The organism is Streptomyces sp. NBC_00846, from assembly GCF_045207325.1.
In the GTDB taxonomy this organism is placed as follows: Bacteria; Actinomycetota; Actinomycetes; order Streptomycetales; family Streptomycetaceae; genus Streptomyces.
Genome location: NZ_CP108846.1, coordinates 1,667,614 through 1,898,299 on the forward strand (window position 1 = coordinate 1,667,614; position 230,686 = coordinate 1,898,299).

Consider the following 230,686-nt stretch of genomic DNA (forward strand, 5'->3'; position numbering starts at 1 on the left):
AGCATCCACACGGCGGGCGAGGTGACCAGCAGCGCACCCGCCAGGCCCAGGACGACCAGGCAGCGGGCGGCGTCGCTGCCGATGACGACGCGGCGCGGTCCGATCCGGTCGGCGAGTACTCCCCCGCCGAGCATCAATAAGGCCCTGGGTATGGAGCCGACGGCGAGGACGAGTCCGGTCTGGGTGGCGCTGCCGGTGCGGGCGGCGGCCCAGGCGAGTGCCATGAAGTAGACGCTGTCGCCGATCATCGAAGCGGCGTAGGCACCGAGCCAGCGCAGGACGTTGCCGTCGCGGTGGGCGGGGCGTTCGGGAGTTTTCGTGGCCGTGGCGGTGACAGTCATGAGGGGGCCTCTCGGGGCGTCGGTTCAGCTGCGGAACGGGAATGCGTACAGGTGCAGGGCGACGTTCTCGCGGCCTTCCGTGTCTCCCGCCTCGTCGCGGGCACGGCCGCGCTCCTCGTACCGGTCGATCAGCTCGTGCATCTCTTGGCCGAGCGCGGCGAGCTCCTCGGCGGTGAGCCGGGCCAGGTACTCGGAGCCGGAGGAGGCACTGCGCCACTCCGGTGACCAGCTCTGGGCCGAGTCGAGGTGGCGGCGGTACAGCTCGACGTGCTGGTCGAACACGAGCCGGCCGACAGCGGCATGCGTCGCGACCTTCTCGGGCGCGTCACTGAAGTCCTCGTTGTGCAGGTTCAGCCGCTTCGAGGCGGGCTGCCACCAGCGCTCCCGGCCGTCCGTGCCCTGCTGTTCGGCCTCCTCGATCAGACCGTGGTCGGCGAGCTTGCGCAGGTGGTAGCTGACCAGCGAGACCGCCTCGTCGACCTGCTCGGCGAGCTGGGAGGCGGTGGCCTTGCGAGAGATGTAGAGCAATCGGTAGAGCTTCATCCGCAGCGGGTGCCCGAACGCCTTCAGGGTGTCCAGGTCCGAGATCCGGCGCGATTCATTGCTTGTCATGCCCCCCACCGTAGATAGAAAAGGAAACTTGCGCAATCTTTATTGCGCAATAAAAGCTGCGGGATTCCCGGTGGCGGTGGCCACGATCGGAGAGAGGCGACAGCCCTCAGAACGGCGATCGCCGGACGGGGCCGAAAAATCGGCTCCGTCCGGCGGTCGATGCGTACGCGCGGGTCAGCGGACCGGGTGTCCGGCCTCCCTGAGAGCGCCCTTGACCTCGGAGATCCGCAGATCGCCGAAGTGGAAGACGGACGCGGCGAGCACCGCGTCGGCACCCGCCGCGATGGCCGGCGCGAAGTCCGCGAGCCGGCCCGCGCCGCCGGAGGCGATGACGGGGACGGTCACGTGCTGCCGGACCGCCGCGATCATCTCGGTGTCGTAGCCGTCCCTGGTGCCGTCGGCGTCCATGGAGTTGAGCAGGATCTCGCCCGCGCCCAGTTCGGCGGCCCGGTGCGCCCATTCGACGGCGTCGATGCCGGTGCCCTTGCGGCCGCCGTGCGTGGTGACCTCGAAGGTGCCCGCGGGGGTGCGCCGGGCGTCCACGGAGAGCACCAGGACCTGGCGGCCGAAGCGCTCGGCGATCTCCCGGATGAGGTCGGGGCGGGCGATGGCCGCGGTGTTGACGCCGACCTTGTCCGCGCCGGCCCGCAGCAGCTTGTCGACGTCGTCGGCGGTGCGGACGCCGCCGCCGACGGTGAGCGGGATGAAGACCTGCTCGGCGGTGCGGCGCACCACGTCGTAGGTGGTCTCCCGGTCGCCGCTGGACGCGGTGATGTCCAGGAACGTCAGCTCGTCGGCGCCCTCGGCGTCGTACAGCTTCGCCATCTCGACAGGGTCGCCCGCGTCACGCAGGTTCTGGAAGTTGACGCCCTTGACGACCCGGCCCTTGTCGACGTCCAGGCACGGGATGACGCGTACCGCGAGAGTCATTGCGCACCTGCCCGGTAGGCCTCGACCTCGACCTCGACGACCAGGCTCGGGTCCACGAAACCGGACACGATGATCATCGACGCGGCGGGGCGGACGTCGCCGAAGAGTTCCTTGTGGGCGCGGCCGACCTCGTCCACGTCCCGGGCGTGCGTGACGTACATCCGGGTGCGGACGACGTCCTCACGGCCCAGACCGAGCTGCTTCAGCGCGTCGAAGGCGACCTTGAAGGAGGTGACGGTCTGCTCGTACGGGCCGCCCGCGGAGATCTGCCCGTTCTCCACCGACGTGCAACCCGCTACCAGGACAAGGCCGTTCGGCAGCTCGACCGCGCGGGAGTAGCCGAACTTCTCTTCCCAGGGGGCGCCCGAGGAGATGCGGTTGACGGAATCGGTCATCCGGAGACCACCTGCAGCGCTTCTTCGAGGGTGAACGCCTTCGCGTACAGCGCCTTGCCGACGATCGCGCCCTCGACGCCCGCCGGGACGAGCGAGGCGATGGCCCGCAGGTCGTCCAGCGAGGAGACGCCGCCCGAGGCGACGACGGGCTTGTCGGTGGCCGCGCAGACGTTCTTCAGGAGCTCCAGGTTGGGGCCCTGGAGCGTGCCGTCCTTGGCGATGTCGGTGACGACGTAACGGGCGCAGCCCTCGGAGTCGAGGCGCGCGAGCGTCTCGTAGAGGTCGCCGCCGTCGCGGGTCCAGCCGCGGCCGCGCAGCGTCGTGCCGCGGACGTCGAGGCCGACGGCGATCTTGTCACCGTGCTCGGCGATGATCTTGGCGACCCACTCCGGGGTCTCCAGGGCGGCGGTGCCGAGGTTGACCCGGGTGCAGCCGGTGGCGAGGGCGGCGGCCAGCGAGGCGTCGTCGCGGATGCCGCCGGACAGCTCGACCTTGATGTCCATGGAGCGGGCGACCTCGGCGATCTGCGCCCGGTTGTCACCGGTGCCGAACGCGGCGTCCAGGTCGACGAGATGCAGCCATTCGGCGCCCGCCTGCTGCCAGGTGAGAGCGGCCTGCAGCGGGTCGCCGTAGGAGGTCTCGGAGCCGGACTCGCCGTGAACGAGGCGGACGGCCTGGCCGTCGCGGACGTCGACGGCGGGGAGGAGTTCAAGCTTCGGCATTACAGCGTCTCAATCCAGTTGGTCAGCAGCTGGGCGCCGGCATCGCCGGACTTCTCGGGGTGGAACTGGGTGGCCCACAGGGCGCCGTTCTCCACGGCCGCGACGAACGGCTCGCCGTGGGTGGCCCAGGTGACCCGGGGCGCGCGGATCTTGGCGTTGGTGACCTCCAGGCTCCAGTCGTGCACGGCGTAGGAGTGCACGAAGTAGAACCGGGCCTCGGGGTCGAGACCTGCGAAGAGCTGGGAGTCCTCGGGGGACCGCACGGTGTTCCAGCCCATGTGCGGGACGATCGGGGCCTTCAGCGGGGCGACGGTACCGGGCCATTCGTCCAGCCCCTCCGTCTCCACGCCGTGCTCGATGCCGCGCTCGAAGAGGATCTGCATGCCGACGCAGATGCCCATGACGGGGCGGCCGCCGGAGAGCCTGCGCCCGATGATCCATTCGCCGCGGGCCTTCTTCAGCCCGTCCATGCAGGCGGAGAACGCGCCGACGCCGGGCACCAGCAGCCCGTCGGCGTTCATCGCCTTCTCGTAGTCGCGGGTGATCTCGACGTCCGCGCCGACGCGGGCGAGGGCCCGCTCGGCGGAGCGGACGTTGCCGAAGCCGTAGTCGAAGACGACGACCTTCTTCTTGCCGATCGTCCGACCGTTCTTCGTCCGGTCGTTGTTCTGATCGCTCTTCTGGTCGCTCACAAGTCCTACCTCAGTCCCAGAGTCCCTGGATCCGCATGACGCCCGCGACCAGGCACATCGCGGAAGCGAGCCCGAGCAGGACGATGACTCCCTTGGGCATCTTCTGCTTCGAGAAGGAGAAGACACCGCCGGCCAGGAACAGGCCGACCACGATCAGGATGGTGTTGAGGCCGGTCACAGCGCGCCCTTCGTGGAGGGAAGTATTCCGGCAGCGCGCGCGTCGTGCTCGCTGGCGTAGCGCAGGGCACGGGCGAGCGCCTTGAACTGGCACTCCACGATGTGGTGGGCGTTGCGCCCGTACGGCACGTGGACGTGCAGGGCGATCTGCGCCTGGGCGACGAAGGACTCCAGGATGTGCCGGGTCATCGTCGTGTCGTACGCGCCGATCATGGGCGCCATGTTGTCGGGCTCGGTGTGCACCAGGTACGGGCGGCCGGACAGGTCGACGGTGACCTGGGCCAGCGACTCGTCCAGCGGGACGGTGCAGTTGCCGAAGCGGTAGATGCCGACCTTGTCGCCGAGTGCCTGCTTGAACGCGGCGCCGAGCGCGAGGGCGGTGTCCTCGATGGTGTGGTGCGAGTCGATGTGCAGGTCGCCGTCGGTCTTGACCGTGAGGTCGAAGAGCCCATGCCGGCCGAGCTGGTCGAGCATGTGGTCGTAGAACCCGACCCCGGTCGACACATCGACCTTGCCGCTGCCGTCGAGGTTTATCTCGACGAGGACCGAGGTTTCCTTGGTGGTTCGTTCGACTCTTCCTACGCGGGCCGCGCGAGTCATGCGTCGTGCTCCTTCTTCAGTTCGCGTACCGCATCGAGGAACGCGTTGTTCTCTGCCGGGGTGCCTGCGGAGACCCGCAGCCATCCCGGTACGCCGTTGTCCCGGACCAGGACGCCCCGGTCGAGGATCCGCTGCCAGGCGGTGTGGCTGTCGGCGAAGCGGCCGAACTGGACGAAGTTGGCGTCCGAGTCGGTGACGTCGTAGCCGAGCGCGCGCAGCTCCGTGACGATCCGGTCGCGCTCGCTCTTGAGCTGGGCGACGTATCCGAGCAGCGTATCGGTGTGCTCCAGGGCGGCGAGCGCGGTGGCCTGGGTGATGGAGGACAGGTGGTACGGCAGCCGCACCAGCTGGACCGCGTCGACGACGGCGGGGTCGGCGGCGAGGTAGCCCAGGCGCAGCCCGGCGGCGCCGAACGCCTTCGACATGGTGCGCGAGAGCACCAGGTTCGGCCGGCTCTCGATCAGCGGGAGCAGCGACGCGTGGTGGCTGAATTCGCCGTACGCCTCGTCGACGACGACCATCGACGGCTTGGCCGCCTGGGCCGCCTCGTACAGCGCGAGGACGGTGTCGGCGTCGACGGCGGTGCCGGTGGGATTGTTGGGCGAGGTGATGAAGACGACGTCGGGGCGGTGCTCGGCGATGACCTTCCGGGCCGCATCGACATCGATGGTGAAGTCCTCGTTGCGCGGTCCGGAGATCCAGCCGGTGCCGGTGGAGCGGGCGATGAGGGCGTGCATGGAGTACGAGGGCTCGAAGCCGATCGCGGTACGTCCCGGGCCGCCGAAGGTCTGGAGCAGCTGCTGGAGCACCTCGTTGGACCCGTTGGCGGCCCAGACGTTGGCGAGGGCGACCTCGTAGCCGGCGGTGCGGGTGAGGTAGCGGGCCAGTTCCGTACGGAGTTCGACGGCGTCCCGGTCGGGGTAGCGGTTGAGGTCGCGGGCGGCCTCGCGGACGCGCTCGGCGATCCGGTCGACGAGCGCCTCAGGCAGCGGGTACGGGTTCTCGTTGGTGTTCAGCCGCACGGGTACGTCGAGCTGCGGGGCCCCGTACGGGGACTTTCCGCGCAGCTCGTCCCGGACCGGAAGGTCGTCGATGCGGGTGGTCGTGCGAGGGGTGTTGCTGTGCGTCACTGCTGTGGAACCTCTCCGCCGAACCTGGCCTTGAGCGCGGCGCCGTGGGCGGGGAGGTCCTCCGCCTCGGCGAGGGTCACGACGTGGTGGGTGACCTCGGCGAGCGCGTCGCGGGTGTAGTCGACGATGTGGATGCCGCGTAGGAAGGACTGCACCGAGAGCCCCGAGGAGTGGCAGGCACAGCCGCCGGTGGGCAGGACGTGGTTGGAGCCGGCGCAGTAGTCGCCGAGTGAGACCGGGGCCCACGGGCCGACGAAAATCGCTCCGGCGTTGCGGACCCGGTCGGCGACGGCGGCGGCGTCGGCGGTCTGGATCTCCAGGTGCTCGGCGGCGTACGCGTCGACGACCTTGAGGCCGTCCGCCAGGTCGTTGACCAGGACGATCGCGGACTGGCGGCCGGCCAGCGCGGGCTCGATCCGGTCGGTGACGTGCTTGGTCGCGGCGACCTGCGGCTTCAGCTCGGCCTCGGTGGCGGCGGCCAGCTCCTCGGAGTCGGTGACGAGGACGGCGGCGGCCATCGGGTCGTGCTCGGCCTGGCTGATCAGGTCTGCGGCGACGTGCACCGGGTCGGCGGTGGAGTCGGCGAGGATCGCGATCTCGGTGGGGCCCGCCTCGGCGTCGATGCCGATCCGGCCCTTGAGGAGGCGCTTGGCGGCGGCGACGTAGATGTTGCCGGGGCCGGTGACGAGGTTCACCGGAAGACAGTCGGCCGTTCCGTACGCGAACATCGCGACGGCCTGGGCGCCGCCCGCCGCGTACACCTCGTCGACGCCGAGCAGGGCGCAGGCGGCGAGGATGGTGGGGTGCGGCAGGCCGCCGAAGGCCTTCTGCGGCGGGGACGCGACGGCGATGCCCTCGACGCCCGCCTCCTGGGCCGGTACGACGTTCATGACGACGGACGACGGGTAGACGGAGCGCCCGCCCGGTACGTACAACCCGACGCGCTCGACCGGCACCCACTTCTCGGTGACGGTGCCGCCGGGGACGACCTGGGTGGTGTGCGTGGTGCGGCGCTGCTCGCGGTGGACGAGGCGGGCGCGGCGGATCGACTCCTCCAGCGCGGCCCGTACGTCGGGGTCGAGCCCCTCCAGCGCCGCGGCGATCGCGGCAGCCGGAACGCGGATCGAGTCGATCCGTACGCCGTCGAACTTCTCCCCCCACTCGATCACTGCCGCCGAGCCACGATGGCGTACGTCCTCGCAGATGGGCCGCACCGTCTCCAGGGCGGCTTCCACGTCGAACTCGGCACGGGGCAGCAGGTCGCGCAGGGCTCCACCCTCGGGGAGGACATCGCCGCGCAGATCGATTCGAGAGATCACACCGCAATTCTCGCAGACCGCCCGCGGCGTCCGTTCGCCCGTATCACTGGCTGATACATCTCCCGGGTGTCACTGCTGACCAATAGCGTTCACGTCGTCACCCAGCGGGAAGAACAGCTCCGAGCGGAAGGGGCACCCCGTGACCGAACCGCACGACGGCGATTTTCCGGACGGTCTCAGCGCGGCCGAGCTGGGCATGTGGCAGGCCTTCCGGAACGGCAGCACCTACGATCTGCGCGCCCGCGACCCCGCGCGCGACGATCCGTTCGCGCCGCGCCCCTGGGGCCCGGAGCGCAGTGTGGACGGGCGCGTCGTCGCCCGGCTGCTGCTGTCCGGGCCGGCGCCGCGGCCCGGCCGGGTCGCGGCGCTGAAGCTCCGGGGCGTACGGATCACCGGGACACTCGATCTCGCGGGCGGGCGCGTCGCGCCGTACGTCGAGCTGACCGGCTGCCGCTTCGAGAACGAGGTGGTGCTGCCCGAATGCCATTTCACGACGTTGCGGATCGTCGGCTGTGCGATGCCGCGGCTGGAGGCGGCCCGGCTGCGCACCGAGGGCGATCTGCATCTGCCACGCTGCCGTGTCCGGCGCGGGATCCGGCTCACCGACGCCCAGATCGGCACCGATCTGCTCATCAACCAGATCGAGATCGGGCCGGACCGGGGCGGGCGCGCCCTGGCGGCCGACGGGCTGGCGGTCGCCCAGGACCTCCAGGCGGAGCTGATCGAGGTACGCGGCGAGCTGAGCCTGCGCGGGGCGAAGGTGGGCGGTTCGCTGAGCCTGCGCGGCAGCCGGCTGCGGGGCAGGGAGGGCCGGCGCGCGCTGAACGCCCCGCAACTGACGGTGGAGCGGACGCTGTACATGAGCGAGGCGTGGGTCAGTATCGACACGGGGAACCAGGGCACCACTCCCCCGTACGGCATCGCCATGGCCCCGACCCCGGCGCGCGGGTCTCGTTCGCAGATCTTCGAGTGCCGCGGCGGGGTGCGCCTGGACGACGGGCGCTTCGGCGACGCGGTCGATCTGCACAAGGCACGGTTCGTACTGGCCCGGCACGAGGAGCTGTCGCTGCGCCGGATCATCGCCCCGGAACTGCGGTTCAACGCGGAGCGGCCGGAGGAGGGCCGGGTCGTGCTGAACGGCGCGAGGGTCGTCACGCTCATCGATGTGTCGACCAGCTGGCCGGGGCCCGGCGGTCTGGCGATGGGCGGTTTCGTGTACGAGAACCTCGTGCCGTACGGGCACTTCCCGCTCTCCCGGCGCCTGGAGTGGGTGGCGGCGGCGACCCCGGAGTACGTACCGGAGCCGTACGAACGCCTCGCCACGGTGCTGCGCAACTGCGGGGAGGACGCGGACGCCCGCGAGGTGCTGCTGGCCAAGCAGCGGCGGCGCCGCGAGACGCTGCCGCCCGCCGCGAAGCTCTGGGGCTTCCTCCAGGACTGGACGGTGGCGTACGGCTACCGGCCGGGGCGGGCCGCGGTCTGGATGGCGGTGCTGTGGGCGGCGGGCGCGCTGGCCTTCTCCCGGCACGTCCCGGCGGCGATCAAGCAGGACGAGCACCCGGCATGGAACGCGCCGCTGTACGCCCTGGACCTGCTGGTGCCGGTGATCAATCTCGGCCAGGACGGCTACTGGCGGATGGAGGGCTGCTGGCAGTGGGGGTCGGCCGCGCTCATCCTGCTCGGCTGGATACTGGCCACGACGGTCGCGGCCGGCGCGTCACGGCTGCTGCGCCGGGGCTGACCGGATCCGGCCACGCCTCGATCGCCGTACCCCTCCGAGGCCCGTCGCGGGGCGGCCGTCGCGGTTGCCCGGGCTGCGGCCTTCGCGGCGGCCTCCGCCGTGGCCTTCACGGCGGGGGGCACGGCGGAGGCCGCGGTCGAACGATCGGCCGAGCCACGGTCGCAGTGCCGGAAACGTCTCGTCGGATCAACAGGAACAAGCCAGATTCCCGGCTTTCCTTTACCTCTTATTGACCAAGCCCGATACAACCCATTCACTCGGCACCAAAGCTTCACAGCACCCCTCTGGCGCCGCCCCCACCAGCGCTTTTCAATGGTCTGCACCATGCCATTCCTTCGCGCTCTGCTCCGTACCGCGCGCACGATCCGGCGCTCCCCGCAGGGGTCCGCCGGACTGTCCGCGGACGACGTGGTGCTGCTCGACGCCCCCGACGAGCGGCTCTCCCCGGCGCTCGTCGCCGCCGCCGCCGGGGAGTACGAACCGGCCGCGAAACTCCTCGCCATCACCCGGGACGGCGCCGAGTGGGAGAACCGGGACCGCTACCTCGGCCGGCTCGTCACGTTCGCCCGCAACCGCGACGGCTGGCTGACCGATTGGCTCGCCGCCGCGCCGCACGACCCGGACGCGCTGCTCGTCAAGGCGGAGCTGGCGGTCCGCCGGGCCTGGGAGTCGCCCGTCCGGGCCGAGCAACTGCGCGAGGTGGGGCCGCTGATCACCGCGGCGGCCGAGAGCGATCCGCGCGACCCGGTGCCCTGGCGGCTCGCGCTCGACCACGCGCGCGGCACCCAGGCCACGCACACCACCTTCGAGGCGCTGTGGGAGCAGGCCATCCGGCGCTCCTCGCACCACTACGGCTGCCATGTCGCGGCGCTGCGCTACCTCTCCGCCGCCTGGTACGGCTCGCACCGCGAATGCTTCGACTTCGCCGAGCGGGCCGCCGAGGACTCGCTGCCCGGCTCGCTGGTGCAGGCGCTGCCGCTGCGGGCCGCCTTCGCCCTGCTGATCGAGGGGCCGCACGCCCGTACCACGTCGGTGCAGGAGGAACGGATCGACGCGGCGGCGGATCTGGCGATCGCGCTGTCCGGCTCGTTCGCGCCCGGCGACCCCTGGCCCGCCGAGGTCCGCAACCTGCTGGCGTTCGTGCTGGTCGCCCGGGGCCGCTGGGGAGAGGCGCTGGAACAGTTCCGGCGGATCGGGCCCCACGCGACGTCGTTCCCTTGGTCGTCGGTCTCCGACGATCCGCTCGGCCGGTTCCTCGACGCGAGGAACGACGCGGGGCTCCGGGTGGCCTGTGTGACAAATTTGCCGGGCCGGGCCGACCGGGGCCGGCCCCGCGGCCATTACGCTTGACCGTTGTGACCACCGCTCGCCTGCCTCTGTTCCCGCTGAACGCGGTGCTGTTCCCCGGCCTCGTGCTGCCGCTCAACGTCTTCGAAGAGCGTTATCGCGCCATGATGCGCGAGCTGCTGAAGACCGACGCCGACGAGCCCCGCCGCTTCGCCGTGGTCGCGATCCGCGACGGCCACGAGATCGCCCCGACGGCCGCCGGAATGCCGGATCCGACGAGCACCTCCGTCGACCGCGGCCCCGCGGACGGCTTCGGCCCCGACCCGATCCAGACCTTCCACCGGGTCGGCTGCATTGCCGACGCGGCGAAGATCCGGGAACGGCCGGACGGCAGCTTCGAGGTCCTCGCGACCGGCACCACCCGCGCCAAGCTGCTCTCCGTGGACGCGAGCGGCCCGTACCTGACAGCCGAACTCGACGAGCTGGACGAGGAACCCGGTGAGGAGTCGAGCGCACTCGCCGAGGGCGTCCTGCGGGCCTTCCGCAGCTACCAGAAGCGGCTGGCCGGGGCGAGCGAACGGTCCCTGACGACGGGTGCGAACCTGCCCGACGACCCCTCCGTCGTCTCGTACCTGGTCGCGGCGGCCGCCGTACTCGACATCCCGTCGAAGCAGCGGCTGCTCCAGGCACCCGACACCGCGACCCGGCTGCGCGAGGAACTGGCGCTGCTGCGTTCCGAGACCGCCGTCATCCGGCATTTGCCGTCCCTGCCCGCGGCCGACCTGACGCGTCCCCCCATCCACCTCAACTGACCGACCGACAGCCGACCGACCCGAGGACCCTCTCCGTGGCGAAGAAGCCGAAGAAGCAGCAACAGCCCGGCGGCACCCCGGCGACGGTCGCGCTGACCGCGGCCGGCACGGCGTTCACCGTCCACTCCTACGACCACGACCCGGCGTCGGCCTCCTACGGCGAGGAGGCGGCCGAGGCCCTGGGCGTCTCCCCCGACCGGGTCTTCAAGACCCTGGTCGCGGAGGTGGACGGCACCCTCACCGTGGCCGTCGTCCCGGTGGCCGGCACCCTCGACCTCAAGGCGCTGGCCTCCGCGATCGGCGGCAAACGGGCCACGATGGCCGATCCCGCAGCGGCGGAACGCACCACCGGCTACGTACGGGGCGGCATCTCCCCCCTGGGCCAGCGGAAGCGGCTGCGTACGGTGCTGGACGCGTCGGCACGGTCCCACGAGACCATCTGCGTCTCAGCGGGCCGCCGCGGCCTGGAGGTCGAACTGTCCCCTGCGGACCTGGCGTCGCTGACGGGGGCGGTGTTCGCGGAGATCGGCCGGGGTTGGACGGCATCACAGCCGGCCCGGCACACCCCGGCCCGCCCGGCACACCCCAGCCCGTCCGGCGTTTGAGGGCCGGGGATCCGGGGCAGAGCCCCCGGTTTCGGGAAGGGGCGGGTAGGGGACAGCCCCGCGCAGCAGCCAAACCCGGCACCCATGGCACCCGCACCCCAGGCTGCCCGACTAAGCCCCAGCGGGCGGCACACCCCCACCCGCACCCGACCCACCGGGCACCACTCCCGGCCCCGGCCCCGGCCCCGCCCCCGGCACGGGCCCACCCGCGGACCACCCCGGATACGCCCCCCACTCCGGCTCCGGGTCCCGCGGCCCGAAAAATGCGGTCAGCCCGAGATGAACCGCCATCGCCCCGATCGACCACACCAGCAACGCGGCCGCCTTCGCCCCCAGGCGAAGAGGCGCGTCGAAGACCACGCCCTTGCCGACCGCCCGCGCGTGCGCGACCACGTCCTGGCTCGGTCCGAGCCACACCCCCAGCCGCCAGGCCACCAGCGAACCGAACAGCCCGCCCAGCGCCAGCCCCACCACGAGGGCGATGCCGCCACGTCGCTGGAACCAGAAGACCAGCGCCGCGGAGAGCGCGCCGAAGGCCAGCGCGAGCAGCACGAACGTACCGTCGGCGGCGATCGCCTCCTCGCCCTCGCTGTCGCTGAGGAAGACGGCCGTGCCGTCGGAGATCAGCGGAACCCGCGGGGCCAGCCACACCCACAGAAGTCCGAGCCCGATGCCGCCGAGGGTCACGAGCACGGTGACGACCGCGGCCCGCCGCAGATCCGACCGGTGGTCGTACTCGCCCTGGGACTCCACCGGGCCCCCGGAGCCGGGGCCACCGGGACCACCGGGCCCACCCCATTTCGACGGGGTCTGCCAGGGGCCGTTGGACGAGGGCTGGTGCGGCGGCGTCAGAGGTGCTGTCACCGTGCCATGGTGCCAGGCATCCCTGTGCCGCGCCTCACCGGACCGCTGCCCTGCGGTACGCCCAGGTCGCCACGGCCAGCGAGAGGACGCCGACAACGGCGCAGACCGCGAGATCCAGCACGACGGCCACCCAGTCGGGGTGGGCGTCGAAGGACCGCGAGAGCGCCTCGACCCCGTACGTCGAGGGCAGCAGATCGCGGGCCCAGCCGATCGGCGCGGGCAGCCGGTCGGCCGGCAGGACGCCGAGCAGCAGCGCCGCCGACATGCCCAGCTGCCCGAGCAGCGTGGCCAGCTCCTGCCGGGGCGCGAGCAGCCCCAGCGCGGCGCCGAGCCCGGAGAGCGCCGCCCCGGAAAGCGGAATGACGGCGACGAGCACCCACAGATGTGTCAGCGGCAGCCCGAACAGCACACTCCCCGCCACGGCCGTGACGATCGTGCCGGGCACGGTGAACGAGGCGTACGCTCCCGCCGCGCCGAGCACCACGGCGGCGGGCGGCACCGGCAGGGTCGCGTAGTGGTCGAGCCCGCCGCCGGCCCGCAGCTGCCCGAAGTACTGGGCGAGCAGGTTGAGCGCGACGAAGGCCACCACGAGGACGCTGGATCCGGCGACGACGGCCCGCGCCTCGGAGCCGCCGTCCACGACTCCGCGCATCAGCACCATGATCCCGACGGACTGGAAGGTCGCGACGAAGAGCAGCGGGATACGGGCGACCCTGGCCCGGGACAGCTGGGCGCGGTAGACGGCCGCGAGCGAGGGGAACAGCCGGGCCCGCGGCGCGAGCGGCGCGGGGGCCGCCCCGTGGTGACCGTCGTCCTCGCGGCCTGCCCGGCCGTCCTCGGCCGCCCGGGCAGGTCCGGTCACCGCCTGCGCGGGAACGATGCTCGTCACCTGGCGCTGCTCCTGTTCGCTCCCTGCCGGACCACGCACACGCGCCCGGCCGCCCCCACTCGTCCCGGCCGCCCCGCCCACTCCGGTCATGCCTTCACCAGCCCTTTGGCCGCGTCCCCGCCGAGCGCGAGGTAGACGTCCTCCAGGCTGGGCGTCGCCAGCGTGAAGTCGTCGAGTGCCGCGAAGGCCGCGCCGCCGGTCACGGCGGCGACCGCCGCCCGTGCCTCGTCGGGGCCCAGCCGCAGCACCCAGCGCCGCCCGGACTCCTGGGCCGAGGCGCGCAGCGCGGCCACCTCGGGTACGTCCAGGGGCGCCCGCTCCCGCCACACGAGCTCGACCCGGACCTCGCCCGCGACCCGCTCCTTGAGGCCGGTCGGCGTGTCGCAGGCGATGACCCGGCCGCGTTCGATCACGGCGACCCGGTCGAGGACCGTCTCGGCCTCGATGACGTTGTGGGTGACGAGCAGCACCGTCGCGCCGCGTTCGGCCCGGCGCCGGTCCACGGCGGTCCAGACGGCGCGCCGCGCGACGGGATCCATCCCGGTCGTCGGCTCGTCCAGCACCAGCACCGGCCGCTCGCCGACCAGCGCGGCGGCGAAGCAGGCGAGCCGCCGCTGTCCGCCGGAGAGCTTCTTCAGGGGGCGTGCCGCGATCTCGGTGAGGCCGAGTTCATCGAGTACGGCGTCGCGCTCGGCGCGGGCGTCCCGTACCGGCAGGCCGCGCAGCCGTCCGGTGGTCTCGGCGGCGAGCGACACGGTCAGTTCGTCGAGGGCGGTGGACTCCTGGCCGAGGTACCCGATCAGCCGGGCGGCCCGCTCGGGATGGCGTACGAGATCGTGGCCCAGCACGGTGACGCTGCCGGAGTCGGGCCGCATCAGCCCGGTGAGCTGCCGTACCAGGGTGGACTTTCCGGCGCCGTTGGGGCCGAGGAGTCCGAAGATCTCGCCGCGCCGCACCTCCAGGCTGATCCCGTCGGTGGCGCGCACCTCGGGGGTTCCGGGCGCGCCGCGGCGGCCGCGGGCGGCGGGATAGGACTTGACCAGATCACGCACCGCGCACACGGTCCCGGTCGCCGTCTGCGCCTGTGCTGTGCCCGTACTCACGAGGTATGAGAGTACGGGGTCGGATGCCCCGTATCGCGCCCGGGGCCGGGCCGGCCGGGCACCGGCGGGGCGGTCGCCGACCGGGTTCCCCGCCCGCGGGCCCGCCATGGCGTCAGTCGGCGGACGGGCCCGTCCGCTCCGTCACGGGGGCGTGCTCGGCCGCGGCCCGTACGTCGATCTCCCGCCAGAATCCCGCCCGGATCGCGTAACGGTCGTGCTCGTCGATCTGGTCGTCCTTGTGGGCGAGGAGGCCGAACCGTGCCGCGTACCGCAGAAGCTCGCCGTCGATGCGGTGCGGGATGCGCGGGTACATGGTCGACAGCTTCTGCAGGTGGGTGGTCTCCGGCAGCCGTTCCATCCAGCGGCGGGCGAAGACCTGGCCCACCTCGAAGGGGTCGCCGCCGACGGTGGTGATGTCTTCCTCGCGGTCCGCCCAGCGCTGCTCGGCGCTGGTGAGCTGGGCCAGTGTCGGGAGGGAGGCCGTTTCGGCGGGCTCGCCCAGTCCGCCGCGGTCCACCCAGCCCTTGTCGGAGGACCAGCGCAGGGTCGCGTTGGCGAGCGGGGGCTGGACGGCCTGGGCGCCGGGGCCGCGCAGGCTGCTCGCCAGGTCCTTGGGGGTGGGGACGCCCCTTCCGCCGGGGCCGGGCCGGTCGGCGGGGGTGGTGGTGTTCTCCGCCGGCGCGGGGGCGGTGCCGTTGGAGTCGGCCGCCGCCTGGGCCTGCGAGGCCCGCTCGGCGGAGGCGGCGAGGGCCGCCTCGGGCAGCGGTGCGGAGAGGATCGCGGCGATCTCCGGGCGGGGCGCGGGCGGCGGGGCGCAGCCCGCGCCGGTCTCCTTGGCCCGTACGGCCTGGGTGATCCAGGCCCGGTCGAGCACCCTTCGTTCGTCGGCCTCGGCGACCAGGTCCTCGGACTGGTTGTAGTCGCCGTCGGCGGCCTGGACGGCCCACAGGTGGACGGCGACGCCGTGTTCCTTGGCGGACATCAGCCCGGGCAGCAGATCGCCGTCGCCGGTCACCAATACCACGTCGGAGCAGGCGCGGTTCCTGGCCAGTTCGGTGAGCTCGGCATGCATCGCGGCGTCGACGCCCTTCTGCGCCCAGCGCCCGTCGCTGCGGGTCAGAGCACCGAGCCGGACGGTCACCCGGGGCATCACCCGCAGTCTGCGGTGCTCCGGCTGCGGTACGCGGTCGGGGGCGCCGTCGAACCAGTAGATCCGCAGCAGCGGCTGCTGTGTATCGGCCTCGGCCAGCTCGCGCAGGCCCCGGATGAGGGCCGCGTGGTCGACGGTGATGCGGGAACGGGCGGGCTCTCCGGCCAGCAGACTCGCGGCCGCCCCCAGGAGGTAGCCGGCGTCCACCAGGACGACGCAACGGTCCACGCGTTCCACCCTCTTCCAGAAGTTCGGGTGTGGTCTTTGCCAAGGGTTTCCTTCGAGTCTGCCCGACCGCGCAGGGGTTGACGGCCGGAACTCGATCATCGGCGTGGCGGATCGGGAAAACGGCGCATGATACCCCCTCACTACGCACGGTATTGATCCAACATGCACGCTCTATCCCGTTATGTGAATCTGAACGCGGTCCTGGCCCCGAGAGTCCCCACAGGAGGAACACCATGGCCAAGAACAAGAACCGCAAGCAGAGCAGCCGCCAGACCCGCACGTCCGGTCCGGAGCACGGTCCGGAAGAGACCAAGTCGAACGCGCACGAGTCGCAGATACAGCCTCAGTCGCAGGCCCAGGGCAGCCCTGCTGATGCCGCCCGTAAGCACCAGCGCCGCTTCGGCCACAACTGACCCGGGCCGGTCTCCGGTCCGGCCGCAGGCCGGGTGACCGAGAGGGGCGCTCCCTCTTTCGCGGGAGCGCCCCTCTCGTGCGCAGTTGTCGTGGTCCGGCTCAGCCGGCCAGGCAGGACGGCCCGAGCAGCACCTTCAGGTCACCGAAGAGCGCCGGGTCGGGCTTCACCCGGTGCCGGTCGAGCCTGAGCACCGTCGTCTTGCGGGGGCCCTGGAGTTTGATCCGTACCTCGGTGTCGCCGCGGTGGTTGCTGAGGACCTCGCCGAGGCGGCTGACCATCGGTGGGGTGATCTTGACGGTGGGGATGGTCAGGACCACGGGGGCGTTGGTGCCGGCCGACGAGATGTCGGGGACCTGCATCTCCATGGCGACGAGCCGGGGCACGTCCTCGCGCTTGTCGAGGCGTCCCTTGACGAAGACGACGGTGTCCTCGACGAGCTGGGTGGAGACCAGCTGATAGGTGGCGGGGAAGAACATGCACTCGATGGAACCGGCCAGGTCCTCGACGGTGGCGATGGCCCAGGCGTTGCCCTGCTTGGTCATCTTGCGCTGGAGGCCGGAGATGATGCCGCCGACGGTGACGATGGCGCCGTCGGCGTGCTCCCCGCCGGTCAGCTGGGAGATCGAGGAGTCGGCCTTGTCGGACAGGACGTGTTCCAGGCCGAAGAGCGGGTGGTCGGAGACGTACAGGCCGAGCATCTCGCGCTCCTGGGCCAGCAGGTAGGACTTCTCCCACTCGATGTCGGAGAACTCCACGTCGAGCCCGAAGCCCGGCTCGTCGGTCTCCTCCTCGCCCATGCCGCCGAAGAGGTCGAACTGCCCCTCGGCCTCCTTGCGCTTGACCTGCACCACGTTGTCGATCATCGGTTCGTGGTGGGCGACCAGGCCCTTGCGGGTGTGACCCATCTCGTCGAACGCGCCGGCCTTGATCAGCGATTCGACGGTGCGCTTGTTGCAGACGACCGCCTCGACCTTGTCGAGGAAGTCGGGGAAGCTGCCGTACTTCCCCTTCGCCTTGCGGCACCGGATGATCGAGTCGACAACGTTCTGACCCACGTTGCGGACGGCCGTCAGGCCGAAGAGGATCACGTCGTCGCCCTGCGCCGCGAAGTTCGACAGCGACTCGTTCACATTGGGCGGCAGCACCTTGATGCCCATGCGGCGGCACTCGTTGAGATAGACCGCCGACTTGTCCTTGTCGTCCTTGACGGAGGTCAGCAGCGCCGCCATGTACTCGGCGGGGTAGTTCGCCTTCAGGTACGCGGTCCAGTAGGTGACCAGACCGTACGCGGAGGAGTGCGCCTTGTTGAACGCGTATCCGGCGAACGGGACCAGGACGTCCCACAGGGCCTTGATCGCGGCGTCGGAAAATCCCTTCTCCTTGGCCCCCGACTCGAAGAGGACGAAGTTCTTCGCCAGTTCCTCGGGCTTCTTCTTGCCCATCACACGGCGCAGGATGTCGGCTTCGCCGAGCGAGTACCCGGCGACGATCTGGGCGGCCTTCTGCACCTGCTCCTGGTACACGATCAGGCCGTAGGTGAGCCCGAGGACCTCCTTGAGGGGCTCCTCCAGCTCCGGGTGGATCGGGGTGATCTCCTGCCGGCCGTTCTTGCGCTCGGCGTAGTTCGTGTGCGAGTTCATGCCCATCGGGCCCGGCCGGTACAGGGCCGAGACGGCGGAAATGTCCTCGAAGTTGTCGGGCTGCATCTGGCGCAGCAGGGAACGCATCGGCCCGCCGTCGAACTGGAACACGCCGAGCGTGTCACCGCGGCAGAGCATGTCGTACGTCTTCGGGTCGTCCAGCGGGAGGCCGAGCAGGTCCAGCTTGACGCCCTTGTTGGACTCCACCATCTTGACGGCGTCGTCCATGATGGTCAGGTTGCGCAGGCCCAGGAAGTCCATCTTCAGCAGGCCGAGCGACTCGCACTGCGGGTAGTCCCACTGCGTGATGGTGACGCCGTCGGTGTGCCGCACCCAGATCGGGGCGTGGTCGACGATCGGCTCGCTGGACATGATGACGCCCGCGGCGTGCACGCCCATCTGCCGGACCAGGCCCTCGACGCCCTTCGCGGTGTCGATGACCTTCTTCACGTCCGGCTCGTTCTCGTACATCCCCCGGATCTCGCCCGCCTCGTTGTAGCGCGGGTGCTTGGGGTCGGTGATGCCGTTGAGGTCGATGCCCTTGCCGAGGACGTCGGCGGGCATGGCCTTGGTGAGCCGGTCGCCCATCGCGTACGGGTAGCCGAGGACGCGGGCGGAGTCCTTGATGGCGTTCTTCGCCTTGATCTTGCCGTACGTGCCGATCATGGCGACCTTGTCGGCGCCGTACTTCTCCGTCACGTACCTGATCACTTCGACGCGCCGGCGCTCGTCGAAGTCGATGTCGACATCGGGCATGGAGACGCGCTCGGGGTTGAGGAACCGCTCGAAGATCAGTCCGTGCTCGATCGGGTCGAGGTCGGTGATACCCATCGCGTACGCGACGATCGAACCGGCAGCGGAGCCTCGGCCGGGGCCGACCGCGATGCCGTTGTTCTTCGCCCACATGATGAAGTCGGCGACGACGAGGAAGTAGCCCGGGAACCCCATCTGGATGATGATGTCCATCTCGTACTCGACCTGCTTCTGCCGGTCGTCGGGGACACCGCCCGGGAAGCGGCGCTCCATCCCGCGCCGCACCTCCTCCTGGAACCAGGTGATCTCCGTGAAACCGTCCGGGATGTCGAACTTCGGCATCAGGTCGCGCTTCTCGAACATGCCGCTGGTGTCGATCTGCTGCGCGACCAGCAGCGTGTTGGCGCACCCCTCCTGCCAGGCGTCGGAGGAGTCGACGGCGTACATCTCGTCGGCGGTCTTGAGGTAGTAGCCGGTGCCGTCGAAGCGGAAGCGGTCCGGGTCGGAGAGGTTCTTGCCGGTCTGGATGCACAGCAGCGCGTCGTGGGCCGTGGCCTCGTGCGCGTAGGTGTAGTGCGAGTCGTTGGTCACCAGCGGCGGGATGTTCAGCTTCTTGCCGATTTCGAGGAGCCCGTCACGGACCCGGCGCTCGATCTCGATGCCGTGGTCCATCAGCTCCAGGAAGTACTTGCCCTCACCGAAGATGTCCTTGTAGTCGGAGGCCGCCTGGACCGCCTCGTCGAACTGGCCGAGCCGCAGCCGGGTCTGCACCTCGCCCGAGGGACAGCCGGTGGAGGCGATCAGGCCCTCGGACCACTGGGCGATGGTCTCCTTGTCCATCCGCGGCCACTTCTGCAGCCAGCCCTCGGCGTACGCGTCCGAGGAGAGCCGGAAGAGGTTGTGCAGCCCCGTCGCGTTCGACGCCCAGATCGTCTTGTGGGTGTAACCACCCGAACCCGAGACGTCGTCGCGCTTCTGGTGCGGCTGGCCCCACTGGATCTTCCGCTTGTGCTTGCGCGACTCCGGGGCGACGTACGCCTCGATCCCGATGATCGGCGTCACGCCCGCCTTCTGCGCCGAATGGAAGAAGTCGTAGGCACCGTGCAGGTTGCCGTGGTCGGTCATCGCGATGTGGGACATGCCCATCTCATTGCACGCGTTGAACATGTCCTTGAGCCGCGCAGCACCGTCCAGCAGGGAGTACTGGGTGTGGACGTGAAGGTGCGTGAAGGGCGGCTTGGTCACGGCGCTGTGCCTCCGGGAAAACGGGCGATGACGGACTGGGGGGACAGCGTGGAAGTCTACGTCGCGACACCGACACTCCGCGGCCTGTCACTCAGCCGCGCACCGTCGAAAACTATGAGCTTGCCGAGATCACAGACGCAGCGGTCAGCAGCCTCCGCCCTCGCACGTGGGCGTGGCGGCGAGCCGACCACGGCACGGACCTGGCAGCCGACCAGGTGACTTCCACGCTCCTCGGGAGACCGCACATTCCAGGCGTCCCGCATCGACTGTGCGGCCCCGCGCGATCGACGCGGCGGGCGGCGGACGAGGAGGGCTTCGCCGGGGTGCTGGTGGACTTCGCGCACAGCTACGGCGCCCGGGCTCGTGCCGACCACCAGACCTTTGTGGATCTTTTCCGCAACGGCCGCATCCCGGGACTGCAGGGCTGCGCACGCGACCGGGGCCCCTTTAGGGGGCGCTTACAGGTTCGCATGCGACACTCCTCAACGATGGACATATCCGGGACGCAGCTCAGAGTCGTTCGCGCGGCGCTTTTCACAGCGCTCGTCGTGACGCTCTCGGCCGGGTCCCATGTACTGCTCTCCCAGGTCTCGCTGCCGCTGACCGTCGTCGCCCTGCTGGCCGGCCTGGTCTTCGCCGTGGCGTACGCGCTGGCCGGCCGGGAGCGCGGCTTCGGGGCGATCGCCGGGCTGCTGGTCCCACTGGAACTGGCCGCCGACACCGTGTTCACCACCGGCCAGCACCTCTGTTACGGCGCGGCGGGCGGCCCGATAGCGGGGCCGCTGCGCTCGGTCGGTGTCGATGTGCTGTGCGGCGGCGGTGACCTCGGCGCCGGTGCGGCACGGGCCGCCGATGTCGGCACCCCGCTCGCCTCGGTGACCGGCACCGGACATACGGCGGCCGCGCTGCTGGCCTCCCCCGGCCCCGCGGTGCCGTGGCTGCTGCTGGCCGCCCATGTGACGGTCGGGCTGGTCGCCGCGGCCTGGCTCCGGCGCGGCGAGTCCGCGCTCGTCGGCCTGCTGGGCGCCGTCGCCGTCCTGGCGTTCCGGCCGCTGCTGACCGCGGTCGCCGTGGTGGGTACGGCCCGCCGCTCCGTACACCGCAGGGTGCGTCCCGCCGGACACGGTCCGCACCTGCTCGTCCACATCCGCCTGCTCGTGCACTCCGTGGGACGGAGGGGACCGCCGCGCTCGGCCTGCGCCATCGCCTGAGCACGCCCATCCCCGACGACGTACCACCCACATCCAGGAGAGACGAACATGAGCAATCGCAACAGCCAGGCCAACAAGTCGGCGGCCCGCGAGCGTCTGCGCGCCGAGCGCGAGCGCCAGGCCAAGAAGGACAAGACCCGCAGGCAGATCCTCGTCGGCGTCTCGATCGTCGGCGTGCTGGCGATCGCGGGCGCCGTCGGCTGGGGTGTCATGCAGATGAACAAGCCGTCCCAGTGGGAGGCGGCCAAGGACGCGAAGAACGTCACGGCGCCCAGGAACACCTCGGGCAAGGACGGCACGACCGTCGTCATCGGCAAGCCGACCGCCAAGAAGACCCTGGAGCTGTACGAGGACTCGCGCTGCCCGATCTGCGGCACGTTCGAGCAGGCCATCGGCGAGACGGTGCACAAGGACGTCGACGCCGGAAAGTACAAGATCAAGTACATCGGTGCCACGTTCATCGACGACATGAGCAACGGCGAGGGCTCGAAGAACGCGCTGAGCGCCCTCGGCGCGGCGCTCAATGTCAGCCCGGAGGCCTTCCTCGACTACAAGTACGCGCTCTACTCCACGAAGTACCACCCGGAGGAGACCGACGACAAGTTCAAGGACGACGCGTATCTGATCAAGATCGCCGACTCGGTGGATTCACTGAAGGGCAACAAGGCGTTCCAGAAGGACGTCGAGGACGGTACGTACGACAGCTGGGCGATGAAGATGTCCGCGGCGTTCGAAAAGAGCGGCGTGAGGGGCACTCCGACGCTGAAGATGGACGGCAAGGCGCTCACCGACGGAAAGAGCGAGAACGCTCCGATGACGGTGGACGACTTCACCACCGCGATCGACGCCGCGCTGAAGGGCTGACCGCCTTCCCGGTCCAGGCCGGGCGGCGAACCCCCGGCAGCGGGTCTCCGACGGGCAGGCGAACTTCCTTGGTTCGCCTGCCCGTCGGGCTTAACGCTCAGCAGGGTCCTGCCCCATGACCGGTCGACACCTCTCCTCGCCGCTGTCCGCCCCCCAGCCGCCGCACGGTCGTCAAGGCCGCCAACCGCCATGTGAAGCGGGCCGACATGGACTCGCACGGCTACGGCGTCCTCGATGTGACCACCGAGCGCTCGCAGATGGACTACTACGCCGTCTCCGACAAAACGAAGCGGGACCCGACCTCCGCGTGGACGCGCTCGCACCGGACGCTCAGCGGGACGCAGAAGGTCGAGCGGGTGGACCGTCCGGTGCACTGAGGGGCTGTTCTCGGCCACTCCGGCCCGTGTTGACGGCACATTACATCGCTACGGCGGGTGGTGTGTCCCCCGACTCCAATGGGGACACACCACCCGCCGGGGTAACGCGGCACGTTACGTGGGCGTCTCAAACTCTGGAACGTGCAGAATTATTTATTCCCGTTTCCCCGTTTTGCCCCACGACCGATTGGGCTTGATCGACCCTCCTCAGCATCTGACATGTGCACGTAATCTCCCGGCGGCGGGCGAGGAAATCCCTCCCCCCACACGTCCGCGAGGAGTCCCTGTGCGCACTCTTGCCCGTATATCACCGCGTATACGTAACCGTGCGATCGGCACCGCTGTTCTGGCCGGAACCCTGGCCCTGGCACCGCTCTCCGCGTCCTCCGGCTCCGCCGTCGCGAAGTCGTCCACCTCCTCGGCATCCACTGCCTCAGCCGTCTCCGCCGCAACCGCCGCATCCGCCGAGAAGTGCGCGAGCGAGGCGAGCACCTCCGCCACCGCGCGCGAGGCCCGCCCCTCGGGCACCAAGCACGCCGCGGACCCCAACGAACTCACCGCGGCCCAGGCCAAGGCCATGGACACCCAGCTGAAGGAGAGACTCGCGGACCGCCGGCTCAGCGGCTCCACGCTCGCCGCGGGCGCCACCATCCCGGTGTACTTCCACGTGGTGCACTCCGGAACGACCGGCAAGCTCAGCGCGTCCGCCATCAACAGCCAGATCAGCGTCCTGAACGCCGCCTACAGCGGCCAGGGCAGCGGCAACACCAACTCCGGCTTCCGGTTCTCGCTGGCCGGCACGGACTACACGGACAACGGCTCCTGGTACAACGGCGTCTCGCCGGGCTCCGCCGCCGAGAAGGCCATGAAGTCGGCGCTGCGCAAGGGCGGCGCGAACGCGCTCAACCTCTACACCGCCAACCTCGGCGGCGGTCTGCTGGGCTGGGCCACCTTCCCCAGCTCCTACAAGTCCAACCCGTCGGACGACGGCGTCGTCATGCTCGATGCCTCGCTGCCCGGCGGCTCGGCCACCAACTACAACGAGGGCGACACCGCCACCCATGAGGTCGGCCACTGGATGGGGCTCTACCACACCTTCCAGGGCGGCTGCAACGGCAACGGCGACTACGTAGCCGACACTCCGGCCGAGGCGAGCCCCGCGTACGCCTGCCCGACCGGGCGCGACACCTGCACCAGCAAGGCCGGGGTCGACCCGATCCACAACTTCATGGACTACACGTACGACTCCTGCATGACCCAGTTCACTCCGGGTCAGGTGCAGCGGATGAGCGACAGCTGGACCGCCTACCGCGGCTGATCCACCCCGTACCGCTCCAAGGGCCCCGCTCGGTGCGGGGTCCTTGGCGCGTTCGCGGTCACAGCGTGGCGAGGAAACCCAGCGCGACCTTCCACGCCAGCGCGGCCGATGCCGAGTCGTGGTCCGGCAGTTCGGGATCGGTGAACAGATGGCCGGCGCCGGGGTAGCGGTAGATCTCGACATCGGCGCCGGTCCGCTGCATCTGCAGATACCAGGAGTTCAGCCAGTCGTGCGTCTCGAACGGGTCCGGGTCCGCGACATGCAGCTGTACGGGCAGCTCGTCCACCGAGGCGTTCTCGGCGATGTCCGAGGTGCCGTGGAACATCAGCAGACCGCGCGCCTTCTCGTCGCCGAGCGCCAGGGTCTGCGCGGTGGAGGCGCCGAAGGAGAATCCGGCGTACACCAGACCCCGGTCCGAGTAGGGCGCGGCGGCCAGCACGGCCCGCCTGAGCAGTTCGTCCTTGCCCACCTCCTCCTTGAAGGCCAGGCCCTCCTCGACGGATTCGAAGGTGTGCCCCTCGAAGAGATCGGGCACCTGCACCTCGTGCCCGGCGGCACGCAGCCGTGCGGCGGCCGCGTGCACCGCCGGGCGCAGACCGTACGTCGAGTGGAAAAGCATGATGTTCATGAGGCCCATGGTGCCAGTTACGGTCGGAAGCATGGAGAACGACGGAATGGAGAGCGTGCTGCGTCCGCTGATCGTCGTCGGCGGCTCGGTCGTGATCACGCTGCTGGCCGGCTGGCTGGTCGACCTGCTGCTCAGACGGACCGACGGCCGGCACCACGAGACGCCGTTGTGGGGTCTGCTGCGGCACTGCCGGATACCGCTTCAGCTGACGCTGTGCGCGGCGCTGCTGCGGGGCACGTACACCCAGAGCCGGCTCGATATGGTCAGGGACCACCGGGCGGGGATCGGCCAGTTCCTGACGCTGGTGCTGATCGGAGCGTCTGCCTGGCTGGTGGTGCGGATCGCGACGGCCGTCGTCGACTCCGTCTACGCCCGGTACGCGGCGAGCACCCGCGATCCGGCGCGGGTGCGGCGGGTCCGTACGCAGGTGATGCTGATCCAGCGGGTGGTCACCGCGATCGTGGCGACGGTCGCCGTCGGCGCGATGCTGCTGACGTTCCCCGCGATGCGGACGTTCGGCGCCTCGATGCTGGCCTCGGCCGGTGTGCTGGGCATCGTCGCGGGCATCGCGGCCCAGTCGACGCTCGGCAATCTCTTCGCGGGGCTGCAGATCGCGTTCGGCGACATGGTACGGATCGGCGACACGGTGGTGGTGGACGGCGAGTGGGGCACGATCGAGGAGATCACCCTGACCTTCCTCGCGGTACGGACCTGGGACGAGCGGCGGATCACGATGCCCGTCTCGTACTTCACCAGCAAACCGTTCGAGAACTGGTCGCGGGGCGGCGCGCAGATGACCGGCTCGGTCTTCTTCCACCTCGACCACTCGGCCCCGGTCGCCGCGATGCGCGAGCAGCTGCGGGACATCCTGGGCGAGTGCGCCGCCTGGGACGGCCGTAACTGGTCCCTGGCGGTCACGGACACCACACCGTCGACGATCCAGGTCCGCGCGGTGGTCACGGCCAAGGACGCGGACGACATCTGGACGGTGCGCTGTGCCGTGCGGGAGCAGCTCATCGGCTGGCTGCGCGATCACCACCCGTACGCGCTGCCGCGGATCGCGACGGCTCCCGCGGTACTTCCGCCGGGCGGTGAGTGGCCCAACTCGCCCCACCCCACGGACGAGAAGCCGACGGGCTGGGACAAGTCGCCCCGCACGGGACGCGGCTGACCGCCCGGCGGGGCGCCGCCCGATGGGGCGCCGCCCGATGGGGCGCCGCCTCACCGCAGGCTGCGTACGTCCAGCTGCCGCAGCACCCGGTCGACGACCTCCGGGTCCGTACCCGCCTCGTTGCGGGCGGAGAGCACCTCGTGGCGGGCGGCCGACATCATTTCGCGCTGGACACGGCTGATCGCCTTGAAGCGCTCGGCGCGTTTCGCGTACGCCTCGCGGCGCTCGTCGTCGACCATGTCGGGGCTGATCCGCGCCCCCACGTCGTACGCGAGCCGATGCAGCCGCTCCGCGACCTCCTCCGGGAACTCTTCGACCTCCTGGATCTCCTTGAGCCGCTGCTTCGCGGCCTTCGCGGCGCGGATCGCGAGGTCCTTCTCCAGCGTCTCCTCGGCGTCCGTGTCCGCCCGGACACGGAGCTTGCGGACCAGCCACGGCAGAGTGAGTCCTTGGAGGACCAGCGTGACCATGATCACCGCGAAGGCGATGAAGACGATCTCGTCACGGCCCGGGAACGGCTTCCCGTCGTCCGTCTTCAGCGGAATCGCGAGTGCCAGCGCGACCGAGGCCACTCCGCGCATCCCGGCCCACCACATGACGACGGTCTCCCGCCAGCTGGTCGGGATCTCCTCGCTGACGTCGCGCCGGGTGTGCAGCCGCTTGGCGAGCCAGGTCGCGGGCAGCAGATACAGCAGCCGTACGCCGACGACGACCGCTACGACGGCCAGTCCCCGGCCGAGCATCTGGAGCTCGCGACCGCCGGCTGCGCCGAAGACGTTGTGCAGTTCGAGACCGATCAGCCCGAACGCGACCCCGGTGACGAGGGTGTCGACGATCTCCCAGAAGGAACGGCCGGTGAGCCGGCCGAGGACGTCGTCGGCGTCGGCGGTGTGCTCGGCGAGGAAGAGCGCGGTGGTGAGGACGGCGAGGACGCCCGACCCCATCAGCTCCTCCGCGAGCACGTAACTCACGAACGGCACCAGCAGGGTGAGGCCGACCTGGAGCGTTGCATCGCCGAGCAGGCCCATGAGCTTGATGGTGAGTCAGCCGAGCACGAGACCCACCACCACGGCGACGACCGCGGAGAGGATCAGCAGCCCGAGCGCCACGTAGTACAGCACGATCACGGTCACGTCGTTGAACAGCCCCTCGCCTTCCAGGATGGAGACGAGCCTGCGCGGCAGCCCGACCGAGCCCGCGACGGCCGTCGCGGCGACCGGGTCGGGCGGGGCGACGAGCGCGCCGAGCGCCACGGCGGCGGCGATCGGGAGCCCGGGAACGATCGCGTTGGCCACCGCGGCGACGGCGGCCGTCGTGATGAAGACCAGCGCGACGGCCAGCAGAAAGATCGGTCGTTTATTGGCGGCGAACTGCCGCCAGGAGGTGCGCTGCACCGAGGCGTAGAGCAGCGGCGGCAGCAGCGCGGGAAGAGTGATCTCGGGCGGGATGTTCACATTCGGCACGAAGCTGAGGAACGCCATGCCGACTCCGGCGAGCGTCATCAGCACTGGCGCGGGCAGTCCGAGACGCTCCCCCAGTGGCACCGTGACCAAGGCTCCGAGCAACAGCAGGAGGAGCAGGGCCATTTGCTCCACGAGGTGCCTTCCGGAACACGGTGAGCCGGCCTCTTTGGCCGGCCGACCTGGGCTTCAAGCCTGCCACGCAAGGCCCGCAATCCAGACAACACCCGCTCTATATCGCCTCCCTGAGCAACCATTCCTCCGATGTCTATGCCGTCACCCTTCCGTAACCTCCCCGCGGCAGGCAGTATGCGGCGTGCGTCATTCAGGGAGGACTACACGCCCACCCCGGACCCGCGCGTCGGCGACGGCTCGTCGAGCAGCCGCTGCTCGCGGGCGGCGGCTGGACCACCGCCTGGCGCGAGCGGCGCGAAGGCGCCGGCCGGCTGCTCGCCGCACACCTCGTGTACCGCTTCCCCGGCCAGGTTTCCCGGGCGACGACCGACGTGCTACGAGCCGTGGACCGCACCCTCACCACCGACCCCGACCGGCTGGTGGACGCGTCGATCGCGTCGCGGTGCGTCCAGGGCGCCTTCCTCGTGGACGCGGACCGCTCCGGCGGTGCCACGCGCTGGGTACGGGTGCACAGCGAGGCGGGCGTCCCGCTGACCCCGGACCACTCCATCACGAGCGGGATCGACGTACAGGACGCGCACGGACGCCCGCTGCGCCGACGGCATACCGGTCCCGGCCGGATCACGGTCGCTCTGCCGCGCGGTGGCACGGCGGTGGTCACCCCGCACGGCACGCGCCACCAAGGGACGGTCCCGCGCGACGTGCCGTCGAACGGGACGTGGACGCGCTGGGGCCTGCCGGACTGAACCGGTCCGCCCGGCTCCACGGGTACGGCCGTCGGCTACAGGGCGCGCCGCATCGCCCGGTGCGCGATCCCCGCGTCCGGGAACTCGGGGCCGTACGCCGCGTACCCGAGCCGCTCGTAGAAGCCGAGCGCATGGGTCTGGGCGTGCAGGTCGACGGCCGCCAGGCCGAGGTCCCGGGCCGCGTCCTCGATGGCCCGGACCAGCGCCACGCCGACGCCGAGACCGCGCGCCCGCTTGATCACCGCCAGCCGGCCGAGCGAGCCGACGGTGGGATCGCCACCGGTCCTGTCGGCTGCGGCGGGGCCGTGCAGCAGCCGCCCGGTGCCGAGCGGCGAACCGTCCGCCGCGACGGCGATCACATGCACCGCGTCCGCGTCGTGGGTGTCGTACTCGATCTCCTCGGGCACGTTCTGCTCACCGACGAAGACGTCCTTGCGGACCTGGAAACAGGCGGCGCGGTCCTGCTCGTCGACGACGGTACGGGTGGTGTACGGAGCGGGCGTGCCGGTCATTCGCTCTCCGCCGCGATCGTGTCCAGGGCGTGCTGGAGGTCGTCCGGGTACACGCTGGCGAACTCCACCCAGCCGCCGTCGGACGGGTGCTCGAAGCCGAGCCGGACGGCGTGCAGCCACTGCCGCGTCAGGCCGAGCCGCTTGGCGATCGTCGGGTCGGCGCCGTAGGTGAGGTCACCGACGCAGGGGTGCCGGTGCGCGGACATGTGCACCCGGATCTGGTGCGTGCGGCCCGTCTCCAGCTTGATGTCCAGGAGGCTGGCGGAGCGGTAGGCCTCGATGAGGTCGTAGTGCGTCACGGAGGGCTTGCCCTCGGCCGTGACGGCCCACTTGTAGTCGTGTTGGGGGTGGCGCCCGATGGGGGCGTCGATGGTGCCGCTCATCGGGTCCGGGTGGCCCTGCACCAGCGCGTGGTACTTCTTCTCGACGACCCGGTCGCGGAACTGCGCCTTCAGCAGGGTGTAGGCCCGCTCGGACTTGGCGACGACCATCAGGCCGGAGGTGCCGACGTCGAGGCGGTGGACGATGCCCTGGCGCTCGGCGGCGCCGGACGTCGAGATCCGGTACCCGGCCGCGGCGAGACCGCCGATGACGGTCGTGCCGGTCCAGCCGGGGCTCGGGTGGGCGGCGACCCCGACCGGCTTCACGATCACGACGATGTCGTCGTCGTCGTGCACGATCTCCATGCCCTCGACGGGCTCGGCGACGATCTGCACCGGAGCGGCCGCCTGCGGCATCTCGACTTCCAGCCAGGCACCGCCCCGTACCCGCTCGGACTTCCCGACCACCGCACCGTCCACCTGTACCTTCCCGGCAGCGGCCAGGTCGGCGGCCTTGGTGCGGGAGAAACCGAACATCCGGGAAATGGCGGCGTCGACACGCTCGCCTTCCAGACCGTCGGGTACGGGCAGGGTGCGGACCTCGGGATACGTACTCACCTGTCGAGTATGCCTTGCGCCCGCTAGTCCTTGTGCACGGTGCCGTCGGGGTCCAGGCCCTTGAAGGAAAGGATCACGATCAGGATGCCGCCGCAGACGATCGCGGAGTCGGCGAGGTTGAAGACGGCGAAGTGCGCGGGCGCGATGAAGTCCACCACCGCGCCCTGGAAGGTGCCGGGAGCGCGGAAGATGCGGTCGGTGAGGTTGCCGAGCGCACCGCCGAGCAGCAGGCCGAGCGCGATGGCCCACGGCAGGCTGTAGAGCTTGCGGGCGAGACGTGCGATCACCACGATGACCGTCGCCGCGATGAAGGTGAAGATGATCGTGTAGGCCTCGCCGATTCCGAACGCGGCGCCCGCGTTACGGATCGCGTCGAGCCTCAGCCAGTCGCCGATGATCTCGACCGGCGGGTGGTGCTCCAGCTTCGCGACCACGATCATCTTGCTGATCAGGTCGAGCAGATAGGCGAAGACGGCCACGCCGAAGAGCACCATGATCTTCCGCTTGCCCCTGCTGAGGGCCGTCTCCTCGCCCCGGCCCTCGACCTCGTCCCCTTCGGTCCCCTCAGCATCGGGGATGTCCGGCGTACCGATGATGCGCTCCGCCTCTGCCACGTGAATCCCTCAACCTAGGTTCCTGACTGAGGACGAGGGTACGACACACGGCCCCGGATCAACCGCGACGCTCCTGCTTCTGTTTGTCCTCGACGCAGAGCGTCGCCCGGGGGAACGCCTGCATCCGTGCCTTGCCGATCGGATTGCCGCAGATCTCGCACAGTCCGTACGTCCCGGCGTCGAGGCGGGCCAGCGCCCGCTCGGTCTGGTCGAGCATCTCCTGGGCGTTGGCGGCGAGCGACATCTCGTGCTCGCGGGTGATGTTCTTGGTGCCGGTGTCCGCCTCGTCGTCACCCGCCCCGTCGCCGGAGTCACGCATCAGCCCGGCGAGCGCGGCACCCGCTGCCTCCAGCTCACTGCGCAGCCGCATGATCTCGCTGCTCAGCAGAGCCCGGGCCTCCTCGACCTCCTGCGGCGTCCAGGGATCCTCGCCCGGCCGGACCGCCAGCTCGCCGGGGGCTGTCGTGACGACTCCACGGGTCGGGGGCACGGGCGCCGCGCCCTTGCCGGCCGTGCGGGTCCGGGCCGCGCTCTTCTTGGCTACCACCGTGTGGGCTCCCGTCTGCTCGGCGGCCTCGGCCGCCACCATGGCCGCCGCGGCCTTCTTGGCCGCGGTCTTCTTCGCAGCTGTCTTCTTGGCCGGCTCCGTGTGCCCGGCGCCCACGTGTGCGGCGGGCACCGCCTTCTTCCTGGCTGCGGTCTTCTTCTCCGCGTCCTTGCCGGTCGGGGCCTTCCTTGCCGGCACCTTCTTCTCAGCCACTTTCTTCACAGCAGCCCTCTTCACAGCAGCCTTCTTCGCCGCCTTCTTCACGGCCGTTTCCGTCACGGCCGTCTTCTTTCCGGCCGCCGCACCCGTGGATTCCGCCGACGCCGACTTCTTCTCGGCAGTCTTCTTCACCACCATGGCCGCGGCCCCTTCACATATTGTGATCTTGCACGCGAATCGTGCTGGGACGATAAATCGACCCCAGCGCCGCGGCAACGGGGCACGCCGCCGGATCGCCCCTCCCCGTGTCCGATGCCGACGCGCCTGAATCCGTTGTGCCCAGCTCCGCGCCGGGTAATCCGCCTCCGGCCGCCCGCCCGGAGTCCGTACGTACGCGTCTGCCCAATCGGGTCACGCCCCGCCCCACGGGTTAAACCGGTCGGCCGTCGCCCGTACGGGCCCGTACACTGGCCTGAGCGAGAGGCGTGGATGGGACGAGTAGCGTCGTACGCAGCCAGGAGCGACCCGGGGACGGTGGAAGCCCGGGGGCGAGCGCGTCGTGAAGATCACCCGGAGCCGTCGGAAGAACGCCGCAGGGCAAGTAGAACCGGCATCGCGACCCCAATGAGGGGGTCACGGGCACATGCCCGGGGCCAAGGAGGGTGGTACCGCGGGAGTCGATGAGGCTCTCGTCCCTCCGACGGAAGTGGAAAACGTCCGCCGGAGGAAGTCCGCCCATGACATCGCCGCAGTACCGCCAGGTACCCGCCCAGGTCGACCTGCCCGCGCTGGAGCACGCCGTGCTCGATTTCTGGCGCGAGAGCAAGGTCTTCGCCAAGAGCCTCGAACAGTCCGAGGGCCGCCCCGAGTGGGTCTTCTACGAGGGCCCGCCCACCGCCAACGGCATGCCCGGCGCCCACCACATCGAGGCCCGCGTCTTCAAGGACGTCTTCCCCCGCTTCCGCACCATGCAGGGCTACCACGTCGGCCGCAAGGCCGGCTGGGACTGCCACGGACTGCCGGTCGAGCTCGCGGTCGAGAAGGAGCTGGGCTTCAACGGCAAGAAGGACATCGAGGCGTACGGCATCGCCGAGTTCAACGCCAAGTGCCGCGAGTCCGTGACCCGGCACACCGACGCGTTCACCGAGCTCACGACCCGGATGGGCTACTGGGTCGACCTCGACGACGCGTACCGCACGATGGACCCCGAGTACGTCGAGTCGGTGTGGTGGTCGCTGAAGGAGATCTTCAACAAGGGCCTGCTGGTCCAGGACCACCGCGTCGCCCCTTGGTGCCCCCGCTGCGGCACCGGCCTCTCCGACCACGAGCTGGCGCAGGGGTACGAGACGGTCGTCGACCCGTCGGTCTTCGTCCGCTTCCCCCTCACCTCGGGCCCGCTGGCCGGTGACGCCTCGCTCCTCGTCTGGACGACCACACCCTGGACCCTGGTCTCCAACACCGCCGTCGCCGCGCACCCCGACGTCACCTATGTCGTCGCGACGAACGGCGAGGAGAAGCTCGTCGTCGCGCAGCCGCTCGTCGAGAAGGCGCTGGGCGAGGGCTGGGAGCCCACCGGCCAGACCTTCACCGGCCGCGAGATGGAGCGCTGGACGTACGAGCGCCCGTTCACCCTCGTGGACTTCCCGGCCGAGGCGCACTACGTCGTCAACGCCGAGTACGTGACGACCGAGGACGGTACGGGTCTGGTCCACCAGTCCCCCGCCTTCGGCGCCGACGACCTCGTCGTCTGCAAGGCGTACGGCCTGCCGGTCGTGAACCCGGTCCGCCCCGACGGCACCTTCGAGGAGGACCTGCCGCTGGTCGGCGGCGTCTTCTTCAAGAAGGCCGACGAAGCGCTCACCGAGGACCTGGCCGCCCGCGGCAAGCTCTTCCGGCACGTCCCGTACGAGCACAGCTACCCGCACTGCTGGCGCTGCCACACCGCGCTCCTCTACTACGCGCAGCCGTCCTGGTACATCCGTACGACCGCCATCAAGGGCCGGCTCCTCGAAGAGAACGAGAAGACGAACTGGTTCCCGGACTCGGTCAAGCACGGCCGCTTCGGTGACTGGCTGAACAACAACGTCGACTGGGCACTGTCCCGCAACCGCTACTGGGGCACCCCGCTGCCGATCTGGCGCTGCGAGGACAGCCACCTCACCTGCGTCGGCTCGCGCGCCGAGCTCAGCGGGCTCACCGGCACCGACCTCTCCGGTCTCGACCCGCACCGCCCGTTCATCGACGAGATCACGTTCACGTGCTCGCACGAGAACTGCCAGCTGGAGGCGTACCGCGTCCCCGAGGTCATCGACGCCTGGTACGACTCGGGCTCGATGCCGTTCGCGCAGTGGGGCTACCCGTACAAGAACAAGGAGATCTTCGAGAGCCGCTACCCGGCGCAGTTCATCTCGGAGGCCATCGACCAGACCCGCGGCTGGTTCTACACGCTGATGGCGGTCGGCACGCTGGTCTTCGACAAGTCGTCGTACGAGAACGTGGTCTGCCTGGGCCACATCCTCGCCGAGGACGGCCGCAAGATGTCCAAGCACCTCGGGAACATCCTGCAGCCGATCCCCCTCATGGATCAGCACGGCGCGGACGCGGTGCGCTGGTTCATGGCGGCGGGCGGCTCCCCGTGGGCGGCGCGCCGCGTCGGCCACACCACGATCCAGGAGGTCGTCCGCAAGACCCTCCTGACGTACTGGAACACGGTCGCCTTCCAGGCCCTGTACGCCCGTACCTCCGGCTGGGCGCCGTCCGCGGCCGATCCGGCCCCGGCGGACCGCACGGTCCTGGACCGCTGGCTGCTGAGCGAACTGAACGCCCTGGTGGACCAGGTCACGCAGGCTCTGGAGGGGTACGACACCCAGCGCGCCGGCAAGCTGCTGTCGTCGTTCGTCGACGACCTGTCCAACTGGTACGTACGCCGCTCGCGCCGCCGCTTCTGGCAGGGCGACAAGGCGGCGCTGCGCACGCTGCACGAGGTCGTCGAGACGGTGACCCGGCTGATGGCCCCGCTCACCCCGTTCATCACCGAGCGGGTCTGGCAGGACCTGGTCGTTCCGGTCGCTCCGGACGCCCCCGAGTCGGTCCACCTCTCCGGCTGGCCCAAGGCCGACCTCGCGGCGATCGACCCGGCGCTCTCCACCCGGATGGCGCTGGTGCGCCGCCTGGTCGAGCTGGGCCGGGCTACCCGTGCCGAGTCGGGCGTCAAGACCCGTCAGCCGCTGTCCCGCGCCCTGGTCGCGGCGGCGGGCTTCGAGTCCCTCTCCCCCGAGCTGCACGCCCAGATCACGGAGGAGCTGAACGTCTCCTCGCTGGCCTCGCTCTCCGAAGTCGGCGGCTCGCTGGTCGACACGACCGCGAAGGCGAACTTCCGGGCGCTCGGCAAGCGGTTCGGCAAGGGTGTCCAGGCGGTGGCCAAGGCGGTCGCGAACGCCGACGCAGCGGCCCTGTCGCTGGCCCTGCGCGAGGGCACGGCGTCGGTCGAGGTGGACGGCGAGACGGTCACCCTCTCCCCCGACGAGGTGATCATCACCGAGACGCCGCGCGAGGGCTGGTCGGTGGCGTCCGACTCGGGCGCGACGGTCGCCCTGGACCTGGAGATCACCCCGGAGCTGCGCCGTGCGGGCCTCGCCCGTGACGCGATCCGCCTCATCCAGGAGGCCCGCAAGAACAGCGGCCTGGACGTCGCGGACCGCATCGCCGTCCGCTGGACGTCGGCCTCCCCCGCCACGGTGGAGGCCCTGACCGAGCACGCGACCCTGATCGCGGACGAGGTCCTGGCCCTGGACTACGCACAAGGAGAGGCGGACGCGGCGTACGGCGCCCCGTTCGAGGACGAGGGCCTGGCCCTGACGTTCCGCCTGCGCAAGACGGAGCAGTAGCCCAAGCCCCTCGGAGGCCCGCCCGGAACCCACGTTCCGGGCGGGCCTCCGGCACATCCGAACCCCTCCGCGATGGAAACAGTCCCGCCTCAGGCGCGCGCCACGCCCACACCCACCCACGGCAAAAGGGCCGGGCCCCGGGGAAACCCCGGGGCCCGGCCCTCAGCCTGCCGACGGCTACGCGCTCACCGCGCGCACGCGTCTCAGTTGTCGTCCTCGTCGATCAGGAACCCACGCATCGGCGAAGGAGCCTGCTGCATCGGCTGCGGCGCCTGCGGCCGCACCGGTGCCATCGGCTGGGTCATCGCCGGCGACATCTGCTGCTGGCCACCGTACGAGGGGCCACCGCCCATCGACGGGTTGCCGCCCATCGGCTGGCTGCCGTGACCTCCGTGGTTGCCGCCGCCCATGGTGTGACCCATGGCACCCGCACCGGCCGGAGCCAGCGAGGGCGACGGCGGCAGGGAAGCGGTCGCCGGGGTCCGCGGCGGGGCCAGCGAGTCGTCGGCCTGGGTCTCCAGCTGACGCAGCTGGCTCTCCAGGTAGGACTTCAGCCTGGTCCGGTACTCGCGCTCGAAGCCGCGCAGGTCCTCGACCTTGCGCTCCAGCGTCGCGCGGGCCGACTCCAGCGAGCCCATCGCCACGCGGTGCTTCTCCTGCGCGTCCCGCTCCAGCGCGTCCGCCTTGGCACGTGCGTCGCGCTCCAGGCCCTCGGCACGGCTGCGCGCCTCGCCGACGATCTTGTTGGCCTCGGAACGGGCCTCCGCGATCGCCTGGTCGGCGGTCTGCTGCGCGAGCGAGAGGACACGGGCGGCGCTGTCGCCGCCGGGGCCCTGACCGGGCTGCTGCATCTGCGGCGGCTGCTGCATCTGCGGCGGCTGCTGCATCTGCGGCGGCTGCTGCATCTGCTGCATCTGCTGCTGCGGGGCGTGACCGCCCATGGGGCCGCCCATCGGGCCACCCATGGGACCGCCCTGCATCGGACCGGGGCCGTGCGGGCCCTGCGGACCGGGGCCGTGCTGGCCCTGGGGACCGGGACCATGACCGCTGGGACCGGCGGGCAGCTGCGGAGCACCACCAGGCAGCTGGGGCGGACCCATCTGCGGGGGCTGCTGCTGGACCGGCGGACCCGATATGGCGGCGGGCACAGGCGCCCCGGGCCGGTCCTGCGGCTCCGGCTTGCGCATCCCCTGCTGCTGGTTCTGCGCGGCTGCACGCGTGGCGGCGGCCAGCTTGGCGCGCAGGTCCTCGTTCTCACGGAGCAGGCGGGTCAGCTCGGACTCGACCTCGTCGAGGAAGGCATCGACCTCGTCCTCGTCATAGCCTTCTCGGAGGCGGACGGTCGTGAACTGCTTGTTCCGCACGTCCTCGGGGGTCAGCGGCATCTCTTCTTCACCTCTACGTAGTCGTCGGCAGTCGGCAAGACCGTATCGCTCACAGCCTGGTCACAATGCTGATCAGGATGTAGACGATGATCATCAGAACGAAGAAGGACAGGTCGAGTGCCACGCCCCCGAGACGCAGCGGCGGGATGAACCGCCGCAGAAGCTTGAGCGGTGGATCCGTGACAGTGTAGGTGGCCTCAAGTATGACCACCATCGGCTTGCCGGGCTGCCATGAACGTGCGAACTGGAAGACGTAGTCCATGACCAGCCGGAAGATCAGCACGATGAGGAAACACATCAACGCGATATAGACAACTTGCAGTACGACGCCCATTTCGCGCTTCCCTCTCCCCTGACTCTCGTAGCTCCGGCCTTACGGCCGGGTTGTTCCCGGTGTCGCGTTCTCAGCTCTGGTTGAAGAATCCGCCCTCAGCGATGCGGGCCTTGTCCTCCGCCGTGACATCGACGTTAGCAGGCGACAACAGGAACACCTTCTGCGTCACGCGCTCAATGCTGCCATGGAGACCGAAGACGAGTCCTGCGGCAAAGTCGACAAGTCGCTTCGCGTCCGTATCGTCCATCTCCGTGAGATTCATGATCACCGGAGTGCCCTCACGGAAGTGTTCCCCGATGGTACGGGCCTCGTTGTAGGTCCTGGGGTGCAGCGTGGTGATGCGGTAGGGCTCCCGCTCGGACACAACCTTGGGCATGATCACCGGCGCGTTCTTCTCCATGTTCGGGCGTTCAGGTGTGATGGATGCCACGGGGGCGATTCGGGCGGGTCGCTCCCTTTCCGCCGGGATCTGAACCGGTTCCCGCTGCGCGGGAGGCTGCACCACTCGCACCGGCTCGTCCCGTTCCCGGTCCCGCTCCACCTGATGCGCGGGCTGATGCCGCCGCCGGTCGCGCTCGGGCTCCGGCTCGGGTTCGAATTCGTCGTCGGGGTCGAACCCCGGACCGTCGTACCCATCGTCCTCCACGAGGCCGAGGTAGACCGCCATCTTGCGCATCGCGCCGGCCATGCTCTGAGTCCTCCGCTCTGTGGTGGATCGGCATCTGTCACCAAGTGCCCCGCGATCCACTGAGGCCTGCCCGCCATAGGCGGGAATGACCATATTTTCTGCTGTGGTCCGACCTGCTTGGCGACGTTACCCGAGCCTCGGTCGGACTCCGAGTACCGCCGTACCGACGCGCACATGTGTCGCTCCGGCCGCAACGGCATCCTCGAGGTCCGCGCTCATCCCCGCGGAGACCATGTTCGCAGCCGGATGGTTCCCGCGCAGGCGGGATGAGAATTCCATCAGCCGGTCGAAGGCGGCGCGTTGCCGTCCCGCATACGGTCCGGCGAGCGGCGCGACGGTCATCAGACCGCCGAGCCGCAGTCCGGGCGCGGCTTCGACCGCCGCGGCCAACTCCTCGATCCCGTCCGGCGCGACGCCGCCCCGGTCACCCCGCTCACCGCTCTCCGCGTCGAGCGCGACCTGGATGAGACAGCCGAGTTCGCGCCCTTCGCGCACGGCCGCCGCCGAGAGAGCCGTGACCAATTTGGTCCGATCCACCGACTGTACGACGTTTGCGTAACTCGCCACAGAGCGAACCTTATTGGTCTGCAATTGACCGACAAAGTGCCAGGTGAGCGACAGATCCGCACATTCGGCTGCTTTGGGCGCCGCGTCCTGGTCACGATTCTCTGCGACATGACGCACACCGAGTTCATGCAGAATCCGCACATCGCTCGCGGGATAGGTCTTGGTGACCACGATGAGGGTCACTTCTTCCCGATTACGGCCGGCGGCGATACAGGCGGAAGCAATGCGTTCTTCCACCTGTGCCAGATTTTCGGCGAGTTGAGTCTTACGGTCCGTCATGCCCTATCAGTCCAACCAGACATATCCGGCGAGCCGCCCGGTGATGCGGTCGCGGCGGTACGAGAAGTGGTCGCCCGATTCGAGAGTGCAGACCGGCGATGCGAGCCGGTCCTCGACCCCGAGGGCTTCGAGTTGCGCGTGGACCCCCGCGGTGACGTCCACGGCCGGGGTGCCCCAACTGGTCTCGGACCAGGAGGCCGGAACGCTCTCGGCGACCTCGGCACGCATCCGGGACGGGACTTCGTAGCACCGTCCGCAGACCGCCGGTCCGGTACGGGCGACGATCCGGGAGGGTTCGGCGCCCAGTCCGGTCATGGCCTCGACCGTGGCCGGAACGATTCCGGCGACGAGGCCGGGACGGCCCGCGTGCGCGGCCGCCGCGACCCCGGCGACCGGGTCGGCGAGGAGTACGGGGGTGCAGTCGGCGGTGAGCACGGCGAGCGGGAGTCCGCGCCGTGCGGTCACCACCGCGTCCACCGCGGGGATCTCCGAAGCGTCTCCCCACGGGCCGTCGACGACCGCGACGTCCCGCCCGTGCACCTGGTTCATCCAGACGACCTGCGCCGGGTCGAGGCCGAGGGCCCGGGCGGCCCGCTCCCGATTGGCCAGAACGGCGGCGGGGTCGTCTCCGACCGCGCCGCCGAGGTTGAGCTCCTCGTGCGGAGCGGCGCTCACCCCACCCCACCTGTCGGTGAAGGCGAAGTGCGCGCCGCGGCCCCCCGAGGTTACTGAGGACACTGCGGGAACTGCGTGATGCCGACCTATCACTTCAAGAAGTCCGGAACATCCAGCTCCTCGGCCTGGGAGTCCTGGTAGGGACGGGCCGGCGGGATGTGCGGCGGAGTGACCGGCGGCAGGTGGCTCTCGCCGACCGCCGGTACGGGCTCGGCCTGGACCGGGGGCTCCTCGCGCGGGATCACGGAGCCCAGTCCGCCGCTCTGGCGCACGGGCTCGGCGGTCCGGACCGGCGGAGCCGGCTCCTCGCGCTTGGTGGAGTTCGCGCCCAGGACGTTCTCGCGCCGGGCCGGCGGCTGTCCGCCGTCGAAACCCGCCGCGATCACGGTGACGCGGACCTCGTCGCCCAGTGCGTCGTCGATGACCGCACCGAAGATGATGTTCGCCTCGGGGTGAGCCGCCTCACTCACCAGCTGGGCGGCCTCGTTGATCTCGAAGAGACCGAGGTCGCTGCCGCCGGAGATGGAGAGCAGGACACCGCGGGCGCCGTCGATGGACGCCTCCAGGAGCGGCGAGGAGATCGCCATCTCCGCGGCGGCCACGGCACGGTCGTCGCCGCGGGCCGAGCCGATGCCCATGAGTGCCGATCCGGCCTCGGACATGACCGACTTGACGTCGGCGAAGTCGAGGTTGATCAGGCCCGGGGTCGTGATGAGGTCGGTGATGCCCTGGACGCCCGAGAGCAGCACCTGGTCGGCCGACTTGAACGCGTCGAGCACGCTGACCTGGCGGTCCGAGATGGACAGCAGTCGGTCGTTGGGAATGACGATGAGGGTGTCGACCTCTTCGCGGAGCTCGGCGATGCCGTCCTCCGCCTGGTTCGCGCGCCGCCGGCCCTCGAAGGTGAACGGGCGGGTGACCACGCCGATCGTGAGGGCGCCGAGCGAGCGCGCGATGTTGGCGACGACGGGTGCGCCGCCGGTGCCGGTGCCGCCGCCCTCTCCGGCGGTGACGAAGACCATGTCGGCCCCCTTGAGGACCTCCTCGATCTCCTCACGGTGGTCCTCTGCCGCCTTGCGACCGACGGCCGGGTTGGCCCCGGCGCCGAGGCCACGGGTGAGTTCGCGGCCGACGTCGAGCTTGACGTCGGCGTCGCTCATCAACAGGGCTTGCGCATCCGTGTTGATCGCGATGAACTCGACGCCCTTGAGACCGACCTCGATCATTCGGTTGATGGCATTGACACCACCGCCGCCGACACCGATGACCTTGATGACTGCGAGGTAGTTCTGCGGTGCTGCCACGTCGAAGGCCTCTCGCCTCGAGTTACGTGTCGTCGCTGTGCGGGGGTCCCGCCGCGACGACGGATGCCGATTGGGACGGTCCGAAACGCCGACCCAAACCCTAACGTTGAAGTTTAGGGTTACCAGTGTGTCTGCTTCATGGACTCTTCCGAACAGGACACTAAGTCGACAAGTGGCGCACGTTCAACGAACACGCCGAACCTCCCGTTTTTCTTTTCACCCTATGTGATCACCCGTAGCGCTGACCAACCAGGGTGCTGGCCAGGCCAAATGTGCGTCAACTACCGGACACGGCAGGGGCGGTGGGTGCACTCACGTCGAAGTGTCCCGCTTTGGGAGCGGCTTTCATGAGAGCGGTGAGGACTTTCGCCTTCGCCGGCCCGTCTTTGCCACTGCCCCAGATCACCGTGCGACCACGGGTGAGTTCCAGGGAGATCGAGTCGTACGAGGTGACCCGTACGACCCGGGTGTCCTTGGCGATGCCCGCCGGAAGTCCGCCCGCGACCCGGACCGCTTCCCGCACCAGCCGGGCGCTGCCGAAGCGGCGCAGACTTGCCGACCGACCGGGCGCCAATTCAAGCAGAGGCACCTGCCCGGGCGATTTGTCCACCGTCGCGAACCGCACTCCTTTCGCGTCCACTTCGGTAAACTTTGTACCCTTTTTCATCAACAGGACCGGCTGCCGTTCGGTCACCTCGAGTCCGATTCCATGCGGCCATGACCGTACGACATCCACCGAGTCGATACGTGGCAGCTTCCGGCGCAACCGGTCGGCGATGGCATCGGTGTCCACGGAGATCAGGGGAGCGCCGATCGGTACGGCCGCGGCGGCCTTCACCTCGGCCGGTGTCAGCACGTCGAGGCCGGTGATCCTGACCTGTTCGGCCCGGAGCCATGAGGAGCCGTAGAGCGCCCACACGGCGCCGGAGCCGAGCAGGAGGACCAGCGCGCCGATGACGATCAGCTGTCCGCGGCTGGGCCGCCTGCGGCCTTCGGGGTGCGGGCGCGGCGGGCGGGCCGGGGAGTCCTCCTGCTGCGCTGCACCGCGCTGGGCGGTCGTCGGTCCGGCCACGCTCGCTCCTTACGCCGGGTCTGGGGGCACCGCCCCCGGACCCGTCCGCCTCACGCGCCTCGGCGTGCGGCAATCGCCTCGTACACCATGCCGACGAGCAGATCGTCGGCGTCCCTGCGGCCGAACTCGGCGGCGGCGCGGGACATCTCGTACAACCGGTGCGGATCCGCGAGCACCGGCAGGACGTTGCCCTGTACCCACTCGGGGGTGAGCGCCGCGTCATCCACCAGCAGACCGCCGCCGGCATTGACCACCGGCTGGGCGTTGAGCCGCTGTTCGCCGTTGCCGATGGGCAGCGGTACGTAGGCGGCGGGGAGCCCGACGGCGGAGAGTTCGGCGACGGTCATCGCGCCCGCACGGCAGAGCATCATGTCGGCCGCAGCGTACGCGAGGTCCATCCGGTCCACGTACGGTACCGGGATATAGGGCGGCATACCGGGCATGTTGTCGATGCGCGGCAATTCGTTCTTCGGGCCGACCACGTGCAGGATCTGGATCCCGGAGCGCTGCAGCAGCGGGGCGACCCGCTGGACCACCTCGTTGAGATGGCGGGCGCCCTGCGAGCCGCCGGAGACCAGCAGCGTCGGCAGGTTGGGGTCGAGGCCGAAGGCCGCACGCGCCTCGGGACGGACCCGGGCCCGGTCCAGGGTGGCGATGGTCCGGCGCAGCGGGATGCCGATGTAGCGGGCACCGCGCAGCTTGCTGTCGGGGGTGGAGACGGCGACCCCGTGGGCGTACCGGGAACCGATCTTGTTGGCCAGGCCCGGCCGGGCGTTGGCCTCATGGACGACGATCGGCACACCGGCCCGCTTGGCGGCGAGGTAGCCGGGCAGGGCGACGTAGCCGCCGAAGCCGACGACGCAGTCCGCCTTGGTGCGCTCCAGGATCTGCTCAGCGGCCTTGATGGTGCCGCGCAGCCGTCCCGGGACGGTGATCAGTTCCGGGGTGGGCTTGCGTGGCAGCGGCACGGCCGGGATCAGGGCGAGTTCGTACCCCCGCTCGGGTACGAGCCTGGTCTCGAGTCCGCGCTCCGTGCCGAGGGCAGTGATCCCCACGCTCGGGTCCTGCCTGCGCAGGGCGTCCGCGAGGGCAAGCGCGGGCTCGATGTGGCCGGCGGTCCCCCCACCGGCGAGTACGACATGCACCGAAATTCACCGCTCTCCGGACGGACGCTTCTTGACGCGCCGTCTCATCGTCTTCCATCTCACCCCGGGCCTACGCATGGCCAGGGCCGCCTTCGCGGCGGGATCCTCTCGCGCGAACGCGATCAGCAGCCCGACAGCGAACATGGTCGGCAGCAGGGCCGATCCTCCGTAGGAGAACAGCGGGAGCGGGACACCGGCGATCGGCAGCAGGCCGAGCACCGCACCGATGTTGATCACGGTCTGCACCATGATCCAGGTGGTCACACCTCCCGCGGCGTACCTCACGAAGGGGTCCTCCGTGCGTCCGGCCACGCGGATACCCGCATAGCCTAGAGCCGCGAAGAGGGCGAGTACCGACAGCGTCCCCGCCAACCCCAGTTCCTCCCCGGTGATGGCGAAGATGAAGTCCGTGTGCGGTTCGGGTAGTTGACCCCATTTTTCCACACTCGCGCCGATCCCGGAACCGAACCATCCGCCGGATGCCAGGGCGTAGATTCCGTGCACGGCCTGCCAGCAGGAGTCCCCGGGCCCGGGATCGCTGGCGCCGACGCAGGCGAGCCTGGACATCCGGTTCGGGCTGGTCTTGATCAGCACGAAGGCGATCACCCCGGCGAAACCGAGCACCCCGGCGAAGAGCCGGGTGGGGGCCCCTGCCAGCCAGAGCAGTCCGAACAGGATCGCCGTGAGAATGATCGCAGTGCCCATGTCGCCGCCGAGCATGATCAGCCCGAGGAGCAGGAAGGCGACCGGGACGAGCGGCACGAGCATGTGTTTCCACTGCGTCAGCAGCTGTTTGTCCTGTTTGCGGGCGAGCAGGTCCGCGCTCCACAGGACCAGGGCCAGCTTCGCGAACTCACTGGGCTGGAGCAGGAAGGGACCGCCCAGGGAGAGCCAGTTCTGGTTGCCGTTGATCGACATTCCGATCCCCGGCACCTGGACCAGCACCATCAGGAAGACGGTCCCCGCGAGCAGCGGGTAGGCGAACGCCCGGTGCAGTTTGGTGGGCATACGGGCGGCGATCGCCATCAGTCCGCCGCCGATCACGGCGGCGAAGAGCTGTTTACGGAAGAAGTAGGTGCCGGGTTTGTCCAGCTCCAGGGCCTTGATCATCGAGGCGGAGTAGACCATCACCAGGCCGAGCACGGTGATCAGCAGGCCGGCGCCCAGGATCAGGTAGTACGCGGTCAGAGGGCGGTCCCAGGTCCGGCGTGCCTGCTCGTACATCCGGCGCGCGCCGCCGCCGCGCGGGGCACGGGGGGTGCCGGTGGAACGCCCCGAGGAACGGGGCACGGAGGGGCGCCGGGAGCCGGTGACCGGCCGGACACGCAGGGCGGGGCCCAGCGGCGCCGGGACGGCCGCGCCGGCGAGGAGGGGCGGGGCGAACGCCCGGCTGATCGCCACGGTGGCCCGTGAGCGGTCCTCACGGGGTGCGGCGGAGCTCTCTTCGGCCGGCATTGTCGCTGTCCCCTCCACTGCTCGTGCCCGGGGCCGCAGCCGAGGGCCGCGGCCCGTGGCGCGGCCGCCCGCACCCGGTCGTCCGGGACGGTACGCTGCGGAGGCCGGGCCCGTCAGGCGCTCTCGGCGGCGAGTGCGCGGACCGCGTCCGCGAACGCCTCGCCCCGCTTGTTGTAATTGGCGAACATGTCCATCGAGGCGCAGGCCGGGGCCATCAGTACGGTGTCTCCCGGCCGGGCGAGCCGTGCCGCCTCACGGACCGCCTCGGACATCGCCCCAGTGTCGGTCCGGTCGAGGTCGACCACCGGGACTTCGGGGGCGTGTCGCGCGAGGGCTTCGCGGATCAGGGCCCGGTCCCGGCCGATCAGCACGACGCCCCGCAGCCGCCCGGCGGCCCCGGTCACCAGCTCGTCGAACGTGGCGCCCTTGGCGAGGCCGCCGGCGATCCAGACGATCGGATCGTAGGCCGCGAGTGATGCCTCGGCGGCATGGGTGTTGGTGGCCTTGGAGTCGTCGATGTACGCGACCTGGTCGATGTCCTCGACGCGCTCGATGCGGTGCGGGTCGGGGCGGAAGGCCCGCAGTCCGTCCCGTACGGCCGCGGGCTCGACACCGAAGGCGCGGGCCAGGGCCGCGGCCGCCAGGGCGTTGGCGATGTTGTGCGGGGCCGGCGGGTTGACGTCGGTGACCTCGGCGAGCTCCTGGGCCTGCTTCTGCCGGTTCGTCACGAAGGCGCGGTCGACGAGGATGCCGTCGACGACGCCCAGTTGGGACGGACCCGGTGTGCCCAGGGTGAAGCCGATGGCGCGGCAGCCCTCCTCGACATCGGCCGCGCGGACCAGGTCCTCGGTCGCCTTCTCGGCCGCGTTGTAGACGCAGGCGACGCGGTTGCCCTCGTAGATCCGGCCCTTGTCCGCGACGTACGCCTCCATGGAGCCGTGCCAGTCGAGGTGGTCGGGGGCCAGGTTGAGGACGGCCGCGGAGTGGGCGCGCAGCGAGGGCGCCCAGTGCAGCTGGTAGCTGGACAGTTCGACGGCGAGTACGTCGTACTCCTCGTCACCGAGGACGGCGTCGAGGAGGGAGACGCCGATGTTGCCGACCGCGGCGGTGCGCAGCCCGGCCGCCTCCAGGATGGCGGCGAGCATCCGTACGGTCGTGGTCTTGCCGTTGGTGCCGGTGACCGCGAGCCAGGGCGCCGGTTCCCTGCCGCCGTGGCCGCGCAGCCGCCAGGCGAGTTCGACGTCGCCCCAGACCGGGACGCCCGCCTCGGCGGCTGCGGTGAAGAGCGGTTTGTCGGGCTTCCAGCCCGGGGTGGTGACGATGAGCTCGGTGGACTCGGGCAGGGTCGCCCCGTCGCCGAGGCGCACGGTGATGCCCTGCGCCTCCAGCTCCGCGGCCTGCGTACGGGAACGCTCGTCGTCCCCGTCGTTGACCACCGTGACGACGGCGCCCAGGCCGTGCAGCACCGTGGCCGCCGGGATTCCGGAGACTCCGAGTCCCGCGACGGTGACGTGCTTGCCCTGCCAGTCCTGGTTGCTCACTTCTCGGCTGCCCATCCCGCGTAGAAGAGACCGAGTCCGACGATCACGCACATGCCCTGGATGATCCAGAAGCGGACCACGACAAGGACCTCGGACCACCCCTTGAGTTCGAAGTGGTGCTGGAGCGGCGCCATCCGGAAGACCCGCTTACCGGTCATCTTGAAGGAGCCGACCTGGATGACCACGGACATGGTGATCATCACGAAGAGTCCGCCGAGGACGGCCACCAGGAACTCCGTGCGGGAGCAGATGGCCAGACCCGCGAGGGCGCCGCCGAGGGCGAGCGAGCCGGTGTCGCCCATGAAGATCTTGGCGGGCGAGGTGTTCCACCACAGGAAGCCGAAGCAGGCGCCCATCAGCGCGGAGGCGACGACCGCCAGGTCGAGTGGATCTCGTACCTCGAAACAGGCGTTGGGGTTGGTCAGGGTCGTCGCGTTGGCGCAGGACTCCTGGAACTGCCACAGCCCGATAAAGGTGTACGCGCCGAAGACCATCACCGACGCGCCGGTGGCCAGGCCGTCCAGACCGTCCGTCAGGTTCACGCCGTTGGACATGGCGAGGATCATGAACAGCGCCCAGACGACGAACAGCACCGGGCCGATCGACCAGCCGAAGTCCGCGACGAACGACAGCTTGGTGGAGGCAGGGGTGTTGCCACGGGCGTCGGCGAACTGGAGCGAGAGCACCGCGAAGGCGATACCCACGATCAGCTGGCCCGCCATCTTCGCTTTGGCCCGCAGACCCAGCGAGCGCTGCTTGACGATCTTGATGTAGTCGTCGAGGAAGCCGACGAGACCCATGCCGGTCATCAGGAAGAGCACCAGCACACCGGAGAAGCGCATCTCCTCACCGGTGATCACCTTCGCCAGGACGTACGCGATGATCGTCGCCAGAATGAAGGCAATACCGCCCATGGTGGGCGTGCCCTTCTTGGACCCGTGGGTACGCGGGCCGTCGTCCCGGATGAACTGCCCGTATCCCTTGCGGGCCAGCAGTTTGATCAGCAGCGGAGTTCCGACCAGGGTCAGGAAGAGCCCGATGGCCCCCGCGAAGAGGATCTGCCTCATCGGCCGGCGACCTCGCCCTCGGACGTGTTCTCCAGCAGTGCCATGGCGACCTGCTCCAGGCCGACCGACCGGGACGCCTTCACCAGCACGACGTCTCCCGGGCGCAGTTCACTGCGCAACAGGTCGACGGCAGCCTGCGCGTCGGACACGTGCACCGACTCCTCACCCCACGAACCCTCGTTGTATGCGCCCAGTTGCAGCCAGGAGGCCTCTCTGCCCCCGACCGCGACGAGCTTGCTGACGTTGAGCCGGACAGCGAGCCGTCCGACCGCGTCGTGCTCGGCGAGCGAGGCGTCGCCGAGCTCGGCCATGGAGCCGAGCACCGCCCACGTACGCCGGCCCTTCCCCATGGCGGCCAGCGCGCGCAGCGCTGCCTTCATGGATTCGGGGTTCGCGTTGTAGGCGTCATTGACGAACGTCACGCCGTCCGGACGCTCGGTGACCTCCATGCGCCAGCGGGAGAGGGTGCCCGCCTCGGAGAGCCCTTCGGCGATCTCGTCTGCGGACAGGCCCAACTCATGGGCGACGGCGGCCGCGGCGAGCGCGTTCGACACGTGGTGCTCACCGTACAGGCGCATGGTCACGTCGCTGCACCCGGTGGGTGTGTGGAGCTTGAAAGCGGGACGGCCGTCGTCGGTGAGACGGACGTTCTCTCCCCGTACGTCCGCTTCCGCGGCTTCACCGAAGAGCAGCACCCGGGCTTTCGTACGGGAGGTCATGGCGCGCACGAGCGGATCGTCGGCGTTGAGCACGGCGAGGCCGTCCTGTGGCAGCGACTCGACCATCTCGCCCTTGGCCTTGGCGATTTGCTCGCGGCCGCCGAACTCGCCGATGTGGGCGGTACCGACGTTGAGGACGAGACCGATCCGGGGCGGGACGAGGCCGGTGAGGTAACAGATGTCGCCGACGTAGCGTGCGCCCATTTCGAGGACGAGGTGCTGGGTGTCCTCGGTGGCGCGCAGGGCGGTGAGCGGCAGCCCGATCTCGTTGTTGAGGTTGCCCGCCGGGTAGACCGTGGGCCCCTTGCGTTCGAGGAGCTGGGCGATGAGGTCCTTGGTGGAGGTCTTGCCCGCGGAGCCGGTGAGGGCGACGACGGTGGTGCCGAGGCGGCCCACGACGGCGCGGGCGAGCGCGCCGAGGGCGGCCACGACGTCATCGACGACGATCGCCGGAACACCGACGGGGCGGGCGGCCAGCACGGCTGCCGCGCCCGCCTCGACGGCGCGCTGCGCGTAGTCGTGGCCGTCGACCCGCTCCCCGGCGAAGGCGACGAACAGGCTGCCTTGCTTCACCTCTCGGGAGTCGATGACGACGGGACCGTTGACGGTTGCTGCCGGATCGGGTATGTCGTACGACTGCCCGCCGACGATTTCGGCGATCTCGGCGAGGGAAAGGGCGATCACTTGGTCATCCCTGACTGTTCTCGTGGGTGTGGGCGTGGGCGGTGTTGTCGGTACCGCTGTGCCCCAGGGAGCGTTCGATGGCCGCGCGCAGAACCACGCGGTCGTCGAAGGGGCGTACCACGCCGTGGATGTCCTGGCCCTGCTCGTGGCCCTTGCCGGCGATGAGCACGGTGTCACCGGGCTCGGCGCGGGCGACCACGGCGGCGATGGCGGCGGCCCGGTCGGCGTCGACCAGGACGTCGCCCCGCTCGTGGACGGGCACCTCGGCGGCGCCCGCGAGCATGGCGGCGAGGATTCCGAGGGGGTCCTCGGAACGGGGGTTGTCGGAGGTCAGTACGGCAGTGTCGGCGAGGCGGGCCGCCGCGGCGCCCATCGGGCCGCGTTTGGTGGTGTCGCGGTCGCCGCCGCAGCCGAGGACGATGTGCAGCCGGCCCTGGGTGACCTTCCGCAGGGAGCGCAGCACGGATTCGACGGCGTCGGTCTTGTGCGCGTAGTCGACGACCGCGAGGTACGGCTGTCCGGCGTCGACGCGTTCCAGCCGGCCGGGGACGCCCGGAACGGCGGCGACGCCGTCGGCGGCGGTCTGCGGGTCGAGGCCCGCGACGGCGAGGGTGACGATCGCGGCGAGGGTGTTGGCGACGTTGAACGGGCCGGGCAGCGGGGCCCTGGCGGCGATCCGCTCGTCCTTGGGGCCGACGACGGTGAAGGTGGAGCCCTGCGGCCCGACTTCGACGTCCTCGGCGCGCCAGTCGGCGTCCGGGTGGCCCTCGGCGGAGAAGGTGACGACGGGGACACTCGCCTGGGCGATCAGCCTGCGGCCGTACTCGTCGTCGAAGTTGACGACGCCCTGCCGGCTGCGCCGGGGGGTGAAGAGCTGTGCCTTGGCCTGGAAGTAGTCCTCCATCCCGGTGTGGAACTCCATGTGCTCCGGGCTGAGGTTGTTGAAGACCGCGACGTCGAAGACGCAGCCGTCGACCCGGCCGAGCACCAGGGCGTGGCTGGAGACCTCCATGGTCACCGAGTCGACCCCGCGTTCGCGCATGACGGCGAACAGGGCCTGCAGATCGGTGGCTTCGGGGGTGGTGCGCTCGGACTTGATGCGCTCGTCGCCGATCCGTGTCTCCACGGTGCCGATCAGCCCGGTGGCGCGCCCGGCGCCGCGGAAGCCGCCCTCGATGAGGTACGCGGTGGTGGTCTTCCCGGAGGTTCCGGTGATGCCGATCTGGAGAAGGTCACCGCCGGGCCGTCCGTAGATCTCGGCGGCGAGTTCGCCCATCCGGCCGCGCGGGTCCTCGGTGACCAGCACCGGCAGTCCGGTGGCGGCGGCGCGCTCGGCGCCCGCCGGGTCGGTGAGGACGGCGGCCGCGCCGAGGCCGGCCGCCTGGGCTGCGAAGTCGGCGCCGTGGAAGCGGGCACCCGGCAGGGCCGCGTACAGGTCGCCGGGGCGGATCGCCCGCGAGTCGTGGGTGATGCCGGTGACCTCGCCGGTTCCCGGCGGCTCGACTCCCAGCCGGGCTGCCAGATCGCCGAGGGGCGTCGGTCCGATCCGGTCCGGGCGGGGCGCTCCCGGGTAGTTCACAGGCGCGTCCTTCTGGGTGGTTTGGAACTGATCAGCGTGGGGCACGGCGGTGAGCGTACCGGGCGCACCCGGCCTCTCGCGAAGTGAGGGGGCGGCGTTCTGGCGGTTCCCGTTCCGGTTCCCGGGATCGGGAGTGATGGTTGTCACTGGTCGGTCTCCCCGTGTTCACTCGCCGGGCTGGAAGGACACCGGCAGCCGGGCTGGCTCGCTGCCGGACGGTGGGGTCTGGAGGGTCTTCAGCGCGAACTCCATGACCCGTTTGTAGATCGGTCCGCAGATCTGACCGCCGAAGTAGCTGCCCTTGGTGGGGTTCTGGATCGCGCAGTAGACGGTGATCTGCGGGTCGTCGGCGGGTGCGAAGCCCGCGAAGGACGCGGTGTAGCCGTGGTAGCCGCCGCGTACGGGGTCGACCCGGTTGGCGGTACCGGTCTTGCCCGCCACCCGGTAGCCCGGGATCTTGGCCTTCGTTCCGGTGCCCTCATCGTCTCCGACCACCGATTCCAGCATCGTGGCGAGCGTCTTGGCGGTCTTCTCGCTGACCACCCGGCTCCGTTCGGGAGCGGGGGCGGCCTTGAAGTGGCCGTCGGGGCCCTTGGTGCCGCGTACCAGCGTGGGTGCGATGCGCACCCCGCCGTTGGCGATCGTCGAGTAGATGGAGGCGGCCTGCATGGCGTTGAGCGAGAGGCCCTGGCCGAACGGGATCGTGTACTGCTGCGAAGTCGACCAGCCCTCGGGCTTGGCCAGGATGCCGGGGGTCTCGCCCGGGTAGCCGAGGCCGGTCGGCGAGCCGATCCCGAACTTGCGCAGGTAGGAGTAGAGGACCTTGTTGGCCTGGGGTTGGGTCCTGCCCAGTTCCCCGGTGGCCAGGATGGTGCCGATGTTGCTGGACTTGGCGAGTACGCCGTTGAGCGTCAGGTACCAGGTGGGGTGGTCGATGTCGTCCTTGAAGAGCCGGTCGCCGCGGTGCAGCAGGTTGGGGACGGTCACATGGGTGCCGGGGGTGGCGACGCCCTCCTCCAGCACTGCGGCCATGGACATGACCTTGCTGGTGGAGCCGGGCTCGTACGCGTCCTGGAGCGCCGCGTTGCCCAGCGACGCCGCGTCGGCCTGCGAGAGGTCGTTGGGGTCGAAGCCGGGCGCGTTGGCCATGGCGAGGACCTCGCCGGTCCTGGTGTTCTGCACGACCACGTAACCGCGGTCCGCCTTGGACTTCTTCACCTGGTCGGTGATGGCCTGCTGGGCGGCCCACTGGATGTCGCGGTCGATGGTCAGCTCGATGTCGGACCCGGCGACGGCCGGGACCTCCTTGGTGCCCGCGGTGGGCACCCGCCGGCCGCCGGACTGGGCGTACTTGATCTTGCCGTCCTCGCCCGCGAGCTCCTTGTCCAGCTGCGATTCGAGGCCGCCCGCGCCCTTGCCTTCGGCGTTGACATAACCGAGTATCCCGGCGGCGAGCCCTCCGTTGGGGTAGACCCGTTTGGTGGTCGCCACCTGGAAGACCCCGGCCAGCACGTTGGCTCCGGGACCGCCGGCCGCCTTGTCCTTCGCCGCCTTCCCGGCGAAGACGGACTTGAGGTCCCTGATCTGATTCCAGACCTGCGGGGTCTGCCGGCGGGCCAGGACCGTGTAACGGCCCTCCTTGGAAAGTTTCGCGGTGAGCTCGGCGGCGTCGGCGCCGAGGATCGGGGCGAGGAGCGCCGCCGCCTGCCGGGGCGCGTCGGGGGCCTTGCTGAATTCGGGCGTGAACATCGACGGGTCGGCGGTGATGTCGTACGCGTCGACGCTGGTGGCCAGCGCGATACCGCTGCGGTCGGTGATCTCGCCGCGCTCGGCGGAGATCGTGTAGCTGAGGTAGCGGTTCTCCTTGGCCTTGGCCGCGTACGCGTTGGCATCGACGGCCTGGACCTGGAGCAGCCGGACGACGAACACCAGCATGACGAGCGTCAGGGCGACGCCGACCAGGCGGAGCCGGGGGCGCGGGCTGCCGAGACGGAGTGGGCGCGCGGGCCGGTTGCGGGGCGCGCGGGCGCGTGGCGCCGGGGACGGCCGGCGGCGGGCGGCGGGCCGGGGGTGCCCCTGGCCGCCTACGGCGTTGCGGGGGCGCGCGGGGCCGGGGACCCGGCGGCGCGGTGGTTCCTTGGGAGACACTGCGTCACCTGCCGGGGCTCGTCGGAGGCTGGACTGCCGGGGTACGCGGCCCGGCATGCGGGACCGCGGAGGTGCTGGGCTTCACGGCGGCGCCCGAAGGGGTGGCCGAGGGAGAGGGCAAGTTCGAGGGCGAGCCGGTTGCCGGCGCCGGGGCGCCGGTGGACGGGACGGTCGCGGGGGGCTTCTCGGGGGTGCCGGGCTTCCGCGGCGGCGGCGCGGGGGCCGGCTCGGCGATGGACTGTGCGGGGACGCCGCGGACCTTGCCGTCCAGGTCCAGGAAGGCGGGGCTGCCCCCGGGCACCATGCCCAGTTCGCGGGCGCGCCGCTCCAGGGCGTCCGGCTCGGAGTAGCTGTCGACGTCACGCTGGAGGGCCTGCTGCTCGTCGGTGAGCTCGGTGGTCCGCTTCTTCAGCTCGCTCAGCCTGAACGATCCTTCGTTGAGGGCCGAGTTGAGCATGAGGAGCGTGATCAGGCCGCCACCGAGGAGCAGCACGACCAGCAGGACGAAGGGGGTACGGGCCGCATTGCTGGGCCCGGCGGGCATCAGCCGGGCAAGCCGCGCCGCCCGCCCCTTCAACTGCCCGGCCGCTTTGCTCACCGCGCCGCCCCGGGCGTCGCCGGTGTCCGCGTTCCCGGAGACCCGACGCTCATCGTTCCTCCTCGCGGATCCGCTGGGCGGCGCGCAGCCGGGCGGGAGCGGCACGCCGGTTCTCGGCGACCTCTTCCTCCGTGGGCAGCTCCGCGCCGCGGGTCAGCAGCTTCAGCCGGGGCTGATAGCGCTCGGGAACGACCGGCAGTCCGGGCGGCGCCGTGGTCGCTGCGCCTGCTGCGAAGACCTGCTTGACCAGCCGGTCCTCCAGCGAGTGGTACGAGAGGACGGCGATACGGCCGCCGACCGCGAGGCTCTGCACGGCGGCCGGAATCGCCCGTTCCAGGACGGCGAGCTCACCGTTGACCTCGATGCGCAGCGCCTGGAACGTGCGCTTGGCGGGGTTGCCGCCGGTGCGCTTGGCGGCCTGCGGCAGCGAGTCGCGGATCAGCTCGACAAGCCGGGCGCTGTTGCTGAACGGCTCCTTCTCGCGCTCGCGCACGATCGCGGAGACGATCCGCTTGGCCTGCTTCTCCTCGCCGTACGCCCGCAGGATCCGTACCAGTTCGCCCGGCGGATAGGTGTTGAGCACCTCGGCCGCGCTGATACCGGCCGTCTGGTCCATGCGCATGTCGAGGGGGGCGTCCTGGGCGTACGCGAATCCGCGCTCGGCCTCGTCCAGTTGCATGGAGGAGACGCCGAGGTCGAAGAGGATGCCCTGCACCTTCGGGATGCCGAGCCGGGCGAGCACCTCGGGCAGTTCGTCGTAGACCGCGTGCACCAGGGTGGCCCGGTCGCCGTACGGGGCGAGCCGCTCGCCGGAGAGCCGCAGCGCCTCCTTGTCGCGGTCCAGCGCGATGAGCCGCACGGAGGGGAAGGCGGAGAGCAGCGCCTCGCTGTGTCCACCGAGGCCCAGGGTGCAGTCGACGACCACGGGCTGCTGTGGGCCCGGCGCCTCCAGAGCCGGGGCCAACAGGTCCAGGCACCGCTGGAGCATCACCGGGACGTGTCGGGTCTGGCTCATGCGCCCTCTCAGGCTCAGGTCCCATGCTGTGGCACGTACGGCCTGGTCCCCGCCCGCTCAGAAGGGGAGGGCGGCCGGCGCCGGAGAAGAGGCGTCGGCCGACCGGCGAGCGGGAGAGGGCCGGACCGTACGTACGCCGCACACGGGGGAAATCTACGGAATGTGCAGGGTGTCGGTAACTTCCCGTCACTTTAGTCCACCCTGCCATTCGATGGATTCCCGATCAATCAACGGGGCAGCGCGTCGCCCCGCCCCCCTGTGCGCCCGGCCGAATGAACAAGGCGTGAGGCTTGTGGGTTACCTCACAACAAGCATCGATGACGTTCTTTGTCCCTTCTCACAGCGCGACGCGACCACCGCCGAGAGCTAACGTCATAACCATGTCGACTTCCGCACACTCCCCCGCCGGGCCTTCCGCGCCCTCTGCCGACCGGGCCCGCACCGGGGGCACGGTCACCGACCGCCTCGTCGAGGCGAATACCCGGTACGCCGCCGGATTCGAGGACCCGGGCATGGACGCCAAGCCGGTGCTCCGCGTCGCCGTGGTCGCCTGCATGGACGCCCGGCTCGACCTGCACGACGCTCTCGGCCTGTCGCTCGGCGACTGCCACACCATCCGTAACGCGGGCGGTGTGGTCACCGATGACGTGATCCGTTCGCTGACCATCAGCCAGCGGGCCCTGGGCACCCGCAGCGTCATACTCATTCATCACACGAACTGCGGCCTGGAATCGATCACGGAGGAATTCCGCCAGGAGCTGGAGGTCGAGGTCGGCCAGCGTCCGGTCTGGGCCGTCGAGGCGTACAAGGACGCGGACCAGGACGTACGGCAGTCGATGCAGCGCGTGCGCACCTCGCCGTTCCTGCTGCACACCGATGACGTCCGCGGCTTCGTCTTCGATGTGACCAGCGGCTTGCTGCGCGAGATCTTTCCCGCCTCCGCGTCCTGACCGCCGACCCGGACGGCGCCCATCGGGAGCCGATATACCCACCGAACTCGACATATCACCGCGACTTATCCACAGGCGAGTGACACGAAGCGGTAACGGCAACAAGAATGCGCATGTGGCATCTCGCCGGACGTTTCGCTTCCGGCGGAGTGTCCGTGTTTCGGGGTGGGCCGGGCCGCTGCGCGCGCGTCGGTCCGTGACTGGGGAATCCCCTGCTCCTGGTGAGCGTGGGGCAGGGCCGAGGAGGGCCGGGTGACGACCTATGACGATCGAGCGAGCCTCACAGATCTGACCACGACTGCGGAGCGGGTGCGCAGGTCGGTGGAGAGCGTGATCGAGGGCAAGCCCGAGGTCGTACGGCTTTCGCTGACCGTGCTGCTGGCGGAGGGGCATCTCCTCATCGAGGATGTCCCCGGCGTCGGCAAGACAATGCTGGCCAAAACGCTGGCGCGGTCGATCGACTGCTCGGTGCGGCGTATTCAGTTCACGCCGGACCTACTGCCCTCGGACATCACCGGTGTGTCCATCTTCGACCAGCAGCGGCGCGACTTCGAGTTCAAGCCGGGCGCGATCTTCGCCCAGATCGTGATCGGCGACGAGATCAACCGGGCCTCGCCGAAGACCCAGTCGGCGCTGCTGGAGTCGATGGAGGAGCGCCAGGTCACCATCGACGGGCACACGTACGAGCTGCCCGACCCGTTCATGGTGGTGGCCACCCAGAACCCGGTGGAGATGGAGGGCACCTATCCGCTGCCCGAGGCCCAGCGGGACCGGTTCATGGCGCGGGTGTCGATCGGCTATCCGAACGCGGAGGCCGAGCTGCGGATGCTCGATGTGCACGGCGGGATCTCGCCGCTCGACGATCTCCAGCCGGTGGCGCACGCCCACGACATCGTGAAGCTGATCGACGCGGTACGGACGGTCCATGTGGCCGATGCCGTGCGGCGGTACGCGGTGGAGCTCGTCGGGGCCACCCGTGGCCATCCCGATCTCAGACTCGGCGCCTCGCCGCGGGCCACCCTGCACCTGCTGCGCGCGGCGAAGGCCTCCGCGGCACTGAGCGGCCGGGACTACTGCCTGCCGGACGACGTGCAGGCGCTGGCGGTGCCGGTGCTCGCGCACCGGCTGCTGCCGACGGCCCAGGCCCAGCTGAACCGCCGTACGGCCGAGCAGGTCGTGCTGGAGATCCTCCAGCAGACACCGGTGCCGACGGCCGGTGACGGCGGCGGCGTCCCGCGGGTACAGCCCCAGCATCAGCCGGGCCGTCCGGTGTACGGCCGGCAGCAGCCCGGCGTACGGCAGGTGTGATGAGCCCCGGGGGGCCGGCCTCGTTGGACGACGGCGACGGCAAGGGCGCGCTGCGGGCCGCTCTGAGCGGACTGACCACGCGTGGGCGGTCCTTCCTCGCGGCCGGTGTCGCCGCGGCGGTCTGCGCCTATGTGCTGGGACAGGCGGATCTGCTGCGGGTCGGGCTGCTGCTCGCCGCGCTGCCACTGGTCTGTGTGGTGGTGCTCGTCCGCACCCGTTACCGGGTCACGGGCACCCGGCGGCTCTCGCCCTCCCGGGTGTCCTCGGGCACGGAGGCACGGGTTCATCTGCGGATGGAGAACGTGTCCCGGCTGCCGACCGGGCTGCTGATGCTGCAGGACCGGGTGCCTTACGTGCTCGGGCCGCGGCCCCGGTTCGTGCTGGACCGGGTGGAGGCGGGGGGGCGTCGCGAGGTGTCCTACCGGGTGCGGTCGGATTTGCGCGGGCGTTATCCGCTGGGGCCGCTGCAGTTGCGGCTGAGCGATCCGTTCGGGATGTGTGAGCTGACGCGTTCGTTCAGCGCGTACGACACCCTCGTCGTCATTCCGCGGACCGAGCCGCTGCCGCCCGTACGGCTGGCGGGCGAGGCCTCGGGGTACGGCGAGGGGCGGCAGCGTTCGCTGGCGCTGGCCGGTGACGACGACGTGATTCCGCGCGGTTACCGGCACGGCGACGATCTGCGCCGGGTCCACTGGCGCTCCACCGCGCGGTACGGCGAGTTGATGGTGCGCCGCGAGGAGCAGCCGCAGCGGGCCAGATGCACGGTGCTGCTGGACACCCGGCGGATCGCCTATCAGGGGTCGGGGCCCGACTCCGCCTTCGAGTGGGCGGTGTCGGGGGCCGCGTCCACGCTGGTGCACATGCTGGAGCGCGGCTTCACGGTCCGGCTGCTGACCGACGACGGGAACGCGGTGCCGGGCGAGGGTGAGGGCGGCTTCGCCGGATCGACGCAGGAGTCCGCCGACTCCGCAGGGCTGATGATGGACACCCTGGCGGTGGTCGACCACTCCGAGGGGGGCGGTCTGTCGCGCGCGTACGACGTACTGCGTGGCGGCAACGAGGGGCTGCTGATCGCGTTCTTCGGCGATCTGGACGAGGAGCAGGCGGCGGTGGCGGCCCGGATGCGGCAGCGCAGTGGCGGCGCCGTCGCGTTCGTACTGGACAGCACTGCCTGGGGACTTGACGACGTCCCGTCCGCAGGGGCGGACGCGGCGTTCGAGCGGCGGCTTCGGCTGCTGCGCGAATCGGGCTGGACGGCGGTGGCCGTGGCGCCCGGGACCGGTCTCGCCCGTTATTGGCAGCAGGCGGCGGGACACCCGGGTGGAACAACGCGGTCGGCTGCCGTCGGCGGCACCACAGGTGGCACGACAGGTTTCTCCGGGGGATGGTCATGAGTGGTCGCGGTCGGCTGACGCTGTGCGCCTTCGCGGCGACGCTCATGGCGGCGGGCTCGATGCTGCCGCTGGTCGAGCCGGCCGGGTGGATCCTGCAGGCCGCGTTCCTGCTGGCGGTCCAGAGCGGGATGGGCATGCTCGCCCGCCGGGCGCCGATGCCCCGGCTACTGGTCGTCGTGGCGCAGGCGCTGGTCACTCTCGTCCTGCTGACGGTCGTCTTCGCCAGGGGGCAGGCTCTGGTCGGGGTCCTGCCGGGCCCGGAGGCCATCCAGCGGCTCGCTGATCTGCTGATGTCGGGTGCCGACGATGTTGTAAGGTACGCCGCTCCGGCGCCCGCGACGGACGGCATTCGGCTGATGCTGATCGGCGGTGTCCTGCTGGTCGGCCTGATCGTGGACGCCCTCGCTGTGACGTTCCGCAGCGCGGCCCCGGCCGGTCTGCCGCTCCTCGCGCTGTACTCGGTCGCCGCGGGGCTGTCCGAGGGCGGAGCGGCCTGGCTCTGGTTCCTGCTCGCGGCCGGCGGCTATCTGCTGCTTCTGCTGGCCGAGGGCCGGGACCGGCTCTCCCAGTGGGGGCGGGTCTTCAGCGGCGCGGCCGGATCCCGGGGCGGTGCGAAGGCCGGTGCGGCGTTCTCCGCCGACCGTCCGACGGCACCGGTCCGCACCGGCCGCCGCATCGGCGCGCTGGCGCTGGGAATTTCGCTGTTCGTACCGGCGGCACTGCCCGCGCTCGACAGCGGCCTGCTGGCCGGTACGGGGGGCGGGGACGGCAAGGGCAGCAGCGCCGGGGGCACCATCTCGGCGGTGAACCCGCTGGTCTCGCTGCAGAACAACCTGAACCAGCCGGAGAACCGGGAGGTGATGTCCTACCGCACCAATTCCACCGACCTGCAGGGCTTCTACCTGCGGATCCTGGCCCTGGACCAGTTCACCGGGAACGAGTGGCGGCCCTCCACGCGCCGCCTGGAGGGTGTGCCGAAGCGGCTCCCGGCCCCGGAAGGTCTCGGGCCGGACGTCATGTCCACGGAGATCATCACTAACATCTCCGCGTCGAGCTCCTACCAGCAGACCTATCTGCCGCTCCCCTACCCCGCGACCGAGGTCAGGATCGGCGGACGCTGGCGGTACGAGCCGATGGGACGGACCCTCGTCGGTGACGGCGGGGAGACGACCGGCGGTGCGCAATACCAGGTCTCCAGTCTGGTGGTCCAGCCGACCGCCGATCAGCTGGCCGTGGCGGGTCCCGCGCCGGTCGCTCTGCAGCGCGAGTACACCCGTCTGCCCGACTCCCTGCCGAAGGTGGTCGGGCAGACCGCGGACCGGGTGACGAAGGGCGCCAGCAACGATTACGAGCGGGCGGTGAAGCTGCAGGACTTCTTCGCCTCGGACGGTGGCTTCAGTTACGACACCTCGGTGAACTCGGGCACCGGGAACGCGGCGATCGGCCGGTTCCTGAAGGAGAAGCGGGGCTTCTGCGTCCACTTCTCGTTCACGATGGCCGCGATGGCGCGCACGCTGGGCATTCCCGCCCGGGTCGCGGTGGGCTTCACTCCCGGCACCACTCAGTCGAACGGTTCGATGTCGGTGGGACTGCGCGATGCGCATGCCTGGCCGGAGCTGTACTTCGAGGGTGTCGGGTGGACCCGTTTCGAGCCGACCCCGACGCGGGGCACCGCCCCGTCCTACACCCAGCCGGACGCCCCGTCGGGCGGCACGTCCGACCCGGCCCGGCCGGAGAAGGGCGCCTCGGCCGCTCCGACGGTCGCACCGTCCGTCGTGGAAAGCTGCCCGGTCCAGCTGCGCAAACAGGGCGAGTGCGGCAGCTCGGCGGCGCCGGGAGTGGTGGCCCCGACAGATTCCGGGACGCCCACGGGCACCGTCCTCGGCGTGGTGCTGGGCGCGTTGGTGATCCTGGTGCTGCCGTTGCTGCCGATGCTCTGGCGATTTCGGGCCCGCAAGCACAGGCTGAGATTCTCCGCGGGGCGTACACCGGCGGACGCGACGGCGAGAACGCTGGCGGCCTGGCGGGAGATCATCGACACGGCGTGGGATCACGGCATCGAGCCGGACGATTCCCGGACCCCCCGCACGACGGCGGCCAGGGTGGTGCGGCTGGGGCAACTCGAACCCGACGGGGCCGCCGCTGTCCACCGGGTGGCGGGGGCGGTGGAGCAGGTGCTCTACGCCCCGGAACCCCGGTCTGGTACCGGGCTCGCCGAGGACGTGGAGGCGGTACGGGTGGGTCTGCGGGCGTCGTCCGGCCGGTTCGCCAGGGCCCGCGCGATCGTGGCACCGCGCTCGGCCGTTCGGGTGATCTGGGCGGCGTCGGACCGCTGGGCCGCGTTCACCGGCACGTGGGCGGCGCGGTGGGGCCGGGACCGGTGGACGGGGTGGCTGCGGCGACCGTCCCGCCAGCAGGGGTGAGCGGGCGGGACGTGAGCGGGCCAGACCTGAGCGGGATGCCCGCAAGCATGGTGCGCTCCGGCTACGGCGCGGTCGTCCGGGCGGTCCGGCCCGGGCACGCGTGAGGGGCGGCCGTGTAAACGCGGCCGCCCCTCACCCGAAGACTGTCCGGGGGCCTATTGGCCCTGCTCGTCACGGCGGCGCTGCCACCGCTGCTCGATCCGGTTCATCACGGTCCGGCGCTGCCTGGGCCGACGGCTGTCACCGCCGCCTCCGGCTGCCGGCCGTTCGCCCGGTTTGGGCGCCTTGCGCCAACCAGTGACCGCAAGGACCGCACAGCCGAGCATGACGAGGAACCCCACCACGCTGATCCAGATCTGCTGGGCGACCATTCCGGCCATGAGGAGCGCGATACCCACCAGGAAGCCTGCGACCGCCTGGTAGACCCGTCGCCGGGTGTACGTACGCAGCCCGCTTCCCTCGAGCGCTGTCGCGAACTTGGGATCTTCGGCGTACAGCGCTCGCTCCATTTGCTCGAGCATTCGCTGCTCGTGCTCCGAGAGCGGCACGGAGTCCTCCTCGTCGTCGGCCGCGGGGGGCGGCCGGTATGCGGCCCTTCCAGGATAGGCAGGGATTCGCCCCCGTGAAACCCGCCCTCTTTGCCAATCAGCCAGTCCGGGCCGCCACGACGGCTCAGCTGCTGAGGCGTTGATTCCCCAACCTCCGATCCGTCATGCCGGATGGTGTCCCCCGATCATACGGGGCGAAGCCCCCGATCGGGGGTCCCGGGGCGTACTCCATCTGCGGCTGCGTCCCTGATCAGCCGCGCTACACCCGCGCTACCACCGGCACCCGGCCACGCACGGCCGCGCTTCGCACCCAGAACGCCTCAGGCGCGCTTCGTGCCCAGTATGTGCAGCTGCGTCGCGACCGAGTGGAAGGCGGGCAGTTCTGCCGCGGCCGCCTCCAGCTTGAGCAGGGCCTCCATGGCGCCGGGCTCGGTGTCCACCAGGACGCCCGGTACGAGGTCGGCGAAGACCCGTACGCCGTGGACCGCGCCGACCTCGACGTCCGCCGCGGAGACCAGCTCGGTGAGTTGCTCCGCGGTGTAGCGCCGGGGTACCGGGTCCCCCTCGCCCCAGCGGCCCGCCGGGTCGCCGAGCGCCTGCCGGGCCTCGGTGAAATGACCGGCGAGCGCCCGGGCCAGGACGGCACCGCCGAGCCCGGCGGCGAGCAGGCTGAGCGCACCGGCCGGACGGAGCGCCTCGACCGCGTTGCGCACACCCTCGGCGGGGTCGTCCACGTACTCCAGGACTCCGTGGCACAGCACCGCGTCGTAACCACCGCGCTCGACCACCTCGAACAGGCCGTGGATGTCGCCCTGGACGCCGCTGACCCGGTCGGCGACCCCGGCCTCGGCGGCGCGGCGCTCCAGGGCGAAGAGCGCGTTGGGGCTGGGGTCGACGACGGTGACCCGGTGACCGAGACGGGCCACGGGCACCGCGAAGTTGCCGGTGCCGCCGCCGGTGTCCAGGACATCCAGGGCGTCCCGGCCGGTCGCCTTGACCCGGTGGTCGAGGGCGTCCTTCAGGACCTCCCAGACCACAGCGGTACGGAGGGAGGCGCGGGGGCGCAGCTGGTCCGACACGGCAGATGACTCCTCGACACGGTGCCGCCACTGACGGCGGAGCGTGAACAGTGCAGGTGGTACACGTGCTGTCCACCCTATTGCCTCGCGCCACCGTCTCCGTCATCCCGCGTCGGGCCGCTCCTTCCGGGCCTGTGGGAGCACCGGCTGAAGCACCAGCAACCGCTCGACCAGGCGCAGGAACATCTCCGCGTCACGCAGCAGGTCGTCGGCGTCCCGCCGGCTGGCCGCACCCGGTATACCGGCTTCCGCGCGGGCCCTGCGGCGGGCGCCGGAGGCGAACAGCGCACTCCATTCGGTCAGCTCGGGGGCTATTTCCGGGAGGACCTCCCAGGCGCTGCGGATCCGCTCCCGGCGCCGCCTGGAGATCTCGGGGCGGGCCCGGGCGGCGAGCACGGCGGCGGCGGTGCGCAGTGCGGCCAGGTGGGCGGTGGCATACCGCTCGTTCGGCACATCGAGAACGGCGGCCTCGTCGAGGCCGGTGCGGGCCTGGGCGAGCAGATCGAGGGCGGCGGGCGGCGCCGTGGTGCGGCGCAGAACGGGATGGACATCGCTTGCCGGGCCGGTCAGTGAGGGGGCAGGGCCGTCTGCGCGGCGCCGGGGTGCGGCTGCTGCGGACGAGTGGGCCATGACGAAACCTCCTGTCTCGTGTAACGGCTCCGTGGCCGTATGTATCCATCGTGGCGGGCGCCACTGACAATCGACCCCACCTCCACCCTGACCTGCGCCTTTGCTTCGATCGCGAGTTCGGACTAGATTTTTGCACTGACCAGTCAGTTCAAAACGAGGGAGAGTCTGTGGACAGCCCGCACGGGGCAGCCGTCACCGCCGAGGATCTCGGGCTCAGGGGACCGCGCGGCTGGGCCTTCCGGGGCGTGGGCATCGAGGCCGGGCCCGGCTCACTGGTGGCGATCGAGGGCCCCTCCGGCTCCGGCCGGACCTGCCTGCTGCTCGCGCTCACCGGCCGGATGCGCCCCACCGAGGGCCTGGCGGAGATCGGCGGACTGCGTCTGCCGCGCAAGATGGCCGCCGTACGCCGCATCAGCGCACTGGGCCCGGTGCCCGGGGTCAGCGAGCTCGACCCGGCCTTCACCGTCGCGGAGCACCTGCGCGAGCGGGCTCTGCTGCAGCGCCGCTTCGGCGGGTCGCTGCGCGCTCTGCCGCGTCCGCGCGCCGAGCGCGTCGCCGCCGCGCGGGGACGGATCGACGCCGCGCTGGATGCCGCCGGACTCGACCTCGCCACCCTGCCCAAGGCCGAGCGGACCTCCGTGCGGGATCTGGAACGGCTGGATGCGCTGCGGCTGGCCATCGCCCTCGCGCTGCTCGGCCGGCCGCGGCTGCTCGCGGTGGACGACGCCGATCTCAAGCTCTCCGACGCCGAACGCGCCGAGGCCTGGGAGCTGCTGCGCTCCGTCGCCGACAGCGGCACGACCGTGCTCGCCGTGTGCAGCCAGGCGCCCGAGGGCGCCATCACCGTACGTACCGACACCACGGCCGCACCGGCGGACACGCGGGATGCCGCGGCCGAGGAGACCACGACCGAGGAGGGACCGGCCGATGCGTTCGCCGAGACTGGCCGCGCTTGAGCTGAAGCGTTTCGGCAGGGGAAAGCTGCCGGTCGCCGCGCTGATCGCGCTCCTGTTGCTGCCGCTGCTCTACGGCGCCCTGTACCTGTGCTCCTTCTGGGACCCGTACGGCCGCCTCGACAAGATCCCGGTGGCCCTGGTCAACAACGACAAGGGCGCCACCGCCGCCGGGAAGCGGATCACGGCAGGCGACGAGATCACCGGCGAGCTGCTCGACTCCAAGACCTTCGAGTGGCACGAGGTGAGTTCCGCCGAGGCGCACAAGGGCGTCGAGGACGGTACGTACTACCTCTCGCTCACCATGCCCTCGGACTTCAGCCAGCGGATCGCGTCCAGTTCGGGCGACTCCCCCGAGACCGGCGCGCTCCAGGTGCGGACCAACGACGCGAACAACTACATCGTCGGGCAGATCTCCCGTTCGGTGTTCTCCGAGGTGCGCACCGCCGCGTCGACCAACGCCTCACGCGGCTACCTCGACCGGATCTTCATCAACTTCTCCGACCTCCATGACGCCACCGCGGAGGCGGCCAAGGGTGCCGACGACCTCAAGGGCGGTATCGGCAAGGCGAAGAAGGGGTCGCAGGATCTCGCGGACGGGCTGAAGGACGCCAAGGACGGCAGCAGCAGTCTGGCCGGTGGGATCGTCAAGCTGAACAAGGGCGCGGGTGACCTCGAATCCGGCTCCCGGCAGGTCGCCGACGGCACCCAGCTGCTCGCCGACAAGGTCAACGGGGTGGCGGCCGACGTCCGCCCGTTCCTGAAGGACAACGGCACGTCCATCGGCGACACCGCACGGCTGGTCGCCGACTCCTCGCAGACCGTGCGGGACAACCTCGACCTGATGGTGAAGACGACGCCCACCGCGGCCACCACCGCCCACACGGCCTCCGACGAGCTGACCGAGGTCTACCGCACCCGTTGCACGGAGCAGCCGCCCGCCGACCCCACCGTCTGCCCGCCGCTGAAGCGCGCGGAGACCGCTGCGGCCGATGTCGCGAAGGTCGCCGACGATGTGAACATGCTGGTCACCAGCCAGAACGGGGATCTGAAAAAGCTGCGCGACCGGCTGACCACGCTGCAACGGCAGGCCGATGACCTGGCCAAGAACGCGCCGCACCTGGACGAGGACCTGAAGTCCGCCGTGGAGAAGGTCAACGCGCTGAACACCGGCGCCCACAAGGTCGCCAAGGGAGCGAACGAACTGCACACCGGCCTGGCCACGGCCAGGACGGGCTCCGCGAACCTGGACACGGGCGTGAGCAATCTCAAGAAGGGCGCGACCGACCTGGACGGCGGGCTGATCCGGCTCGGCGACGGCTCGGCGGCCCTCGCCGAGGGACTCAACGACGGTGTCGGCCAGATCCCCGACTACGACGAGAAGGACCGCGACGCGCGTACGGAGGTCATGGCCGACCCGGTGCGGCTGGCCTCCGAGTCGCTGCACGCGGCCCCCAACTACGGCACCGGCTTCGCCCCATACTTCATCCCGCTCTCCCTCTGGGTCGGCGCGATGGTGGCGTACATGCTGATCCAGCCGCTCAACCGGCGCGCACTCGCCGCCGGGGCCTCCGCCTGGCGGATCGCCTTCGCGGGCTGGCTGCCGGTCGCCGCGATCGGACTGCTCCAGGTGGCCGCCCTGATGTCCGTACTGCACTGGGGGCTCGGGCTGCAGATGGCCCGCGCCGCCGGGACGATCGGCTTCCTCGCGCTGACGACCTGCTGCTTCGCAGCGATCGTGCAGTGGCTCAACGCCCGGTTCGGGGCCTCGGGCCGCATCCTCGTGCTGGCGGTGCTGATGCTCCAGCTGACCTCGGCCGGGGGCACGTATCCCGTACAGACCAGCCCCGGGTTCTTCAACGCGATCCACCCCTACCTGCCGATGAGTTACATCGTCGAGGGTCTGCGCCGGCTGATCACGGGCGGCGGCCTCGGCCCGGTCTGGCAGGGGAGTGCGGTGCTGCTGGCGTTCACGGCGGGGGCGCTCGCCCTGACCGCGGTCGCCGCGCGCCGCAAGCAGGTGTGGACCCTGGAGCGGCTGCATCCGGAGCTGAGCCTGTGAGCGCGCCCGGACCTGTGAGAATCAGGTGCATGGAAAGCAGTAGCACCACGCGCCGCCAGGCTACCCGGCAGAAGCTCTACGAGTCGGCCGTGACACTCATCGCCGAGAAGGGCTTCTCGGCGACCACGGTGGACGAGATCGCCGAGCGCGCCGGAGTCGCCAAGGGCACGGTCTACTACAACTTCAAGAGCAAGACCGAACTCTTCGAGGAGTTGCTGCGCCACGGCGTCGGGCTGCTCACGGCATCGCTGCGCTCCGCGGCCGAGGACACCGAGGAACACGGCGGCACCCGGGTCGAGGCCCTGGACGCGATGATCAGGGCCGGTCTGGTCTTCATCGACCGCTACCCGGCCTTCACCCAGCTGTACGTGGCGGAGCTGTGGCGCACCAACCGGGCGTGGCAGTCGACCCTCCTGGTGGTTCGTCAGGAGGCCGTCGCCGTGGTCGAGGGGGTGTTGCGCGAGGGGGTGAAGAACGGCGAGCTCAGCGAGGAGATCGACGTCCAGCTGACGGCCGCGGCCCTGGTCGGCATGGTGCTCGTGGCCGCGCTGGACTGGCAGGCGTTCCAGCCGGAGCGATCGATCGACGATGTGCACTCGGCGCTCTCGCTCCTGCTGCACGGCCGGGTCAGCGGGCGCTGACCGGGCGGCGTGGGCCGACCCGGCGGACGGCGTCGGCCGACCCGGTGGCAGGGGCTGACCTCGGCAGGCGGCGTCGGCTGAGCCCGGCGGCGTCGGCCGAGCCACGCTGCCGGACTGCCCCTGAGCCGGAACGGCCCGACGTACGGACACGCGAAGACGCCGGTCCGGTGAGGCTCGATCCCCCCGAGCCTGCGCCGGACCGGCGTCTCCTGTGCTGTCGGAGAGCCTTCCCCCGTGACCCCCGTTTCCCCCGTGGTCCCCGGGCTCTCCGCCGTACTCCCCCATTCCGGAAAGAGTTGCCGCACCCGCTCCGCCGCCCCGTGTCGGCGGTGCCGGTGCCGCGCCTCTCCCCGTGGGCTCCACTCTCCCGTCCGCGCAGGTCGGAACCCATCCGCGCATCTACTCATCTCATCGCCTAGGTACGGATACTCAGGGCTGCGCACCGATCCCCACCCCGGGACCTGCTCCATCTGGTTACGATCGCGTCCGTGTCCGTACTCCCCCTGGTGTTCACAAGCGGCTGGGCGAGCGGGATCAACGCCTATGCGGTGGTCCTGTTGCTCGGTGTCTTCGGCGCGACCGGTCTCAGCGACGAGGTGCCCGCGTCGCTGCAGCGCACCGATGTCCTCGTCGTGGCCGGCGTGCTCTTCCTCTGCGAGGTGGTGGCGGACAAGATCCCGTACGTGGACTCGGTCTGGGACTCGGCGCACACCGTCATCAGGCCGGTCGCCGGGGCCGTCGTGGCGGCGCTGCTGGCCGGCGGGAGCGGTTCGCTGCCGGAGCTCGCGGCCGGGGCCGTCGGCGGTTCCACCGCTCTGATGAGTCATCTGGTGAAGGCGGGCACCCGGATGGCGGTCAACACCTCCCCCGAGCCGTTCAGCAATATCGCGATGAGCACGGCCGAGGACCTGGGCGTCGCGGGAATCGTCACCTTCGCGATATTCCATCCGCTGGTGGCCGCGTCCATCGCCGGGACCCTGCTGCTGCTCGGCATGGTGGTGCTGGTCTTCCTGGCCTCCCGGATCCGCCGGTTCCTGCGCCGCAGGGCGCAGCGCCGCGCGGAGAAACGCCTGGTGGGAGCCGGTTCGCACTGGCCGCCGGGCTGAGTGTCGGAGGTGGCCGTTAAGGTCACTGACATGGCACGTATTGCGGTGATCGGCGCCGGGATGGGCGCGATGGCGGCGGCCGCCCGGCTCGCCGTGGCAGGCCACCGGGTGACGGTGTACGAGCGGTCGGACACCTTCGGCGGCTCGGTCGGCCGGTACGCCCATGACGGCTTCGCCTTCGACACCGGTCCCACGCTGCTGCATCTGCCCGCGGTCTACCGTGACTTGTTCGTGAAGACGGGCAAGGAGCCGCTGGAGCGGTGCGTCACGATGACCCAGGTCGATCCGGCGAGCCGCCACGTCTTCGCGGACGGCACGGCGGTCTCGCTGCCGAATGCGTCACGGGCCGGGGTCGTCGCCGCCCTGGACACCGCGCTCGGGGGCGGCGCGGGCGCGGCCTGGGGCGAGTTCCTCGACCGGGCGCGCGACGCCTGGGACCGGTCCCGGCGTCCGCTCCTGGAGGAGCCGTTGCGCTCCGACTGGCAGGTGCTCGGCCGGGATCCGTATCCGGCGCTCCGGCGGCGCCGCCTGCTGCGCCCGGCCAGTCGGGCGGACACGGTGGCGGAGATCGGCGCGTGGGAGCTGCCGGACCCCCGGCTGGCCGCGCTTCTCGACGGGTACGCCCTGTCGTACGGGCTCGACCCGCTGCGCGCCCCGGCAGCCGCCGCCCTGCTGCCGTACATGGAGGAGACCTTCGGCAGTTGGTACGTCTCCGGCGGGATCCGGGCCCTGGCGCGGGCGGTGTACGAGCGGTGCCTGGCCCGGAAGGTGGAGTTCGTCTTCGGCGGCGAGGTGGCCCGGGTCGTGGAGAAGGACGGCCGGGCGGCAGGCGTCGAGCTCGTGGACGGGACGGTCGCCGAGGCCGCCCATGTGGTGCTGGGCGCCCGTCCGCATCCGGGCCTGGTGCCCGGTCAGGAGCTGTGGCGGGACGGCGATGTGGCGGTTCAGCCGCGGCCGGGGCACGGGGTGGTGCCGGGCCGGTTCCTGGTCCTGCTGTCGCTGCGCGGCGCCCGGCCGGGGGACGCCGTGCACCGGACCCTGATCCACCCGGCGGACGGCGCGGCGGAGCGCACGGCGGTGTTCGGCGGCCGGCTCGCCGACCGTCCCACGGTGACGGTGCTGCGCCCGGACGACCCGTCGACCCGCCCCGACGACGCCCACGAGGCGGTGACACTGATGGCGACGGTCGCCCCGCACGGTGCGGTCGACTGGACGGACCAGGTGTTGCGCGAGTGGTGTGCCGATGCGCTGATCGAGGCGGCCGGCGCGGCCGTGCCCGGCCTGCGGGAGCGGCTGCTCCACGCCGAGGTGCGGACCCCGGCCGAGACGGCGGACGACACCGGCGCAGAGGGCGGTTCGGTGCCCGCGCCCGCGCTGGCCGGAGCGCAGGGCGCGTATCTGCATCCGGGCAATCGCACCCGGCTGCCGGGGCTCTACGCCGCGGGCGGTTGGTCGCACCCGGGCGGCGGGCTCGCCCATGCGGGGATGTCGGGGGCGCTGGTCGCCGGGCTGATCGTGGAGGGGGACGGGTTCCGGGGCTCGCAGTGATCCCGGAAGCCGCCGGCCGGGCCCGTCGTCAGTAGAAGCTGTCTGCCCCGGCTCCCGGGCCCGTCATCAGTAGCGGTACTGCTGTTCGTCGTAGCCGTTGCCGTTGCCGTAGCCGTTCGGGTACGGGGCCGGCTGCGCGGGCTGCTCCGGAGGCGTGGGCGGGTACTGCTCGCCCTCGCGCTGCTGCGGCACCCAGACACCGCCGGGCGGGGTCTCGGGGGCGTACTGCTGGGCGTACGGGTCCGCGGTGTACTGCTGCTGGCCGCCGTAGCTGTCATAGCCGTCGCCATAGCTGTCGTACGCGGCGTACTGCGTGGAACCGCCGGTGGTGCCGGTCCCGATGTACGGGTCGGAGTACGCGGCGTACTGCTGCTGACCGGTGCCGTAGTCGTACTGCCCGTGCCCGGCGAAGGAGTCCTGGCCGGGGAAGGAATCCTGGCCCGCATACGGGTCCTGGCCCGGCGCGGCGTGCGTGGAGTGGCCGGCGTAGGGGTCGTACGCGGCGTACTGCGGCTGCTGTTCCGCCTGCCTGCCCTGGCCCTGCTGCGGCCGCTGGTGATCGCCGTAGATGCCGTACTGCCCGGTGTCGTCGGGCAGCGGCTCCGGCTCGTAGACCGCGGTCCGCTGCTCCGGAGTCCCCGGTGCCGCGGACGATGCCGCCGCGGCGTCCGCCTGCGCCGGGACCCGCTCGCCGTGCTCCAGCTCCAGGTCCGACACTTCGAGCGTGGGCTCGCGGCCGTCCCGGTCGCCGCCACCCCGGCGGCGACGGCTCTCACCGGGGCTGCCCCCTATCGCCCAGCCGGTGGAGAAGCCGCGCCGGAAGGACAGCGTGACGTACGTCTGACCGGTCGCGAACGCGATGGCGCCGACGACGATGACGAACACGGACGGCATCAGCACGCCGACGACCACGCAGCCGAAGCCCGCGAAGGCGAGCAGTCGCCAGCGAAGGCGTGCCTTGTACTGCAGGAGCACCTCACCGAGCAGCCACAGCGCGACGATTCCGAACGCGATATAGAGGACCGTCCAGCCCATGCCCGCCCCCTCCTACGGCCACCGCCCCGGGTCGTGGCGGGTACGGCCGGTCACGACTGCTTGTGCAGTCCGAGATTCTCGTAGATTTCGAGCGTCGCCGTCGAGTTGTTGAGCGTGATGAAGTGCAGTCCGGGCACACCCTCGGACCGCAGCCTCGCGCAGAACTGCGTTGCGAAGTCGATACCAATGGAGCGTACAGCGGCGGGATCGTCCTTGGCGGCGAGGATGCGTTCTTTCAGGGAGGAAGGAAAAGACGCGTTGCTGAGCTGCGCAAACCGTTCCAACTGCTTGACGCTGGTCAGCGGCATGACCTCGGGGATGATCGGGGTTTCGCAACCCGCAGCGACCACCCGGTCACGCATCCGCAAATAGTCCTCCGGATTGAAGAACATCTGCGTGATCGCATAGTCGGCACCGGCGCGGCACTTGTCCACGAAATTCCGGATGTCGGTGTCCCAGTCGGTCGAGCGCGGGTGCATCTCGGGAAATGCCGCGACGCCGACACAGAAATCTCCGGATTCCTTGATGAGCCGGACGAGATCGGCGGCGTACCGCACGCCCTGCGGGTGCTTGACCCACTCGCCCATCGGGTCACCGGGCGGGTCTCCGCGCACGGCGAGGATGTTGCGGATTCCGGCGTCGGCGTACTGCCCGATCATGTTGCGCAGCTCGGCGACGGAGTGGTTGACCGCCGTGAGGTGCGCGACCGGAGTGAGGGTGGAATCGGCGGCGATCTGCTCGGCGACCCTGACCGTACCCGCCCGGGTGGAACCACCCGCTCCGTACGTCACGGAGACGAAGCTCGGCCTCACCGCCTCGACGCGGCGCAGCGCATTCCAGACGTTCCGCTCGCCCTTCTCGGTCTTGGGCGCCCAGAACTCGAACGAATACGAAGTCTTGCCGGTCGCGAGGAGCTCACGCACCGTGTGTGCGTGATCCGTCCTGGTAGATGGTGTGCCAAGGGCCATACCGGCAGGTTAACCAGAGCACGACGACCCCCGGACCAGACCAGCAGCAATTGTCCGAATTGACCCAATGTTTGTCCATCCTTCGGACAACCGGCTTCGGACAGCAGGCATCGGGCGCCCGGCTTCGGGCGCCCGGCTTCGGGCGCCCGGCTTCGGGCGCCCGGCTTCGGGCGCCCGGTCGGATCACGTCCCTGCGCGCGCCCGGATTCGCTCGGCCAGCCCGGCGGTGGCGGCGGCCGGGTCGGTGGCCTCGGTGATCGCCCGTACGACGACCACCCGGCGCGCTCCGGCATCCAGCACCTCGTCGAGATTGCCCGCGTCGATCCCGCCGATGGCGAACCACGGGCGTCGGGTGCCGAGCGAGGCGGCGTACCGCACGAGGTCGAGGCCCGGAGCGTGCCGACCGGGCTTGGTCGGGGTGGGCCAGCACGGTCCGGTGCAGAAGTAGTCCACCCCGGGCTCGGCCACGGCCGCGTCGACCTCGGACTCGGCGTGGGTGGAGCGGCCGATCACCACGTCCTCAGCGATGACGGCGCGGGCGGCGGGGACCGGCAGGTCGCCCTGGCCGAGGTGCAGCACGTCGGAGCCGATGGCGTGGGCGACATCGGCCCGGTCGTTCACCGCGAGGAGCCTGCCGTGGCGCCTGCAGGCTTCGGCGAAGACCGCCAGGTGTTCGAGCTCCTCGGCGGCTTCCATCCCCTTGTCGCGCAGCTGGACGATGTCCACCCCACTGGAGAGGACGGCGTCGAGGAAGGCGGGGAGGTCACCTTGGCGCCTGCGGGCGTCCGTGCACAGATACAGCCGGGCATCGGACAGCAGCGCGCGAGGCGTGGACATGGCGCGGTTCCCCCTGGAGAGCGTTGCGGAACGGTTGTCGGTACGGCGCGGGGGTGCGGGCCGCGCACTGCTGCGCGGCCCGCCCCTCACATACGGCCTGCGGTCAGACGGCCAGCGCCTGGGCGCGACGCTTCACCTCCGTGCCGCGATTCTCGCTCAGTGCCTGGGCAGGGGTGCCCGGCAGGGTCGGGTCGGGGGTGAAGAGCCATTCCAGCATCTCTTCGTCGGTGTAGCCGTCGTCCCTCAGGAGCGTCAGGGTGCCGGAGAGGCCCTTGACCACCTTGTCGCCGTCGATGAAGGCGGCAGGCACCTGGAGCGCCCGGTTCTCACCACGTCGTACGGCAATGAGCTGGCCCTCCTTGACCAGCTGCCGTACGCGCGTCACCTCGACACCGAGCATTTCGGCGATGTCGGGGAGGTGGAGCCAGGCGGGGACGAGAGCATCGATCTTTGCGTCAATCTCGGTCACGGGGACAAGCCTGCCATCCCGGACTGACAGCCGATACCCGGACTCAGCCCTTCAGGGCGTCGCGGACCACGTCCGCGACGCGGCAGTGGCTCTGCTGGTCGCGGGTGACCCAGCCGTGCGCGGTCGTCAGGGAGCGCGAGTAGCAGGCTCCGGTGTCCGTGGTGCCCCGGTAGGTCTCGGTCGAGGCTCCGTCGGCGGACTGGACGACACCGTTCGTGCGGGCGATGCTGCCGGTCGAGTCCACGGTGTCGTCCGTGACCGCGTCCGTGTGCCACGCGTGTGCGGAGCCCTTGCGGGACGTGTCGACGAGCACCCGGCGCTGGGTGACGGCGGCCCGCATGTCGTAGTTGTTGTAATCGCCGTACAGCGGGATGTCCATGTCCACGTCGATGGGGTAGGACCAGGTGTTCCGCTGCGCGTCCGTGCGCCCGTGGAGCTGGGTCGTCACCGTGGTGGAACCGTGGTCACGCTGGTGCATCACCTGGTGGCTGCCCGTGCGGGAGACGTTGTCCGTGTTGGTGTACGCGAACTCCTGCTCGACGGTGGTGGTGACCCGGCCCTTCGAGGTCTCGACATAGCCCGAGATCTTCCAGGAGCGGCCGGTCGACACGGAGACGTCCGTGGAGCCGTCCTTGCGCGGGGTCTGGACGGTCTTCACGACCGGGGCGTGGCTGAGCGTGTTGGCGGTCACCTTGCCGCTCGTGCGGGACGCGTGCGCATCCGTGTCGAGGAAGAGCGAACCGTCGACGTTCCAGCCGTCGGCCGCGCCGTACGGGGTGATGCTGATGGCGTGCGGCTTGCCGTCGGCCAGCAGACCCGCGAAGGGGGTGAGGTCGATGTCGTACGCCTCGGTCTTGAACTGGTCGACGGCCGGGATCGGGCGCCACAGGGTCGGCACGATGCCGCCGGAGTACACCACGGGGTACGGCTGGGCGAGGCCGGCGGGCTGTCCGTCGACCGCGACCTGCACCTCACGGTAGGGGCCGCCGCCGCAGAGGTAGTCGGGGGCGGTTTCCGCCAGGTCGCTGGGGACCGCGTCGAACCACTGCTCGTCGCAGCCGCTCCCGCGTGCGTAGACCTCCAGGCGCGCCTTGGTCAGGTTACGCGGGAAGGTGACCTCGGTGCGGGTGGAGCCGCCCTTGCCGACGTTCATCCAGGGGGCGCTGTCGGAGTCGGTGTCACCGAGCGGGACGATGCGGTCGGCCGTGCCGGCGGCCGGGTGACGCTTGTCGGCCTGGTAGTACGTGATCTTCAGGTTGATCCTGTACACGCCGGTGTACGTGTCGTTGACGACATTGCCCAGTTCGAGCTGGAGCTTCTGCGGGTCCTTGAGGAGCGGCGCGAAGTCGGTGATGTCCTTGGCGACGTGCCAGCTGATGCCGTCGTCGTCGGGCTCGGCGGTGCTGGTGCGGAAGACCTCCGCGCCACCGATGAAGACCGCGGCGAGGCGGTCGTACTGACGCCCCTTCACGCTGCCCGACCAGTCGAGGACGACCTTGTTCCACGGACCCTTGCACTTCTCGGGCGGGGTGAGCGTGGTGGTGTACGGCGGCCCGCCGAGGGTGTAGCCGAAGTCGTGGTCGACGGCCGTCACCGAGCAGCTCTTGGTGTCCGGGCGGGAGACCGGCGGCAGCGCGTCGATCGGATCCTGGTAGTCGACAGCCGGGTTGGAACCGGGCTTGGGAGTGGCGCCCGCGTACGCCGGGGCGGCGAGTGCGCCTCCGACGAGGGCAATCGACGCCGAGGCCATGGAGATTCCGCGCAGCGCGCGGGCCCATCTGTGTCGAAACATGCGCATCCTTCGAAGAGTATGAAATGAGCACTCGAAAAGATGCACAGTGCACTAACTTCTGACCTCCCCCAAGAGGTTGTCCACATAGCGGACATCAACGTCCTTAGCCCGTACGCCTACTGACGAGTCGCCGACTTCAGCGGTACGGAGGGGTCGGCGGCCCGTGCCGGATCGAGCCGCACCCCCGCCTCGATGAGCTTGCGCCCCTGCGCCAGATCGCGTGGCCGGCCGACGGCGAGGACCGCGACCAGGACGCCGTCGCGCAGCCAGCACACCGACCAGGCGGGGCCGGCGGGATCGCCGCGCCACAGCAGGGTGTCGGCGCTCCCGTGGTGGCCCGCGTACTGCACGAACCGGTCGAACTGCTCGGACCAGAAGTACGGCACGGGGTCGTACGTCAGAGGCGCGGGTTCACCGTCGGCAGCGGCGGCGATGATGTTGGCGGCGGCGGTCCGCGGGCCCTGGAGGGCGTTGTCCCAGTGGTGGACGAGAAGGCGTTCGCCGTACCGGGCGGAGGGGAACGAGGCGCAGTCACCAACCGCGTACACATCGGGCTGCGAGGTGCGCAGCGCCCCGTCGGCGGTCACCGATCCGTCGGGGCCGAGCGCGATGCCGGAGCCGGCCAGCCAGTCGGTGGCGGGCCGTGCGCCGATTCCGACGACGACCGCTCCGGCCGGGATCGTGCGGCCGTCCGCGAGGATCACCCGGCCCGGTTCGATGCGGGCGACCCGGGCTCCGGTGAGGAGTTCGGCGCCGCTCTCGGCGTACCAGGCGGCCATCGGGGCGGCGACCTCGGCGGGCATCGCGCCCGCGAGGGGCCGGTCGGCGGCCTCGACGACGGTGACCTCGCAGCCCGCGGCGCGGGCCGCGGTGGCGAACTCGGCGCCGATCCAGCCCGCGCCGACGACCACGACGCCGTGCCGCTCGTCGAGGACGGGACGCAGCCGCGCCGCGTCGTCGAGGGTGCGCAGCAGATGGACGCCGGGCACCCCCTCGGCGCCGGGCAGGACGACCGGTTCGGCGCCGGTTGCGATCACCAGCACGTCGTAGGGCACGGGTCCCGACGGGGTGTCCAGCTCATGCGCGCCGGGGCGCACGCCGGTGACTTCGCGTCCCAGTTGCAGATCGATGTCCAGCGCATCGAAATCGACGTCGAAGGCGGAGTCCTCGGCCTTGCCGAGCAGCACCGCCTTGGACAGCGGGGGCCGGTCGTAGGGCTGGTGCGGTTCGGCGCCGATCAGGGCGACGGAGCCGGTGAAGCCCTGTTCCCGCAGGGCCACCGCCGTCTGCACACCGGCCATGCCCGCGCCGACGATGACGACGCGGCGCCCTGCCTGCCGGTCCGGCTGCTCTGACTGCTGCTGCTCGCTCACCCGTACACCTTAAGCATCTGACACCTCGTCAGGAAAGTGGGATCTCTTCCACCGTGCTCGTCCCGCCACCCTCCTGCGACTGGGCGCACAACTGCTCTGCCAGTAACCCGATTTGGCGAACATAGGCACGATTGAGTGAACGGCGTGACGTTCTGTGGGTATGCCTGGCGAGGTGTGCGTAACGCATGTAAAGCGATCCGGGACGTCGCGTGTGGTGTCAGCAGTCGGGGCCCCCGTTCCACCGGAGCGATGGTTCGGGGCCTCCCCGTCGCCTCTGACCACACCCACATGGCCAGGTCGCGGGGATTCCACCCACGTGGAACGGGCCCATACGTGATATTCGTCGCCGCCCAGGAGACGAAAGCGGAGGACCAGTGCGCCCAAGACCGTTCGGGGCGTACCGGTGAGACAGGACCCGTTCCTGCTCACTGCCCAGGAACGGTTTAGGGTGGCCTAAAACACTCGCGGGAGTCCGGACGCACCGGGCTGAGAGGGAGGCTGGGGCGGCCTCCGACCGTACGAACCTGATCCGGGTCATGCCGGCGAAGGGAGGGGTTGGCACCCATGCGTTCTTCTCGGAACGGAAACGGATCCGACGTCCTCGTCATCGGGGGCGGGATCATCGGTCTGGTGACCGCCTGGCGGGCCGCGCAGCGCGGACTGCGCATCGCGGTCGCCGACCCCGAACCGGGCGGCGGGGCCGCCCAGGTGGCGGCCGGCATGCTGGCCGCCGTCACCGAACTCCACTACGGCGAACAGATGCTGCTGGCCCTCAATGTCGCCTCGGCCGCCCGCTATCCGGCCTTCGCGGCCGAACTGGAAGCGGCGAGCGGGCGGGAGACCGGCTTCCGCGCCTGCGGCACCCTGGCCGTCGCGCTGGACTCCGACGACCGCGCCCATCTGCGGGAACTGCACGCCCTGCAGCAGCGTTCGGGCCTGGAGTCGGAGTGGCTCACGGGCCGCGAATGCCGCCGTCTGGAGCCGATGCTCGCGCCCGGCGTCCGCGGTGGTCTGCGGGTCGACGGCGACCACCAGATCGATCCGCGCCGGCTGGCCGCCGCGCTGCTGACCGCCTGCGAGCGGGCCGGGGTGGTCTTCCACCGCGACCGGGTGGAGCGCCTGACGGTCGTACGCGACCGGGCCACCGGAGCCGTGCTCGCCGGAGGCACGGAGCTCGGCGCCGACCAGGTCGTGCTCGCCGCGGGCAGCCTCAGTGGCCGGCTGCCGGGGCTGCCGGCCGAGGTCGTGCCGCCGATCCGGCCGGTGAAGGGGCAGGTGCTGCGGCTGACCGTGCCCGCCGCGTACGCCCCCTTCCTCACCCGGACGGTCCGGGCCATGGTCCGGGGCAGCCACGTCTATCTCGTACCGCGCGAGAACGGCGAACTGGTCGTCGGCGCCACCAGCGAGGAGATGGGCTGGGACACCACTGTCACCGCGGGCGGCGTCTACGAGCTGCTGCGGGACGCCCACGAGCTGGTGCCCGGCATCACCGAGCTGCCGCTCACCGAGACCCGCGCCGGTCTACGCCCCGCCACCCCCGACAACGCCCCGCTGCTCGGCCCCACGGCCCTGCCCGGTCTCCACCTCGCCGCCGGCCACCACCGCAACGGAGTGCTGCTCACCCCCGTCACCGGCGACGTCATGGCGGCGCTGCTGGCCGACGGCGAGCTGCCCGAGCCGGCCCGCCCCTTCACCCCGCACCGCTTCCCGCCCGCCGCCGCCCCCGTACGTCAGGAGCAGCCCGCATGACCGAGCCCGCGCCCCTCTCCGAGCCCGCGCCCCGCCCCCGGCCCGCATCGCCCTCCGATCCCGCGCACCTCTCCGCACACGTCCCCGTACCCGTCTCCGTCTCCGTGAACGGCGAGGTCCGTCTCCTCGCCGCGGGCATCACCCTGGACGCCCTTGCCGCCACCCTGACCACGGCGCACTCCGGCGTCGCCGCCGCCGTCAACGAGACCGTCGTCCCGCGCGGCCGGTGGTCCGCCACCGTGCTCGGCGACGGTGACCGCGTCGAGGTCCTGACCGCGGTCCAGGGAGGCTGACGATGGCCGACGACCTCTTCGCCCTCGGCGACACCTCCTTCGGCTCCCGGCTGATCATGGGAACGGGCGGGGCACCCAGCCTCGATGTGCTGGAGCGTGCCCTGACCGCCTCCGGCACCGAGCTGACCACCGTCGCGATGCGCCGCCTCGACCCGACCGTGCAGGGCTCGGTCCTCTCCGTCCTCCAGCGGCTCTCCATCCGCGTCCTGCCGAACACGGCGGGCTGTTTCACCGCGGGCGAGGCCGTGCTGACCGCCCGGCTGGCCCGCGAGGCGCTCGGCACCGACTGGATCAAGCTGGAGGTGGTGGCCGACGAGCGGACCCTGCTGCCCGATCCGATCGAGTTGCTGGACGCCGCGGAGACCCTGGTGGACGACGGCTTCACCGTGCTGCCGTACACCAATGACGACCCGGTGCTGGCCCGCAGGCTCCAGGACGTGGGGTGCGCGGCGGTCATGCCGCTCGGCTCCCCCATCGGCTCCGGCCTCGGCATCCGCAATCCGCACAACTTCCAGCTGATCGTCGAGCAGGCCCGGGTGCCGGTGATTCTCGACGCGGGCGCCGGGACGGCCTCGGACGCGGCGCTCGCGATGGAGCTGGGGTGCGCGGCGGTGATGCTGGCGTCCGCGGTGACCCGGGCCCAGGAGCCGGAGCTGATGGCCGCGGCGATGCGGCACGCGGTGGAGGGCGGGCGGCTGGCGTACCGCGCGGGCCGGATCCCGCGCCGCCACTTCGCCGAGGCCTCGTCGCCGGTGGAGGGGCGCGCGGCGCTGGACCCGGAGCGCCCGGCCTTCTGACCCGCCGGGACGCCGTGAACCGCATGTTCCTGTCACGGCTCGGCTGCAGTACGGCCCCGGGACCGCTCCGGCCCGTAGGAGTCCGTGGCGGCTCGTAGACTCGCATGCGTGGATACGACCCTCCAGGACCCTCTCGTCGGGCAGCTGCTCGACGGCCGCTACCGCGTCGATGCCCGCATCGCCGTGGGCGGCATGGCCACGGTCTACCGGGCCATGGACACCCGGCTCGACCGGGTGCTCGCCCTCAAGGTGATGCACCCGGCGCTCGCCACCGACGCCTCGTTCGTCGAGCGCTTCATCCGCGAGGCGAAGTCCGTGGCCCGGCTCGCGCACCCCAATGTGGTCGCGGTATTCGACCAGGGCGCCCAGGGTCAGTACGTGTACCTCGCGATGGAGTACGTCGCGGGCTGCACCCTGCGTGACGTGCTGCGCGACCGCGGCGCCCTGCAGCCGAGAGCCGCGCTGGACATTCTGGAGCCGGTCCTGGCCGCCCTCGGTGCCGCGCACCGGGCGGGCTTCGTGCACCGCGACATGAAGCCGGAGAACGTCCTCATAGGGGACGACGGCCGGGTCAAGGTCGCCGACTTCGGTCTCGTACGGGCGGTGGGCGCCGTCACCAGCACCACCGGCTCGGTCCTGGGCACCGTCTCCTATCTCGCCCCTGAGCAGATAGAGCACGGCACGGCGGACACCCGTACCGATGTCTACGCCTGCGGTGTCGTCCTGTACGAAATGCTGACCGGCGCCAAGCCACGCGCCGGAGACACCCCCGCCCAGGTCATCTACCAGCACCTCAACGAGGACGTCCCGGCCCCCTCGGCCGTCGTCCCGGGACTTCCCGTCGCGCTCGACGACCTGGTGGCGAGCGCCACCGCCCGCAATCCCGAGGTCCGCCCGTTCGACGCGGTGGCGCTGCTCGCCGAGGCCCGTGAGGCCCGCTCCGGCCTGACCGACGCCCAGCTGGACGCCGTACCGCCGCAGGCCCTCGCCGAGGCGCACGACGCCGCCGAGGACCTTACGAGCGTGATCCCCCGGCTGATCCCGGCCGATCAGGGCGTCGCCCATCACACCAGCCGACTGGAGATGCCCGCGCCGATGCCGCCGCCCGCGCCGCGCGGACCGTGGCGCTTCGGTCCGCGGCGCTCCGTCTTGGCCGCGGTCCTCGCCGTGCTGCTGGTACTGGGCGTCGGCACCGGTGTCTGGTACATCAACTCCGGGCAGTTCACCCAGGTGCCCTCACTGCTCGGCCAGACCGAGAAGACCGCCCAGCAGCGGCTCTCGGACGCAGGTCTGGAGCTCAAGAGCGTCAAGCGGTCCTACAGCGACACCGTGGAACGCGGCAAGGTCATCAGCAGCGACCCCGAGTCCCGTGCCCGCATCCGGAGGAACGACGCGGTGACACTCGTCGTCTCGCGCGGCCCCGAGATCGTGAAGGTGCCCGATGTCCAAGGCCTCGCGCTCGCCGACGCCAAACGTGATCTGAAGGAGGTCGGCCTGGTGCCCGGCATGGTCACCAAGGAGTTCAGCGAGGAGACGGCACGGGGCGAGGTGATCCGTACGGACCCCGCGGCGGGCGCCGAGCGCCGCTCCGGCTCCGCGGTCGCCCTGGTCGTCAACAAGGGCGCTCCGGTCGATGTGCCCGATGTCACCGGGCTGTCCGTCGAGGACGCCACCGCCGCGCTGGACGAGGAGGGGCTGAAGGCCGAGGTGCTGCCCGACCGGGTCCACTCCCCCGAGGTCGCCGGCGACATCGCCCATCAGTCGCTGGGCGAGGGCAGCCGGGCTGCCGAGGGCGACACCATCACGCTCACGGTCTCCAAAGGGCCGCGGATGATCGACGTCCCGGACGTCACCGGGAAGGACGTCGACGACGCCAGGAGCGAGCTGGAGGCCGCGGGCTTCGAAGTCAAGGTCGACCGCCCGTTCCTCTCCTTCAGCGGCACCGTCGCGAGCCAGTCCGTCGACGGCGGCGAGCAGGCCCCCGAGGGCAGCGCCATCACCATCAAGACCAAGGGGCTCTAGATCCACATGCGCAACGCAGTCGGTGGCCATGTTCCCGTGGCCGGCGGCCTCGCCAAGGTCGGCCTCACCTACGCCCGCGAGATGGCGGCGGAGGCCGTCCAGGTCTTCGTCGCCAACCCGCGCGGCTGGGCGACGCCCGTCGGCAACCCGGCCCAGGACGAACAGTTCCGCGCCGAGTGCGCCGCCGAGTCCATACCGGCGTACGTCCACGCCCCGTACCTGATCAACTTCGGCTCGCACACCGGGGCCACCGTCGAGAAGTCCGTGGACTCACTGCGCCACTCACTGCGCCGGGCCCGCGAGATCGGCGCCCTGGGCGTCGTGGTGCACACCGGATCGGCGACCGGCGGCCGCCCGCGCGAGCAGGCCCTCGCGCAGGTCCGCACGCACATGCGGCCGCTCCTGGACGAGCTGACGCACGACGACGACCCGTATCTGCTGCTGGAGTCGACCGCCGGACAGGGCTCCTCGCTCTGCTCACGGACCTGGGACTTCGGCCCGTACTTCGAGGCTCTCGACGCCCACCCCAAGCTCGGCATCTGCCTCGACACCTGCCACATCTACGCGGCGGGCCACGATCTGACCGGCCCGGCGGGCATGCGCCGAACCCTGGACCTCCTGGTGGACACGGTCGGCGAGGGACGGCTGAAACTGATCCATGCCAACGACTCCAAGGACGTGGTGGGCGCCCACAAGGACCGTCACGAGAACATCGGCGCCGGGCACATCGGTGAGGAACCGTTCCGGGAACTGTTCGCCCACCCGGCCACCGCCGGCGTGCCGCTGATCATCGAGACGCCGGGCGGCAAGGACGGCCACGCGGCGGACGTGGCGCGGCTGAAAGGGTTGCGCGGGCCCCAGGGTCAGAGTTCGGGGCCGTCCCCCGGCTCCTCCTGATACGAGTAGCGCTGCTCGCGCCACGGATCGCCGATGTTGTGATAGCCGCGCTCCTCCCAGAAGCCGCGGCGGTCGGCCGTCATGTACTCGACGCCGCGGACCCACTTGGGCCCCTTCCAGGCGTAGAGGTGCGGCACGATGAGCCGCAGCGGGAAGCCGTGCTCGGCGGTGAGCAGCTCGCCACCTTTGTGCGTGGCGAAAAGCGTTCGGTCCGAGGCGAAGTCGGAGAGCCGCAGGTTCGAGCTGAACCCGTACTCGGCCCAGACCATCACATGGGTGACGTTCGGCGCGGGCGGTGCGAGTTCCAGGATCGTACGGGCGAGCACGCCGCCCCATTCGGCGCCGAGCATGCTGAATTTGGTGACGCAGTGCAGGTCGGCGACCACCGAGGTGAACGGCAGCACCGAGAATTCCTCGTGGTTCCAGCAGTGCTTCTCGCCGTCCGCCGTGGCACCGAAGACCCGGAACTCCCAGCGGTCGGGCTTGAACTTGGGCACGGGCCCGTAGTGGGTAACCGGCCAACCACGCTGGAGTCGCTGTCCCGGCGGAAGCTCGGACTGCTCTGACGCGCGGTTTTCCCGGCTTTCCGGCTGACCCATGACTCCATGGTGACAGACAGGCAGGGGTGGTACCGACCAGGGCATGGGCAATTCAGGCAACTCGTACTAAGCATGTACTTACTGGACGATCACCGGGTGCGGTGCGAGGATGCGGCCAACTTGACCAGTTCACCGGTTGGAAGGAGCCTCTGCGATGCAGGGCGACCCCGAGGTCCTTGAGTTCCTGAACGAGCAGCTGACCGCCGAATTGACTGCCATCAACCAGTACTTCCTGCATGCAAAGATGCAGGACAACTTCGGCTGGACGAAGCTCGCGAAGTACACCCGCTCCGAGTCGTTCGACGAGATGAAGCACGCGGAAATCCTCACGGACCGCATCCTCTTCCTCGATGGACTGCCCAACTACCAGCGGCTGTTCCATGTACGGGTGGGCCAGACCGTCACCGAGATGTTCCAGGCGGACCGTCAGGTCGAGGTGGAGGCGATCGACCGCCTCAAGCGCGGGATCGAGCTGATGCGCGGCAAGGGTGACATCACGTCCGCAAACATCTTTGAATCGATCCTGGAGGACGAGGAGCACCACATCGACTACCTCGACACCCAGCTGGAACTCATCGAGAAACTCGGCGAGGCACTCTACATCGCCCAGCAGATCGAGCAGCCGGACAGCTAGGAGGGTGCCGAAGATCTTGGCCGGACCAGACGGATCAGGCCGCTTCGGAGAGCCGGATGCCCGGGACAGCGCCGGGAGCGATACCCGGAGCGGCCTCGGGAGCGCTGCCCGTCCCGGCATCGCCCGCGGTGCGGGGTGTCCGCTTCCGGTCGAGCAGTTCGCGGCGCGGACAGGCACCCCGGCCGAGCACGGCCTGGATGGCGCGGACGCAGCCGCCGCAGTCCGTCCCCGCCTTGCAGGCGGAGGCTATCTGCCGGGGTGTACACGCCCCGGCGTCCGCATGTTCCTTGACCTGCTTCTCCGTGATGCCGAAGCACGAGCAGACGTACACGCGGTTCACCTCCCGGCGGGATCGGTCTTGCTGCCACCCCGTTGATCGGTGAGGCTAACCTAACCTTACCCGGCGCCGTGGGCTCTTGAAAGCCTCCGAACGCCCTGTGGGGCACGGATCACATCGATCCGTGCCCCACAGTCATACGCGTACCACCTGCGGTGATGCCTACTGGTCCCGGTACATCTCGGCGACCAGGAACGCCAGGTCGAGGGACTGGCTGCGGTTGAGCCGCGGGTCGCAGGCCGTCTCGTAGCGCTGGTGCAGATCGTCGACGAAGATCTCGTGTCCGCCACCGACGCACTCGGTGACATCGTCACCGGTGAGCTCGACGTGGATGCCGCCCGGGTGCGTACCGAGGCCCTTGTGGACCTCGAAGAAGCCCTTGACCTCGTCCAGGACGTCGTCGAAGCGACGGGTCTTGTGACCGGAGGCGGCCTCGAAGGTGTTGCCGTGCATCGGGTCGGTCACCCACGCCACGGTGGCGCCGGAGGCGGTGACCTTCTCGACCAGGTCGGGCAGCTTCTCGCGGACCTTGTCGGCGCCCATGCGGACGATGAAGGTCAGCCGGCCGGGCTCGCGCTCGGGGTCGAGGCGTTCGATGTAGCCGAGTGCCTCGTCGACGGTGGTCGTCGGGCCGAGCTTGATGCCGATCGGGTTGCGGATCTTCGAGGCGAACTCGATGTGAGCGCCGTCCATCTGGCGGGTGCGCTCACCGATCCAGACCATGTGGCCGGAGGTGTCGTACAACTGGCCGGTGCGCGAGTCGGTACGGGTCAGCGCCGACTCGTAGTCCAGCAGCAGGCCCTCATGCGAGGAGTAGAACTCGACCGCCTTGAACTCGGCCGGGTCCGTACCGCACGCCTTCATGAAGTTCAGCGCGTTGTCGATCTCGCGGGCGAGCGCCTCGTAGCGCTGGCCGGACGGCGACGACTTCACGAAGTCCTGGTTCCAGGCGTGCACCTGGCGCAGGTCGGCGTAACCGCCGGTGGTGAAGGCGCGGACCAGGTTCAGCGTGGAAGCGGATGCGTGGTACATCTGCTTCAGCCGCTCCGGGTCCGGGACGCGGGACTCCTCGGTGAAGGCGAAGCCGTTGACGGAGTCGCCGCGGTAGGTCGGCAGGGTGACGCCGTCGCGGGTCTCGGTCGGCTTGGAGCGCGGCTTGGAGTACTGGCCGGCGATCCGGCCCACCTTGACGACGGGCACGGAGGCCGCGTAGGTCAGGACGGCGCTCATCTGGAGCAGCGTCTTCAGCTTGGCCCGGATGTGCTCGGCGGACACGGCATCGAATGCCTCGGCGCAGTCGCCGCCCTGCAGCAGGAACGCCTCGCCCTTGGCGACGGCTCCCATGCGGGCACGCAGCTGGTCGCACTCGCCCGCGAAGACGAGCGGCGGATACGACGCGAGGTCCGCGAGCACATCGCGCAGAGCCTCGGCATCGGGGTACTCGGGCTGCTGCGCCGCGGGAAGGTCTCGCCAGGTCGCCTTGTCGGCGACACTCTGGGATTCAGCGTTCACGATCACGTCAGCAAGAATACGGGGTCGGCGCTCCCCTACCGGTACTCGACCGCCTGGTGAGACGGACCCATCGGCCTTGTCGCACCGGACGACCCCTCGACGGCGGGGAACAAGGTGGCCGCGTCCGCGAGAAGGCCCCGGCACCGCAGCAGCGGGGAACACACCCTGTCGACGGACTCGCGCCCCGCCGGTCACGCTGCCATGCGCTACGATCCACGGCATGTTCGCGCAGACAAACCAGAACTGGTGGTGGACCGCTCATCCGGCGGCCCACTGATCGATCGCGCGCAACAGACCACGCGAAGGCCGCCCGAGGGGCGGCCTTCTCTGCGTTTCGGGAGCCGTTCCTCCATTCCGGAAGGAATCCCCCCATGTCTCAGCCGCACCGCACCGACCTCGTCATCGAGCGGCTGCTCCGTGCCGACAGCCCGCCGTTCGCGCTGCTGCGCAGGCGCACTCCCGGCCGCGATCAGGACACCGTCGAGGTACTGATCGGCCGGGTACGGGAAGTGGACCGGCTCGCCGGTCTCCCGGTCGGCGAGCTGCCGTCGCTCGCCCTGGTGCCGTTCCGGCAGATCGCCGAGCGCGGCTTCGACGTGCGCGACGACGGGACGCCGCTGTCCGTGCTGGTCGCCGAGGAGACGTACGAGCTGCCGCTCGCCGAGGTGCTGGACCGCTTGCCGGTCCATGACGTGCGGGTCGAGGACGGCGGGTTCGACGTTCCGGACGAGGAGTACGCCGGGATCGTGCGGCGGGTCGTCGAGGACGAGATCGGGCGGGGCGAGGGCGCGAACTTCGTCGTCCGGCGGACCTTCCGGGGCGAGATCCCGGGCTTCGGGCGGGCGGACGCGCTGGCCCTCTTCCGGCGGCTGCTGGCGGGTGAGCGGGGCGCGTACTGGACGTTCGTGGTCCACACGGCGGACGGCGGGCCCGAAGGGTCCTCCTTCTCGGGGCGGCGGCGGGCGACGGGTGGGCGGACCCTCGTCGGGGCGAGTCCCGAGGTGCATGTGCGGATGTCCGGCGGCACGGTCGTGATGAACCCGATCAGTGGCACGTACCGCTACCCCGCCGAGGGCCCGGGCGTCGAGGGGCTGCTGGCCTTCCTCGCCGACCACAAGGAGCGGGACGAGCTCTCCATGGTGGTCGACGAGGAACTCAAGATGATGTGCACCGTCGGTGACATGGGCGGGGTGGTGGTCGGTCCGCGGCTCAAGGAGATGGCCCATCTCGCGCACACGGAGTACGAGCTGCGCGGGCGCTCCTCGCTGGATGTGCGCGAGGTGCTGAGGGAGACCATGTTCGCGGCGACGGTCACCGGTTCCCCCGTGCAGAACGCCTGCCGGGTCATCAAGCGGTACGAGCCCGGCGGGCGCGGCTACTACGCGGGCGCGCTGGCGCTGCTGCGGCAGGAGCCGGGCGGGGCGCAGTCCCTGGACTCGCCGATCCTGATCCGTACCGCCGACATCGCGGCCGACGGACGGTTGCGGGTGCCGGTCGGGGCGACGCTGGTACGCCACTCCGACCCGGACAGCGAGGTCGCCGAGACCCATGCGAAGGCGGCCGGAGTGCTGGCCGCGCTGGGGGTGCGGCCGGACCGGGCGCGCGACCGGGCGGTGCGTCCGCAGCTGGCCGGCGATCCGCGCGTGCAGGCGGCGCTGGACGCCCGGCGGGACGGTCTGGCGCCGTTCTGGCTGCGGATGCAGGAGCGTACGCACGAGCTCTCCGGCCATGCGCTGGTGGTCGACGGGGAGGACACCTTCACCGCGATGCTGGCGCATCTGCTGCGCTCATCGGGTCTGGACGTGTCGGTGCACCGCTACGACGAGCCGGGGCTGCGCGAGCGCGTACGGGCGCACGCGGGCCCGGTCGTGCTGGGTCCCGGGCCCGGGGATCCGGGTGACACGGCCGATCCGAAGATGCGGCTGCTGCGCGAGTTCGCCGCCGAGCTGGTCCGTGACCACCGGCACGGGCTGCTGGGGGTCTGTCTCGGTCATGAGCTGATCGCGGCGGAGCTGGGTCTGGAGATCGTCCGCAAGACCGTGCCGCATCAGGGCGCGCAGACCCGGATCGAGCTGTTCGGGCGCCCCGAGACTGTCGGCTTCTACAACAGCTTCACCGCGCGCTGCGACGACGGTGCGGTCACCGAACTGGCGGCGCACGGTGTGGAGACGAGCCTGGACGCGGCGACCGGGGAACTGCACGCGCTGCGCGGGCCGGGCTTCGCCTCGGTGCAGTTCCACCCGGAGTCGGTGCTGACCCTGCGCGGCGCGACCATCGTGGCCGAGCTGCTGGCGGGGCTGCCGGTCGCCGGCTGAAGGGGCGGCGGGCCCCCGGAGGAGTTCCGGGGTCTCAGCCCTCCGGGAGCGCCGGGACGAGGACGTTGTCGCTGCGGCGGCCGGCCAGGTAGTCGGCGACGTTGCGGACGGTGGCTTCGATGATCTGGGCCACGGCGTCCTGGGTGTAGTACGCCTGGTGCGAGGTCACGATGACGTTCGGGAAGGTGACGAGCCGGGCGAGGGTGTCGTCGTCGATGCCCTCCAGGGACTTGTCGAGGAAGAACAGCCCGGCCTCCGCCTCGTACACATCGAGCCCGACGCCCAGGAGACGGCCCGCGCGGAGTTCGGCGACCAGTGCCGTCGCGTCGATGAGTCCGCCGCGGCTGGAGTTGATCAGGATCGCGTCGTCCTTCATCCTCGCCAGGGCATCCGCGCCGATGATGTGGTGGGTCGCGGGCAGCAGCGGGACGTGCAGGCTGACCAGGTCGGACTCGGCGAGGAGCCGCTCCTTGTCGACGTACTCCATGCCGAGGCCGGCACAGGCGGGATTCTCGGCGACGTCCCAGCCGAGCAGCTTCATGCCGAAGCCGTGGGCGATACGGGTGAAGGCCTCGCCGATCTTGCCCGTGCCGATCACGCCGGCCGTGCGGCCGTGCATGTCCCGGCCGAGGAGGCCGTCGAGCCGGAAGTCGAAGTCACGGGTGCGGCTCGCGGCCCGGATGATGCGGCGGTTGACCGCCATCGCGAGGGTCCAGGCGAATTCCGCGACCGAGTACGGCGAGTAGGCGGCGACCCGGGCGACGCGCAGGGCGAGCCGTTCCGCGACGTCGAGGTCGATGTTGTTGAAGCCGGTGGAACGCTGGGCGATCATCTGCGTGCCGCCCGCCGCGAGGGTCTGCAGGACGCCGCTGCCCAGGTCGGCGTTGACGCTGGTGGAGATGACCTCGTATCCCGCGGCAATGGGTGCGGTGTCCTTGGTGAGGAAGACATCCAGGCAACGGACCTCGTGCTCCGGGGCGAAGGCCTTCTCGATGAGCGGCTTCTCGTCGGACTGCACACCGAATGCCAGGATTTCCACGACGTCTCCAGCCTTCCTGATGCGCGTTTCTTGAGGCGCGTTTTCTGATGTGCGCGAAAAGCGGCGTTATGTACCGGATGTTCGCGAATATACGGCCCGCGCCCCTGGCCCGCCGCTCGGCCGAAGAAGGCTGCGCCGCTCAGCCGAAGAAGACACCGGCCTCCGCGTAGAGGGCCGGATCGACCGTCTTGAGGCGAGCGGTCGCCTCCGCGATCGGCACCCGCACGATGTGCGTGCCCTGCAGGGCCACCATCATGCCGAAGTCGCCGTCCCGCACGGCGTCGATGGCGTGCAGGCCGAAGCGGGTGGCCAGCCAGCGGTCGAAGGCGCTGGGGGTACCGCCGCGCTGGACATGGCCGAGGACGGTCGTTCTGGCTTCCTTGCCGGTGCGGCTCTCGATCTGCTTGGCCAGCCATTCGCCGACGCCGGAGAGCCGGACATGACCGAAGGAGTCGTGCGAGCCGTCCTTGAGGATCAGCTTGCCCTGTGTGGGCATGGCCCCTTCGGCGACCACCACGATCGGTGCGTAGCTGGCGCTGAAACGGGAGGTCACCCAGGAGCAGACCTGCTCGATGTCGAAGCGCTGTTCCGGGATGAGGATGACGTTCGCACCGCCGGCCAGTCCCGAGTGGAGCGCGATCCAGCCTGCGTGACGGCCCATCACCTCGACGACGAGAACCCGCATATGGGATTCGGCCGTGGTGTGCAGGCGGTCGATCGCCTCGGTCGCGATGGAGACGGCCGTGTCGAAACCGAAGGTGTAGTCCGTGGCGGAGAGGTCGTTGTCGATGGTCTTGGGTACGCCGACGCACTTGATGCCGTGCTCGTCGGACAAGGTCGCCGCCACGCCGAGGGTGTCCTCGCCGCCGATCGCGACGAGCGCATCGACCTCGTGCGCGGCAAGACTGTCCCTGATCCGGCGGACGCCGTGCTCCGCGCCGAGCGGATTGGTGCGCGAGGAACCGAGAATGGTGCCGCCGCGCGGCAGGATGCCATGCACCGCGGGGATGGAGAGCGGCACCGCCTCGCCCTCCAGCGGGCCGCGCCAGCCGTCCCGGAATCCGATGAAGTCGTAGCCGTACTCCTGCACGCCCTTGCGGACTATGGCACGGATGACCGCGTTGAGCCCGGGGCAGTCCCCGCCCCCGGTCAGTACTCCGACCCGCATGGCAGCATCCCTTCGCCGAAGTGAGCCCCCTGACCATCACGCTATTCGTGATCCAGGTCACTCAGGGACGGGGCGGAAGGTCAAATCCGTTGCGTTACGGGGCGGTTGGTCTCACAGATGCGGGGCTGCACGCTCCGGCGCGTTCAGGCGTCGTCCAGACCGCGCTCGATCGCGTACCGAACGAGCTCCACCCTGTTGTGCAACTGGAGCTTGCCCAGGGTGTTCTGGACGTGGTTCTGGACGGTGCGGTGCGAGATGACCAGACGCTCGGCGATCTGCTTGTACGAGAGCCCCTTGGCGACCAGCCGCAGCACCTCGGTCTCCCGCTCGGTGAGCTGCGGGGCCCTGGGTTCGTCGGACGCGACGGGGGTGGGGTCCGAGGCGAGCCTGCGGTACTCGCCGAGGACCAGTCCGGCCAGGCCCGGGGTGAAGACGGGGTCGCCGACGGCGGTGGACCGCACAGCCTCGGTCAGCTCCTGCGTACTGGCCGACTTGAGCAGATATCCGGTGGCGCCGGACTTGACCGCCTCCAGTACGTCGGCATGCTCGCCGCTCGCGGAGAGGACCAGCACCCGCAGCCCCGGGTGGGAGCCGACGAGCTCCTTGCAGACCTGCACGCCGGGCATGCCGGGCAGGTTGAGATCGAGTACGAGGACGTCGGGGGTGGCGGCCCTGGCCCGGCGCACGGCCTGCGGTCCGTCACCCGCCGTCGCCACGACCTCGAAACCGGACTCGGAAAGATCGCGGGCCACCGCGTCGCGCCACATCGGGTGGTCGTCGACCACCATCACCCTGATGGCCCGTTCCTCGGCGCCCTGGGTGTTCTCCGTGCTCATCTGCCTGATCCTGCCTTCCCCCGCGAACCTACAAATCCTATGAAGCGTTGAAGCGTTGAAGCGTTGAAGCGCTTGAAACCTACGGGACTTACGGGACTACGCGACCTTCGGGACCTTCAACTCGACCTCGGTGCCCTGGCCGGGCACCGAAATCAACTCCGCCGTGCCGCCCAGGTCACGCAGCCGCCCCCGGATCGACAGGGCGACCCCCATGCGTCCCTCCCCCTCCGCCTGGGCGAGCCGCCCTTCCGGGATGCCCGGGCCGTCGTCCCGGACCGTCACGATCACCTCGTCCGGCCAGTCCTCGACGAGGATCCAGGCCTGGGCGGTCTCCCCCGCGTGCACCCTCACATTGTCCAGGGCAGCACTGACAGCGGCCGCCAGCTCCTTCGCGGCCGCGGGAGCGAGTAGCACCGGAGCGCCGGGCTCCGCGAAGCTGATCCGGGAGCCGGCGTGCGGGGCGAGCAGGGAGCGCAGATCGCAGGCGGCCCGCCCCGACGATCCGTCCTCCTCGTCGTCCACCTCGACGCTGCGGACCACGGCGCCCTCGGCCGCGTCCTCGGAGACCCGGGTGGTGGGCACGAGCCCGCTGGAGACCAGGGTGCGCAGGGCGACTTCCTGCTCCCCGGCCATCCGGCCCAGTTCGGCGGCCTCACCGCCCAGCGCGGTGCCGCGGCGCTGCACCATCGCCAGGACCTGGAGCACGCTGTCGTGGATGTCGCGGGCCAGCCGTTCCCGCTCGCGGGTGGCGGCCTCGATCTCCAGGGCGCGGGCGAGGGTGCGCTCACTGGCCCTGGCCACCTCGACGACGTAACCGATGGCGATGGAGGCCACCCAGACCAGCAGGACGTTGTGGAAGGTGTCCCGGCTGGGCTCGCCGCGCTCGATGATGTTGGCGACGGCGACGAAGGTGGAGGCGAAGGCCGCCCAGCGCCAGCCGCCCTTGATCGCGAAGGCCAGCACGGAACCCGCGGTCCAGATCGACGGCAGCGTCGGACCGTCGATCTGCTGGGCCTCGAAGTCGGCGAGCGGAGTGAGGAGGATACCGACGAGGGCGACCGCCAGGTCGGCGCCGAGGAAGCGCTTGGTGCAGGCGACGGCGCCCGCGACCTTCGGGAGAGTGGCGAGCGTCCAGGCCGACATCACCACCAGGAAGGCCACGGCCACCCACGGCCGGTCGTATCTGTCCCGGCCGAAGACGGCGAGCAGCACCGCGTAGAGCATCGTCAGAATGCGGTACGCCGTCAGCGCACGCCATAGCGGCTGCTCGACCGACATCCGTACGACCCGCTCGCGCTTGGCCATGTCCCCACCCCCCGGACGGAAACGACGCGGTTACGCGCCGAACCGTTCCGTCACCCCTGCGTTCCGGACCCTCTGGCCGCGCGCTTCTCCTCCTCGGCGCGGCGCTTCTCCTCCTCGGCGCGGCGCTTCGCCTCGTCCGCGATCTGCCGCTTGGCGGCGGTCGCGTAGATGTCGACGTACTCCTGGCCGGAGAGCTTCATGATCTCGTACATCACCTCGTCGGTGACCGAGCGCAGGATGAAGCGGTCCCCCTCCATGCCGTGGTAGCGGCTGAAGTCGAGCGGTTTGCCGATCCTGATCCCGGGACGCATCAGTTTGGGCATCACCTGACCGGGCGGCTGGATCTTCTCCGTGTCGATCATCGCGACGGGGATGACGGGCGCTCCGGTGGCCAGCGCCACCCGGGCGAGCCCGCCGGGCTTGCCGCGGTAGAGACGGCCGTCGGGCGAGCGGGTGCCCTCCGGATAGATGCCGAAGAGTCCGCCGCTCTCGATGACCTCGATGCCCGCCTTGATGGCCGCCTCACCGGCGCCGCGGGCACCCGAGCGGTCCACCGGGAGCTGGCCCACGCCCTTGAAGAAGGCGGCGGTCAGCCTGCCCTTCACCCCGGGTGCGGTGAAGTACTCGGACTTGGCGATGAAGGTGACCTTGCGGTCCAGGACGGCCGGGAGGAAGAAGGAGTCGGAGAACGACAGATGGTTGCTCGCGAGGATCGCCGGTCCCTGCGCGGGGATGTTCTCCAGGCCTTCCACCCACGGCCGGAAGGCGAGCTTCAGACCCCCGCCGATGGAGAACTTCATTGCGCCGTAGATCAACTCGGGTGCCTCCTGTGTCCTGTCGGAACGACCTTAACCCGTGTGGCCGTCCGCGCCCCCGCCCGGCGTGGACCGGAAGCGGCGGACGCGGCCACCCCCATGGCGGCTGCCGGTGTCGACCACCCGCCCGGTCTCGCTGACCGCCCCGGCCGGTCTCGGTGACCGCCCCGCCCGGTCTCGGTGACCGCCCCGGCCGGCGTCGGTGACGACCCCGGCCGGTGTCAGTGACGCCCCTGGTCGGTGTCAGTCCGGTCGCGTACGGTGAAGTAATCCTTCCGCGCTCCCCCTTTCGCTCCCCTGCGAGCCTCACGAACAGGAGACCCCGGTGCCGGTCCTGCCTGGAGCCGAGCCGTTCCGCCACGAGGGCGGAGAGGTCGGCGTCCTTCTCTGTCACGGATTTACCGGTTCCCCGCAGTCGCTGCGCCCCTGGGCCGACCATCTGGCGGAGCGTGGGCTCACCGTGTCACTGCCGCTGCTGCCCGGGCACGGCACCCGCTGGGAGGACATGCAGCTCACGGGCTGGCAGGACTGGTACGCGGAGGTGGACCGGGAACTGCGCGCCCTGCTGGAACGGTGCCGTCAGGTCTTCGTCTTCGGTCTCTCCATGGGAGGCGCGCTGACGCTGCGGCTGGCGGCGAAGCACGGGGACGCGATCAGTGGTCTGGTCCTCGTCAATCCGGCGAACAAGGTGCACGGCCTGTCGGCATACGCGCTGCCGGTGGCCCGCCATCTGGTGCGGACGACGAAGGGGCTGGCGAGCGACATCGCCCTGCCGGGCTCCGCCGAGGTGGGGTACGACCGGGTGCCGCTGCACGCGGCGCATTCGCTGCGGAATTTCTTCCGCCTGGTCGATGCCGAGCTGCCGCAGGTCACCCAGCCGATCGTCCTGCTGCACAGCCCGCAGGACCATGTGGTGCCGCCCGCGGACTCGGCCCGGATCCTCAGCCGGGTGTCCTCGACGGACGTCGAGGAGATCCTGCTGGAACAGAGCTACCACGTGGCGACGTTGGACCACGATGCGGAGCGGATCTTCGACGAGAGCTACCGGTTCATCGGCCGCCTCGCTCCGAGCGTCGGAATGAAGGGGAGCACGTCAGGTGGCTGAGCACGACGCGGAGCGCGCGGGCAGTGAAGAGGGGCGCGAGCCCCTTCCCGCGGAGGGAACGGCCGTTCCCGAGGACGGTACGGGTACCGGTGCGGGCACGGGCACGGGCCCGCAGGACGCCGCTGCCGCCCGGACGGCGCCGCCGGGCGGCGACGAGGGCGACGAGGGCGACGGATCCGACCGGTCGGTCGACGAGAAAGCCGCGTGGGAGGCGATCGTCGCGGGGTACGGCGAGGAGCCGGCGGACCCGCCGGGCGCCAGGCCGTTCAGGTCGATCGAGGATCTCGCCCTGCCGGAGGACGATCAGTCGGGCGTCCTGGACCCGGACAAGGGGGTCGGGAAGAAGTCCCCGAAGCCGCCGGAGAAGCCGCTCGGCAGCTCGATCGTGTTCGCGCCCGGCGTCGCCGGCCCGCGCGACTACGAGGTCGCGGAGCCGAAGGACGACGACCTCGACGACAGCGACGAGGGGCATTTCGTTCCCCCGGAGCCGCCCCCGTTGCCGGAGGCCGATGTCACGGCGAAGTTTGCCTGGCTCGCGGTCGTCGGCGGCCCGGTGCTGATGCTGATCGCGGTGCTGCTGCGGTGGGACATGACCTGGTGGCTCACGACGATCTGTGTCGGCGGCTTCCTGGGCGGCTTCGTCACGCTGGTGGCGCGCATGGAGGACGACGACGAGGACGGCGACGACCCGGGCCGCGGCGCGGTGGTCTGAGACCGGTCCGGCGGGGTTTCCCTGATGCCCTGAGCCGCTGCCGCCGCGGCTCAGGGCCTGGTCGCGGGCACCCGTAGCGCTGCCAGCACCGGCAGGTGGTCCGTGGCCGCTCGCAGGTCCGCTTCGGTGACACCGGGCAGCCCCGCCGGGACACCGCAGCCGAGCACCTCGATCCCGCTTGTCGCGAAGACCGCGTCGATGCGCCGCCGCGGCGCGTCCGGCGTGAAGGTGTGTTCGCCGCCCCACGGCCGGACGGCCCAGCAGTCCTGGAGACGCCCGGCCAGCCGCCTAAAAGCGGCCCCGGTCGGTACGTCGTTGAGGTCGCCCGCCACGATGGTGTGCTCGACACCCATCGCGTCCAGCCCGTCCAGCAACAGCTCGGCCTGGGCCAGGCGTTCGTCGCGCCGCAGGCTCAGGTGGAAGCTCAGCAGACCGATCCGGGTTCCCGCGATCCGTACCACCGACGTGGCGAAACCCCGGCGGTGCAGTCCGGGGGTGAGCGGCAGCAGGACGTCCTCCGTGCGCTCCACCGTGGCCCGCAACGAGCAGAGCAGCAGCGGACCGGCCGCCGTGGCGCCGCCGCCGAGGACGACGAGGTCGGTGCGGGCCGCGAGCCAGGCGGCGCGCTTGCGCCACCGGAAGAAGCGCGGGGCCTCCTGGATGAGGACGAGGTCGGGGGCGCAGGCGCTGATGACGCGGGCCAGCGCCGCGCAGTCGTCGCGCATCGAGCGGATGTTGTAGCAGAGCACTCTGATGACGGCCGAACCATCCGGCTCGGTACGGGAGTCGGGCAGTGGCGTCAGGACCATGCGACTCACGATACGACGGACGCCCGCCGCACCCCACAGGGGCGCGACGGGCGTCCGGTTCTGTCCGGTTCCGGTCGGCTCAGCCCTGGCGGGCCAGGTCCGCCGCGCCCACCAGCCCTGCCTTGCCGCCCAGTTGGGCCGCGAGCACCTGGGCGTGCGGGCGCCACTCGCCGCCGATCAGCCAGCGCCGGAACGACTTGCGGATCGGGTCGAGGACGAGCTCGCCCTCGTCCGACACGCCGCCGCCGACGATGAACGCGGACGGGTCGAACAGCGAGGCGAGGTCGGCGAGTCCGGCACCGGCCCAGCGGGCCAGCTCGCGGAACGAGTCGATCGCCACCGGGTCGCCCTGCCGGGCGGCCGCGCTGATGTGCTTGCCCTCGATGCCCTCCACCGTGCCGTCGCCGAGGGAGAGCAGGATCGTGGCGTTCTCGGGAGTGGCGTTGGCGCGCTGCTTCGCGTACCGGACGAGTGCGCGCCCGGAGGCGTACTGCTCCCAGCAGCCCTGGCTGCCACAGCCGCAGAGCAGGCCGTCCGGGACGACCCGGATGTGACCGAACTCGGCGGCCACTCCGAAGCGGCCGCGGCGCAGCTTGTTGCCGATGATGATGCCGCCGCCGAGACCGGTGCCGAGCGTGATGCAGATGACGTCGTCATGCCCCTGCCCGGCGCCGAAGCGGTACTCGCCCCAGGCCGCGGCGTTGGCGTCGTTCTCGACGACGACCGGAAGGCCGACGCGCTGTTCGACCTTGTCCTTCAGCGGCTCGTGCCGCCAGTTGATGTTGGGTGCGAACAGCACGGTGGCGCGCTTGTCGTCGACGTATCCGGCAGCGCCGATGCCGACGGCCTCGATCTGGTGGCCCTCGCTCGCGCCGGACACCGCCGACGCGATCGCGTCCACGATGCCGTCGGCCGTCGGCGGGGTCGGCACCTTGAACGTCGAGAGGATCCGGCCCTCTTCGTCGACCACTCCAGCTGCGATCTTCGTGCCGCCGATATCGACGCCGATGGTGAGTCCCATGAATCCCTCAGTTTCGGTCGAGCCCCGCTGTGGCCAACGGTACCCGAGCCGGGGGCCCGGCCCCTCCGTGCCCGTCAGTCCAGGTCGATGTGCTCGCCTGCGGCGGGGCCCTCGTCGCGGGGGTCGGTGGGGTCGTCGGCCTTCTTTTCGGCGCCCGCGGGGTCCCCGGCTCCCCGGGTCCAGCGGCGTTCCTGGCCTTCCACCGCGGAGCGGTAGGCGGCGAGCAGTTCACTTCCGGCCGCGGCGATGTGGTCGAAGACGTCCGGATTACGTTCGATGACGGGCTCGACGGCGGACTTCGCCTGCTTGATGATCTGCCGCACGGTGCCCTGGGCCGCCGCACCGAGGAGCGGCGTCTGGAGGGAGGAGATCTTGTCGGCCACGGCGTCGACCAGCTTGCGCAGCTCGTCGGCGGCGGCGCCGGGCGGCGGGCCGTGCTGGGCGCGGCGGCGGGCCTGCTCCGCTTCGAGGTCCTCGGCGCAGGCCTTCGCCCACGCGTCGTCGTCGGCGGGACGATCGGTGGCTTCGCTCATGGCGGACTCCTGCGACGTGGTGTGCCTGCGGTGCGCATCAGGGGGTACGCACTACCGACGTTACCGGAACCGTGACGCGGCGTTCAGCTCGTCCGGGGCCACAGCCCGGGGTCCGGCGTGAACCTGACGCGGAGCACCCCGTCGGTGAGGGCGGCGCCGGATACGGTGCAGCGGCGCAGCCCGGACTCCAGGGGAACGGTCCGGTGGAACGGGCCCACGGTGAGGAGCAGTTCGTTGCCGCGGCGCACCAGTTGGAGGTCCGTCTTGACGGCGCCGGGCAGGGGCAGGCACCAGACGAGCACCGGGTCGCCGTCGCCGGACCGCGGGGCGGTCACGATCCGGGAGCCGGGCAGCACCAGGCCGTCCGGGGCGTCCGGGTCCTCGATCCACCAGGGGTCGTCGGCGCGGCCCGGCCCGCGGTCGTCCAGTTCCGCGGCGAGTCCGTCGCCCTCGAAGAGGCCGCCGCCGGTGCCCGCCTCCTCGAAGACGGTGCTGCCGGCGCCGGTGTCGAGGAGGATGAGGTCGTCCGGGCCGCGCGGGTCGCGGCCGAGGTGGGGCACTTCGCACAGGGCCGCCGCGGGCACCCATTCCACGTACCAGTGGTCGATGGTCTTCTCCTGCTGCGCGGAGAGGGCCGCGAACCAGGGGTCGCCGGAGTGCCTGGGCAGCACCCGGTTCACCACCAGGGTGTCGACGCGCAGTCCGTGCAGGGCGAATCCGGTGCGGGCGGTACGCAGCGCGTCCTCGGCGGCGGGGCCGGGCTCGGCGACCAGCCGGAGCGTGGTGTTGCGGTCCTCGATCAGTGCCTGGACGGCGGCCAGCTCGGCGTCCTTGCGGGCGGCGGCCTCGTACAGCCACTGGGCGGGCATGGGTACGCCGGCGAGCTGGGCGAGCATCGGGCGCAGGGCGCGGGCGGCCTGGCGTTCCTGGGGCAGCAGCCGGCGCAGATAGCGGCGCAGCTGTTCGGGCAGGGCGAGCACGGCGAGCGCTTCGCGCAGCGGCGGCAGGTCGACGACGAGGAGTTCGTAGCCCCCGTGCGACCAGTCGCCCTCGGCGGCGCGGCGCAGGGCGTGCAGGAGGGCGAGCTGGGCGCTGCCGGGGAGTTCGGTGAGTTCCTCGGCGTCCAGCCGGTTCCCGCCGAGCAGGTCGAGCACGCCGGAGGCCCGCTCCTGGAGGGTGAGGAGTTCGCCGCGGAAGTGCTCGCCGGAGTCGATGCGGGCGGACCACAGGTTGTCGGTGGCCTCGGCGGGTTCCGTGCCCGCGGGGAAGCCGGGTATCGCGTCGGCGGAGAGCAGCAGGGTGCGGCGGCCCCGGCGGGCCGCGGCCAGGGCGGTTGCCGCCGCGACGGTGGTACGGCCCGCGCCGCCGGGGCCGGTGACGAGAACCGTTCGCACCGGGTCAGGCCTTCGGGACGGACTCGACGCGCTTCTTCAGACCGGCCAGGGCGCGGTCGATGATGACCTTCTCCGCCTTGCGCTTGATCATGCCGAGCATCGGGATCTTGACGTCGACGGTCAGCCGGTAGGTGACCTCGGTGCGGTCGCCGTCGCCGAGCGGGGCCAGTGCGTAGGAGCCGTCGATGGCGCGCAGCATCTGGGACTTGACGAGGGTCCAGCTGACCTCGTAGTCGTCGATCCAGGTGTACGCGAGGGTGTGGTCGTCCTTGATCGCTCCGGCGTCGAGGACGAGGCGGACCTTCTCGGCGCGGCCGCGGTCGTCGCTGGAGAGCACCTCGGCCTCCTTGACCTCGCCGGTCCACTCCGGGTAGCGGGCGAAGTCGGCGATCACTCCCATGACGTCGGCCGGCGCCGCCTCGATCGTGATGCTCGAGCTGGTGTGTTCAGCCATCGCCGTGGCTCCTCCAGTGCGGTGTACCGGTGCGTCGGCAGATGCCTGCCGTCAGAAGGCTATCGCGTGCGCGCGGCGCCCCGGCCCAGGGTCCGGCGCCGGTGCGGTCACCATTCCAGGACCCAGGGCCTGCCGGTGGACGCGAAGTGGCCGACGTTCACGCACTCGGTGACACCGATCCGCATACGGCGCACCAGGGGCTGGTGGACATGGCCGAACAGCGCGTACCGGGGACGGTTCCTGCGGATGGCGTCGAGCAGGGCCCGGCTGCCGCGTTCGAAGCGGCGCGCGACCGTGTCGTACGTCAGCTCCGGCACGTCGGGCGGGATGTGCGTGCACAGGACGTCGACCGGGCCGATCGCGTCGATCTTGGCGGCGTACTCCTCGTCGCTGATCTCGTACGGGGTGTTCATCGGGGTCTTCAGCCCGCCGCCGACGAAGCCGATCACCCGGCCGCCGATCTCGACGCGCTCGCCGTCCAGGACGGTGGTGCCCGGGCGTGCGTATTCGGGCCACAGGTCGGGGATGTCGACGTTGCCGTAGGTGGCGTACGTCGGGGTGGGGAACGCATCGAAGAGCTCGGCGTACTGCTTGCGCACCGCCGAGACGATCGCGGCGTTGCGGTCCTTGCCCGCCCACAGGCCGCGGCCGAACTCCCGGGCCTCTTCGAAGCGGCGCGCGGTGCGCAGCGCGACGATCCGGTCGGCGTTCTCCACGCCGAAGAGGTCGGGGAAGATGCCGCGCGAGTGATCGGCGTAATCGAGGAAGAGCACCAGGTCACCCAGGCAGATCAGGGCGTCGGCGCCGTCCCCGGCTCGGGCCAGGGCCTCGGTGTTGCCGTGCACGTCACTGACCACATGAACGCGGGTGCGCCGCGAGGTCGGGGTTCCTTCGCTGTTCGGTCCGGCTGGCATGACGATCACCCTAGGACCCCGCCGTGCACCTGGGTAGAGGCCGCCGGACCTGCTATTACCTCCGGGCGGTAACGGTGGTGGACTACTGTGCGCCCAAGGATCACGGTTGTATGTGACGCATAAGACATCTGGCCGGAACCCCCTATCGGGAACCGAGTACCGGTGGGTAACGTCCGGGCAGTCCAGTCGTGCTCACCCCACTGAGCATCAGCCATTCTTGGACCGCAGCCGGTGCGTCACACAGAGCCGTGGCACCGGAGCCCGATGAGGAGCAGCAGTCTTGCGCGAGTTCAGCCTTCCGGCCCTGTACGAGGTCCCTTCGGACGGCAACCTGACGGATCTCATCCGCCGCAACGCCGCTCAGCATCCCGATGTCGCGGTGATGAGCCGCAAGGTGGCCGGGGTGTGGACCGATGTCGACGCCACACAGTTCCTGGCCGAGGTCAGAGGCGTCGCCAAGGGCCTGGTCGCTGCGGGTGTCGAGGCCGGCGACCGGGTGGCCCTGCTCTCCCGTACCCGCTACGAGTGGGTGCTGCTCGACTTCGCGATCTGGAGTGCGGGCGCGGTCACCGTCCCGGTGTACGAGACGAGTTCGCCCGAGCAGATCCAGTGGATCCTCGGGGACTCCGGCGCCACGCTGTGCATCGTGGAGTCCCAGGCGCATCAGGACTCCGTGGCCTCGGTCCAAGCGGATCTGCCGGACCTGAAGGGCATCTGGCAGATCGAGGACCGGGCGGTCCCCCGGCTGACGGCGATCGGCGAGGACATCTCGGACGAGATCCTCGACCTGCGGATGGCGTCCGCCAAGGCCGACGACCCGGCCACCATCGTCTACACCTCGGGCACCACCGGCCGTCCCAAGGGCTGTGTGCTCACGCACCGCAGCTTCTTCGCGGAGTGCGGCAATGTGGTGGAGCGGCTGAAGCCCCTCTTCCGTACCGGTGAGTGCTCGGTGCTGCTCTTCCTGCCCGCCGCGCATGTCTTCGGACGACTGGTCGAGGTGGCCTCGGTGATGGCCCCGATCAAGCTCGGCTGCGTACCGGACATCAAGCTCCTCACCGATGAACTGGCCTCGTTCCGGCCGACGTTGATCCTCGGTGTGCCGCGGGTCTTCGAGAAGGTCTACAACGCGGCGCGCGCCAAGGCGCAGGCCGACGGCAAGGGCAGGATCTTCGACAAGGCCGCGAACACGGCGATCGCCTACAGCCGCGCGCTGGGTACCTCTCAGGGCCCGTCCATGGGCCTGAAGTTCAAGCACAAGGTCTTCGACCGGCTGGTCTACGGCAAGCTGCGGGCGGTACTCGGCGGCCGCGGCGAGTACGCGATCTCCGGCGGCGCACCGCTGGGCGAGCGGCTCGGCCACTTCTACCGCGGCATCGGCTTCACCGTCCTGGAGGGCTACGGCCTCACCGAGACGTGCGCGGCCACCGCCTTCAATCCGTGGGACCGGCAGAAGATCGGTACGGTCGGCCAGCCGCTGCCCGGCTCGGTCGTCCGGATCGCCGACGACGGAGAGGTGCTGCTGCACGGCGAGCACCTGTTCACCGGCTACTGGAACAACGAGGCGGCGTCGGCCGAGGCGCTGGCCCACGGCTGGTTCCACACGGGCGACATCGGCACGCTCGACGAGGACGGCTATCTCGCGATCACCGGTCGCAAGAAGGAGATCATCGTCACGGCGGGCGGCAAGAACGTCGCTCCCGCGGTGATCGAGGACCGTATCCGCGGGCACGCCCTGGTCGCCGAGTGCATGGTGGTCGGCGACGGGCGGCCGTTCGTGGGCGCGCTGATCACGGTGGACGAGGAGTTCCTGGGCCGCTGGGCGCAGGAGCACGGCAAGCCGGCCGGCTCGACGGCCGCGTCGCTGCGCGAGGACCCGGAGCTGGTGGCCGAGGTGCAGCGGGCGGTGGACGACGGGAACGCCGCGGTGTCCAAGGCCGAGTCGGTACGCAAGTTCCGCATCCTGTCCTCCCAGTTCACCGAGGAGGCGGGCCACATCACGCCGTCGCTGAAGCTGAAGCGGAATGTGGTGGCGAAGGACTTCGCGGACGAGATCGAGGCGATCTACCGGGGCTGACGGACGTCGGCCGGGGGCCGTCGGCCGGCTACCGGAACCGACCGAGCGCCGCCGGAACCCGGCCCGGCTCCGGCGGCGCTCCGGGCCGGTTCAGAGCAGCGCCTTGAGCCTCTCGGCCAGCAGGTCCCAGCGCCACTTCTCCTCGACCCAGGCCCGGCCCCGCTCCCCCATCCGCTGCCGCAGCTCCGGGTCGCGGAGCAGGGTGACGATCCGGTCGGCCGTCTCCTGCGCCGAGCCGCCGCGCACCACCCACCCGGTCTCGCCGTCGAGCACGGCGTCCGGCGCGCCGCCCGAGTCGCCCGCCACCACCGGCAGTCCGGTCGCGGACGCCTCCAGGAAGACGATGCCGAGGCCCTCCACGTCGAGGCCGCCCCGACGGGTCCGGCACGGCATGGCGAAGACGTCGCCGGCGCCGCAGTGGGCGGGCAGCTCGTCCCACGGCACCGGCCCCGTGAAATGCACCGAGCCGGCGACCCCCGTCCGTACGGCCAGTTGCTCCAGCTCCTTGCGGTACGGCCCGCCGCCCACGATCAGCAGCACCGCGTCCGGCACCCGCTCCAGGATCGCGGGCATCGCGAGGATCAGCGTGTCCTGGCCCTTGCGTGGCACGAGACGTGACACGCAGACGACGACGGGCCGGTCCGAGAGCCCGAGCCGGGCCCTTATCAGGTCCCCGCCGGAGTCCGGATGGAATGCCTTCTCGTCGACGCCGGGCGGCAGTTGGACCATGCGGTCCGCAGCCTCGGGGGTGAGTACGGCGGCGATCCGGGAGCGGGTGTACTCCCCCAGGTAGGTGATCGTGTCCGTGGTCTCGCCGATCCGGCCCAGCAGCTGCCGGGCCGCGGGCAGCTGGGCCCAGCCCGCCTCGTGACCGTGCGTGGTGGCGACCAGCCGCCGGGCGCCGGCCCTGCGCAGCGCCGGTGCCATCAGCGCGAGCGGGGCCGCGGCGCCGAACCACACGGACGTGCAGCCGTGCATGCGCAGCAGCTGCGTGGCACGCCGAGTGACCCGAGGGGTCGGCAGCAGCATCGTCGTCCGGTCGCGGACGACGGTGAAGGGCTGCTCGGCGTCGAAGGCGGCGGTGGCCGCGATGCCTTCGGGGCTGCGCTTCCAGGTGGAGGCGTATACGACGATCTGTCCGGGGTCCAGGCGCAGTGCCATGTTGTGCAGAAACGCCTGGATACCGCCGGGGCGGGGCGGGAAGTCGTTGGTCACGATCAGGGTCTTGTCCATCCCGGCCGACAGTACCGGGCGGCGGAATGGCTCCCGCACAGGCCGGGCGGGCATCATGGCTCCCCGTACCACCGGCTACGCCGGTGGGTACCCACCGGCGTACCCACTGTCGAAACGGATGAGGCGGTCATGACCGGATCGACCGGCACGCGGCTCGCTCTCGCGGTCTGGGCCCTCACCAGGGTCGTGCTGCTGCTCTGCGTCACCAAGGTGATCACCCTGTCCGGACCGGACGTGACCAGCGATGTCTCGGTGATCTACCACGGCTGGTCCGAGGTCCTGAAGACCGGTGCGTACCCGCGGTCCGACGTCACCTGGCAGTACCCGCCCCTCGCCGCGCTCGCCGTCCTCTCCCCCGCCCTGCTGCCGTTCCTGGACTACGCCTCGGCCTTCTTCGTCCTCGCGTTCCTGTGCGACGGGCTGGTGCTGGGGCTCCTGCTGTACGCGAGCCGCGGGACCGGCAGGTGGACGGCGGGCGCCTGGGTGTGGGTGGCCGGCGTGCCGCTGCTCGGTACGACCGCGTACGCCCGTTACGACGTGATGGTGACGGCGGTGGCGGTGGCGGCGCTGCTGGCGGGCGTGCGGCATCCGCGGGTGCTGGGCGCGCTGGCCGCCGTCGGTGCGCTGCTGAAGGTGTGGCCGGCACTGATCCTGGCCGGTACCGGGCGCGGGCCGTGGACGCGCCGGGCGTGGACGGCCGCGGCGGTGACGGCGGCCGGGCTGCTGGTGGTGTGCACCGTGGCGATGCCGGGTGCACTGGCCTTTCTCGGCTTTCAGCGGGACCGGGGCACCGAGGTCGAGTCGCTGGGAGCGCTGGTCTTCCACGTGTGGCGGAATTTCGGCTGGCAGGGCCGGGTGGAGCTGCACTACGGCTCCCTGGAGTTCCTGGGTCCGCATGTGTCCCTGGTGAGCACGCTCGCCCTCGGTCTGTCCGTCGTCGCGTTCGGCTGGCTGCTGGTGTGGCGGCTGCGGGCCCGCGACTTCCGGGTGAGCACCCCGGCCGACGCGGCGTTCACGGCGGTGCTGCTGTTCACGACCACGAGCCGGGTGATCAGCCCCCAGTACATGCTGTGGCTGGTCGGTCTGGCGGCGGTCTGCCTGGTCTTCCGCGAGAGCCGGATAGTGCTCCCGGCCGCTCTGGTACTGCTCGCCACGGGCATCACGCAGGCGGAGTTCCCGTTCGGGTTCGTCCATGTGGTGAGCAGTGACGCGACGGGCGTGACGCTGATGTTCCTGCGCAACGGCCTGCTGGTCGCGGCGACGCTCATCGCCTGTCGGCGGCTGTGGCGGCGGACGGTGTCCGGTGCGCCGCACGACGGCGCCGCGCCCTCGGCCGCCGAATCCGACGCCGGCCGTGCGGCACAATCGGTCGGTTACTGAGCCACGTGCGGCACTCAGCAGCCGTGGGACGGGCGCGGCAGGCGGCGCGCCGCGGTCAGCCGAGCCGGGAGCGCAGATACTCCCGCCACAGCGCGGTGAACTCCTGCGGGGTCGTGCCGAGCACCTCCTGCAGGGCCTGCTCCACCGCCCCGTCCCGCCCCGAGTGCCCTCCGACGGCCCGGTAGAAGGCGAACAGCTTCTTCTCGTCCCAGTGGTCGGCGATCAGCTCGCAGGCCAGCCAGCCGCCTTCGTACGCCTTCGCCAGGCGCGTCGAGTCGTCCGCGAAACCGAAGTCCTCGTCCGGGGGGAGTCCGGCGGGCAGTTCGCCGTGCGCGACGGCGTCGGCCAGTTCGGGCGCGGCCCGGGCGGCGGTACGGTCCTCGGCGCGGTAGGCCGCCCAGTCGGCGAAGCCCTCGGAGAGCCAGGTGGGGGTGGCGGCGGAGGTGCGGGCGCGGGTGGCGACATGGGCGATCTCATGGGTGAGGACGATGCGCTGCCCGAAGGTGCTGAGCATGCCGTACGCCTGCGGGTTGACGATCACCCGGTCCGCGGGCGCCCGGTCGAGGCCGCCGGTCCGCCCGGTGGTCACGGCCGCCATGCCCCGGTAGTTCGCCGCCGGTGACCCCAGCAGCCCCGCCATGTCCTCCACGGTGCGCGGTACGAGCACCAGCACGCGGCCGGCCCAGCGTTCCGGCCAGGCTCCGGAGACGGCGGGCACCGCCCGGTCCGCGGTCCTGGCGATCCCGCGCAGCTCCTGCTGCGTGCGGCCGACCCCGAGGACGAGGCTGTGCTCTCCGTGTACCACCCGCACGTCGCCCTGCTGCCAGAGCTGTCCGGTGGCGTCCTTGCCCGCCCGGTCGCCGGTGAGGTACCAGCGGCCGTCCGCCCGGTCCCGTCGCAGATCGAGCACCCGGTCCACGGAGACCGGGGCGGCGTCGTATCCCTTGATCGCGTAGCGCAGCTGGACATCGGCGGTGGCCCGGTCGGTGCCCTGCGCGGTCACGTCCGTCAGCCGGTACGTCCACGAGCTCAGCGGTACGTCCGCGAGGTTGTCCAGTTCCCGGCGCTGGGCCGTGCGCAGCCCGGTGGCCCGCGGGTCCACGACGGCCAGGTAGGCGTCCGTGTCGTGGGCCGGGACGGCGGCCGCACGACGCTCCAGGGTGGCCCGGACACCGCGGGTGGTGGAGGCCGGGACGGCGTCGTCGTCGGGGTCCGCGCAGCCGGAGAGCAGCAGCAGCCCGGCGAGCAGCAGGCCGGCCGCGCGCCGTTCTCCGGCACATCTCCGCCGTGCGGTACGCCGTCTGTGGGTCACCCGGTCGAGCGTACGGGTCAGACGCGGGTGACCGACGAGACGGGCATCATGCCGACGGGGTCGTAGCGCACCGGGGCGCCCGGGTACGGGGCGTGCACGACCTGGCCGTTGCCGACGTACATGGCGATGTGGCCGGCGTCCGCGCGGTAGGCGACCAGGTCGCCGGGCCGGGCCTCGGAGAGCGGCACCATGCGTCCCGCGTACCGCTGGGCCTGCGAGGTGCGCGGCAGGCTGACCCCGGCCCGGGCGTACGCCCACTGCATCAGCCCGGAACAGTCGAATCCGGCGGGTCCGTTGGCCCCCCAGACGTACGGGCGGCCCAGTGCCTGGCGGACCGCCGCCACGGCCGCGGCCGCCCAGGCGGAGCCGGCCGGGAGGTCGGCCGTCGCCGGGAACACGTCGTAGCGGCCGGAGCGCGAGGCCTGCTCGAAGTCCGCCCGGTCGGCGGCGGGCAGCGCCGCCAGCACCTGCTTGGCCTGGGCGAGCTTGCGCTCGACGGTCCGTTTGTGGTGGATGGCGGCCGCCCGGTTGCGCTCCAGCTCGGCCAGCGCCCGGGCGGCCTCCGCGCGGGTCTGTGCGAGTTCGCGCTGCGTCTGCTGGAGTTCCCGCAGCTCGGCGCTTCGGCGCTCGGTCTGGCGGTCCAGGGTGGCCGCCCGGTCGAGGTAGGTGTCCGGGTCGGAGGAGAGCAGCAGGGCGAGCGACGGGTCCAGGCCGCCCGAGCGGTACTGCGCGCTCACCACCGAACCGAGAGCCGTACGCAGCCGGTTGAGGTGTTCCTGGCCGCGGGCCGCCCGGTCCCGGGCCCGGTTCACCTCGCCGCGCAGCCGCCCGGCGTTCTCGCCGGCCGCGTTGTACTGCTCGATGGCCCGCTCGGCCTCGCCGTACAGCCGGTCGACCCGGGCCTTGGCGTTCCGGGAGGTGTCCTGCGGGTCGGCGTTCGCCGTGGCCGCCCCGAGAGTGGCGGCCGCGGTGGCCGCAGCGGCCGACAGAACGGTGATCCGGGCACCCCGGTTGAGTCCGGGCTGTGTGGAACGGCGATGGGACACCACAGGACGCCGTACTCCCTTCCGCTGTACGCAGATGTGCGCAGCCCCTGCCGCCCGGGGCGGGCGGACCGACGACCGGGAGCTGCACAGCAGGCAGACAGTAGTCGGACGGTTACGGAGCGGCCAAAGGCCGTGTCGGGCGAAAGGGAGGCCCGAACGGCAGCGCCCCGCCGGTGACCTGTGGTCTCCGGCGGGGCGGACCGTCTGCGCGGGCGCGGGAATTCGCCCGTTCGGGCGTCGTCAGCCGACGCGCACGCCGAACTGGAAGCTGCCGATGGTGTTCATCGACTCGTAGCGCACCACCGTACCCGGCTTCGGGGCGTGCAGCACGGTGTTGTTGCCCGCGTAAAGGGCCACGTGCGAGGTGTTGTTGAAGAAGACCAGGTCGCCCGGCTTCAGCTGGCTGCGCCCGATCCGGGCGCCGTCGTTGATCTGGGTGTACGTGGTGCGGGTGATGTGCACGTTGGCCTGGGCGTAGGACCACTGGGTCAAGCCCGAGCAGTCGAAGGAGTTGGGGCCGGTGCCGCCGGAGACGTACGGCTTGCCCAGCTGGGTGGCGCCGGCCCGGAGGGCCGCGGCGCCCCAGGCGGACGCGGGGACCTCGTTGCCCAGGTCGACCCGGTCGCCGGCGTCGCGGCTGGCGCGGATGTCGGCCTGCCGCATCTTCTCGCGCTCGGCGGCGGTCAGCGTGTTGAGCAGCTGCCGCGCGTCGGCGAGCTTGCCCTGGAACTTCTTCTTCTTCTCGCCGAGCGTCTTGCGGACGTCCGCGAGGTCGCCGAGCTTGTCCTGGGCCTCCTTGCGCTCCTGCGCGAGGACCCGCTGCTTCTCCTGGATCTTCGCCAGGGACTCGGTCTGCTTGGCCGTCAGCTGGTCGAGGGCCGAGGCCTCGTCGAGGAAGCTGTCGGGGTTCGAGGCGAGGAAGAGCTGCACCGACGGGTCGATGCCTCCGGAGCGGTACTGCGCGGCGGCGAGCGAACCGAGGCCGGAGCGAAGCGTGTTGATCTCCTGCTGACCGCGGGCCACCTTGTCCTGCAGGGCGCCGACTTCCTTCTCCAGCTTCTCCTGCTTCTCCTTGGCCCCGTTGTACTGCTCGGTGGCCGCCTCCGCCTCGTGGTAGAGCTTGTCGACCTTCGCCTTGACCTCGCTCTTGGAGGGCTTGGGATCGGCCTGGGCCGCCTGGGAGGTCAGGGCCACGGCCGCGGCGGCGGTCGCGGTGAGCACGGTCACGCGGGCGCGGCTCGGCTGCTTGGGACGACGGTGGGACGCCACGAAGGCGAGCTCCTTCTTCCTCCAGCCGCCTACCGGGCTGTGGGGGAGACGAATCCCCGGCTCCGTGCACGTCACGGACTCGGCGGTACCTTCGCCGTCACCCCGGATGGGTGATCAACCGTGCGAAGGTTCGAGGCCCGACCCTAGTGACCAACTTGTGATCAGTTCAAATCCTCATCAGAAAATTCTCGTCACAGGAGGTACTTCTTTGCCCACAGCACACAGGGCGTAGCAGCGGCTTGACGGTCCGTTCCCTGATTTCCGCCGAGTTCCGACAAACGTCACTAGACGCGCGAAAGGCGCTTCAGGAGCAAGACGGACGCAACCGGCCTGGCGCCCGCCTTCGCCACTCCGTCGGCGACTTCACGGTCGGTGGAGACCACCACGACCGGCCGACCCGGCGGTTCAGCGCGCGCCAGCTGGCGAATGAGTTCGTCCGCGGTCACACCGGGCTTGCTGAACAGCACCCGGACCCCGCGCGGCGGTGCGAGCAGTACCGGGGCGGCCAGTTCGGCCCCGTCGAAGACGCAGGTCATCTCCGCGCCGGTCTGTGCCGCGAGCACCGCGAGACCGCCCAGCAGCCGCAACCGCTGCTTCTCCAGCGGCAGCTGCGGATAGCCGGTCTTGGTGACGTTGTAGCCGTCCACGATCAGATGCGCCTGCGGCAGCGCGAGCAACTGGTCGAGCAGGGCCGGATCGGTCTCCGAAAGCGCCCTGACCGCAATGTCCTTGGGCGACATCCGGCCGGGCTCGACCGCGTCGACACCGTCCGCGGGGCGGATCGATGAAGGGGGCAAGGCCAGTTCGCGACGGAGCCCACGGGCCGCGTCGAGCACCGTGTCCAGCAGCAGCCGCAACCGCATGTCCTCGACCGAACGGCCTTCCCTGGCGGCCCTGCGGCCCGCCTCGAGGGCCGTCTCGGCCTCACCGAGCCGCGCCTTGAGCCGACGGGTCTCGCTCTCGGCCGCAGAGACCTGGGCCGCCGCCTCGGCCCGCGCGGCATCGGCCTCGACCCGGCTGCGGCGCAGCGCGGCCTCGCCGCGCTTGACCTCGTTGACGGCGCTGCGCAGTTTGCGCTGAAGGGAATCGGCCTCCTTGCGGACCGCGTCCAGCTCGCCGCGGAGCCGTTCGGTCTCGCTCTTCGTCTGGGCGCGGGCGTGCGCGAGTTCCTCGCGCAGCCGGTCCAGTTCGCGGCGGCTCTGCTCGTCGGCACGCTCCGCGTCGGCCCGGTGGGCCTCCTCGCCCGCGGCGGCGACCAGCTTCACCCAGCCGGCCGGGCGCAGCACGTAGGCCGCGGCGGCCACATCGACGGGGTCGGCGGCGGCAGGCGGCGAACCCGCCTCCAGCGCGGCGGTCAGCTCCGGCTGCCCCTCCTTGAGCCGTTCACCGATCCGCTGACGGAACAGCGCGTCGCTCTCCAGGGCGGCCGCCATCGCGTTCCCGGCGAACTTGGCGCGCCGGGTCGGGGTGAAGCGGGCGTACTGCCTCAGCTGGGCCGGGAGTTCGGTGATCGTCAGCCCACCGAACGCGTCCGAGACCAGCGCGACGACCCGTCGCCGTACAGCTTCGGGCAGCGGGCGGTCGAGCGCCTCGACGGTGCCGCCGGCCGCCTCGGCCGGCTCTGCGCCGCTAGCGGGCTGCTCCACCATCCGTCACCCCAAATTGTCTGTACGCACGCCTCCGTCAGGAGTCGGCACCCGGCCTGGCCACCAATTCGATCTGATCCACCGCGTTGCACCAGCGGCAGCGAACCGACTCGATGGTCTCACTGACCACCTCGCGCTCCTCGACGGTGGACTCCCCGGCCAGGTCGAGATGGACGTACTCGACGACCTTGGACGAGCGCGTCACGTCGAAGCGCGTGAGATTTCCGCAGAGCGTGCAACGCCAGCGGGTCCCGTCGGTCGGCTGGGGAACCGTCGTCATCGTGCGTCCTCTTTCGTCGAGCCTCGTGCCGTCTGCTTCAAGGATCTCGCGGTGCGCCGTCGAACTGCGGATGTCCTGCCGTAACCCTACGGCCTCGGTGCGTCCCCCGGACACGGCGAGGCGGTCTGTCCCGTTCCCTCCGCTTGCGTCATGCTCTGTTCATGATCGATCGGCGTGCCGCGGCCGGCAGACTGACCAGTGGACTCCTGCGGACTGTCACCTCGGGCGGACTGTCCGTGACCCACGCCCTGATCGCCCTGTGCTGCCTGGTCTTCCTGATCAGTCCGCTCTCCGGCTTCAATTCGTCCTACGGCAACGCCGACGCCCTGCTCGCTGCCCAGGCGGGGTACTTCGAACACTGGGGCGTGATCCCGAGCGAGCTGTGGGACGGGTCCGGACGCGCCCTGCTCACCCCGCTCACCGCCCTCTTCGTGCACGGCAGCTGGCTGCACCTGCTCGGCAACATGCTCTTCCTGTACGTGTTCGGGGTGATGACCGAGGAACGCATGGGCCGTACCGAGTTCACCTTCTTCTACGTCGTCTGCGGCTACCTCGCCCTGGTCGCCTACGCCGCCGCGCACGCCACGTCCGACCAGACGCTCGTCGGTGCGTCGGGGGCGATCTCGGCGGTGCTCGGGGCGTTCCTCTACCTGTTCCCCAGGGCCCGGGTCACGAGCCTGTTCCCGTTCCTCTTCTTCCTGCCGCTGCGTTTCCCCGCCTGGATCGTGCTGATCTTCTGGTTCGCCCTGCAGTGGCTGGCGGTCCAGCGCGCGGGCAGCGGGGGGCCGGGGGTGGCGTATCTGGCCCATGTGGTCGGCTTCGCCCTCGGCTTTCTCTACGCCTGGGGGCGTTACCGGCGTACGGATAGAGTGAAGTCACCAGCCAGGGCCACCGAGGGAGAAAGTCAGCCGTGATCACCGCGATCGTGCTCATCAAAACCAGCGTGGACCGGATTCCCGAGATCGCCGAAGCCATCGCCGCGCTGGACAGCGTCAGCGAGGTCTTCTCGGTCACCGGTACCTACGACCTGATCGCCATGGTCCGGGTGGCCAAGCACGACGACCTGGCGGACGTCATCCCGGGCCGGATCAGCAAGATCCCCGGTGTCGAGGCCACCGATACGCATGTGGCGTTCCGTACGTACTCGCAGCATGACCTGGAGGCCGCCTTCGCCATCGGCCTCGACGCGTAGGTACGCCCCACATCACGGCGTAACACTTCGGCGGGGGACGGGCTCGGACGCCCGTCCCCCGCCGCGCCCGTCAGAGCTGCGCCGTGCCCCGGTCCGGTACGCAGCGGCCGTCCTCGGTGCGGTACTTCCACTGGGCGCCCTCGCTCACCAGCTCCTTGACCGCGCGGACGAAGCGCTCGATGTGCTCGTCCGGCGTACCGGCCCCGAAGCTCACGCGGATCGCGTTCAGTGACCGCTCGCCAGGCTCGGCCTCCGGTGCGCCGCACTCGCCGACCTCCTGAGGGTCGCCGCCCAGCAGGGTGCGGACCAGCGGGTGTGCGCAGAACAGTCCGTCGCGGACCCCGATGCCGTACTCGGCGGAGAGCGCGGCGGCGAAGTGGGAGCTGTTCCAGCCCTCCACCACGAAGGAGATGACGCCGACCCTCGGGGCGTCGTCGCCGAACAGCGAGAGCACCTTGACCTCGGGGACCTCGGCGAGACCGGTCCGGACCGCGGTGACGAGGTGCTGCTCCCGGGCGACCAGGTTGTCGAAGCCGGCCTCGGTGAGCGCCTTGCAGGCGGAGGCGATGGAGTACACGCCGATGACGTTGGGGGAACCGGCCTCGTGCCGGGCCGCGGTGGTGTGCCACTCGACGTCCACACCGCCGTCGCCGCGCCGGGCGACCCTGCGCGAGGCGCCGCCGCCGGCCAGGTACGGCTCGGCGTCCCGCAGCCAGTCGGCCCGCCCCGCGAGCACGCCGGAGCCGAACGGCGCGTACAGCTTGTGCCCGGAGAAGGCGATCCAGTCGACGTCCAGGTCCGTGATGTCGACGGGGTGGTGCGGGGCGAGCTGCGCGGCATCCAACACGATCCGGGCACCGTGCGCGTGCGCGGCGGCCGCCAGCTCCTTGACCGGCCACAGCTCACCGGTGACGTTGGAGGCCCCGGTGACACAGACCAGCGCGGGGCCGTAGGGGTCGCGGTCGGCGAGCGCCCGCTCCAGCGTCTCGACGGCCTGGGCCGGGGTGCGCGGGGCGTTCAGGTAGGTCACCCGGGCGTCGCGCCAGGGCAGCAGCGAGGCGTGGTGCTCGGTCTCGTACACGAAGACCTGACAGTCGGCGGGGACGACGGCGGCCAGCAGGTTCAGGGAGTCGGTGGTCGACCGGGTGAAGATCACCTGGTCCTCGGCGCGGCATCCGAGGAACTCCGCGACCGTCGCGCGGCTGTTCTCGAAGAGGTCCGTGGAGAGCTGCGAAAGGTACCCGGCACCGCGGTGGACGCTGCCGTAGTACGGGGCGTACGCGGCGACGTCGTCCCAGACCCGCTGCAGCGCCGGAGCGCTGGCGGCGTAGTCGAGAGCGGCGTACGTGACCTCGCCACCCGTGACAAGCGGAACCGATACACCCTTGCCCAGAACCGGCAGAGGGGTACAAAGCGACTGGTCGGCGGCAGCGGTGAAGACAGACATGGCGAACTCCCGTAACAGGCAGGCGAATCGCGTACGCCGGCGGATACGCGGCAGCGCAGCGGAAAGAGAAAAAAGGGGGTGCGGAGGAGGGCCGAGAAGCCCTATCGCATTCGCTTGCTCACAAGAGACTCCCTAGGGACCAGGACCCCGGGGGTTGGCATTCACAGATGCCGAGGGGCCCGCGCTTGCCGCAGACCTCGCTGCCTACGGCCTGGTCTTCACCCGGGGCACCCCGCCACGGACGGAGGGTTGCCGGACAGCGGGCCGGGGCCGTAGTCGCTGTCACTCATGACCTGCGCAGCATCTTGCCATACGTCCGTCGACGCGCAAGGCGCGGACCAGGATCCGGACCGCGCCTTGCGTCACCTTCCGTCCGTTCAGGGGCTGTCGGGCGACCGGAGGTCGTCCGACAGCCCCTCAGGCGTTGCTGACCGCCACCCAGCGCTCCAGTGCCTGCCGGGCCGCTCCCGAGTCGATGGCCTCGGCGGCCTTCTCGATCCCGGCGGCGATCTGCTCGTTGAGCGTGCCGTCCGTCGGGTCCAGGGCCGCCAGCGCCGCCGCGGAGTTGAGCAGCACGGCATCCCGCGCCGGCCCGTGCTCGCCCGCCAGCACCCGGCGGGCCACGTCCGCGTTGTACGAGGGGTCGCCACCGCGCAGCGCCTGTGGCGGCACCAGTTCCAGACCGACGTCGCGCGGGTCGAACGCCTCCTCGCGCACCGATCCGTCCCGGACCACCCAGACGCGTGACGTCGCGGTCGTCGTCAGCTCGTCCAGGCCGTCGTCACCGCGGAAGACCAGCGCCGAATTGCCGCGCTCGGCGAGGACACCGGCGACGATGGGCGCCATCCGCAGGTCGGCGACGCCGATGGCCTGCGAGCGCACCTTCGCCGGGTTGGTGAGCGGCCCCAGGATGTTGAACGTCGTCGGGGCACCGAGTTCCTTGCGGGCCCTGGCCACGTACCGCAGAGCGGGGTGGAACTTCACCGCGAAGCAGAGGGTGATGCCCGCTTCCTCGGCAACCTCGACGACCCGCTGCGCGTTGAGCTCCAGGTTGACGCCGAGCTTCTCCAGCACGTCGGAGGAACCGCTCGCCGACGAGGAGGCGCGGTTGCCGTGCTTGACGACCTTGGCGCCGGTGCCCGCGATGACGATCGCCGACATCGTGGAGATGTTGACCGTCTTGGCGAGGTCGCCGCCGGTGCCGACGATGTCGACCGTACGACCGGGTACGTGGATGGTGTGGGCGTGCTCGTACATCGCGCGCACCAGGCCGGACACCTCGCCGACCGTCTCGCCCTTGGCGCGCAGGGCCACCGCGAAACCGGCGATCTGCACGTCGCTCGCCTCACCGCTCATGATGCGGTCCATCGCCCACGCGGTGTCGTCCGCGGTCAGGTCCTCGCCACGCAGCAGCGGGTTCAGCAGGCCGGGCCAGGAACGGTCCGCCACGCTGTCGCCGCCGACCGGGGTCACAACGTTCATGGTCCGCTCCTGGGGTCCACAGCCGATAAAAGGGATACCCCCACCCTATCGAGGGCCGGGGACAGCGAAGAGCCCCGTCCATCGGATGGACGGGGCTCCTGCTGTGGCGATCAGTTCAGGCGATCAGTGGTGACCGTGGCCGCTGGTGATCTCCTTGTACTCCTCGACGGTGGGCTTGGCGATCTGGTTGTCCTCGCCGAAGTAACCCTTGCTGAGCTTGGCACGCAGCTTCTGCAGGACGGACACCTTGCGCTCGACACCGTTCTCGTCGACCGTCGGGCCGATCTCGACCGGCTTGTACTGCTCGTGCGCGGTGAGCGTGTGCAGCTGCTCGGGGCCGAGCGGCTCGTGGATCTCGACGAACTCACCGTGCGGCAGGCGCTTGATCATGCCGGACTCGCGCCCGTGCAGCACCTTCTCCTTGTCACGGCGCTGGAGGCCGAGGCAGATCCGCCGGGTGGCGATGAACGCGAGGACCGGTCCCACGAAGATGAAGATCCGGATGAACCAGGAGATGGCGTTCAGCGACAGGTGGAAGTGCGTGGCCCACAGGTCGTTGCCACCGCCGATGAAGACGATGACGTACACGGTGATCCAGGCGACGCCGAAGGCCGTCCGGGTCGGGGCGTTGCGCGGGCGGTCCAGGATGTGGTGCTCGCGCTTGTCCCCGGTGATCCAGGACTCGATGAACGGGTAGACCGCGATGATCGCGAGTACCAGCCCGAAGACCATCAGCGGGATGAACACACCCAGGGCGAGCGTGTGACCCCAGAAGTTGATCTCCCAGCCGGGCATCACTCGGATCAGACCCTCGGCGAAGCCCATGTACCAGTCGGGCTGGGCGCCGGTGGACACCTGGTCCGGGCGGTACGGGCCGATGGCCCAGATCGGGTTGATCGAGGCAATGGCCGCGATGACGGTGATGATGCCGAAGACCAGGAAGAAGAACCCACCGGCCTTCGCCATGTACACCGGCAGCAGCGGCATGCCGACCACGTTCTTGTTGGTGCGGCCGGGACCCGCGAACTGCGTGTGCTTGTGGTAGAAGACCAGGATCAGGTGCGCCACCAGCAGGCCGAGCATGATGCCCGGCAGCAGCAGGATGTGGATCGAGTAGAACCGGGCGACGAAGTCGTGGCCGGGGAACTCGCCGCCGAACAGGAACATCGAGATGTACGTGCCGACGACCGGCATCGACAGGATCGCGCCCTGGGTGAAGCGGACACCCGTACCGGACAACAGGTCGTCCGGGAGCGAGTAGCCGGTGAAGCCGGTGAACATACCCAGCACGAACAGCAGGAAGCCGAACAGCCAGTTGATCTCACGCGGCTTGCGGAACGCACCCGTGAAGAAGACGCGCATCATGTGCACGAACATGCCGGCCAGGAAGATCAGCGCGGCCCAGTGGTGGATCTGGCGAACCAGCAGACCACCACGGACGTCGAAGCTGATGTCCAGTGTCGAGGCGTAGGCCTCGGACATCTTGATGCCCTGCATCGGCTCGTACGAGCCGTGGTACACGACCTCGTTCATGCTCGGGTGGAAGAACAGCGTCAGATACACACCCGTGAGGATGATGATGATGAAGCTGTAGAGGGCGATCTCACCGAGCATGAAGGACCAGTGGTCCGGGAAGATCTTGCGCATGTTGGCCTTGGCCAGGGAGTAGATCCCGAGCCGGCCGTCCGCCCAGTCGGCCACCCGCTCGCCGGCGGGCGCCTTGCGATTGCCCGGTGCGGCAGCACCGGGTGTGTTAGTGGTCGCAGTACTCATCCGCGCTCCCAGAATGCAGGACCGACGGGCTCATCGAAGTCACCGAGCGCCTCGAGGTTGCCCTCGCTGTTCACACCGATCCGCAGCTGCGGAAGGGCGTGACCGGCCGGACCGAAGATGACGCGGGCGCCGTCGGACAGGTCGAAGGTGGACTGGTGGCACGGGCAGAGCACGTGGTGCGTCTGCTGCTCGTACAGGCTGATCGGGCAGCCGACGTGAGTGCAGATCTTGGAGAAGGCCACGATGCCCTCGTGGGCCCACTCGCGCTCGCGCTTGTCCTTGATGTCCTTCGGCTCGATGCGAATGATCATCAGCGCGGCCTTGGCGATCTGGTTCTGGAAGTCCTCCGCGTCCTCCGTCAGCCCCTCGGGCATGGCGAAGGTCAGCGAACCCTGGGCGACGTCCTCGGGACGCAGCGGCAGCATCGTGTTCATGTTGATGAGCTGCTTGCCCTTGGCCCACAGGGTGCTGCGGAGCTTCTTCTCCGGCAGCGGACCGAGGTCGCGCAGCAGCACCACACCGGAGAGCGGCACCAGGGCCAGCGCGCCGAACATGGTGTTACGGATCAGCTTGCGCCGACCGAGCGCCGACTCCTGGGCACCTGCCGCGAAGTCGGCGAGAACCTTCGCCTTGACCTCGGGCTCGGCCTCGATGGCGTGCCGGTCGTCGGCGACCTCCACGTCGGACATCAGGGTGCGCGCCCAGTGGACGGCACCTGCGCCGATCGCGAAGAGGGCCACGCCCAGGGTCAGACCCAGGGAGAAGTTGAGCGCGCTCACATGGCCGAAGGGCCAGATGTACACGATCTTGTCGACCGGGAAGATGACGTAGGAGGCGATGAAGCCGACCGTCGCCAGCATGGACACCGTGAACATGAGCGCGACGGTGCGCTCGGAGCGCTTCGCGGCACGTTCGTCGATGTCCTGGATGCGCGGCTTGTGGGCCGGCAGCCCCGGGTCGGCGAACGGGTCGTCCGCGACCTTTACCGCGCCGTACGCGTGGTCCTGCTCAGCGGGCAGGTTCTCGTCTGGAATCTCTTGGCTACTCATGACTTCTTGGCCTTAGCGGTGTGGGCCGCGACCCAAATGGCAAGTGCGATCAGGGCGCCGAGCCCGAAGATCCAGGCGAACAGGCCCTCGCTGACCGGTCCCAGACCGCCCAGCGAAAGGCCGCCCGGGTTCTCGGTCTGGCCGCTGTTCACGGTCTGGACGTACGCGATGATGTCCCGCTTCTGCTGCTCGGGCATCGTCGTGTCCGGGAAGGACGGCATGCTCTGCGGGCCGGTCTGCATGGCCTCGTACATGTGCTTCGGGTCCACGCCTTCGAGGCTGGGCGCGTACTTGCCGTTCGTCAGCGCACCACCCTGACCGGTGAAGTTGTGGCATTGCGCGCAGTTGTTACGGAACAGTTCGCCGCCCTTGGCGATGTCCGCGCCGGCAGGGTTGACCTGGCTCTTGGTCGGAACGATCGGACCGGCGCCGAGCGACGCGACGTACGCCGCGAGCTGGTCGATCTCGGCCTGGCTGTAGATGACCTTCTTCTTCGGTACCTGGGCACCCGGCTGCTGCGCCGGCATGCGGCCCGTGCCGACCTGGAAGTCCACGGCGGCAGAGCCCACGCCCACCAGGCTCGGCCCGTCGGTGGTGCCCCGACCGCCGATTCCGTGGCAGCTGGCGCAACCGACGGAGTACAGCTTCTTGCCCTCGTCGATGGCGAGGGACTGGGCGGTTTCGTCGGCCTGCGCCTTACTCGCGGGCGCAAACGCGGCGTACAGCCCCCCAGTAGCCGCAAGCGCGAGGAGTAGTACGACGACCGCCGCCAACGGATGGCGTCGTCGTGCGGAGAGCTTTTTCACGGATTACCCCGGTGTCAGGATCTTCTGCGTCGATGCTGGATGTGGTTCGGGTTCGAGCCCGGTTACTTGATCATGTAGATCGTGGCGAAGAGGCCGATCCACACGACATCGACGAAGTGCCAGTAATAGGACACGACGATGGCAGCGGTGGCCTGTTCGTGGGTGAACCTCTTGGCTGCGTATGTCCTGCCCAGAACGAGCAGGAAGGCGATGAGACCGCCTGTCACGTGCAGCCCGTGGAAGCCGGTCGTCAGGTAGAACACCGAGCCGTACGGGTCGGAGGACAGGGAGAGCCCCTTCACCTTCACCAGCTCGGTGTACTCGAAGATCTGGCCTCCGATGAAGATCGCACCCATCACGAAAGTGATCACGAACCAAGTACGGAGCTTCTTCACATCGCCCCGCTCCGCGGCGAAGACGCCGAGCTGGCAGGTGAGTGAGGAGAGCACCAGGATCGTGGTGTTCGTCGCAGAGAACGGGAAGTTCAGGGCCGAAGCCATTTCCTTCCAGTGCTCTGGTCCCATCACCGATCGCAGGGTGAAGTACATCGCAAAGAGGGCCGCGAAGAACATCAGCTCGGAACTCAACCAGATGATGGTTCCGACGCTGGTGAGGTTCGGTCGATTGACCGACGGGTGCGCGTGCCCGGTTTCTACTGTCGTTGCTGTCGCCACGCTCGACATTATGTCGGTCCCTTATCCCGCCCTCACCCCGGGGGGTGCTGTTCGGTGTGTCAACAGGGTGTGCCCTCCCCGAACGGCCCATGAATCCGCTGTCCCGGGCGGTGCTGACAGCCCATCCGGCGGAGTACGATCCGCGCATCGGTTCATGCCCGGCAAGCCCCGAAGACACAGACGTCACGGAGGAACAATGCAGCCGACCGCCACGGTCCTGGTCTACAGCGACGACGCCAACACCCGTGAGCAGGTGAGGCTGGCAGCCGGGCGCAGGCCCGCGGCCGATGTGCCACCGGTGGAGTTCCTGGAGTGCGCCACACTGCCCGCCGTCCTGGAAGCGCTGGACAACGGCGGCATCGATGTCTGCGTCCTGGACGGCGAGACGGCCCCGGCGGGCGGCATGGGCGTCTGCCGTCAGATCAAGGACGAGATCTTCCACTGCCCGCCGGTACTGCTGCTCATGGGACGCCCCCAGGACGCCTGGCTGGCCACCTGGAGCCGCGCGGACGCCGCGGTGACCCTTCCGGTCGAACCGGTCGAGTTCGCCGACGCCCTGGCCGCCCTGCTGCGCAGCAGGGACTGCGTGGACGCCTGACGCGCGCCGCGGCCCTGTCCGCGGTTGCGCCGAGGGGCAGCGCACTCCCCGGGCCTGTCAGACTTCGGGGCGCAGTCGCGCCGCCTGGATCGTCTCCGTGCGGTCCGGCGCGTCCTTCTGCAGGGCGCTGCCCTTCTGCCATTTCGCCCAGGACAGGTTCCAGTCGCCGAAGCCGTTGTCGAACGGCGTCATCGTCTCGCCCTGGCTGCCGACGACCTGGACGATGTCGCCCGTGTGCACGGTGTTGAAGAACCACTCGGCCAGGCTGGTGCTCATGCCCGTGCAGCCGTGGCTGACGTTCGCGTACCCCTGCGATCCGGTGGACCAGGGGGCCGCGTGCACGTACTCGCCGCTCCAGGTGACCCGGGTCGCGTAGTAGACCATCAGGTCGTACCCGTCGGACGAGTCCTGCGAGATGCCGATCGTCTCACCGCGCATGCGTACGGAGTACTCCTTGCTCAGCACGACCTTGACGCCGTTTCTGGTGGCGAAGCCGGGCTTGCCGGTGGTCACCGGAATGGTGTTGATCACTTTCCCGTTGCGCTTGACCGTCATCGTGTGCGCCGCGGCGTTGGTGATGGCCTCGATGCGGTCGCCCGTGGTGAGCTTCAGCGCCTTCGCGGGTGCTCCGTACAGGTTGTCGCTGACCTTGATGCCTTCCAGGCCGCTGGTGACCTGGATGGTGGCTCCGGCGGGCCAGTAGTCCTTGGGGCGGTAGTGCAGCGTCTTGTCGTCGACCCAGTACCAGGAACCGGTCACGGCGGGCTTGGAGCGGACGGCCAGGGCGCGCTCCACGGTGGCCCTGGACGCCTTGTCCTTGACCGGAGCGCTGAGTTGCGCCGTGATGGGTTGTCCTACGCCGTAGGTGCCCGCCTGAGGGCCGAACTCGACCTTCAGGAGCTTCCTGGCCCGGACGGAGGCGGTCTCGAACGAGAGCGTACGGCCGCCCGGGGCGCCGTCGCCGTCCTCCATGCTGACCTGGACGGTGTAGCGGGTGCCGGCGGCGAGCGGGGACGTGGAGTGCCAGCGCCTCCCGTCGGCGTCCAGTTCGCCCGCCAGGTGGCGTCCGGTCGTGTCCGTGGCCGTCACGTCCGTGATCCGGCCGTCGTCGTCCTCGACGTTGAGTTCGAGCGGCTTGTCGGGGTCTGCCTTCTCGTCCCCCGCGGGAACGTTGGCGGAGATCTCGTCCGTCGCGTCGTACGGTTTCGCCGCGAGCGGGTGGCCGTCGGACCCCCCACAGGCGGTCACACCTGCGACCAGGGTCATGACCAGCAGGGTGCTGCTGACTACGGGGCGGAAGCGCGGTGTGTGGCTCATGAACACACGCTAAGGAAGTTCATCCTTATAAGCGCGCGATGTGACTGCAAACGGGGGGCCCGTACTTCTTTTGGTGGAGAAGTACGGGCCCCCCGTCAGGTGGAGCGGTGACGCGAGGTCACTGGGTGCGGTTCTCACCGCGGTAGTACTCGAAGACCCAGCCGAACAGGCCGATCAGGAGCATCGGGATCGCGTAGTAGAACAGCCACCAGCCGAAGACGATGCCCAGGAAGGCGAGGGCGCTGCCGAGGGCCAGTGAGAGCGGCTGCCAGCTGTGCGGGGAGAAGAACCCCACCTCGCCGGCCTCGTCCGCGACGTCGGCTTCCTTGTTGTCCTGAGCCATGGCGTCGACCCGCTGCGCCGTGAAGGCCAGGTAGAAGCCGATCATGACGCTCAGGCCGAAGGCCAGGACGAGCGCGGTGGTACCGGCCGGCTCCTTCGACCACACGCCGTACGTGATGGCGACGGCGAGGAGGAAGACGCTCAGCCAGAGGAACATCTTGCCCTGGATCTTCACTTGCCGGCCTCCTTGCCACCAGCGAGGGCCTTGTCAGCCTCGGGGTGAGGCTCCAGCAGCTCGAGCGCCGCGATCTCCGGGTGATGCAGGTCGAACGCCGGGGATTCGGAACGGATCCGCGGCAGGGTGAGGAAGTTATGCCGCGGCGGCGGGCAGGACGTCGCCCACTCCAGCGAACGGCCGTAGCCCCACGGGTCGTCGACTTCGATCTTCTTGCCGTACTTGGCGGTCTTCCACACGTTGTAGAAGAACGGCAGCATCGACAGGCCGAGCAGGAACGAGGAGATCGTCGAGATCGTGTTCAGTGCGGTGAAGCCGTCGGCGTCGAGGTAGTCCGCGTAACGACGCGGCATGCCCTCGGCACCGAGCCAGTGCTGCACCAGGAACGTGCCGTGGAAGCCCACGAACAGCGTCCAGAACGTGATCTTGCCGAGCCGCTCGTCCAGCATCTTGCCCGTGAACTTCGGCCACCAGAAGTGGAATCCCGCGAACATCGCGAAGACCACGGTGCCGAAGACGACGTAGTGGAAGTGCGCGACGACGAAGTACGAGTCCGAGACATGGAAGTCCAGCGGGGGCGACGCCAGGATCACACCGGTCAGACCACCGAACGCAAAGGTGATCAGGAAGCCGACGGCCCAGAGCATCGGTGTCTCGAAGGACAACGACCCCTTCCACATCGTGCCGATCCAGTTGAAGAACTTCACACCGGTCGGTACCGCGATGAGGAAGGTCATGAACGAGAAGAACGGCAACAGCACACCGCCGGTGACGTACATGTGGTGCGCCCACACGGTCACGGAGAGGCCTGCGATGGCGATCGTCGCGCTGATCAGACCGATGTAGCCGAACATCGGCTTGCGACTGAAGACCGGGATGATCTCACTGACGATTCCGAAGAACGGCAAAGCAATGATGTACACCTCTGGATGGCCGAAGAACCAGAAGAGGTGTTGCCAGAGCAATGCGCCGCCATTGGCCGCGTCGAATACATGCGCACCGAATTTACGGTCCACCTCCAGCGCGAAGAGTGCGGCGGCGAGGACCGGGAAGGCCAGCAGGACCAGCACACCGGTCAGCAGGACGTTCCAGACGAAGATCGGCATGCGGAACATCGTCATGCCGGGGGCGCGCATGCAGATGATCGTGGTGATGAAGTTGACCGAACCGAGGATCGTGCCGAAGCCGGAGAGGACCAGACCCATGATCCACATGTCGGCGCCGATACCCGGCGAACGGACCGTGTCCGAGAGCGGGGAGTAGGCGAACCAGCCGAAGTCGGCCGCACCCTGCGGGGTGAGGAAGCCGGCCACCGCGATGAGCGAGCCGAAGAGGTACAGCCAGTACGCGAACATGTTCAGCCGCGGGAACGCCACATCGGGCGCACCGATCTGCAGCGGCATGATCCAGTTCGCGAATCCGGCGAACAGCGGCGTCGCGAACATCAGCAGCATGATCGTGCCGTGCATCGTGAACGCCTGGTTGAACTGCTCGTTCGACATGATCTGCGTGCCGGGACGGGCCAGTTCGGCGCGCATGATGAGCGCCATCAGACCGCCGATGCAGAAGAACGCGAACGATGTGACCAGGTACATCGTGCCGATCGTCTTGTGGTCAGTGGTGGTCAGCCACTTGATGACGACGTTTCCCGGCTGCTTGCGCCGGACCGGCAGCTCGTCCTCGTACGAGTCGTCTGCTGCCGCGGCACCCTGAGGTTCGTTGAGGATGCTCACAGTTTGTTCGTCTCCGCATTCCTGGCCGGGTCAGTCTGCGCGATGCCGGCCGGCACGTAGCCCGTCTGGCCCTTCTTCGCCAGCTCCTTGAGGTGCGCCTGGTAGCGCTCCGGGGAGACGACCTTGACGTTGAAGAGCATCCGGGAGTGGTCGACGCCGCAGAGCTCGGCGCACTTGCCCATGAAGGTGCCCTCCTGGTTGGGAGTCACCTCGAAGGCGTTGGTATGGCCCGGAATGACGTCCTGCTTCATGAGGAACGGCACCACCCAGAAGGAGTGGATGACGTCACGGGAAGTCAGAACGAAGCGGACCTTCTCGCCCTTCGGCAGCCACAGGGTCGGACCCGGGTTGCCGTTCTGCGGGTTCCGGGTTCCCGGAATGCCGAAGTCGTAGACGCCCTCCGCCCCCTTGGGGAAGTCCTTCTGGAACCTGTCCGGGATGGCGTCCAGTTCCTTGGGGATCTTGTTGCCCGTGGCGATGTTGCCGTCCACGTTCTCGATGTAGTTGAACCCCCAGCTCCACTGGTAGCCGACCACATTGATGGTGTGGGTGGGCTTCGGGGAGAGCGAGAGGAGCTTCGATTCATCGCGCGCGGTGAAGTAGAACAACACCGAGACGATGATCAGAGGGACCACGGTGTACAGCGCCTCGATGGGCATGTTGTACCTGGTCTGCGGAGGAACCTGGACCTTGGTGCGGCTGCGCCGGTGGAAGATGACGATCCACAGGATCAGGCCCCAGACCAGCACGCCCGTGGCGAGCGCTGCCGCCCACGAGCCCTGCCAGAGGGAAAGGATCCGTGGTGCCTCTTCCGTTACCGGCGTAGGCATACCAAGGCGGGGGAAGTCCTTATATGTGCAACCGGTTGCGGTCGCAAGGATCAGGCCCGCAGTCAGCACCTGCGGCAGCTTCCGCCGCATCGGGCGCCGCGACGAGCGGTCGGAGCCGTTGGGACTCACGTAGCGCCTTCCCGAGAGTCTCGCCCGCGCGGTCGGCGCGGCCGTGTCTCTGGTCGGTCGCCGCCCTGACGCGGGCAGGGGTTTGGATGTTTATGCGGACCAAACCCTACTGGACGCCATTTGGGGCCGCGCGGGGAGGGTGCCCAACGCGCCGTCCGACTCCCCGAAGGGGTGGAATACGGACCTCCGGCCGCCATCTGACGCCCCCTATCCTGCCTGTGCGGGCGGTCCGTCCACGGGCCCGGGCCCCAAGCGGGCTAGCGTGGCTGTGTGCCCTACTTCGACGCCGCTTCCTCCACTCCCCTGCACCCCGTCGCCCGTCAGGCGCTGCTTGCCGCGCTGGACGAGGGGTGGGCCGACCCGGCCAGGCTCTACCGCGAGGGGCGGCGGGCCCGCCTCTTGCTGGACGCGGCCCGGGAGGCCGCCGCGGAGGCCGTCGGGTGCCGTCCGGACGAGCTCACATTCACTCCTTCGGGGACATGGGCGGTGCACTCCGGAGTTTCCGGAGCTCTCGCGGGGCGTCGGCGTGTCGGCCGCCACCTGGCCGTCTCCGCGGTCGAGCACTCGTCGGTACTCCATGCGGCGGCCGCCCATGAGGCGCAGGGCGGATCGGTCTCAAAGGTCGCGGTGGACCGGTCGGGGGCGGTGAGCGCGGCGGGGTACGCGGACGCGCTGCGCGAGGACACCGCGCTGGCTTGTCTGCAGTCCGCCAATCACGAGGTCGGCACCGAGCAGCCGGTGGCGGAGGTGGCGGAGGTCTGCCGGGCGGCGGGGGTGCCGCTCCTGGTGGATGCCGCGCAGTCGCTGGGCTGGGGGCCGGTGCCGGACGGCTGGTCGCTGCTGGCGGCCAGCGCGCACAAGTGGGGCGGGCCCTCGGGGGTCGGGCTGCTGGCGGTACGCAAGGGGGTGCGGTTCGCGGTTCAAGGACCGGCCGACGACCGGGAGTCGGGGCGGGCCGCGGGGTTCGAGAACCTTCCGGCGATCGTGGCCGCGGCGGCATCGCTGCGGGCGGTGCGGGCACAGGCGGCGGCCGAGTCCGTTCGGCTGCGGGCCCTGGTGGACCGCATCAGGGCCCGGGTGCCCGAGCTGGTGCCGGATGTGGAGGTGGTCGGCGATCCGGTGCGGCGGCTGCCGCATCTGGTGACCTTCTCCTGTCTCTATGTCGATGGGGAGACACTGCTCCATGAGCTGGACCGGGCGGAATTCTCCGTCTCGTCCGGTTCCTCCTGCACCAGCAGCACGCTGATTCCGAGCCATGTGCTCAAGGCGATGGGAGTGCTGTCGGAGGGGAACGTACGGGTGTCGCTGCCGGCCGGCACGGCGGACGAGGACGTCGACCGCTTCCTGGACGTGCTGCCCCGGGTGGTGGCGGAGGTACGGGAGAGGCTAGGTGCGCCCGTACCGGCACCGCCCTCGCCCGTCGCGGCCGCGTCCCTGGTGGTCGATGCCCTCGGGAAGCGGTGCCCGATCCCGGTGATCGAGCTCGCGAAGGTGATCGGGGAGGTACCGCCGGGCGGGACGGTGACCGTGCTCTCCGACGACGAGGCGGCCCGGCTGGACATTCCGGCCTGGTGCGCTATGCGTGAGCAGGAGTACGTGGGTGAGGAGCCGGCGGACCGCGGCTCTGCCTATGTGGTCCGCCGGCTGACCTGAGATGCCGCGGGATCAGCTCAGGTGCGCGCGGACCTCGGCGGCGGCATCGTGACCGTACGCCTTGGTGAAGCGGTCCATGAAGTGGGTGCGCCGCAGGGTGTACTCCTGGGTGCCGACGGTCTCGATGACCAGCGTGGCGAGCATGCAGCCGACCTGGGCGGCGCGCTCCAGGCCGACGCCCCAGGCGAGACCGGAGAGGAAACCGGCGCGGAAGGCGTCGCCGACGCCGGTCGGGTCGGCCTTGATCTCCTCCTCCGGGCAGCCGACCTCGATCGGCTCCTGGCCGGCCCGCTCGATCCGGACACCGCGGGCGCCGAGCGTGGTCACCCGGTGGCCGACCTTGGCCAGGATGTCCTCGTCGGTCCAGCCGGTCTTGGACTCGATGAGCCCCTTCTCGTACTCGTTGGAGAAGAGGTACATGGCGCCGTCGAGGAGGATCCGGATCTCGTCGCCGTCCATCCGGGCGATCTGCTGCGAGAAGTCCGCGGCGAACGGGATGCCCCGGGTGCGGCACTCCTCGGTGTGGCGGAGCATCCCCTCGGGGTCGTCGGCGCCGATCGAGACGAGGTCGAGGCCGCCGACCCGGTCGGCGACGGCCTTCAGCTCGATGAGGCGGGCCTCGCTCATCGCACCCGTGTAGAAGGAGCCGATCTGGTTGTGGTCGGCGTCCGTCGTGCAGACGAAGCGGGCGGTGTGCAGGACCTCGGAGATCCGGACCGAGCCCGTGTCGACGCCGTGGCGGTCGAGCCAGGCGCGATACTCGTCGAAATCGGCGCCCGCGGCACCGACCAGGATCGGGCTGGTGCCCAGCAGGCCCATGCCGAAGCAGATATTGGCGGCGACACCGCCCCGGCGCACGTCGAGATTGTCGACCAGGAAGGAGAGCGAGACCGTGTGCAGCTGATCCGCGACCAGCTGGTCGGCGAAACGGCCGGGGAAGGTCATGAGGTGGTCGGTGGCGATGGAGCCGGTGACTGCGATTCGCACGGGGAGACTGCTCCTGCGGAGATCGGAGGGAACGGGTGGCTGTGTTCCCTGGGCGGCGTGACAGTCCACGCTACCTCTCCCCGCACGCACCACGAAGGGGTGAAAACTACCCGATAGTAGGTCTTTCTTCCCGGGGCGCGTGGTGCCTACGGTGCCGTTATGTCGAACCACAGCGCTACGCGCGAGTCCGAGATCAGCCTGGCCGAGCTGCGCGGTGACTGCGCGCGGATGGCTCCGCACTGGGTGGTCCCCGCGAAATCCGCCCCCGCTCGCATCGCGCCGTCCCTGATCCACGGTGTGACGGTGCCGGCCGCCTCCGCCCGGCTGATCGACGCCATGTCCGAGTACGGCGACTGAGAAAGGCACCGATCGGCTCCGGCGCCCCCCTGAAGGGAACCGAGCACTCCTGTGCCCCGTCCCACCGTTGTCCCCGAACCCGTGGGACGGACGGCAGGCCGGGTGAGGCCTGTGACGGCAACGCAGGCGAAGGAGCGGATCCGGTGAGCACCGAGCGACCCGACAACGACGTGACGAGCCCCCGGCGGCGTTCGCCGCTCGCCGTGGCCTCGGTGGCGGCTGCCGTACTGCTGGCCGGGGGCGGCGGCGCGTACTGGGCCGCGACCGCGGCGGACGGCGACAGCAGGAGCGGCGACAGTACGGCGGGCAGCGGGAAGCCCGCCCCTCCTCCCCTGGCCCTGGACGGGCGCGTGGACGGCCCGGCGGCGCCCGTCGGGTCCTCGTCGGACAGCGCACCGGGCATCGCGCCGGGCGAACCCGACCCGAACGGCGGCCGGACGGTCTACCGTGCGTCCGGCGAGCTGCCCGAGGGGCCGCGTACGGCGGCGGTGCAGCGCGCGGAGGGGGCCGTTTCCGCGGCGCAGGTGGCCCGGCTGGCGAAGGCGCTGGGCCTGGAGGGCACGCCGCGGGCGGAGGGCACGTCCTGGAAGGTGGGGTCCGACGGGGACGGCTCGGGCCCGGTCCTGCGGGTGAACAAGCAGGCTCCCGGCACCTGGAGTTTCACCCGGTACGGCTCCGGCGGTACGGACAACTGCGAGGGCATCGCGGCCTGTTCGGGCCGGAATGCGGACCCGGGCGGCAGTGGCTCCCCGGTGAGCGAGAGCGCCGCCAGGGCTGCCGCGACGCCGGTCCTGAAGGCGGTGGGCCAGGACGACGCCGCGCTCGACGCCCGCCAACTCATGGGTTCGGTACGGGTGGTGAACGCCGACCCGAAGGTGGACGGCCTTCCCACCTATGGCTGGTCGACCGGCATCCAGATCGGCTCGGACGGTGAAGTGGTCGGCGGCAGCGGCCAGTTGAAGGCACTGGTGAAGGGGGACAGCTATCCGGTGATCAGTGCGGGCGAGGCGCTGAAGGAGCTGAACGGGTCGGCGTCCCGGATGGACGGCCGCGCGGACATCGGTGGCTGCGCCGATCCCGTACCGCTGCAGGATGGCCTGAAATCGCCTGGGGTCCGCTGCGGGACGCGGACCGGCGCGGAGCCGACGACGGCCTCCGTGACGGTCGACAAGGCGGTGTTCGGGCTGACGAGTCAGTACGTGGCGGGCAAGCGGACGCTCGTACCGTCCTGGCTCTTCTCGGTGCGGCCGGCCGCGCCCGGCGTGGGCGGCACCGTGTCGCAGGTCGCCGTGGACCCCGCGTACCTGACGAAGGACGCACCGTCGACGACGACCCCGCCCCCCGGGGACGCGGAGAAGCCCTCGCGGCAGGTCCTGTCGTACAGCGCCGACGGGCGGACCCTGTCGGTGACGTTCTGGGGCGGGGTGTGCAGCACGTACGCGGCGAGCGCGACCGAGGACGGGAAATCGGTGCGGGTGACGGTGACGGAGTCGAAGCCGGCCGGCAAGAAGGTCTGCATCACGATCGCCAAGGAGCTGACCCGGACGGTGACGCTGGACGCGCCGCTCGGTGACCGGACGGTGGTCGACGCGGCGTCGGACTCCACCGTGCCCCGCCCCTGACGCGCGCCCGCGCAAACGACGACGGTGGCGGTCCCGGATTCCGGGCCGCCACCGTTCGTTCTACCGGTTCCGTCAGGTTTTAGCTGAAGGAGTCACCGCAGGCGCAGGAGCCCGTGGCGTTCGGGTTGTCGATCGTGAAGCCCTGCTTCTCGATGGTGTCGACGAAGTCGATGGAGGCGCCGCCCAGGTACGGAGCGCTCATCCGGTCGGTGACGACCTTGACGCCGTCGAAGTCCTTCACGACGTCGCCGTCGAGGGAACGCTCGTCGAAGAAGAGCTGGTAGCGCAGGCCCGAGCAGCCGCCGGGCTGGACGGCGACGCGCAGCGCCAGGTCGTCACGGCCTTCCTGCTCCAGCAGGCCCTTGACCTTGGCTGCGGCGGCGTCGGACAGGAGGATGCCGTCGCTCACGGTGGTGGTCTCGTCCGATACGGACATCTGCTTCTCTCCCGGGTTGTACGGAGACTGCTTGCCGACGTTGCAACCGACGGGACCACGGATTCATTCCGGGCCGAGCGCTTGCCTGTTCCATTCATGCTCGCACACCGTCCGCCCGGCGGTATGCGTCACATCGACACTATGGACATCGTCAAAGTGACGTGAACCGGATATGATAGATAACGTCAATTCGACGAAAAGGTTTTCCGCAGAAAAGAAAGGGTGCGTGACGTGACCACGGCCCACCCCGTCCAGGATCTCGACGTCCAGCCGACGCCCCTCGCCCTGCTCCTGCTCGGCCGCGAGGCCGACCCGAAGAGCGAGCGCGGCGTCGAGTGTCCCGGTGACCTGCCCTCCCCGTCCGACCCGGACCTGGTGGAGCGCGCCCGCGCGGCCAAGGAGAAGCTCGGGGACAAGGTGTTCGTCCTCGGCCACCACTACCAGCGCGACGAGGTCATCCAGTTCGCGGACGTCACCGGCGACTCCTTCAAGCTCGCCCGGGACGCGGCGGCGCGCCCGGAGGCGGAGTACATCGTCTTCTGCGGCGTGCACTTCATGGCCGAGTCCGCGGACATCCTGACCACCGACGACCAGAAGGTCGTGCTGCCGGACCTGGCGGCGGGCTGCTCGATGGCCGACATGGCCACCGCCGAGCAGGTCGCCGAGTGCTGGGACGTACTGACCGACGCCGGGGTCGCCGAGCAGGTCGTCCCCGTCTCGTACATGAACTCCTCCGCCGACATCAAGGCCTTCACCGGCCGGCACGGCGGCACGATCTGCACCTCGTCCAACGCGAAGCGGGCGCTGGAGTGGGCGTTCGAGCAGCGGGAGCCCTCGGCGGGCAAGGTGCTCTTCCTGCCCGACCAGCACCTGGGCCGGAACACCGCGGTCCGGGACATGGGGATGACCCTGGAGGACTGCGTCCTCTACAACCCGCACAAGCCGAACGGCGGCCTCACCGCCGAGGAGCTGCGCAACGCCAGGATGATCCTGTGGCGCGGGCACTGCTCGGTGCACGGGCGCTTCTCGGTCGACTCCGTCAATGAGGTGCGCGAGCGCATTCCGGGCGTCAATGTGCTGGTGCACCCGGAGTGCAAGCACGAGGTCGTGGCGGCGGCGGACTACGTCGGCTCGACGGAGTACATCATCAAGGCCCTGGAGGCGGCGCCGGCCGGCTCGAAGTGGGCGATCGGCACCGAGCTGAACCTGGTACGCCGCCTGGCGAACCGGTTCGCGGCCGAGGACAAGGAGATCGTCTTCCTCGACAAGACGGTGTGCTTCTGCTCGACGATGAACCGGATCGACCTGCCGCACCTGGTGTGGGCCCTGGAGTCGCTGGCCGAGGGGAACCTGGTCAACCGGATCGACGTCGACCCGGAGACGGAGAAGTACGCGAAGCTGGCGCTGGAGCGGATGCTGGCGCTGCCGTAGCCGGTTCTGTACGCGCGGATGCCGGTCGGGCCGAATACCGCCCGACCGGCATCCGCGCGTCCCTCCCGTACCTACGCTGCTGTATCCACAGCTTGCACAGGTACGGGGGGATGGGCCGCATGACACAGCGCAGCAGGGTCGACGACTTGGTGGTTGTCGTGCGGGCATTCTGGGCAGCCGGCTGGCGGATGCGAACGGGCACGAGGTCTGGGGGCTCTCCGGGAAGGCGCTGTTGCGGGGCATCCAGACCTTCGGAAAGTCCGTCAAGGGACTGACTCTCCGCCCCGATCTGGGCAACGAGCACCCCGGCGACGGCGTACGGCCCATCGGGCTGATGCGCGATCTGCACTCCCTGCCCGGCGTGTATATGCCGATCGACGGATACAACACACTGCTGGACTGGCTGGAGCGGAACTTCACGCTTCGACGCCGCCTGCCGGGCGACGAGGCCGACGCCCCGGTCAACCTGATCGACTTCGCCTACGACTGGCGGCTCTCCTGCCGCTACAACGCGGACCGGCTGGCCGAGCGGGTCGACGAGGAACTGGGTCGCTGGCGGGGGGCCCGAGCCGACCGGCGGGACGCCAAGGTCATCTTCCTCTGTCACTCCGTTGTCGGCAGGTTCGGATATTCAGGCATGCGGAATAGGGGCAGCCGCTCCAGCTCGACCCGGCCGCGATGCCGCAGAACGCACAGAGGGCCCCAGCCCGCTGTCCTTCGGGCTACTGGGTAGCGTCGCCCTGGTGAATCTCAACCTCTTCAACGATGTGCCTGATGGCTTGACTCGACGAGCCCGATCGTTCGTCCGCGCGCACGGCGTCAAGGTCGATGTCCGGCCCGTGGAGGGGCACAGGCAGTGGTGGCTTGAGCGAGGCGTCCCCGCAGCAGCGATCGACCGAATGGCGGCCTACCAGGAGAGATGGGGTGGTCTGCTCCTGCCACCCGCATCGCAGTACGACGGAGGCCCCAAGTACCTCGATCCGGACTCACCCGAATCAGACTCTGCAGGGTGGTGGTTCGAGGCTGGGATGCAACGGACCGCGGTCCCCTACTCATTCATGATCAGTCCGTCTGGTGAGTTCGGAATCCACGCAGATGGGTGGGCACCTCTCCACGCGACCATCGAGGGCTGGGTGGAATCGCTCGCCCTGGCCCACCACGCATCCATGTGGGCGAAGCAGGTCACCAAGCTCGTCGGCGATGACGTCGACGGCATCGAGCTGAACGGCTACGAGCTGGTGCGCGAGGTAATGGGCCTTGCAGACACCTGGTGGAGAGGTTCTGACTCTCTGGTGGCGCTCTATACCGGGGAGGCCAAGTCCCTCGGCTTCCCCGGAGGCCGCATCGCGATGATCTACTCGGGGCTTGACGAGTGGGGGCTGCGAGGAGGCGTCGAGGCAGGCGATAGCTGAGATCGCTTGGGAACGACCAAGTCCCCGGTGCTGTTTCGTGAGTGAGGTTCGCCCAGCCATCGAGACCGTGGTCCAGAATGAGGGCATGAACGTCCCTGAACTGCTGGAAGCGGCTTCCCTGCTGGTTCCTGAGGAGATCGCCACCGAGAACGACATCACGGTGAACGACGTCTGGGACTACCTCGCCAAGGACGAGTGGGAAGTGGCCCTCGGGCTGTTGGAAGAACTCGGTGATGTCCACCCGCTTCCGCTCAGCTTCTGGGAATCCCTGGCCACCGCAGCCGAACAGATGCGACTTGAGAAGAGCGCGGCCTGGTGCCATTGGCGCGGCTACGAGACCCGCAACGGGATCATCCGAGCCGACCTCACCCTGCGCCCGGGCACTGAGGCACGACGGCAGACGCCGATCTCCGGCGCCGGCGTTCTGCGGCCGATGTGGAACATTGGAAACCGGACCGCGACTGGCGAACCAGATCTCAACATCGCCCTACTTTGGGTGGAGCTCACGCCCTTCCTGGAACCCGGTGGGCGAGCCTCGGTACGGCTGGCTCCTCTTGATCCCTCGCAGTGGCAGCACCTTCAGCCCAACCAAGTAATCACCATGCACGAGGACCGATCCGTGGACGACACGGCGGTTGTCCTGGAGGTTCATCGGCCTACGGCCACGCCCAGTCCATAAGATCGGGCGCCTTCGGCTCATGCCGTTGGTGCAGAGAAGGTCCAGCTCCATCAGCGCCGTACCGGGGCCGGAGACGTCCTGGACAGGCTCGGGGTACTCGGTGCCCTCACCGCCGACCTTGCGGACGATGGTGGCGTGCTTGATGTAGCCGCTCTTGCCCACCTTCCCCGCGAGTGTCGGCGGATTCGGATATTCGGATGTGCGGAATAGGGTCTGGGCCGTGACGTATTCGCTTCCTTCCAAAGCCCTGAGCGACTTCCTCATGACGCTCCACCCAGGTGACGTCGTTGCAGGGGTGGTTGCCGGGATCGAGAACTTCGGAGTGTTCGTTGATCTCGACGGGTCTCCTGAAGCATCAGCGGGGTTCATCCCTCCGCCGGAGCTGTCATGGAGATGGATCTCTTCTTGTCACGAAGCTGTGTCACTGGGCCAGCGCGTGACCGCCGAGGTCTTGGCCCTGGATACCGAGATGCGTGGTCAGGCGGTGCTGTCCCTGGTAGCTCTCCAGCCGAATCCATGGAGCCTCTGGGCTGATCGCGCCGGCAGCGTTATCCGGGGCCGGGTCACGAAGCTGGTCCCGTTCGGGATCTTCGTGAGGCTCGATGATGGGATAGCAGGGCTGGTGCACCGCTCCGAGCTACCACCAGCAGGGCCGGAACAGGCGGTTCGTATCGGTGATGAGATGACTGTGCGAATCACTGAGGTCGATGTACCTATGCGGCGTATCCGTCTATCACTCGCAGGGACGGACCATGTCGGGGCGGGCTCTCGGACCGACGCGCCGCCGTATAGGCGGGCCCTGACGGCTCCCGCAGCCCACCGTTCGGAGCGCCAGGCGGGGCAGCTGGTTCAGCTCGACTGAGCCGGGGGAGGCGCAGAGTGGCCCAGCGCCCCGGCAGGCCCCGCCGAATCCTGTAGCAACGCCCGCGTTCGCTCCCTACCGTCGCCGCATGGCCACCGAGGACGAGAACCCAAGTCAGCCCGACATTACTGCGATGCTCAAAGGCCAGACCAGTGCCAGCAAGGCAGCACGCGACGCCATCGCCGCTGGCGGCGAGGTAGCGCTCTACGACGGACAGCCGCCACAGTGGATGGTCCTTGGCATCGCTGCGACAAGGCTGAGACGGTCGTTGAAAATCGGCCTGACGACCCTCGGCCTCGACGAGACCGTTGAGATCCTCCGCGCTCGGCACCGCGACGAGCAACTGCGTACCGGCAACATCGTCGCAGCAGACCGGTCCTGGCTGTTCACCCTGTACTTCGACGCCACCGAGACCGAGCTCATGGCGTGCAGCGGCGTCAAGAACGAGCGTCCCTCGCGGGGGGGACGGTCAGAAGCTCCAGCTGTAGAGGCCGCCACCCGTGTTCACCGCAGACGCTGCGAGGCGGGCAACGCCCTGCAAGACCGCCAGTAGATCACCGTCGGTCATGTCGTCGCCGTCCTCAGACCAGAGCCGCGTAATCCAGCGGCCGGCAAGCTCTTCGAGTTCGGCGGAACTCGCTTTGGCGAACGCTCGGGTCAGCCGCTTCGGCAGAGCGAACACCTCAACGCCATCGTTCAAGGGGGCGGCGACCCACTCCGGCCACGCCCACCCAAGGAGCTGCTCAAGCGGCGGGACCTCGGCCGAAGGCGCCTCGAAGTACATGTCCCACTCGGCGATGGCGCTGTCCGGTTCAATAAAACGGCAGGTCACAGACTCAAAGTCCTCGCCAGGTCCCCGCCGGCGCGTCGCAGCTGCCGCCTCGTCGTCGGGGGCGAGGAAGAACACTATGTCGTGGGCCATCCGAGCATGATGGCAGCCCGCCGAGCAGACGGGGTGCTGGGTAATCGGTCTCATCCGTCTGATCGGCGGGCCACCTCGGCTGCGTATGCGGTCCTGACGGCCCCGGCGGCCCAGCGCTCGGCAGCTGTGGAGCTGATGCCGAGCAGGCACTGAAGGACCGCGGGCGGCATCTGTGTGCAGAGATCAAGCAGGGCCTCGCATCGTCCGGCTTCGGTAGGGAGTCCGATCTTGCGGAGGCGCCGGCTGAGCTGTTCGCTGCCCAGTGGCTGGCCAGGTCTCTGAGTCGGAAAGAGCCAGGGTGCGTTGAGGTCGTTCGACATCACGGTGTGCTGGTGGTCGTTGGCGATGTCGACGAGCTGGAGGACCAGGCCGTCGAGGGGTGGTGGCAGCCTAAGCGGGGTCCTGTTGAGACGGAGGGCGACGCCGTTCTCGTCGTGGATGACGTGTGCCGTGGTCAGTCGGCAGGTCCGCGCGGGGTACTGGCCATAGAGCAGGACCATCAGCCCGGCGACGCGGTCCTTGGTCTCGATGGAGTCGTCGTTCAAGAGCCGCCGGGCGGTCGCCCAGCGTTCGTCGGTGTCGAGCGGGCGGTGGAAGATCCGCCGCGGCCGGGCCGGGATACTGATTCCGGAGGCGAACTTGCTGCGGACCGCCCATCGGACGAACGGTCCCGCGTCGTAAGGGCCTTGATGGTTCTCGGAGGTGAGCCAGAGGTCGACGAGGGGCTGTCGGCAGGTCGCCAGGGTTTCCCCGTGCCCCTTGATCCAGGTCAGGAAGGCGATGGCCTTGGCGATCTGGGCCTGGGCGATGTCGCTGGTGTAGGCGGAGATCGGTTTGCCGCGGGCTCGTCGCCGGATACGTGCAATGCGGTCCCAGCGGGCGTAGGCGGTGATCAGGCGGCGGTCTTCGGGAACAGCGCGCCCTCACCGCCGGGGACGCCGAGGCCACCTGCCCGTTCTGCACACCGCCCCCGGGCATCTGCCCGAGGCCCACTTCCTGATCCGTTCCGAGGAACGCCCCGTCCCCCCGGGCCGGCCGCTCAAGCCTCGCTGGTACAAGAGCAGTGCCCGGTTGCGTAAGCCACGGTTTCCTCGTCCTCCGCAAGCGTGAGCCCGGCCTCCAGCCGCTCTCCCCGGCTCGTGGCGATCCGCAAGGTGTCCCGCAGCGACTCCGCGAGCCGTACACCGGCGAAGCGCAACTCCCGCTCCCCCGCTGCGGCTTCAGCCAGCAACTCCCTTGCCTCGGTCAGTACGTACTCGGCCGAGTCGAGCAGATCCGCTTCCACCTCGTCGGCCAACCGCGACATCCGGCTGTCCGGGTCGTCGGTGCTCAGGTAGCACGGCGCCCCGCTCTGATTGACCCACGGAAGCAACCGCATGGGCCGCCCCTTCGCATCGAACATCATGTCGTCACTGTCTCCGCTCGAGGGGCTCCATGGCGCCCGGCCGCACACGCTGGTTACCGTGTGTGCCGCAATCGTCGCGTTGCGACGGGTCGCACCAACAGGGTTGCCCTGTCCCGGCGTTCAGAGCGGGACACACGGAAGGCACGCACCATGACGTTCAGGCCTCAGCCCCTCACCCCGTATCTCTCCGCCCGCCACTACTTCGGCTCCGAGCAGCGCCGACACCGCGAGCGCGCGGATCTCTCCCTCGTACAGCTGGCGGACATCCTGAACTCCAGCAAGAGCACGCTCGCCCGGATCGAGACGGCTGAGCTGATGCCGCCGCCGGACATCCCAGGTCGGCTCGATGCGGCGTTCGGCACGGACAAGCACTTTCACGGGCTGTACGAGCTGGCCAAGAAGGAAATCCATCCGGACCGGTACCGCCGGTACATGGACTTCGAGTCCAAAGCCGAAGTCATAGAGCAGTACGGGGCGCAGGCCCTGCCAGGTCTGCTGCAGACCGAGGCGTACGCACGCGAATTCCTTCGCTGTCAAAAAGACTTGAGCCCGGATCAAGTTGAGCAACGAGTCGCGGCACGAATGTCCCGGCAGGAGAGGCAGCGCTCCGATACGCCCCCTTTCCGGTGGGCGATCATCGACGAAGCCGCGCTGCGGAGGCAGATGGGCAGCCCCGCGTCCATGCGTGAGCAACTGGCTTCGCTGCTCGACCAAGTCGATACTCCGGACAGTAATATTCAAGTGATGCCGTTCAGCGCGGGGCTCCACTCGCTCATGGGCGGCGCGCTGACTTTGCTGACACTCGCCGACGGCACCCGGGTCGCCTACGAGGAGGGCATCCAGGCCGGTCACCTCTACGAGGACCCGAACAGGGTGGAGAAGTGGCGGCGGCAGTACGAGGTACTGCGGGCCAACGCACTCTCGCTGCCCGAGTCGGCGCACATGATCCGGACGGTTATGGAGGGCTACACATCATGCGACACACCCCCGAGCTGAGCACCGCCCGCTGGCGCAAGAGCAGCTACAGCAACTCAAACGGGGGCGAGTGCGTCGAGATCGCCGACGACTTCCCCGGCATCATCCCCGTACGCGACAGCAAGAACCCCACCGGCCCCGCACTTCTCATCCCCACCGCTGCCTGGAACGACTTCATCGCCTCCCTCAAGTAGGGCGCGAGAACAGCAGAACGGCCTGTCCCACGCTCCCGCGTGGGACAGGCCGTTCCCGCTTTTACCGGCTTACCGAACCGACTACACGCCCGACGGCTCCGCCGTGCGCGTCTCGTCCGACTCGGCGGACTCGGCCTGCGCGGGACCGCCGGCCTTCTTCGCCCGCTTGATCGCCTTCTTCTTCACGCGGCGCTCCTTGCGGAGCTCGACCATCGCGTAGAGCGTCGGCACCAGGAGCAGCGTCAGCAGCGTCGACGTGACCAGGCCGCCGATCACCACGACGGCGAGCGGCTGCGAGATGAAGCCGCCCTCGCCGGTGACGCCGAGCGCCATCGGGAGCAGGGCGAAGATCGTCGCGAGTGCCGTCATCAGAATCGGGCGGAGCCGGTGGCGGCCGCCCTCGACGACTGCTTCGACAACGCCCATGCCCTGGGCCCGGTACTGGTTGATCAGGTCGATCAGCACGATGGCGTTGGTGACCACAATGCCGATCAGCATCAGCATGCCGATCATCGCCGGGACGCCCATCGGGGTGCCGGTGACGATGAGCAGTCCGAGCGCGCCGGTCGCCGCGAACGGGATGGAGACCAGCAGGATCAGCGGCTGGATCAGGGACCGGAAGGTCGCGACCAGCAGGATGAAGACGATCGCGATCGCGGCCAGCATGGCCAGGCCGAGATTGACGAAGGCGTCGTTCTGGTCCTCGGAGACACCGCCGATGGTGGCGGTGGCGCCGTCCGGGAGCTTCAGCGCGTTGATCTTCGTCTGGAGCGAGGCGCTGACCGCGCCGGTGTTGTCGCCGGTGGGCCTGGCGGTGATGGTCGCGGCGCGCTGGCCGTCGATCCTCGTCATCGAGACCGGGCCGGGGACCAGTTCGACGTCGGCGATCTGGCCGAGCTTGACCGAGCCGAGGGAGAGGTTCTTCAGCTCGGCCATCGTGGTGGCCGGGTGGGCCGACGTGAGGACGACGTCACGCTCGGTGTCGTCGATGACCACCTTGCCGGACGGGGTGCCGCGCACCGCTCCGGCCACGACCGCGCCGAGCGTGGTCTGGTTGAAGCCCGCGTCCGCCGCCTTTGCGTTGGCCTTGACCGAGATCCGCGGGACGCTCTGCGCCAGGTCGCTCTGGACGTCGGTGACGTCCTTGAGCTTGGCCACCTCGGCCCGCACCTCTTCGGATGCTTTCTTCAGGACGTCCGCGTCTGCGGCCTTGACCACGACGCTGAGGTCCTGGCTGCCGAAGCTGCCGCCCGCGGAGATGGTGGTGTCACCGATGCCGTCGAGCTTGCCGAACTCCGCGTCGAGGCGCTTCTGCACGGCCTCGGAATCGCCCGCGTCCTTCAGGGTGATCTGGTACGAGGCCTGGTTGGAGCCCGTACCGCCGCCGAAGGCCGCCATGAAGCCGGAGGAGCCGACGGTGACCTGGTAGTCCTTGATGCTCTTGTCGCCTGCGAGAACCTTCTCGACCTTCTTGGCCGCCTCGTCGGCGGCCGCCAGGCTGGTGCCCGGAGTCAGCTCCTGCTTGACGGAAAGCACTTCCTGCTCGCCCGGGTCGAAGAAGTTGGTCTTCAGCAGCGGGGCCATGCCGAAGGTGCCGAACAGCACCACGATGGCGATGACGATGCTGGTGACACGGCGCCGGGTCGCGAAGCGCAGCACCGGGACGTACAGCCGCTGGAGCCGGCTGCGGGCTTCCTCCTCCTCGGCCTTGCGACGGGCCTCGTCCGGGTCCTCGGCGCTGCCCTCGGGGGCGCGCAGGAACCAGTACGACAGGACGGGGACGACGGTCAGCGAGACCAGCAAGGAGGCCAGCAGGGCCGCCGTGACGGTCAGCGAGAAGGAGCCGAAGAGCTCGCCGACCATGCCGCCGACGAGACCGATCGGCAGGAAGACGGCGACCGTGGTGAGGGTCGAGGAGGTGACCGCGCCGGCCACTTCCTTCACCGCGGTGATGATCGCGGACTGGCGCTCCTCGCCGTAGCCGAGGTGACGCTTGATGTTCTCCAGGACGACGATCGAGTCGTCGACGACCCGGCCGATCGCGATGGTCAGCGCGCCGAGCGTGAGCATGTTGAGCGACAGGTCGCGGGTCCAGAGCACGATGAGTGCGAGGACCACGGAGAGCGGGATGGAGACCGCGGTGACCAGGGTCGAGCGCAGCGAGGCGAGGAAGACCAGGATCACGATGACCGCGAAGAGCAGACCGAGCGCGCCCTCGGTGGTCAGACCGGAGATCGCCTTGGAGACGGCGGGGCCCTGGTCGGAGACGACGGTCAGTTCGGCGCCGGCGCCGAGGTCCTTGCGGAGGTCGGGAAGCTTGTCCTTGACGGCGTCCGAGATGGCGACGGCACTGCCGTCCTTGTCCATCGTGGCCATCACGGCGAGGCTCGGCTTGCCGTTGGTACGGGTGATCGAGACCGCGGTGGACGGCTCCTGCTTCACCGTGGCGACGTCACCGATCCGGACCGGCTTGCCGGTCTTGCCCGTCGCCGGGTCCTTCGCGGCGACCCGCAGGTCCTCGATCTGCTTCAGCGAGGTGAAGGCGCCGCCGACCTGGACGGTGCGGCTCTTGCCCGACTCGGAGAAGGAACCGGCGGGGACGGTCGCGCCCCCCGACTTGAGCGCCTCGGAGAGCGTCATGGTGTTCAGGCCGGCCGCCGCGAGCTTCTTGTCGTCGGGCGTGATGGAGACCTGGAGGTCCTGCACGCCGTTGACGGAGACCTGGCCTACGCCGGCGATGTCCTCCAGCGCGGGGACGACGGTGCGGTCCAGCTGGTCGGCGAGCGCCTGCTGGTCCTTGTCGGAGGTGACGGCGAGGACGACGGTCGGCATGTCGTCCGTCGAGCCGGCGAAGACCTGCGGGTCCACGTCCTGGGGAAGCTGGGCGCGGGCGCGGTTCACCGCCTGCTGGATGTCGGCGACGAGCTGCTTGGTGCCCTCGCTGCCGAAGTCGAAGGACGCCATGATGACGGCGTTGCCCTCGCTGGCGGTCGAGGTGATGCCGGTGACCCCGTCGACGGCCTTGATGGAGTTTTCGAGCGGCTCGACGACCTGCTTCTCCACCACATCGGGCGACGCACCCTGGTAGGGGGCGAGCACCGACACCATCGGGAGTTCGATGGTGGGCAGCAGCTGCTGCTTGAGCTGCGGGATCGCGATCGCTCCGAATACGAGGGCGACGATCGAGATCAGTCCGATCAGGGCCCTTTGCGCGAGGCTGAATCTGGACAGCCAGGACATGGGTGGGTCTCTCTTCTGTGGCTTGAGCGGCAGATGGGCGGGGAGCTGGGGACAGACCCGGCCCAGCTATACGATCGCCCATCCGCAAGGCCGGAAGCGTCGGCCCAAGGTCGCTTTCTTACGCCGCGCATACCGCAGGTGGAGTACGCCGAATCTCCACCCGTCACTCCGCCCTGGGGCGCACCAGGCCCGATTCGTACGCAGTGACCACCAATTGCGCCCGGTCCCGTGCGCCGAGCTTCGCCATCGCCCTGTTCACATGCGTCTTGACGGTGAGCGGGCTGACGACGAGCCGTTCGGCGATCTCGTCGTTGGAGTGGCCGCCCGCGACCAGGACCAGCACCTCGCGCTCGCGGCCGGTGAGCGCGTCGAGCCGCGCGGAGTACTCGGCGGCGCCCGGCCCGGCGCCGTCCGAACTGCCGCCCTGCGCAAGGAAGGTGGCGATCAGCCCTTTGGTCGCGGCGGGCGAGAGCAGCGCCTCGCCGTCCGCCGCGATCCGGATGGCGTTGAGGAGTTCCTCCGGTTCCGCCCCTTTTCCGAGGAAGCCGGACGCCCCGGCCCGCAGCGACTGCACCACGTACTCGTCCACCTCGAAGGTGGTGAGCATGACGACCCGCACGTCCGCCAGTTCGGGGTCGGCGCTGATCATGCGGGTCGCGGCAAGTCCGTCCGTACCGGGCATCCGGATGTCCATCAGCACCACGTCGGCGCGGGTCGACCGGGCGAGCTCCACGGCCTGTGCGCCGTCCGCCGCCTCGCCGACCACCTCCATGTCGGCCTCCGAGTCGACCAGCACCCGGAACGCGCTGCGCAGCAGCGCCTGGTCGTCGACGAGCAGCACCTTGATGGGCGGTGTCATGCGTTCTCCCCCGTCCGGTCCGCCGCGCCCGGCTCCTCGGGCTCTGCCGTACGGGCCTTGACGGGCAGGATCGCATGGACCCGGAATCCGCCCCCGTAGCGGGGGCCCGCGGTGAGGGAGCCACCGAGTGCGGTGACGCGTTCGCGCATGCCGAGGAGGCCGTGGCCGCCGCCGTCCCCGTTGTGGCCGCCCCCGCCCGAGCCGTTGTCGATGACGGTGATCTCGGCGGTGGCCCCGACCCGTACGACGCTCACTTCGGCCTTCGCGCCAGGGCCCGCGTGCTTGCGCACATTGGTCAGCGCCTCCTGGATCACCCGGTACGCGGCCAGGTCGGCGGCCGCGGGCAACGGGGGCCGCCGGTCGGTGCAGGCCACCTCGACCGGGAGCCCGGCCCGCCGGACGGTGTCCACCAGTTCGTCGAGGACGGCCAGCCCCGGCGCCGGTTCGGTCGGCGCCTCCGGGTCGCCGGACTGGCGCAACAGCCCGACGGTGGCCCGCAGTTCGTTGAGCGCGGAGCGGCTGGCCTCCCGGACGTGGGCCAGTGCCTCCTTGGCCTGGTCGGGGCGCTTGTCCATGACGTGGGCGGCCACCCCGGCCTGGACGTTGACCAGGGCGATGTGGTGGGCGACGACATCGTGCAGATCGCGGGCGATCCGCAGCCGCTCCTCGGCGACCCGGCGCCGGGCCTCCTCGTCGCGGGTGCGCTCGGCCCGTTCGGCGCGCTCCCTGATCGCGTCGACGAAGGCGCGCCTGGAGCGGACGGCGTCCCCCGCCGCGCCGGCCATGCCGGTCCAGGCGAAGACGCCGAAGTTCTCCTGGCTGTACCAGGGCGCCCAACCGAAGAACATCGCGGCGGCCGTCAGCACGGCCATGGTCAGCAGCCCGACCCGCCAGGTGGTGGACCGGTCGGTGCGGGCGGCGACCGTGTACAGCGCGATGACGGTGCTCATCACCACGGGCGCGGGCGGGTCGAATCCCACCAGTTCCACGACCGTCAGCCCGGCGGTAACCACGAGCACCGCCATGGGATTGCGCCGCCGCCAGATGAGCGCCACGGCACCGAGCACCATCAGGAGCACGCTGCCCGCCTCGGGAGCGCGGGTACCGAAGGAGGGCCCGTTCGGCGCGCCCGGGTGGACGAACGAACCGATGATCATGGCCACGAGTACGGCCAGGGCGAGCGCGGAATCCAGCGCGAGGGGATGGTCGCGCAGCCAGTGCCGGACGCGCAGAACCCCGGTTCCGAGGGTGGTCACGTCAAGCTACGTTACGGCGTGTCGCGCGGCAATCGGTCCGAGTCGTACGGAGAAATCGGTCGTAGCGGTCGTACCGGCGGTACTAGCCGTGCCGTGCCGGCAGTACAGGCAGTACCGGCAGGACCAGCCGCACCTGTCGCACCGGTGACTCGGAGAAGCGCTCAAGCGCGGCGGACACGGCTGTGCCCCGTGACCGGCGGACCGGTCACGGGGCACAGGGGCACGGACGCGTGCGGGTGCTCGCGGGTGCGTGCGGGTGCTCGCGGATGCGCGCAGGTGCTGGAGTGCGGGCGGCTTCGACCGGGAATGGCGTCAGCCGGGGATCAGCCCGTCGTCCCGGAGCATGGCGCGCACCTCTTCGAGGGTCGCGTCGGACGACGGCAGGATCAGCTCGGACGGCTCCAGGGAGTCGTCCGGCAAGGGTTCACCGAGCTCGCGCACCCTGGCGAGGAGCGCGTGGAGAGTGGAGCGGAAGCCGGGGCCGTCGCCGCTCTCCATCTCGGCGAGCAGTTCGTCGTCGAGCTTGTTGAGCTCGGCGAGATGGCTGTCGGCCAGGGCGACCTGGCCCTCCCCCATGATCCGTACGATCATGACGCCGCCTTAACTCTTGTCGAATTTGTGCGGGGACTGGGACGACTGCTGCTGCGCCGCGTCCTGCGGGCCGCCCTCGATCGCCTGCTGGGTGGGGCCGCCGGCCAGCTCGGCCTTCATGCGCTGCAGCTCCAGCTCCACGTCCGAACCACCGGAGATCCGGTCGAGCTCGGCGGCGATGTCGTCCTTGGCCGTACCCGTCGGGTCGTCCAGGGCGCCGGAGGCGAGCAGCTCGTCGATCGCGCCGGCCCGGGCCTGCAGCTGCTGGGTCTTGTCCTCGGCCCGCTGGATCGCCAGGCCGACATCGCCCATCTCCTCCGAGATCCCGGAGAAGGCCTCGCCGATCCGGGTCTGCGCCTGGGCGGCGGTGTAGGTGGCCTTGATGGTCTCCTTCTTGGTACGGAAGGCGTCGACCTTGGCCTGGAGCCGCTGGGCCGCGAGAGTGAGCTTCTCCTCCTCACCCTGCAGCGTGGTGTGCTGCGTCTCCAGGTCGGTGACCTGCTGCTGGAGTGCGGCGCGCCGGGACAGCGCCTCGCGGGCCAGGTCCTCGCGGCCGAGCGCGAGCGCCTTGCGGCCCTGGTCCTCCAGCTTGGACGACTGGCCCTGCAGCTGATTCAGCTGCAGCTCCAGCCGCTTGCGCGAGGTCGCCACATCGGCGACACCGCGGCGTACCTTCTGAAGCAGCTCCAGCTGCTTCTGGTACGAGTAATCGAGGGTCTCGCGCGGATCCTCGGCCCGGTCAAGGGCCTTGTTTGCCTTCGCGCGGAAGATCATCCCCATACGCTTCATGACACCGCTCATGGGCTTCGCGCGCCCCCTTCTGACGGACTGAACTCCAGCACTCCAACAGAACCCACAGTACGGGCCCTGCCTCTATTACCGCACTGTTCGCGCACAGATGTGCTCCTCCCCAAGGACGACTGCACCCGGTCATCGCTCCGGCCCAGGGAGTAGGTGGCGGTCGGGGAGACCTGCGGCGTCCACCATGCGGAACACCCGGGGACACCTGCGAGGACGCGGGCCGTTGCCGGATCGTTCCCGACCGGCCTGGGGTCGCGGGAAACGAACCCGTACCCTTGGGCCTTGTGTTCCGTAGCCGTTCGAAGGAAGAGAAGGCGTCCACCGGCAAGGTGACGGCCGACCTCTCCAAGCAGCCCCGCGACCCGCAGGCCCCCAAAGGTCGCCCCACCCCCAAGCGCAGCGATGCCCAGTCGCAGCGCCGTCGCGCCTCCAGTGGCGCGCCGCTCGATCGCAAGGAGGCCATGAAGCGGCAACGCGAAGCGCGCCGTGTGGACATGGCCAAGCAGCGTGAGGCGCTCGCCAGTGGCGACGAGCGCTATCTGCCGGTGCGCGACAAGGGCCCCGTGCGGCGCTTCGTCCGCGACTTCGTGGACTCGCGCTTCTGCATCGCGGAGTTCTTCCTGCCGCTGGCCGTGATCATTCTGATTCTCAGCGTGATCCAGGTGCAGAACATCCAGACCATCTCGCTGCTGCTCTGGCTGATCGTGATCGTGCTGATCGTCATCGACTCGATCGGTCTCGCGTTCCGCCTGAAGAAGCAGCTGAACGCGCGCTTCCCCGATACGCCGAAGCGTGGCGCGGTCGCCTACGGCCTGATGCGTACGCTTCAGATGCGTCGGCTCCGGCTGCCGAAGCCGCAGGTCAAGCGCGGAGAGCGGCCCTGAGTACGGATGCCTCCGGCTCGGTCGGCGGTCCGTCCGCCGACCGGCCGGGCCGCACTGCCCCTGTCGCCGATCCCGTCACTGGATTCTCGGGAGCCTCTTCGGCGTGGCTGAAGGGGCTCGGCGGACTGCGCAACACGGTCCGCCAGGAGCTGGTCGCGCGCCAGCTCGACGAACAGATCGCCGCCCGCTTCCCGGTCGGGCAGCGGCTGCGCGTCCTCGACGTCGGCATGGGCCAGGGCACCCAGGCGCTGCGTCTGGCCAGGGCCGGGCACTCCGTGACGGGCCTGGAGTCCGATGCGGAGATGCTGCGGGTGGCCCGTGAGTCGCTCGGCGGCGAGCCCGCGGGCATCCGCGAGCGGGTCCGGCTGATCGAGGGCAACGGCCTGGACACGGGGGTGCACTTCCTGCCCGGCAGCTTCGACGTCGTGCTCTGCCACGGTGTGCTGATGTATGTCCGGGAGCCGGACGCGATGGTGGCCGGTCTGGCCCGGATGCTGGCCCCGGGCGGGCTGCTCTCGCTGCTCGTACGGAACGCCGACGCGCTGGCGATGCGGCCCGGGACGGCCGGGGACTGGGACGCGACGTCGGCCGCCTTCGACACGGACACGTACACGAACCGGCTGGGCCTCACAGTGCGGGCCGACCGGCTGGACGCCCTGACGGCCACGCTCGCCGGGATCGCGGCGCCCCTGCACGCCTGGTACGGGGTGCGCGTCTTCACGGACGACGTGAGCAACGACGTGGAACTGCCGGCCGCCGCCGAACTGGAACGACTGCTGGCCGCAGAGGACCGGGCCGGGCGGACTGATCCGTACCGCCGGGTGGCCGCCCTGCTGCATCTGTGCGGGGTGCGGGGCTAGGAGGGTGCTGAAAATCTTGGCCGGAGCCGTCCGGCGGCTTACCCGATCGGCCGCATCCAGCGGGCCACCGGATGCCGCGAAAGCAACAATCCGGACATGGATGCATTCCACTCCCCCAGCCACATACGCCGGCTGCTGCTGCCTCTGACCGCGGGTTTCTGTGCGGTCGCCCTGGTGAGCGGCTGTTCGGGCGCGACCCCCGCTTCGCCCAAGACCGGCTCCACCGCGTCGCCCTCCACCGCCCAGGCCGCGGGTGATCTGCAGAGCGAATACCAGGCCGTGATCAAGAACGTGCTGCCGTCGGTCGTTCAGATCGAGACCTCCAGCGGTCTGGGCTCCGGTGTCGTCTACGACTCCAAGGGCCATATCGTCACCAACGCCCATGTGGTCGGCAGTGACACGACGTTCAAGGCCACCGTCGCCACCGGCGAGAAGGTACTGAAGGCCTCTCTGGTCGCCTCCTATCCGGAACAGGATCTGGCCGTCCTCAAGCTCGACACCACCCCGGACGGGCTGAAGCCCGCGAAGTTCGGCAGCTCGGAAAAGGTCGAGGTGGGACAGATCGTGCTGGCGATGGGCTCGCCGCTCGGACTGTCCTCCAGCGTCACCCAGGGCATCGTCTCGGCGCTCGGCCGGACCGTCAGCGAGAGCCGGGCGGGCGGCGGCACGGGCGCGACGATCGCGAACATGGTGCAGACCTCGGCGGCGATCAACCCGGGCAACAGCGGCGGTGCGCTGGTCAACCTGGACAGCGAGGTGATCGGTATCCCGACGCTGGCCGCGGTCGACACGCAGATGGGTGAAACAGCGGCGCCCGGCATCGGATTCGCGATCCCCGTCTCGATGGTGAAGACAATCGCCGATCAGATCATCAAGAGCGGCAAGGTCACGGACTCGGGCCGGGCGGCGCTGAACATCACCGGGCGCACGGTCGTCGACCAGAACTACCAGCCGGCCGGGGTGGCGCTGGTCAGCGTGACGAAGGGTGGCGCCGCACAGAAGGCGGGGCTCCGGGCCGGCGACATCATCACCAGGATCGGCGATCAGCCGGTCACGACGATCACGTCCCTGTCGGAGGCGCTGGCCTCGGACAAGCCCGGCCAGAAGGTCACCGTGACGTATCTGCGCAATGGGGCGGAGAAGACGGCGCAGGTCACCCTGGGTGAGATCTAGAAGGAGATCCAGCGTGAGGTCCGGGGTCCGTCCAGCCCTGATCCGCCGGAAAGTCCCAGGGCCGTGACCGGCGACGGTTGCCGGTCACGGCCCTGCTTCCTGCCCGTATGGGCGAAGGCATCGGCGTACGGGCCGGGGCCTCGGCCGTACGGGACCTGTGCCCGGCCCCTGAGCCCGTACCGCTGACGCGCGCCTGGACGGGAGGACCAGCCCTCCGCCCGCCCCGTGCGGGGACACCGGTGCGGGGACGTGGAGATCAGCCCTCGCCCGACGCGTGCAGGAACGCGGAAATCAGGCCTCGTCGGCCTGAAGGCTCATCGGGCCGTAGATCTTGGTCGTGTCCTCGAAGAGCGTCACCTGGTCCGCCCCGCCGTCGAGGAGTTCCTTCCAGTACTCACCGATCCAGGACTCCGCGTCACCCTGCGTAGTGAATTCCTCCGGCTCCAGGGCCGGCTCCGTCTCCGTACCGTCGGACTTCTCGAACCGCCACGTCCATGCCATGTCCGCCTCCTGGGTCGCTTCGCTGTCCGCAGCCTAGTGCCTACGGCCAGTGCCGGTACGGGCCCTGCGCCTGCCCGGACGCCCCCAAGTCGCGCACCGGTTGCGCGGACGCGGGAGGATCGGAGGCGTGGAACTGACTCTGCTCGGCACCGGAGCCCCCGACGGGCTGCCGCGCCCCGAATGTCCCTGCGCCACCTGCGCCGCCGCCCGCGGAACGGCCTCGCGGGCCGCGACCGCGTTGCTGGTGGACGACGCGCTGCTGCTCGATCTCACCCCGGGCGCCGTATTCGCCGCGGCCCGCGCGGGGCACTCGCTCACCGGCGTACGGCAGGTACTGCTCACCCACCCACACGACGGGCCCGCCGTGGAGCTGCCCCCCGGGCTGCCTTCGGCGGGGCGGGTACCGGACGGCCAGGAGCTGACCCTGATCAGCGGGCACCGGGTGCGGGCGGTGGCGATGGACGCGCCGGGCACGGGCTACGAGGTGACCTCGCCGGAGGGCGTACACCTGCTCTACCTGCCGCCGGGTGCCGCGCCCTCCGGTCTCGCGGACCGGGCACCGCGGCCGTACGACATGGTGGTCGGCGACGTGGTCGGGCGGCCGGACGCGGTGGCGCGGCTGCGGGCCGTCGAGGCGATCGGGCCCACCACCGAGATCATCGCCGTCCACCTGGACCATGACGCACCGCCCGCCGCCGAGCTGGGCCGGCGGCTCGCGGCGGCCGGCGCGCGGACCGTGCCGGACGGGACGACGCTGGTGGTGGGCGAGTACCGCGCGGTGCCGGAGGTACCCCGGCGCACGCTGGTGACGGGCGGTGCCAGGTCGGGGAAGTCGGTGGAGGCCGAGCGGCGCCTGGAGACGTTCCCCGAGGTGGTGTACGTGGCGACCGGTGGCGGCAGGGAAGGGGACGCGGAGTGGGCGGCCCGGATCGGGCTGCACCGGGAGCGCAGGCCCGCCGCCTGGCGCACCGAGGAGACCTGTGAGCTGGTGGAACTGCTGGAGTCGGACGGGCCCGCGCTGCTGATCGACTGTCTGTCGCTGTGGCTGACGGACGCGATGGACCGGGTGCACGCCTGGGACGACGAGGCGTGGGCGGGCGGCGGCGAGAGCGCGCTGCGCGAGCGGACCGCCGAGCTGGTCGCCGCGGTGCGCGGGACGCGGCGCACGATCGTCGCCGTGACCAACGAGACCGGCTCGGGCGTGGTGCCCGCGACGGCTGCCGGGCGGCGGTTCCGGGACGAACTGGGCCGGTTGAACGCCGCGTTCGCCGACGAGTGCGAACGGGTGCTGCTGGTGGTGGCCGGACAGGTGCTGACGCTGCGCGGCTGACCGGTCCTCGCGAACGACGGCGCGGGAACGACGACGCGGGAACGGAACACGGCAGGAACGCGATGCGGGATCAGGAGGAGCGGGCATGGCACGCAGGCGACCGATGTTGAGCGGGGTTCCCGAGACCCTGCTGTGGACGCTCTACAACCGGGCGTACGAGGCGGGGCAGCGCTATCCGGTGCTGGACGATCCCATGGCGCTCCGGCTGATGGAGGATCTGGACTACCCCTTCGAGGAGCGGTTCGGGCAGCCGAACGCGTTCCACTCGCAGGCCCAGGGGCTGCGCTCGCGCTGCTTCGACGTGGCCGTGCAGGAGTATCTCGCCGACCGTCCGCAGGCCACCGTGGTCGCGCTCGGCGACGGCCTGGAGACCGGTTTCTGGCGGGTCGACAACGGCCGGCTGAACTGGCTGAGCGTGGAACTTCCGGAGGTCGCCGAGCTGCGGCGGGCACTCCTGCCCGCCTCCGGGCGGCTGCGCACCCTGTCCTGTTCGGCGACCGATCTGTCCTGGCTGGACGAGATCGAGGACCCGGAGGACCGCGGCGTGGTCGTCACGGCGCAGGGGCTGCTGATGTACCTGCCCCCCGCGGAGGTACGGAGGATCCTGGCGGCCTGCGCCGAACGGCTGCCCGGCGGCGTCCTCGTCCTGGACACCATGGCGCGCTGGCTGGCCAGGGGAACGGTGGCAGGCACGTCGAAGGCCGGCGGGATGACCATTCCGCCGATGCGCTGGGCGATGAATCCCGGCGAGCGGCACAAGCTGCGCACCGCGCACCCGGCGATCAACGAGGTGCGGGCACTCCGGCTGCCGCGCGGGCGGGGTGCGATGGGCGAGCTGATCCGGCTCCAGTCGCTGCTGCCGGGGCTGCGGACCCTGACGCCCGCGATGACGCAGCTGCGGTTCGGGTACGGATCCCCGCACTGACCGGGTGTCAGAAACGCTGCGGGTACTGTTCCGCAGTGAGCCCGCCGCCGGGCTCACCGGCCCATTCCACGTATCGACCCGCGAGGCAGATCCCCGTGAATCTGGACGACTTCTCCGACCTGATCGAACGCCCCGACGGCGGCGTACGGCGCGACGCCGAGGAACGCCGGGAGCGCCTGGTCGTTCCTCCGGGCGCCCTCGGCCGCCTGGACGAGCTGGGCGAATGGCTCTCGGCCGCTCAGCAGTCCGTACCGGTCAAGGCGATCACGCAGCCGCGCGTGGTGCTCTTCGCCGGTGATCACGGGGTTGCCGAACTGGGTGTTTCCGGGCGCGCGGCCGGGAGCGCGTACGAGCTGGTGCGGGCCACGCTGGAGGGCGCGACTCCGCTCGCCGTGCTGGCCCGTCAGTTCTCCGTACCGGTACGGATCGTCGACGCCGGGCTGGACTGCGACCCGGAGCTGCTGCCGGAGCCGGTGGTACGTCACCGGGTGCGGCGCGGCAGCGGCCGGATCGACATCGAGGACGCGCTGACGGCCGAGGAGGCCGAGCAGGCGGTACGCCTGGGGATGGCGATCGCCGACGAGGAGGCCGACTCGGGCACCGATCTGGTGGTACTCGGCGATCTGAGCGTCGGCGGTACGACGGCCGCGGCCACGCTGATCGCCGCGCTGTGCGGCACCGACGCGTCGGTGGTGACCGGGCGCGGTGGCGCGGGGATCGACGATCTGGCGTGGATGCGCAAGTGTGCGGCGATCCGGGACGCCCTGCGCCGGGCCCGGCCGGTCCTCGGTGATCAGCTGGAGCTGCTGGCCACGGTGGGCGGCGCGGATCTGGCGGCGACGACGGGGTTCCTGCTGCAGTGCGCGGTGCGCAGGCTGCCGGTGATCCTGGACGGCGTGGTCTCGGCGGCCTGTGCGCTGGTGGGTCAGCGGGCGGCCTTCCGGGCGCCGGACTGGTGGCTGGCGGGACAGGCGAGCGGCGAACCGGCGCAGGCCAAGGCACTGGACCGGATGGCACTCAACCCCTTGCTGGACCACGGCGTCATCGTGGGAGAAGGAAGTGGGGCATTGCTCGCGCTTCCGCTCGTTCGGGCCGCTGCCGCGCTGGCGGCGGAGCTGCCGGAGCGCCCACCCCTCGTCGACGAGAAGGACGGCGCCGGCGAACCGGCCGAGGACGGCGACTCGGACGGCGACGAGGACGGCGACGCGACCGACGGCTGACGGACCCGGCACGGCTGCGGCCCGTCGGACATCGGCCGCAGCACGGCCCCCTCATGGGGCGCGATGCACCATATGATCGCTTTTTATGGGAGAGGTCCGATTGGCCACCGAGGAATCCGGGCGGGGCAGCACCCGGGCACCGAGCACCGTCCGGTCACGCCGTTGTGCCGCGTTCGCCATCTGGTACCTGCGTGTCGTGTCGTTCATCAATTTCCTGAGTGCCGTCTGGGTCACTCTCGGCAACGACCTGCGCCGCCACAACACCGCGAACTACTTCACCCCGTACCTGCTCACCGCGGGCTTCTCCTCCGGGGTGGTCGCGCTCTTCCTCGCGATCACCATGCGCCGCCGCAAGCGGGCCGCCTGGATCGTGAACATCGTGGTGAGCAGTCTGCTGCTGCTGCTCTTCGTCCTGGTGATCCCGTTCCCGGAGGTCCGGCAGTACCCGCAGAACTGGATCTCGCTGACGCTGACCGCCGCCTTCGTCCTGGCGCTGGCCCTCGGCCGGCGTGAGTTCTACGCGAAGGGCGACCGGTCCAATCCGAAGCTGGCCGCGGTCGTCGCGGTCGGCGGGCTGCTGGCCACCTCGCTGATCGCCGCGGGCCTGGTCACCCTCACCAACACCGCGCACGACGAATTCCGCTCGACCTTCCTGGACCGCTGGCGCTACGGCACCCTGCGGCTGATCTCGATCACCGACAACGACACCAACTACCCCGGGATCACCACGCCGGGCTGGGTCAACGTCAGCATCAACATCCTCTCCACCCTGCTGCTGATCGCCGTCGTGTACGCGGCGTTCCGGGCCCGCCGGGCCGTCGACCCGATCACCCCCGAGGACGAGGCCCGGCTGCGCGTGCTGCTCGACAAGCACGGTGGGCGGGACTCGCTCGGCTACTTCGCGCTGCGCCGGGAGAAGAGCGTCATCTGGTCGCCGACCGGGAAGGCCGCCGTCGCCTACCGGGTGGTCGGCGGGGTCTCCCTCGCCTCCGGTGATCCCATCGGCGACCCGGAGGCGTGGCCCGGGGCGATCGAGCCGTGGCTGGCCGAGGCCCGCGAGCACGGCTGGATCCCGGCGGCGATGGGGGTGAGCGAGGAGGGCGGCACCGTCTACGCGCGGCACGGCCTCGACGCCCTGGAGCTGGGCGACGAGGCGATCGTGGAGACCGCCGACTTCACCCTCGAAGGACGGGCGATGCGGACCGTCCGCCAGGCGTACAACCGGATCAGGCGCGCCGGGTACGAGGTGACCGTGCGCCGGCACGCCGACATTCCCGACGACGAGATGGCCGAACTGGTGCGGTGCGCCGACGACTGGCGCGACGGGGCGACCGAGCGCGGCTTCTCCATGGCACTGGGCCGGCTCGGCGACCCGGCCGACGGCCAGTGCGTGATGCTCGAATGCCGCAATGCGCCCGCCGAAGAGGGTGCCGTGACCGCCGAGAGCGGTGCCGAGGTCGCCGGAACAGGAAGCACTCCTGTCGCGAAGGGCACCGCGCCGGGCGAGTTGCGCGCCGTACTGAGCTTTGTGCCGTGGGGGCCCAACGGCCTCTCGCTGGACCTGATGCGCCGTGACCGCGACTCCGAGAACGGCCTCATGGAGTTCATGGTCATCGAACTCCTGCAGCGCGCCGAGGAGATCGGGATCACCCAGGTCTCGCTGAACTTCGCGATGTTCCGGTCCGTCTTCGAGCGGGGTTCACGGCTCGGCGCCGGACCGGTGCTGAGGCTGTGGCGCTCCATGCTCAGTTTCTTCTCGCGCTGGTGGCAGATCGAGTCGCTCTACCGCGCCAACGCCAAGTACCGGCCGATCTGGGAGCCACGCTTCATGCTCTTCGAGAAGAGCTCCGACCTGCTGCGCATCGGCCTCGCCGCGGGCCGCGCCGAAGGGTTCCTGGAGGCTCCCGGTCTGCCCAAGTGGCTGCACCGCTCGCAGCTCGGGGCTGGTGGATGAGTTTCGTACGCGTGCTGAGCGGGGCGGCCCGCCGCGAATGGGGTCCGCTCTTCACCACCGTACGCGCGGGGCTCACCGCCTCCTGGCTGCGGGCGGTCCCCCTGACGCTCGCCGCGGTCTGTCTGGCGGCGCTGCTCCACGCGGTGCAGAACCAGTCGTGGGCGGCCGGAACGGTGCGCGCGCTCGGAGCGGTGCGGGCCGAGGATCCGTTGTGGCAGGCCCTGCTGCGTACCCCGTTGTCGCTGTTCGTCCCGGCGCCGGACCTGCCGGTGTGGGGGGCGCTGGTGCAGATCCTGGTGGTGTTCGGGACAGCCGAGATCTGTCTGGGCCGGTGGCGCACGCTCCTCATCGCGTACGTCGCGACGCTGGCCGGGACGCTGTACGCGCGGATCGGTGTCGCGCTCGGCCCGGGCGGGCTGTTCGGGCTGCCCGCCTCCGACGCGCAGATCGTCGACACCGGCCCGTCGGCGGCGGTGGTCGGTCTCGCCGTCTACGTGTGCTGCCTCTACCGGGCCTGGTTCACCGGTGCGCTGGTGATCGCGGCGATGGTGGTCGAGGTGATCGCCGAGAACAACCTGGCCGGCAAGGAGCATCTGGCGGCGATCGCCGCGGTGCTCGTGCTGTGCGCCGTCACGGTCGGCCGGAACCGGCGCCGGTATCCGCGCCGCCGCGATCAGGACTTGCGTCCGGGGGCCGGGACCCGGTCCGGCGCCCCGCCGATGAGGTCCTGAAATCTGCGGCGCGGGCCCACCCAGCGCACATCGTGGTGGTAGGCGCGCAGCATCGCCCGGGCACGGGCACGGTGCCGGTTGCGGTAGAAGTGCTTCGCCCACATCGAGGTCGGCCGGGCCAGCCGGATCGCCCCGATCAGCGCGACGAACGGGACGAGGGTGCCGACGACCGCGAGCCGCGCCTTGCCCTTGAACAGGGCGATCAGCACGAAGCAGAAGTTGACGATCAGGGTCAGGACGACCCCGAACCTGCTCTGCTGTTCGTCGCTGCTCAGCTCGTTCACACCGAGCGGCGAGAATCCGGCCAGGACCAGCAGCACCAGCGCCGCGGTGAGGACGACGACCTCCACGCTCTGCCGGCCCTCCTCGGTCCAGTACACGTCGTCGAGATGGAGGATCAGGGCGAACTCGTCCAGCACCAGACCCGCACCCATGCCGAAGATCACCGCGCAGACCGCCGCGGTGACACCGTGGTGCCCGCTGGCGACCGCCCCGAAGCCGCCGATGACGCTCAGCACCACGCCGGGCACCACGTGGTGGACGTGCACTCCGCCGGGCGTGATGTTGCGGAACGGCCCCTTCCCCGCCCTGATCATCCGGGTGATGAACCGGGTGACGGCGAAGGTGAGCACGAAGGCGGCCAGGGCCAGGAGCAACGGCAGCTTCCCCGGCTCGACGATGTTCACCTCGAACCAGTGACCCATGCCACCCACTCCCGATAAGCCGCTTTCGTCATGGTTCGTCGCGCTATGACCAATCTATCGGTCCGTCACAGCGATTAGCCTGCGCGCCGTGACCTCCCTGAACCTCCACGGCCTGCGTTTCGCCTTCGGCACCCTGACCGTGCTTCCCGTCCGCGTCACCCGCTGGGACCGCGGTACCGCCCGCGCCGGGATGCTGTGCGCGCCGCTGGCCGGTCTCGTCGTGGGGCTCCTCGCGGCGGTACCCGGTGGCCTGTTGCTGCTGCTCGGCTCCGGTCCGCTGCTCGCCGCGGTCGCCTCCGCCGCCGTGCCCGCGGTACTCACCCGGGGTCTGCATCTGGACGGTCTCGCGGACACCGCGGACGGTCTGGGCAGCGGCAGGCCCGCCGACGACGCCCTGCGGATCATGAAGCAGTCGGACATCGGGCCGTTCGGGGTGATCACCCTGCTGTTCGTGCTGCTGGCCCAGGTCGCGGTCCTCGACCAGCTGTACGGGCAGAGCTGGGCGCGCGGCGCGGTGGCGGCGGCCGTCGCGGCGGTCACCGCCCGGCTCGCGCTCACCCTGGCGTCCCGTCAGGGCGTGCCGGCGGCCCGTCCGGAAGGGCTGGGTGCGGCGGTGGCGGGGACGGTCACGGTCCGGGCCGCGATGGCGGCCGGGGCGGTCGTGGTCGCGGCCTGCGCGGGTGCCGGTGCGCTCTTCGGCGGCTACGGGGCGCTGCACCACGCCCTTGCCGCGCTGCTCGCCCTCGGCGCCGCCCAACTCCTGCTGCGGCACTGCGTGCGCCGCTTCGGCGGGGTGACCGGCGATGTCTTCGGCGCATTGGCGGAGACGGCGGCGACGGCGGCTCTGGTGGTGCTGGCGCTCGGTTAGGAGGGTGCTGAAGATCTTGGCCGGATCAGCGAGCGGCGTCCGGTGCGTGCAGCTGCAAGGCGCCGAAGCGGCCTCAGATGGGGCCTCCCCTGCTCGAACGCAGTTGAGAGCTTGGGGAAGGAGCTGTCAGGCCGTTCCGGCAACGCCGCAGGTGTGCGTGCCAGGCGTCCGGAGCCCGGCCAAGATCTTCAGCACCCTCCTGGCCAGGGCCTCCCGTTTGGATCACGCCGGGCTCGCGTGCCCAAGCCTGATCCGACCGAAAGACCCTAGGCCCCCTCGGCTTCGGAGCCCGATCCGCCCGTACCGTTCCGGGAGCGCGCCTTCGGGCACTCCTGGCGCCACACACCCAGTTCGTACTTCTTCCGCAGCGAGCTGAGCCCCAGCCGCTTCGACGCGGCGCAGAACCGGGCGACCGGCAGTTCGTACTCCACGTGGAAGACGGCCTTGCCCGCCTTCACGAACGGAGTGAGGGCCTCGCACTCCTCGTACTGCGCGCACTGCTCGTTGACCGCGAAGTCGAAGTCGGGCTCCAGCTCCGGTATCTGGCCGAGATCGTTCTTCAGGCCGACGGCGAGTCCATGGCGGTGGGCGATACGGGCGACGAGCCGGTTGTAGCGCAACTGGTCGGTGGCGGTCAGCGGGAAGCCCGTACGGTTGCGGTAGCCGTCCATGTTGTCGGGCTCGACCGCGTCGAAGCCCTTCTTCGCGCACATCGCGATCCGGCGTTCCATCAGCGGCTCCAGGACGTCCGTGCGGCGGATGTCGAGCCAGTACTCCCCCTCCCAGCCGTTGCTCCTCCCCCGTATCGCGGCGGGGAACTTCCCGGCGTCCGGACGGAAGTCCTCCCAGGCGCCGGTGGAGAGGTAGCAGATCACCTTGCGGCCCCGGCGGTGCAGATCGGCGACGGCCGAGGCCCGGTGGTCGAAGCCGTCGATGTCGTACACCGGGACGTCCACCGTGGGGTCCAGCCGGCCGGAGAGCTGCCACTGCCAGCCGATGCCCGGCTCCGGCCGCCACCGGCCCTTCGAGTCGGGCTCCGCAGCCGTGGTGCAGCCGGTCAGCAGGGCCAGCAGCATCAGTACAGTCACGGGCAGCGCCCGGTCAGTTCCCCGCACGCGTGCGGTCCCGCGGGCGCGCATGGTCTTCTCCCCCTGTTGGTCCGGCACCACCAACGACCATACGTCCACGGTCCGTTCCGGCCGCACGGGCCCGGTCCCGGGCCGCTCCCGGCCCGTGGCCCGGGCTCCCGCAACAGGCCATCGACGGCCCGCCGCCGTGATACCGCAGCAAAGGCGCGCGTAGGCTCATTCCCGGCACATTGCGGCGGCGTCTACGATGCGCCGGGCACGGTCGGCCCACCCATCGACCGACAACGAACTCAACGGAAGCGAGATTTCACCACCGTGACTGCTCTCACTCTCAGCACTGCCGGTGCGGCGACGCTGCGCGCCGACGCACTCGTCGTCGGCGTCGCCAAGGGCGCTGGATCCAAGTCTGGGGACCTGGTCCTCGCACCGGGCGCCGAGGCCGTGGACAAGGCGTTCGACGGAAAGCTCGCCACCGTCCTGGAGGCCCTGGGCGCCGCAGGTGCCGAGGGCGAGGTGACCAAGCTCCCCGCGCCCGACGGCCTCAAGGTCCCGGTCGTCATCGCGGTCGGCCTCGGCTCCGTCCCGAAGAAGGACGAGGCGTACGACGCCGAGGCGCTGCGCAGGGCCGCGGGCTCCGCCGCGCGCGCCCTGGCCGGTGCGAAGAAGGCCGGCTTCGCACTGCCCATCGCCTCCGTCGAGGACGCCGGGGCGATCGCCGAGGGCGCGCTCCTCGGCGCGTACGCCTTCACCGCGTACCAGGGCGGCGAGAACAAGCTGGCGCCCAAGGACAAGAAGAACGGCAACGGCCCGAAGCAGCCGCTCGCCGAGGTCGCCCTGCTCGGCACCAAGCCCCGCGACAAGGCGTTCAAGGCGGCCGCGGACCGCGCGCTCGCGATCGTCGAGGAGATCAACCGCGCCCGCGACCTGATCAACACCCCGCCGAACGACCTGTACCCCGAGTCCTTCGCCGCCGTGGCCACCGCCGCGGGCAAGGAGCACGGCATCAAGGTGCAGGTCCTCGACGAGAAGGCCCTCGTCAAGGGCGGCTTCGGCGGCCTGCTGGGCGTCGGCCAGGGCTCGACCCACGGCCCGCGCCTGGTGAAGCTCGCCTACACGCACCCGAAGGCGGAGAAGACCCTGGCCCTCGTCGGCAAGGGCATCACCTACGACTCGGGCGGCATCTCGCTGAAGCCGGCCGGTCACAACGAGACGATGAAGTGCGACATGAGCGGCGCCGCCGCCGTGTTCGCGAGCGTCGTCGCGGCCGCCCGTCTGGGCCTGCGGGTCAATGTCACCGGCTGGCTGGCGCTCGCCGAGAACATGCCGTCGGGCAACGCCACCCGCCCCGGTGACGTGCTGCGCATGTACAGCGGCAAGACCGTCGAGGTCCTCAACACGGACGCCGAGGGCCGGCTCGTCCTCGCCGACGCGCTGACCCGCGCCTCCGAGGAGAACCCGGACGCGATCGTCGACGTGGCGACCCTGACCGGCGCCATGGTGCTGGCGCTGGGCAACCGCACCTTCGGCATCATGGCCAACGACGACGCCTTCCGTACCTCCATCCACGAGATCGCCGAGGAGGTCGGCGAGGCCTCCTGGCCGATGCCGCTCCCCGCCGACCTGCGCAAGGGCATGGACTCCCCGACCGCCGACATCGCCAACATGGGCGAGCGGATGGGCGGCGGCCTGGTGGCCGGTCTGTTCCTGCAGGAGTTCGTGGGCGAGGGCATCGCCTGGGCGCACCTGGATATCGCGGGCCCGGCCTTCCACGAGGGCGCGCCGTACGGCTACACGCCGAAGGGCGGCACCGGTTCCGCGGTCCGCACGCTGGTGAAGCTGGCGGAGCGCACCGCGGCCGGAGACCTCGGCTGACGTCGCGGTTGCCGTACGGCCCCGGGCATACGTCCGGGGCCGTACGTGTTCCCCCGGTGGCGTCGCGGCACGGATCCGGCCGGTTTCGCTCTCAACGAAATCAGTAGGCCCTCCCGTCTCCCACCACCCCCCTTCCAAGGCCGCGCTGCGCGCCTGTTCTTTTTTTATTTCTACGCAGCGGTAACCACCCGAGACGAATGATCATCCGTCTCAGACCCGGGCCCCGCGTCCCGCCCGCCGTCAACAAGTGCGAAGATGGGTTCTCGGCAGGACAGGGCCCCCACCACAGGGCCGAATAACAAAAGCGGCCGAACACCAGCCGACCGGCCGGTCATCCCCCAGCGACGGGGCCCGGCATACGGCGCACATGCATGGAGGACGTGACGTGGCGAACGACGCCAGCACCGTTTTCGACCTAGTGATCCTCGGCGGTGGTAGCGGCGGTTACGCCGCGGCCCTGCGCGGAGCGCAGCTGGGCCTGGACGTCGCTCTGATCGAGAAGGGCAAGGTCGGCGGCACCTGCCTGCACAACGGCTGTATCCCCACGAAGGCCCTGCTGCACGCCGGCGAGATCGCCGACCAGGCGCGTGAGGCCGACCAGTTCGGTGTCAAGGCCACCTTCGAGGGCATCGACATCCAGGCCGTCCACAAGTACAAGGACGACGTGATCTCGGGCCTGTACAAGGGTCTGCAGGGTCTCATCGCCTCGCGCAAGGTCACCTACATCGAGGGTGAGGGACGGCTCTCCTCCCCCACCTCGGTGGACGTGAACGGCCGGCGCGTCCAGGGCCGTCACGTGCTGCTCGCGACCGGCTCCGTGCCGAAGTCGCTGCCGGGCCTGGAGATCGACGGCAACCGCATCATCTCCTCGGACCACGCGCTGAAGCTGGACCGCGTCCCGAAGTCCGCGATCGTGCTGGGCGGTGGCGTCATCGGCGTCGAGTTCGCCTCGGCGTGGACCTCCTTCGGCACCGACGTCACGATCATCGAGGGCCTGAAGCACCTCGTCCCGGTCGAGGACGAGAGCAGCTCGAAGCTTCTTGAGCGCGCCTTCCGCAAGCGCGGCATCAAGTTCAACCTCGGTACGTTCTTCCAGAGCGCCGAGTACACGCAGGACGGCGTCCGCGTGACCCTCGCCGACGGCAAGACCTTCGAGGCGGAGGTCCTGCTGGTCGCCATCGGCCGCGGCCCGGTCTCGCAGGGCCTGGGCTACGAGGAGGCCGGCGTCGCGATGGACCGCGGCTACGTCCTCGTCGACGAGTACATGCAGACCAACGTTCCGACCATCTCGGCCGTGGGCGACCTGGCCCCGACGCTCCAGCTCGCCCACGTCGGCTTCGCCGAGGGCATCCTGGTGGCGGAGCGGCTGGCCGGTCTGAAGACCGTTCCGATCGACTACGACGGCGTTCCCCGGGTGACGTACTGCCACCCCGAGGTCGCCTCCGTGGGCATCACCGAGGCCAAGGCCAAGGAGCTCTACGGCGCGGACAAGGTCGTCGCTCTGAAGTACAACCTCGCGGGCAACGGCAAGAGCAAGATCCTCAAGACCGCCGGCGAGATCAAGCTCGTCCAGGTCAAGGACGGTGCCGTGGTCGGCGTCCACATGGTCGGTGACCGTATGGGCGAGCAGGTCGGCGAAGCCCAGCTGATCTACAACTGGGAGGCGCTGCCCGCCGAGGTCGCGCAGCTCATCCACGCCCACCCGACCCAGAGCGAGGCGCTCGGCGAGGCCCACCTGGCCCTGGCCGGCAAGCCGCTGCACTCCCACGACTGATCAGTCGACCGGGCGCGACGACCGACCTACTTCCGCACTTTCGTAAGGAGCAACTGAAACCATGTCGGTTTCCGTAACCCTTCCGGCGCTCGGCGAGAGCGTCACCGAGGGCACTGTCACCCGCTGGCTGAAGGCCGAGGGCGAGCGAGTCGAGGCCGACGAGCCGTTGCTCGAGGTTTCGACCGACAAGGTCGACACCGAGATCCCGGCCCCCGCGGCCGGCATCCTCTCGGCCATCAAGGTCGCCGAGGACGAGACCGTCGAGGTCGGCGCCGAGCTGGCCGTCATCGACGACGGCACGGGTGCGCCTGCTGCCGCCGCGGCTCCGGTCGCCGAGCCCGCAGCCGCCCCGGCGCCGGTCGCCGAGGCCCCCGCCGCCGCTGCTCCGGCCCCCGTGGCCGAGGCTCCGGCCGCCGCCCCGGCCGGTGGCGCCACCGGTACCGACGTCACCCTCCCTGCGCTCGGCGAGAGCGTCACCGAGGGCACCGTCACCCGCTGGCTGAAGGAGGTCGGCGAGGAGGTCACGGAGGACGAGCCCCTCCTGGAGGTCTCCACGGACAAGGTCGACACCGAGATCCCGGCCCCGGTTTCCGGTGTGCTGCTGGAGATCGTCGTCGCCGAGGACGAGACCGCCGAGGTCGGCGCCAAGCTCGCCGTCATCGGTGCCGCGGGTGCCGCTCCGGCGGCTGCCCCGGCTCCGGCCGCTCCGGCGCCCGCCGCCGCCCCGGCCGCCCCCGCACCGGCCCCGGCTGCTCCGGCCGCCCCCGCACCGGCTCCGGCCCCGGTGGCGCCCGCCGCCCCGGTCGCCGCTCCGGCTCCGGTGGCCCCGGCCGCTCCGGCGCCCGTGGCCGCTCCGGCGCCCGTGGCCGCTCCGGCTCCGGTCTCCCCGACGGCCCCCGTCGACGAGGGCGCGTACGTCACGCCACTGGTGCGCAAGCTCGCCTCCGAGAGCGGTGTCGACCTGAGCACCGTCAAGGGCACCGGCGTCGGTGGCCGGATCCGCAAGCAGGACGTCGCCGCCGCCGCGGAGGCCGCCAGGGCCGCCGCTGCCCCGGCCCCCGCCGCCGCGCCCGCCGCCGCCAAGGCGCCGAAGCTCGAGGCCTCCCCGCTGCGCGGTCAGACGGTCAAGATGACCCGCATGCGCAAGGTCATCGGCGACAACATGATGAAGGCGCTGCACTCGCAGGCCCAGCTGACCTCGGTCGTCGAGGTCGACATCACCAAGCTGATGAAGCTGCGCAACCAGGCGAAGGCCGCATTCGCCGCCCGTGAGGGCGTCAAGCTGTCCCCGATGCCGTTCTTCGTGAAGGCGGCGGCCCAGGCGCTGAAGGCCCACCCGGTCGTCAATGCCCGGATCAACGAGGACGAGGGCACCATCACGTACTTCGACTCGGAGAACATCGGCATCGCCGTGGACGCCGAGAAGGGTCTGATGACCCCGGTCATCAAGGGTGCGGGCGACCTGAACATCGCCGGTATCTCGAAGAAGACCGCCGAGCTGGCCGGCAAGGCCCGCGGTGGCGGCCTGACGCCGGACGACATGTCCGGTGCCACCTTCACCATCAGCAACACCGGCTCGCGCGGTGCGCTGTTCGACACCGTCATCGTGCCCCCGAACCAGGCAGCCATCCTGGGCATCGGTGCCACGGTCCGCCGCCCGGTGGTCATCGACCACCCGGACCTCGGCGAGACGATCGCGGTGCGCGACATGACGTACCTCTCGCTCTCCTACGACCACCGTCTGGTGGACGGCGCGGACGCCGCCCGTTACCTGACCTCGGTCAAGGCGATCCTGGAGGCCGGTGAGTTCGAGGTCGAGCTCGGCCTCTGAGCACCACGGTTGTAACCAGCCTCACCAGCGGCGCCCCCGTCCGGACCACTTCCGGGCGGGGGCGCCGCCGTATTGTCTAGTCACCACCGGTCGCCGCTTCGACGTCGACCGGAACGGCAGCGCCGTTTCTCCGAAGGAGCCCCTCATGACCCCGCCCGTCGTCCACTCGCTGCGCGAACAGATCCGCGAGCACATCGTGGACGGGATCGTCAGCGGGCGCTGGAAGCCGGGCGAGCGGATCGTGGAGCGGCGGATCGCCACCGAGCTGGAAGTCAGCCAGACGCCCGTACGCGAGGCGCTGCGGGAACTGGAGACGCTCCGGCTGATCGAGTCGGCGCCCAACAAGGGCGTACGCGTACGGAACCTGACGGCGGCCGACCTGGAGGAGTCCTATCCGGTACGGGCCGGTCTGGAGCAGATCGCCGCGGAACTGGCGGCTCCGGCGCTCGGCGAGGACTGCTCGCGGCTGTCGCCGCATGTGGCGGCGCTCTACGAGGCCGACCGGCTGGCCGACGGCGAGGCGCAGGTGCGGTACACGGTGGCGTTCCACCGGGAAATGGTGCGGGCGGCCGGGAACGCCGTACTGCTGCACACCTGGGAAGGGCTGGGCATCGAGGTGTTCACCGCCCTGTCGATCCGGTGGCTGGGCACGGTGCAGAAGTCGTACGCGGAGGAGCACGAGGCCCTCATCGAAGCCTTCCTGCGGAAGGACCCGGACATCGGGATCCTGGTCAAGGCCCACGTCCTCGGCTGCGCGCCCCGCGCCTGAGTCCGCACGCGTCACGCGCCCGAGCGGTGTGCGCATCGCCGTCCGAGAGGCGCAGGCGCATCCGCCGCCGCGGACGCGTACGCGACTCCGCCCGAGCAACGCACTCACCTGTCGCAATGCTCGCTCACACGTGCAAGCGAGCGCCCCTTTTGTGCGCTAAATCCCGTCACTCCGTGCCCGACTTTACGGCACCGAATGCCACTTTCTTCATATCGAGAAGTTTTGCCGTTCATCCTTTGATCGATCATCGATCGGCGGCTTAGAGTTCACTCCGCGGGCCCACCGGCCCCATCGCCCTGTCCTGCCAGTCAGGGCCTTTCTCCACCCCCCTCCACTCCGGAAGGCGGCGATCATGACCGACCCCGTAGGAAAGCTTCCGAGCGAGCTCGATCAGCTCCCGGACCGTGACCCCGAGGAGACCGCCGAATGGGCGGCCTCCCTGGATGCCGTCACCAAGGCCGCGGGCCCGCACCGCGCCGCGTACCTGATGCGCCGCTCGCTCCAGCATGCCGAGGGCGCCGGTCTCGCGCTGCCCAAGCTGCTGGAGACCGATTACGTCAACTCCATCCCGACCGCCGCCGAGCCCGCGTTCGACGGCGACCTGGAGATGGAGTCCCGGATCACCGCCTGGAACCGCTGGAACGCGGCGGCGATGGTCACCCGTGGCTCCCGGTTGGGCGTCGGCGGCCACATCGCCACCTTCGCCTCGGCGGCCTGGCTGTACGAGACCGGCTTCAACCACTTCTTCCGCGGCAAGGAGGGGGACGGCTCCGGCGACCAGCTCTACATCCAGGGCCACGCCTCCCCCGGCATCTACGCCCGCGCGTTCCTCGACGGCCGGCTCAGCGAGCAGCAGCTCGACAACTTCCGTCAGGAGGCGGGCGGCGACGGTCTGCCGTCCTACCCGCACCCGCGTCGGCTGCCCTGGCTGTGGGAGTTCCCCACCGTGTCGATGGGCCTCGGGCCGCTGTCGGCGATCTACCAGGCGCGCTTCAACCGCTACCTGGCCAACCGCAACATCAAGGACACGTCGAACTCGCACGTCTGGGCCTTCCTCGGCGACGGCGAGATGGACGAGCCCGAGTCGACCGCGGCCCTCACCCTCGCGGCGCGTGAGCGGCTCGACAACCTGACCTTCGTCATCAACTGCAACCTGCAGCGCCTCGACGGCCCGGTCCGCGCCAACTTCCGGGTGGTCCAGGAGCTGGAGGGCGCGTTCCGCGGCGCCGGCTGGAACGTCATCAAGACGCTCTGGGGCAGCGCCTGGGACGAGCTGTTCCAGCTGGACACCACCGGTGCGCTGGTCCGCCGGCTCCGGGAGGTCCCGGACGCGCAGTTCCAGACGTACGCCACCCGCGATGTCGCCTACATCCGTGAGCACTTCTTCGGCGCCGAGCCCGCGCTCGCCGAGCTGGCGAAGCTGCTCACCGACGCGAAGATCGCCGAGTGCTTCTACAACTCGCGCGGCGGCCACGAGGCCCGCAAGGTGTACGCGGCGTACAAGGCCGCCGTCGAGCACAAGGGCGCGCCGACCGTGATCCTCGCGCAGACGGTGAAGGGCTACACGCTCGGCAAGGGCTTCGAGTCCAAGAACGCCAACCACCAGATGAAGAAGCTGACGATCGACGAGTTCAAGGGCATGCGCGAGCTGCTCGGACTCCCGATCCCGGACAGCGCCTTCGCCGACGGCCTGGTGCCGTACGGGCACCCGGGCGCCGACTCCCCCGAGGTCCGCTACCTCCAGGAGCGCCGCGCCGCCCTCGGCGGCCCCGCACCGGCCCGCAGGGTGCACGCGGTGGCGCTGCCCGAGCCCGAGGAGCGCGCGTTCAAGGCCCTGTACAAGGGGTCCGGCAAGCAGGAGATGGCCACCACCATGGCGTTCGTACGCCTGGCCAAGGACCTGATGCGGGACAAGGAGACCGGTAAGCGCTGGGTGCCGATCGTCCCGGACGAGGCGCGCACGTTCGGCATGGAGTCCCTGTTCCCGTCGGCCGGTATCTACTCGCCGCTGGGCCAGACGTACGAGCCGGTCGACCGCGACCAGCTGATGTACTACAAGGAAGCCAAGGACGGCCAGATCCTCAACGAGGGGATCACCGAGGCCGGGGCCATGGCCGACTTCATCGCCGCCTCGACGTCGTACGCGACGCATGGCGAGACGATGATCCCCTTCTACATCTTCTACTCGATGTTCGGCTGGCAGCGGACCGGCGACCAGATGTGGCAGCTCGCCGACCAGCTCGGCAAGGGCTTCATCGTCGGTGCCACCGCGGGCCGTACGACGCTGACCGGTGAGGGCCTCCAGCACGCGGACGGCCACTCGCACCTGATCGCCGCCACGAACCCCGCGTCGCTCAACTACGACCCGGCGTTCGCGTACGAGATCGCGGTGATCGTCAAGGACGGTCTGCGCCGGATGTACGGCCCCGACGCCGAGAACGTCTTCTACTACCTGACGGTCTACAACGAGCCGAAGCCGCAGCCCGCGATGCCGGAAGGCGTCGAGGACGGCATCATCAAGGGCCTCTACCGCTTCAAGGAGGGCACGCCCGGCGCGGCGGACGCACCGCAGATCCAGTTGCTGGCCTCCGGTACGGCGATCCACTGGGCCCTGGAGGCCCAGGAGCTGCTGGCCGCGGACTGGGGTGTCCGGGCCGACGTCTGGTCCGCCACCTCGTGGGGCGAGCTGCGCCGCGAGGCGCTGGAGTGCGACGAGGCGCTGCTCCGCGGTGAGCAGCGGGTGCCGTACGTGACCCGTGCGCTGGAGGGCGCACCGGGTCCGGTCCTCGCGGTCAGCGACTGGATGCGACAGGTCCCGGACCAGATCAGCCAGTGGGTGGAGCAGGACTGGTCCTCGCTCGGCACGGACGGCTTCGGCCTCTCCGACACCCGCGACGCGGCCCGCCGCCACTTCGGCGTCGACGCCCGGTCGATCACGGTCGCGGCCCTGGCCCAGCTGGCCCGCCGCGGCGAGGTGTCCGCGTCCGCGGTCAAGGACGCCCGGGAGCGGTACGGGCTGTGACCTGACGAGGAGGCGGCCGGGTACGCCCGGCCGCCGGATGGCGGGCCCAGGATCGCTCCCGGCCCGCCATCGGGGGCAGCACGCGTCCGGCCACAATGGCCGCATGCGTGCTGCCCGTCTCATCAAAATGGTGCTGTTGCTGCAGTCCCGTCCCGCCATGACCGCCGCCGAGCTCGCCCAGGAGCTGGAGGTGTCCGAGCGGACCGTCGCCCGGGACGCCCAGGCGCTCTCCGAGGCGGGTGTCCCGGTGTACGCGGACCGGGGCCGGGCCGGGGGCTACCGGCTGGTCGGCGGGTACCGTACGCGCCTCACCGGACTCGCCCGCAGCGAGGCCGAGGCGCTCTTCCTCTCCGGGCTGCCGTCCGCCCTGCGCGAGATGGGCCTGGAGGACGTCGCGTCCGCGGCCCGGCTCAAGGTGTCGGCGGCGCTGCTCCCGTCCCTGCGGGACGCCTCGGCGAGTGCCGCCCGGCGCTTCCACCTCGACGCTCCCGGCTGGTACCAGGAACCGGTCACTCCCGAGCTGCTGCCCGCCGTCGCGGAGGCGGTCTGGGACGACCGGATCGTCCACGCCCGCTACCGCCGCGGCGGCCGGGACGAGGAGGTGGAGCGGGAGCTGGCCCCGTACGGGCTCGTCCTGAAGGCCGGGGTCTGGTACCTCTGCGCCCGGGTGGCGGCGGACTTCCGGGTGTACCGGATCGACCGGTTCTCGGCCGTCGCGGTGTCGGACGAGCGGTTCGCGCGCGACGAGCGGTTCGATCTGCCGGGGTTCTGGGACGAGCGGGCCGCGCAGTTCGCCCACTCGCTGCTGCGTACCGAGGTGACGGTACGGGTGTCGCCGGAGGGGGTACGCCGACTGCCGTACGCACTGGACCGTTCGGCGGTCCACGACGCACTGGACGCGGCGGGACCGGCCGACGCGCGGGGGTGGCTGACGGTCACTCTGCCGGTCGAGACCCTCGATATCGCGTACAGCCAACTGCTCGCCCTCGGACCGGAGTTGGAAGTCCTCGAGCCGGCAGCCCTGCGGGCCCGGTTCGCCGCGGCCGCCGAACGCCTGCGCGACCTCTATCGCTGAGGGATCCTTTTCGCCGCGTCCGCGTGCATCGCAGGCCGCCAAGGCCGATGCTTGAGCCGTGATGGACGAGACGGAGTTCTGGGAGATCGTCGACAGCACCCGCGAGGCCGCCGAGGGCGACCCCGAGGACCAGGCCGATCTGCTCGTCGAACGGCTGGTGCTGCTCGATCCCGAAGCCGTGCTGGATTTCGCCAAGCACTTCGAGGCCCGTTTCAACCGCGCGTACCGCTGGGATGTGTGGGGCGCCGCCGCCGTACTGCTGGGCGGCGCGAGCGACGACGCCTTCGACTTCTTCCGCTGCTGGCTGATCGGGCAGGGCCGGGAGGTCTTCGAGGGCGCGCTGCACGATCCGGACGGCCTCGCCGACCTCCTCGACGACTTCGACCCGGAGGTCGACGGGGAGGCCGAGGACCTCGGCTACGCCGCCGACGAGGCGTACGAACAGCTCACCGGCGTGGTCACCCCGGACCTCGGCCTGCCGCCCCAGACCGCCGAGCCGGCGGGCACCCCGTTCGGCCTTGAGGACGAAGAGGTGCTGGCGGGACGCTTTCCCGCGCTCTGGGAGCGGTTCGGCGCCGACTGAACCCGCCGGGGTCCTGCCGTCGCGCCGTCACGCCGTCACGCCGTCACGCCATCAAGCCGTCACGCGGAAGCCGGTTCTGTCGCCGCGTCAGAAGTGCGTGCCGCCGTCGATCCGGATCTCCGTACCCGTGATGAACGCCCCGTCCTGCGATCCGAGCATCGCGACGACGCCCGCGACGGTGTCCGGGCTGGCGAAGCCCTCGCCGAGCGCCGGGGACAGCTTCGCGAAGAGCGACATGTCGGCATCGACGGGCAGCCCGGGGCCGTTGCCGCTGGTCATGTCGGAGGAGATCGAGCCGGGCGCGACGGCGACGAACCGCAGCCCCTGCTTGCTGTACTCGCTCGCCAGCGCGTGCGTCATCGACTGGATGCCGCCCTTGCTCGCCGCGTACGCCGACATGTAGGGGTGCGCGAAGCTCGCCGAGGTGGAGGAGAAGTTCACGACGGCCGGCTTGTCGCCCGCCAGCAGGGCCGGTATCGCCTCGCGGATCACCAGGAACGTACCCGTGAGGTTGACCGCGAGGATCTTGTTGAAGAACTCCAGCGTCGTCTTGTGCGTGTGCTCGGAGCGCAGGATTCCGGCCGCGTTGACCAGTACGTCGAGGCCGCCGAGCGTGGCCACGGCGGAGGCGACGCCCGCCCGGACCGCGGACTCGTCCGAGATGTCGAGGACGAGGGTGGTGAGGCGGTCGGCGGTGCCGTTCGCCACGGCGGTCCCGTACGTGGCCTTCAGCCCGTCCTCGTTGACGTCGGCCGCGACGACGCGGCCGCCCTCGGCGAGGAGGCGGTGGACGGTGGCCTGTCCGATGCCGGAGCCACCACCGGTGATGAGTGCGCGACGGCCTTCGTAACGGTTCATTTCTGTTCTCTCCCGATCCCGGTGACTGCAATGACTGCTGTGACTGCTGTCCCGAAGCGTTCTCGAAGCTCTCTCGGAGCTCTGTCGCGACGGTCTCGAAGGTTCTCGATTCCATCTCGACCGATGTCCACTGTACGCCTAAGTGGCACGATTTGCCATGACGTCATTTTGCGCACACCTCTCCCCTGCCGGGGTAATCTCCTGGGAATGAGCCCCAAGCCGAGCCGGCCGTCGCAGCCGTCCCTCACCGAACGACGTAAGGCCGCGACCCAACTGGACATCGCGCGCGCCGCCGCCGCGCTCTTCGCCGAGCGCGGGCCCGAGGGCACCACGGCGGAGGACATCGCCCATCGGGCGGGCGTAGCGCTGCGCACCTTCTACCGGTACTTCCGCTCCAAGCAGGACGCGGTGGGCCCGCTGCTCTCCGGCGGCGCCGAGCGTTGGCGGGCGCTGCTCGAAGCGGCCGAGCCCGGGGACGCGCTCGCCGGGGTCCTGGAGCGGGCGGTCACCGAGGCGCTCCGGGTGCCGGGCGCGGACGCCGCCGAGCAGCTCGGCTGGACGCGCGGGCTGCTGCGGGCGGCGGTGGCGGACCCGGCACTGCGTGCCGTCTGGTACCGGGTCAATCAGGATTCGGAGGAACGGCTGCTGCCGGTGCTGACCCGGCTGGCCGGCGAGGGGGCGGACCAGCTGGAGGTCCGGCTCGCCGCAGCGGCCGCCACGGACGCGGTACGGGTGGCGCTGGAGGCCTGGGCGCAGACGGACGCGCCGACGAGCGGGCCCGGCTCACCCGCCGATCTGGCGGTCCGCTGTCTGCACGAACTCATGGGCGGCATGCGGCTGTTCAAGGGCTGAGCGGGAACCGAACGGTCAGGGGGCGAGCGAGCGGCCCATCTGGACGTCGTCGACGTAACGTCCGCCCACGAAGAACTCCCCGGGCAGCACGCCCTCGACGACGAACCCCTCCGACTCGTAAAGGGCCCGCGCCGGTGCGTTGTGCCCGAGCACCCGCAGCGTCATCCGGTTCGCCCCGTCGCTCCGCGCGGCCTCGCACGCGGCCCGCAGCAGGGTCCTGGCGACCCCGCGGCCGCGCGCCCAGTCGGCCACGGCGAGGCCCTGTATCTGCCGGACATGCGCGTTGCAGGCCATCGGGGTCGGCGGGACCTGCCTGATGTATCCGGCGATGGACACCTCCCCCGCCGCGTCCTCCGCCTCGGCGACGAGGAACTCCTCGGGCCTGTGGCGGTCGTCGAAGAACGGCGCGTACGGCGGCTGCTGCTTCGGCATGACCGCGTGGAGCGTGGACCACGTGGAACGGTCGAGTTCACCGAGATCGGCTTCGTCGGCGAGGACCGCGGGGCGGACGGAGCGGATGGGGCTGACCGGCTGCGGGTGTATCTCGGGCATGCGTGCCACTGTGCCACGCCGCACCGTGCCCGGTCAGCCCGTTTGTCGGCTCAGCGCATATCGGCGGGGCGCTCGGCCGAGTCGGACGGGAACCGGCGGCGGAAATCGTCGGCCGCGTCCTCCAGGGTGCAGAAGCCGACACCCTCGTGCCCGGCGACGTACTCGATGAAGCACTCCGGCATCAGCAGCACCTGCGGCCGGCCGCTGACGTCCGGGTGCGGGGTGATGGGCAGGACCCCGTGGTCGAGCTGCCGAGCCGGCCGGCGACGGCGTCGGCGTCCACACCGAGCGGCTCTGCGCGGCGATCACCGCCGCGGACGTCGAGGCCGCGGCCGGCTGCGCGCTGTGGCACGTCCGGCACTACCGGGACGCCGCCCTCCGGCTGCTCTTCGGATGACCTGTGCGGGGGGTCTCGGCCCGTCGGGCGAGGCGCACCCGGGCCCCCTGCGGCAGGATGGCCCCATGCTGCACTCCCGTATCGCTGTCACCGGAGCATCCGGACTCATCGGAGCGGCGCTGGTGCGCTCGCTGCGTGCCGACGGGCACGAGGTCGTACGCCTCGTGCGACGCCCGGCACGGTCCGGTGACGAGGTCGAGTGGAATCCCCGGCGCCGGTACGTCGACGCGGCGGGCCTGGTGGGCTGCGACGCCGTCGTCCATCTCGCCGGCGCCGGCGTCGGCGACCACCGCTGGACACCGGCGTACAAGCGGGAGATCAGGGACAGCCGGGTGCTCGGGACGACGGCGATCGCCGAGGCCGTCGCCTCACTGGACGCACCGCCGAAAGTACTGCTGTCCGGGTCGGCCATCGGCTACTACGGCGACACCGGGGACCGCGCGGTCGACGAGAGCGCCCCGGCCGGCGAAGGCTTCCTGCCGTCCGTGTGCGTGGAATGGGAGGCGGCCACGGCCGCCGCCCAGGAGGCGGGCGTACGGACGGTGCACGCGCGCACCGGTCTGGTCGTCGCGCGTGAGGGCGGGGCCTGGGGCCGGCTCTTCCCGCTGTTTCGCGCGGGGCTCGGCGGGCGGCTGGGCAACGGACGCCAGTACTGGAGCTTCATCGCGCTGCACGACGAGATCGCGGCACTGCGCCACATCCTGGAGACGGAGTCGCTGTCGGGTCCGGTGAACCTGACCGGCCCCGACCCCGTCACCAACGGCGAGGTGACGGCCGCGATGGGGCGCGTGCTGCACCGCCCCACGCTCCTGACCGCTCCGGCACCGGCCCTGCGGATCGCCCTGGGGGACTTCGCCGGGGACGTGCTGAGCAGTCAGCGGGTGCTGCCGGGCCGGCTGCTGGACTCGGGCTTCGTGTTCGCCTTCCCGGGAATCGACGCGGCGATCCGCGCGGCGCTGCGCTGAACACGGGGCGCGCCCGGCGCGACCTCGGCCCGCGCACCCCGCACGTATGCGGACGAATGTGCGACCCCGTGCACCGGTGCCCCGGGTACGCGCGACTGCGCCCGCATCGGGCGCCCTCCTAGCCTCCTTGCGAACTCGGTTATTCCGGGGGCCAGTCGGGGGCAAGAGCCTCCCAGAAGTTGCGCCGACTCGGGGAGGGTACGTGCTCAGCTCGGCACGCCACGCGGACGTCGTCATCATCGGGGCCGGAATCGCCGGCCTGTCAGCCGCCCACCGACTGACCAGCGCAGGGGTAAATGTCAGCGTCCTGGAAGCCGGCCCCCGGGTCGGCGGCCGGATGACCACCGCCGAAACGGACGGCTTCCTGCTCGACCATCTCGGCCCGCTCCTCAGCACCTCGTACCCGGAGCTCCGCCTGATGCCCGCCCTCGACGGGCTCGTGCTGCGCAGCTTCGCGCCGGGGGTGCTCGTGCACAGCGAGGGCCGCCGGTACCGGACCGGCGATGTACGGGGCGCGCGGGGCGCATTCAAGGCAGCGCGCGCCCTCGCAAGCGCCCCCCATTCGCCGATGGGCGGGCCGATCGACCAGGCCCGGCTGGGCGCGGCCCTGGCCCGGCTCGCCGCGACCCCGGCCGCCCGCATCCTGGCCCGGCCCGAGCAGACCGCGCTCGCCGCCCTCTCCCGGCGCGGCCTGACCGCCCGTACGGTCAACGGCTTTCTGCGGCCGTTGCTCACCGCGCTGCTCAGCGACCCGCAGCTCACCACGTCCAGCCGGTGCGCCGATCTCACACTGCGCGACTACGCGCGCGGCCGGTTGTGCGTGCCCGAGGGCGGTTCGGCGCGGCTGCCCGAAATGCTCGCGGCCACGCTGCCGCCCGGCACCGTACGCACGGGCGTGCATGTCACGGCAGCCGACATCACCTCGGTCCGCACCAAGGAGCACGGCGAACTGGGCTGCCGCTCCCTGCTGTTGGCGACCGGCGCGGGCGCCGCCGCCGAGCTGCTGCCCGGCCTGCGGGTGCCGCCCTTCCACCCGGTGACGGTCCTTCACCACACCGCCCCCGCTCCCCCGCCGACCGGTGCCTCGCTGCTGCTGGACGCCGACCGCTCGGGCCCGGTCGCACACACCGCGGTGATGAGCGCGGTCGACCCGTCGCGCGCCCCGCACGGCCGGACCCTGATCAGCTCGACGGTGCTCGGCGCCCCGCCCGCCGATCTGGACCGCACGGTCCGCGCCCATCTGGCCGCCCTGTACGGCACCCCCACCGACGACTGGGAGCTGCTGGCCGCGCACCACGACCCCGAGGCGGTTCCGGCGATGCCCGCCCCGCACGATCTGCGCCGCCCCGTCCGGCTGCTCGCCGGGCTGTACGTGTGCGGCGACCACCGCGACACGAGCACGGTCCAGGGCGCCCTGTTCTCAGGCCGCCGCGCGGCCGAGGCGATCCTCACCGATCTGGGCGTGCGGCCGGGGTACGCGAACGGGACGGCATCGCTGCCCGAAGCGGCGTAGGACCTCTCGCCCGGATCACGGCGGGCTCGCGTGCCCGGATTTCCGGGCCCGGAGGGTGGCGGTGTCACCTCAGTGCGGCGACTCGTTCGTGGTACCCGCGCACCGCGGCCGCGTCCCGGTACGGCTCCAGGCGGCGCTCGAAGTCCTGTACGTACTCCGTCGCCCGCACCGACCGCATCTCGGCCGCCTGCTGGGCGGCCTCGGCACCGAGCAGGCACGCCTGGTCGAGCTCACCGAGCCCGAGCCGCGCAGTGGCCAGCACCACCCGGCAGAACAGCCTGCTGCGGGCGTACGCCGGGGCGCGCAGCTGGAGGGAGCGCTCCGCGTGCTGTGCCGCGGCCTTGTACTGCTGCAGATCCCGGTGGCAGTGGCCCAACTCGTCGGCGAGCTGGGCCTCGTCGAAGTACCGCGCCCAGTGCGGCACCTCGTCCCCGGGGCGGGCGGCCTCCAGCGCGCGTTCCGCCCGTGCCAGCGAGGCGGTGCAGGGCCTGGCCTCGCCGAGCACCCCGTGCGCGCGGGCCTCGACGGCGTGCAGCAGTGCCTGGACGACGGGCGGCGCCGACGAACCGATGCCCTGCTGGGCGACGCGGGCCAGCTGCACGGCTTCCCTGCCGTGCCCGAGGTAGACCGCCTGACGGCTCATGGTGATCAGGACGTAAGCGCCGTACGCGCGGTCCCCGGCGGCCTGGGCGAGCCGCAGCGCCTGGACGAAGTACCGCTGAGCCAGGCCGTGGGCCGCGATGTCGTACGAGGTCCAGCCCGCCAGCCGGGTCAGCTCGGCCGCGGCGCAGAAGAGCCGGCGCCCGGTGGCCTCCCCGTACGTTCCGCGCAGCATCGGTTCCGCCTCGTGCTCCAGATACCGGACGAGGGCCTGCCGGGCGTGGCCGCCTCCGTAGGCGTTGTCGAGGGTGCGGAAGAGTTCGCCGACCGAGTGCAGGGCGGCGACGTCCCCGACGCCGACCCGCTGGCCGGAGCCGCGCTCCGACTGCCGCTGCCGGGGGACACCGGGGGCGCCCGCCTGTCCTGTTCCCGGGGCGGCGGGAGCGGTCGGGGGTGTGGGGGATCCGGGAGGTGCGGACGGTCCGGAAGGCCGGGAGGGAGCGGGCCCACGGGCCCCACTGCGGCCGTCGGCGCCGGCCGCCCCCGTACCGCCGTGCGTGCCGCCTCCGTGCGTGCTGCCTCCGGGCCAGTGCGCGCCGTGTACCCCCTGCGCTCCGATCCCGCGTCCCCCGCCGGGCCCACCGGCCCGTCCCGCACCACCGACCTCAATGGCCCCCGTGGCCCCAGCAGCCCCGAGGGACCTGCCGAGCCCACCAGCCGCACGAGGATCACCAACCGTACGAGCACCACCCGCCGCACGGGCACCACCACCGGCCGCAGCAGCCCCGCCCGGCACCGGTGGCGCGGACTCGGTCCCCCGTCCCACCCACTCGTCGGCCCGGCCGATCAGCCAGTCCCGGCTGGGGACGACGAGTCCGGCCGGGGTGAAGGCGATCTTGCGCAGCTCCGCATGACTGCCCGAGTCCTTGCGCCACAGTCCGCTGACGATGTCGATCGCCTCGGCCGGCGTGGCCGCGAACTCCAGGCCCGCGTAGACGGGGGCGCACGCGTCGAGGCCCAGGTCCTGCGCGGAGAGGCGGCGCCCGAGCCGCCGGGTGAAGACCTCGGCGATCAGCGCGGGGGTCGTCCCGCGCGGCTGCTGGCCGCGCAGCCAACGAGTCACGGACGTCTTGTCGTACCGGAGGTCGAGGCCGTGTTCCAGGCCGAGTTGGTCCACTCTGCGGGCGAGGCCGGCATTGGAGAAGCCGGCTTCGGAGATGAGCGAGGCGAGTCGGCGGTTGGGGGTGCGCTGCGGAGGTCGTTCCGACATCAGCTGTACGGTCTCCTGCCTTCGGGGCCGGGCGGGCAGCCCTAATGGAACGGCGCGAATTTAGCCGCCTCTGCCGCGCGCTCAGCCACCTTCGCTTCACTTTCATCCGATCGTGTGAGGATTGAGGGTGGCGCTGACGGGATCGACCTGCCGGGCCGCCGACCGGGGCCCGGTCGTACAGTGGCCGGGCGTGATTCAGTGCATGGTGGCGCGGCTCCGGGCACCCCCGGCTCCCGGCACCGCGAGTAGGGAGGCATCTGTCGTGACCGAGCTTCGGTTCGTCCGGCTGGGATTCGGCGAGGAAGCCGTCGACTACCAGGAGGCCTGGCAGAAGCAGCGCGAGGTGCACGCGGCCAGATTCGAGGACGCCGTCCCGGACACCTGTCTGCTGCTGGAACACCCGCCCGTCTACACGGCGGGGCGGCGCACGACCGACAGTGAGCGCCCGCTGGACGGCACCCCGGTCATCGATGTGGACCGCGGCGGCAAGATCACCTGGCACGGCCCCGGACAGCTGGTCGGCTACCCGATCCAGAAGCTGCCCCGGCCGGTGGATGTCGTCGCACACGTCCGTCGGTTGGAGGACGCGCTGATCCGTACCGCCGCCGAGTTCGGCCTGGAGACCTCCCGGGTCGAGGGCCGCAGCGGGGTCTGGGTGCTCGGCGACCCGGTCGAGGAGCGCCCGGCGATCGGCGGCCTCTCCCTCGACTTCGACCCGCGGCTGCAGGACGAGGAGTTCGACCCGCGGCTGAACGGCCCCGAGTACGCCCCGTCCAACGCCGGCCAGCGCCGCGAGGACCGCAAGCTGGCCGCGATCGGCATCCGGGTGGCCAAGGGCGTGACCATGCACGGCTTCTCGTTCAACGTGAACCCGGACAACACCTGGTTCGACCGCATCGTGCCGTGCGGCATCCGGGACGCGGGCGTCACGTCGCTCGCGAACGAACTGGGCCGCGACATCACCGTCGAGGACGTGCTCCCGGTCGTGGAGAAGCACCTGAAGGACGTCCTGGAGAACGCGGCGCTCGCCCCGCGCACCATCGAACGTCCGACGGATGCCGTGGCCACGGCATGACAGATTGAGTACCGGGCCGGGAATAGGCCCTGTCGGCCACAGGTTGGCCACACGTAAAGCCGTTTGAACAACGGGCGTACCCTGGTGTTCGCCGAAGAATCCAATGCAGCGAAAGCAAAGGGGAGTGCCGGAGTGTCCGCTGTCGCACCCGACGGGCGCAAGATGCTGCGCCTCGAGGTCCGGAACAGCCAGACCCCCATCGAGCGCAAGCCCGAGTGGATCAAGACCCGGGCGAAGATGGGCCCCGAGTACAACCAGCTGCAGAAGCTCGTGAAGAGCGAGGGCCTGCACACGGTGTGCCAGGAGGCCGGCTGCCCCAACATCTTCGAGTGCTGGGAGGACCGCGAGGCCACGTTCCTCATCGGCGGCGACCAGTGCACCCGGCGCTGTGACTTCTGCCAGATCGACACGGGCAAGCCGCAGGCGCTGGACCGGGACGAGCCCCGCAGGGTCGGTGAGTCCGTCGTCACGATGGACCTGAACTACGCCACGATCACGGGCGTCGCGCGCGACGACCTGGAGGACGGCGGTGCCTGGCTGTACGCGGAGACCGTCCGCCAGATCCACGCGCTGACCGTCCAGCGGGAGGCCGGCCGTACCAAGGTCGAGCTGCTGATCCCCGACTTCAACGCGGTGCCCGAGCAGCTCGCCGAGGTCTTCTCCTCGCGCCCCGAGGTGCTCGCGCACAACGTCGAGACGGTGCCGCGGATCTTCAAGCGGATCCGCCCCGGTTTCCGTTACGAGCGTTCCCTGGAGGTCATCACGCGGGCCCGCGAGGCCGGTCTGGTGACCAAGTCCAACCTGATCCTGGGCATGGGCGAGACCCGCGAGGAAGTCAGCGAGGCGCTCCAGGACCTGTACGACGCGGGGTGCGAGCTCATCACGATCACGCAGTACCTGCGACCGTCCGTGCGCCACCACCCGGTCGAGCGCTGGGTGAAGCCGCACGAGTTCGTGGAGCTGAAGGAGGAGGCCGACGAGATCGGCTACTCCGGCGTGATGTCCGGGCCGCTGGTCCGGTCCTCGTACCGCGCGGGCCGCCTCTTCCAGCAGGCGATCGAGCGGCGCGGCGCCATCGCGGCGACGCCCGCCGTGTGAATCCCCGCACAACAAGCTACCGGTCGGTAATAACTGATTCGACGCGGCTCATACGCTCCCCGCAGGTCGGGCGCGCGTATGGGCCGCGTCGGCGTGCGCTCGGCCCATATCAAGGTTTCATTGGTGTTTGACCGACCGGTCATGCGCTGGTAACACCGAGCAGTGACGCTGGGTGCTCACAGCGCAGTGGCTCTCCGGGCCGCTGCCACCGCCGCTTCCCGCACCCAGCCCACGCCATCCACTTCGCGCAACGCAGTCCCGGGCAGCCGGCCCGGGCAGCTGAGTCCACATCACTCAGTCCGCACATCCGCTCCGAGGAGATTTCCACGATGCAGGCCGTGCCGGTACGCGCCACCGCCATCCCTTCCGTCACCCATGCCCTCCGTGCCGTCGAGTCGCTGCTGCTGAGCAGCGGCCAGCGCACGGCCCGCCACAATGCCTGGACGGCCGTCCTGGAGGACCGGCGCCGGGCCAAGGACCGGGTCGAGGCCGAGTACGTACTGGAGGCCGCGGCCGACCGCCGTTCCTAGGCCACGTAAACTTCGGTACATGGCGAGGAAGGCAAACACTGAAGGCGCGGACAGCGCCGAGAACGCGGGGCGGCTCAAGCAGATCGCCCTGACCTACAAGATGACCAGGCGGACCGACTCCAAGATCGGTCTTGTCGTCGCGGGTGTGGGAATCGTCACCTTCGGTGTCCTTCTCGCGGTCGGTTTCCTGACCGGCCACCCGATCTATCTGGGCATCCTGGGCTTCGTGCTGGGCCTCCTCGCGATGGCGATCGTCTTCGGACGGCGTGCCGAGCGTGCGGCCTTCGGGCAGATGGAGGGACAGCCGGGCGCTGCGGCGGCGGTACTGGACCGGGTGGGCCGGGGCTGGACCACGACACCCGCGGTCGCGATGAACCGCAGCCAGGACGTCGTCCACCGTGCCGTGGGCAAGGCGGGCATCGTGCTGGTCGGCGAGGGCAACCCGAACCGGGTGAAGGTGCTGCTCGCGGCCGAGAAGAAGAAGATGGCGCGCATCCTGGTCGACGTACCGGTGCACGACATCGTCGTCGGCAACGACGAGGGCCAGGTGCCGCTCAAGAAGGTGCGCACGAAGATGCTGAAGCTGCCGCGCATCCTGACCGGCCCGCAGGTGACGGCCGCCAACGACCGGCTGCGCGCGATGGGCGACCTGATGAGCAACATGCCACTGCCCAAGGGCCCGATGCCGAAGGGCATGCGGATGCCACGCGGCGGAAAGATGCGCTGACGCTTCCGCCGGACGCGTGAAAAGGGCGGGTCGCGAACCGAACCGGTTCGTGACCCGCCCTTTTCGTCGTTCTCTCCGGCGTTCTCTTCCTCGTTCCGGCCTCGCTCAGATGCGGACCTGGACCGCGCGGGCCAGCCGGTCGTGCAGGCCGCGGCCGTCGCGGTCCCAGACCAGGGCCGGGATCGCCAGGCACAGCAGCACGCTGCGGACGACCGCCCGCCCGAACGTGAGACGGCCGCCGCTCTCGGCGACGACCCGGAGGCCCAGGACGCGCTTGCCGGGCGTGCAGCCGATGGTCCCGACGGTGAGCACGCCCAGTACGAGAAAGACGCCGAGCGCCCAGTTCCCCGCCGCCTGCTGGTCACCGCGGGCGAACAGCCCGTATGCGATCAGCAGGCACAGGGCCCAGTCGATGAAGAGCGCGCCGAGGCGCCGGCCGAACGGCGCCACGGATCCCGGCCCGTGCTCGGGCAGACCGAGCCGCTTGCCCCGATGGCCGAACTCGACGCCCATGTCCTCAGCGGTCGCGCGCGGCCCCGAGAGCCACGATCCGATTGCTTGCCTGGTGTCCACCCGAACACGGTACTGCGCCGCGCCCCGCCGGCCGCCGGGCGGGGTGGCAGCCACGGGCTTCCGAGCGGGTCGGACGCGGGATCCGAACCGGTCTCGACGTGCCGCGCGTGCTCGGCTCGGTTAACTTCTGCGAAACAAATGGGTCATGCTTGAGAAATCCGGCCTGTCTAGGGTCTGCCCCAGCGTGTGCCACCGCACTGGCCGCACCACGAGCTGCAACCCCGTCCCTCCCGGGCCGGGAGTAGGAGGAGTTGGATGTTCCAGAACGCCGAGGACGCGAAGAAGTTCATCGCCGACGAAGACGTCAAGTTCATCGATGTCCGGTTCTGTGACCTGCCCGGTGTGATGCAGCACGTCACGGTGCCGGCGGCGACCTTCGACCCGGCCGAGGAGCTTGCCTTCGACGGCTCGTCGATCCGCGGTTTCCAGGCCATCCACGAGTCCGACATGGCGCTGCGCGCGGACCTGTCGACCGCCCGTGTCGACCCGTTCCGCCGCGACAAGACCGTCAACATCAACTTCTTCATCCACGACCCGATCACCGGCGAGCAGTACAGCCGTGACCCGCGGAACGTGGCCAGGAAGGCCGAGGCGTACCTCGCCTCCACCGGCATCGCCGACACCGCGTACTTCGGTCCCGAGGCCGAGTTCTACGTCTTCGACAGCGTCCGCTTCCAGACGGCGTCGAACGAGAGCTTCTACCACATCGACTCGGAGGCAGGTGCCTGGAACACCGGTGCCATCGAGGACAACCGTGGGTACAAGGTCCGCTACAAGGGCGGCTACTTCCCGGTCCCGCCGGTCGACCACTTCGCCGACCTGCGTGCCGAGATGTCCCTGGAGCTGGAGAAGAGCGGTCTCCAGATCGAGCGCCAGCACCACGAGGTCGGCACCGCCGGCCAGGCGGAGATCAACTACAAGTTCAACACGCTGCTCGCCGCGGCCGACGACCTGATGCTCTTCAAGTACATCGTGAAGAACGTCGCCTGGCGCAACGGCAAGACCGCGACGTTCATGCCGAAGCCGATCTTCGGCGACAACGGCTCGGGCATGCACGTCCACCAGTCCCTGTGGGCCGGCGGCGACCCGCTGTTCTACGACGAGCAGGGCTACGCGGGCCTCTCGGACATCGCGCGCTACTACATCGGCGGCATCCTCAAGCACGCTCCGTCGCTGCTGGCGTTCACCAACCCGACGGTGAACTCGTACCACCGTCTGGTCCCCGGCTTCGAGGCCCCGGTCAACATGGTGTACTCGCAGCGCAACCGTTCCGCCGCGATGCGTATCCCGATCACGGGCTCCAACCCGAAGGCCAAGCGCGTCGAGTTCCGCGCCCCGGACCCGTCGTCCAACCCGTACCTCGCCTTCTCCGCTCTGCTGATGGCGGGCCTCGACGGCATCAAGAACAAGATCGAGCCCGCCGAGCCGATCGACAAGGACCTGTACGAGCTGGCTCCCGAGGAGCACGCGACCGTCCAGCAGGTCCCGACCTCCCTCCCGGCCGTCCTGGAGGCGCTGGAGGCGGACAACGAGTACCTGCAGGCCGGCGGCGTCTTCACGTCCGACCTGATCGAGACGTGGATCGACTACAAGCGCACCAACGAGATCGCCCCGATCCAGCTGCGCCCGCACCCGCACGAGTTCGAGCTGTACTTCGACCTCTAAGAGGCGGGGCCGGGAATCGGCCCTCCTGTGCACCGGGTGTGCACCGGGTGTGCACCGGGTGTGCACCGGGTGTGCACCGCCCGGCCGATTCCCTGCCTTGATGTCAGAGACAACAAAGCGAGGGCCGCTTCCCCCTGGTCGGGGGAAGCGGCCCTCGCTGGTTCTCGGCGGGCGGCCGAGAACACGGACGGGTCGGCGTACGCCGACCGGGTGTCGGAGTACGCCGCCCTCGGGTGGGCCGAGCTGCGGTGGGCCGCCCGCCCGGTCGTCCCGGCTACTTCGGATCGCGGTTGAAAGTCGCCTTCGACCAGAAGTAGCCGAGCACGGTGAGGCCCAGGCACCAGGCGACCGCGAGCCATCCGTTGTGGCCGATCTCCGTGCCGAGCAGCAGCCCGCGCAGGGTCTCGATGGCGGGTGTGAACGGCTGGTACTCGGCGATCGGCTGGAACCAGCCCGGCATCGCGTCGACCGGGACGAAGGCGCTGGAGATGAGCGGGAGGAAGATCAGCGGCATCGCGTTGTTGCTGGCCGCCTCGACGTTCGGGCTGACCATGCCCATCCCGACCGCGATCCAGGTGAGCGCCAGGGCGAACAGAGTGAGCAGCCCGAACGCCGCGATCCACTCCAGGGCCGTGGCGTCCGTGGACCGGAATCCGATGGCCACCGCGACGGCACCCACGAGGACCACGCTCACGACCGACTGCAGCACGCTGCCGACGACGTGCCCGACGAGGACGGACCCGCGGTGGATCGCCATCGTGCGGAAGCGGGCGATGATGCCCTCGGTCATGTCGTTGGAGACGGACACCGCGGTGCCGATCGTGGTGCTGCCGATGGTCATCAGCAGGAGGCCCGGCACGAGGTAGGCGATGTACGCGGAGCGGTCCGCGCCGCCGCCGCCGATGCCCGCGCTCATCACGTCGCCGAAGACGTAGACGAAGAGCAGCAGCAGGACGATCGGCGTGAGCAGGAGGTTCAGGGTGAGGGACGGGTAGCGCCGCGCGTGCAGGAGATTGCGGCGCAGCATCGTGGACGAGTCGCGCACGGCGAGGGAGAGGGAGCTCATCGGACGGCCTCCTTGGGGGGCTGGTCGGTGCCGCTGGTCAGGGCGAAGAACACGTCGTCGAGGTCGGGGGTGTGCACGGTCAGCTCGTCCGCCTCGATGCCGCCCGAGTCCAGCCAGTCGAGGATGGAGCGGAGCTCGCGCTGGGTGCCGTCGCTGGGGATCTGCAGCGTGAGGGAGTCGTCGAGGGGGGTACCCCCTGCTCGAGCGGAGCCGAGAGCTTGGGGGAGGGTGCCCTCGCGCAGTGCGAGGGCGGCGGACCGGTACGCGGACGGGTCGGAGAAGCGGAGCCGGACATGGCCGCCGGGAATCAGCCGCTTCAGCTCTTCCGCGGTGCCCTGGGCGGCGATCCTGCCGTCGTTGAGTACCGCGATGCGGTCGGCGAGCTGGTCGGCCTCGTCCAGATACTGGGTGGTGAGGAAGACGGTGACGCCGTCGGAGACGAGCTCGCGGATGATCTGCCACATGTTGTGCCGGGACCGGGGGTCGAGGCCGGTCGTCGGCTCGTCGAGGAAGATGATGCGCGGGTCGCCGACGAGCGTCATGGCGATGTCGAGGCGGCGCTTCATGCCACCGGAGTAGGTGGAGGCGGGCTTCTTCGCGGCGTCGGTGAGGTCGAACCGCTCCAGCAGCTCGCCGGTGATCCGCCGCCCCTCGCGCTTGGACAAGTGGTGCAGGTCCGCCATGAGGAGCATGTTCTCCTCGCCGGTGATCAGCCCGTCGACGGCGGAGAACTGCCCGGTGACCCCGATCGTGGCACGCACCGCCTGCGGGTCGGTGGCCAGGTCGTGGCCGCCGACGTGCAGTTCGCCGGCGTCGGCGGTGATGAGGGTGGAGAGGATTTTGACGGCGGTGGTCTTGCCGGCGCCGTTGGGCCCGAGCAGCGCGAACACGGACCCGGCCGGGATACGCAGATCGATGCCGTCGAGCACGGTCTTGTCGCCGTACGACTTGCGCAGACCGACGGCCAGGACGGCGGCGGGCGGCTGCAGACCGTTGCCCAGCCTGGGTGTGGGCATGACAGACGAAGGCATGGAGCCCTCCCTTTCGAAGGCTGAAGCGACTGGGGAGCGGGCGAGTCGGCTAGGCCGGCGTCAGACCCGGGCGCGGCGCACGTCGATGTTGCCGTAGCGGGTCCGGGCGCGGACCTCGACGGTGCCCTCGGTCTCCTCCGGGGCCTCGGAGGCGGCGAGTGTGTTGCGCACCTGCCCGTGGCCGGAACTGACGTCGAGCCAGGCGGCGATGCCCTCGCGGATGCCGACCTCGATAGCGCCGTAGGCGGTCTCCAACTGGACGGTTCCGCCGGCAACTTCGGCGACACGCAGGGTGCCGTGGGCGGTGGTGGCGACGACCGAGCCCTCGGCGCGCGCGATGTCGATGTCGCCGTTGGAACCGCTCACCCGCAGGTCGCCGGTCGCGGCGCCGACGGTCGTGGTGCCGTGCGAGTTCTTCAGGACGGCGGGACCATCGACATAGCCGACGCGCAGGCTTCCGGAGCTGGTGGCGATCTCGGCCACGCCCTCGACTCGGTCCACGGTGATCGAGCCGTGGGCGGCGGTCAACTGGAGCGGCCCGGTCGTGTCGAGGCGGACGTCACCGGACGAGGTCTTCACCCGGACTTCGCCGAGCCTGCCCTCGCCGAGCACCTGGGCCCAGGAGCCGGTCATGTCGATGTGCGAACCCGTGGGCAGTTCGACCGTCACATCGACGGTGCCGGTGCGCCCGACGAGATAGCGCTGCTTGGGCGTCCTGACGGTCAGGACGCCGCTCGCGTACGTCACCTCGGTCTGGGCGGCCGCCCGTACGTCCTGGTCCCGCTTCGGGTCGCGGGGCCGCGGCTCGACGACGGTGTCGAGGCGGTCGCCCGCGGTGAACTGGATGGAACCGGCCTCCACGTGCGCGGTGACGGAGATCGGTTCGGGAGTGTCGAAAGAAGGCATGGCTGTCCCGTCCTCTTGAGTCTTGTGGGCGTCCCCGCTGGTGGGACGTGGTGTTGGGTGAAGTGGTGCGGGGTGTTGGGTGAAGTGGTGCGGGCGGGGAGCGGCTAGCGCACCCAGCCCGTGTAGCCCTGTCCGACGGTCCGGGTCTTCTCCCTCGTACGCGGCCGGGTGGCGCCGTCGACCGCGGCCGACACGGCGCGCACCAGCCACGCGTTGACCGACAGGCCCTCGCGGCTCGCGGCCTCCTCGGCGCGGGCCTTGAGGTGGGCCGGCAGGCGCAGGTTGACGCGGGCGGTGCCGCCCTCGTCGCCGTCGGCCGGGACCGGGGTCTTGAGTGGTTCGACGGGCGCGACGGGCTCCGCGGGGGCGCCACCGCCGGTGGGCGGCAGCGTCACCACGAAGTCGGGGTCGAGCCCGCGCAGCCGTACGTCGACCGAGCCGGGGGCGAGGTCGCGGGTGATCTCGTCCATCGCGGCGGAGAGCACGTTGAGCATGGTCAGCCGGGTCGCCGACTCCAGGGGAGCGGTGAGCCTCTCGGCCAGCTCGCGGGCTTCGTCGCCGCCGGCTTCGGCAGCCACCGCAAGTTCGCGGCGGAGGGTGTCGACATACGGGGTGAGGTCCATGGCGCCATGATGGCACCATATTGGCGCCACACGCAAGCACGAATGGCACCTCGCGTGCGGCGAGCTCCAGGGCGACCGCCCTGAACTGCGGAAACACGAAGGGAGACGACCTGATTAATCATGGCGCCACGCACGCCACGCACTTCCGGAAGCATGGAGTGGCACCAGGCGACGCCACATGGTGCCAGGTGGTGCCAGATGGTGCCATCCGGCACGAGGGTGGCGCTCTGCTGCCATGGTCGACCAGGTCGAGGGCCTCGCCGAACTCCCGCCGTTGGGAGGCTTCACGTGCACCCGTCGGGCACCGGCCCACCTCAGGGGTGCCGAATTTTTGCTGTTCAGGGACGCGGCAGGGACAGTGGAGGATAGGAACCAGGGGCCGCGCACCGTGATTCACCCGCCTGTCGGGCGGGCGCTCCGCGGCCGGCCGAAAGGTGGATCCCATGGCCGCGAAGCGCGCAAACGCCGACCCGTCCCCCCTCATCGCCCTGGTCACCGGGGCCACGTCCGGCATCGGCCGGGCGGTTGCCAAGAGGCTGGCCGCCGACGGAATGTCCGTCGTCGTGACCGGCCGCAACGCCCAGCGCGGCGCCGAGATCGTCGACGAGATCACCACAGTCGGCGGCCACGCCCGATTCGTCGCGGCGGACCTGGAGGACCCGGTCGGCATCGACCGGCTCGCCGCGGAGGTCGGCGAGATCGACGTCCTGGTCAACAACGCCGGGCATGCCGTCTGGGCGCCGACCGAGGAGATGAAGGTCTCCGACTACGACGCCATGTTCGCCGGCAATGTCCGCGCGGCATTCTTCCTCGTGGCCGCTTTCGTCCCGGCGATGGCGGCGAAGGGATCGGGCAGCGTGATCAACATCGGCAGCATGGCCGGCAGCCTCGGCCTGGCCAACGCTGCCGCGTACGGCGCGACCAAGGCCGCGCTGGCATCACTGACGCAGAGCTGGACGGCTGAGTACAGCGGCCGTGGTGTCCGCTTCAACACCGTTGCCCCCGGCCCGGTCTACACCCGGGGCGCGGACCGCGAGCTGTTCGACGCGATCGCCGAAACCACAGCGATGAAGCGCGCGGCCGAGCCGGCCGAGATCGCCGAGGTCGTCGCCTTCCTCGCCTCGTCGAAGGCCGGCTACGTCACCGGCGCGACCGTCGCCGTCGACGGCGGCCGCACCGCCATCTGAACCCTGGCTCGCACACGGGGCGGCCCCCGCCGACGCCCCTGTCGTGCGTCGGCCGGTGGGCGTCGCTCCCGGCAGCTCAAGGGGGCCGAGCACGGCACCGACCGGTGACCGGTCAATGCCTCAGGGCCGTTCCCACCTCGGCCTTGGTCCGGCCCGACAGTTTGCGGTTGCTGCGGGCCGCGGCTTCCTTGGCCGCCCCGGCGGCGACGTCGTCGACCGTCACCACCACCGTGTCCAGCAGATTGCCTTGCGGGTCACGGAAGTTGACCTGCACGATGTACGACTTCTTCGCGTCGGTGCTGTTCGTCACGGTGACCTTCGCGGTGGCGCGGCCGTCGTGGTCGGTGACCGGCGCGGACAGCTTGACGTCGTTCTTGGCGTCCACGCCGTTCTTGAAGTTGTTGATCTTCTCGCTCGCGGCGGCCGCCGCCGAGGCCACCACGTCCGCGCCCCTGGATGCCACCGATGCCGCGGCGGACGCGGCCTCGGACGCCGTGCTGGAGGCGTTGCCGCCGCCGGAGCAGGCAGCGGCCATCGGCAGCACGGCCGCCGTCAGCAGTGCGGCGCACAGTCCTCGCGCGGCTTTCCTCGTCATCGTGCCTCCCAGCACTTGCCGGTCACCCGTCGCCCCAGTCAAAGCGGTTGCGGGTGGCGCCGCATGCCGTGTACGCCGGACGGGTTACGGGCCGGGTCGGTGCGACCGGGCCTCGGAGTCGCGACCAGTGCGAGTGCGGCCGAGGCCGGGGGCATGAGCGTTCTGAGCCGGCGTATGTACGCACGCACCCGAAGCCTGTGCACGGGGCACAGGCTTCGGGCCGTCAGCAGGCTACGGTCAGCGGTCAGCGGCCGTATCGGATCAGGGCGCGGACCATGCGGCAGGTCGTGTCGGACGGCGGGTGGATGCCGATGCGTTCGGCGATCGTTTGTATCTTGTCATTGGTCGCGGTCGACGGGTAGTAGACGCCCGTGTCGAGCAGGGCGATCGCCAGGCGCATGGCCTTCAGGCGGCGGTTGTGGGTGACGTACCACTCGCGGGGCCGGCCCGCGGGGAGCGGCTTCTTCCGCAGGGGCTTGTGGAGCGGCTCGGTCGTGACTGTGGCAACGGCCATGGGCAACCTCCTGGCACGGTCGTGGAACCCTCACGAACTCCCTCTATTTTACGGCCCACCACTGACAATCGTCGCTGGCCGGCGGGGCTTTCGAGACGTCCTTCCCGTACCGTTGGCCCCATGGAGATCTGGATCAATCCCGCCTGTTCCAAGTGCCGCGGCGCGGTGGAACTGCTCGACGCGGAGGGTGCCGAATACACCGTCCGCCGCTACCTGGAAGACGTGCCGTCGCCGGACGAGATCCGGGCGGTGCTCGACCGGCTCGGGCTGGAGCCGTGGGACATCACGCGGACGCAGGAGGCGGAGGCGAAGGAGCTCGGGCTCAAGGAGTGGCCGCGCGAAGCCGGTTCACGGGAGCGGTGGATCTCGGCGCTCGCCGAACACCCGAAGCTGATCCAGCGGCCGATCATCACGGCCGACGACGGGACCGCCGTCGTGGCACGCACGGACGAGGCGGTACGGGACGCGCTGGGGCGCTGATCCTTTGCCGGTGGACCCAACGGCGGCCCGTCACCCGGTGATCAAGGATCGGCGGCTCTGCTGCTAATCTCCGCCGTCATGATGTCTGACGACCGCGAGATACCCGCTGCCCCGGACTGGGACGAGTGGCGGGCACGCGAGGAAGCCGAGGGTGCGGCACGGCACCAGAACCCGTACGGGGCTCCGGAAGTGCCACGTGACCGACGCGGCCGGTGGCGGAACGGGCTGATCACGGCCATCGTCGTAGCCGCCGTCGCCACGGGTGCCGTGCTGTATCTGCGCGGCGACGGTGGCGGCGCCACCGACGCCGCCGGGAATTCACCCTCGCGCTCCCCCGCACCCGCGGACCGGTCCCCCGCACCGTCGGCGCCGGCCGTGTCTGCCCAACTGCCCGCCGACGCACCGTCCGTGCTGCCCTCGCTGCTCGCCCGGCCGATCGTCCGGCCCGGCCAGGCCTTCCCCGAGAAGACGGTACGGCTGGCGGACGGCACGGTCTACAACCGGGTCGACGTCGCCACGACGACGAACTGCGAGCGGGGCATGTCGCAGGAACTGGCGCAGCTCATCGCACAGGGCAAGGGCTGCGAGCAGCTCACGGCCGCGCTGTACACGGACTCGGCACGGCGTGCGCAGGTCACGGTGAGTGTGCTGAGCTTCCGGCGGGCGGAGGATTCGGGGACCGTGTTCGCGATGGCGTCGATGGACCCCGTCACGTACCAGGTCGTCTCGCTCGACCCGCCGCCCGGGGCCGGGCTGCAGACCGTTCCGGCCGGTTCGGCCGGAGTGTTCAAGCGGTTGGCCACGGTGCGTTCGGTGGTCTTCGCCAATGCGCAGTGGTCGGACGGCGCGGAGAGCCGTGAGGCGGAGCTCACCAAGGCGGACACCGATCTGCTGACGTATGTCAACAAGAAGGTCACGGCGTACGAGACGGCCGGCGCCGAGCAGGGCTAGGTGTACTGACCCTTGAGGTTGGGGACGCGGCCGGCGGGTGGTTGACCCTTGAGCGCGGTGTGTCCGCGGCGGTGATTGTAGGCGTGCAGCCATTGCGGGTAGGCGTCGCGTCGTTCGGCCTCGGTCCGGTATGTCTTGGCGTAGGCCCATTCATCGAGGAGGGTGCGGTTGAACCGCCCACCTTCCCGTTGGTCTGGGGGCGGTAGGGCCGGGTCCGTTTGTGTGAAATCCCTTGCTCTGCAAGGGAGTCACGCCAGAGGTGCGATTTGTAGCAGGCGCCGTTTTCGGTCAGGACGCGCTGGACGGCGATGCCGCAGGAAGCGAAGTAGGCGTGGGCACGCTGCCAGAAGCCGACAGCGGTTTCCTTCTTCTCGTCTGCCAGGATCTCGCTGTAGGCGAGCCGGGAGTGGTCGTCGACGGCGTTGCGTAGGAAGCTCATGCCCGCCTTCGCCCGGTTCTTGCGGCCGCCTGCCGGCCGAGGGCCCTGTGGCCACCACCGTCGGGGATGTTGCCGAGTTTCTTGATGTCGACGTGCACGAGGTCACCGGGTGCGTCGTGTTCGTAGCGGCGGATGACCCGGCCGGTGGCCGTAGCGGTCGATGACGCCGCATCGTCCCGGACCTGCACCTCCTGCAGCAGCCGGGCCCCGGTGCCGTCCGCCTCCCACGGGCGCTGCGCAGCTCAGTCAGCGACCGCTCCGGGGGCCGAGGTGCCCCACGCGGGTTTCCTGCTGCGGGAGTTGCAGGATCGGCTCTTGCGTGGTCCGCGCGATCACGACGACCACGGGCTCATTCGGGTCGGGATTCTCCTCTCGATGCGGGACGAACGGCGGGACGAGCAGGAAGTCGCCGGGATTCGGGCGGGCCGGCCCACGCCGGCCCCGGCCCGAGCCCCGCTCCAGGGAGCCCTTACGCCTCTGCGTCCCGCGCCTGCTCCTCCGCCTCGGCCAGCAGCTCCGTCAGGCGCAGGCCGAACCGCACGTCGCAGGGGTGCGGCTCCCCCGTGCGTACCGAGTCGATCAGGGCGTCCACCGCTGACCGGAAGGAGCCGATCGGATCGCTCCACCGTGGCAGTGCGACGGTTCCTTCCTCGCCCCTGAGCTCGATCTCCGTGCCCACCGCGCCGACCGGGGCGCCCAGCGCGAGCGTCACCGTGCTGGAGGCGCCGGAGGTGTGGCGGAGGATCAGGTGGGTGGTGTCGGAGGGGCCGCGGGCCGCGGTCAGTTGTGTGACGTCGCCCAGGACCGGGATCAGGACCGACAGGACGTGCGGGCCGACGTCCCACAGGCCGCCCTTCTCGCGGCGCCAGGGCGAGGCCGCGTACTCGCTGGTCGCGCCGGGGGCGAACAGCGCCGCGATCCACTCGGCGCGGGCGGTGAACCAGCCGTCCACGGCGGCCTGTTCGGTGACCCAGTCGGATGTCTCGGCCGCGAAGCGCAGGGTGCAGAAGACGATGGACGCGGCCCCCGTCTGCTCCGTGGCCCGGGCGACCTCGCGGGCGGCCGCCACGGTGGTCGCGACCGGCTTGTCCAGCAGCAGATGACGGCCGGTGGCGGCGGCGCGGGCGGCGAGCGGGGCCTGGACGTCCGGCGGCACGGCGAACGCGATCGCGTCGCTGGCCGCGAAGAGCTCGTCGATGCCCGCCTCGCCGGTGTACGCCGTGGTGCCGTGGGCGTCGGCCAGCGCTTTCGCGGCTTCGGGTCGCCGGCCCCACACGCCGCTCAGTGCGACGCCGGGGTGGGCTGCGAGGGCGGGGGCCTGGGTGTTCCGGGCCCAGGGGCCCGCGCCGACGAGGCCGATGCGCAGGGGGGTCGCGGGAAGTGTCGTCATGGGGTCAGTCTGCCGGGTTCGCCGGACGACTCCCGTATTGAGCTGGCGGAGAGTGAGCTTCAATGGCTATGTTTCCGGTGCCGGCCGCGGGACTCCGGCGCGACTTCCGGGACTTGCCTCTAAAGCAGTGATTTCGCTGTTCGCGCCCCCATTCCCCGGCCGGCGCTCCGCCCCTGTGTACGGCGGCGCGTGACACCACGGGGGAAACCATGGCGACCAGCTCCGAGACCACTCGCACCAGGACCGGTGCCGACCTCGTCGCGGCCGAGGACGTACTCCTCTTCGTCAACGCGGCGATCACCGCGACCGGACAGCGTGAGTTCCGCTCGACGGCGTATCAGCAGCGGCTCTCGCTGGACTTCCTCCATGAGTACGTACGGGTCAACTACCGCCGGGTGTACGCCGCCGCGCTCGCCCTCGACATCAACGACCACAACGCCGCGCGCATCGTCCAGGGGCTGCTGGAGACCGCCGCCGACGCGACCGCCGAGGAGAAGCGCACCGAGGGCCGGCTGATCGCCGCCCGGCTGGCGAAGCTGCCGCCGCAGCGCGTCTACCGGCTGTTCCGCGCGCTGCGCGGGGCGAAGGTGAACAACCGGCGCACCCGCGCGATCATGCGCGACTGGCTGGCCGCCCGGCCGGATCCGGCGCACGACGCCGTGAAGTACGGCGCCGGTCTGAAGACGGCCGCGCGCCATGTCCACCTTCGGTTCGACGGGCCGGACGAGCCGGACGAGATAGGGGACTTCCTGTTCCGGCCGGGGCGGCGGCCGCGCTACCAGCACCAGCTGCTCGACGCGTGGCGGCGCGCCCACTACGAGCAGGGTGCCGTCGACGAGCTGCCGTTCACCGTCGCCGAGGGCTTCGCCGCCCGGCACAGGATGAAGCGCGAGGTGTTCCTGGAGCGGATGGTACCGAGGATGACCCGGCTGGAGCGGCTGCGGACCCTGGGGCAGCGCACCGCCGGGGACGAGGCGCCGCTGCCCCAGGACGTCGATCTGACCGTGATGCCGCTGACCCGGCTCGCCCTGTACGTCCTGTCGCTCGGCTTCGGGGCGCGGCGGCTCCACCGCGAGGAGCTGGCCCATGCTCTGCGGACCGCCGCCCGCCGTGCGGCGGGACCGCTCGCCGGGAGCTGGGGCCGGGTCGCCGCCGTGCTGGACGACAGCTACTCGTCGTCCGGGTCGGGTGTGAAGCGGCGCCGTCCGCTCGCCGTGGCGCTGGCCTGCCACTTCCTGCTGGAGGCGCTGGCCGCGCCGGGTGCGTACATCCCGCTGTGGACCTCGGGCGGCACAGATCCGCTGCTGGTCAGGCCCTGGGGCCCGACCCCGCTCGGCATCCGGGTACTGGACGCCCTGGAGCACGGTCCGGACCGGCTGGTCATCGTCTCGGACGGGTGGGACAATGCGCCGCCCGGACTCGCGGGCGAGGTGCTGCGGGTGTGGCGGACCCGGCTCGATCCGAACCGGCGCACGGCGGTGGTGCACGTGAACCCCGTATACGACGCGGACGGATTCGACGTGCGGCACCTCGCACCGGGCGTGCCCACCGCCGGTATCCGGGACGCGGAGGATCTGCCCGCGCTGGTGGAGATCACGCAGTTCGCCGAGGGGCGTACGGGAGCGGCGGCCCTGTACGCCTATCTGGACCGCCAGGTCGCACGTTTCGTCGGTGAGCAGAGGGCGGGGGCCGCAGCGTGAACAGGCTCGAACTGTCCGGGCTCGCCACCCGCCCCGCCCAGGTGTGGGGCGGCATCCGGCTGGTGCCGCTGGTGCGCGAGCAGCCGGTCGAGGGGCTTCGGCTGCACCGGGAGATCTACATGGGTTACGGGAACGGCGTCGTGGACGTCGGTCCGCGCACGCACTACACCTCGTACATCCCGCACGGCTTCGTCGCCGACTGGTCCGGCGAGGGCGCCCGGTCCGCCGCGTACGGTACGCAGCTGGGCGCGGGCGCCTCGCCCGGGAACGCGCCGCCCCGGACCGCACGGCTCCAGCGCAACCGCCACCACCGCATGGCCAAGCGGCAGCCGGGCGACCGGCTGCGCTTCCTGCCGCTGCACCTCGCGATGGAGGGCTACCTCGCCCTGCACTTCGGTGGCCCCGCGGTCGCCTGGGAGGAGTGGTCGCGGCAGGCGCTGCGCGACGGGCTCTCGCCGCGTGCCGAGGACGCTTACATGGGGTGGTCGGTGCGCGGGCTCGGCGACGCGCTGCGGGCCTTCGAGATCCATCCCGGCCAGTGCGGGGTGATGGTGTACGCGGCCGATGCGCTCGCTGCCGCCTTCGTTCTGCCGCACCCGGACGACTACCGTCTGCTGCACCCTTCGCTCGTACAGGATCTGTACGGGGAACTGGTCCACCAGTACGCGCTGTACGGCGCGCCGGTGGCGGAGTTCGCGGCGCGGATTTCCGATGGACCGCATCTGCGGACGCTCGCCGGTCTTCGGGCGGCAGCGCGGGCGCAGGAGCGGGAGTGGGCCGAGGCGCACGACACCCTGTTCGCGCGTGAGCTGCTGGACACCTCGTACGCCTTCGACCGGGTGTACCGGATGGGCTCGTTCACACTGTGGCGGTTCCTGCCGCCTTTCCTGCGTAATGGGGAGGGCCGGCACATCGGTGAGACGATCACCGATCACAAGGGGCAGGTCGCGTATCTGAAGACATTCCGGCTGTCCGAGGCCCAGATCAGGCGTGGTCATCTGCTGCACCGGCTCTCCGACGCGGACTGGCGGCTCGCGCAGGCGGCCGTGGCGCTGGGCACCACCGAGGAGGAACTGGTGCGCCGGATCCGTGCCGCCGGTTTCGAGTCGCTGCTCAAGGCCCGCGCATGAGGGGATGGCTTCCGTGACGTTCAAGGCTGAGTACATCTGGATCGACGGCACCGAGCCGACCGCCAAGCTCCGTTCGAAGACGAAGATCATGGCCGGGAGTCCGTCGCAGGATGTGGCGGAGCTGCCGATCTGGGGCTTCGACGGTTCGAGCACCAACCAGGCCGTGGGCCACGCCTCCGACCGGGTGCCGGGTGGGCGCCCCCTCGGCTCCTCCGTCGCCCCGCGGGCCCACCTGGCATACAGGTGAGGAACGTAACGCCAAGGGCCCGTATCGACGGCTGAGAGAGGCCTGCTGCGCCGTCACGTTCTCTGGTTCAATGGGGGCATGGTCGGCATCCAGTACACCTCGACAGGTCGCAGCGACCTCCAACCGTTCTGGCCGTCCCGTCAGCATCACGACTTCGACCGGGTGTGTTGCCGCGCGTTGAACGCGCAGGCCCTCTAAAGCCGCTCACCCCGGCCTTCGGCCCGCGCGCCGGCAAGTCCGTCCCTCGACGACTCCTTCGCGCGAAAGAGCTGACCCATGGCGAACACTCGTACTTTCTCCGCCGCTGCCTCGGCCGGCGCGGCAGCTCCGACGACTGCTGCGGCCACCACCTCCGCCCGCCCGCTCCCGCCCAACCGCCACCGGCTGCGTGCCGTCGACGCCGGTGAGGTCGTCCGGCCGGCCGCTGTGGCCGAGTTCCTGCCGCCGGGTGCCACCTGGCTGCCCGCACCCCAGTACACCGTTCCGGCGCTGCCGGGCCACCCGCCGTTGATCGGCTACCTGGTGCTCGTACCGGCCGATCAGCAGCCGGCCGTCACCGCGGCCGCCCAGTACCTGGTGTCGTCGCCGGTGGCGGACCCGGGCGCGGGTCCGGTGCGCATCGACCCCGTACAGCGCGTCGCCGCGGTCGACGGGAACACGCTCGACCTCACCTTCCTGGAGTTCGAACTGCTCGCCCACCTCGTCGCGCACCCGCACCGGGTACACACCCGCGATCAGCTGGTGACCACCGTCTGGGGCTACGGACACGTGGGCGACGGACGCACCGTGGACGTCCATGTCGCGCGGCTGCGCCGCAAGCTGGGCGCCGAGCACCGCCGGACGATCCAGACCGTGCGGCGCGTCGGCTACAAGTACGCCCCCTGAGAGGCCTGTTGCCGTACGCGGGAGAGCGGCCCCGGCCCCGGTACGTACCGGACCGGGGCCGCTGTCACGTGCCCGGTCGGTCAGCCTCGCGCCCCGGACCGCACCGGGACCCCGGCCACCCCCGTGCCCGCGTCCGGCTCCGGTTCGCCGTGCTCCAGGCCCGGCAGTCGGCTCAGTCCGCGCGGGGTCCGCCAGTTCCGCTCGCCCAGCAGCGCCATCACGGAGGGCAGCAGGACCATCCGTACGACCGTGGCGTCCAGCAGTACCGCCACGGCGAGGCCGACGCCCATCTGCTGCATGTCCTGCATCGACAGCGTCCCGAAGACCGCGAAGACCGCGACCATGATCACGGCCGCTCCGGTCACCGCGCCCGCGGTCCGCCGGATGCCCTCGTCGATCGCGGCCCGGGTGGACAGTCCGCGGTCGCGGGCCTCGCGGATCCGGGAGACCACGAACACGTGGTAGTCCATGGAGAGTCCGAACAGGACGACCAGGACGAACAGCGGAATCCACGCCTCGATCGCACCGACGCCCTCGGAGCCGATCAGCGAGGCCCCCCAGCCGTGCTGGAAGACGGCGACCATCACCCCGTACGCGGCGGCCACGGACAGCAGGTTGAGCAGGATCGACGTCACCGCGATGACGTACGAGCGGAAGCAGAACAGCATCAGCAGGAACGTCACCGCCGTGATGAAGGCGAAGACGGGGACGATGCCGCGCTTCAGCTGGTCGCTGAAGTCGACGGACCCGGCGGTTTCCCCGGTCACGTACACCTGGGCCCCCGTTCCTTCGAACGCGGCGGGCAGCCGCTTCTCGCGCAGCTCGGCAAGGCCGGCCGCGCCGCCTGGGAGCGGCACCTCGATCTCCGCGACGTTCTGCGCCCGGTGGACCGTCACCTCGTCGAAGCCGGCGAACGCCTTGCGCAGTGCGGGTGCCTCGATGTTGTCGGCCTTGACGACGACCCGTGCCGGAGCGGGGCCGCCGGGGAAAGCTTCGTCGATCTGCCGGTAGGCGACCGAGAGCTGCGAGTCGGAGCCGAACTGCTTCTCCAGGCCCAGCTGTTCGGTCTTCATGCCGAGGGCGGGCGCGGCCAGCGCGAGCAGTACGGCGACCGAGGCGACCGCGAAGATCTTCGGCCTGGCCAGGACCGGCTTCAGCACCGTCCCGGCGGTATCGCCACTGGTGCCCGCGCGCCTGCCGCCACGCCGGCTCCCTCGCCGGCCGATGAAGGGGACACGTCCCGCGTCGATCCGGTCGCCCAGCCAGGACAGCAGCGCGGGCAGCACCGTCACCGAGCCCAGCATCGCGATGAAGACCACGGTGATCGTGGCGAGCGCGAAGCCCTTGAACAGCATCAGTCCGGACAGGAACATGCCGGCCATCGCGACCATCACCGTGAGCCCGGAGACGAGCACGGCCCGGCCGCTGGTCGCCGCCGCGATCCGCAGGGCCGTCTCGGCATCGCGTCCCGCCGCCCGCTCGTCGCGTTCGCGCCGCAGATAGAAGAGGCAGTAGTCGACGCCGACGGCGAAGCCCATCAGGAACATCACGGAGTACGTGGTCTGGAACAGGTGCAGTTGGTGGCTGGCGAGCGAGAGCAGGCCGAAGGCGGCCATGCACGCGGTCAGTGCGAGACCGACCGGGAGCAGCGCCGCGACGACGGCCCCGAAGGCGACCAGCAGAATGCCGAGGGCCAGGGGCACGGCGGTGAACTCGGCCTTCTTGAAGTCCTCGGAGAGCAGGTCGCCGAGCCACTTCCCGGCGCTGGCCTCGCCGAACTGGTGGATGGTGACGTCGGGGTGGTCCGCCCGGGCGGTGGCCACGGCGTCGAGGACGGGCTGCACCCGGTCCGGAGCCGTCGCCGCGTCGCCCTTCAGATCGAAGGTGATCAGCGCGTCCTTGCCGTCCTCGGAGGGGACGGGCGCCGCGAGGTTCGTCACCTCACCGGTCCGCCCGATGGCCGCGGCGAGGTCGCGGGCGGGACCCCGCCAGTCCCCCGCCTTCGTGGCGGAGACCATGACCAGTTCGCCGGCGGGCCGCCCGAGTCCGGCGTCGTCGAGGATCTGTTCGGCCCGCGCCGAATCACCCGCGGCGTTCTCCGAGTCGGTCATCTCGACCAGGCCGGATGCGCCGCCGATGCCCGTGGCGAGCACGACGAAGAGCAGCCAGCCGAGAATGGCGGTTTTGCGGTGGTGTGCGCTCCACACACCGATACGTGCCGCGAGGTTGCGCCTCATGGCGTGTTCGCCCCCAGAAGGTTCGGACGCAAGTGGAAGAGATGGAAGAGATGCAGGAAGTGCGTCGTCGATGAATCTAGGAACGGGGCGTCTGCCGCCCCAGCCGTCGAAACCCCCACTCGCGGAGCCATAGGGCGAAGGCGGCGGGGTGGTGCTGGATACACCCCGTCCGGGTGGGGAAACGGCTGACATCGGGGGCGCCCGGCAGGTGAGACTGTCCGGGCCGGGCCTGCCACGGGGTCCGGCAGGGAGAGGACGGAACCGGGATGAACGCGATACGGAAACGGATACGGGGCGCGCTGTCGGCCGCCGGGCGCGGATTCGTGCTGTCGCTCGCCGGCCTGGCCGGGTCGCTCACCCTCTTCGTGTGGGCCGTGCTCTCAATCGCCTTCATCCCGCTGGGCGTCGGCCTGTTCACCACCCCCCACGTCCTGGAGCTGGTCCGCAAGCACGCCAACCGGCGCCGGCTGCTCGCGGTCACCTGGTCCGGCATACGCATCCCGGTCCCGTACCGCCCCTTCCCGAAGGATCTGCGCACCGGCTTCACGGGGCAGGTGGAGCGGACCACGCTGATGCTGAAGGACCCGGCGACCTGGCGGGACCTCCGCTGGCTGCTGGTCGACATGACCGCGGGCTATGTCGTGGCGACCCTGGCGACGGGGCTGATGATCTACCCGCTGGAGGGGTTCGTCCTGGCGGCGGGCCTGTGGCGGGTTTTCACCGACGACCGGTACTGGTACGGGTTCGTGCCGGTCGACAGCCAGGCGTCGGGGCTTGCCGCCGCCGCGCTCGGCGTGGCGATCCTCGCGACCGGTGTGCTGGTCGGTGACCGGCTGGTGCGGCTGCACTTCGTGATCACCCGGGCGATGCTGGCCCCCACCCAGGAGCAGGAGCTGGCCCGGCGTGTCGACCGGCTGACCGAGACCCGGCACGAGGCCGTGGACACCGCCGCCTCCGAACTGCGGCGCATCGAGCGCGATCTGCACGACGGCGCGCAGGCCCGGCTGGTCGCCATGGGCATGAATCTGGGCACCGTGGAAGCGCTCATCGAGAAGGACCCGGCGCAGGCGAAGAAGCTCCTCGCCATGGCCCGCCAGTCCTCCGCGGAGGCGCTCACGGAGCTGCGCGATCTGGTCCGGGGCATCCACCCGCCGGTCCTCGCCGAACGCGGACTCGGGGACGCGGTCCGGGCGTTGGCGCTGCGGCTGCCCATCGAGTCGGAGGTCCGGGTGGAGCTGGACGGGCGGGCGGACGCTGCGGTCGAGTCGGCCGCGTACTTCGCGGTGAGCGAGACGCTGACGAACGCCGCCAAGCATTCGGGGGCCGACCGCGTCTGGGTGGACGTCCACCACACGGACGCCATGCTGCGGGTCTCCGTCACGGACAACGGCCGGGGTGGTGCGGCGGTCGGATCCGGCTCGGGGCTGAGCGGAATCGAACGCCGACTCGGTACATTCGACGGCATCATGGCCGTCAGCAGCCCCGCGGGCGGTCCCACCATGGTGACCATGGAGATCCCTTGCGAGTTGTCCTAGCCGAAGATCTCTTTCTGCTCCGTGACGGCCTGGTGCGGCTGCTGGAGGCGTACGACTTCGAGATCGCGGCGGCCGTCGAGACGGGACCGGAACTGACGTGTGCGCTGGCCGAGTTGGCGCCGGACGTCGCGGTGGTCGACGTCCGGCTGCCGCCGTCCCACACGGACGAGGGCCTGCAGTGCGCGCTGGCGGCCCGGCAGGCCAGACCGGGGCTTCCGGTGCTCGTGCTCTCTCAGCACGTGGAACAGTTGTACGCGCGCGAGCTGCTGGCGGACGGCAACGGCGGCATCGGCTATCTGCTCAAGGACCGGGTCTTCGACGCCGAGCAGTTCATCGACGCGGTGCGCAGGGTCGCCGCGGGCGGCACGGCGATGGACCCGCAGGTGATCTCGCAGTTGCTGTCGCGGCGTTCGCAGGACAAGCCGATGGGCGGGCTGACGCCGCGGGAGCGGGAGGTCATGGAGCTGATGGCGCAGGGCCGTTCGAACGCGGCGATCGCCTCGCAGATGGTGATCACGGAGCGGGCGGTGGCCAAGCACACCTCGAACATCTTCGGGAAGCTGGGCCTGCCGCCGTCCGACGACGACAACCGCCGCGTTCTCGCGGTCCTCGCCTACCTGGACCACGGCTGAGCCGGGACTTCGTCGTGGCCGCGCGTACCCCGGCGGGTCGCGCGGCGACGGGCTGTTGCGCGAGGGCCTGTACGGGGACGAGGGCGGCAGCCGCCGCCCGTGCGAGCGCACTGAGCACACGGGTACGTCGTGCCATGGTTCCCTTCCGTTCCCGACCGGTGCAGCGGGTGGCAGTCGGCGTGAGGGGGCGCGCGCGGAGGGAAGCGCGGCGCATCGCACGACACGGGTGCGCCGGGGTGACCATCGCACCATTTCGCTCGTTCTGCTGAACGTGCGACCACTGCCAGAGGTACCTTCCGCAGCCGCCCCGGCCGATGGGGAGCAGGCCGGGGCCGCGCTCGTCGAGCACTATCCGCGCCTGGCCCGCCTCGGCTATCTCGTCCTGCCGCCGTCCCTCGGCAGCCACCGCCGCGTCCTGACGGCGCACGCCCTGGCCCAGCGGTGCCTGCTGTCGGGGCGCCGGACAGGGTATGCGTACGTCCGCGTGCGGTTGCTGCGCGCGGCGCTGGAGACGGGCCGTCCACGGCTTCGCCGGCTGCCGCCCCTCCTCCCGCTGGTGTGGGGGCTGCGGCTGTTCCCGCACTCCGGCGGAGCGGAGGAACTCGCCCTGGAGCAGGCCCTGTCGGCGCTCTCCGGTCCGGGGCGCGCCGCGTACGTCCTGCGCGGTCTGGAGCGGCTGACGGATGCGGAGGTGCGGCGGGTGCTCGCCGCTGCCGGGGTGGCTGATCCGCATGCGGCGCTCGCGGCGGCGGAGGGCGTGTCGGCGCCGTACGAGCTCCTCGGGTCCCCGGAGTTCGATCCCTGTTCGCTCCAGGCCCGGCCGCCGGATCTGCTGCGCCGCCGTCGGTACGCGAAGGCGGCGGTGGCGGCCGTCGCGGCGCTGCTGGTGTGCGGGGCGCTGCTGGGGCTGCCGGGCCACGGCTGGGGGCGCGGCGCACCGCCCGTAACGCCCTACGCCCACAACGCCGCCACCGAACAGGCCCTGGACCCTGGCGGTTTGACCCGTGTTCCGGTGGCGTTCTGGCGGCGCTCGCCCCGTACCGACTTCACCACCTGGCCCACCCGCGGCGACCGCGCGGGGGACGTCCGGCTGCTGCGCCGCGCGCTCACCGTGTGGGCGCACCCGGACGGCGCGGTGCGCCTGTCGGCGACGCCCGGGACACCGGCCGGGCCGCCGATGGGGGCGCCGCAACTGCTGTACGCGGGCGGGGTGGACCGGGCGACGGTGGTGCTGTTCTACGACGGGCTGCGCGTCGTGCGGTACGCGGAACCCCGGGACGCCGTTGCGGGCCGGGGCGTGGCGCTCGACTTCGCCCGGGTCGACAGTGCCGACAGGGCCTCGTCCGGCGCCCTGATCGTGGGCCGCACGGGCGGCCGGGTCCGCTATCTCACCGCACCCTGGGTGCGTGCCGTTTCCGTACGGGATCTGCTCGCCCCGGGCGGCGCCCCGCGGCCGCTGCACCGCACCGCCGACGGGGTGACGGCCGCACTGAACAGCCCGGCAACGGCCAGGAGTTGCCGTTCCTGGGAAGCGATCGAGCTGCGCGACGGCCCGGTGGTCCGGCTGATGACGGACCTCGGCGAGCTGCCCCCCGCCCGGCTGACGTCGGGCCCGCCGGCCACGCCGCACGACGTCTCCGGGCGGGCGGAGCGGGACAGTTGGGCGCGGACCGCCTGCCTGCTGCCCGCAGTCCGTTCGCACGGCGTGCGGTCGGTGAACTCCTGGCAGTACGCCGAGCAGCCGCTGCCCGAGGACAACGGCTCGGCGCGCTGGCTCTGCACCCGGGCGGAGACCTGGCGGGGCACCGGAAGCCGGGTCCTCGCCCAGTTCCAGGCCCCGTCGGCGCCGTCCGTGGCGACCGGCGGCCCGCCCGGGGCGGTCGCGGCCCGGGCCGAGGACTCACCGGCCTGCGGGATGCGTGATCCGCGGGTGCTGGCCGGGGTGCTGTGGAAGTCGCACGGCGGGCGCTGGTACGTACTGGCGGCGGGCAGCGAGCAGTTCGCCTCGCTGACCACGTCGGACGGGGTGGAGGGACGGTCCGAGAGCCGGCTCCTCGCCGTACCGGCCAGGGCGGGCGACCGGGCGCGGCTGAACGGGACGCTGGCGGACGGCAGTCGGGTGGGCGCCCTGCGCTGACGCCCGGCCCCCCGGAGGCGGGCAACCGGGTGCCGGGGAAACGGAGGGCGGGGAATCCTGATCCTGTCGATGGTGCGGTCCGTCGCGGCCTCGGGTGCCGACTGGCGGCTGCTGTACGGCGGACGTTCGCGGGCCTCGATGCCGTTCCTGGGCGAGATCGAGAAGCTGGGTGCGGAGGGCGACCGGGTGACCGTCGTCGCGCAGGACGAGGCGGGCCGCCCGGACACGGCCGCGGCCCCGGCGAACACGGCGCCGGGCACGGCCGTCTACTGCTGCGGCCCCGAGCCCCCTGACGGACGCGGTCGCCGCCGCACTCCCGCCCGGCCGCACCCTGCACCTGGAGCGCTTCAGCGCGGCGACCACGACATCGGCCGGTTCCGGTCCCTTCGAGGTCGAACTGCGCCGCTCCGGCCGCACGGTCCACGTACCGGCCGGCCGGTCGGTGCCGGCCGCGGTGCGCGAGCCGCACGGACGGCGAGCCGGGTCTTGCCGACACCGCCGCTGCCGGTGAGGGTGGTCAGCCGGTGCGTGGCGAGGGTGTGTTCGAGCCGGGCGAGTTCCGCTTTCCGTCCGACAAAGCTCGTTGTCTCCTCGGGAATGTTGCTCGCCATGGTCACCGTCGCCGAAACAGGTGGACGGCCCGTGGAAGGGGCACGCCGGGGGTGCCGTGCTGCGGCATCCCCGGCGGCTTGCTGCCTCTCAACGTAGCCCTGTCGGCACTCAGTTCAGGGAAAACACCGCCACCGTACGCCCCGGGACGGTGAAGCTTCCCGAACTCCTCTCGTACGTGGCCTTCTTGACGGTGGAATCCGCGCCCGCAGCCTGGACGGGATGCAGGGTGTACCGCTTCCCCGCCAGTACGGCGATCTGCTGGGTCGTGGTGGCGGGGGTCGCGTTGAGGACGACCACCAGCTTTCCGAGCCGCATGGTGATCACCCCCGGTGTCTCGTCCTTCCCGGAGAGCGGGAAGGACAGGGCGGACTGCACCTGCCCGGTGGTGGCGAGGGCGAAGTCCTTCTCCGTGGACCGGATGGTGAGCAGGTCCCGGTACGCGGCGAAGGCACCGTCGATCTCGGCGCAGCCGGGGCTGAGTGCGGCGTCGGCCAGCAGCGGCTTCGCGTAGGGCCACTTGGACCGGTTGTCGGCGGCCGGCGGGAGTCCGCGGCCGAAGCCGTTGCCGTCGCGGCAGTCCCAGTGGAGCGCGTTGAACCAGTCGCCGCTGTCGTACGAGTTGCGGTCCAGGGACTTGGAGCGCAGCAGGTCGCTGCCGGCCTGGGAGAGCGAGGGCCCCTGCGAGAGGGTGGCCGTCGCCATCGCCAGGATCTGCATGCGGGCCCGGTCCGCCGCCGATGTGCGCGCCGGGAGCTTGAAGGCGAGCGCGTCGTACAGCGACTCGTTGTCGTGGGCGTCCGCGTAGGCGAGGGCGTCACCGGGGGCCGCGGCGTATCCGGCGGGGGCGCCGTTGTAGTCGACACCGGAGCCCTTGACCGTGCGGCCGGAGGAGTCGGTGAAGGTGTAGTCGGCGAGGTTGCCGGTGAGGCCGACCTTGATCAGGTCCTGGTAGTGGAGCAGCCGGGCCTTCTGTTCGGCCTTCGTTCCGTTGGCGGTCGAGGTGTTGGGGTCGGTGTAGAGGCCGGTGGCGAAGCCCTGCACGCCCGGGTCCTCGTCGAAGGGGCTGCCGCCGCGGACGGCGTCGCGGGCCCGGTCGGAGAAGGTGGCGATGCCGGTGCCGGTCATGTTCTTCTGGGTGGCCTGGACGAAGCGGGCGTCGTCGGCGATCTCGCCGAAGTTCCAGCCCTCCCCGTACAGGATGATCTTCTTGCCGTCGACGCCGTCCTTGGCCGTGGTCAGCGCGTCGAGCGCCTTGCGGACGGCGAGGATGTTGGCCTTGGGGTGGTGGCCCATCAGGTCGAAGCGGAAGCCGTCGACCTTGTACTCCTTGGCCCAGGTGACGACCGAGTCCACGACGAGCTTGCCCATCATGGTGTTCTCGGGCGCGGTGTTGGCGCAGCAGGTGGAGGTGGCGACGGTGCCGTCGTCCAGCAGCCGCTGGTAGTAGCCGGGCACGATCCGGTCGAGCACCGACTTGTCGTCCTGGCCGGAGGCCACGGTGTGGTTGTAGACGACGTCCATGACGGTCCGCAGACCCGCGCCGTTCAGCCCCTGCACCATCTGCCGGAACTCGACGGTCCGTCGCGTGCCGTTCGGGCCGGAGGCGTACGAACCTTCCGGGACGGTGTAGTGCAGCGGGTCGTAACCCCAGTTGAACCCGTCCTGCGCCGCGGCCTTCGCCACGCAGGCCTGCTGCTCCTCGGAGTCGGGGGCGTACACGGAAAGATCGCAGGCCGGCTTCTGCTGGGCCGACTTCTTCTCCGGAATGGTGCCGATGTCGAAGGCGGGCAGCAGATGGACGTAACCGGTACCGGAATCCGCGAGCTGCTTGAGGTGTTTCATCCCGTCGGAGCGGCTGTCGGTGAAGGCGAGGTATTCGCCGGGGTGCTTCGAGGTGCGGTCCGCGATCGAGAAGTCGCGGATGTGCAGCTCCTGGATCTGCGCGTCACGCAGGGGGACGGCGGCGGGCTTCCGCAGGCCTGACCAGCCGTGCGGCGCCAGCTCCGGATCGTCGAGGTCGACGACGAGGCTGCGGGCGGAGTCGGTGGTCAGGGCGGTGGAGTACGGGTCCGTGACCTTGTTGGTGACCATCTTCCGGACGGTGGGCGCCCAGACGTTCACGGCGTACCGGTAGGGCTTGCCGTTCCAGCTCTTCGGTCCGGTGACCGACCAGACGCCCGTGCGGTCGTCGCGGTGCATGGGGGCGGTCCTGCCGTCGAGTTCGAGGGCGACGGTACGGGCGGTGGGTGCCCAGACGGACAGGGTGGGGCGGCCGTGGTCGAAGACCGGGCCGAGGGAGGCGGTGGCCGCGTTCTTCCCGTAGAGGTCGTCGAGCACCCCCGCGCTCTGTACGCCGGTGGCGGCGAGAAGCGCACCGTTGGCGGCGCGCTGGGTGGCGATCAGCTGGCCGCGCAGCGCCTCGCGCACCCTGTCCCGGTCCCGGGCGTCGACGGTGAACGCCGGGTAGTCCTTGAGGTGCGGGTACTTCGTCCTCTGTGCGTCGCTCAGCGCGGACGGTGCGAGCCGCAGCCACTGCCCCTCGTCGGACAGCGCCCCGTCGACGACGGAGATGCCGCCGTTCTTGGCGTAGACGAGTTGCTGGCTGGTGGCAGCGGTGGCCGTCACCTTCCATACGACCGTGTCGGCGTCGATCCACTGCGCCTCGGCCTTGGTGAGGTCGGGGGTGGGGACGCCGCCGGTCTGCGGCAGCAGGTAGCCGGGCGTGGAGCCGAGCATCCAGACCTCGTGGCCGTAGGTGGCGAGGTCGAGCGACTGGTCGCTGGGCAGGTCCTTCTCGTCGCCCTTGTGCAGGATGTAGCTGAGCGAGGTCGCGCCGTCGGTGAGCGGCACCTCGAAGGTGGCGCCGGAGGCGTCCTTCTTCACCGGCTGGAGCGGCTTGGCCCAGTCGGTGGGGTCCTTGGCGCCGGTCCAGGTGTGCAGACCCCAGCCGTCGTAGTCGCCGTCGGCCCGGTAGTAGTGCAGGACGGCCTTGGTGGTGTCCTGCGGCGGGTAGACGCCGTCGGGGGCCTCGTCGGTCTGGCCGTCCTTGCCCTGCTCGATCCAGACCTGTCCGGTCCTCGCGAGGTCGACGGTGCGCTCCGGACCGTCGGCCGTGCCGTCCTTCTCGACGGTGTACGCGAGGGAGGAGGCACCCTCGTCGAGCTTGATCCAGGCGAAGGCGCCATAGGCGTCGCGCCCGGTGAACGCGGCCGATGTTTCGCCCGCCTTGAGCTGCCGGCCGTCGTAGTCGCCGTCCGCACGTCTGTAGTGGACGACGGCGTAGTCGCGCTCGACGGCTACGGGCTTCTCGGCGGCGGGTGCCTGTCCCGCGGTGGACGAGGCGAGGGCACTCGAAGTGCGGCCGGCGGCGTCGACGACAACCGCCTTGTACCGCAGGGGCGTTCCGGCCGCCACCTGGTCGTCCAGGTGCTGGGTGACCTGGTACGGGGCGTGGTCGGCGGAACCGAGCGTGACCCACTTCCCGTTGCCGGTCTGTGCGGCGAACACGACACGGTTCAGGGATCCGCCGTCGACGTCCGCGGAGATCTCGACGGTGCCGGTGGCTCCGGCGCCGGGCGCCTTCAGGGTGATCGAGGGCTTGGCGGTGGGGCCGTCCAGGGGCTTTTCCGCGCGCAGCACGACGGTGGAGAGGGCAGGCACGGTGACGGTGATCTTCTTATCGGCCGCGCTGCGAACATCGACCGAATTACCGTACAGCGTCCGGAAGTTCATACCGGCGGTCGCGGTGGGCAGCTCGACGGTCCTGGGTCCGGTGCCGTTGTTGGTGGCGACGACGTACTCGGTCGGCTTCTTCGGGTCCGTGCGGGAGAAGGCGTAGACGGACCCTTCGGCGTAGCGCTCGGTCTGGACGCCGTCGCGCAGGGCCGGGTTCTTCCGGGTGAGCTCGGAGAGCGCGGCGATGTCCCGGTACAGGGGGTGGCTCGTGTCGTACGCGTCCGAGGCGTGGGTGCGGTCGGTGCCCAGTTCGTCGTCGTCGAGGTAGTCGGCTGTCCTGGACGCGAACATCGTCTGGCGGGCGTCCTTGTCACCGCCCGCGCCGGTGAAGCCCTGTTCGTCGCCGTAGTAGACGACGGGGTTGCCCCGGCTGAGGAACATCAGCTCATTGGCGAGCCGGACACGTCGGACGAGTTCCGCGTCATCGGCCTTCGGGTTGTCCTGCTTGATGAACGACCCGATGCGTCCCATGTCGTGGTTGCCGAGGAAGGTGACCTGCTCGTAGGCGTTGGCCTTGTCGGTGGTGTAGCGGTAGTCGTCGGCGAACACCGCCGCGAGTTTCGCGGCCGGGGCGCCCTGCGAGGCGTACTGGCGTGCCGCTTCCTGGAAGGGGAAGTCGAGCGTCGCGTCGAGCCTGCCGCGGGTGACGTAGGGCGAGGTGATGGCGGTGTCGGCGGAGTAGACCTCGCCGAACATGAAGAAGTCCTTGCGCCCGTGCCTGGCCGCGTAGGTGTCGAGCGCTGTCGCCCACTGGGTCCAGAAGTCCAGGTCGACGTGTTTGACGGTGTCGATCCGGAAACCGTCGATGTCGAAGTCCCGGACCCACTTCTCGTAGATCTTCTCCATGCCGGAGACGACCTCGGGCCGCTCGGTCCACAGGTCGTCGAGCCCGGAGAAGTCGCCGTACGTGGTGGACTCGCCGGCGTAGGTCGAGTCGCCCCGGTTGTGGTACATCGTCGGATCGTTGAGCCAGGCCGGAACCTTGTCGCCGGTGTTCTTCGGGGTGTACGGGAACGAGTCCGCGTCGACCTTCGCCAGGCCCTTGCTGTCGTCGAACGGGCGGCCGTCCCTGTCGAGGTAGGGGTAGGCGCCCTTGGGGCGGTAGCCGTACTGCTTCTCGGCGTAGTCGACGGTGTCCGCGGTGTGGTTGGTGATGACGTCGAAGAAGACCTTCATGCCCTTGTCGTGGGCCTTGTCGATCAGCTTGGACAGGTCGGCGTTGCTGCCGAAGTGCGGGTCGACCTGGGTGAAGTCGGTGATCCAGTAGCCGTGGTAGCCGGCCGAGGCGTCCTTGCCGGTGCCCTGGACGGGGCGGTTCTTGAAGATCGGGGCGAGCCAGATGGCGGTGGTGCCGAGGCCCTTGATGTAGTCGAGCCGACGGGTCAGGCCCTTGAGGTCGCCGCCCTGGTAGAAGCCCTTGTCCGTGGGGTCGTAGCCGGTCTCCAGGCGTGAACCGGTGTGTCCGCCGCGGTCGTTGGAGGTGTCACCGTTGGCGAACCGGTCGGGCATGACGAAGTAGAACTGTTCACGCGTCAGGTCGTGGCGTGCGGGTTCGGCGGCCAGCCGGGCGTCCGAGGGCGGGGCCGGCGGTCTCGGCGCGGCGGATGCGGATGCCGCCGGGACGACGGGAAGGAGCGCCGCGCAGAGTGCTGCTACGGCTCCCCGTCTGAGGGTGGAACGGGACACGGGCGGGGTCTCCTTGCGTGCGGGATGTGGTTCTCGGGGCGGGCGGACTTGCCGGGCACCGGGAGAGGGGCGGGCGCTCCTCCCCCGGTGCCGGACGCCCATGTGAAGGCGACGGTGGCCCGGGAGGGGAGGTTTCGGGGTGATCCCCGCAGGGATACGCGGTCATGAGGCGCTTCGCTCCCGGTGACGGACGAGTCCGCGTCACCCGAGGAGACGCCCGATGCGTCCCCGGCCCCCGGGTCACCTGCCGGTCCGGGGCGCTGGGGTCGGCCCCGGACCGGTCACCGATGTCAGCTGCGCCAGACGTCGCTCGTCAGCGTGGCCTTCCCCGACGCCGGCACGGTGGCGGTGCGGTTCGCGCCGCTCTCCCAGGTGACGTTGCCGCTCGCGTCCTTGCGGAGGTACTTGTACTCGAACGACGTACCGGCGGGCAGGTTCACATCGAGTTTCCACACCGGGTACGTCGCCGGGTCGAGCTTCGGCGCGCTGCCGGTGTTCCAGTTGCCGAGCGCGCCCTGGTTGCCGGTGACGTAGATGTTCTGGCCGGGCTGGGTGGTGGCGTTGACGCCGAAGGAGGCACCGGAGGTGCCGGGGTTCGGGGTGCCACCGCCCGAGCAGGTACGGGCGCCCACCTGGAGCGCCAGGGCCGTGTTGGCTCCCAGCGTCGCGGTGAACCGGCCGGAGCCGTCGACGCTGACGCCGTTGCCGGACTGGATGTCGCAGTAGTCACCTGCGGGCAGCGACGTCTGGAACGTACGGGTCAGCGAGGAGCCCTCGTGATTGATCGCGACGTACGCCTTCGCCCCGCGGCCGAATGCGATCCGGTCCCCGCCGTTGTCCCACCAGTCGGTGACGGACTCGCCGCGTGCCGTGTTGCGGAAGCCGACCATGGAGGAGATCTCGCGCCAGGCGTGCTGGCACTTCCACCCGTCGCTGTAACAGGCTTTCACCGTGCCGCCGTTGGGTGGCCCCGCGTCCTTGTCGGTCCATTCGTAGCCGGAGTGGACATCGGGCGATCCGTACGGCCAGGCCAGCATGAAGACACTGGCGAGGGTGTAGCCGGCGCCGTCCTTGTAGTTGAGTGTGTCGCCGCCGCGCTCGGTGTCGTGGTTGTCGACGAAGACCGCGGCCTTCGACGACGGCATGAAGCCCCAGCCCTCGCCGAAGTTCTTCAGGTGGGCGAGGTTCTCGTTGTTGAAGACCTGCTTGAGGCTGCGGGCGTAGCGGAATTCCTGGACGTCCCCGGTGCCGGTGTACTCGTCGGGCTGGACGGCCTCGCCCGCGCCGTAGATCGCCTCCTGCTTCCAGTAGACGTTCGGGTTGCTCAGCCGCGACTTGATGCCGGCCAGGTCCGCGGCGGGCATGTGCTTGGCGGCGTCGATGCGGAAGCCGTCGACGCCGAGGGAGAGGAGGTCGTCGAGGTAGGCGGCGATCCGGCCGCGGACGTATTCCTCACCGGTGTCCAGGTCGGCGAGGCCGACGAGTTCGCAGTTCTGGACGTTGGCCCGGTCCTGGTAGTTGCTGATCTGCGCGGTGCAGTCGTCCATGTCGGCCGCGGAGTACACGCCGGGGTAGTTGTACTTGGTGTACGAGGAGCCGCCGGTGCCGGTGCCCGATCCCGCCGACATGTGGTTGATGACGGAGTCGGCGACGACCTTGACTCCCGCGCTGTGGCAGGTGCCGACCATGGCGGCGAAGGAGGCGCGGTCGCCGAGCCGGCCGGCGATCTTGTAGCTGACCGGCTGGTACGAGGTCCACCACTGGCTGCCCTGGATGTGTTCCTGGGGCGGCGAGACCTGCACGTAGCCGTAGCCGGCCGGGCCGAGGGAGTCCGTGCAGGCCTTGGCCACGGAGTCGAATTTCCACTCGAAGAGGACGGCGGTGACGTCCTTGCCGCCCGGCGTGGCGGCCTGGGCGGTCGTCGTGGGGGCGACGAGAGCGGCGGCCCCTGCTATCAGGGCGAGCGCTGCAGACAGGGGTCTGCGTGCCATGTTTCCTCCTGCTGTGGGGGGAAATGCGGGTGACGGTGCAGCCTCACGTGACAACGCGCCCTGCCCTCAAGGCTCCTGAAGGTTCTTGCTGCAAGAATGCAAACCTTGCCGCGGTGGAGACCGTACGATCCCGCCCGGCCTCGGTCAACCCTTTGGACACCACCCGCCCACATCCACGAAATCCAGCAGATTTCTTCCTGCAAGGACTTACGCAAAACATTGCAGCACTGTTACGTTTCTCCCGACTCCGGTCCGGCCGGCCGGGGGTTCCGGTGATCCCGGACCCCACGCGCCCGGCCGGCCGGGCCGGTCACGGACACGAGAGGCACCCGGAGTCACCCACTCCCCGCGGGCCCGTCAGGGCCGACTCCCGGGTGCCTCTCCTGTGCACCGCGACGCCGGAGCGCTCGCCCGGCCTCAGACGCCGCGGACCGCGGCCGTGGACCCCCGTACCACCAGCTCCGGCTGGAACACGTACTCCGTACGCTGCACCGGGCTGCCGCCGATCTCCTCCAGCAGGGCGCTCACCGCGGCGGCCGCCATCGCCTGCACGGGCTGACGCACCGTCGTCAGCGGCGGGTCGGTGAACGCGATCAGCTGCGAGTCGTCGAAGCCCACCACCGACACGTCGCGCGGCACGCCGAGTCCGCGGCCCCGGGCCGCGCGCACCACGCCGAGCGCCATCTGGTCACTGCCGCAGACGATGCCCGTGCACCCCTGGTCGAGCAGCGCACCGGCCGCGACCTGACCGCCCTCGACACCGAACAGCGCGGAGCAGACCAGGAGTTCGGCCTCGGTCCGGTCCAGGCCGAGGACGTTCACGGCGGCGTCGAGGAAACTCTCGCGCTTGCGGCGGGACGGCACGTAGCGCTGCGGCCCGATGGCCAGGCCGACCCTGCGGTGGCCGAGTTCGGCGAGGTGGCCGACGGCCATCCGTACGGCGGCGGAGTCGTCGGGCGAGACGAACGGGGCGTTGATCCGTTCGTTGTAGCCGTTGATCAGGACGAAGGGCACACCGCGTTCGGTGAGTGCGGCGTACCGGGCCGGGTCGGCCGACAGGTCGGCGTGCAGCCCGGACAGGAAGACGATCCCGCCGACACCCCGTTCGACGAGCTGCTCGACGAGTTCGTCCTCGGTGGCGCCGCCGGGTGTCTGGGTACAGAGCACCGGGGTGTAGCCGTGCCCGGCCAGGGCCTGTTCGACGGCCTGCGCGAACGCCGGGAAGATCGGGTTGGTGAGCTCGGGAGTCACCAGCCCGATCAGCCCGGCGCTGCGCTGCCGCAGCCGCACAGGACGTTCGTAGCCCAGGATGTCCAGCGCCGCGAGCACCCGCTGACGCGTGGTGTCCGCGACACCCGGTTTCCCGTTGAGCACCCGGCTGACGGTCGCCTCGCTGACCGCTGCCTGGCCGGCGATGTCCGAGAGCCTCGGCGCACCACCGGTCCTGGGCAGGGGAACCGTCACACCGTCCACCACACCGTGGTGTCCGCGGGCAGCTCGATCTCGGCGCCGTCGGGGACGACCGGGGCGCTGGACAGCAGGACGGTGCCGCGCACGGGGATGCGTACCGGACGGCCCGTCGTGTTGACGGTGCAGATGAAACCGGGGCGGGCGAAGATCAGCAGCCCCTCGGGGGCCTGGAGCCACTCCACCGCGGTCCCGGCGCCGAGCCCCGGGTGCGCCCGGCGGGCGGCGATCGCGGCCCGGTACAGCTCCAGCGTGGAGTTCGCGTCGCCGGTCTGCGCCTCGACGCTCAGCGCGCCCCAGCTGTCGGGCTGCGGCAGCCAGCTGCCGCCGCTGCCGAAGCCGTACGAGCCGCCCTCGCGGGTCCACGGGATCGGCACCCGGCAGCCGTCGCGGAAACCGTCCTGGCCCTCCGCGCGGAAGAACGACGGGTCCTGGCGGGCCTCGTCGGGCAGGTCGGTGACGTCGGGCAGGCCGAGCTCCTCGCCCTGGTAGACGTACGCGGAACCGGGCAGCGCCAGCATCAGCAGGGTGGCGGCGCGGGCCCGGCGCAGGCCCAGTACGGGGTCGCCGGCCGTGCGGATCTGGGTGCCGAGGCCGGGCGGGTTCGCGAACCGGGTGGCGTGCCGGGTCACGTCGTGGTTGGAGAGCACCCAGGTGGCGGGGGCACCGACCGGACGCATCGCGTCGAGCGAGGTGTCGATGACCTCGCGCAGCTCGGCGGCGTCCCAGGCGGTGGAGAGGTACTGGAAGTTGAACGCCTGGTGCATCTCGTCGGGGCGCACGTAGTTGGCGGTGCGCTCGACGGTCGGGGTCCATGCCTCGGCGACGGCGATGCGGTCGCCGGGGTACTCGTCGAGGATGGTGCGCCAGGAGCGGTAGATCGCGTGGACCCCGTCCTGGTCGAAGAACGGCATGACGTCGTTGCCGAGCAGCTTGAGCTGGTCGTGCGTGCCGAGGTCGGGCAGGCCGGCGGCCTTGACGAGGCCGTGGGCGACGTCGACCCGGAAGCCGTCGACGCCCATGTCGAGCCAGAAGCGCAGGATCGAGCGGAACTCGTCGGCGACGGCCGGGTGTTCCCAGTTGAAGTCCGGCTGCTCGGGCGCGAAGAGGTGGAGGTACCAGTCGCCGGGGGTGCCGTCCGGGTCGGTGGTCCGGGTCCAGGCGGGGCCGCCGAAGATGGACTCCCAGTCGTTGGGCGGGAGTTCGCCGTCCGCGCCCTTGCCGGGGCGGAAGTGGTAGCGCTCGCGCAGCGGGGAGCCGGGGCCTTCCGCGAGGGCCCGCTTGAACCACTCGTGCTGGTCGGAGGAGTGGTTGGGCACCAGGTCCACGATGATCCGCAGGCCCAGGTCGTGGGCGTCCCGGATCAGCGCGTCGGCGTCCATCAGGGTGCCGAACATGGGGTCGATGGCGCGATAGTCGGCGACGTCGTAGCCCGCGTCGGCCTGCGGGGACGCGTAGAACGGGCTGAGCCAGACCGCGTCGACACCGAGACCCTTGAGGTACGGAAGTCTGCCGCGTACGCCTGCGAGATCGCCCATGCCGTCGCCGTTGCCGTCGGCGAAGCTCCGTGGATAGACCTGGTAGATCACCGCGTCCTGCCACCAGCCGGTCCGGTGGGCCGGAGCGTCGGCGGACGTGCCGGTGGAGGGGGCAGCGAGGTGCTGGGTCATGTCGTCCCTGGGGTGTCTGGGGTGGGGAGCGTCGCCGGACCGGGTCGGGATACCGGCGACGCCGTGACTTGGTGCGTGCGGGGCGTACGGGGCGGGCCGCGTCAGCCCTTGACGGCTCCGGCGGACATGCCGGTGACGAGGTGGCGCTGGGCGAAGAGGAAGACCAGGGCCGCGGGTATCGCGATCAGCACGGACGCGGCGGTCATCGCTCCCCACTGGGCTCCGTACTTGTTGACGAAGAGCTGGAGTCCGCCCGCGAGGGTGAGGTTGTCCTCGCCGACCATGAAGGCGGAGGCGTACGCCACTTCGCCCCACGCGGTGATGAAGGAGTAGAACGCGGTGACGGCGAGGCCGGGCTTGGCGAGCGGCAGGATGAGCCGCCAGAACGTGCCGAACGGGGTGAGGCCGTCGACCTGGCCCGACTCGTCGATCTCGCGCGGGATCGTGTCGAAGAAGCCCTTCATCATCCAGGCGCAGAACGGCACCGAGATGGTGAGGTAGGTGATGACGAGGCCGGCGGGCTGATTCAGCAGCCCCATGCCCGCCATGATGTTGTAGATCGGCACGATGAGGACGGCGACCGGGAACATCTGGGTGATCAGCAGCGTCCACATCAGCCCGCGCTTGCCGGGGAAGCGGAAGCGGCTGACGGCGTAGCCGGTGGAGGCGGAGACGATGACGCCGAGGAGCGTGGTGAGCCCGGCGATGAGCAGGGAGTTGCCGAACCAGGTGAGGAACTTCGTGTTCTGGATGAGGTTCGTGTAGTTGGCGAACGTCGTCTCTTTGAAGAAGTCCGTGGTGGTCGCGTAAGCGGCGGGCTTCAGCGAGGTGAGCAGGACCCACAGCACGGGGAAGACGGCGATCACGGACGCGACGATGAGCGTGAGGTGCAGCCCGACGGAGGCGATCGGCGAACGCTCGCCGCGCAGCCGGACCTTGCGCGCGGAGTGCCGTGCGGAGGTCGCCGGGGCGGTGGTTGCGGGGGCGGTGGTCACCAGTCGTCTCCCTGGGTGCGCAGGACTCGCCGGTAGACGGCGGCGAAGATCAGCAGGAGTACGAGGATCAGTACGCCCCAGGTGGAGGACTGCGCGAAGTCGCGCGGGCTGATCTCGAAGGAGAACTTGTACGCCTGGGTGACCAGGATCTGGGTGGCCTCGCCGGGTCCGCCGCGGGTCAGCAGGTAGATCACCGGGAACATGTTGAAGGTCCAGATGGTGGAGAGCAGGATCACCGTGGTGGAGACCGGCCGCAGTCCGGGCAGCGTGATGTGGCGGAAGCGCTGCCAGGCGGTGGCACCGTCCATCTCGGCGGCCTCGTACTGCTCGCTGGGGATGGACTGCAGTCCGCCGAGCAGGGCGACCAACATGAACGGCACGCCGAGCCAGACGTTGACGGCGATGACGGAGACCTTCGCCCAGGTGGGGTCGTTGAGCCAGGGCACGGCGTCGATCCCGCCGCCGGAGAGGATCTTGTTGAGCAGCCCGCGTTCCTCGTTGTAGAGGAAGCGCCAGGCGAAGACGGAGACGAAGCCGGGGATGGCCCAGGGCAGGATGAGCGCCATCCGGTACGCGGAGCGTCCGGCTATCTTGCGGTTGAGGATGTTGGCGAGGGCCATACCGAGGGAGAAGGTGATGGCCACGCAGGAGACCGTCCACACCAGCGTCCACCCGAGCGTGCCGAGGAACTGCTCGCCCGTGATCGCCTCGGTGTAATTGTCCAGGCCCACGAACTTGTACGTGGCGGGCGAGTGGTTGACACCGATGGACCGCTCGACGTTGCGCTCATTGGCATCGGTCATCGACAGGTAGATGCCGCGGACCAGCGGATAGCCGATGATCACGCCGATCACGATCACGACCGGGGCGACCATGGTCCACGCGTACCAGTGGGTCGACAGGGCCCGCCGGAGCCTGCCCGGCGGCGTGGGGGTGCCAGTACCGCGGCTCCGGCCGCGGGCGACGTCGTCGCCCGCGGCCTTCGCCACCGACTGGCTGGTGTGGACAGCCATCAGCCGGCCTGCCTTCCTGTTACTTCCAGCCCTTGAGGAGCTTGCGGTAGGAGTCGCCGGTCGTCTTGGCGCCCTTCTCCGGCGTCGTCTGGCCGGTGAGGACCTTGGTGTACTCGGTGACGAGCGGCGCGAAGAGGCTGCCGGTCTCCGGGATCCAGGGGCGCTCGACGGCGGTCTCGACGACGGGCTTGAAGAAGCCGACGATCTCGTTGTCGACGACGTCCTGCTTGGCGTAGGCGGAGGTACGGGTCGGCAGGAGGCTCAGCTCCTTGGTGACCTTGGCCTGGGTGTCCGCGGACGTCATGTAGTCGACGAACGCGTAGGAGGCGTCGAGGTTCTTGGACCCGGCGTAGACGGCCAGGTTGTGACCGCCCTGCGGGGCGCCCTGCGCGGCGGAGCCGGCCGGGACCGGGGCGATGCCCAGGTTGGCCTTGTCCTTGAACTCCTTGCCTGCGTAGGTGTCGGCGACGGCCCACGGGCCGTTGATGATCATGGCGACCTTGCCGTCCTTGAAGGACGACTGCATGTTGTCCCAGCCGTCCGTCGCGTCGGTCTTGGCGGCACCGGTGTCGACGAGGTCCTTGACGACCTTCATCGCCTTGACGCCCGCGGGGTTGTCGACGGTGACGGACTTGTTGGAGGCGTCGACCATGTCGCCGCCCTCGCCGTAGAGGAAGGAGAGGAACCAGTACGCGTCGTCGCCGCGCAGGTACATGCCGGTCTTGCCGGTCTTGTCCTTGATCTTCTTGGAGACGGTCTTCAGCTCGTCGACGGTCTTGGGGACCTCGACCCCAGCCTCCTTGAAGATCTTCTTGTTGTAGAAGATGCCCATGGAGTCGATGACCTGCGGCACTGCGTACGTCTTGCCGTTGTACTTGGTGGACGCGGCGGCCTGCTTCAGGAAGTCGTCCGGGTTCTTCAGCGCGGCGGTGCCGTCCAGCGGGGCAAGGTAGTCGAGGTCCGCGAACTCGGGGGTCCAGGCGACCTCGGAGCGGATGACGTCGGGGGCGTCGGAGCCGGACTGGGCCGCGTTCTTGAACTTGTTCTGCGCGTCACCGAAGGGCACGTTGATGTACTTGATGCGGACCTTCGGGTGCTGCTTGGTGAAGTCCTCGGCGATCTTCTTGAAGACCTTGTCCTCGCTGCCCACGGTCGAGGTGTCCCACCACGTCACCGTGCCGGAGAGCTCGCCCGAGCTCTTGCTCTTACCCTCGGACTCGCTGTCGCTGTCGCTGCCGCAGGCGGTCGCCGCGAGCGCCAGGGCCGCGACCAGGGCGGTGGCCGTTATGCCACGTCGCATCTGAACTCCTTCAACTGCCGTACCGCTCCGTCGCGGCGCCGGGTCGACGTGAACGTAACAAGGATGAAAGAACACCGAAAGAGTTTGCGGAAGATTTCTGCAAGCCTCGACAATCGTTACTTTCGCGTGTCCTCACGGTTGCCGTCAAGCCTCTTGACGGGGGGTGTCAATTCCTGGCAGCGGCAGGCCACAGCCCGTAATCCAGAAGTGCGACGATCCGACCGCGGCCCGCGAATCGGTCTCGCAAGTCCTTGCAAGATGTTGCCGCGTCGGCACCCCGGACCACCTCACGGGCGGTGGCGCCCGCTTCCTGCGGATGGTGGGCAATCCGACATACGCCCGGTACAGTCCACTTCCATGACCGCACGGCTTGCCGATATCGCAACTCAGGCGGGGGTCAGCGAAGCGACGGTCAGCCGTGTACTGAACGGCAAGCCCGGTGTTGCAGCGGCCACCCGTGAATCCGTCCTCGCCGCGCTCGACGTTCTCGGCTACGAGCGTCCCGTACGGCTGCGCAGGCGCAGCGCGGGACTGGTCGGGCTGATCACGCCCGAGCTGGAGAACCCCATCTTCCCGGCGCTGGCGCAGGTCATCGGCCAGGCGCTGACCCGGCAGGGCTACACCCCGGTGCTGGCGACCCAGACCCCCGGCGGCTCCACCGAGGACGAGCTGACCGAAATGCTGGTCGACCGCGGCGTCTCGGGCATCATCTTCGTCTCCGGGCTGCACGCCGACACCTCGGCCGATATGCAGCGCTACGAGCAACTGCGCGCCCAGGGCGTCCCCTTCGTTCTGGTGAACGGTTTCTCGCCCAAGGTCCAGGCGCCGTTCATCTCGCCGGACGACCGGGCCGCGATGCGGCTCGCCGTGACGCACCTGGTGTCGCTCGGCCATCAGCGGATCGGCCTGGCGGTCGGCCCCAAGCGGTTCGTGCCGGTCCTGCGCAAGATCGAGGGCTTCCGCTCATGCGTGCAGGAGCAGTTGAACCTCGCTCCGGACGAGGTGGAGGGGCTGATCCAGCACTCGCTGTTCACCCTGGAGGGCGGGCAGGCCGCCGCGTCGGCGCTGATGGAGCGGGGGTGCACGGCGGTGGTGTGCGCGAGCGACATGATGGCGCTCGGTGCGATCAGGGCCGCCCGCCGGCTGTCGCTGGAGGTGCCGCGCGATCTGTCGGTGGTGGGTTTCGACGACTCGCCGCTCATAGCGTTCACCGATCCGCCGCTGACGACGATCCGGCAGCCGGTGACGGCGATGGGCCAGGCCGCCGTGCGCACCCTCCTCGAAGAGATCGGCGGCACACCCGCCCCGCACAGCGAGTTCGTCTTCATGCCCGAGCTGGTCGTCCGCGGTTCAACGGCTGCGGGCCCCGGGCCCGCTCCCGTCTCCGCGCCCGGACCTCTTCCAGGTTCGCACGCCCGCTCCTAGCGGCCCGGCAGACTGATGTGCGGCCCGGACCCGACCGGAGGATGATCGGGCGGGAAAGACATTTCTGGCAGACTCTGTGCCTATGGGTGAATTGAGTGGGACATCACAGGAAGCCCGGTTGGGGGCCACCCCGTCACCCATCGTGGACGAGGCGGCCCCGACGGCGGACGCGCAGGAGAACGCCGGGCGGCGCGACGGCGGCCCGCCCGGACTTCGCTCCCCGCGTTCCCTGCGCTCCTTGCGGTCCCCGCGCCGGCCACGCGTCCGGTTCGAATTCCTGCTGCTCGCGGCCAGTTACTGGGTGTACTCCCTGGTGCGCAACGCCGTCCCCGAACAGCGGGCCGAAGCACTGCGCAACGCCGGCCGGATCTGGTCGGTCGAGACCCACCTGGGCATCGCCGTCGAACAGACCGTCAACCACGCGGTGAATTCCGTGGCATGGCTGATCGTGTCGATGAACTACTACTACGCGACACTGCACTTCGTCGTCACCGTCTGCGTGCTGGTGTGGCTGTTCCACCGTCACCCCGGCCGTTACGCGGCGGCACGTCTGGCCCTGTTCGCCACCACGGCCGTGGCACTGCTCGGCTACTACTTGTACCCGCTGGCACCGCCCCGGCTGATGAGCGGCGGCCACTTCATCGACACCGTTGTGGTCCATCAGACCTGGGGTTCGATGGCCTCGGGCAACTTCAAGAACATGTCGAACCAGTACGCGGCCATGCCCTCGATGCACATCGGCTGGTCGCTCTGGTGCGGCCTGACGCTCTACGCACTGGCCGCCGCGCCCTGGGTCCGCGTCCTGGGTCTGCTCTACCCGGCGGTCACCCTGCTCGTGATCGTGTCGACCGCCAACCACTTCTGGCTGGACGCACTGGGCGGCATGCTGTGTCTGGCCGTCGGCTACGCGGCCTCCTACGCCTGGTACGGCTCGCTGCCGCACCACCTCGCGAAGCGGGTGCCGCTGTCGCTGGAGAGGCCGCGGCCCGTCGGCCTGTCCGCGGCGGGACGCACCTGAGCGGACGCTCCTGCGTCCCGACGCCCGGGCGGGCGGACCAAGCCCGCCCGCCGTCCTGGACCGGGGTCCGGGAGGACGCCCCGGAAGGTCCGCGCGGCCCGCGTGAGGGGGCGCGCCCCTCACGCCCCGTAGAACCGCTCCTCCACCACCGCCCGCGCCCGCCGCGTGATCCGCCGGTAGTCGTCCAGCATGTCCCCGACGTGCCCCGGCTCATACCCCAGGTACCGCCCCACCGCGGTGAGTTCACGCGGCCCCGACGGGAACGTGTCGCCGGGCCGCCCCCGTACCAGCATCACCGCGTTGCGGACCCGTGTCGCCAGCACCCACGCCTCGTCCAGGGTCTGCGCGTCCTCGCCCGGGATCAGCTCCGCGGCACATGCCGCGGCCAGCGCCTCGCGGGTACGGGTCGTCCGCAGCCCCGGCTCCGCCCAGCCTTGCTGCATCTGCATCAGCTGGACCGTCCACTCGACATCGCTCAGCCCGCCGCGCCCCAGCTTGGTGTGGAGCGTCGGGTCCGCGCCGCGCGGCAGCCGTTCGGACTCCATCCGGGCCTTCAGACGGCGGATCTCACGAACCGCGTCCTCCCCGAGACCCTCCATCGGGTACCGCAGCGGATCGATCAACTCGATGAATTCACGGCCGAGTTCCTCGTCGCCCGCCATCGGCTCGGCGCGCAGCAGCGCCTGGCTCTCCCAGACCAGCGACCAGCGCCGGTAGTAGGCCTCGTACGACTTCAGGGTACGCACCAGCGGCCCGCTCTTGCCCTCCGGCCGCAGATCCGCGTCGATCACCAACGGCGGGTCGGCGGTGGGCAGTTGCAGCAGTTTCCGCAGCTCGGAGACCACCTGGTTCGCGGCCTGCGCCGCCTCGTGGCCGTCGACGCCCTCGCGCGGTGAGTGGACGAACAGCACATCGGCGTCGGAGCCGTATCCGAGCTCGTGTCCGCCGAACCGGCCCATGCCGATGACCGCGAACCGGGTGGGCAGCATGTCCCCCCACTGTTCGCGTACGACGGCGCGCAGGGCGCCCGCGATCGTGACGGCGTTCAGATCGGTGACCGCGTTGCCGACCCGGTCGACGAGGGCCCCGGGGTCCTGCTCGGCGGGGCGCTCCTCCGTACCGTACGAGCCGATGAGGTCCGCGGCCGTGGTCCGGAACAGCTCGCGCCGCCGCACCCCGCGCACCACGGCGACGGCGGATTCGGCGCCCTTCGCCCGTCCCACCGCGGCCAGCACCTCCTGTTCCAGGTGCTCCCGGCCGCGCGGCTTCAGGCCCTGCCGGTCGCCGAGTATCGCCACGGCCTCGGGCGCCCGGAGCAGCAGGTCGGGGGCGAGCCGGCCGGCCGAGAGCACCCGGGCGAGGTTCTCCGCGGCGGCGCCCTCGTCCCGCAGCAGCCGCAGGTACCAGGGGGTCTTGCCGAGTGCGTCGGACACCTTGCGGAAGCCGAGCAGCCCGGCGTCGGGGTCGGCGGAGTCCGCGAACCAGCCGAGCAGCACCGGCAGCAGGGTGCGCTGGATGGCGGCCTTGCGGGTCACGCCGGACGACAGCGCCTCCAGGTGCCGCAGCGCGGCGGCCGGATCGGCGTATCCGAGGGCTTCGAGCCGGTGCTCGGCCGCCTTCGCGCTGAGCCGGGACTCGCCGGGCGCGAGCTGGGCGACGGCGTCCAGCAGCGGCCGGTAGAACAGCTTCTCGTGCAGCCGCCGCACCACGGAGGCGTGCCGTTTCCACGCCTGGTTGAGTTCGGTGATCGGGTCCGTGCGCATCCCGAGTGAGCGTCCGATGCGCCGCAGATCCGCCTCGCCCTCGGGGACCAGATGGGTGCGGCGCAGCCGGTAGAGCTGGATGCGGTGTTCCATGGCCCGCAGGAAGCGGTAGGCGTCGTCCAGCTGCGCGGCGTCCACCCGTCCCACGTAGCCGCCCGCGGCGAGCGCCCGCAGCGCGTCCAGCGTGGAGCCGCTGCGCAGGGTCGAGTCGTTGCGGCCGTGCACCAGCTGGAGCAGCTGTACGGCGAATTCGACGTCCCGCAGCCCGCCGGGGCCGAGCTTGATCTCACGGTCGACACGGTCGGCGGGGATGTTGTCGACGACGCGGCGGCGCATCTTCTGCACGTCGGCGACGAAGTTCTCGCGGTCCGCGGCCTGCCACACGAGCGGCGAGACGGCCTCGACGTACTCCGCGCCCAGCTCGGGATCGCCCGCCACCGGCCGGGCCTTGAGGAGCGCCTGGAACTCCCAGGTCTTGGCCCAGCGCTGGTAGTACGCGAGATGCGAGGACAACGTCCGTACGAGGGGTCCGTTGCGGCCCTCGGGGCGGAGGTTGGCGTCGACGGGCCAGATGGTGCCCTCGACGGTCGTGTCGGAGCAGATCCGCATCATGTGCGCGGACAGCCGGGTGGCGGCCTGCACGCCCGCGCTCTCCTCGACGCCGTCGGCCGGTTCGGCGACGAAGATGACGTCGACGTCGGAGACGTAGTTCAGCTCGTGGCCGCCGCACTTGCCCATCGCGATGACGGCGAGCCGGCACTGCGCGGCGTCGGCGGGTGCGGCCGTACGGGCGATGGCGAGCGCCGCGCGCAGGGTCGCCGTAGCCAGATCGGCCAGTTCGGCGGCGGCCTCGGCGACGTCCGTCGTACCGCACACGTCGCGGGCCGCTATGGCCAGCAGGCACCGGCGATAGGCGACGCGCAGCGAGTCGGGGTCGTCGGCCCCGGCGAGCCCCTGCTCGAATTCGGGCACCCCGGGGTGCAGATCCGTGGCCTCGTAGGTGACGAGCGCCTGCCAGTCGCGGGGGTGGCGGGCCAGGTGGTCACCGAGCGCCTCGGACGCCCCGAGCACCCCGAGCAGCCGGTCCCGCAGCGGTTTGGCGGTGACGAGGGTGTCCAGCAGGATCTGCCGCTCGTCCGGCTCCTCGGCCTCCACGAGGCGGACGACCCCGCGCAGTGCCAGATCGGGGTCGGCAGTGGCCCCGAGGGCGTCGAGCAGCACCGGATCGGAGCGTACGGACGACAGCTCGGGCAGGTCGAGGAGCCGCTCCGCGGCGGACGGGTCGGTGAAACCGTGCCGCAGCAGTCGGGTGAACGTGCTGCTCCTGCGCCCCGGCACCGTCGTCATTCCGTGCTCTCCTGCTCGCCGCCCACACACCATCCAGCGTTCCGAGCCTAGCCCGGCGCCGATGAATTCGGCGCGGGTGCGCGGTCCACACTTCGCAGGCAGGATCACTTCGAGGACCGTACCGGGAGGACTGTATGCCCGGATTCGAACCCGTCGCCGAGCTGGATGCCCGCTACAGCGCCGAGGGCGCGGCAGCGGGCTCGTGGCCGGCGGAAGCCGGAATCCCGAGCCCGGACCGGGCCGCCTCGGTGCCCGTCCGGGCTCAGTTCGCGGACGGCCCTGGCCGGGTCGCGACGACGACGGTCGCGTACAGCTCGTCGGAGGTGACGACGCGCGGGATCAGGCCGCTGCGGGCGATGGTCTCCTCGGCCCGGGCCGCCTGCCGTTCGCTCGTCTCGACCAGCAGATGCCCGCCCGGTGCCAGCCACCGCGGGGCCTCGGCGGTGACCCGCCGCAGGATGTCGAGGCCGTCCCTTCCCCCGTCGAGTGCGACGCGCGGTTCGTGGATACGGGCTTCCGGGGGCAGCAGTTCGACGTCCTCCGTCGGTACGTACGGCACATTGGCGAGCAATATCTCCACCCGGCCGCGCAACGATCCGGGGAGCGGCTCGAAGAGGTCGCCCTCGTACACCCGGCCGGTGTCGGCGACGTTGCGGCGGGCGCACCGTACGGCCGCGGGTTCGACGTCGGTGGCGTGCAGTTCGATGCGGTCCAGCGTCGCGGCGAGCGCGGTGCCGAGTGCGCCCGAGCCGCAGCAGAGGTCGACGACGACCGCCCCGGATACGGCGAGGGCGGCGGCCTGCCGGACCAGGAACTCGGTGCGGCGGCGAGGTACGAAGACGCCGGGGTCCACGGCGACCCGCAGACCGCTGAACTCGGCCCAGCCGAGGACGTGTTCCAGGGGCAGACCGGCGGTCCGCCGTTCGACCATGGCGGCGAGTTCGGCGGGGCCGGTCGCCGTGGAGACAATCAACTCCGCTTCCTCCTCGGCGAATACGCAGCCGGCGGCGCGGAGTGTGGTGACGATGGTGGACACGGTGAGCGGTGAAGCGGGAACCGACACGAAGCGCAGCCTTTCGGGAAAGCCGATGGGCGCTCCGCGGTCGATTATGTCGGGTCGACCACGCGATCATGTGGGGTGAGCACCCAGCCTGATACAGCGGTAATGGGTCTCACCTCCTTGGTAGGTCCCCGGTGTGGGGATGCGTCACATTACCTCAGTCGCGGCATCGGGCGGTGCCCTCCGGCCGGAAGGGCTCGCGGCGTACGCGGCGTACGCGAGGGCGTGGCCCGGGACGCCGAGGGGCCGGCGGCTCCCTCGGTGTCCCGGGCCACGCCGTGTGCGGCGAACGCGGCCGCCGCACAGGCACGAACGACAGGACCTGCTAAAGGTCCACGCTGTCGCGCAGCTTCGTCGGCGTCAGGAACAGAGCGGCGATCACGCCGACCACCGCGATGGCGGCCGAGATCAGGAAGATGGTGCCGGTCGCGTCGCCGTACGCGGCGCGCACCACCTCCTGGATCTGTGGCGGCATCGCGTCGATGTTCAGGGTGGCGCCGCCCGAGGACGAGGCCGCCGGGTCGATGCCGAGCTTCGCCAGGCCGTGGGTGATCTTCGTGGAGACCTGGTTGGCGAGCACCGCCCCGAGCACGGAGACCCCGATCGTGCCGCCGAGCGAGCGGAAGAAGGTGATCGCGCCACTGGCCGCGCCGAGTTCGCCGAGCGGGACCGTGTTCTGGAGGACGAGGACCAGGTTCTGCATCGACATGCCGACACCGGCACCGACCGCGAGCATGCCGAGGGAGACGAGGACCAGCGGGGTCTCGTGGTCGATGGTGGACAGGCCCAGGAAGCCCAGCGTGAGGACGGCGACGCCGGTGATGATGTACGGCTTCACCTTGCCGGTCCTGGAGACCATGCGTCCGGCGACGGTGGAGGAGACCAGCACGCCGAACATCAGCGGGATGGTGAGGAGTCCGGCCTCGGTCGGTGAGTAGCCGCGGCCGATCTGGAAGTACTGGCCGAGGAAGACCGCGCCACCGAACATCGCCATGCCGACCGCGAGGCTCGCGACGATGGCGAGCGCGGGGTCGCGGCGGCGTACGACATGGAGCGGGACGACCGGCTCCTTGACACGGCTCTCGACCACGACGGCGGCGATCAGGATCAGGGCACTGACACCGACCATGACGAGGGTCTGCCAGGACAGCCAGTCGAAGTCGTTGCCGACGAAGGTGACCCAGAGCAGCAGCAGGCTGACGCCCGCGGCGATCAGCGAGGCGCCCAGGTAGTCGACCTTCGTCTCCGGACGGCGGACCTCGGTGAGGTGCAGGGTGCGGGTGAGCATCACGAGGGCGATCAGCGTGAACGGGACGGCGATGAAGAAGCACCAGCGCCAGCCGAGCCACGACGTGTCGGTGATGAAGCCGCCCAGCAGCGGTCCGCCCACGGTGGCGACGGCCATGACGCCGCCCAGGTAACCGTTGTAGCGGCCGCGCTCCTTGGGGCTGATCATCGCCGCGATGATGACCTGGACGAGCACCTGCAGAGCGCCCATACCGAGGCCCTGCACGGCACGGAAGGTGATCAACTGCCCGGTGGACTGGGCGAATCCGCAGGCGATCGACGAGACGACGAAGATGCCGATGGATATCTGGAGCAGCAGCTTCTTGCTGAACAGGTCGGCGAGCTTGCCCCAGATCGGAGTGGAGGCCGTGGAGGCCAGCAGGGACGCGGTGACGACCCAGGTGTACTGCGACTGGTTGCCGTCCAGCGAGCCGATGATCTTCGGCAGAGCCACCGACACCACGGTGCTGCTGATCATCGCCACGAACAGCACGATCAGCAGACCGCTCAGCGCCCGCAGTACATGACGGTGATCCATCGGCGCGACTTCGGTCGGCGCAGCCGTTTGTGCGCTCACGCGCAACCTCCGGGGGTTCGAACAGGGGGCAGGAAAGGTTTCACCATACATGCCCAATGGGCAATTATGCCCACTGTGCAATTATGCCCGGACTGAGGAAACCGGCGGAGAGATACTGAACCCATGGAGAGCCCTGTGGGACTGCGGGAACGCAAGAAGGAAGCCACGCGCCAGGCCGTGCACGAGGCCACCTTGCGGCTGGCCATCAAGCACGGCTTCGACCACGTCACGGTGGAGGCCGTCGCGGACGCCGCCGGGATCTCCCGCAGAACGTTCTCCAACTACTTCACGGGCAAGGAGGACGCCCTCCTGTACGGGGAGGAGCAACAGGTCAGGGAGCTCGTCCGCACCATGCGCGACCGGCCCGCCGAGGAGACCGCGTGGGCGGCGCTGCGGGCGGCCATGGCGCAGTTCGCCGAACGGGTCGCACCCCCGGAGCGCGAGTGGGCCCTACGGACCAGGCTGGCGATGCGGCACCCTTCACTGCTCGCCCGTCAACTCGCCAACCACGCAGCCCTGGAACGGGACTTGGCCGACGCCGTGGCGGTCCGCCGGGGCCCGACGGAGAAACCGGTCCGCCCGCAGGTCCTGGCCGCGGCGTTCCTCTCCTCGTTGCGGATCGCCATGCGCATGTGGATCGAGGAGGACCTGGCCCGCGAGCCCTCCGAGGTGATCGCCGAGATCCTGGACGAGATGGCCTGCCGGTTCGACTGAATCCGTGAACGGGATCCGGTCGGTGTAGTCCCGGTCGACGACATCCTGGACGGCCGGCGGTTTCTGCCGCTCGCTCGGCGCGCGCAAGTCCGGCGTGGGCGTCGCGGGCGCCGTACAGCGCGACGTATCAGGTGCGCAGCAGCGCATGGGCTTCGAGCGTCACGTCGCGTCGCGCACGCGCGTGCGAGGCCGGCGCTCTGCTCGTAGTAGGTATTCGCGGTGGTGCGCTCACGGCGCTGGGACGCGTCCCGGGCGAGCTGACCCATGAGCGTGCAGGCATCGGCGTGCAGGGCGCGGAGTTTGGGGGTGTGCGTGAGCGTGGATACCAAGCAGAAGGAGCCGATCGGCGACTTCGCTCGGCCAGGTCGCACCTACCGGCCCAAGAGTTGCCCGGCAGGCTGTCTTCAGGATCTGATCTTCGAGGCCGGCCCAAAGCAGCTCCAGCCCAAAGCCGCTCCAGCCCAAAGCCGCTACGCCGACTGAAGTTCCCCCTTGATCTTGGACAGCGGTTGTTTACGCTGCGGGGGTAAATTCGTGCTGCAGCCTGGCTCGGGTTTCGAGTGGGGTGAGGTACCCGAACTCGGGGTGCTTGCGGAGCCTGGTGCGGTTGTACTCGACCTCGATGAAGCGGAAGACGTCGGCGCGGGCCGCCTCACGGCTCTCCCAGACGGCGGTGCCGATCTCCGCTTTCAGTAGACCGAAGAAGCTCTCGGCTGCGGCGTTATCGTAGCATATGCCGGTTCGTCCCATGCTCTGTCTCAGGTTCAACTCCCGCAGCTCGCGGCGGAATTCGCCACTCGTGTATTCGCTTCCGCGGTCGGTGTGCATGATGCAGCCGCCCTGAAGGTCGCCGCGGCCGGCGGCCATCCGCAGCGCGTCGGTGACCAGCTCGGCACGGTGGTGTTCGGCCATCGCGTACCCGATCACCTCGCGCGTCGCCAGGTCCATGACGGTCGCGAGATACCACCAGCCCTCGATCGTCGGCAGATAGGTGATGTCGCCGACGAGCTTCGTGCCGGACCGGGTAGCGGTGAAGTCGCGGCCAACCAGGTCCGGAGCCGGTGCGGCCTTGGTGTCCTGCTGCGTCAGGTGGCGGCGTCTGCGGCGGGTGACGCCGCGGATGTCGCGCTCGCGCATGATCCGCTCGACCTTCTTCCGGTTGATCGCATGGCCCTTGCGCCGCAGCGCGGCGTGCACGCGCGGGGCACCGTAGGCACCCCGTGAGGAGGCGTGGATCTCGCGGATCTCCTCGGTCAACTCATCCTCGGCACACTGCCGTTCGGCCGCTGCCGGCCGGGCCGCCAGCCAGGAGTAGTAGGTGGAGCGGTTGATCCCCGTGACGCGGCACAGCAAAGCCACGCTGTAGCCGTCGGGGTTGGCCTCGGCGGCCTTCTCCGCGTCGATGAAACGGCACAGAGTGCCTACTTCATCGTCTCCTTCGCGAAGAAGGCCGCTGCTTTTTTCAAGATCTCGATCGTCTGCTGCTGTTCCCGGTTCTCCCTGCGCAGCCGCTGGAGCTCTTCCTTCTCCGCCGTGGTCAGCGCGCCGGGCGCCCCCTCGCCGCGGTCGGCCTTCGCCTGCTTCACCCAGCCGCGAAGCCCCTCCGGACTCACACCGAGTTCCCGGGCGACCTCGGTGACATTCCGCCCTGACGACCGGACCAGTGCCACCGCGTCCCGCTTGAACTCCGACGTGTACCGCTTGCTCATGTTGCTCTTGCCACTCAACCTGGACTGCTTCCTCCGGGACCGATCCGTCCCAGTATCAGGCTGTCCAGTTCAGAGGGGGAACTTCAGACCTTCTCTGTTGCACGTCTGTGATCGAACCACATGGCGACGCGAGTAAGCCTGTCAGGAGGTGAGGATGGAGATGCCGTCTCCGAGCAGTTTCAGCCCGAGGACGAAGAACAGGACCGCCATCACGGCGACATTGTGCCGAGCTGCCAAATCTTTCCAGTTGCCAAGCGTGGTCCTGGCTCGCTCTCCCCCGAGCAGGAAAACTCCCAGTGGGGCCAGCAGGCCGAGGGTGGCGATCAGGACGAAGACCGCCAGAGATGCGATCTGCTGCCCGACCGGCAATCCGGCTGAGCCGATCACGGCCCCCGCGGCGATGGTCAGCGGGGCGTTCTTGGCGTTGAGCGCGGACAGGGCCAGTCCGAGTGCGAAGACCTTGACCGGCGTGAGGCGGTCTATCGCGCTCATCCACTTCGGCAGCCGGGCTTGCGAGGGATCCTTTGGGCGCCGGTGCCATTGCCGGGCGCTGAAAAGGACGAGGAACAGGCCCAGGGCGAGCTTGAGGGCTCCCACCCAGGTGGCCGGTTGGTTGTCTGTGGAGGCACCTGCGGGGGAAGCGACCGCCAGCATCACCGCGCCCAGTGCCGAGAGTCCCAGGATCCAGCCGACGGTGAAGAGGACTCCGTTGAGACGTCCCCGAGGCGTGGCGAGTATGAGGATGACGGCGATGATCGGGAGGGGGCTGACCGCCACGGCGGCCGCGAAACCCATTACGTCACCGAGAACTGCGCCCATGGTTGCCTCCGTCTGGGGTCCGGGTGGCGATCCAGTGAGTAGGGCTTGGCGCGAGAGGGTGCCCCGACCGCCTCGGCGGCGCAACGGGTTGGTGTTCGATCGGCCGCGCCACTGTCTTCACAGCCCTGCGGAAGTGGCTGCCCGAGAATTGGTGACGACTACGTACTCGTCACGTCCCACCGGTTCCATCTTCCTGCGCCTGGTCGGATCTGTCCTCGGAAGCTTCTCGGGACGGGAGGAATCAGGCTGGACCCCGCAGTGCCGGAGTTTCCCGGGAACCCACATCAGGCGACCACCATGCCAGGATCCGGGATGCGAGGCAGTGCATCCGCAGTGAGGATTGACATGTGAGGGCGACGGCGCCTCATGTTCGGGCGCCTGGCGGCTCTCGGACCGATCCGGGGCAGGAGAATCTCACGATGACTGCGACGACAGGTGCAACCCAGTCAGCTCACCCCGAGCGCCCGGGCAGGTCGGATGGGGTCTGCAGCGAGTTCACCGTCTTCACCAAGATCAAGCCGGGCCATGCGGATGCGCTGCGTGAGGATCTCGCCATGCTCGCCGACGCGGCGGATGACGAGAGGGTCCATGCGGCGGTGCGCCAGATCGGCACCCTGCATGACGCACGGCACGTGATCTTCGACAACGACACCCGGTTCATGTTCGCCAGCGTTTTCGACGGCTCCTGGGACACCTACATCGACGACTTCGCCCAGACGGTAGTCGGGTCCCGCTTCGACAAGGTCTTCTCGCACAGCGAGGGGTTCCCCGGCGTCACCGATCCAGGGGTGAAGGACTGGTTCGTCGCCCACCAGGAGCCTGCGGGGGTCTTCGTCAGCGCCTATCCCGACCTGACCGTTCAGCAGATCTACAAGGACCATCGCGTGGACGACGCGTTCCAGGAGGTGCTGGACACCCCCCAGTTCCGGGCGGCGCTGGAGAACCCGGCCAACGCGGAGTTGGTGGCCACGCCGGCCTTCCAGAAGCTGCTGGAGGAGGCCTCGGCCTAGAACCCGGACACAGCCGGCCCTCGGAGCCCACCCACCGTCGGTGGACCGCGCCGGGAGATGCGAGTCGGCCCTTGCAGGGCTGTCCAGGCAGAGACCGATGTGGAGGCACGAGCGACCATGAGCACAGCGGACAGCAGCAGCGCGGCCGGCGTGAGCGTCGAGATCGACGACGTTCAGAGCGGGGCACTGCGTCCGAGGCCCGTGCCGTACGAGGGAAAGTTCGTCTTCCTGCGCGTCGATGACCGCCATGCCGGGCGCTCCCTGCTGCGGCGACTGCTCCCGGTGACCCCGGGAGGCCTTCCGGGCGCGGACCGTAGCCAGGATGCCTGGGTCGCTGTGGCGTTCACCTTTCAGGGGCTGAGGGCCCTGGGGGTGCCCCAGGAGTCGCTGGACAGCTTTCCGCCGGCGTTTCGTGAGGGCATGGCCGCTCGGGCGGAGCTGATCGGCGACGTGGGCGAGAGTGCACCGGCCCACTGGGAGGCACCGTTCGGAACCGGTGATGTCCACATCGCGTTGAGCGCCCTCTCCTCCGATACGGCGCAGCTGGACAAGGAGCTGGAGCGGGCCCGTGTCGCCTACGAGGACACACCCGGGGTCCAGATGATCTGGCAGCAGGACGTCCATCAGCTCCCGACGGGGCGCACCACCTTCGGCTTCCGTGACGGCATCAGCCATCCGAACATCGAGGGCGTCGGACTGCCCGGCTCCAACCCGCTGGAAGCCCCCATCAAGGCGGGTGAGTTCATCCTCGGCTACCCCGACGAAACCGGCAACCTGCCGCCCATGCCCAGCCCCGATATGTTGGGGCGCAACGGGACCTACGTGGCCGTTCGCAAGATCCACACCAACGTGGCGGCCTGGCGCCGGTACCTGCGCGCGAACAGCTCCGGCGCCGAGGAGGAGGCACTCCTGGCGGCCAAGATGGTCGGGCGCTGGCCGAGCGGCGCGCCGCTGACGCTGACACCGGAGCATGACGATCCGGAGCTGGCCGCCGATCCGCACCGCGTCAACAACTTCCTGTACCGGGAGAACGACGACCGAGGGTACCGGTGCCCCGCCGGTGCGCACATCCGGCGCACCAACCCCCGCGATGCCACCATCATCGGCGACGCACGGATGCACCGCCTCATCCGCCGCGGGACGACCTACGGCCCGCCGCTGCCCGAGGGCGTGCTGGAGGACGACGGCGTCGACCGCGGCCTGGTCGGAGCATTCATCGGGGCTCACCTGGAACGGCAGTTTGAGTTCATCAAGGCCGAATGGGTCAACGACGGCAACTTCATCGGCTACCCCGGCGAGAAGGACCCGGTAGCCGGGCATCACGGCGGAACCGGCAGCGTCACCATCCCGCAGAAGCCGGTCCGGCGCCGCCTGCAGAACCTGCCCAGCTTCGTGGTCACCCGCGGCGGCGAGTACTGCTTCCTGCCGGGTCTGCGCGCCCTGCGCTGGCTCGCCGAACTGAAGGACTGACAGCGATTCCCACCCTGATGTCCGGTCACGCTCTCCGAGGAGAGGTCGAAGTCATGGCAGCACAGTTCGTCCGCTACACGCCTGACGTCGAAAACGACGACCCGAACTTCGACCGCAGCGTGCAGACGGTGATCGAAAAAACCGAGAGCTACATCGCCGATTCGGTCAACGCCGGAGGCACTGGACGGGCCCTCCGCGACGCCCACGCCAAGGGATACGGGCTGGTCCGAGGGGAAGTGGAGATCCTGAACGGGCTGCCCCCCGAGTACGCCCAAGGCATCTACGCGACCCCGGGAACCCACGACGCGCTCATCCGCTTCTCCAACGGCTCGCCCCACGCCGGAGCCGACGCGCGACTGGGCGCCGCCACCGGACTGGCACTGAAGATGTTCGATATCCCCGGCCCCACCCTGCTGGAAGACGAACCCGACACAGGCACATTCGACTACGCCAACATCAACGGACCGATCTTCTTCTGCAACACAGTCGAGCACTACCTGTTCATCCAGGAATTGTTCCTGAACGCCCCGGCCTACTTCTCCCAGGGCCGACCCGGCGCACATCGTTTCTTCACCGATTTCGTGACCGGAAAGGGAACGCTGGACCAGGACAACTGGGCGTGGGACGAGTTCCTGGCCTTCCTGCGCCTGTCAAAGACCCCTCCGGCAAACCTGCTGCTGTCGAGCTACTGGACCATGGGTGCGGTCCGGCACGGGGACTACATCGCCAAGGTGCGCATCACCCCCGACCCGTCCTCCGCCGCCGCGGTAGTCCGGCGCACCATCGACCCGGCCTCCGGGATGGAAGTCTTCCGACCGGCCTTGCAAGCCGAACTGCAGGAGCGGCCCTACGCCTTCGATATTCAGGTCCAGCTCTGCACCGACCTGGAGCGCATGCCGGTGGAGGACACCACCGTGGAGTGGCCCGAGCAGCTCTCGCCGTCCTTCACCGTGGCCAAGCTGCGGCTGCCGCAGCAGGACATCTCCGAGCCGGAGAATCTGGAGAAGATGGACGCGCTGTCCTTCACGCCCTGGCGGGTCACCGCCGAACACGCGCCCCTGGGCAACATCATGCGGGCCCGCAAGGAGGTCTACCGGCGATCCTCCATTGAACGCCACAAACTCAACCAACAGACACGCACCGAGCCCCGCAGCGCCGACGAGGTACTCGGCCCGTCCCACTGATGTGCCGGCAAGTGCCCACCCCGGTCACAATCCCTGCTGTACAGCAGGGAGTACAGCAACCCCCCGCTTTCGCGCCTGACGGCCCAGCACGTATGAACGGACTCCGGGCCGGAGGCGCACCGCCTCCGGCCCGGATCGTTGCTGCGTCGCCGCAGTGCGGCCGACCTGCGGTTACAGCACCGGCAGCAGCGCCTTCAGCTCGAAGGCCGTGACCTCGCTGCGGTACTCCTCCCACTCCTGCTTCTTGTTGCGCAGGAAGAAGTCGAAGACGTGCTCGCCGAGCGTCTCGGCGACCAGTTCGCTCTTCTCCATCAGGGCGATCGCCTCGCCCAGGTTCTGCGGCAGCGGCTCGATGCCCATCGCGCGGCGTTCCGCGTCGGACAGGGCCCAGACGTCGTCGTCGGCGCCGGCGGGGAGTTCGTAGCCCTCCTCTATGCCCTTGAGGCCCGCGGCGAGGAGCACCGCGTACGTCAGGTAGGGGTTGGCGCCGGAGTCGATGGAGCGGACCTCCACGCGGGCGGAGCCGGTCTTGCCGGGCTTGTACATGGGTACGCGGATGAGCGCGGAGCGGTTGTTGTGGCCCCAGCAGATGTACGAGGGGGCTTCGCCGCCGGCACCCGCTGCGCGGGAGGAGCCGCCCCAGATGCGCTTGTAGGAGTTGACCCACTGGTTGGTCACGGCGGAGATCTCCGCGGCGTGGGTGAGCAGGCCGGCGATGAAGGAGCGGCCGACCTTGGACAGCTGGTATTCGGCGCCCGATTCGTAGAAGGCATTGCGGTCGCCCTCGAAGAGGGACAGGTGGGTGTGCATGCCGGAGCCGGGGTACTCGGAGAACGGCTTCGGCATGAACGTCGCCTGCACGCCCTGCTCCAGCGCGACCTGCTTCATCACCAGGCGGAAGGTCATGATGTTGTCGGCGGTGGAGAGCGCGTCCGCGTACCGCAGGTCGATCTCCTGCTGGCCGGGGGCGCCCTCGTGGTGGCTGAACTCGACCGAGATGCCCATGGATTCGAGCATGGTGATCGCCTGGCGGCGGAAGTCCATGCCGACGTTCTGCGGGGTGTGGTCGAAGTAACCGGAGCTGTCGGCGGGGGTGGGGCGGCTGCCGTCGACCGGCTTGTCCTTCAGCAGGAAGAACTCGATCTCCGGGTGGGTGTAGAAGGTGAAGCCCAGGTCGGAGGTCTTGGCGAGGATGCGCTTGAGGACATAGCGCGGGTCGGCGAAGGACGGCGAGCCGTCGGGCATCAGGATGTCGCAGAACATCCGGGCCGTGCCGGGGGCCTCCGCGCGCCAGGGCAGGATCTGGAACGTGCCCGGGTCCGGCTTGGCGATCATGTCCGACTCGTACACCCGGGCGAAGCCCTCGATGGCGGAGCCGTCGAAGCCGATGCCCTCGTCAAACGCCTGTTCCAGCTCGGCGGGGGCCACGGCAACGGATTTGAGGTAGCCGAGGACATCGGTGAACCACAGCCGTACGAAGCGGATGTCGCGCTCCTCAAGCGTTCTGAGGACGAATTCCTGCTGCTTGTCCATAGCCACATCCTTGCAGTTCAGACGGTCCGTGCACCACCGCCCGGGGCGAGGGAGGAGCTCCAGTATCACGACCCCGGATTTCACCCAGATTACGCACACGACGTGAGATGGAGCACCCGGCCACCCACTACGATCGGCGCCCATGGGGCGCAAGGGGCGGAGCGGTTTTGCGACGGCCCGGTGCGTACCTGTTCTCCGACCGCTTCTTGTCCATCCTCTCCCCTTCGCAGAAGGACGTGACGACATGAGCTTCGACCGCAGAACCCGCATAGAGCACATGCGCAACGCCGACCGCGCGCGTGAGCGCCGCAATCGTGTGCTGGCCATAAGCCTGAGCGTCCTCGTCGTCGCCGGTCTGGTCGGTTTCGGCTCGTACCTGGTGCTGGACAAGTCCGAGGCCTCGGAGAAGAAGCGGGACGCCCAGGCGCAGGATGCCAAGGCACCCGGGACGGACCCGAAGAAGTCGGCCGACGGGCCGATCGCCGGGCTGAAGACGTGGGACGCGAAGACGCTGACCCGCAACCACGTCACCACGCCGGTCACGTACCCGATGAAGCCCCCGGTCGGCGGCGACCACAACCCCGTATGGATGAACTGCGACGGCGAGGTGTACAAGAAGGCGATCCCCGACGTGAACGCCGTGCACTCGCTGGAGCACGGATCGGTGTGGGTGACGTACACGGACCAGGCCTCGGACGCGGACGTGGCGAAGCTCGCCGAGCGGGTCGGCAGAACGCCCTACACGCTGATGAGCCCGTACGAGGGCCAGGCCGGGACGATCACGCTGAGTGCCTGGGGCAATCAGGTGACGGTGGACGGTGCCGACGATTCGCGGGTCGACCGGTTCTTCGCCAAGTTCGTGCAGGGGTCGCAGACGCCCGAGCCGGGTGCGGCGTGCACGGGCGGGCTGGGGGCCCAGTGACGGTGGTGACACGCGACCGGCGCGTCCAGTGGGTGGCGGGCTCCGCCGTCGCGCTCGCGCTGCTGTTCGCGGGAGTGGCGACGGTCGCCTCCGCACGGGGCGGGGGCAAGGGTACGGACCGTGTCGCCGCGTCCGCCCCGCGCACGCCCGCGGTGGATTCCGCGGACGCCGGTTTCGCCCGCGACATGGCGGTCCACCATCAGCAGGCCGTGGAGATGTCGTTCCTCGTGCGTGACCGCACGGGCGACGAGGAGGTACGCCGCCTCGCGTACGACATCGCCAATACGCAGGCCAACCAGCGGGGCATGATGCTCGGCTGGCTGGACCTGTGGGAGCTGCCGAAGGCCACCGCTCAGGAGCCGATGGCCTGGATGGCGGGCGGGCACGAGGGCCACGACATGGACGGTATAGCGGGCATGGACGGGACGGCGGGACCGGGGTCCCGGTACCGGGACCATGACGGCTCCCTGATGCCCGGCATGGCCACCAGGACCGAGCTGGACCGGCTCCGCGCGGCGAGCGGCAGGAAGGCCGAGGTCCTGTACCTCCAGCTGATGACCGACCACCACAAGGGCGGCATCGCCATGGCCCGCGGCTGCGCCCGGCTGTGCACGGTGAAAGTGGAGAAGCGCCTCGCCCAGGGGATGGTCGAGGCCCAGCAGTCCGAGCTGGACGTGATGGCCGGAATGCTGACGGCGCGAGGGGCGAAACCCCGGTCCTGAAAGATTCCCGCCGAGCCGCACATGCACCCGAACGGGTGATAGCGGTCGCGTACCCCGAACGGGCCCATGACGATGGGTTCGCTCGGGGTCGTACAGCATGCCCACCGGCACGCAGGAGGAATCCCTCATGACCACCGCCAAGGACATCATGCACACCGGGGCCACCTGGATCCCCGCACACGAGACACTCGACCGCGCCGCACAGCTGATGCGCGACCATCATGTGGGCGCGCTGCCCATCTCCGCCGAAGGCGAGCAGGACCGGATGATCGGCATCCTCACGGACCGCGACATCGTGATCGGCTGTGTGGCGAGGGGGCACGACCCGTCGAAGATGACCGCGGGCGACCTCGCCCACGGCACCCCTCGCTGGATCGACTCGGGCGCGGACGTGGAGATGGTTCTGGAGGAAATGCAGACCCATCGGATCCGTCGGCTTCCGGTGGTCGAGAACAAGAAGCTGATCGGCATGATCAGCGAAGCCGATCTGGCGCAGCACCTCACCGACGAGCAGATCGCCTGCTGGGTGGAGAAGGTCTACGCCCCCAGCAGCTGACCGGCTCGCGAACACCCGGCTCGATGGCCCGGCACCCCTTGCACGAGGGGTACCGGGCCATCGTCCCATCCACCCCCGCAGGCCCCGGCAGAGCTGCGGAGATACGTTTCCGCGCGCGCCCCATACCCAGCGGGGGTAGGGTGCTCGACATGACTCTGAGTAGATGCGCGACGTACGGACAGTTGTTCCTGTTCGTCGCGCTGCTCATCGGCATCATCCACCTCCTCGGAGGTGGCGCGGCGCGGGTGTCGCCGGTGCCGGTGCCGGGCCCCCGGCCGGGCCGCGGAGGCTGTGCCCTGTTGTCGGTGCTGCGCATATAGGAGGGGCACCTCCCCCCTCCCCCAGCAGACCGAAATACCGACAACACCCCGAGGTGCTCTCCGTCATGCGCACTCCACCCACCCGACGCGCCGTGCTCGGCGCCGCTGTCGCCACTGCCGGTACGGCAGTCCTGGCATCCTGCTCCGGCGATTCCGACACGGGCCGCAGCGGTACGAAGTCCGGCGGTACGAAGTCCGGCGGTACGAACTCCGGCAGCCCGAACGCCGGCGGTGCGAACCACGGGACCGCTCCCCGCGGGACCAGGGGCGAGTACGTCTCCCCCGACGGGGAGGAGGTCGCCGCGGCCGAGGCCAGGCGGGCCTCCGGCCCCGTACGGAAGATCGACCTCACGGCCACCCCGTCCCGCCTGGATCTGGGCGGCGGGCTCGTCGTCAGCTCCTGGGCCTACGAAGCCCGGCTGCCCGGCCCGGAAATGCGGCTCACGGTGGGCGACGTCGTCGCGCTCAACCTCGCCAATCACCTTCCGGCGACGACCACCCTGCACTGGCACGGGCTCAACGTGCGCAACGACATGGACGGCGTACCCGACCTGACCCAGACGCCCATCAAGCCGGGCGCGGAATTCGCGTACCGCTTCAAGGTGCCGCACCCGGGGACGTACTGGTTCCATCCGCACACGGGCGTCCAGCAGGATCGTGGCCTGTACGCGCCGCTGATCGTCGAGGACCCGAAGGAGCCGCTCAAGTACGACAAGGAGTGGGTCGTCGTCCTCGACGACTGGGTCGACGGGGTGGGCGGCTCCACGCCCGACGAGGTGCTCGACGAACTCAGCGGGGGCAGGGGCGGCATGGACCACGGCGGTTCGAGCCACGGCGGTTCCGGCCGCGACGGTTCGGACCACGACGAGATGGACGACAAGAGCGATCCGGGGGGCAACGGCCACGGCGGGTCCCCCAAGGGCCCCCGGACCCCCAA

General features: G+C 70.3%; 206 protein-coding genes, 6 pseudogenes and 2 riboswitches (2 of these 214 running past the window's edge). Of the genes and pseudogenes, 94 read left to right on the top strand and 118 right to left on the bottom strand.

From position 1 onward, the window contains the following. The 10 genes from OG936_RS07715 to hisD all read right to left on the bottom strand — a co-directional run. A protein-coding gene (locus tag OG936_RS07715; RefSeq protein WP_406493432.1) for an MFS transporter crosses the window boundary here: on the bottom strand, positions 1-341 show its start. 907 nt of this gene lie to the left of the window's left edge; the window shows 341 of its 1,248 coding nt (coding positions 1-341); the start codon lies at positions 339-341; the stop codon falls past the left edge of the window. Between the two features lie 24 nt (positions 342-365). After that, complete coding sequence (locus tag OG936_RS07720) at positions 366-953, bottom strand: ArsR/SmtB family transcription factor (protein WP_406493434.1); 588 nt, start codon at positions 951-953, stop codon at positions 366-368. 174 nt (positions 954-1,127) lie between these two features. After that, positions 1,128-1,883, bottom strand: a complete 756-nt coding sequence (gene hisF, locus OG936_RS07725; RefSeq protein WP_406493435.1) for an imidazole glycerol phosphate synthase subunit HisF — start codon at positions 1,881-1,883, stop codon at positions 1,128-1,130. Beyond that, the gene (locus tag OG936_RS07730; protein WP_383750132.1) at positions 1,880-2,278 is read right to left on the bottom strand and encodes a RidA family protein; all 399 of its coding nucleotides are present in this window, start codon (positions 2,276-2,278) and stop codon (positions 1,880-1,882) included. The genes hisF and OG936_RS07730 overlap by 4 nt, the downstream gene beginning before the upstream one ends. Next, positions 2,275-3,000 carry a bifunctional 1-(5-phosphoribosyl)-5-((5-phosphoribosylamino)methylideneamino)imidazole-4-carboxamide isomerase/phosphoribosylanthranilate isomerase PriA gene (gene priA / locus OG936_RS07735; RefSeq protein WP_266745628.1) on the bottom strand — a complete coding sequence of 242 codons (726 nt, stop codon included), beginning with the start codon at positions 2,998-3,000 and terminating at the stop codon, positions 2,275-2,277. The genes OG936_RS07730 and priA overlap by 4 nt, the downstream gene beginning before the upstream one ends. Further along, entirely contained in the window at positions 3,000-3,638 is a 639-nt protein-coding gene (gene hisH / locus OG936_RS07740; RefSeq protein WP_406500352.1) for an imidazole glycerol phosphate synthase subunit HisH, read from the bottom strand. Before hisH ends, priA begins: the two co-directional genes overlap by 1 nt. 64 nt (positions 3,639-3,702) lie before the next feature. Next, a complete protein-coding gene (locus tag OG936_RS07745) occupies positions 3,703-3,870 on the bottom strand; it encodes a hypothetical protein (RefSeq protein ID WP_406493438.1) in 168 nt (55 codons plus the stop codon). Next, entirely contained in the window at positions 3,867-4,469 is a 603-nt protein-coding gene (hisB, locus tag OG936_RS07750; RefSeq protein ID WP_383750142.1) for an imidazoleglycerol-phosphate dehydratase HisB, read from the bottom strand. Before hisB ends, OG936_RS07745 begins: the two co-directional genes overlap by 4 nt. Next, positions 4,466-5,599: a histidinol-phosphate transaminase gene (locus OG936_RS07755; protein WP_406493439.1), complete on the bottom strand. Its 1,134-nt coding sequence runs from the start codon at positions 5,597-5,599 to the stop codon at positions 4,466-4,468. Before OG936_RS07755 ends, hisB begins: the two co-directional genes overlap by 4 nt. After that, the gene (gene hisD, locus OG936_RS07760; protein WP_406493440.1) at positions 5,596-6,918 is read right to left on the bottom strand and encodes a histidinol dehydrogenase; all 1,323 of its coding nucleotides are present in this window, start codon (positions 6,916-6,918) and stop codon (positions 5,596-5,598) included. Before hisD ends, OG936_RS07755 begins: the two co-directional genes overlap by 4 nt. 139 nt (positions 6,919-7,057) lie before the next feature. On the opposite strand from hisD, the gene OG936_RS07765 reads away from it, so the two are divergent. The 4 genes from OG936_RS07765 (at position 7,058) to ybaK (ending at position 11,363) form a co-directional block, all read left to right on the top strand. Then, positions 7,058-8,659 carry an oxidoreductase gene (locus OG936_RS07765; RefSeq protein ID WP_406493442.1) on the top strand — a complete coding sequence of 534 codons (1,602 nt, stop codon included), beginning with the start codon at positions 7,058-7,060 and terminating at the stop codon, positions 8,657-8,659. Positions 8,660-8,983: 324 nt separating this feature from the next. After that, the gene (locus tag OG936_RS07770; protein ID WP_406493444.1) at positions 8,984-10,009 is read left to right on the top strand and encodes a hypothetical protein; all 1,026 of its coding nucleotides are present in this window, start codon (positions 8,984-8,986) and stop codon (positions 10,007-10,009) included. Between the two features lie 5 nt (positions 10,010-10,014). Continuing rightward, a complete protein-coding gene (locus OG936_RS07775; RefSeq protein WP_406493446.1) occupies positions 10,015-10,758 on the top strand; it encodes an LON peptidase substrate-binding domain-containing protein in 744 nt (247 codons plus the stop codon). Positions 10,759-10,793: 35 nt separating this feature from the next. After that, complete coding sequence (gene ybaK / locus OG936_RS07780; RefSeq protein WP_406493448.1) at positions 10,794-11,363, top strand: Cys-tRNA(Pro) deacylase; 570 nt, start codon at positions 10,794-10,796, stop codon at positions 11,361-11,363. 111 nt (positions 11,364-11,474) lie between these two features. Here the strand turns inward: ybaK and OG936_RS07785 are convergent, their stop codons facing one another. From OG936_RS07785 to OG936_RS07800, 4 genes are all read right to left on the bottom strand, one after another. Continuing rightward, on the bottom strand, positions 11,475-12,227 hold the full coding sequence (locus tag OG936_RS07785) for an ABC transporter permease (RefSeq protein ID WP_406493449.1): 753 nt from the start codon (positions 12,225-12,227) through the stop codon (positions 11,475-11,477). Positions 12,228-12,261: 34 nt separating this feature from the next. Next, positions 12,262-13,116 carry an ABC transporter permease gene (locus OG936_RS07790; RefSeq protein WP_406493451.1) on the bottom strand — a complete coding sequence of 285 codons (855 nt, stop codon included), beginning with the start codon at positions 13,114-13,116 and terminating at the stop codon, positions 12,262-12,264. Between the two features lie 86 nt (positions 13,117-13,202). After that, on the bottom strand, positions 13,203-14,177 hold the full coding sequence (locus tag OG936_RS07795; protein ID WP_406500353.1) for an ABC transporter ATP-binding protein: 975 nt from the start codon (positions 14,175-14,177) through the stop codon (positions 13,203-13,205). 154 nt (positions 14,178-14,331) lie between these two features. After that, a complete protein-coding gene (locus OG936_RS07800) occupies positions 14,332-15,606 on the bottom strand; it encodes an NYN domain-containing protein (RefSeq protein WP_406493453.1) in 1,275 nt (424 codons plus the stop codon). A gap of 224 nt (positions 15,607-15,830) precedes the next feature. Here OG936_RS07800 and OG936_RS07805 point away from each other — a divergent pair, with 224 nt between their 5' ends. Next, positions 15,831-16,010, top strand: a complete 180-nt coding sequence (locus tag OG936_RS07805; protein ID WP_383750163.1) for a hypothetical protein — start codon at positions 15,831-15,833, stop codon at positions 16,008-16,010. A 100-nt stretch (positions 16,011-16,110) separates the two neighbouring features. Here the strand turns inward: OG936_RS07805 and dnaE are convergent, their stop codons facing one another. Next, positions 16,111-19,650, bottom strand: a complete 3,540-nt coding sequence (gene dnaE, locus OG936_RS07810; protein ID WP_406493456.1) for a DNA polymerase III subunit alpha — start codon at positions 19,648-19,650, stop codon at positions 16,111-16,113. 488 nt (positions 19,651-20,138) lie between these two features. On the opposite strand from dnaE, the gene OG936_RS07815 reads away from it, so the two are divergent. From OG936_RS07815 to OG936_RS07830, 4 genes and pseudogenes are all read left to right on the top strand, one after another. Further along, positions 20,139-20,861, top strand: a complete 723-nt coding sequence (locus tag OG936_RS07815) for a hypothetical protein (RefSeq protein WP_406493457.1) — start codon at positions 20,139-20,141, stop codon at positions 20,859-20,861. Between the two features lie 48 nt (positions 20,862-20,909). Beyond that, positions 20,910-21,725 (top strand): DsbA family protein, encoded by an 816-nt coding sequence (locus OG936_RS07820; RefSeq protein WP_406493458.1) that lies wholly within the window; start codon positions 20,910-20,912, stop codon positions 21,723-21,725. Positions 21,726-21,889: 164 nt separating this feature from the next. Further along, positions 21,890-22,102, top strand: a pseudogene (locus OG936_RS07825) (alkaline phosphatase); the annotation flags it as partial. A gap of 286 nt (positions 22,103-22,388) precedes the next feature. After that, on the top strand, positions 22,389-23,420 hold the full coding sequence (locus tag OG936_RS07830) for a zinc metalloprotease (protein WP_406493460.1): 1,032 nt from the start codon (positions 22,389-22,391) through the stop codon (positions 23,418-23,420). A 58-nt stretch (positions 23,421-23,478) separates the two neighbouring features. Here OG936_RS07830 and OG936_RS07835 read toward each other — a convergent pair whose 3' ends face one another. Then, positions 23,479-24,057: a dienelactone hydrolase family protein gene (locus OG936_RS07835; protein WP_406500354.1), complete on the bottom strand. Its 579-nt coding sequence runs from the start codon at positions 24,055-24,057 to the stop codon at positions 23,479-23,481. A gap of 37 nt (positions 24,058-24,094) precedes the next feature. On the opposite strand from OG936_RS07835, the gene OG936_RS07840 reads away from it, so the two are divergent. After that, complete coding sequence (locus tag OG936_RS07840) at positions 24,095-25,219, top strand: mechanosensitive ion channel family protein (protein WP_406500355.1); 1,125 nt, start codon at positions 24,095-24,097, stop codon at positions 25,217-25,219. 50 nt (positions 25,220-25,269) lie between these two features. Here OG936_RS07840 and OG936_RS07845 read toward each other — a convergent pair. After that, positions 25,270-26,814, bottom strand: a pseudogene (locus OG936_RS07845) (Na+/H+ antiporter). 383 nt (positions 26,815-27,197) lie between these two features. Between OG936_RS07845 and OG936_RS07850 the strand changes: the two are divergent. Beyond that, positions 27,198-27,560: a hypothetical protein gene (locus OG936_RS07850; protein ID WP_406493461.1), complete on the top strand. Its 363-nt coding sequence runs from the start codon at positions 27,198-27,200 to the stop codon at positions 27,558-27,560. A 35-nt stretch (positions 27,561-27,595) separates the two neighbouring features. Here the strand turns inward: OG936_RS07850 and OG936_RS07855 are convergent, their stop codons facing one another. The 4 genes from OG936_RS07855 to OG936_RS07870 are packed head-to-tail and all read right to left on the bottom strand — an operon-like array spanning position 27,596 to position 30,528. Continuing rightward, entirely contained in the window at positions 27,596-28,072 is a 477-nt protein-coding gene (locus OG936_RS07855) for a GNAT family N-acetyltransferase (protein ID WP_406493463.1), read from the bottom strand. Continuing rightward, positions 28,069-29,010: an RluA family pseudouridine synthase gene (locus OG936_RS07860; protein ID WP_383750180.1), complete on the bottom strand. Its 942-nt coding sequence runs from the start codon at positions 29,008-29,010 to the stop codon at positions 28,069-28,071. The genes OG936_RS07855 and OG936_RS07860 overlap by 4 nt, the downstream gene beginning before the upstream one ends. 23 nt (positions 29,011-29,033) lie before the next feature. After that, complete coding sequence (gene lspA / locus OG936_RS07865) at positions 29,034-29,624, bottom strand: signal peptidase II (protein WP_406493465.1); 591 nt, start codon at positions 29,622-29,624, stop codon at positions 29,034-29,036. Between the two features lie 58 nt (positions 29,625-29,682). Next, positions 29,683-30,528 carry a TraR/DksA family transcriptional regulator gene (locus OG936_RS07870; RefSeq protein WP_406493466.1) on the bottom strand — a complete coding sequence of 282 codons (846 nt, stop codon included), beginning with the start codon at positions 30,526-30,528 and terminating at the stop codon, positions 29,683-29,685. A 539-nt stretch (positions 30,529-31,067) separates the two neighbouring features. On the opposite strand from OG936_RS07870, the gene ileS reads away from it, so the two are divergent. Next, entirely contained in the window at positions 31,068-34,217 is a 3,150-nt protein-coding gene (gene ileS / locus OG936_RS07875) for an isoleucine--tRNA ligase (RefSeq protein ID WP_406493468.1), read from the top strand. A 203-nt stretch (positions 34,218-34,420) separates the two neighbouring features. Here the strand turns inward: ileS and OG936_RS07880 are convergent, their stop codons facing one another. From OG936_RS07880 to rsmH, 16 genes are all read right to left on the bottom strand, one after another. Next, entirely contained in the window at positions 34,421-35,602 is a 1,182-nt protein-coding gene (locus OG936_RS07880; RefSeq protein ID WP_406493470.1) for a DivIVA domain-containing protein, read from the bottom strand. Between the two features lie 49 nt (positions 35,603-35,651). Beyond that, positions 35,652-35,936 (bottom strand): YggT family protein, encoded by a 285-nt coding sequence (locus tag OG936_RS07885; protein WP_266745652.1) that lies wholly within the window; start codon positions 35,934-35,936, stop codon positions 35,652-35,654. Positions 35,937-36,006: 70 nt separating this feature from the next. Beyond that, positions 36,007-36,624, bottom strand: a complete 618-nt coding sequence (locus OG936_RS07890) for a cell division protein SepF (RefSeq protein WP_114244064.1) — start codon at positions 36,622-36,624, stop codon at positions 36,007-36,009. 126 nt (positions 36,625-36,750) lie between these two features. Then, positions 36,751-37,470 (bottom strand): YggS family pyridoxal phosphate-dependent enzyme, encoded by a 720-nt coding sequence (locus tag OG936_RS07895; protein WP_406493471.1) that lies wholly within the window; start codon positions 37,468-37,470, stop codon positions 36,751-36,753. 6 nt (positions 37,471-37,476) lie between these two features. Then, the gene (gene pgeF / locus OG936_RS07900; RefSeq protein ID WP_406493472.1) at positions 37,477-38,238 is read right to left on the bottom strand and encodes a peptidoglycan editing factor PgeF; all 762 of its coding nucleotides are present in this window, start codon (positions 38,236-38,238) and stop codon (positions 37,477-37,479) included. Continuing rightward, complete coding sequence (gene ftsZ, locus OG936_RS07905; protein WP_406493473.1) at positions 38,235-39,449, bottom strand: cell division protein FtsZ; 1,215 nt, start codon at positions 39,447-39,449, stop codon at positions 38,235-38,237. Before ftsZ ends, pgeF begins: the two co-directional genes overlap by 4 nt. Positions 39,450-39,726: 277 nt before the next feature. Next, positions 39,727-40,521: a cell division protein FtsQ/DivIB gene (locus tag OG936_RS07910; protein WP_406493475.1), complete on the bottom strand. Its 795-nt coding sequence runs from the start codon at positions 40,519-40,521 to the stop codon at positions 39,727-39,729. 50 nt (positions 40,522-40,571) lie between these two features. After that, complete coding sequence (murG, locus tag OG936_RS07915) at positions 40,572-41,666, bottom strand: undecaprenyldiphospho-muramoylpentapeptide beta-N-acetylglucosaminyltransferase (RefSeq protein ID WP_266745657.1); 1,095 nt, start codon at positions 41,664-41,666, stop codon at positions 40,572-40,574. 6 nt (positions 41,667-41,672) lie between these two features. After that, on the bottom strand, positions 41,673-43,121 hold the full coding sequence (gene ftsW / locus OG936_RS07920) for a putative lipid II flippase FtsW (RefSeq protein WP_406493477.1): 1,449 nt from the start codon (positions 43,119-43,121) through the stop codon (positions 41,673-41,675). Between the two features lie 113 nt (positions 43,122-43,234). Beyond that, positions 43,235-44,662 (bottom strand): UDP-N-acetylmuramoyl-L-alanine--D-glutamate ligase, encoded by a 1,428-nt coding sequence (gene murD, locus OG936_RS07925; RefSeq protein WP_406500356.1) that lies wholly within the window; start codon positions 44,660-44,662, stop codon positions 43,235-43,237. Beyond that, positions 44,659-45,729, bottom strand: coding sequence for a phospho-N-acetylmuramoyl-pentapeptide-transferase (mraY, locus tag OG936_RS07930; protein ID WP_406493478.1), 1,071 nt, complete (start codon positions 45,727-45,729; stop codon positions 44,659-44,661). The genes murD and mraY overlap by 4 nt, the downstream gene beginning before the upstream one ends. Continuing rightward, positions 45,726-47,132, bottom strand: a complete 1,407-nt coding sequence (gene murF / locus OG936_RS07935) for a UDP-N-acetylmuramoyl-tripeptide--D-alanyl-D-alanine ligase (RefSeq protein ID WP_406493480.1) — start codon at positions 47,130-47,132, stop codon at positions 45,726-45,728. Before murF ends, mraY begins: the two co-directional genes overlap by 4 nt. A gap of 4 nt (positions 47,133-47,136) precedes the next feature. Further along, positions 47,137-48,858, bottom strand: a complete 1,722-nt coding sequence (locus tag OG936_RS07940; RefSeq protein ID WP_406493481.1) for a UDP-N-acetylmuramoyl-L-alanyl-D-glutamate--2,6-diaminopimelate ligase — start codon at positions 48,856-48,858, stop codon at positions 47,137-47,139. An 18-nt stretch (positions 48,859-48,876) separates the two neighbouring features. Further along, positions 48,877-50,859, bottom strand: coding sequence for a penicillin-binding transpeptidase domain-containing protein (locus tag OG936_RS07945; RefSeq protein ID WP_406493483.1), 1,983 nt, complete (start codon positions 50,857-50,859; stop codon positions 48,877-48,879). Between the two features lie 4 nt (positions 50,860-50,863). Beyond that, complete coding sequence (locus OG936_RS07950; protein WP_406493485.1) at positions 50,864-51,457, bottom strand: septum formation initiator; 594 nt, start codon at positions 51,455-51,457, stop codon at positions 50,864-50,866. 49 nt (positions 51,458-51,506) lie between these two features. Beyond that, entirely contained in the window at positions 51,507-52,472 is a 966-nt protein-coding gene (gene rsmH / locus OG936_RS07955; protein WP_406493487.1) for a 16S rRNA (cytosine(1402)-N(4))-methyltransferase RsmH, read from the bottom strand. A 380-nt stretch (positions 52,473-52,852) separates the two neighbouring features. Between rsmH and OG936_RS07960 the strand changes: the two genes are divergently transcribed. The 4 genes from OG936_RS07960 to OG936_RS07975 all read left to right on the top strand — a co-directional run bounded on the left by OG936_RS07960 (position 52,853) and on the right by OG936_RS07975 (position 58,547). After that, a complete protein-coding gene (locus OG936_RS07960; RefSeq protein ID WP_406493489.1) occupies positions 52,853-53,422 on the top strand; it encodes a beta-class carbonic anhydrase in 570 nt (189 codons plus the stop codon). A 252-nt stretch (positions 53,423-53,674) separates the two neighbouring features. Beyond that, on the top strand, positions 53,675-54,730 hold the full coding sequence (locus OG936_RS07965) for an AAA family ATPase (protein WP_383750226.1): 1,056 nt from the start codon (positions 53,675-53,677) through the stop codon (positions 54,728-54,730). Next, a complete protein-coding gene (locus OG936_RS07970) occupies positions 54,730-56,124 on the top strand; it encodes a DUF58 domain-containing protein (protein WP_406493491.1) in 1,395 nt (464 codons plus the stop codon). Before OG936_RS07965 ends, OG936_RS07970 begins: the two co-directional genes overlap by 1 nt. After that, complete coding sequence (locus OG936_RS07975; RefSeq protein WP_406493492.1) at positions 56,121-58,547, top strand: DUF3488 and DUF4129 domain-containing transglutaminase family protein; 2,427 nt, start codon at positions 56,121-56,123, stop codon at positions 58,545-58,547. The genes OG936_RS07970 and OG936_RS07975 overlap by 4 nt, the downstream gene beginning before the upstream one ends. 155 nt (positions 58,548-58,702) lie before the next feature. Here the strand turns inward: OG936_RS07975 and OG936_RS07980 are convergent, their stop codons facing one another. The 3 genes from OG936_RS07980 to OG936_RS07990 form a co-directional block, all read right to left on the bottom strand. Beyond that, positions 58,703-59,095: a DUF3040 domain-containing protein gene (locus OG936_RS07980; RefSeq protein ID WP_406493494.1), complete on the bottom strand. Its 393-nt coding sequence runs from the start codon at positions 59,093-59,095 to the stop codon at positions 58,703-58,705. Between the two features lie 320 nt (positions 59,096-59,415). After that, positions 59,416-60,174 (bottom strand): class I SAM-dependent methyltransferase, encoded by a 759-nt coding sequence (locus OG936_RS07985; protein ID WP_406493496.1) that lies wholly within the window; start codon positions 60,172-60,174, stop codon positions 59,416-59,418. A gap of 102 nt (positions 60,175-60,276) precedes the next feature. Next, the gene (locus OG936_RS07990) at positions 60,277-60,804 is read right to left on the bottom strand and encodes an SAV_6107 family HEPN domain-containing protein (protein ID WP_406493498.1); all 528 of its coding nucleotides are present in this window, start codon (positions 60,802-60,804) and stop codon (positions 60,277-60,279) included. A 167-nt stretch (positions 60,805-60,971) separates the two neighbouring features. Between OG936_RS07990 and OG936_RS07995 the strand changes: the two genes are divergently transcribed. From OG936_RS07995 to OG936_RS08015, 5 genes are all read left to right on the top strand, one after another. Next, complete coding sequence (locus OG936_RS07995; protein WP_406493499.1) at positions 60,972-61,760, top strand: ATP-binding cassette domain-containing protein; 789 nt, start codon at positions 60,972-60,974, stop codon at positions 61,758-61,760. Then, positions 61,732-63,819 (top strand): YhgE/Pip family protein, encoded by a 2,088-nt coding sequence (locus OG936_RS08000; RefSeq protein WP_406493501.1) that lies wholly within the window; start codon positions 61,732-61,734, stop codon positions 63,817-63,819. Before OG936_RS07995 ends, OG936_RS08000 begins: the two co-directional genes overlap by 29 nt. 29 nt (positions 63,820-63,848) lie before the next feature. Continuing rightward, the gene (locus OG936_RS08005; RefSeq protein WP_406493503.1) at positions 63,849-64,460 is read left to right on the top strand and encodes a TetR/AcrR family transcriptional regulator; all 612 of its coding nucleotides are present in this window, start codon (positions 63,849-63,851) and stop codon (positions 64,458-64,460) included. A gap of 488 nt (positions 64,461-64,948) precedes the next feature. Continuing rightward, on the top strand, positions 64,949-65,566 hold the full coding sequence (locus tag OG936_RS08010; protein WP_383750247.1) for a DUF4126 domain-containing protein: 618 nt from the start codon (positions 64,949-64,951) through the stop codon (positions 65,564-65,566). A 30-nt stretch (positions 65,567-65,596) separates the two neighbouring features. Continuing rightward, entirely contained in the window at positions 65,597-67,114 is a 1,518-nt protein-coding gene (locus OG936_RS08015; protein WP_406493505.1) for a phytoene desaturase family protein, read from the top strand. Between the two features lie 66 nt (positions 67,115-67,180). Here OG936_RS08015 and OG936_RS08020 read toward each other — a convergent pair whose 3' ends face one another. The 6 genes from OG936_RS08020 to OG936_RS08045 form a co-directional block, all read right to left on the bottom strand. Beyond that, a complete protein-coding gene (locus OG936_RS08020; RefSeq protein WP_406493507.1) occupies positions 67,181-68,149 on the bottom strand; it encodes a hypothetical protein in 969 nt (322 codons plus the stop codon). A gap of 50 nt (positions 68,150-68,199) precedes the next feature. Then, positions 68,200-69,117: a methylenetetrahydrofolate reductase [NAD(P)H] gene (gene metF, locus OG936_RS08025; RefSeq protein WP_406493508.1), complete on the bottom strand. Its 918-nt coding sequence runs from the start codon at positions 69,115-69,117 to the stop codon at positions 68,200-68,202. 183 nt (positions 69,118-69,300) lie between these two features. Next, positions 69,301-69,954 carry a thiamine phosphate synthase gene (gene thiE / locus OG936_RS08030; protein WP_383750257.1) on the bottom strand — a complete coding sequence of 218 codons (654 nt, stop codon included), beginning with the start codon at positions 69,952-69,954 and terminating at the stop codon, positions 69,301-69,303. Positions 69,955-70,057: 103 nt separating this feature from the next. After that, the gene (locus tag OG936_RS08035) at positions 70,058-70,423 is read right to left on the bottom strand and encodes an Rv2175c family DNA-binding protein (protein WP_362204522.1); all 366 of its coding nucleotides are present in this window, start codon (positions 70,421-70,423) and stop codon (positions 70,058-70,060) included. A 43-nt stretch (positions 70,424-70,466) separates the two neighbouring features. Continuing rightward, positions 70,467-72,215, bottom strand: coding sequence for a peptide-N4-asparagine amidase (locus OG936_RS08040; RefSeq protein WP_406493510.1), 1,749 nt, complete (start codon positions 72,213-72,215; stop codon positions 70,467-70,469). Positions 72,216-72,331: 116 nt separating this feature from the next. Continuing rightward, complete coding sequence (locus OG936_RS08045; protein WP_406493512.1) at positions 72,332-73,588, bottom strand: NAD(P)/FAD-dependent oxidoreductase; 1,257 nt, start codon at positions 73,586-73,588, stop codon at positions 72,332-72,334. Between the two features lie 454 nt (positions 73,589-74,042). Beyond that, positions 74,043-74,157: riboswitch (TPP riboswitch) on the top strand. Between OG936_RS08045 and thiO the strand changes: the two genes are divergently transcribed. The 5 genes from thiO (at position 74,153) to OG936_RS08070 (ending at position 79,346) form a co-directional block, all read left to right on the top strand. Further along, positions 74,153-75,337 carry a glycine oxidase ThiO gene (gene thiO, locus OG936_RS08050; protein WP_406493514.1) on the top strand — a complete coding sequence of 395 codons (1,185 nt, stop codon included), beginning with the start codon at positions 74,153-74,155 and terminating at the stop codon, positions 75,335-75,337. Its footprint overlaps the riboswitch before it by 5 nt. Positions 75,338-75,441: 104 nt before the next feature. Then, positions 75,442-75,630 (top strand): sulfur carrier protein ThiS, encoded by a 189-nt coding sequence (thiS, locus tag OG936_RS08055; protein WP_406500357.1) that lies wholly within the window; start codon positions 75,442-75,444, stop codon positions 75,628-75,630. A gap of 2 nt (positions 75,631-75,632) precedes the next feature. Further along, the gene (locus OG936_RS08060) at positions 75,633-76,427 is read left to right on the top strand and encodes a thiazole synthase (RefSeq protein WP_406493516.1); all 795 of its coding nucleotides are present in this window, start codon (positions 75,633-75,635) and stop codon (positions 76,425-76,427) included. A 108-nt stretch (positions 76,428-76,535) separates the two neighbouring features. Further along, entirely contained in the window at positions 76,536-78,449 is a 1,914-nt protein-coding gene (gene pknB, locus OG936_RS08065) for a Stk1 family PASTA domain-containing Ser/Thr kinase (protein WP_406493518.1), read from the top strand. 6 nt (positions 78,450-78,455) lie between these two features. After that, positions 78,456-79,346 carry a deoxyribonuclease IV gene (locus OG936_RS08070; protein ID WP_406493520.1) on the top strand — a complete coding sequence of 297 codons (891 nt, stop codon included), beginning with the start codon at positions 78,456-78,458 and terminating at the stop codon, positions 79,344-79,346. Here OG936_RS08070 and OG936_RS08075 read toward each other — a convergent pair. Beyond that, positions 79,313-79,945: a sulfite oxidase-like oxidoreductase gene (locus OG936_RS08075; RefSeq protein ID WP_266745686.1), complete on the bottom strand. Its 633-nt coding sequence runs from the start codon at positions 79,943-79,945 to the stop codon at positions 79,313-79,315. The two genes, OG936_RS08070 and OG936_RS08075, sit on opposite strands and share 34 nt — an antisense overlap. 154 nt (positions 79,946-80,099) lie before the next feature. Here OG936_RS08075 and bfr point away from each other — a divergent pair, with 154 nt between their 5' ends. Beyond that, positions 80,100-80,579 (top strand): bacterioferritin, encoded by a 480-nt coding sequence (gene bfr, locus OG936_RS08080; protein ID WP_406493522.1) that lies wholly within the window; start codon positions 80,100-80,102, stop codon positions 80,577-80,579. A gap of 34 nt (positions 80,580-80,613) precedes the next feature. Here the strand turns inward: bfr and OG936_RS08085 are convergent, their stop codons facing one another. Next, on the bottom strand, positions 80,614-80,910 hold the full coding sequence (locus OG936_RS08085; protein ID WP_406493524.1) for a bacterioferritin-associated ferredoxin: 297 nt from the start codon (positions 80,908-80,910) through the stop codon (positions 80,614-80,616). A 168-nt stretch (positions 80,911-81,078) separates the two neighbouring features. Then, positions 81,079-82,434 carry a class II 3-deoxy-7-phosphoheptulonate synthase gene (locus OG936_RS08090; protein ID WP_406493526.1) on the bottom strand — a complete coding sequence of 452 codons (1,356 nt, stop codon included), beginning with the start codon at positions 82,432-82,434 and terminating at the stop codon, positions 81,079-81,081. A gap of 214 nt (positions 82,435-82,648) precedes the next feature. On the opposite strand from OG936_RS08090, the gene OG936_RS08095 reads away from it, so the two are divergent. Together OG936_RS08095 and OG936_RS08100 are read left to right on the top strand one after the other, a co-directional pair. Then, entirely contained in the window at positions 82,649-82,705 is a 57-nt protein-coding gene (locus OG936_RS08095; RefSeq protein ID WP_107408160.1) for a trp operon leader peptide, read from the top strand. 94 nt (positions 82,706-82,799) lie between these two features. Next, positions 82,800-84,743: an anthranilate synthase family protein gene (locus tag OG936_RS08100; protein ID WP_406493528.1), complete on the top strand. Its 1,944-nt coding sequence runs from the start codon at positions 82,800-82,802 to the stop codon at positions 84,741-84,743. 34 nt (positions 84,744-84,777) lie between these two features. Here OG936_RS08100 and OG936_RS08105 read toward each other — a convergent pair whose 3' ends face one another. The 5 genes from OG936_RS08105 to OG936_RS08125 form a co-directional block, all read right to left on the bottom strand. Beyond that, complete coding sequence (locus OG936_RS08105) at positions 84,778-85,782, bottom strand: 2-hydroxyacid dehydrogenase (protein WP_406493530.1); 1,005 nt, start codon at positions 85,780-85,782, stop codon at positions 84,778-84,780. 139 nt (positions 85,783-85,921) lie between these two features. Continuing rightward, on the bottom strand, positions 85,922-86,950 hold the full coding sequence (locus tag OG936_RS08110; RefSeq protein ID WP_406493532.1) for a 6-phosphofructokinase: 1,029 nt from the start codon (positions 86,948-86,950) through the stop codon (positions 85,922-85,924). Positions 86,951-87,093: 143 nt separating this feature from the next. Next, a complete protein-coding gene (locus OG936_RS08115) occupies positions 87,094-87,786 on the bottom strand; it encodes a response regulator (RefSeq protein ID WP_406493534.1) in 693 nt (230 codons plus the stop codon). Positions 87,787-87,882: 96 nt separating this feature from the next. After that, positions 87,883-89,091 carry a MacS family sensor histidine kinase gene (gene macS, locus OG936_RS08120; RefSeq protein ID WP_406493535.1) on the bottom strand — a complete coding sequence of 403 codons (1,209 nt, stop codon included), beginning with the start codon at positions 89,089-89,091 and terminating at the stop codon, positions 87,883-87,885. 50 nt (positions 89,092-89,141) lie between these two features. Next, entirely contained in the window at positions 89,142-89,906 is a 765-nt protein-coding gene (locus OG936_RS08125) for a lysophospholipid acyltransferase family protein (protein ID WP_406493537.1), read from the bottom strand. 325 nt (positions 89,907-90,231) lie between these two features. Between OG936_RS08125 and OG936_RS08130 the strand changes: the two genes are divergently transcribed. Then, positions 90,232-91,011, top strand: coding sequence for a carboxylesterase (locus OG936_RS08130; RefSeq protein WP_266745695.1), 780 nt, complete (start codon positions 90,232-90,234; stop codon positions 91,009-91,011). After that, positions 91,004-91,723: a hypothetical protein gene (locus OG936_RS08135; protein ID WP_406493539.1), complete on the top strand. Its 720-nt coding sequence runs from the start codon at positions 91,004-91,006 to the stop codon at positions 91,721-91,723. The genes OG936_RS08130 and OG936_RS08135 overlap by 8 nt, the downstream gene beginning before the upstream one ends. Before the next feature lie 50 nt (positions 91,724-91,773). On the opposite strand, the gene OG936_RS08140 is transcribed toward OG936_RS08135, so the two are convergent. The 6 genes from OG936_RS08140 to OG936_RS08165 all read right to left on the bottom strand — a co-directional run bounded on the left by OG936_RS08140 (position 91,774) and on the right by OG936_RS08165 (position 96,848). Next, positions 91,774-92,532 carry an endonuclease/exonuclease/phosphatase family protein gene (locus OG936_RS08140; RefSeq protein ID WP_406493541.1) on the bottom strand — a complete coding sequence of 253 codons (759 nt, stop codon included), beginning with the start codon at positions 92,530-92,532 and terminating at the stop codon, positions 91,774-91,776. Between the two features lie 79 nt (positions 92,533-92,611). Next, positions 92,612-93,553 carry an ROK family glucokinase gene (locus OG936_RS08145; protein ID WP_383750301.1) on the bottom strand — a complete coding sequence of 314 codons (942 nt, stop codon included), beginning with the start codon at positions 93,551-93,553 and terminating at the stop codon, positions 92,612-92,614. Between the two features lie 74 nt (positions 93,554-93,627). Then, the gene (locus OG936_RS08150) at positions 93,628-94,086 is read right to left on the bottom strand and encodes a DUF5304 domain-containing protein (protein WP_383750303.1); all 459 of its coding nucleotides are present in this window, start codon (positions 94,084-94,086) and stop codon (positions 93,628-93,630) included. Positions 94,087-94,169: 83 nt separating this feature from the next. Beyond that, positions 94,170-95,480 carry an ArsA family ATPase gene (locus OG936_RS08155; RefSeq protein ID WP_406493544.1) on the bottom strand — a complete coding sequence of 437 codons (1,311 nt, stop codon included), beginning with the start codon at positions 95,478-95,480 and terminating at the stop codon, positions 94,170-94,172. A 4-nt stretch (positions 95,481-95,484) separates the two neighbouring features. Then, on the bottom strand, positions 95,485-95,934 hold the full coding sequence (locus tag OG936_RS08160; protein WP_406493546.1) for an SRPBCC family protein: 450 nt from the start codon (positions 95,932-95,934) through the stop codon (positions 95,485-95,487). 107 nt (positions 95,935-96,041) lie between these two features. Further along, a complete protein-coding gene (locus OG936_RS08165) occupies positions 96,042-96,848 on the bottom strand; it encodes a metallophosphoesterase (RefSeq protein WP_406493548.1) in 807 nt (268 codons plus the stop codon). Positions 96,849-97,128: 280 nt separating this feature from the next. Between OG936_RS08165 and OG936_RS08170 the strand changes: the two genes are divergently transcribed. Continuing rightward, complete coding sequence (locus OG936_RS08170) at positions 97,129-98,925, top strand: AMP-dependent synthetase/ligase (protein ID WP_383750314.1); 1,797 nt, start codon at positions 97,129-97,131, stop codon at positions 98,923-98,925. 90 nt (positions 98,926-99,015) lie between these two features. On the opposite strand, the gene OG936_RS08175 is transcribed toward OG936_RS08170, so the two are convergent. Beyond that, positions 99,016-100,158 (bottom strand): glycosyltransferase family 4 protein, encoded by a 1,143-nt coding sequence (locus OG936_RS08175; RefSeq protein WP_406493550.1) that lies wholly within the window; start codon positions 100,156-100,158, stop codon positions 99,016-99,018. A 129-nt stretch (positions 100,159-100,287) separates the two neighbouring features. Here OG936_RS08175 and OG936_RS08180 point away from each other — a divergent pair, with 129 nt between their 5' ends. Further along, the gene (locus OG936_RS08180; protein ID WP_406493551.1) at positions 100,288-101,538 is read left to right on the top strand and encodes a glycosyltransferase 87 family protein; all 1,251 of its coding nucleotides are present in this window, start codon (positions 100,288-100,290) and stop codon (positions 101,536-101,538) included. Positions 101,539-101,593: 55 nt separating this feature from the next. Here the strand turns inward: OG936_RS08180 and OG936_RS08185 are convergent, their stop codons facing one another. From OG936_RS08185 to OG936_RS08205, 5 genes are all read right to left on the bottom strand, one after another. Beyond that, positions 101,594-102,787 carry a hypothetical protein gene (locus OG936_RS08185; RefSeq protein WP_406500359.1) on the bottom strand — a complete coding sequence of 398 codons (1,194 nt, stop codon included), beginning with the start codon at positions 102,785-102,787 and terminating at the stop codon, positions 101,594-101,596. An 80-nt stretch (positions 102,788-102,867) separates the two neighbouring features. Beyond that, entirely contained in the window at positions 102,868-103,899 is a 1,032-nt protein-coding gene (locus OG936_RS08190) for an NlpC/P60 family protein (RefSeq protein ID WP_406493553.1), read from the bottom strand. 237 nt (positions 103,900-104,136) lie between these two features. Next, positions 104,137-105,165, bottom strand: coding sequence for an NlpC/P60 family protein (locus OG936_RS08195; RefSeq protein ID WP_406493554.1), 1,029 nt, complete (start codon positions 105,163-105,165; stop codon positions 104,137-104,139). Positions 105,166-105,449: 284 nt separating this feature from the next. Next, complete coding sequence (locus tag OG936_RS08200; protein WP_406493555.1) at positions 105,450-106,811, bottom strand: NYN domain-containing protein; 1,362 nt, start codon at positions 106,809-106,811, stop codon at positions 105,450-105,452. A 37-nt stretch (positions 106,812-106,848) separates the two neighbouring features. Continuing rightward, a complete protein-coding gene (locus OG936_RS08205; RefSeq protein WP_266745708.1) occupies positions 106,849-107,091 on the bottom strand; it encodes a hypothetical protein in 243 nt (80 codons plus the stop codon). A 161-nt stretch (positions 107,092-107,252) separates the two neighbouring features. Here OG936_RS08205 and OG936_RS08210 point away from each other — a divergent pair, with 161 nt between their 5' ends. Then, positions 107,253-108,005, top strand: coding sequence for a rhomboid family intramembrane serine protease (locus OG936_RS08210; protein WP_406493557.1), 753 nt, complete (start codon positions 107,253-107,255; stop codon positions 108,003-108,005). Next, the gene (locus OG936_RS08215) at positions 108,002-108,283 is read left to right on the top strand and encodes an Lrp/AsnC family transcriptional regulator (protein ID WP_093543818.1); all 282 of its coding nucleotides are present in this window, start codon (positions 108,002-108,004) and stop codon (positions 108,281-108,283) included. The genes OG936_RS08210 and OG936_RS08215 overlap by 4 nt, the downstream gene beginning before the upstream one ends. 70 nt (positions 108,284-108,353) lie before the next feature. On the opposite strand, the gene OG936_RS08220 is transcribed toward OG936_RS08215, so the two are convergent. The 6 genes from OG936_RS08220 to OG936_RS08245 form a co-directional block, all read right to left on the bottom strand. After that, positions 108,354-109,730: an aminotransferase class V-fold PLP-dependent enzyme gene (locus OG936_RS08220; RefSeq protein ID WP_406493559.1), complete on the bottom strand. Its 1,377-nt coding sequence runs from the start codon at positions 109,728-109,730 to the stop codon at positions 108,354-108,356. A gap of 176 nt (positions 109,731-109,906) precedes the next feature. Further along, positions 109,907-110,024: riboswitch (SAM riboswitch) on the bottom strand. Positions 110,025-110,147: 123 nt separating this feature from the next. Next, the gene (trpD, locus tag OG936_RS08225; RefSeq protein WP_406493561.1) at positions 110,148-111,212 is read right to left on the bottom strand and encodes an anthranilate phosphoribosyltransferase; all 1,065 of its coding nucleotides are present in this window, start codon (positions 111,210-111,212) and stop codon (positions 110,148-110,150) included. Between the two features lie 123 nt (positions 111,213-111,335). Further along, complete coding sequence (locus OG936_RS08230) at positions 111,336-112,985, bottom strand: cytochrome bc complex cytochrome b subunit (protein WP_406493563.1); 1,650 nt, start codon at positions 112,983-112,985, stop codon at positions 111,336-111,338. After that, positions 112,982-114,034, bottom strand: a complete 1,053-nt coding sequence (locus OG936_RS08235; protein WP_406493565.1) for a Rieske 2Fe-2S domain-containing protein — start codon at positions 114,032-114,034, stop codon at positions 112,982-112,984. Before OG936_RS08235 ends, OG936_RS08230 begins: the two co-directional genes overlap by 4 nt. After that, the gene (locus tag OG936_RS08240) at positions 114,031-114,840 is read right to left on the bottom strand and encodes a c-type cytochrome (protein WP_406493566.1); all 810 of its coding nucleotides are present in this window, start codon (positions 114,838-114,840) and stop codon (positions 114,031-114,033) included. The genes OG936_RS08235 and OG936_RS08240 overlap by 4 nt, the downstream gene beginning before the upstream one ends. A 62-nt stretch (positions 114,841-114,902) precedes the next feature. Next, positions 114,903-115,523 (bottom strand): heme-copper oxidase subunit III, encoded by a 621-nt coding sequence (locus OG936_RS08245; RefSeq protein ID WP_406493567.1) that lies wholly within the window; start codon positions 115,521-115,523, stop codon positions 114,903-114,905. 187 nt (positions 115,524-115,710) lie between these two features. On the opposite strand from OG936_RS08245, the gene OG936_RS08250 reads away from it, so the two are divergent. Beyond that, positions 115,711-116,112, top strand: a complete 402-nt coding sequence (locus OG936_RS08250; protein ID WP_384459958.1) for a hypothetical protein — start codon at positions 115,711-115,713, stop codon at positions 116,110-116,112. 57 nt (positions 116,113-116,169) lie between these two features. Here OG936_RS08250 and OG936_RS08255 read toward each other — a convergent pair whose 3' ends face one another. From OG936_RS08255 to coxB, 4 genes are all read right to left on the bottom strand, one after another. Then, a complete protein-coding gene (locus OG936_RS08255; RefSeq protein WP_406493568.1) occupies positions 116,170-117,429 on the bottom strand; it encodes an Ig-like domain-containing protein in 1,260 nt (419 codons plus the stop codon). A 118-nt stretch (positions 117,430-117,547) separates the two neighbouring features. After that, positions 117,548-117,946, bottom strand: coding sequence for a cytochrome c oxidase subunit 4 (locus tag OG936_RS08260; protein WP_406493570.1), 399 nt, complete (start codon positions 117,944-117,946; stop codon positions 117,548-117,550). After that, positions 117,943-119,679 carry a cytochrome c oxidase subunit I gene (gene ctaD / locus OG936_RS08265; RefSeq protein WP_406493572.1) on the bottom strand — a complete coding sequence of 579 codons (1,737 nt, stop codon included), beginning with the start codon at positions 119,677-119,679 and terminating at the stop codon, positions 117,943-117,945. The genes OG936_RS08260 and ctaD overlap by 4 nt, the downstream gene beginning before the upstream one ends. Beyond that, complete coding sequence (gene coxB / locus OG936_RS08270; RefSeq protein ID WP_406493574.1) at positions 119,676-120,638, bottom strand: cytochrome c oxidase subunit II; 963 nt, start codon at positions 120,636-120,638, stop codon at positions 119,676-119,678. The genes ctaD and coxB overlap by 4 nt, the downstream gene beginning before the upstream one ends. Before the next feature lie 270 nt (positions 120,639-120,908). Here coxB and OG936_RS08275 point away from each other — a divergent pair, with 270 nt between their 5' ends. Next, on the top strand, positions 120,909-122,291 hold the full coding sequence (locus tag OG936_RS08275) for a cysteine desulfurase/sulfurtransferase TusA family protein (protein ID WP_406493576.1): 1,383 nt from the start codon (positions 120,909-120,911) through the stop codon (positions 122,289-122,291). A gap of 12 nt (positions 122,292-122,303) precedes the next feature. On the opposite strand, the gene OG936_RS08280 is transcribed toward OG936_RS08275, so the two are convergent. Continuing rightward, positions 122,304-123,278, bottom strand: coding sequence for a carbohydrate kinase family protein (locus tag OG936_RS08280; protein WP_406493577.1), 975 nt, complete (start codon positions 123,276-123,278; stop codon positions 122,304-122,306). Between the two features lie 159 nt (positions 123,279-123,437). On the opposite strand from OG936_RS08280, the gene OG936_RS08285 reads away from it, so the two are divergent. Together OG936_RS08285 and OG936_RS08290 are read left to right on the top strand one after the other, a co-directional pair. Then, positions 123,438-123,635: a hypothetical protein gene (locus OG936_RS08285; RefSeq protein ID WP_266745723.1), complete on the top strand. Its 198-nt coding sequence runs from the start codon at positions 123,438-123,440 to the stop codon at positions 123,633-123,635. A gap of 143 nt (positions 123,636-123,778) precedes the next feature. After that, positions 123,779-125,257 (top strand): hypothetical protein, encoded by a 1,479-nt coding sequence (locus tag OG936_RS08290; protein WP_406493579.1) that lies wholly within the window; start codon positions 123,779-123,781, stop codon positions 125,255-125,257. A 79-nt stretch (positions 125,258-125,336) separates the two neighbouring features. Here the strand turns inward: OG936_RS08290 and OG936_RS08295 are convergent, their stop codons facing one another. After that, positions 125,337-125,693, bottom strand: a complete 357-nt coding sequence (locus OG936_RS08295) for an iron-sulfur cluster assembly accessory protein (protein WP_030933606.1) — start codon at positions 125,691-125,693, stop codon at positions 125,337-125,339. Positions 125,694-125,915: 222 nt separating this feature from the next. Between OG936_RS08295 and nadA the strand changes: the two genes are divergently transcribed. The 6 genes from nadA to OG936_RS08325 all read left to right on the top strand — a co-directional run bounded on the left by nadA (position 125,916) and on the right by OG936_RS08325 (position 130,630). Continuing rightward, on the top strand, positions 125,916-127,124 hold the full coding sequence (gene nadA / locus OG936_RS08300; protein ID WP_406493580.1) for a quinolinate synthase NadA: 1,209 nt from the start codon (positions 125,916-125,918) through the stop codon (positions 127,122-127,124). Positions 127,125-127,356: 232 nt separating this feature from the next. Continuing rightward, positions 127,357-127,857: a hypothetical protein gene (locus tag OG936_RS08305; protein WP_406493581.1), complete on the top strand. Its 501-nt coding sequence runs from the start codon at positions 127,357-127,359 to the stop codon at positions 127,855-127,857. 10 nt (positions 127,858-127,867) lie between these two features. Beyond that, positions 127,868-128,536: a hypothetical protein gene (locus OG936_RS08310; protein ID WP_406493582.1), complete on the top strand. Its 669-nt coding sequence runs from the start codon at positions 127,868-127,870 to the stop codon at positions 128,534-128,536. 85 nt (positions 128,537-128,621) lie between these two features. After that, on the top strand, positions 128,622-129,215 hold the full coding sequence (locus OG936_RS08315) for a hypothetical protein (protein WP_406493584.1): 594 nt from the start codon (positions 128,622-128,624) through the stop codon (positions 129,213-129,215). Positions 129,216-129,435: 220 nt separating this feature from the next. Beyond that, positions 129,436-130,077 carry a S1 RNA-binding domain-containing protein gene (locus tag OG936_RS08320; protein WP_406493585.1) on the top strand — a complete coding sequence of 214 codons (642 nt, stop codon included), beginning with the start codon at positions 129,436-129,438 and terminating at the stop codon, positions 130,075-130,077. A gap of 88 nt (positions 130,078-130,165) precedes the next feature. Further along, positions 130,166-130,630: a hypothetical protein gene (locus OG936_RS08325; RefSeq protein WP_406493586.1), complete on the top strand. Its 465-nt coding sequence runs from the start codon at positions 130,166-130,168 to the stop codon at positions 130,628-130,630. Here OG936_RS08325 and OG936_RS08330 read toward each other — a convergent pair. From OG936_RS08330 to OG936_RS08340, 3 genes are all read right to left on the bottom strand, one after another. Further along, a complete protein-coding gene (locus OG936_RS08330; protein WP_406493588.1) occupies positions 130,547-130,999 on the bottom strand; it encodes a hypothetical protein in 453 nt (150 codons plus the stop codon). The two genes, OG936_RS08325 and OG936_RS08330, sit on opposite strands and share 84 nt — an antisense overlap. Positions 131,000-131,049: 50 nt before the next feature. Beyond that, complete coding sequence (locus tag OG936_RS08335; protein WP_406493589.1) at positions 131,050-131,544, bottom strand: hypothetical protein; 495 nt, start codon at positions 131,542-131,544, stop codon at positions 131,050-131,052. A 494-nt stretch (positions 131,545-132,038) separates the two neighbouring features. Next, positions 132,039-132,377, bottom strand: coding sequence for a hypothetical protein (locus tag OG936_RS08340; protein ID WP_406493591.1), 339 nt, complete (start codon positions 132,375-132,377; stop codon positions 132,039-132,041). A gap of 177 nt (positions 132,378-132,554) precedes the next feature. Here OG936_RS08340 and OG936_RS08345 point away from each other — a divergent pair, with 177 nt between their 5' ends. Both OG936_RS08345 and OG936_RS08350 read left to right on the top strand, forming a co-directional pair. Continuing rightward, entirely contained in the window at positions 132,555-133,400 is an 846-nt protein-coding gene (locus OG936_RS08345; protein ID WP_406493592.1) for a Scr1 family TA system antitoxin-like transcriptional regulator, read from the top strand. Continuing rightward, positions 133,379-133,573 carry a DUF397 domain-containing protein gene (locus OG936_RS08350; protein ID WP_406493594.1) on the top strand — a complete coding sequence of 65 codons (195 nt, stop codon included), beginning with the start codon at positions 133,379-133,381 and terminating at the stop codon, positions 133,571-133,573. The genes OG936_RS08345 and OG936_RS08350 overlap by 22 nt, the downstream gene beginning before the upstream one ends. A gap of 81 nt (positions 133,574-133,654) precedes the next feature. On the opposite strand, the gene OG936_RS08355 is transcribed toward OG936_RS08350, so the two are convergent. The 5 genes from OG936_RS08355 to OG936_RS08375 form a co-directional block, all read right to left on the bottom strand. After that, complete coding sequence (locus OG936_RS08355; protein WP_406493596.1) at positions 133,655-136,813, bottom strand: efflux RND transporter permease subunit; 3,159 nt, start codon at positions 136,811-136,813, stop codon at positions 133,655-133,657. Positions 136,814-136,976: 163 nt separating this feature from the next. Then, entirely contained in the window at positions 136,977-137,672 is a 696-nt protein-coding gene (locus tag OG936_RS08360) for a response regulator (RefSeq protein WP_406493597.1), read from the bottom strand. Beyond that, positions 137,669-138,928 carry a sensor histidine kinase gene (locus tag OG936_RS08365; protein ID WP_406493599.1) on the bottom strand — a complete coding sequence of 420 codons (1,260 nt, stop codon included), beginning with the start codon at positions 138,926-138,928 and terminating at the stop codon, positions 137,669-137,671. The genes OG936_RS08360 and OG936_RS08365 overlap by 4 nt, the downstream gene beginning before the upstream one ends. A 312-nt stretch (positions 138,929-139,240) precedes the next feature. Continuing rightward, complete coding sequence (locus OG936_RS08370; RefSeq protein ID WP_266745729.1) at positions 139,241-139,519, bottom strand: PspA-associated protein PspAA; 279 nt, start codon at positions 139,517-139,519, stop codon at positions 139,241-139,243. Positions 139,520-139,528: 9 nt separating this feature from the next. After that, positions 139,529-140,308: a PspA/IM30 family protein gene (locus tag OG936_RS08375; RefSeq protein WP_266745730.1), complete on the bottom strand. Its 780-nt coding sequence runs from the start codon at positions 140,306-140,308 to the stop codon at positions 139,529-139,531. A gap of 296 nt (positions 140,309-140,604) precedes the next feature. Between OG936_RS08375 and OG936_RS08380 the strand changes: the two genes are divergently transcribed. From OG936_RS08380 to OG936_RS08390, 3 genes are all read left to right on the top strand, one after another. After that, on the top strand, positions 140,605-141,204 hold the full coding sequence (locus OG936_RS08380) for a DUF3043 domain-containing protein (RefSeq protein ID WP_266745731.1): 600 nt from the start codon (positions 140,605-140,607) through the stop codon (positions 141,202-141,204). Positions 141,205-141,311: 107 nt separating this feature from the next. Then, entirely contained in the window at positions 141,312-142,064 is a 753-nt protein-coding gene (locus tag OG936_RS08385; protein WP_406500361.1) for a class I SAM-dependent methyltransferase, read from the top strand. Positions 142,065-142,160: 96 nt separating this feature from the next. Beyond that, a complete protein-coding gene (locus OG936_RS08390) occupies positions 142,161-143,237 on the top strand; it encodes a S1C family serine protease (RefSeq protein ID WP_406493600.1) in 1,077 nt (358 codons plus the stop codon). A 291-nt stretch (positions 143,238-143,528) separates the two neighbouring features. On the opposite strand, the gene OG936_RS08395 is transcribed toward OG936_RS08390, so the two are convergent. Continuing rightward, positions 143,529-143,738 carry a hypothetical protein gene (locus OG936_RS08395; RefSeq protein WP_406493602.1) on the bottom strand — a complete coding sequence of 70 codons (210 nt, stop codon included), beginning with the start codon at positions 143,736-143,738 and terminating at the stop codon, positions 143,529-143,531. A 127-nt stretch (positions 143,739-143,865) separates the two neighbouring features. Here OG936_RS08395 and OG936_RS08400 point away from each other — a divergent pair, with 127 nt between their 5' ends. The 5 genes from OG936_RS08400 to OG936_RS08420 all read left to right on the top strand — a co-directional run bounded on the left by OG936_RS08400 (position 143,866) and on the right by OG936_RS08420 (position 149,898). Continuing rightward, positions 143,866-145,068, top strand: a complete 1,203-nt coding sequence (locus tag OG936_RS08400) for a bifunctional adenosylcobinamide kinase/adenosylcobinamide-phosphate guanylyltransferase (protein WP_406493604.1) — start codon at positions 143,866-143,868, stop codon at positions 145,066-145,068. Between the two features lie 85 nt (positions 145,069-145,153). Beyond that, complete coding sequence (locus OG936_RS08405; RefSeq protein WP_406493605.1) at positions 145,154-145,993, top strand: class I SAM-dependent methyltransferase; 840 nt, start codon at positions 145,154-145,156, stop codon at positions 145,991-145,993. A 95-nt stretch (positions 145,994-146,088) separates the two neighbouring features. After that, positions 146,089-147,213, top strand: a complete 1,125-nt coding sequence (cobT, locus tag OG936_RS08410; RefSeq protein ID WP_406493607.1) for a nicotinate-nucleotide--dimethylbenzimidazole phosphoribosyltransferase — start codon at positions 146,089-146,091, stop codon at positions 147,211-147,213. 85 nt (positions 147,214-147,298) lie between these two features. Further along, entirely contained in the window at positions 147,299-149,167 is a 1,869-nt protein-coding gene (locus OG936_RS08415) for a phosphatidylglycerol lysyltransferase domain-containing protein (RefSeq protein WP_406493609.1), read from the top strand. Beyond that, on the top strand, positions 149,164-149,898 hold the full coding sequence (locus OG936_RS08420; protein ID WP_406493610.1) for a hypothetical protein: 735 nt from the start codon (positions 149,164-149,166) through the stop codon (positions 149,896-149,898). Before OG936_RS08415 ends, OG936_RS08420 begins: the two co-directional genes overlap by 4 nt. On the opposite strand, the gene OG936_RS08425 is transcribed toward OG936_RS08420, so the two are convergent. Further along, the gene (locus OG936_RS08425) at positions 149,841-150,602 is read right to left on the bottom strand and encodes a hypothetical protein (RefSeq protein WP_406493612.1); all 762 of its coding nucleotides are present in this window, start codon (positions 150,600-150,602) and stop codon (positions 149,841-149,843) included. The genes OG936_RS08420 and OG936_RS08425 overlap by 58 nt on opposite strands. Before the next feature lie 88 nt (positions 150,603-150,690). On the opposite strand from OG936_RS08425, the gene OG936_RS08430 reads away from it, so the two are divergent. Further along, positions 150,691-151,470 (top strand): adenosylcobinamide-GDP ribazoletransferase, encoded by a 780-nt coding sequence (locus OG936_RS08430; protein WP_406493614.1) that lies wholly within the window; start codon positions 150,691-150,693, stop codon positions 151,468-151,470. Positions 151,471-151,736: 266 nt separating this feature from the next. Here OG936_RS08430 and OG936_RS08435 read toward each other — a convergent pair whose 3' ends face one another. After that, a complete protein-coding gene (locus OG936_RS08435) occupies positions 151,737-152,609 on the bottom strand; it encodes an endo alpha-1,4 polygalactosaminidase (RefSeq protein WP_406493615.1) in 873 nt (290 codons plus the stop codon). 264 nt (positions 152,610-152,873) lie between these two features. On the opposite strand from OG936_RS08435, the gene OG936_RS08440 reads away from it, so the two are divergent. The 7 genes from OG936_RS08440 (at position 152,874) to OG936_RS08470 (ending at position 163,484) form a co-directional block, all read left to right on the top strand. After that, entirely contained in the window at positions 152,874-154,430 is a 1,557-nt protein-coding gene (locus OG936_RS08440) for a leucyl aminopeptidase (RefSeq protein WP_406493616.1), read from the top strand. Between the two features lie 385 nt (positions 154,431-154,815). Next, positions 154,816-156,204: a dihydrolipoyl dehydrogenase gene (gene lpdA, locus OG936_RS08445; RefSeq protein WP_406493618.1), complete on the top strand. Its 1,389-nt coding sequence runs from the start codon at positions 154,816-154,818 to the stop codon at positions 156,202-156,204. 61 nt (positions 156,205-156,265) lie between these two features. Beyond that, complete coding sequence (sucB, locus tag OG936_RS08450; protein ID WP_406493620.1) at positions 156,266-158,035, top strand: 2-oxoglutarate dehydrogenase, E2 component, dihydrolipoamide succinyltransferase; 1,770 nt, start codon at positions 156,266-156,268, stop codon at positions 158,033-158,035. Positions 158,036-158,180: 145 nt separating this feature from the next. Then, a complete protein-coding gene (locus tag OG936_RS08455) occupies positions 158,181-158,804 on the top strand; it encodes a GntR family transcriptional regulator (protein ID WP_266745745.1) in 624 nt (207 codons plus the stop codon). A gap of 352 nt (positions 158,805-159,156) precedes the next feature. Further along, the gene (gene aceE / locus OG936_RS08460) at positions 159,157-161,826 is read left to right on the top strand and encodes a pyruvate dehydrogenase (acetyl-transferring), homodimeric type (RefSeq protein ID WP_406493622.1); all 2,670 of its coding nucleotides are present in this window, start codon (positions 159,157-159,159) and stop codon (positions 161,824-161,826) included. 103 nt (positions 161,827-161,929) lie between these two features. Then, the gene (locus tag OG936_RS08465) at positions 161,930-162,901 is read left to right on the top strand and encodes a helix-turn-helix transcriptional regulator (protein ID WP_406493623.1); all 972 of its coding nucleotides are present in this window, start codon (positions 161,930-161,932) and stop codon (positions 162,899-162,901) included. 61 nt (positions 162,902-162,962) lie between these two features. Continuing rightward, a complete protein-coding gene (locus OG936_RS08470) occupies positions 162,963-163,484 on the top strand; it encodes a DUF4240 domain-containing protein (RefSeq protein WP_406500363.1) in 522 nt (173 codons plus the stop codon). Positions 163,485-163,571: 87 nt separating this feature from the next. Here the strand turns inward: OG936_RS08470 and OG936_RS08475 are convergent, their stop codons facing one another. After that, a complete protein-coding gene (locus tag OG936_RS08475) occupies positions 163,572-164,342 on the bottom strand; it encodes an SDR family NAD(P)-dependent oxidoreductase (protein ID WP_406493625.1) in 771 nt (256 codons plus the stop codon). A gap of 207 nt (positions 164,343-164,549) precedes the next feature. Here OG936_RS08475 and OG936_RS08480 point away from each other — a divergent pair, with 207 nt between their 5' ends. After that, entirely contained in the window at positions 164,550-165,194 is a 645-nt protein-coding gene (locus OG936_RS08480) for a TetR/AcrR family transcriptional regulator (RefSeq protein ID WP_406493627.1), read from the top strand. A 15-nt stretch (positions 165,195-165,209) separates the two neighbouring features. On the opposite strand, the gene OG936_RS08485 is transcribed toward OG936_RS08480, so the two are convergent. Continuing rightward, a complete protein-coding gene (locus OG936_RS08485) occupies positions 165,210-165,746 on the bottom strand; it encodes a GNAT family N-acetyltransferase (protein ID WP_406493629.1) in 537 nt (178 codons plus the stop codon). Positions 165,747-165,796: 50 nt separating this feature from the next. Further along, positions 165,797-165,928, bottom strand: a complete 132-nt coding sequence (locus tag OG936_RS08490) for a hypothetical protein (protein WP_406493631.1) — start codon at positions 165,926-165,928, stop codon at positions 165,797-165,799. 280 nt (positions 165,929-166,208) lie between these two features. On the opposite strand from OG936_RS08490, the gene OG936_RS08495 reads away from it, so the two are divergent. Then, positions 166,209-167,108: a TIGR01777 family oxidoreductase gene (locus OG936_RS08495; protein WP_406493633.1), complete on the top strand. Its 900-nt coding sequence runs from the start codon at positions 166,209-166,211 to the stop codon at positions 167,106-167,108. A gap of 202 nt (positions 167,109-167,310) precedes the next feature. Further along, on the top strand, positions 167,311-168,621 hold the full coding sequence (locus OG936_RS08500) for an NAD(P)/FAD-dependent oxidoreductase (RefSeq protein ID WP_406493634.1): 1,311 nt from the start codon (positions 167,311-167,313) through the stop codon (positions 168,619-168,621). A gap of 64 nt (positions 168,622-168,685) precedes the next feature. Here OG936_RS08500 and OG936_RS08505 read toward each other — a convergent pair whose 3' ends face one another. Next, a complete protein-coding gene (locus OG936_RS08505; protein WP_406493636.1) occupies positions 168,686-170,491 on the bottom strand; it encodes a regulator in 1,806 nt (601 codons plus the stop codon). Positions 170,492-170,753: 262 nt separating this feature from the next. Here OG936_RS08505 and lipB point away from each other — a divergent pair, with 262 nt between their 5' ends. The 4 genes from lipB (at position 170,754) to OG936_RS08525 (ending at position 173,921) form a co-directional block, all read left to right on the top strand. Further along, a complete protein-coding gene (gene lipB / locus OG936_RS08510) occupies positions 170,754-171,566 on the top strand; it encodes a lipoyl(octanoyl) transferase LipB (protein ID WP_383750411.1) in 813 nt (270 codons plus the stop codon). Between the two features lie 132 nt (positions 171,567-171,698). Beyond that, positions 171,699-172,664 carry a lipoyl synthase gene (gene lipA, locus OG936_RS08515; RefSeq protein ID WP_406493638.1) on the top strand — a complete coding sequence of 322 codons (966 nt, stop codon included), beginning with the start codon at positions 171,699-171,701 and terminating at the stop codon, positions 172,662-172,664. A gap of 329 nt (positions 172,665-172,993) precedes the next feature. Continuing rightward, complete coding sequence (locus OG936_RS08520) at positions 172,994-173,194, top strand: hypothetical protein (protein WP_406493640.1); 201 nt, start codon at positions 172,994-172,996, stop codon at positions 173,192-173,194. A 19-nt stretch (positions 173,195-173,213) separates the two neighbouring features. Further along, a complete protein-coding gene (locus OG936_RS08525) occupies positions 173,214-173,921 on the top strand; it encodes a DUF4191 domain-containing protein (RefSeq protein ID WP_406493642.1) in 708 nt (235 codons plus the stop codon). A gap of 105 nt (positions 173,922-174,026) precedes the next feature. On the opposite strand, the gene OG936_RS08530 is transcribed toward OG936_RS08525, so the two are convergent. Then, entirely contained in the window at positions 174,027-174,494 is a 468-nt protein-coding gene (locus OG936_RS08530) for an RDD family protein (protein ID WP_266745760.1), read from the bottom strand. Between the two features lie 255 nt (positions 174,495-174,749). Here OG936_RS08530 and glnA (OG936_RS08535) point away from each other — a divergent pair, with 255 nt between their 5' ends. Continuing rightward, positions 174,750-176,159, top strand: coding sequence for a type I glutamate--ammonia ligase (glnA, locus tag OG936_RS08535; RefSeq protein WP_406493644.1), 1,410 nt, complete (start codon positions 174,750-174,752; stop codon positions 176,157-176,159). Positions 176,160-176,433: 274 nt separating this feature from the next. Here glnA (OG936_RS08535) and OG936_RS08540 read toward each other — a convergent pair whose 3' ends face one another. The 4 genes from OG936_RS08540 to OG936_RS08555 form a co-directional block, all read right to left on the bottom strand. Continuing rightward, positions 176,434-177,225: an ABC transporter permease gene (locus OG936_RS08540; protein ID WP_406493645.1), complete on the bottom strand. Its 792-nt coding sequence runs from the start codon at positions 177,223-177,225 to the stop codon at positions 176,434-176,436. After that, positions 177,222-178,256: an ATP-binding cassette domain-containing protein gene (locus OG936_RS08545; protein ID WP_406493647.1), complete on the bottom strand. Its 1,035-nt coding sequence runs from the start codon at positions 178,254-178,256 to the stop codon at positions 177,222-177,224. Before OG936_RS08545 ends, OG936_RS08540 begins: the two co-directional genes overlap by 4 nt. Before the next feature lie 60 nt (positions 178,257-178,316). Beyond that, positions 178,317-179,162 carry a DUF4097 family beta strand repeat-containing protein gene (locus tag OG936_RS08550; RefSeq protein WP_406493648.1) on the bottom strand — a complete coding sequence of 282 codons (846 nt, stop codon included), beginning with the start codon at positions 179,160-179,162 and terminating at the stop codon, positions 178,317-178,319. 104 nt (positions 179,163-179,266) lie between these two features. Further along, complete coding sequence (locus tag OG936_RS08555; RefSeq protein WP_406493650.1) at positions 179,267-179,785, bottom strand: hypothetical protein; 519 nt, start codon at positions 179,783-179,785, stop codon at positions 179,267-179,269. Between the two features lie 443 nt (positions 179,786-180,228). Here OG936_RS08555 and OG936_RS08560 point away from each other — a divergent pair, with 443 nt between their 5' ends. Further along, positions 180,229-180,972: an SDR family NAD(P)-dependent oxidoreductase gene (locus tag OG936_RS08560; protein ID WP_406493652.1), complete on the top strand. Its 744-nt coding sequence runs from the start codon at positions 180,229-180,231 to the stop codon at positions 180,970-180,972. A gap of 112 nt (positions 180,973-181,084) precedes the next feature. Here OG936_RS08560 and OG936_RS08565 read toward each other — a convergent pair whose 3' ends face one another. Continuing rightward, the gene (locus OG936_RS08565) at positions 181,085-181,567 is read right to left on the bottom strand and encodes an FxLYD domain-containing protein (RefSeq protein WP_406493653.1); all 483 of its coding nucleotides are present in this window, start codon (positions 181,565-181,567) and stop codon (positions 181,085-181,087) included. Between the two features lie 244 nt (positions 181,568-181,811). Further along, a complete protein-coding gene (locus OG936_RS08570; protein WP_406493654.1) occupies positions 181,812-182,081 on the bottom strand; it encodes a hypothetical protein in 270 nt (89 codons plus the stop codon). A gap of 120 nt (positions 182,082-182,201) precedes the next feature. Here OG936_RS08570 and OG936_RS08575 point away from each other — a divergent pair, with 120 nt between their 5' ends. Beyond that, positions 182,202-182,561 (top strand): arsenate reductase family protein, encoded by a 360-nt coding sequence (locus OG936_RS08575; RefSeq protein ID WP_383750446.1) that lies wholly within the window; start codon positions 182,202-182,204, stop codon positions 182,559-182,561. Positions 182,562-182,639: 78 nt separating this feature from the next. Beyond that, positions 182,640-183,512: a hypothetical protein gene (locus OG936_RS08580; protein ID WP_406493656.1), complete on the top strand. Its 873-nt coding sequence runs from the start codon at positions 182,640-182,642 to the stop codon at positions 183,510-183,512. On the opposite strand, the pseudogene OG936_RS08585 reads toward OG936_RS08580, so the two are convergent. The 3 genes and pseudogenes from OG936_RS08585 to OG936_RS08595 all read right to left on the bottom strand — a co-directional run. Continuing rightward, positions 183,509-184,097: pseudogene (locus OG936_RS08585) on the bottom strand (integrase core domain-containing protein); the annotation flags it as partial. The gene OG936_RS08580 and the pseudogene OG936_RS08585 sit on opposite strands and share 4 nt — an antisense overlap. Before the next feature lie 100 nt (positions 184,098-184,197). Further along, positions 184,198-184,368, bottom strand: a pseudogene (locus tag OG936_RS08590) (cupin); the annotation flags it as partial. Positions 184,369-184,420: 52 nt separating this feature from the next. Then, positions 184,421-185,341 carry a Gfo/Idh/MocA family protein gene (locus OG936_RS08595; RefSeq protein WP_406493658.1) on the bottom strand — a complete coding sequence of 307 codons (921 nt, stop codon included), beginning with the start codon at positions 185,339-185,341 and terminating at the stop codon, positions 184,421-184,423. Positions 185,342-185,550: 209 nt separating this feature from the next. On the opposite strand from OG936_RS08595, the gene OG936_RS08600 reads away from it, so the two are divergent. The 4 genes and pseudogenes from OG936_RS08600 (at position 185,551) to OG936_RS08615 (ending at position 189,303) form a co-directional block, all read left to right on the top strand. Next, complete coding sequence (locus OG936_RS08600; RefSeq protein ID WP_406493660.1) at positions 185,551-187,041, top strand: hypothetical protein; 1,491 nt, start codon at positions 185,551-185,553, stop codon at positions 187,039-187,041. Further along, the gene (locus OG936_RS08605; protein WP_406493661.1) at positions 187,038-188,171 is read left to right on the top strand and encodes an ARPP-2 domain-containing protein; all 1,134 of its coding nucleotides are present in this window, start codon (positions 187,038-187,040) and stop codon (positions 188,169-188,171) included. The genes OG936_RS08600 and OG936_RS08605 overlap by 4 nt, the downstream gene beginning before the upstream one ends. Before the next feature lie 13 nt (positions 188,172-188,184). Further along, positions 188,185-188,358 (top strand): annotated as a pseudogene (locus OG936_RS08610) (glutamine synthetase); the annotation flags it as partial. A 336-nt stretch (positions 188,359-188,694) separates the two neighbouring features. After that, entirely contained in the window at positions 188,695-189,303 is a 609-nt protein-coding gene (locus OG936_RS08615; RefSeq protein ID WP_406493663.1) for a winged helix-turn-helix domain-containing protein, read from the top strand. An 80-nt stretch (positions 189,304-189,383) separates the two neighbouring features. Here the strand turns inward: OG936_RS08615 and OG936_RS08620 are convergent, their stop codons facing one another. Further along, entirely contained in the window at positions 189,384-191,540 is a 2,157-nt protein-coding gene (locus tag OG936_RS08620; RefSeq protein WP_406493665.1) for an MMPL family transporter, read from the bottom strand. Between the two features lie 266 nt (positions 191,541-191,806). Here OG936_RS08620 and OG936_RS08625 point away from each other — a divergent pair, with 266 nt between their 5' ends. The 4 genes and pseudogenes from OG936_RS08625 to OG936_RS08640 form a co-directional block, all read left to right on the top strand. Next, on the top strand, positions 191,807-193,075 hold the full coding sequence (locus OG936_RS08625; RefSeq protein ID WP_406493666.1) for a sensor histidine kinase: 1,269 nt from the start codon (positions 191,807-191,809) through the stop codon (positions 193,073-193,075). Then, positions 193,060-193,707 carry a LuxR C-terminal-related transcriptional regulator gene (locus OG936_RS08630; protein WP_406493668.1) on the top strand — a complete coding sequence of 216 codons (648 nt, stop codon included), beginning with the start codon at positions 193,060-193,062 and terminating at the stop codon, positions 193,705-193,707. The genes OG936_RS08625 and OG936_RS08630 overlap by 16 nt, the downstream gene beginning before the upstream one ends. A 271-nt stretch (positions 193,708-193,978) precedes the next feature. Then, a complete protein-coding gene (locus tag OG936_RS08635) occupies positions 193,979-195,844 on the top strand; it encodes a hypothetical protein (protein WP_406493669.1) in 1,866 nt (621 codons plus the stop codon). Between the two features lie 42 nt (positions 195,845-195,886). Then, positions 195,887-196,349: pseudogene (locus OG936_RS08640) on the top strand (oxidoreductase); the annotation flags it as partial. Positions 196,350-196,564: 215 nt separating this feature from the next. On the opposite strand, the gene pulA reads toward OG936_RS08640, so the two are convergent. The 7 genes from pulA to OG936_RS08675 form a co-directional block, all read right to left on the bottom strand. Then, the gene (gene pulA / locus OG936_RS08645) at positions 196,565-201,877 is read right to left on the bottom strand and encodes a pullulanase-type alpha-1,6-glucosidase (RefSeq protein WP_406493671.1); all 5,313 of its coding nucleotides are present in this window, start codon (positions 201,875-201,877) and stop codon (positions 196,565-196,567) included. 290 nt (positions 201,878-202,167) lie between these two features. After that, on the bottom strand, positions 202,168-203,868 hold the full coding sequence (locus tag OG936_RS08650; RefSeq protein WP_406493673.1) for a carbohydrate-binding module family 20 domain-containing protein: 1,701 nt from the start codon (positions 203,866-203,868) through the stop codon (positions 202,168-202,170). A 417-nt stretch (positions 203,869-204,285) separates the two neighbouring features. Then, positions 204,286-205,344: a LacI family DNA-binding transcriptional regulator gene (locus OG936_RS08655; RefSeq protein WP_327259353.1), complete on the bottom strand. Its 1,059-nt coding sequence runs from the start codon at positions 205,342-205,344 to the stop codon at positions 204,286-204,288. Continuing rightward, positions 205,329-207,005, bottom strand: coding sequence for a glycoside hydrolase family 13 protein (locus tag OG936_RS08660; protein WP_406493675.1), 1,677 nt, complete (start codon positions 207,003-207,005; stop codon positions 205,329-205,331). Before OG936_RS08660 ends, OG936_RS08655 begins: the two co-directional genes overlap by 16 nt. Before the next feature lie 101 nt (positions 207,006-207,106). Then, complete coding sequence (locus OG936_RS08665; RefSeq protein WP_406493677.1) at positions 207,107-208,000, bottom strand: sugar ABC transporter permease; 894 nt, start codon at positions 207,998-208,000, stop codon at positions 207,107-207,109. Next, positions 207,997-209,013: a carbohydrate ABC transporter permease gene (locus OG936_RS08670; RefSeq protein ID WP_406493679.1), complete on the bottom strand. Its 1,017-nt coding sequence runs from the start codon at positions 209,011-209,013 to the stop codon at positions 207,997-207,999. The genes OG936_RS08665 and OG936_RS08670 overlap by 4 nt, the downstream gene beginning before the upstream one ends. Positions 209,014-209,032: 19 nt before the next feature. Continuing rightward, a complete protein-coding gene (locus OG936_RS08675) occupies positions 209,033-210,313 on the bottom strand; it encodes an extracellular solute-binding protein (protein ID WP_406493681.1) in 1,281 nt (426 codons plus the stop codon). Positions 210,314-210,670: 357 nt separating this feature from the next. Between OG936_RS08675 and OG936_RS08680 the strand changes: the two genes are divergently transcribed. Then, complete coding sequence (locus OG936_RS08680; protein ID WP_266745789.1) at positions 210,671-211,738, top strand: LacI family DNA-binding transcriptional regulator; 1,068 nt, start codon at positions 210,671-210,673, stop codon at positions 211,736-211,738. Between the two features lie 82 nt (positions 211,739-211,820). Next, complete coding sequence (locus OG936_RS08685) at positions 211,821-212,756, top strand: phosphatase PAP2 family protein (protein ID WP_406493684.1); 936 nt, start codon at positions 211,821-211,823, stop codon at positions 212,754-212,756. 119 nt (positions 212,757-212,875) lie between these two features. Here the strand turns inward: OG936_RS08685 and OG936_RS08690 are convergent, their stop codons facing one another. The 3 genes from OG936_RS08690 to OG936_RS08700 all read right to left on the bottom strand — a co-directional run bounded on the left by OG936_RS08690 (position 212,876) and on the right by OG936_RS08700 (position 218,751). After that, positions 212,876-215,866, bottom strand: a complete 2,991-nt coding sequence (locus OG936_RS08690) for a bifunctional [glutamine synthetase] adenylyltransferase/[glutamine synthetase]-adenylyl-L-tyrosine phosphorylase (RefSeq protein ID WP_406493686.1) — start codon at positions 215,864-215,866, stop codon at positions 212,876-212,878. 262 nt (positions 215,867-216,128) lie between these two features. Further along, positions 216,129-216,929 (bottom strand): putative protein N(5)-glutamine methyltransferase, encoded by an 801-nt coding sequence (locus tag OG936_RS08695; protein WP_406493688.1) that lies wholly within the window; start codon positions 216,927-216,929, stop codon positions 216,129-216,131. 322 nt (positions 216,930-217,251) lie between these two features. After that, positions 217,252-218,751, bottom strand: a complete 1,500-nt coding sequence (locus OG936_RS08700) for an MDR family MFS transporter (protein WP_406500364.1) — start codon at positions 218,749-218,751, stop codon at positions 217,252-217,254. A 162-nt stretch (positions 218,752-218,913) separates the two neighbouring features. Between OG936_RS08700 and OG936_RS08705 the strand changes: the two genes are divergently transcribed. Beyond that, the gene (locus tag OG936_RS08705; protein WP_406493689.1) at positions 218,914-219,504 is read left to right on the top strand and encodes a TetR family transcriptional regulator; all 591 of its coding nucleotides are present in this window, start codon (positions 218,914-218,916) and stop codon (positions 219,502-219,504) included. 318 nt (positions 219,505-219,822) lie between these two features. After that, positions 219,823-219,987: a hypothetical protein gene (locus OG936_RS08710; RefSeq protein WP_406493691.1), complete on the top strand. Its 165-nt coding sequence runs from the start codon at positions 219,823-219,825 to the stop codon at positions 219,985-219,987. Between the two features lie 30 nt (positions 219,988-220,017). Here OG936_RS08710 and OG936_RS08715 read toward each other — a convergent pair whose 3' ends face one another. The 3 genes from OG936_RS08715 to OG936_RS08725 form a co-directional block, all read right to left on the bottom strand. Further along, complete coding sequence (locus OG936_RS08715; protein ID WP_331746374.1) at positions 220,018-220,920, bottom strand: IS3 family transposase; 903 nt, start codon at positions 220,918-220,920, stop codon at positions 220,018-220,020. Between the two features lie 5 nt (positions 220,921-220,925). Next, entirely contained in the window at positions 220,926-221,231 is a 306-nt protein-coding gene (locus tag OG936_RS08720) for a transposase (RefSeq protein ID WP_266751048.1), read from the bottom strand. Positions 221,232-221,354: 123 nt separating this feature from the next. Next, positions 221,355-222,032, bottom strand: a complete 678-nt coding sequence (locus OG936_RS08725) for a GAP family protein (RefSeq protein ID WP_406493693.1) — start codon at positions 222,030-222,032, stop codon at positions 221,355-221,357. 419 nt (positions 222,033-222,451) lie between these two features. On the opposite strand from OG936_RS08725, the gene OG936_RS08730 reads away from it, so the two are divergent. The 3 genes from OG936_RS08730 (at position 222,452) to OG936_RS08740 (ending at position 225,696) form a co-directional block, all read left to right on the top strand. Further along, a complete protein-coding gene (locus OG936_RS08730; RefSeq protein ID WP_383750514.1) occupies positions 222,452-223,042 on the top strand; it encodes a hypothetical protein in 591 nt (196 codons plus the stop codon). 117 nt (positions 223,043-223,159) lie between these two features. Further along, complete coding sequence (locus OG936_RS08735; protein WP_406493695.1) at positions 223,160-224,512, top strand: Dyp-type peroxidase; 1,353 nt, start codon at positions 223,160-223,162, stop codon at positions 224,510-224,512. A 53-nt stretch (positions 224,513-224,565) separates the two neighbouring features. Then, on the top strand, positions 224,566-225,696 hold the full coding sequence (locus tag OG936_RS08740; protein WP_406493697.1) for a catalase family protein: 1,131 nt from the start codon (positions 224,566-224,568) through the stop codon (positions 225,694-225,696). A gap of 171 nt (positions 225,697-225,867) precedes the next feature. Here the strand turns inward: OG936_RS08740 and glnA (OG936_RS08745) are convergent, their stop codons facing one another. Continuing rightward, positions 225,868-227,229: a type I glutamate--ammonia ligase gene (gene glnA, locus OG936_RS08745; protein WP_072483343.1), complete on the bottom strand. Its 1,362-nt coding sequence runs from the start codon at positions 227,227-227,229 to the stop codon at positions 225,868-225,870. 244 nt (positions 227,230-227,473) lie between these two features. Here glnA (OG936_RS08745) and OG936_RS08750 point away from each other — a divergent pair, with 244 nt between their 5' ends. The 5 genes from OG936_RS08750 to OG936_RS08770 all read left to right on the top strand — a co-directional run. Continuing rightward, positions 227,474-228,151, top strand: coding sequence for a DUF3105 domain-containing protein (locus tag OG936_RS08750; protein ID WP_406493699.1), 678 nt, complete (start codon positions 227,474-227,476; stop codon positions 228,149-228,151). Positions 228,152-228,153: 2 nt separating this feature from the next. Beyond that, a complete protein-coding gene (locus tag OG936_RS08755) occupies positions 228,154-228,873 on the top strand; it encodes a DUF305 domain-containing protein (protein WP_406500365.1) in 720 nt (239 codons plus the stop codon). A 127-nt stretch (positions 228,874-229,000) separates the two neighbouring features. After that, positions 229,001-229,429, top strand: a complete 429-nt coding sequence (locus OG936_RS08760; RefSeq protein ID WP_266745806.1) for a CBS domain-containing protein — start codon at positions 229,001-229,003, stop codon at positions 229,427-229,429. Positions 229,430-229,578: 149 nt separating this feature from the next. After that, positions 229,579-229,749 (top strand): hypothetical protein, encoded by a 171-nt coding sequence (locus OG936_RS08765; RefSeq protein ID WP_406493701.1) that lies wholly within the window; start codon positions 229,579-229,581, stop codon positions 229,747-229,749. Positions 229,750-229,814: 65 nt separating this feature from the next. After that, positions 229,815-230,686: the 5' portion of a multicopper oxidase family protein gene (locus OG936_RS08770; RefSeq protein ID WP_406493703.1), read on the top strand. The gene runs 892 nt beyond the window's last position; only the first 872 of its 1,764 coding nucleotides appear in the window; it begins with the start codon at positions 229,815-229,817; its stop codon lies off the right edge, out of view.

Excerpts from the sequence above, each read along its gene's own strand:
- OG936_RS07720 (WP_406493434.1), bottom strand. The coding sequence starts at position 953 with ATGACAAGCAATGAATCGCGCCGGATCTCGGACCTGGACACCCTGAAG.
- hisF (WP_406493435.1), bottom strand. The coding sequence starts at position 1,883 with ATGACTCTCGCGGTACGCGTCATCCCGTGCCTGGACGTCGACAAGGGC.
- OG936_RS07730 (WP_383750132.1), bottom strand. The coding sequence starts at position 2,278 with ATGACCGATTCCGTCAACCGCATCTCCTCGGGCGCCCCCTGGGAAGAG.
- priA (WP_266745628.1), bottom strand. The coding sequence starts at position 3,000 with ATGCCGAAGCTTGAACTCCTCCCCGCCGTCGACGTCCGCGACGGCCAG.
- hisB (WP_383750142.1), bottom strand. The coding sequence starts at position 4,469 with ATGACTCGCGCGGCCCGCGTAGGAAGAGTCGAACGAACCACCAAGGAA.
- OG936_RS07770 (WP_406493444.1), top strand. The coding sequence starts at position 8,984 with ATGCCATTCCTTCGCGCTCTGCTCCGTACCGCGCGCACGATCCGGCGC.
- OG936_RS07805 (WP_383750163.1), top strand. The coding sequence starts at position 15,831 with ATGGCCAAGAACAAGAACCGCAAGCAGAGCAGCCGCCAGACCCGCACG.
- OG936_RS07815 (WP_406493457.1), top strand. The coding sequence starts at position 20,139 with ATGGACATATCCGGGACGCAGCTCAGAGTCGTTCGCGCGGCGCTTTTC.
- OG936_RS07820 (WP_406493458.1), top strand. The coding sequence starts at position 20,910 with ATGAGCAATCGCAACAGCCAGGCCAACAAGTCGGCGGCCCGCGAGCGT.
- OG936_RS07835 (WP_406500354.1), bottom strand. The coding sequence starts at position 24,057 with ATGGGCCTCATGAACATCATGCTTTTCCACTCGACGTACGGTCTGCGC.
- OG936_RS07840 (WP_406500355.1), top strand. The coding sequence starts at position 24,095 with ATGGAGAGCGTGCTGCGTCCGCTGATCGTCGTCGGCGGCTCGGTCGTG.
- OG936_RS07855 (WP_406493463.1), bottom strand. The coding sequence starts at position 28,072 with ATGACCGGCACGCCCGCTCCGTACACCACCCGTACCGTCGTCGACGAG.
- OG936_RS07870 (WP_406493466.1), bottom strand. The coding sequence starts at position 30,528 with ATGGTGGTGAAGAAGACTGCCGAGAAGAAGTCGGCGTCGGCGGAATCC.
- ileS (WP_406493468.1), top strand. The coding sequence starts at position 31,068 with ATGACATCGCCGCAGTACCGCCAGGTACCCGCCCAGGTCGACCTGCCC.
- OG936_RS07880 (WP_406493470.1), bottom strand. The coding sequence starts at position 35,602 with ATGCCGCTGACCCCCGAGGACGTGCGGAACAAGCAGTTCACGACCGTC.
- OG936_RS07885 (WP_266745652.1), bottom strand. The coding sequence starts at position 35,936 with ATGGGCGTCGTACTGCAAGTTGTCTATATCGCGTTGATGTGTTTCCTC.
- OG936_RS07890 (WP_114244064.1), bottom strand. The coding sequence starts at position 36,624 with ATGGCCGGCGCGATGCGCAAGATGGCGGTCTACCTCGGCCTCGTGGAG.
- OG936_RS07895 (WP_406493471.1), bottom strand. The coding sequence starts at position 37,470 with ATGACGGACCGTAAGACTCAACTCGCCGAAAATCTGGCACAGGTGGAA.
- ftsW (WP_406493477.1), bottom strand. The coding sequence starts at position 43,121 with ATGCCGGCCGAAGAGAGCTCCGCCGCACCCCGTGAGGACCGCTCACGG.
- mraY (WP_406493478.1), bottom strand. The coding sequence starts at position 45,729 with ATGAGGCAGATCCTCTTCGCGGGGGCCATCGGGCTCTTCCTGACCCTG.
- rsmH (WP_406493487.1), bottom strand. The coding sequence starts at position 52,472 with ATGAGCCAGACCCGACACGTCCCGGTGATGCTCCAGCGGTGCCTGGAC.
- OG936_RS07960 (WP_406493489.1), top strand. The coding sequence starts at position 52,853 with ATGTCGACTTCCGCACACTCCCCCGCCGGGCCTTCCGCGCCCTCTGCC.
- OG936_RS07970 (WP_406493491.1), top strand. The coding sequence starts at position 54,730 with ATGAGCCCCGGGGGGCCGGCCTCGTTGGACGACGGCGACGGCAAGGGC.
- OG936_RS07975 (WP_406493492.1), top strand. The coding sequence starts at position 56,121 with ATGAGTGGTCGCGGTCGGCTGACGCTGTGCGCCTTCGCGGCGACGCTC.
- OG936_RS07990 (WP_406493498.1), bottom strand. The coding sequence starts at position 60,804 with ATGGCCCACTCGTCCGCAGCAGCCGCACCCCGGCGCCGCGCAGACGGC.
- OG936_RS08000 (WP_406493501.1), top strand. The coding sequence starts at position 61,732 with ATGCGTTCGCCGAGACTGGCCGCGCTTGAGCTGAAGCGTTTCGGCAGG.
- OG936_RS08005 (WP_406493503.1), top strand. The coding sequence starts at position 63,849 with ATGGAAAGCAGTAGCACCACGCGCCGCCAGGCTACCCGGCAGAAGCTC.
- OG936_RS08015 (WP_406493505.1), top strand. The coding sequence starts at position 65,597 with ATGGCACGTATTGCGGTGATCGGCGCCGGGATGGGCGCGATGGCGGCG.
- OG936_RS08020 (WP_406493507.1), bottom strand. The coding sequence starts at position 68,149 with ATGGGCTGGACGGTCCTCTATATCGCGTTCGGAATCGTCGCGCTGTGG.
- metF (WP_406493508.1), bottom strand. The coding sequence starts at position 69,117 with ATGGCCCTTGGCACACCATCTACCAGGACGGATCACGCACACACGGTG.
- thiE (WP_383750257.1), bottom strand. The coding sequence starts at position 69,954 with ATGTCCACGCCTCGCGCGCTGCTGTCCGATGCCCGGCTGTATCTGTGC.
- OG936_RS08040 (WP_406493510.1), bottom strand. The coding sequence starts at position 72,215 with ATGTTTCGACACAGATGGGCCCGCGCGCTGCGCGGAATCTCCATGGCC.
- thiO (WP_406493514.1), top strand. The coding sequence starts at position 74,153 with ATGCGTTCTTCTCGGAACGGAAACGGATCCGACGTCCTCGTCATCGGG.
- OG936_RS08060 (WP_406493516.1), top strand. The coding sequence starts at position 75,633 with ATGGCCGACGACCTCTTCGCCCTCGGCGACACCTCCTTCGGCTCCCGG.
- OG936_RS08070 (WP_406493520.1), top strand. The coding sequence starts at position 78,456 with ATGCGCAACGCAGTCGGTGGCCATGTTCCCGTGGCCGGCGGCCTCGCC.
- OG936_RS08075 (WP_266745686.1), bottom strand. The coding sequence starts at position 79,945 with ATGGGTCAGCCGGAAAGCCGGGAAAACCGCGCGTCAGAGCAGTCCGAG.
- bfr (WP_406493522.1), top strand. The coding sequence starts at position 80,100 with ATGCAGGGCGACCCCGAGGTCCTTGAGTTCCTGAACGAGCAGCTGACC.
- OG936_RS08100 (WP_406493528.1), top strand. The coding sequence starts at position 82,800 with ATGTCTCAGCCGCACCGCACCGACCTCGTCATCGAGCGGCTGCTCCGT.
- OG936_RS08110 (WP_406493532.1), bottom strand. The coding sequence starts at position 86,950 with ATGCGGGTCGGAGTACTGACCGGGGGCGGGGACTGCCCCGGGCTCAAC.
- OG936_RS08115 (WP_406493534.1), bottom strand. The coding sequence starts at position 87,786 with ATGAGCACGGAGAACACCCAGGGCGCCGAGGAACGGGCCATCAGGGTG.
- macS (WP_406493535.1), bottom strand. The coding sequence starts at position 89,091 with ATGGCCAAGCGCGAGCGGGTCGTACGGATGTCGGTCGAGCAGCCGCTA.
- OG936_RS08140 (WP_406493541.1), bottom strand. The coding sequence starts at position 92,532 with ATGGTCCTGACGCCACTGCCCGACTCCCGTACCGAGCCGGATGGTTCG.
- OG936_RS08145 (WP_383750301.1), bottom strand. The coding sequence starts at position 93,553 with ATGGGACTCACCATCGGCGTCGATATCGGCGGCACGAAGATCGCAGCT.
- OG936_RS08150 (WP_383750303.1), bottom strand. The coding sequence starts at position 94,086 with ATGAGCGAAGCCACCGATCGTCCCGCCGACGACGACGCGTGGGCGAAG.
- OG936_RS08160 (WP_406493546.1), bottom strand. The coding sequence starts at position 95,934 with ATGGCTGAACACACCAGCTCGAGCATCACGATCGAGGCGGCGCCGGCC.
- OG936_RS08165 (WP_406493548.1), bottom strand. The coding sequence starts at position 96,848 with ATGCCAGCCGGACCGAACAGCGAAGGAACCCCGACCTCGCGGCGCACC.
- OG936_RS08175 (WP_406493550.1), bottom strand. The coding sequence starts at position 100,158 with ATGGACAAGACCCTGATCGTGACCAACGACTTCCCGCCCCGCCCCGGC.
- OG936_RS08180 (WP_406493551.1), top strand. The coding sequence starts at position 100,288 with ATGACCGGATCGACCGGCACGCGGCTCGCTCTCGCGGTCTGGGCCCTC.
- OG936_RS08205 (WP_266745708.1), bottom strand. The coding sequence starts at position 107,091 with ATGACGACGGTTCCCCAGCCGACCGACGGGACCCGCTGGCGTTGCACG.
- OG936_RS08210 (WP_406493557.1), top strand. The coding sequence starts at position 107,253 with ATGATCGATCGGCGTGCCGCGGCCGGCAGACTGACCAGTGGACTCCTG.
- OG936_RS08220 (WP_406493559.1), bottom strand. The coding sequence starts at position 109,730 with ATGTCTGTCTTCACCGCTGCCGCCGACCAGTCGCTTTGTACCCCTCTG.
- trpD (WP_406493561.1), bottom strand. The coding sequence starts at position 111,212 with ATGAACGTTGTGACCCCGGTCGGCGGCGACAGCGTGGCGGACCGTTCC.
- OG936_RS08230 (WP_406493563.1), bottom strand. The coding sequence starts at position 112,985 with ATGAGTACTGCGACCACTAACACACCCGGTGCTGCCGCACCGGGCAAT.
- OG936_RS08235 (WP_406493565.1), bottom strand. The coding sequence starts at position 114,034 with ATGAGTAGCCAAGAGATTCCAGACGAGAACCTGCCCGCTGAGCAGGAC.
- OG936_RS08245 (WP_406493567.1), bottom strand. The coding sequence starts at position 115,523 with ATGTCGAGCGTGGCGACAGCAACGACAGTAGAAACCGGGCACGCGCAC.
- OG936_RS08250 (WP_384459958.1), top strand. The coding sequence starts at position 115,711 with ATGCAGCCGACCGCCACGGTCCTGGTCTACAGCGACGACGCCAACACC.
- OG936_RS08255 (WP_406493568.1), bottom strand. The coding sequence starts at position 117,429 with ATGAGCCACACACCGCGCTTCCGCCCCGTAGTCAGCAGCACCCTGCTG.
- OG936_RS08285 (WP_266745723.1), top strand. The coding sequence starts at position 123,438 with ATGTCGAACCACAGCGCTACGCGCGAGTCCGAGATCAGCCTGGCCGAG.
- OG936_RS08295 (WP_030933606.1), bottom strand. The coding sequence starts at position 125,693 with ATGTCCGTATCGGACGAGACCACCACCGTGAGCGACGGCATCCTCCTG.
- OG936_RS08315 (WP_406493584.1), top strand. The coding sequence starts at position 128,622 with ATGAACGTCCCTGAACTGCTGGAAGCGGCTTCCCTGCTGGTTCCTGAG.
- OG936_RS08325 (WP_406493586.1), top strand. The coding sequence starts at position 130,166 with ATGGCCACCGAGGACGAGAACCCAAGTCAGCCCGACATTACTGCGATG.
- OG936_RS08330 (WP_406493588.1), bottom strand. The coding sequence starts at position 130,999 with ATGGCCCACGACATAGTGTTCTTCCTCGCCCCCGACGACGAGGCGGCA.
- OG936_RS08340 (WP_406493591.1), bottom strand. The coding sequence starts at position 132,377 with ATGCGGTTGCTTCCGTGGGTCAATCAGAGCGGGGCGCCGTGCTACCTG.
- OG936_RS08345 (WP_406493592.1), top strand. The coding sequence starts at position 132,555 with ATGACGTTCAGGCCTCAGCCCCTCACCCCGTATCTCTCCGCCCGCCAC.
- OG936_RS08350 (WP_406493594.1), top strand. The coding sequence starts at position 133,379 with ATGCGACACACCCCCGAGCTGAGCACCGCCCGCTGGCGCAAGAGCAGC.
- OG936_RS08355 (WP_406493596.1), bottom strand. The coding sequence starts at position 136,813 with ATGTCCTGGCTGTCCAGATTCAGCCTCGCGCAAAGGGCCCTGATCGGA.
- OG936_RS08360 (WP_406493597.1), bottom strand. The coding sequence starts at position 137,672 with ATGACACCGCCCATCAAGGTGCTGCTCGTCGACGACCAGGCGCTGCTG.
- OG936_RS08370 (WP_266745729.1), bottom strand. The coding sequence starts at position 139,519 with ATGATCGTACGGATCATGGGGGAGGGCCAGGTCGCCCTGGCCGACAGC.
- OG936_RS08375 (WP_266745730.1), bottom strand. The coding sequence starts at position 140,308 with ATGAAGCGTATGGGGATGATCTTCCGCGCGAAGGCAAACAAGGCCCTT.
- OG936_RS08390 (WP_406493600.1), top strand. The coding sequence starts at position 142,161 with ATGGATGCATTCCACTCCCCCAGCCACATACGCCGGCTGCTGCTGCCT.
- OG936_RS08395 (WP_406493602.1), bottom strand. The coding sequence starts at position 143,738 with ATGGCATGGACGTGGCGGTTCGAGAAGTCCGACGGTACGGAGACGGAG.
- OG936_RS08405 (WP_406493605.1), top strand. The coding sequence starts at position 145,154 with ATGGCACGCAGGCGACCGATGTTGAGCGGGGTTCCCGAGACCCTGCTG.
- OG936_RS08415 (WP_406493609.1), top strand. The coding sequence starts at position 147,299 with ATGGGAGAGGTCCGATTGGCCACCGAGGAATCCGGGCGGGGCAGCACC.
- OG936_RS08420 (WP_406493610.1), top strand. The coding sequence starts at position 149,164 with ATGAGTTTCGTACGCGTGCTGAGCGGGGCGGCCCGCCGCGAATGGGGT.
- OG936_RS08425 (WP_406493612.1), bottom strand. The coding sequence starts at position 150,602 with ATGGGTCACTGGTTCGAGGTGAACATCGTCGAGCCGGGGAAGCTGCCG.
- OG936_RS08435 (WP_406493615.1), bottom strand. The coding sequence starts at position 152,609 with ATGCGCGCCCGCGGGACCGCACGCGTGCGGGGAACTGACCGGGCGCTG.
- sucB (WP_406493620.1), top strand. The coding sequence starts at position 156,266 with ATGTCGGTTTCCGTAACCCTTCCGGCGCTCGGCGAGAGCGTCACCGAG.
- OG936_RS08455 (WP_266745745.1), top strand. The coding sequence starts at position 158,181 with ATGACCCCGCCCGTCGTCCACTCGCTGCGCGAACAGATCCGCGAGCAC.
- aceE (WP_406493622.1), top strand. The coding sequence starts at position 159,157 with ATGACCGACCCCGTAGGAAAGCTTCCGAGCGAGCTCGATCAGCTCCCG.
- OG936_RS08465 (WP_406493623.1), top strand. The coding sequence starts at position 161,930 with ATGCGTGCTGCCCGTCTCATCAAAATGGTGCTGTTGCTGCAGTCCCGT.
- OG936_RS08470 (WP_406500363.1), top strand. The coding sequence starts at position 162,963 with ATGGACGAGACGGAGTTCTGGGAGATCGTCGACAGCACCCGCGAGGCC.
- OG936_RS08475 (WP_406493625.1), bottom strand. The coding sequence starts at position 164,342 with ATGAACCGTTACGAAGGCCGTCGCGCACTCATCACCGGTGGTGGCTCC.
- OG936_RS08480 (WP_406493627.1), top strand. The coding sequence starts at position 164,550 with ATGAGCCCCAAGCCGAGCCGGCCGTCGCAGCCGTCCCTCACCGAACGA.
- OG936_RS08485 (WP_406493629.1), bottom strand. The coding sequence starts at position 165,746 with ATGCCCGAGATACACCCGCAGCCGGTCAGCCCCATCCGCTCCGTCCGC.
- OG936_RS08490 (WP_406493631.1), bottom strand. The coding sequence starts at position 165,928 with ATGCCGGAGTGCTTCATCGAGTACGTCGCCGGGCACGAGGGTGTCGGC.
- OG936_RS08495 (WP_406493633.1), top strand. The coding sequence starts at position 166,209 with ATGCTGCACTCCCGTATCGCTGTCACCGGAGCATCCGGACTCATCGGA.
- OG936_RS08505 (WP_406493636.1), bottom strand. The coding sequence starts at position 170,491 with ATGTCGGAACGACCTCCGCAGCGCACCCCCAACCGCCGACTCGCCTCG.
- OG936_RS08520 (WP_406493640.1), top strand. The coding sequence starts at position 172,994 with ATGCAGGCCGTGCCGGTACGCGCCACCGCCATCCCTTCCGTCACCCAT.
- OG936_RS08525 (WP_406493642.1), top strand. The coding sequence starts at position 173,214 with ATGGCGAGGAAGGCAAACACTGAAGGCGCGGACAGCGCCGAGAACGCG.
- glnA (WP_406493644.1), top strand. The coding sequence starts at position 174,750 with ATGTTCCAGAACGCCGAGGACGCGAAGAAGTTCATCGCCGACGAAGAC.
- OG936_RS08540 (WP_406493645.1), bottom strand. The coding sequence starts at position 177,225 with ATGAGCTCCCTCTCCCTCGCCGTGCGCGACTCGTCCACGATGCTGCGC.
- OG936_RS08545 (WP_406493647.1), bottom strand. The coding sequence starts at position 178,256 with ATGCCTTCGTCTGTCATGCCCACACCCAGGCTGGGCAACGGTCTGCAG.
- OG936_RS08550 (WP_406493648.1), bottom strand. The coding sequence starts at position 179,162 with ATGCCTTCTTTCGACACTCCCGAACCGATCTCCGTCACCGCGCACGTG.
- OG936_RS08555 (WP_406493650.1), bottom strand. The coding sequence starts at position 179,785 with ATGGACCTCACCCCGTATGTCGACACCCTCCGCCGCGAACTTGCGGTG.
- OG936_RS08560 (WP_406493652.1), top strand. The coding sequence starts at position 180,229 with ATGGCCGCGAAGCGCGCAAACGCCGACCCGTCCCCCCTCATCGCCCTG.
- OG936_RS08565 (WP_406493653.1), bottom strand. The coding sequence starts at position 181,567 with ATGACGAGGAAAGCCGCGCGAGGACTGTGCGCCGCACTGCTGACGGCG.
- OG936_RS08570 (WP_406493654.1), bottom strand. The coding sequence starts at position 182,081 with ATGGCCGTTGCCACAGTCACGACCGAGCCGCTCCACAAGCCCCTGCGG.
- OG936_RS08575 (WP_383750446.1), top strand. The coding sequence starts at position 182,202 with ATGGAGATCTGGATCAATCCCGCCTGTTCCAAGTGCCGCGGCGCGGTG.
- OG936_RS08580 (WP_406493656.1), top strand. The coding sequence starts at position 182,640 with ATGATGTCTGACGACCGCGAGATACCCGCTGCCCCGGACTGGGACGAG.
- OG936_RS08595 (WP_406493658.1), bottom strand. The coding sequence starts at position 185,341 with ATGACGACACTTCCCGCGACCCCCCTGCGCATCGGCCTCGTCGGCGCG.
- OG936_RS08600 (WP_406493660.1), top strand. The coding sequence starts at position 185,551 with ATGGCGACCAGCTCCGAGACCACTCGCACCAGGACCGGTGCCGACCTC.
- OG936_RS08615 (WP_406493663.1), top strand. The coding sequence starts at position 188,695 with ATGGCGAACACTCGTACTTTCTCCGCCGCTGCCTCGGCCGGCGCGGCA.
- OG936_RS08620 (WP_406493665.1), bottom strand. The coding sequence starts at position 191,540 with ATGAGGCGCAACCTCGCGGCACGTATCGGTGTGTGGAGCGCACACCAC.
- OG936_RS08625 (WP_406493666.1), top strand. The coding sequence starts at position 191,807 with ATGAACGCGATACGGAAACGGATACGGGGCGCGCTGTCGGCCGCCGGG.
- OG936_RS08650 (WP_406493673.1), bottom strand. The coding sequence starts at position 203,868 with ATGGCACGCAGACCCCTGTCTGCAGCGCTCGCCCTGATAGCAGGGGCC.
- OG936_RS08660 (WP_406493675.1), bottom strand. The coding sequence starts at position 207,005 with ATGACCCAGCACCTCGCTGCCCCCTCCACCGGCACGTCCGCCGACGCT.
- OG936_RS08670 (WP_406493679.1), bottom strand. The coding sequence starts at position 209,013 with ATGGCTGTCCACACCAGCCAGTCGGTGGCGAAGGCCGCGGGCGACGAC.
- OG936_RS08675 (WP_406493681.1), bottom strand. The coding sequence starts at position 210,313 with ATGCGACGTGGCATAACGGCCACCGCCCTGGTCGCGGCCCTGGCGCTC.
- OG936_RS08680 (WP_266745789.1), top strand. The coding sequence starts at position 210,671 with ATGACCGCACGGCTTGCCGATATCGCAACTCAGGCGGGGGTCAGCGAA.
- OG936_RS08685 (WP_406493684.1), top strand. The coding sequence starts at position 211,821 with ATGGGTGAATTGAGTGGGACATCACAGGAAGCCCGGTTGGGGGCCACC.
- OG936_RS08690 (WP_406493686.1), bottom strand. The coding sequence starts at position 215,866 with ATGACGACGGTGCCGGGGCGCAGGAGCAGCACGTTCACCCGACTGCTG.
- OG936_RS08700 (WP_406500364.1), bottom strand. The coding sequence starts at position 218,751 with ATGGATCACCGTCATGTACTGCGGGCGCTGAGCGGTCTGCTGATCGTG.
- OG936_RS08705 (WP_406493689.1), top strand. The coding sequence starts at position 218,914 with ATGGAGAGCCCTGTGGGACTGCGGGAACGCAAGAAGGAAGCCACGCGC.
- OG936_RS08725 (WP_406493693.1), bottom strand. The coding sequence starts at position 222,032 with ATGGGCGCAGTTCTCGGTGACGTAATGGGTTTCGCGGCCGCCGTGGCG.
- OG936_RS08730 (WP_383750514.1), top strand. The coding sequence starts at position 222,452 with ATGACTGCGACGACAGGTGCAACCCAGTCAGCTCACCCCGAGCGCCCG.
- OG936_RS08735 (WP_406493695.1), top strand. The coding sequence starts at position 223,160 with ATGAGCACAGCGGACAGCAGCAGCGCGGCCGGCGTGAGCGTCGAGATC.
- OG936_RS08740 (WP_406493697.1), top strand. The coding sequence starts at position 224,566 with ATGGCAGCACAGTTCGTCCGCTACACGCCTGACGTCGAAAACGACGAC.
- glnA (WP_072483343.1), bottom strand. The coding sequence starts at position 227,229 with ATGGACAAGCAGCAGGAATTCGTCCTCAGAACGCTTGAGGAGCGCGAC.
- OG936_RS08750 (WP_406493699.1), top strand. The coding sequence starts at position 227,474 with ATGAGCTTCGACCGCAGAACCCGCATAGAGCACATGCGCAACGCCGAC.
- OG936_RS08760 (WP_266745806.1), top strand. The coding sequence starts at position 229,001 with ATGACCACCGCCAAGGACATCATGCACACCGGGGCCACCTGGATCCCC.
- OG936_RS08765 (WP_406493701.1), top strand. The coding sequence starts at position 229,579 with ATGACTCTGAGTAGATGCGCGACGTACGGACAGTTGTTCCTGTTCGTC.